This window comes from Pseudomonas chlororaphis (genome assembly GCF_001921865.1).
GTDB classification, from domain to species: Bacteria; Pseudomonadota; Gammaproteobacteria; order Pseudomonadales; family Pseudomonadaceae; genus Aquipseudomonas; species Aquipseudomonas chlororaphis_D.
In genome coordinates, this window is record NZ_MSCT01000010.1 from 396,873 (window position 1) to 573,659 (window position 176,787).

138 protein-coding genes and 2 pseudogenes (1 of these 140 cut by a window edge) are annotated in these 176,787 nt (G+C 64.6%); 57 read left to right on the forward strand and 83 right to left on the reverse strand.

Features of this window, described 5'->3' with window-relative positions; genetic code table 11:
• The 19 genes from BTN82_RS14185 to BTN82_RS14275 form a co-directional block, all read right to left on the reverse strand.
• On the reverse strand, positions 1-268 hold the 5' portion of the coding sequence (locus BTN82_RS14185) for a DUF3304 domain-containing protein (protein ID WP_075119743.1). 212 nt of this gene lie to the left of the window's left edge; only the first 268 of its 480 coding nucleotides appear in the window; its start codon is at positions 266-268; the stop codon falls past the left edge of the window.
• Positions 269-271: 3 nt separating this feature from the next.
• Positions 272-1,111: a DUF4123 domain-containing protein gene (locus BTN82_RS14190; RefSeq protein WP_075119744.1), complete on the reverse strand. Its 840-nt coding sequence runs from the start codon at positions 1,109-1,111 to the stop codon at positions 272-274.
• A complete protein-coding gene (gene tssI / locus BTN82_RS14195) occupies positions 1,108-3,180 on the reverse strand; it encodes a type VI secretion system tip protein VgrG (RefSeq protein WP_075119745.1) in 2,073 nt (690 codons plus the stop codon). Before tssI ends, BTN82_RS14190 begins: the two co-directional genes overlap by 4 nt.
• A 158-nt stretch (positions 3,181-3,338) precedes the next feature.
• The gene (locus BTN82_RS14200) at positions 3,339-4,142 is read right to left on the reverse strand and encodes a ChbG/HpnK family deacetylase (RefSeq protein WP_081375467.1); all 804 of its coding nucleotides are present in this window, start codon (positions 4,140-4,142) and stop codon (positions 3,339-3,341) included.
• The gene (locus tag BTN82_RS14205) at positions 4,139-5,269 is read right to left on the reverse strand and encodes a GNAT family N-acetyltransferase (RefSeq protein WP_075119746.1); all 1,131 of its coding nucleotides are present in this window, start codon (positions 5,267-5,269) and stop codon (positions 4,139-4,141) included. The genes BTN82_RS14200 and BTN82_RS14205 overlap by 4 nt, the downstream gene beginning before the upstream one ends.
• The gene (locus BTN82_RS14210; RefSeq protein WP_075119747.1) at positions 5,266-5,967 is read right to left on the reverse strand and encodes a GNAT family N-acetyltransferase; all 702 of its coding nucleotides are present in this window, start codon (positions 5,965-5,967) and stop codon (positions 5,266-5,268) included. The genes BTN82_RS14205 and BTN82_RS14210 overlap by 4 nt, the downstream gene beginning before the upstream one ends.
• The gene (locus BTN82_RS14215; RefSeq protein ID WP_075119748.1) at positions 5,964-7,898 is read right to left on the reverse strand and encodes a hypothetical protein; all 1,935 of its coding nucleotides are present in this window, start codon (positions 7,896-7,898) and stop codon (positions 5,964-5,966) included. Before BTN82_RS14215 ends, BTN82_RS14210 begins: the two co-directional genes overlap by 4 nt.
• Entirely contained in the window at positions 7,892-9,202 is a 1,311-nt protein-coding gene (locus BTN82_RS14220; RefSeq protein ID WP_075119749.1) for a lipopolysaccharide biosynthesis protein, read from the reverse strand. Before BTN82_RS14220 ends, BTN82_RS14215 begins: the two co-directional genes overlap by 7 nt.
• A complete protein-coding gene (locus tag BTN82_RS14225) occupies positions 9,199-10,197 on the reverse strand; it encodes a polysaccharide deacetylase family protein (protein ID WP_075119750.1) in 999 nt (332 codons plus the stop codon). Before BTN82_RS14225 ends, BTN82_RS14220 begins: the two co-directional genes overlap by 4 nt.
• A gap of 1 nt (position 10,198) precedes the next feature.
• Positions 10,199-11,335: a glycosyltransferase family 2 protein gene (locus BTN82_RS14230; protein ID WP_075119751.1), complete on the reverse strand. Its 1,137-nt coding sequence runs from the start codon at positions 11,333-11,335 to the stop codon at positions 10,199-10,201.
• A complete protein-coding gene (locus BTN82_RS14235; RefSeq protein WP_075119752.1) occupies positions 11,328-12,293 on the reverse strand; it encodes a glycosyltransferase in 966 nt (321 codons plus the stop codon). The genes BTN82_RS14230 and BTN82_RS14235 overlap by 8 nt, the downstream gene beginning before the upstream one ends.
• Positions 12,294-12,456: 163 nt before the next feature.
• Positions 12,457-13,815 carry an O-antigen ligase family protein gene (locus BTN82_RS14240; protein ID WP_075119753.1) on the reverse strand — a complete coding sequence of 453 codons (1,359 nt, stop codon included), beginning with the start codon at positions 13,813-13,815 and terminating at the stop codon, positions 12,457-12,459.
• Positions 13,812-14,876 carry a glycosyltransferase family 4 protein gene (locus BTN82_RS14245; RefSeq protein WP_075119880.1) on the reverse strand — a complete coding sequence of 355 codons (1,065 nt, stop codon included), beginning with the start codon at positions 14,874-14,876 and terminating at the stop codon, positions 13,812-13,814. The genes BTN82_RS14240 and BTN82_RS14245 overlap by 4 nt, the downstream gene beginning before the upstream one ends.
• Positions 14,877-14,899: 23 nt before the next feature.
• Positions 14,900-16,468, reverse strand: coding sequence for a GumC family protein (locus BTN82_RS14250; protein WP_075119754.1), 1,569 nt, complete (start codon positions 16,466-16,468; stop codon positions 14,900-14,902).
• An 11-nt stretch (positions 16,469-16,479) separates the two neighbouring features.
• A complete protein-coding gene (locus BTN82_RS14255) occupies positions 16,480-17,493 on the reverse strand; it encodes a polysaccharide biosynthesis/export family protein (RefSeq protein WP_075119755.1) in 1,014 nt (337 codons plus the stop codon).
• A 22-nt stretch (positions 17,494-17,515) separates the two neighbouring features.
• Positions 17,516-18,160, reverse strand: a complete 645-nt coding sequence (locus tag BTN82_RS14260) for a CpsD/CapB family tyrosine-protein kinase (protein ID WP_075119756.1) — start codon at positions 18,158-18,160, stop codon at positions 17,516-17,518.
• A 1-nt stretch (position 18,161) separates the two neighbouring features.
• Positions 18,162-18,926, reverse strand: coding sequence for a sugar transferase (locus BTN82_RS14265; protein WP_081375474.1), 765 nt, complete (start codon positions 18,924-18,926; stop codon positions 18,162-18,164).
• Positions 18,927-18,998: 72 nt separating this feature from the next.
• The gene (locus BTN82_RS14270) at positions 18,999-20,027 is read right to left on the reverse strand and encodes an NAD-dependent epimerase (RefSeq protein ID WP_075119758.1); all 1,029 of its coding nucleotides are present in this window, start codon (positions 20,025-20,027) and stop codon (positions 18,999-19,001) included.
• A complete protein-coding gene (locus BTN82_RS14275; RefSeq protein WP_075119759.1) occupies positions 20,024-21,376 on the reverse strand; it encodes a UDP-glucose dehydrogenase family protein in 1,353 nt (450 codons plus the stop codon). Before BTN82_RS14275 ends, BTN82_RS14270 begins: the two co-directional genes overlap by 4 nt.
• Positions 21,377-22,004: 628 nt before the next feature.
• Here BTN82_RS14275 and BTN82_RS14280 point away from each other — a divergent pair.
• Entirely contained in the window at positions 22,005-23,306 is a 1,302-nt protein-coding gene (locus tag BTN82_RS14280) for an OprD family porin (RefSeq protein ID WP_075119760.1), read from the forward strand.
• A 666-nt stretch (positions 23,307-23,972) separates the two neighbouring features.
• Here the strand turns inward: BTN82_RS14280 and BTN82_RS14285 are convergent.
• The 9 genes from BTN82_RS14285 to BTN82_RS14325 all read right to left on the reverse strand — a co-directional run bounded on the left by BTN82_RS14285 (position 23,973) and on the right by BTN82_RS14325 (position 35,751).
• On the reverse strand, positions 23,973-24,590 hold the full coding sequence (locus BTN82_RS14285; protein ID WP_075119761.1) for a hypothetical protein: 618 nt from the start codon (positions 24,588-24,590) through the stop codon (positions 23,973-23,975).
• Between the two features lie 52 nt (positions 24,591-24,642).
• Positions 24,643-25,581 carry a carbohydrate kinase family protein gene (locus BTN82_RS14290; RefSeq protein ID WP_075119762.1) on the reverse strand — a complete coding sequence of 313 codons (939 nt, stop codon included), beginning with the start codon at positions 25,579-25,581 and terminating at the stop codon, positions 24,643-24,645.
• A gap of 2 nt (positions 25,582-25,583) precedes the next feature.
• Positions 25,584-27,092, reverse strand: coding sequence for a xylulokinase (gene xylB, locus BTN82_RS14295; RefSeq protein ID WP_075119763.1), 1,509 nt, complete (start codon positions 27,090-27,092; stop codon positions 25,584-25,586).
• Between the two features lie 148 nt (positions 27,093-27,240).
• The gene (locus BTN82_RS14300; protein ID WP_075119764.1) at positions 27,241-28,722 is read right to left on the reverse strand and encodes a mannitol dehydrogenase family protein; all 1,482 of its coding nucleotides are present in this window, start codon (positions 28,720-28,722) and stop codon (positions 27,241-27,243) included.
• Positions 28,723-28,754: 32 nt separating this feature from the next.
• Positions 28,755-29,858 (reverse strand): ABC transporter ATP-binding protein, encoded by a 1,104-nt coding sequence (locus tag BTN82_RS14305; RefSeq protein WP_075119765.1) that lies wholly within the window; start codon positions 29,856-29,858, stop codon positions 28,755-28,757.
• A gap of 155 nt (positions 29,859-30,013) precedes the next feature.
• The gene (locus BTN82_RS14310; protein ID WP_075119766.1) at positions 30,014-30,844 is read right to left on the reverse strand and encodes a carbohydrate ABC transporter permease; all 831 of its coding nucleotides are present in this window, start codon (positions 30,842-30,844) and stop codon (positions 30,014-30,016) included.
• A gap of 10 nt (positions 30,845-30,854) precedes the next feature.
• On the reverse strand, positions 30,855-31,781 hold the full coding sequence (locus BTN82_RS14315; protein WP_075119767.1) for a carbohydrate ABC transporter permease: 927 nt from the start codon (positions 31,779-31,781) through the stop codon (positions 30,855-30,857).
• 116 nt (positions 31,782-31,897) lie between these two features.
• On the reverse strand, positions 31,898-33,208 hold the full coding sequence (locus BTN82_RS14320; protein WP_075119768.1) for an ABC transporter substrate-binding protein: 1,311 nt from the start codon (positions 33,206-33,208) through the stop codon (positions 31,898-31,900).
• Positions 33,209-33,543: 335 nt separating this feature from the next.
• Positions 33,544-35,751 (reverse strand): TonB-dependent receptor, encoded by a 2,208-nt coding sequence (locus BTN82_RS14325; protein WP_075119769.1) that lies wholly within the window; start codon positions 35,749-35,751, stop codon positions 33,544-33,546.
• A 238-nt stretch (positions 35,752-35,989) separates the two neighbouring features.
• Between BTN82_RS14325 and BTN82_RS14330 the strand changes: the two genes are divergently transcribed.
• The 6 genes from BTN82_RS14330 to BTN82_RS14355 all read left to right on the forward strand — a co-directional run bounded on the left by BTN82_RS14330 (position 35,990) and on the right by BTN82_RS14355 (position 42,798).
• Entirely contained in the window at positions 35,990-37,006 is a 1,017-nt protein-coding gene (locus BTN82_RS14330) for an AraC family transcriptional regulator (RefSeq protein ID WP_075119770.1), read from the forward strand.
• 221 nt (positions 37,007-37,227) lie between these two features.
• Positions 37,228-38,892: an AMP-binding protein gene (locus tag BTN82_RS14335; RefSeq protein ID WP_075119771.1), complete on the forward strand. Its 1,665-nt coding sequence runs from the start codon at positions 37,228-37,230 to the stop codon at positions 38,890-38,892.
• A 19-nt stretch (positions 38,893-38,911) separates the two neighbouring features.
• Entirely contained in the window at positions 38,912-39,673 is a 762-nt protein-coding gene (locus tag BTN82_RS14340; protein WP_075119772.1) for an SDR family NAD(P)-dependent oxidoreductase, read from the forward strand.
• A 12-nt stretch (positions 39,674-39,685) separates the two neighbouring features.
• Complete coding sequence (locus tag BTN82_RS14345; protein WP_186828393.1) at positions 39,686-40,873, forward strand: acetyl-CoA C-acyltransferase; 1,188 nt, start codon at positions 39,686-39,688, stop codon at positions 40,871-40,873.
• 9 nt (positions 40,874-40,882) lie between these two features.
• Positions 40,883-42,010, forward strand: a complete 1,128-nt coding sequence (locus BTN82_RS14350; RefSeq protein ID WP_075119774.1) for an acyl-CoA dehydrogenase — start codon at positions 40,883-40,885, stop codon at positions 42,008-42,010.
• A 14-nt stretch (positions 42,011-42,024) separates the two neighbouring features.
• Entirely contained in the window at positions 42,025-42,798 is a 774-nt protein-coding gene (locus tag BTN82_RS14355; RefSeq protein ID WP_075119775.1) for an enoyl-CoA hydratase, read from the forward strand.
• Positions 42,799-43,029: 231 nt separating this feature from the next.
• Here the strand turns inward: BTN82_RS14355 and BTN82_RS14360 are convergent, their stop codons facing one another.
• The 5 genes from BTN82_RS14360 to BTN82_RS14380 form a co-directional block, all read right to left on the reverse strand.
• Complete coding sequence (locus BTN82_RS14360; RefSeq protein ID WP_075119776.1) at positions 43,030-44,181, reverse strand: acyl-CoA dehydrogenase family protein; 1,152 nt, start codon at positions 44,179-44,181, stop codon at positions 43,030-43,032.
• Positions 44,182-44,184: 3 nt separating this feature from the next.
• On the reverse strand, positions 44,185-45,291 hold the full coding sequence (locus BTN82_RS14365) for an enoyl-CoA hydratase/isomerase family protein (protein WP_075119777.1): 1,107 nt from the start codon (positions 45,289-45,291) through the stop codon (positions 44,185-44,187).
• Positions 45,292-45,501: 210 nt separating this feature from the next.
• Positions 45,502-46,899, reverse strand: coding sequence for an ArnT family glycosyltransferase (locus BTN82_RS14370; protein WP_075119778.1), 1,398 nt, complete (start codon positions 46,897-46,899; stop codon positions 45,502-45,504).
• Positions 46,899-47,903, reverse strand: a complete 1,005-nt coding sequence (locus tag BTN82_RS14375) for a glycosyltransferase family 2 protein (RefSeq protein WP_075119779.1) — start codon at positions 47,901-47,903, stop codon at positions 46,899-46,901. The genes BTN82_RS14370 and BTN82_RS14375 overlap by 1 nt, the downstream gene beginning before the upstream one ends.
• A complete protein-coding gene (locus BTN82_RS14380; RefSeq protein ID WP_075119780.1) occupies positions 47,890-48,303 on the reverse strand; it encodes a GtrA family protein in 414 nt (137 codons plus the stop codon). The genes BTN82_RS14375 and BTN82_RS14380 overlap by 14 nt, the downstream gene beginning before the upstream one ends.
• A 337-nt stretch (positions 48,304-48,640) precedes the next feature.
• Here BTN82_RS14380 and BTN82_RS14385 point away from each other — a divergent pair, with 337 nt between their 5' ends.
• Positions 48,641-49,504, forward strand: coding sequence for a LysR family transcriptional regulator (locus BTN82_RS14385; RefSeq protein WP_075119781.1), 864 nt, complete (start codon positions 48,641-48,643; stop codon positions 49,502-49,504).
• 102 nt (positions 49,505-49,606) lie between these two features.
• Here BTN82_RS14385 and BTN82_RS14390 read toward each other — a convergent pair whose 3' ends face one another.
• From BTN82_RS14390 to argH, 9 genes are all read right to left on the reverse strand, one after another.
• Positions 49,607-50,314: an HPP family protein gene (locus tag BTN82_RS14390; RefSeq protein WP_075119782.1), complete on the reverse strand. Its 708-nt coding sequence runs from the start codon at positions 50,312-50,314 to the stop codon at positions 49,607-49,609.
• 156 nt (positions 50,315-50,470) lie between these two features.
• Complete coding sequence (locus tag BTN82_RS14395; protein ID WP_075119881.1) at positions 50,471-51,667, reverse strand: MFS transporter; 1,197 nt, start codon at positions 51,665-51,667, stop codon at positions 50,471-50,473.
• A gap of 42 nt (positions 51,668-51,709) precedes the next feature.
• Positions 51,710-53,062 (reverse strand): MmgE/PrpD family protein, encoded by a 1,353-nt coding sequence (locus BTN82_RS14400; protein ID WP_075119783.1) that lies wholly within the window; start codon positions 53,060-53,062, stop codon positions 51,710-51,712.
• Complete coding sequence (locus BTN82_RS14405) at positions 53,059-53,946, reverse strand: polysaccharide deacetylase family protein (protein ID WP_075119784.1); 888 nt, start codon at positions 53,944-53,946, stop codon at positions 53,059-53,061. Before BTN82_RS14405 ends, BTN82_RS14400 begins: the two co-directional genes overlap by 4 nt.
• Entirely contained in the window at positions 53,939-54,787 is an 849-nt protein-coding gene (locus BTN82_RS14410; RefSeq protein ID WP_075119785.1) for a polysaccharide deacetylase family protein, read from the reverse strand. The genes BTN82_RS14405 and BTN82_RS14410 overlap by 8 nt, the downstream gene beginning before the upstream one ends.
• Positions 54,788-54,982: 195 nt before the next feature.
• A complete protein-coding gene (locus BTN82_RS14415; RefSeq protein WP_075119786.1) occupies positions 54,983-55,807 on the reverse strand; it encodes an ABC transporter substrate-binding protein in 825 nt (274 codons plus the stop codon).
• A gap of 54 nt (positions 55,808-55,861) precedes the next feature.
• Positions 55,862-56,626 (reverse strand): amino acid ABC transporter ATP-binding protein, encoded by a 765-nt coding sequence (locus tag BTN82_RS14420; RefSeq protein WP_075119787.1) that lies wholly within the window; start codon positions 56,624-56,626, stop codon positions 55,862-55,864.
• Positions 56,627-56,647: 21 nt separating this feature from the next.
• Complete coding sequence (locus BTN82_RS14425; RefSeq protein ID WP_075119788.1) at positions 56,648-57,526, reverse strand: amino acid ABC transporter permease; 879 nt, start codon at positions 57,524-57,526, stop codon at positions 56,648-56,650.
• 118 nt (positions 57,527-57,644) lie between these two features.
• A complete protein-coding gene (gene argH, locus BTN82_RS14430; protein ID WP_075119789.1) occupies positions 57,645-59,072 on the reverse strand; it encodes an argininosuccinate lyase in 1,428 nt (475 codons plus the stop codon).
• 304 nt (positions 59,073-59,376) lie between these two features.
• Here argH and BTN82_RS14435 point away from each other — a divergent pair, with 304 nt between their 5' ends.
• Positions 59,377-60,342 (forward strand): LysR family transcriptional regulator, encoded by a 966-nt coding sequence (locus BTN82_RS14435; protein WP_075119790.1) that lies wholly within the window; start codon positions 59,377-59,379, stop codon positions 60,340-60,342.
• A 288-nt stretch (positions 60,343-60,630) separates the two neighbouring features.
• Here BTN82_RS14435 and BTN82_RS14440 read toward each other — a convergent pair whose 3' ends face one another.
• The 12 genes from BTN82_RS14440 to BTN82_RS14495 form a co-directional block, all read right to left on the reverse strand.
• A complete protein-coding gene (locus BTN82_RS14440; protein WP_075119791.1) occupies positions 60,631-61,149 on the reverse strand; it encodes a GNAT family N-acetyltransferase in 519 nt (172 codons plus the stop codon).
• 42 nt (positions 61,150-61,191) lie between these two features.
• Positions 61,192-62,811, reverse strand: coding sequence for an ArnT family glycosyltransferase (locus BTN82_RS14445; RefSeq protein ID WP_075119792.1), 1,620 nt, complete (start codon positions 62,809-62,811; stop codon positions 61,192-61,194).
• Entirely contained in the window at positions 62,812-64,185 is a 1,374-nt protein-coding gene (locus tag BTN82_RS14450) for a UDP-glucose dehydrogenase family protein (RefSeq protein WP_075119793.1), read from the reverse strand. It lies immediately after the preceding gene.
• Positions 64,182-64,595, reverse strand: coding sequence for a 4-amino-4-deoxy-L-arabinose-phosphoundecaprenol flippase subunit ArnF (gene arnF / locus BTN82_RS14455; RefSeq protein WP_075119794.1), 414 nt, complete (start codon positions 64,593-64,595; stop codon positions 64,182-64,184). Before arnF ends, BTN82_RS14450 begins: the two co-directional genes overlap by 4 nt.
• On the reverse strand, positions 64,592-64,936 hold the full coding sequence (gene arnE / locus BTN82_RS14460; RefSeq protein ID WP_075119795.1) for a 4-amino-4-deoxy-L-arabinose-phosphoundecaprenol flippase subunit ArnE: 345 nt from the start codon (positions 64,934-64,936) through the stop codon (positions 64,592-64,594). The genes arnF and arnE overlap by 4 nt, the downstream gene beginning before the upstream one ends.
• On the reverse strand, positions 64,933-66,579 hold the full coding sequence (gene arnT, locus BTN82_RS14465) for a lipid IV(A) 4-amino-4-deoxy-L-arabinosyltransferase (protein ID WP_075119796.1): 1,647 nt from the start codon (positions 66,577-66,579) through the stop codon (positions 64,933-64,935). The genes arnE and arnT (BTN82_RS14465) overlap by 4 nt, the downstream gene beginning before the upstream one ends.
• Positions 66,576-67,460 carry a 4-deoxy-4-formamido-L-arabinose-phosphoundecaprenol deformylase gene (gene arnD, locus BTN82_RS14470; RefSeq protein WP_075119797.1) on the reverse strand — a complete coding sequence of 295 codons (885 nt, stop codon included), beginning with the start codon at positions 67,458-67,460 and terminating at the stop codon, positions 66,576-66,578. Before arnD ends, arnT (BTN82_RS14465) begins: the two co-directional genes overlap by 4 nt.
• Positions 67,460-69,451 (reverse strand): bifunctional UDP-4-amino-4-deoxy-L-arabinose formyltransferase/UDP-glucuronic acid oxidase ArnA, encoded by a 1,992-nt coding sequence (arnA, locus tag BTN82_RS14475; protein ID WP_075119798.1) that lies wholly within the window; start codon positions 69,449-69,451, stop codon positions 67,460-67,462. The genes arnD and arnA overlap by 1 nt, the downstream gene beginning before the upstream one ends.
• Entirely contained in the window at positions 69,448-70,467 is a 1,020-nt protein-coding gene (gene arnC / locus BTN82_RS14480; protein ID WP_075119799.1) for an undecaprenyl-phosphate 4-deoxy-4-formamido-L-arabinose transferase, read from the reverse strand. Before arnC ends, arnA begins: the two co-directional genes overlap by 4 nt.
• Positions 70,464-71,612, reverse strand: a complete 1,149-nt coding sequence (arnB, locus tag BTN82_RS14485; RefSeq protein WP_075119800.1) for a UDP-4-amino-4-deoxy-L-arabinose aminotransferase — start codon at positions 71,610-71,612, stop codon at positions 70,464-70,466. Before arnB ends, arnC begins: the two co-directional genes overlap by 4 nt.
• 578 nt (positions 71,613-72,190) lie before the next feature.
• A complete protein-coding gene (gene arnT, locus BTN82_RS14490; RefSeq protein WP_081375468.1) occupies positions 72,191-73,843 on the reverse strand; it encodes a lipid IV(A) 4-amino-4-deoxy-L-arabinosyltransferase in 1,653 nt (550 codons plus the stop codon).
• A 308-nt stretch (positions 73,844-74,151) separates the two neighbouring features.
• On the reverse strand, positions 74,152-74,745 hold the full coding sequence (locus tag BTN82_RS14495; protein WP_261792970.1) for a histidine phosphatase family protein: 594 nt from the start codon (positions 74,743-74,745) through the stop codon (positions 74,152-74,154).
• Positions 74,746-75,172: 427 nt separating this feature from the next.
• Here BTN82_RS14495 and BTN82_RS14500 point away from each other — a divergent pair, with 427 nt between their 5' ends.
• Together BTN82_RS14500 and BTN82_RS14505 are read left to right on the forward strand one after the other, a co-directional pair.
• The gene (locus BTN82_RS14500) at positions 75,173-76,471 is read left to right on the forward strand and encodes a sensor histidine kinase (protein ID WP_075119883.1); all 1,299 of its coding nucleotides are present in this window, start codon (positions 75,173-75,175) and stop codon (positions 76,469-76,471) included.
• A gap of 174 nt (positions 76,472-76,645) precedes the next feature.
• Positions 76,646-77,419, forward strand: coding sequence for a substrate-binding periplasmic protein (locus BTN82_RS14505; RefSeq protein WP_075119802.1), 774 nt, complete (start codon positions 76,646-76,648; stop codon positions 77,417-77,419).
• An 88-nt stretch (positions 77,420-77,507) separates the two neighbouring features.
• Here the strand turns inward: BTN82_RS14505 and BTN82_RS14510 are convergent, their stop codons facing one another.
• The gene (locus BTN82_RS14510; RefSeq protein WP_261792971.1) at positions 77,508-78,506 is read right to left on the reverse strand and encodes a V-type proton ATPase subunit E; all 999 of its coding nucleotides are present in this window, start codon (positions 78,504-78,506) and stop codon (positions 77,508-77,510) included.
• A 337-nt stretch (positions 78,507-78,843) separates the two neighbouring features.
• Between BTN82_RS14510 and BTN82_RS14515 the strand changes: the two genes are divergently transcribed.
• From BTN82_RS14515 to BTN82_RS14530, 4 genes are all read left to right on the forward strand, one after another.
• Complete coding sequence (locus tag BTN82_RS14515; RefSeq protein WP_075119884.1) at positions 78,844-79,767, forward strand: ABC transporter ATP-binding protein; 924 nt, start codon at positions 78,844-78,846, stop codon at positions 79,765-79,767.
• Positions 79,764-80,498, forward strand: coding sequence for an ABC transporter permease subunit (locus BTN82_RS14520; RefSeq protein WP_075119804.1), 735 nt, complete (start codon positions 79,764-79,766; stop codon positions 80,496-80,498). The genes BTN82_RS14515 and BTN82_RS14520 overlap by 4 nt, the downstream gene beginning before the upstream one ends.
• 10 nt (positions 80,499-80,508) lie before the next feature.
• Positions 80,509-82,398, forward strand: coding sequence for a GldG family protein (locus tag BTN82_RS14525; protein WP_075119805.1), 1,890 nt, complete (start codon positions 80,509-80,511; stop codon positions 82,396-82,398).
• Between the two features lie 195 nt (positions 82,399-82,593).
• A complete protein-coding gene (locus tag BTN82_RS14530) occupies positions 82,594-83,028 on the forward strand; it encodes a nuclear transport factor 2 family protein (protein WP_075119806.1) in 435 nt (144 codons plus the stop codon).
• Positions 83,029-83,083: 55 nt separating this feature from the next.
• Here BTN82_RS14530 and BTN82_RS14535 read toward each other — a convergent pair whose 3' ends face one another.
• Complete coding sequence (locus tag BTN82_RS14535; RefSeq protein WP_075119807.1) at positions 83,084-83,992, reverse strand: LysR substrate-binding domain-containing protein; 909 nt, start codon at positions 83,990-83,992, stop codon at positions 83,084-83,086.
• Between the two features lie 108 nt (positions 83,993-84,100).
• Here BTN82_RS14535 and BTN82_RS14540 point away from each other — a divergent pair, with 108 nt between their 5' ends.
• The 7 genes from BTN82_RS14540 to ppk2 all read left to right on the forward strand — a co-directional run bounded on the left by BTN82_RS14540 (position 84,101) and on the right by ppk2 (position 91,486).
• Positions 84,101-85,522 (forward strand): OprD family outer membrane porin, encoded by a 1,422-nt coding sequence (locus tag BTN82_RS14540; protein WP_075119808.1) that lies wholly within the window; start codon positions 84,101-84,103, stop codon positions 85,520-85,522.
• A 257-nt stretch (positions 85,523-85,779) separates the two neighbouring features.
• The gene (locus BTN82_RS14545; protein WP_075119885.1) at positions 85,780-86,448 is read left to right on the forward strand and encodes a GntR family transcriptional regulator; all 669 of its coding nucleotides are present in this window, start codon (positions 85,780-85,782) and stop codon (positions 86,446-86,448) included.
• Positions 86,449-86,528: 80 nt separating this feature from the next.
• Positions 86,529-87,338, forward strand: a complete 810-nt coding sequence (locus BTN82_RS14550; protein ID WP_075119809.1) for an ABC transporter substrate-binding protein — start codon at positions 86,529-86,531, stop codon at positions 87,336-87,338.
• Positions 87,339-87,349: 11 nt separating this feature from the next.
• On the forward strand, positions 87,350-88,117 hold the full coding sequence (locus tag BTN82_RS14555) for an amino acid ABC transporter permease (RefSeq protein ID WP_075119810.1): 768 nt from the start codon (positions 87,350-87,352) through the stop codon (positions 88,115-88,117).
• Positions 88,118-88,119: 2 nt separating this feature from the next.
• Entirely contained in the window at positions 88,120-88,899 is a 780-nt protein-coding gene (locus tag BTN82_RS14560; protein WP_075119811.1) for an amino acid ABC transporter ATP-binding protein, read from the forward strand.
• Between the two features lie 32 nt (positions 88,900-88,931).
• Positions 88,932-90,542 (forward strand): gamma-glutamyltransferase family protein, encoded by a 1,611-nt coding sequence (locus BTN82_RS14565; protein WP_075119812.1) that lies wholly within the window; start codon positions 88,932-88,934, stop codon positions 90,540-90,542.
• Positions 90,543-90,664: 122 nt separating this feature from the next.
• Positions 90,665-91,486 carry a polyphosphate kinase 2 gene (gene ppk2, locus BTN82_RS14570; RefSeq protein WP_075119813.1) on the forward strand — a complete coding sequence of 274 codons (822 nt, stop codon included), beginning with the start codon at positions 90,665-90,667 and terminating at the stop codon, positions 91,484-91,486.
• An 82-nt stretch (positions 91,487-91,568) separates the two neighbouring features.
• On the opposite strand, the gene BTN82_RS14575 is transcribed toward ppk2, so the two are convergent.
• From BTN82_RS14575 to BTN82_RS14590, 4 genes are all read right to left on the reverse strand, one after another.
• Positions 91,569-92,600 (reverse strand): AraC family transcriptional regulator, encoded by a 1,032-nt coding sequence (locus BTN82_RS14575; RefSeq protein WP_261792972.1) that lies wholly within the window; start codon positions 92,598-92,600, stop codon positions 91,569-91,571.
• Entirely contained in the window at positions 92,587-93,702 is a 1,116-nt protein-coding gene (locus BTN82_RS14580; protein WP_075119814.1) for an AI-2E family transporter, read from the reverse strand. The genes BTN82_RS14575 and BTN82_RS14580 overlap by 14 nt, the downstream gene beginning before the upstream one ends.
• A 589-nt stretch (positions 93,703-94,291) precedes the next feature.
• A complete protein-coding gene (locus tag BTN82_RS14585) occupies positions 94,292-94,963 on the reverse strand; it encodes a DUF3313 domain-containing protein (protein ID WP_075119815.1) in 672 nt (223 codons plus the stop codon).
• Between the two features lie 65 nt (positions 94,964-95,028).
• Complete coding sequence (locus BTN82_RS14590) at positions 95,029-96,330, reverse strand: OmpP1/FadL family transporter (protein ID WP_075119816.1); 1,302 nt, start codon at positions 96,328-96,330, stop codon at positions 95,029-95,031.
• A 751-nt stretch (positions 96,331-97,081) separates the two neighbouring features.
• Between BTN82_RS14590 and BTN82_RS14595 the strand changes: the two genes are divergently transcribed.
• Positions 97,082-98,092, forward strand: a complete 1,011-nt coding sequence (locus BTN82_RS14595) for an HAD family hydrolase (protein WP_075119817.1) — start codon at positions 97,082-97,084, stop codon at positions 98,090-98,092.
• A gap of 88 nt (positions 98,093-98,180) precedes the next feature.
• Positions 98,181-99,758, forward strand: a complete 1,578-nt coding sequence (locus BTN82_RS14600) for an arylsulfatase (RefSeq protein WP_075119818.1) — start codon at positions 98,181-98,183, stop codon at positions 99,756-99,758.
• A gap of 259 nt (positions 99,759-100,017) precedes the next feature.
• Here the strand turns inward: BTN82_RS14600 and BTN82_RS14605 are convergent, their stop codons facing one another.
• From BTN82_RS14605 to BTN82_RS14625, 5 genes are all read right to left on the reverse strand, one after another.
• Positions 100,018-100,944 carry a LysR family transcriptional regulator gene (locus tag BTN82_RS14605; protein WP_075119819.1) on the reverse strand — a complete coding sequence of 309 codons (927 nt, stop codon included), beginning with the start codon at positions 100,942-100,944 and terminating at the stop codon, positions 100,018-100,020.
• A gap of 451 nt (positions 100,945-101,395) precedes the next feature.
• The gene (locus tag BTN82_RS14610; protein ID WP_075119820.1) at positions 101,396-102,433 is read right to left on the reverse strand and encodes a catalase family peroxidase; all 1,038 of its coding nucleotides are present in this window, start codon (positions 102,431-102,433) and stop codon (positions 101,396-101,398) included.
• 5 nt (positions 102,434-102,438) lie between these two features.
• Positions 102,439-103,548 carry an alkene reductase gene (locus BTN82_RS14615; protein WP_075119821.1) on the reverse strand — a complete coding sequence of 370 codons (1,110 nt, stop codon included), beginning with the start codon at positions 103,546-103,548 and terminating at the stop codon, positions 102,439-102,441.
• A 276-nt stretch (positions 103,549-103,824) separates the two neighbouring features.
• The gene (locus BTN82_RS14620; RefSeq protein WP_075119822.1) at positions 103,825-104,775 is read right to left on the reverse strand and encodes a LysR family transcriptional regulator; all 951 of its coding nucleotides are present in this window, start codon (positions 104,773-104,775) and stop codon (positions 103,825-103,827) included.
• A gap of 242 nt (positions 104,776-105,017) precedes the next feature.
• Positions 105,018-106,325, reverse strand: coding sequence for an OmpP1/FadL family transporter (locus tag BTN82_RS14625; protein ID WP_075119823.1), 1,308 nt, complete (start codon positions 106,323-106,325; stop codon positions 105,018-105,020).
• A gap of 222 nt (positions 106,326-106,547) precedes the next feature.
• Here BTN82_RS14625 and BTN82_RS14630 point away from each other — a divergent pair, with 222 nt between their 5' ends.
• The 3 genes from BTN82_RS14630 to BTN82_RS14640 all read left to right on the forward strand — a co-directional run bounded on the left by BTN82_RS14630 (position 106,548) and on the right by BTN82_RS14640 (position 110,538).
• Positions 106,548-107,051, forward strand: coding sequence for a sigma-70 family RNA polymerase sigma factor (locus tag BTN82_RS14630; RefSeq protein WP_075119824.1), 504 nt, complete (start codon positions 106,548-106,550; stop codon positions 107,049-107,051).
• Entirely contained in the window at positions 107,051-108,049 is a 999-nt protein-coding gene (locus BTN82_RS14635) for a FecR domain-containing protein (RefSeq protein ID WP_075119825.1), read from the forward strand. The genes BTN82_RS14630 and BTN82_RS14635 overlap by 1 nt, the downstream gene beginning before the upstream one ends.
• A gap of 80 nt (positions 108,050-108,129) precedes the next feature.
• Entirely contained in the window at positions 108,130-110,538 is a 2,409-nt protein-coding gene (locus BTN82_RS14640; RefSeq protein WP_075119826.1) for a TonB-dependent siderophore receptor, read from the forward strand.
• A 29-nt stretch (positions 110,539-110,567) separates the two neighbouring features.
• On the opposite strand, the pseudogene BTN82_RS31550 reads toward BTN82_RS14640, so the two are convergent.
• The 9 genes and pseudogenes from BTN82_RS31550 to BTN82_RS14685 all read right to left on the reverse strand — a co-directional run.
• Positions 110,568-110,740, reverse strand: a pseudogene (locus BTN82_RS31550) (tail assembly protein); the annotation flags it as partial.
• A 39-nt stretch (positions 110,741-110,779) separates the two neighbouring features.
• A complete protein-coding gene (locus BTN82_RS14650; RefSeq protein WP_075119827.1) occupies positions 110,780-113,134 on the reverse strand; it encodes a tetratricopeptide repeat protein in 2,355 nt (784 codons plus the stop codon).
• Between the two features lie 106 nt (positions 113,135-113,240).
• Positions 113,241-115,763: a fused MFS/spermidine synthase gene (locus tag BTN82_RS14655; protein ID WP_075119828.1), complete on the reverse strand. Its 2,523-nt coding sequence runs from the start codon at positions 115,761-115,763 to the stop codon at positions 113,241-113,243.
• Positions 115,764-115,946: 183 nt separating this feature from the next.
• Positions 115,947-117,299 carry a BatD family protein gene (locus BTN82_RS14660; protein WP_075119829.1) on the reverse strand — a complete coding sequence of 451 codons (1,353 nt, stop codon included), beginning with the start codon at positions 117,297-117,299 and terminating at the stop codon, positions 115,947-115,949.
• Entirely contained in the window at positions 117,296-118,876 is a 1,581-nt protein-coding gene (locus tag BTN82_RS14665; RefSeq protein WP_075119830.1) for a VWA domain-containing protein, read from the reverse strand. Before BTN82_RS14665 ends, BTN82_RS14660 begins: the two co-directional genes overlap by 4 nt.
• A 1-nt stretch (position 118,877) precedes the next feature.
• The gene (locus tag BTN82_RS14670; RefSeq protein WP_075119831.1) at positions 118,878-119,870 is read right to left on the reverse strand and encodes a VWA domain-containing protein; all 993 of its coding nucleotides are present in this window, start codon (positions 119,868-119,870) and stop codon (positions 118,878-118,880) included.
• Positions 119,857-120,357 carry a DUF4381 domain-containing protein gene (locus tag BTN82_RS14675; RefSeq protein ID WP_075119832.1) on the reverse strand — a complete coding sequence of 167 codons (501 nt, stop codon included), beginning with the start codon at positions 120,355-120,357 and terminating at the stop codon, positions 119,857-119,859. Before BTN82_RS14675 ends, BTN82_RS14670 begins: the two co-directional genes overlap by 14 nt.
• Positions 120,354-121,289, reverse strand: a complete 936-nt coding sequence (locus BTN82_RS14680) for a DUF58 domain-containing protein (RefSeq protein WP_075119833.1) — start codon at positions 121,287-121,289, stop codon at positions 120,354-120,356. Before BTN82_RS14680 ends, BTN82_RS14675 begins: the two co-directional genes overlap by 4 nt.
• Positions 121,286-122,275, reverse strand: coding sequence for an AAA family ATPase (locus BTN82_RS14685; RefSeq protein ID WP_410002811.1), 990 nt, complete (start codon positions 122,273-122,275; stop codon positions 121,286-121,288). The genes BTN82_RS14680 and BTN82_RS14685 overlap by 4 nt, the downstream gene beginning before the upstream one ends.
• Before the next feature lie 244 nt (positions 122,276-122,519).
• Between BTN82_RS14685 and BTN82_RS14690 the strand changes: the two genes are divergently transcribed.
• Complete coding sequence (locus BTN82_RS14690) at positions 122,520-123,845, forward strand: LLM class flavin-dependent oxidoreductase (protein ID WP_075119834.1); 1,326 nt, start codon at positions 122,520-122,522, stop codon at positions 123,843-123,845.
• 5 nt (positions 123,846-123,850) lie between these two features.
• Here BTN82_RS14690 and BTN82_RS14695 read toward each other — a convergent pair whose 3' ends face one another.
• Positions 123,851-124,279 (reverse strand): N-acetyltransferase, encoded by a 429-nt coding sequence (locus BTN82_RS14695; RefSeq protein WP_075119835.1) that lies wholly within the window; start codon positions 124,277-124,279, stop codon positions 123,851-123,853.
• 227 nt (positions 124,280-124,506) lie between these two features.
• Between BTN82_RS14695 and BTN82_RS30720 the strand changes: the two genes are divergently transcribed.
• Complete coding sequence (locus tag BTN82_RS30720) at positions 124,507-124,836, forward strand: hypothetical protein (protein WP_081375469.1); 330 nt, start codon at positions 124,507-124,509, stop codon at positions 124,834-124,836.
• 532 nt (positions 124,837-125,368) lie between these two features.
• On the opposite strand, the pseudogene BTN82_RS30725 reads toward BTN82_RS30720, so the two are convergent.
• The 3 genes and pseudogenes from BTN82_RS30725 to BTN82_RS14705 form a co-directional block, all read right to left on the reverse strand.
• Positions 125,369-125,576: pseudogene (locus BTN82_RS30725) on the reverse strand (transposase); the annotation flags it as partial.
• A gap of 121 nt (positions 125,577-125,697) precedes the next feature.
• Complete coding sequence (locus BTN82_RS30730; protein ID WP_081375470.1) at positions 125,698-126,699, reverse strand: fimbrial protein; 1,002 nt, start codon at positions 126,697-126,699, stop codon at positions 125,698-125,700.
• Between the two features lie 486 nt (positions 126,700-127,185).
• Positions 127,186-128,148: a bifunctional GNAT family N-acetyltransferase/nucleoside diphosphate kinase regulator gene (locus BTN82_RS14705; RefSeq protein ID WP_075119837.1), complete on the reverse strand. Its 963-nt coding sequence runs from the start codon at positions 128,146-128,148 to the stop codon at positions 127,186-127,188.
• 265 nt (positions 128,149-128,413) lie between these two features.
• On the opposite strand from BTN82_RS14705, the gene BTN82_RS14710 reads away from it, so the two are divergent.
• From BTN82_RS14710 to BTN82_RS14735, 6 genes are all read left to right on the forward strand, one after another.
• Positions 128,414-128,683, forward strand: coding sequence for a hypothetical protein (locus BTN82_RS14710; RefSeq protein WP_075119838.1), 270 nt, complete (start codon positions 128,414-128,416; stop codon positions 128,681-128,683).
• 487 nt (positions 128,684-129,170) lie between these two features.
• Positions 129,171-129,653, forward strand: coding sequence for a formate dehydrogenase subunit gamma (locus BTN82_RS14715; protein ID WP_075119839.1), 483 nt, complete (start codon positions 129,171-129,173; stop codon positions 129,651-129,653).
• Positions 129,647-131,206, forward strand: coding sequence for a formate dehydrogenase beta subunit (locus BTN82_RS14720; RefSeq protein WP_075119840.1), 1,560 nt, complete (start codon positions 129,647-129,649; stop codon positions 131,204-131,206). Before BTN82_RS14715 ends, BTN82_RS14720 begins: the two co-directional genes overlap by 7 nt.
• Entirely contained in the window at positions 131,203-134,094 is a 2,892-nt protein-coding gene (fdhF, locus tag BTN82_RS14725) for a formate dehydrogenase subunit alpha (RefSeq protein ID WP_075119841.1), read from the forward strand. Before BTN82_RS14720 ends, fdhF begins: the two co-directional genes overlap by 4 nt.
• On the forward strand, positions 134,091-134,306 hold the full coding sequence (locus BTN82_RS14730; RefSeq protein ID WP_075119842.1) for a formate dehydrogenase subunit delta: 216 nt from the start codon (positions 134,091-134,093) through the stop codon (positions 134,304-134,306). The genes fdhF and BTN82_RS14730 overlap by 4 nt, the downstream gene beginning before the upstream one ends.
• Positions 134,307-134,547: 241 nt before the next feature.
• Positions 134,548-135,114: a TetR/AcrR family transcriptional regulator gene (locus BTN82_RS14735; RefSeq protein WP_075119843.1), complete on the forward strand. Its 567-nt coding sequence runs from the start codon at positions 134,548-134,550 to the stop codon at positions 135,112-135,114.
• A gap of 117 nt (positions 135,115-135,231) precedes the next feature.
• On the opposite strand, the gene BTN82_RS14740 is transcribed toward BTN82_RS14735, so the two are convergent.
• Genes BTN82_RS14740 through BTN82_RS14750 form a run of 3 tightly spaced genes read right to left on the reverse strand, consistent with a single transcriptional unit; the run spans position 135,232 to position 140,967 of the window.
• On the reverse strand, positions 135,232-136,647 hold the full coding sequence (locus BTN82_RS14740; RefSeq protein ID WP_075119844.1) for an efflux transporter outer membrane subunit: 1,416 nt from the start codon (positions 136,645-136,647) through the stop codon (positions 135,232-135,234).
• 4 nt (positions 136,648-136,651) lie between these two features.
• Positions 136,652-139,783 carry an efflux RND transporter permease subunit gene (locus BTN82_RS14745; RefSeq protein ID WP_075119845.1) on the reverse strand — a complete coding sequence of 1,044 codons (3,132 nt, stop codon included), beginning with the start codon at positions 139,781-139,783 and terminating at the stop codon, positions 136,652-136,654.
• Between the two features lie 26 nt (positions 139,784-139,809).
• The gene (locus BTN82_RS14750) at positions 139,810-140,967 is read right to left on the reverse strand and encodes a MexC family multidrug efflux RND transporter periplasmic adaptor subunit (RefSeq protein WP_075119846.1); all 1,158 of its coding nucleotides are present in this window, start codon (positions 140,965-140,967) and stop codon (positions 139,810-139,812) included.
• A gap of 122 nt (positions 140,968-141,089) precedes the next feature.
• On the opposite strand from BTN82_RS14750, the gene BTN82_RS14755 reads away from it, so the two are divergent.
• From BTN82_RS14755 to BTN82_RS14810, 12 genes are all read left to right on the forward strand, one after another.
• Positions 141,090-141,719: a TetR/AcrR family transcriptional regulator gene (locus BTN82_RS14755; RefSeq protein WP_075119847.1), complete on the forward strand. Its 630-nt coding sequence runs from the start codon at positions 141,090-141,092 to the stop codon at positions 141,717-141,719.
• Positions 141,720-141,824: 105 nt separating this feature from the next.
• Positions 141,825-142,727, forward strand: coding sequence for a LysR family transcriptional regulator (locus BTN82_RS14760; RefSeq protein ID WP_075119848.1), 903 nt, complete (start codon positions 141,825-141,827; stop codon positions 142,725-142,727).
• Between the two features lie 130 nt (positions 142,728-142,857).
• Complete coding sequence (locus tag BTN82_RS14765; protein ID WP_075119849.1) at positions 142,858-143,901, forward strand: NAD(P)-dependent alcohol dehydrogenase; 1,044 nt, start codon at positions 142,858-142,860, stop codon at positions 143,899-143,901.
• Positions 143,902-143,981: 80 nt separating this feature from the next.
• Positions 143,982-145,175, forward strand: coding sequence for an MFS transporter (locus BTN82_RS14770; RefSeq protein WP_075119850.1), 1,194 nt, complete (start codon positions 143,982-143,984; stop codon positions 145,173-145,175).
• A 68-nt stretch (positions 145,176-145,243) separates the two neighbouring features.
• Positions 145,244-146,137, forward strand: coding sequence for a LysR family transcriptional regulator (locus BTN82_RS14775; RefSeq protein ID WP_075119851.1), 894 nt, complete (start codon positions 145,244-145,246; stop codon positions 146,135-146,137).
• Positions 146,138-146,295: 158 nt separating this feature from the next.
• Positions 146,296-146,754 (forward strand): (2Fe-2S)-binding protein, encoded by a 459-nt coding sequence (locus BTN82_RS14780; protein WP_075119852.1) that lies wholly within the window; start codon positions 146,296-146,298, stop codon positions 146,752-146,754.
• Positions 146,754-149,012 (forward strand): xanthine dehydrogenase family protein molybdopterin-binding subunit, encoded by a 2,259-nt coding sequence (locus BTN82_RS14785; RefSeq protein WP_075119853.1) that lies wholly within the window; start codon positions 146,754-146,756, stop codon positions 149,010-149,012. The genes BTN82_RS14780 and BTN82_RS14785 overlap by 1 nt, the downstream gene beginning before the upstream one ends.
• Before the next feature lie 29 nt (positions 149,013-149,041).
• Positions 149,042-150,391, forward strand: a complete 1,350-nt coding sequence (locus tag BTN82_RS14790) for a c-type cytochrome (RefSeq protein WP_075119854.1) — start codon at positions 149,042-149,044, stop codon at positions 150,389-150,391.
• Positions 150,392-150,454: 63 nt separating this feature from the next.
• Positions 150,455-151,507, forward strand: a complete 1,053-nt coding sequence (locus BTN82_RS14795) for an XdhC family protein (RefSeq protein ID WP_075119855.1) — start codon at positions 150,455-150,457, stop codon at positions 151,505-151,507.
• A gap of 121 nt (positions 151,508-151,628) precedes the next feature.
• Positions 151,629-152,468, forward strand: a complete 840-nt coding sequence (locus tag BTN82_RS14800) for a 5'-nucleotidase, lipoprotein e(P4) family (RefSeq protein ID WP_075119856.1) — start codon at positions 151,629-151,631, stop codon at positions 152,466-152,468.
• 181 nt (positions 152,469-152,649) lie between these two features.
• Positions 152,650-153,279, forward strand: coding sequence for a YbhB/YbcL family Raf kinase inhibitor-like protein (locus tag BTN82_RS14805; RefSeq protein WP_075119857.1), 630 nt, complete (start codon positions 152,650-152,652; stop codon positions 153,277-153,279).
• Positions 153,280-153,301: 22 nt separating this feature from the next.
• Positions 153,302-154,171 (forward strand): helix-turn-helix transcriptional regulator, encoded by an 870-nt coding sequence (locus tag BTN82_RS14810; RefSeq protein ID WP_222610213.1) that lies wholly within the window; start codon positions 153,302-153,304, stop codon positions 154,169-154,171.
• A gap of 31 nt (positions 154,172-154,202) precedes the next feature.
• Here BTN82_RS14810 and BTN82_RS14815 read toward each other — a convergent pair whose 3' ends face one another.
• Both BTN82_RS14815 and BTN82_RS14820 read right to left on the reverse strand, forming a co-directional pair.
• Complete coding sequence (locus BTN82_RS14815; RefSeq protein ID WP_075119858.1) at positions 154,203-155,789, reverse strand: alkaline phosphatase D family protein; 1,587 nt, start codon at positions 155,787-155,789, stop codon at positions 154,203-154,205.
• Positions 155,786-156,340 (reverse strand): GNAT family N-acetyltransferase, encoded by a 555-nt coding sequence (locus tag BTN82_RS14820; RefSeq protein WP_075119889.1) that lies wholly within the window; start codon positions 156,338-156,340, stop codon positions 155,786-155,788. The genes BTN82_RS14815 and BTN82_RS14820 overlap by 4 nt, the downstream gene beginning before the upstream one ends.
• A 189-nt stretch (positions 156,341-156,529) precedes the next feature.
• On the opposite strand from BTN82_RS14820, the gene BTN82_RS14825 reads away from it, so the two are divergent.
• The 10 genes from BTN82_RS14825 to BTN82_RS14870 form a co-directional block, all read left to right on the forward strand.
• Positions 156,530-156,937 carry an ExbD/TolR family protein gene (locus BTN82_RS14825; protein ID WP_075119859.1) on the forward strand — a complete coding sequence of 136 codons (408 nt, stop codon included), beginning with the start codon at positions 156,530-156,532 and terminating at the stop codon, positions 156,935-156,937.
• Between the two features lie 2 nt (positions 156,938-156,939).
• Positions 156,940-157,671: an energy transducer TonB gene (locus BTN82_RS14830; protein WP_075119860.1), complete on the forward strand. Its 732-nt coding sequence runs from the start codon at positions 156,940-156,942 to the stop codon at positions 157,669-157,671.
• Positions 157,672-157,695: 24 nt separating this feature from the next.
• On the forward strand, positions 157,696-159,975 hold the full coding sequence (locus BTN82_RS14835; RefSeq protein ID WP_075119861.1) for a TonB-dependent receptor: 2,280 nt from the start codon (positions 157,696-157,698) through the stop codon (positions 159,973-159,975).
• A gap of 52 nt (positions 159,976-160,027) precedes the next feature.
• Positions 160,028-160,675: a MotA/TolQ/ExbB proton channel family protein gene (locus tag BTN82_RS14840; protein ID WP_075119862.1), complete on the forward strand. Its 648-nt coding sequence runs from the start codon at positions 160,028-160,030 to the stop codon at positions 160,673-160,675.
• A 51-nt stretch (positions 160,676-160,726) separates the two neighbouring features.
• Positions 160,727-161,965 (forward strand): phospholipase D-like domain-containing protein, encoded by a 1,239-nt coding sequence (locus BTN82_RS14845; RefSeq protein WP_075119863.1) that lies wholly within the window; start codon positions 160,727-160,729, stop codon positions 161,963-161,965.
• A 312-nt stretch (positions 161,966-162,277) separates the two neighbouring features.
• On the forward strand, positions 162,278-162,613 hold the full coding sequence (locus tag BTN82_RS14850; protein WP_075119864.1) for a hypothetical protein: 336 nt from the start codon (positions 162,278-162,280) through the stop codon (positions 162,611-162,613).
• Between the two features lie 92 nt (positions 162,614-162,705).
• Complete coding sequence (locus BTN82_RS14855) at positions 162,706-163,626, forward strand: hypothetical protein (protein WP_148169543.1); 921 nt, start codon at positions 162,706-162,708, stop codon at positions 163,624-163,626.
• A gap of 2 nt (positions 163,627-163,628) precedes the next feature.
• Positions 163,629-167,207: a hypothetical protein gene (locus BTN82_RS31345; protein ID WP_075119866.1), complete on the forward strand. Its 3,579-nt coding sequence runs from the start codon at positions 163,629-163,631 to the stop codon at positions 167,205-167,207.
• On the forward strand, positions 167,204-168,598 hold the full coding sequence (locus BTN82_RS14865) for an endonuclease/exonuclease/phosphatase family protein (RefSeq protein WP_075119867.1): 1,395 nt from the start codon (positions 167,204-167,206) through the stop codon (positions 168,596-168,598). Before BTN82_RS31345 ends, BTN82_RS14865 begins: the two co-directional genes overlap by 4 nt.
• 30 nt (positions 168,599-168,628) lie before the next feature.
• On the forward strand, positions 168,629-176,787 hold an 8,159-nt coding region (locus BTN82_RS14870; protein ID WP_075119868.1), incomplete at its 3' end, for a LysM peptidoglycan-binding domain-containing protein.

Genomic DNA, 176,787 nt, shown 5'->3' on the forward strand with positions numbered 1-176,787 from the left:
CATCCAGTATCCAGTCCACCTTCAGCGTCTTGCCCTCGATACGCCAGCAACAGGTCACACCTCCATTCCCGCCCCAATGGTCATTGACGAAATAACTGAAGATCGGTCGATCCGTATGGTTGTGCCCATACAGCGCCGCCCCCGGCATACGGTTGTACTGCCAGATGAAATAACCGGCGACCAGCGCTCCCAGAACCAACCCGTGGATCAGGGTTTTCTGGCGGCTGGGCAGGCGTCTCCAGCGCTTTACGGGTGAGGGGAATACCATCCCTCAAGCGCCTTCTTGTGCGGCCAGGGCATTTTCCAGCGTGGCCCGCTCGTCGCTGACCTGGCTCAGGATCTCGCTCCAATCGGCGCGCTGGTGCAGCGGGCTGCGCGCGATCAGGCTGTACAGGACGAAGAACGACTGATCCTCAGGCTGCTCCAGGCCTTGTGTCCTGGCGGTCTCCAGCAACGCCTGGACCTGTTGCAGGCGTTCGCCGTGGCAGTCGCTGGCAAAGGCCTCGGGGGCGATGTTTTCGGTTTGAGCCAGCAACTGTTCGGCCTGGGCGTCATGTTGCAGGCTGTGCATCATCGGTTCGTCCAGGCGTATCGGCTGGTAGTCGGGCACTTCGCTGTGCGCCGGGCCGGCAAAACGCTGCCAGGTGCCGGCGTCGTTGACCCACCAGGCGTCGAGCGGGCCAAACAGCCAGCGCTGCCAGGGCTGCTCGGTTTGCTGGTGCAGCAGGGGCACTACTTCGGCGCTGTAGCTGCGGATCAACAGCACGGCACCGTTGGCGTCCTGGCAGACCAGCGCATCGCCCAGGTGGGTGGCCAGCCGGTTGGCCGGCAGGGTGCTGCTCAGCCAGCCGGCCAGGCTCGCCCCAAGCCGTTCGCCGATGGCCATCAGCCGCTCGAAGGGCTGGCCGCTCATGTCCAGCAACAGCGGCCCGTCCTGACGCAGTTCGGCCAGTTCGGCCTGGTACATCAGGGGCCAGCGGGTGCCCTCCAGCTCGAGCAGGGCAGTGCGTTGCTCCGGGGCGAGCAGGGCTTGCTCGACGATGACTGCCATGTGCAGGTCCCGGGCGCCGGCATCGATCCAGTCCTGCTCGCTGTGGGTCAGGTCGCTCATGGGTGGGCTCCGGAAAGAATCGCCTGGCGTTGCCGGATGGCCTTGAGCAAGCACTCGACACAGATCCCCTTGGGCGGCGCCAGGCGCGGTATCGGCGCGTTCACACGGCCCAGCAGCAGGCCGCCGGCCTGGTCGGCATCGGCCAGTTTCAGCAAGCCCGGCAACAACGGCACCGCCGGCGTCCCGACCCCCGGCGCGCCGCCGGAGTTGATCTTCACGTCCGCGCCGCTGATGGTCACGCCGCCGCCATCGAGTTTCACAAAGCTGCCGCCGGCCTTGGCGGTCAGTTCGGCGCCGGCCTCGATCACGACCTTCCCACCGGCCTTGTAATGAATCTCCTGCCCGGCCTCGACAAATTGCGCGGTGCCGAGGTTGGCGTGCTGGGTCACGGCCACGGTGAGGTGGTCGTTGGCGCGGACTTCGCTCTTGCGGTCCAGATGGGTGATGCGGTGTTCTTCGGCCTTGAGTTCGGTCAGGGCGTTGGCCTCGACCGTGTCGTGGCGTTCGTTGCCGATATGGATGCGCTGATCGTGCTCGACGTTTTCGTCCCAGTCGCGCTGGGCGTGCAGGTAGATCTGCTCCGCGCCTTGCTTGTCTTCGATGCGCAGTTCGTTGTAGCCCTTGGCGCCGGGGCTGCTCAGGGTCTTGAAGGTGCTGCGGGTCTTGTTCGCCGGCAGATCGTAAGGCACCACGTTTTCCTTGTGGTACAGGCAGCCGGTGACCAGGGGCTGGTCGGGGTCGCCTTCGAGGAAGCTCACCAGCACTTCCATGCCGACCCGCGGGATGGCGATGCCGCCGTAGGCCTTGCCGGCCCAGCCGCTGGCGACGCGCAGCCAGCAGCTGCTGTTGTCGTCGCCCTGGCCGTCGCGGTCCCAGTGGAACTGCACCTTGATCCGCCCGTACTGATCGCAGTGGATTTCTTCGCCCTTGGGCCCGGTGACCACGGCGGTCTGGCTACCCAGGGACTTGGGCTTGGGGTGGTCCAGGGGCGGGCGATAGTGGGCGTCCCAGGGGGTGGCGAGGAAGCGGTTGCGGTAGCCCTGGTGGAAGTCGTCCTTGTGGGCGGTGACGTCGCTGGTGATGTTTTCGCCCAGCACCTGCGGCTGCTTGCCTTCGTGGACCACTTCGAGCAACAGCCAGAGGTCGTTCCATTCGCTACGCGGGTGTTCGGCCAGGGTCAGGAAATGGCCGCTGGCCAGGCTCGGTTCGTCGCCTTTGCCTTCGGCCAGGCGGTAGTCGCTGCGGTGGCGTTCCAGGGCGCGGGTGGCCAGTTGCTTGCCGCGGGCCTGCTGGGTGAAGAGGCCGGGGTAGTCGTAGTCTTCCAGGTCCGGCATGAACGCGGACTTGGCCGCGCTTTCGGGCAACAGGCGCGGTTTCTCGAAGTCGTAGTCGCGGCGGCCGACGCGGCTGGTGCGGGTTTCCAGGCGCAGGTTGAAGTGCTTGATCACCGGCTGCTCGGCGGCCATGCCGGAGTCCTGCTGGTAGTTCACCGCCGCGAGCTTGCGGAACACCGTCTGGTCGTCGCCGAACACCAGGGTGTGGCCGCTGGCCGCATGCTGGAAGTGGAAGTGAATGCCTTCTTCTTCGCACAGGCGCTGGATGAAATGCAGGTCGGACTCGTCGTACTGGGTGCAATACACCCGTTCCGGGTAGGTGGCGCCGAGCTGGAAACGGTAGGCGTCGGCGAGGATGCCGCGGGCCTCGAGGACCTGGGCGATGATCTTCGGCACGCTGAGGTTCTGGAAGATTTTCTGGTTGACGCTGTGGCGCAGGTAGTTGAGCTGCGGGGTCAGGCTGATGCTGTAGCGGGTCAGCTTGCGCCCGGAATCGCCCTGGGCGATGCGGTACACCAGGCCGTGGATCAGGCCTTTACCGGTGCTGCCAAACGTCAGGCAGGCAGGTTTGTGCAGCAATGCCTGGAGATCCAGGTCGGGGCGCGCGCTGACCAGTTCGATATCGAAGCAGAAGGGTTGGTTGAGGGCTTCGCGGCCGACGAAACTGAGGACTTGCAGGTCGACCGAGGCACCCTCGATCGTCAGGGAAATATGGGTCGCGTTAGCATCCAGCATGCCGTGAAATCCATCCATTGAATAAGCAGGGGGCGGATGTTGCAGGAATAAGCCAGTCGATTCAAGCCGCGGCGGCCGATGGCAATCGGCCATCTCGGACATTCAGAAAACTCTGTATTTACCGGGGCTTATGCCTGACTCTCGATCCGGCAAACGCCCTACAGGCATTGGCGCAGCTGGCTGTAGGGGATGCGCCGATGACCGCTCAGGGATTCCCGCAGCAGCCGGTCCAGCGAATGGCCTTCGGGCAGGTAATCGTCGCCGAAATCGCCATCGGCCAATTGGGTCGGGTGGGCGACCACCTCCAGCGAACCGGCGGGGCGCAAGCCTTCCAGCAAGTCCCGCGGGGTGCAGACGAATTGCACGCTGGCGCCGCTCAAACCGACGATGCGCCGGTTCAGGGCGCTCTTGAACAGGCGCTTGGCCAGGCCGATATTGCTCCCGACATTGCGCGCCAGGCGCACCGGCACTCCGTGCTGCGCGGCGAAGCGGGCGACGATGGCGGCGATCGGCCACAGGTTGTGCACGTGCTGATGGGAGTCGATATGGCTCGGGCGCAGGCCTTGGTCGACGCAGCGCTGCCATTGCGCCTCGAGTTCGCCCCGGACCGCGGCCACGGCGCTGGCCGGCAGGCGCAGGACCGAGCGCGGCAGCCGCAGGTCGAACTCGCCGCTGCTGTTGCACAGGCGCTGCTGGCTGCGGATCGGCGCGCTCAGCGGTTCGCCGTAGGTCAGGTTGAAATGCAGGCCGATCCGCCCCTCCAGCCCATGCTCGCGGGCCAGCCGGCAGGCGTCGGCGAAGGCCGGCATGTTGGCCATCAGGGTCGCGGAGCTGATGGCTTCGCGCTGGAAGGCGCGCAGGACCAACTGGTTGTAGTCGGGGTCGAGGCCGAAGTCGTCGGCATTGACGATCACGGCCGGCAGGTTGGCCGCAGTCGCGGCGGTGTTCGCATGAGTGCTCAAGGTCGGCTCTCTTTCGGTGGGCGGGCGGCACGGCGTTCGCGCCAGGTTTTGACATGGGGCTTGAGGGTTTGCCACAGGCGATCGGCAAGGCCCAGGAGCAGGCCGTCGGGGCGGCGTGAATAGAAGCTCCAGCGCTGGTGCTCGACCTGGCCGTTCATGCGTTCGTGCAGTTGATGGCTGGAACGGCTGAGGCTGACCCGCGAGGCGTCGACCCACTGCCAGCCGTCGTCGAGGCCCCAGCGAATCCACTCGTCGAGCAGCAGCCGGCCGCTGCCGAGGCTGGCGTAGTCCGGCAGGAAGGCGATGTTGTAGTCGTACAGCCGCCCACGCTCCAGCAAGCCCAGGCGATAGCTGATGCAGCGGCCCTGGTGTTCGAGCAGCACCACCCGCACGCAACCGTCGGCGGCCAGCTCGCGCAGGGCGCTGCGCATCCACTGTTGGCGCCGGGCGCCGGAGAAGATCCCCAGGCCGTCCGCGCCTTTCCAGCTGGCCTGTTCCACCGCGCCGATGAAATCCAGCAGCGCGTCCATGCCTTCGCCGTCGGGGTTGACGCGAATCACCCGGGCATCGATCTCGGCGCAGCGTTTTTTCGCCCGGCGCAGTTCGTAGCGCAGGGGCTTGTCCCGGGCTTCCTCGCGGTCGGCCGCGACAATCCGGTGTTCCGGCGCCCGGCAACTGATGGCGCAGGCGCTGTAGCTGCTGTATTCACGCCAGCTCGCCAGGGCGCCGTCGGCCGCCAGCAGTTCGCTCAATTGCAGCCAGGCGTGGGGCAGCTCGCGGCGGATTTCCTCCAGGACCCGGGGCATGGCCGGCAGCGCCTGCGCGGTCGCCAGCAGGGCCAGGCGGTCGCTCAAGGGGAAGCCCAGGTGGCGCACCACCGGCCACGCCATGCCGGCCTTGCGTTCGCGGCCATGGACCAGCGGCAGGCACAGCACCAAGTGTTCGCCGTGCCAGCCGAGCAGCACCCGCAGCCGTTGCGTGGGCTCCAGCGCGAGCTCGGCGCCGCGCAGCCAAGCCAGGCGATTGAAAGGCGTGGCCGCGTCCACCGCGTCGTGCAGCTGCGCCAGGTCAGCGGCGGGAAAATCGGGGTCCAGCAGGCTCGGGCGCCAGTCGAAGCGGATCGTCACAGCGGCTCCTCGCGCGCATCGCTCGGCGTTGCCGGTTGCGCCGGCCGCGACTTGCGCAGGTGCAGCAGGCGCGGCTGGTGGTAGGGCACGCGGCGATGGAAGTGCAGGCAGCGCAGCAGGCAATAGACGTGGATCGATTCGCCGACCTCGGTGAAGCCCATGCGCACGTGCATCTTCAGCGCCGCCTGGTTGCGCACGTTGACCACCGCCCGGGTGGCCTGGAAGCCGCGCTCGCGGTAGTGATCCCAGAGCAGTTTCTGCGCCAGCACCACCACCCCGGTGCCGCGATACGGCGCGGCGCACTCGCCGGCGAACTGATAGATGCAGCCTGGCGGAACCCGCACCCAGCAGCGGTACAGCTGATCGTCGTAGTAGTCGCGCTCGTTGACCCAGATCATCAGCATCACGTCGCCGTCGGCATTGAGGTGGGCGATGCCGCGGCAACCCTTGTCGAGCAGGCCGCGGATCGCCGGCAACTGCGCGGCGAAGTACTTCTCGAAGGCCGGCAGCAGGGCGCGTTCGATCGGCACCTGGGGCCAGCGCCGGGCGCTGACCGGGCAGGGCACCGGCAGCGCCAGCGGGCGTTCGACGCTGAGCAATTCCCAGTGGTAATAGAAGTAGCGCTCGCACAGCACCCGCAGGCTGCCGCGCAGGCCTTTGCGGCGGATCTTTTCCAGCAAGGCGCTCAGTGGGTTCATAACGCGTTCCAGGTCAGGGCAAACAGGGTTTCGCCGGGCAGCTCGAAGCGCACGCGGCCATCGCGGCATTCAACGCTGGCGGCGCGAGGCTGGTCGTCGGGGCCCAGCAGGCTCAGGGCGAACGGCGCGGCGCGGCACAGCTCGGGCGGGCCTTCCAGGCTCACCGCCTGCGCGCGCGCGGCCTTGTTCACCCCCAACAGGCTGTGGCGGCCGGCCTCGCGCATGGCCAGGGCATCGACCTCGAAGGCCGGGTTGTCCAGGGCCTGCACCGTGGCCAGCCAGTGCCGGGCAATGAATTGCTGGGCCACGGCCACCGGCTTGAGGCTGAACTGGCTGGCGCTGCGCTGGGCGAGCATGCCCTTGGGGTAGCCGGGTTCGTCGGCGGCCTGGAACCAGTTGAGCATGTCCAGCTGGCCGTCGGCCGAGGCGTTGATCGCCACCGAGGCCCACCACAGGCCGGCGTAATGGGTGTCTTGTTGATAGGGGCTAAGGTCCGGGCCGCTGGAGATATTGGTCTGGCTCAGCAGCAGGGCCTTGCGCGGCCGGCCGGTGGCGTCCAGGCCCACCAGCTCGGCGGCGGCGCGCACGCTGTCGCGGTAGCGGCGGGTGGCGAGCAGGTCGCGCACCATCCATTCGTGCCAGGCCAGGGCGTCGATGTCGTCGCCGTGCCGCGCCAGCAGCTTGCGCGCCCAGTCGATGCCGCGGCGTTGCCCGGCGCCGATCCGGAACGGCCCGTCGAGCAGGCGCGAACTGGCCGGCATGGCGATCCGTACCCCGGCCGCGCGGGCCTCGGGGTTGGCCTTGACCTGGGCCAGCATGCGGTCGAAGTAGGCGGCGTAGGTGGCGTAGTCCGGGTAATTGAGGTTGGGTTCGTCGGCGAAGGCCAGGTAATGCAGGCCCTGGCCGGGCAGGCGCGCGCTGTCGGCCAGCCAGGCGTCGAGCCCGGCCAGGCTCTGGGCATCGGCCGCCAGTACCGGCCGGCGCCCGGTGCCGGCCAGCAGGGTGATGTCGCGGTCGATGTTAAAGCGCTCGCGGTACAGCCGGCGAAAACCGATTTCGCGCTCGGGTTCCTGCTCGATCACATCGACGAAGCTGTAGAAGTTGGCCGCCCGGGCGTCGATCGCCTGCAACAGGCCGAAGGTCGACGACGGCGGCTGGGCATAGGGCAGGGCGATGCCCAGGCGCGGGGTCGGCCCGAGGAGGGGCGCTTGCAGGTGCAGGCGCACCTCGCCGCGGGGCAGGCGCAGCGGTTGCAGTTGGCGGGCGTCCTGGGCGAACAGGTTGGCCGTGCCGTCGAGCCAGAACGCCGCCTTGCCGGCGCCGCCCAGGGACAGGCGCCAGACTTCGTCGCGCTCGGCCGGCGGCAGCGCCACCTGATCGAACTGCCCGTAATCCCCATGCTGTTCCAGGGCCAGGCGCACCTTGGCGCCGTCGCTCAGGCGGCTGGCCTGCAACAGGCTGACGCCGCCGTAGTACTTGCCGGCGAGGATCGCCCGCTCGCCGGCCGCGACCTTGAAGAACAGCTCGGCGCCGCTGCGTACTTCGGCGCTGAAATGCACCTTGGTCGGCTCGAACTGCGCGGCCGTGCTGTCCTGGTGGCTGACGGTGAAACCGCGAAAGCTGTAGCCGGGAATCTGCAGGCGATAGTCGTCCGCCGCCGGCGCCAGTGCGATGTCTTGCTCGCCGTAGGCCTGGTCGGCGCGGATATCCAGTTGCCGCGCCAGCTGGCCGTCGGGTGCCAGCAGGTACAGCTTCTCGCGGTTGGCGTCGCTCTGCCAGGCCGGGCTCCAGCTGATGCGCAGGGTGTCCGGCTGGGCGGGGCGCAGGTACAGGCTGCCGTCGCGGATGCTCGACCATTGCATGGGCTCGGCCCGGGCCCCGGAGGGCAGGCCCAGCAGCGCCAGGGCGGCGCAGAGCGCGGTTTTCAGCATGCCGCCTCCCGTGGGCGCAGCAACGCGCGCAACTGCATCAGGTCTTCGGGCAACAGGAACAGGGTGCGGTACCAGGCCACGCCGCTCAGGCGGCAATACATCGCCAGCATCGCCAGGCTTACCGCCAGGTACGCCAGGGACGAGGCCAGCCCGGCGCCGACGATGCCCAGCCAGGGAATCAGCACGGCGTTGAGCGCCAGGTTGAGCAGCGCGCCGGCCCCCAGCAGCCAGGACAACGCGCCGGGGCGCTGCTTGCCCAGCAGGTCCAGGCGCAGGATGCTCGCGTAGCACAGGCCGAACAGCCCCGGCAGCAGCGCCAGCAGGGCCGGGTACGCCGGGCCGTAGGCGGCGCCGAACAGGGTGACGATCAGCCAGTGGCCGACCAGCGCCATGCCCAGGCAAGCGCCGAGCATCACCGTGGCGGTGATACGCAGGGCCAGCGGGGTCAGGCGCTCGATGCCTTCGCCCTGTTGCAGCAGGCGCTTCATCAACGGCGTGGTCACCGCCTCGGGAATGATCAGCAGCAGCTCGGCGGCGGCGCTGGCCATGGCGTACAGGCCCAGCGCGACGGGGTCGAGCAGGGCGCCGATAAACAGGTAGTCGCAGCGCAGCATCAGCTGTTGCGAGAGCACGCCGGGGTGGCTCTGGGCGCTGTAGCGCAGCAGCTTGCCTTGCTCGCCCGGCTGCCAGCGCAAGCGCAGACGGTGATAACGCCCCAGCCAGTACCAGCCCGCCAGCACCACCAGCAGCGTGCCGCCGAGCCAGCCGGCCAGCGCCGCCGACAGCGCCTGGTCGCGCCACAGCCACCACAGCACGACGAACAGCAGCAGCGGCAGCAGCGACTCCAGCAGGCGCAGGCCATTGAACGCGGCGACCCGGCCGTCGGCGTTGTGCAGGGTCAGCAGGCCACTCTTGAGCACGCTCAGCGGCACCGCCAGCAATAGCAGCCAGGCGAAGGGCCCCAACTGCTGGGCGATCGGCCAGTCCTGGCCAAGGCTGTGCATCAGCGCCAGGCCGATCACCGTCAGCACGCCGGCCAGCAGGCAGCCGTAGACCAGGATCTGGGTCAGCAGCAGGCCCATCGGCCGCTGCCGCGCCGCCTCGTAGCCCACCGCGGTATTCAGGCCGCCGCTGGTGAGCGCGGCGATCAGGTCGGGCAGAGCGCTGAGCAAGGCGAACAGGCCGCGGTCCGCCGGGCCCAGCAGGCGCGCCAGCAGCACGTTGCGCAGCAGGCGGATACCGATCATCGCCAGCCGCGTGCCCATGCTCAGCAGCAGGTGCCAGACATAGCCGTTGCGCTTCATGCCCGCGCGCCTTTCAACAGGCGCCAGGCCAGCAGCGACGGGGTGCGGGCGCTGGCCTGGCTGACGTCGATGCGCGGCAGGGCCAGGGGCTCGTTGCGCGCCGGCTCGATCAGCCCCGGCGCGGTGCCCAGGGCATAGCGGTAGCCCAGCGCGGCGACGGCCTGGCGCACCGCGGGGTCGTGGTCGCCGTTGGGGTAGCAGTAGATCGGCAGTGGCGCCGCGCAGTGGTGTTGCACGCAGGCGTGGGAGCGGGCCAGGTCGTCCTTCAGGGTGGCGCTGTCGAGCTGGGTAAGGATGCCGTGGCTGGCGCCGTGGGGGCCGAAGCGCACCAGCCCGGAACGCTCCAGGCGCTTGACCTGGCTCCAGTCCAGGCTGTGGGGCATGCCGCTGCGTGGGCAACTGTCGGCGAGCAGTTGCAGGCTGTCCGGGGCCAGGGTTTTCAGGCGTTGCAGCAACAGCCCCAGGTCGCGGCTGCGGGCAGCGCAGGCGCCGGGGCGCTTGAGGCTCGTCGGCAGAGCCAGGCCGAGCACCCGCAGTTGTTCCTGCAATTGCCGGCCGGCGCTGCTGTCGGGTTCGCGCCACAGGGTTTCGCCGATGGCTTCCCACCAGAACGCCCGGCCGGTGCCGATGAAGTCGGTGGACAGGAAGATGCTCGCCGGCACTTCGTAGCGTTCCAGCAGCGGGTAGGCCTGCTCGGCGTTATCGCGCCAGCCGTCGTCGAAGCTCAGGGCCACGCGCGGGCGGTCGCCGCCGGGGTAGAGCAGCAGGTGCTCCAGCGCCACGCAGTCGAAGTGCCGGCGCAGCCAGCGCAGCAATTGCTCGAAACTGTCCCGGCCGACGCACAGTGGCCCGCGATGGGGCAGGTTGGCGGCGTGCTCGTCCGCCAGCACCCGGTGCAGCATCAGCACGGTGCCGGCTTCGCTCAGGCGCGTGCGCCCGAAGCTGTTGAGGTAGGCCGTGCCGGCCAGGCGCTTGAGGTGTTGTTTAAGGGCCATGTCAGCGGTTCTGCTGCGGGTTCCACAGGCTGTACTGCTGCCCGCGGAAGAAATGCCAGAGGCCCATGCTCATGCCGGCCAGGGTCACCAGGACGAAACCGGCCAGGCGAAAGGGTTTGGGCAGGCGCCCGCGGCGGTCGAGCAGGCCGAGGACGCCGGCGCCGTAACCGCACAGCTGGGCCAGCAGGCTGAGCTGGTAGAACGCCCCGGCGTGCCACAGCCACAGGTTGCTCAGCAGCAGCGGGATCAGCAGCACCGGCGCCAGGCGGCGGATCAGCTTGTGGCTGATCAGGGCGATCGCATAAACGCCGTGGCGCCAGGGGTTCATCAACCCGCGCCGCCGGGCCAGGCTGCGCAGGCCGCCGACCGTGACCCGCAGGCGCCGGCGATATTGCTTGCCGGCTTCGTCCACGCCCTGGTCCAGCACCTGGGCCTCTTCGACATACACGATGCGCTTGCCGGCCGCCGGCGCGCAGGTGCTGATAAAAAAGTCGTCGTTGACCTCGGCCGGTATGCGCTCGAACAGTTCGCGGCGCAGGGCCAGGAGCGCGCCGTCGGCCGAGACCATGCAACCGGTGCGGTTTTCCGCCTGGCGCACCCAGGCCTCGTAGTGCCGGTACAGGCTGTCGCCCAGGCTCAGGGCATGCCCGGGGTTGGGGATGACCATATGCCCGCCGCAGGCGCCGACCCGGGGATCGGCGAAGGGTGCGAGCAATTTACCGAGGGTGTCGCCGGACCATTGGTTGTCGGCGTCGGTGAACACCAGGATCTCGTTGCGCGCCAGTTCCACCGCGGCGTTCAGCGCGCCGGCCTTGCCCACTCGCGGCAGGTCGAGGACCAGCACACGCGGGTCGCCGATGGCCAGCGCCAGGGCCACGGTCGCGTCGGTCGAGCCATCGCTGGCGAGGATGACCTGCACGTCGCTGGCCGGGTAGTCCTGGGCCAGCAGGGTGCGCAGCTTGTGCTCGATGTGCTGGCTCTCGTTGTGCGCGGCGACGATCACGCTCACCGACAACGGCGGCCCCGGTTCGACCCGGGGCGAGCGCACGAACAGGCCGATCAGGGCGAGGAGCAGCGGGTAGCCGAGCCAGGCGTAGGCCGGCAACAGCAGGCATAACCAGAAGAGTGTCTTAGCCACGGTCGGGCCTCACGGCGGTACAGTTGGACAAACCCTGGAGCAGCGCGCCGGCGCCCAGGTGCAGGCGCAGCCAGTGCAGCAGCCACAGTTGCAGGAAGAACAGCGGGTCGCGGTGCCGGTAGCTCTGGCGCAGCGCCAGGCCCAGAGCGGGCAGAAGACTGCCGAGCAGCGCCAGGCCGGCCGCCGCCCACTGCCCGCCGAGCAGGCACAACAGGGCCAGCAGGCTGCACAGGGCGCTGGCCAGGCACAGCAGCGGGAAGCGCAGCAGGCGCAGGCTCGGCCCGCCGTTGCGCAGCAGTTGCAGGTGGCTGCTCTGGCGCCAGAATTCCTTGGCGCTCCACTCGCGCCAGCTGCCTTCGAACCCCCAGTGCTGCACCACCGGCGTGGCCAGGCTCAGCTGGCGGGCGCCGGCGCGGTTCAGGCGCAGGCCGAAATCCTTGTCTTCGCCGGTGCGCAGGTCTTCGTCGAAACCGCCGATGCGGTTGAACCAGACGCGGTCCATGCACAGATTGGGGGTCGGTAGCCATTGCAGCAGCCGTTCGCGCTGGTCGCCGGACAGGCTGCGGCGCTGCCAGGCGCGGGCGAACCAGGGCGCGCTGCGCGGGGCGTCGCAATCGAGGGCGAAGACATCGGCGCGCTGGCTGGCGTGGGCGGATTTCCACAGCAGCAGCCAGTTCAGCGGCACTTCGATGTCGGCGTCGAGGAAGGCCAGCCAGTCGCCGGACGCCGACGCCGCGCCGCGATTGCGCAAGGCGCCGATGGACAAGCCGGGGTAATGCAGGACCCGCGCGCCCTGGTCCATGGCCAGTTGCGGGCCGTTGTCGCGCGAGCCGTTGTCGACCACGATCAACTCGCATGCCAGCCCCGCCACGGCGGCGGCGCTGCTGACGCTGTCCAGGGTGCGCACGATATGCCGCGCCTCGTTGAACATCGGCACTATGACGCTGATCCGTTTCATGCTGGTTCTTCCTTATCCATTTTGCGAACGCTGCGCGCTCGTGCGCAGCCTGCGGCAGCGGCTACAGGTGATCGGGCACAGCCGGGATATCGAGGTGCTCCGCGGTCGATGCAGCCGCTGCCGAGCCCGCGAGGCTGCGTACGGTCGCGCAGCGGCCGCAAAATCATGGCTTGGCCTGCGGGGTTTCGGCCTGCAGGCGCAGGACGCTGGACAGGGCGAGGAAGATCCACAGGTATTTGTGGTTCGGCGCGCTGAGGAACAGCAGGAACACCGCCATGGCCAGCAGGCTCAGGCCCAGGTGGGTGGCGATGTCCGCCTGCTCCTGGCGGCCCTGGGCCAGCCAGCCGACCCGGGCCCGCTCGAAATTGCGCAACCCCATCAGCAGCAGGGCGACGAAGCTCAGGCCGCCGGGAATCCCCAGTTCGCTGAACAGCTCCAGGTAGGTGTTGTGCGCGCGCCGGTAGAGGTCCGGCTCGTTCATGTTTTCCGAGAAACCGCTGGCGAAGCCGGTCTGCGCGTAGTGGATCGGGAAGGTGCCCAGGCCCGAGCCGAGCAACGGGTTCTGGCGGATCATCTGCCCGCCGACCACCAGGTACGAGGTGCGCCGGCCCAGGGAGGTGTCGGCGGAATGGGCGCCGGACTTGAGCAGGCTCAGCGACTTGATCCGCGCCACGTAGTCGGCCGGCAGCGCGGCGAGCCCCAGGGGCACGACGATCGCCACGGCGAACATCAGGAAACCCAGGTGCTTGGGCCGCAGCCGCTGCAGTTGGTGACGGTAGTGCCAGGCGCCGATGACAAGGGTGAACAGCACCACCAGCAAGCCGGAGCGCGAGTCGGTCTTGGTCATGCCGGCCATCAGCGTCAGGGTCACGCCGGCCCAGAACAGGCGCAGCGGCCAGTGCCGCTCGCGCAGGGCCAGGAGGATCGCCGGCGGCACCGCCATGGCGATCAGCAGGGCGAAATAGTTGGCGTCCTGCAGCAAGCCGATGGCCCGGCCGCCGACCTGGTACTTGGCCGAAAACAGCGCGATCGCGCAGGTCGCGGCAACGCTGGCGGCCATCAGGCGGCAGAGCATCAGCAGGTTGATCTCGCGGCCGATCAGCAGGGTCACGAAAAACAGCACCAGGCCTACCGCCAGCTCGCGCAGGCTGCCCAGGGACACGCCGAGGTTCTCGCTGTACATCAGGCTCAGCAGCAGGCACAGGAGGAACGGCAGCAGCGCGCGCCACAGGTTGCTGCGCAGGCGCGTCTCGCCGATCTGGCGCATCAGCAGCTTGAACAACAGGATCAGGATCAGCGAGGCCCCCAGCAGCTTAGCCGCGGAAAACGCGCTGTCCTTGAACAGGCCCTCGAACGGCACCAGCGCGCAGATACCCAGCAGGCCCCAACCGGTGCGACGGTACAGCAGCGCCACGCCGAACAGGCCGAGCACCGCCAGCGGCGCAAGGTACGGCCAGGGGCTGGCGAGCAACAGCAGGCAGGCCAGCCCCAGCAGGGCGCCCAGGGAGACGGAGGCGATCATCGGTTCCAGGCCTCGCTGACCGCGCGGTACAGGGCCTGCCAGCGCAAGGCCAGGCGCGGCAGGTGGTAGTCGCGGCGTTGCCGCTGCTGCGCCGCCAGGCCCAGGCGCTCGCCCAGGTCCGGGTCGTCCAGCAGTTCGGTGATGTGCCCGGCCAGCTCGACGCTGTCCAGCGGGCGGGCGAGCAGGCCGCTGCTGCTGTGTTCGATCACATCGGGAATGCCGCCGACGGCGAAGGCGGCGATCGGCGTGCCGGCCTGCATGGCTTCGAGCAGGATCATCGGCGTGCCTTCGGTGCGCGAGCTGAGCACCAGCACGCTGAGGCGGTGCATCCATTTGCCCATGTTGCTCTGGTAGCCCGGCATCAGGATCTGCAGCTCCAGGCCGGCCTCCTGGATCCGCTGGCGCAGGGCCTCGCTGAGCGGCCCGTCGCCGAGCAGCACTACTTTCAGGGTCGGGCGTTGCCGGCACAGCGGGATCAGCGCGTCGAGAAACAGATCCGGGCCTTTCTCCTGGCTCAGGCGGCCGACGAACCCCACCAGCGGCGCGTCCGGGTCGCGCAGGTTTTCGTTGGGAATGCAGGGTTCCGGCAGGCCGTTGGGGATCACCTGCAGCTTGTCCGGCGCGACCCCGGCCTGGCGATGCAACTGGGCGATGCTCTGCGCCACGCAGGCCACCCGGCGGATCGTGGCGCGGCGGCACAGGCGCAGGCTGAGCCAGGTGTAGAACTTCTGCTTGGCACTGCGCGGGGTGAAGCCGTGCTGGGTCCACACCAGCGGCAGGCCCAGGCGCCAGGCGCACAACAGGGCCAGCACCTGGGCCTTGAAGTTGTGCGCGTTGAGCAGCACCGGTTGCTGGCGCAGGTGCGCCTGCAACGCCCGCAGCCCGCTCAGGTTGTGGCACTCGACGCCGGCCTCGGTAAAACGTTCGAGCAGGGCCGGCGGCGCGTCGAGAAACAGCACCCGATGCTGCCCGGGGATCACCCGGCAATGGTCCAGCAGCATGCGCTCGGCGCCGTAGAAGCCGCCGCTGTGGATCACATGGGCGATCGGCAGGTCGGCCATGAGCATTTCGCTGTGCGCGCGGTTCACTGCTTGGCCCAATGCCAGAGCCACTGCCAGGTCCAGCGCGGGTAGGGGTTGAACGTCGGCGCCTGCTCGGCGTCGAGCACCATCAGCACCGGCAGGTTGAGGTGGTCGACGACCTGGGCCGGGTGCTTGAAGCGGTGGTCGAAGAACTCGTAGACGTAGCCCAGGGCAATCGCCAGCAGCAGGCCGGTGAGCAGCCCCAGCGGGATGATCAGCATCGGCTTGGGAAACGCCGCCTCGCTGGGTTCGTAGGGCTGGCTGAGAATCCGCGCGTTGGACAGCTCGCCATTGATCAGGCGTTCGCCGCGGCTTTCTTCATAGCGCTGGGTGTAGGTGAAGAACGCCTTGTGCAGGGCGTCGATCTCGGTATCGAGCTGGCGCAGCTTGCTCAGCACTTCTTGCAGTTCGCGCACGCGGGTCTTGTATTCGTTGATCCGCGCGGTCTTCTGGGTGATCACCGACTGGGTGATCTGCAAGTCGCTGGAACGCTCGCGGACCCGGTTTTCCACCACCTTGAGGAACTGCGCGCGGGCGCGGACGATCTGCTCGCGCTGCTGCTGCATCGGCACGCTGTCGGCGCGGTAGGTGTCGGAAGTGGTGCCGTACTGGCCCACCAGGTTGGTCAACTGTTCGCCCAGCTGTTTGATCTCGCGGTCCTCGTAGGCGACGTTGTCCACGGTGTTGGCGAAGGCGAAGGGGAAGGTGTAGTCGGTCAGGCTGCCCTTGCGCGCGGCGGCGAGGTTCTTCTGTAGATAGTCAAGGCGGCGCTGGTTCTCCAGGGCCTGGTCGCGGTAGCCGTTGAGCGACTGCTCCTCGGTGTTGATGGCGTTCAGGCGGAAGGTGATCTCTTCCTTGGGGTCGGAGGCGTGGGCCGCTTCCAACAGGGCCTGGCGCAAGCCTTCGAGGTCGTCCAGGCGTTGCTGGTACTGGACTTTCTTCTGCTCGAAGAAGGTCTCCGGCAACTCATTGGATTGCAGGTCCTGGCGGTTCTTCAGGTAGTTGGCCAGCAGGCGCTGGACAAAACGCGTGCCCTGGGCCGCGTCGGGGCTGGCGTAGGCCACCGAGATCACGTTGGAGCCGGGCAGGGTGGCGACCTTCAGGTCCTTGACCGCCTGGTTGGTCAGGGCGTCCAGCACGGTGTCGCGCACCGGCTCGATCGTCAGGCCCAGGGCGGCGCGCAGCGGGTTGCCGACGTGATCGCGCAACGGGTTGAAGAGCAGCCGGGCGAACAGGCCCTCGCTGTCGCCGTAGTCGCCTGCGGCGCGCAACTGGCCGAGGGTTTCGCGGATCAGCGTCGGCGAACGCAGGATATTGCTCTCGGTTTCCATGTCGGCCAGCGACGGCGGGATGAACTTGTCGCTGTCCGGGGTCAGTACGGTGTTGGCGTCGCTCTGCGAGAGCTTCTTGGACTGCACGATGACTTCGGCGGTGATCTCGTAGCTTTGCCTGAGCACCAGCGGCAACAGCAGGGCGATCACGGCGAAGCCGAGGAACACGCGCTTGATCAACCGGCGATTGACGAAGAACACGAGCAGGAACTCATGCAGGTAGTTTTCGATTCTGTTCATCGCGGCAGGGCTCAATTGTTGTTCGATTCTTTGTTGTCGACGCGGTAGCCGAAGCTGAAACCGACGCCCTGGAACATGATGATGTCCGCCAGTTGCTTGCTGAACGCACCGGCCCGGGCCAGGCGGGTCTTGGGCACGTAGAGCAGGTCGTCCGGTTGCAGGTAGGCGAAGTCCGGGGCCTTGCGGTTGAGCGCGGCGGCGACGTCGTAGGTGCGCGCCTGCACCTGGTTGCCGGTGCGGCGCATGATCACCACCGACTCCAGGCGCGCGGTGGGCCCGGCGCCCTTGGCCAGGGTCAGGGCCTCGAGCACCGACACCGGCCGGCGGATCGGGTAGGCGCCGGGCTGGCCGACTTCGCCGAGCACGAACACTTCGTTGGCCGCCGTCGACTTGAGCAGCACGTCGGCGCTGACCTGGCCGACTTCCTTGGCGTAACGCTGGTTGACGGTCTTCTGCAACTGGCTGAGGGTCATGCCCTGCAACGACATCGCACCGAGCAGCGGGAAGCTCGCGCGGCCGTCGGAGCCCACGGTGATCTCGCGGCTCAGGCCCGTGGCCGGGTTGGTCAGGCTGGTGCGCAGGTTGTCCATCTGGGCCATGGCGTGGGAAATCGAGAAGGTCACCTGGGGCTTCTTCAGCACCCGCGCATAGGCGCTTTCCAGGCGGCGGCGCGCTTCTTCGGCGGTCAGCCCGGCGACCTGCACGTTGCCGACGTAGGGCATCTCGATGCTGCCGTCGGGCAACACCAGTTTGCTGCCGCCCAGTTCGGCGGCGGTGAGGAACGAGACGTCGACCTGGTCGCCCGGCTGGACCCGGTAACGCGCCTGGCTGGTGCTGCCGATGTGGAAGATCACGTCGAGCACGTCCTGCGGGCGCAGGACCTGCTCCACCGGCAGCACTTCGGTCATCTGGCCCTGGCCGGCTTCGGCGCTGAGGACATGCACCGGCATGTCCGCGACCTCGGGGCTGGAACAGCCGGCGAGGGCGGCCAGCATCAGGCCAAGGGGGAGTGCGTAAGGTTTCATGTGCAGACTTTCCTTGTGCCGGTCAGAGACGGTCGTAGACCCATTTGGGCATGTAGTACTTGCGGGCGTTGAACACGCTGCCGATCAGCTTCGCCTCGGCCTGGACCAGCCGTTGCGCGGCGGCCTGGGCCACCTCCCAGCGGGTTTCCTCGCTGCGCACCACCAGCACCACGCCGTCGACCTGGGTGCTCAGGGTGAGCAGGTCGCCGTTGCTGTACACCGGGTCGCCGTCGACGATGACGAAGCGGTAGGCCTCGTTCAGCACCGCGAACAGCTCGCGCAGCGGCTGCGCGGTGAGGCGCTCGGTGTGCTGTTGGCGGCGGCCCAGGGGCAGGAAGTCGAACCCCGGGTCGCCGGGGTGCTCGATGCAGGCGGCCAGGCTCGGCGGCGGGTCGGCCAGCACCAGGTCGAGGAAACCCGGTTGCTCGGCCAGGCCCAGGCGCTGGGTCAGGCTGTTGTCCGCAAGGCTAGTGTCCAACAGCAGCACGCGGCCGCGGCTGGTGCGCGCCAGTTCGTTGGCCAGGGCCAGGGCGCTGGTGGTGACGCCGCTGTCGGCGTTCGGCGCGGTGAGCAGGATCACCCGCAGTTGCTGGTCGAGGACGGTCACCGCCAGGTTGCTTTCGGTGGGGGTCGGGATCTTCAGACTGGCAAAGGTTGCAGCCGCCATTTCAACTTGCTCCGTGGCCGTTGAGGACTTTGAGAGGGGTTTTGATCAGGATCTTCAAGTCCAGCCAGGGGCTCTGCTGGAAGATGTAGGTCATGTCCAGGGTCACCCGGCCGTCGAAATCCACGTCGCTGCGCCCGGAGACCTGCCACAGGCCGGTGATGCCGGGGTAGATGCTCAGGCGGCCGAGGTGGTGTTCCTTGTAGGTCTGGGCGTGGAACGAGGTCGGCCGCGGGCCGACTATGCGCATCTGGCCAAGCAGCACGTTGATCAGGTTCGGCAGCTCGTCGAGGCTGGTGCGGCGCAGGAAACCGCCGATCCCGGTGATCCGCGGGTCGCGGTCGATCTTGAAATCCACCGAGTCCGGGCCGTGCTTGTTCAGGTGGCGCACTGAGTCTTTCAGGGCCTCGGCGTTGACCACCATGGTGCGGAACTTGTACATGCCGAAACGCCGGCCGCGAAAGCCGGTGCGCAGTTGCACGAAAAACACCGGGCCGGGGCTGGTCAGCTTGATCAGCAGGGCGATGGCCAGCAGCAGCGGGGCGATCAGCAGCAGGATCAGCGCGGCCAGCAGGGTCGAGGTGAGGCGTTTGCTCAGGGACAGGGTCCAGGGGCAACCGCCGGGGCGGCCGCTGAGCCAGCCGCGATGCTGCAGCTCGATGGCGGCCTCGACCTTGCGCCGGAACGGGTCGTTGCGCCGGTCGATGGGCGTCGGGCCGGTGGCGGGCGTCGGGGCCTTGGGCACAGGCGATGAGAATGGTCTTTCCATGTCCATCGGGGTATTTCCATAGCGGGTGGCTGGAACAGCGAAGGGGTTCGCTGGAGCAGGTCGTGGCGGGGTTCAGTCCCTGGGCGGCAGGGGTGGCCGGTAGTAGCTCTGGAACCAGTCGACGAAGCGCCCCAGGCCTTCGGCCAGGGCAATCTGCGGACCGAAACCGGTGACGTTTTCCAGGGCGCTGGCATCGGCGCAGGTGTTCAGCACGTCGCCGGGCTGCAACGGCAGGTACTCGACCTCGGCCTTGCGCCCCAGCAGTTGCTCCAGGGTGGCGACGTACTCCTTGAGCTCCACCGGACGCTGCCCGCCGATATTGAACAGGCGCCAGGGCGCCATGCTGGTGGCCGGGTCGGGCTGCTCGCGGTCCCACAGCGGGTCGCGTACCGGCGGCTTGGTCAACAGGCGCGCCAGGGATTCGACGATGTCATCGATGTAGGTGAAGTCGCGCTGGTGCATGCCGTAGTTGAACAGCTTCAACGGGCGGCCTTCGCTGATGGCCTTGGCGAACAGCACCGGCGACATGTCCGGACGGCCCCAGGGACCGTACACGGTAAAGAAGCGCAGGCCGGTGGCCGGCACGCCGAATAGGTGGCTGTAGCTGTGGGCCATCAGCTCGTTGGCTTTCTTGCTCGCGGCATACAGCGACAGCGGGTGGTCGACGTTGTCGCTGACCTTGTACGGGGTGTGGTGGTTGGCGCCGTACACCGAGCTGGACGAGGCGTAGATCAGGTGCTCGACCGGGTAGCGCCGGCACATTTCCAGCAGGTTGAGAAAACCGCCGAGGTTGCTGTCCAGGTAGGCCTTGGGGTTTTCCAGGGAATAACGCACGCCGGCCTGGGCCGCCAGGTTGATCACCACCTGCGGGCGGACCTGGGCGAACAGCCGGTCCAGCGCCTCGGCGTCGCCCAGGTCGAGGCGGTACAGCGGGAAGCGCCCGGCCTGTTGTTCGACCCAGCGCACGCGGTCGTGCTTGAGTTGCGGGTCGTAGTAGTCGTTGAAGTTATCCAGCCCGGTGACCTGATGCCCATCCTTGAGCAAACGCAGTGCGGTATGGGCGCCGATGAAACCGGCGGCCCCGGTGATCAGGATATTCATGCGTAGAGCGCCCCCGGTACGCGATAGGGTAAGCCGATGCTCAGGTAATGCAGGCCGGCGTCCGCCGCCTGTTGCGGGTTGTAGAGGTTGCGCCCGTCGACGATCAGGCGCGCCGCGAGCCGCTCGCGCAGCTGGTTGAAGTCGACCACGCGAAAGGCTTTCCACTCGGTGCAGATCACCAGCGCGTCGGCGCATTGCAAGGTGTCGTCGCGGGTCGCGCACAGCTGCAGGTCAGGGCGATAGCCATACAGGCGCCGGCATTCGGTCATGGCTTCGGGGTCGTAGGCATGCACCGTGGCGCCAGCCTCCCACAGCGCTTCCATCAGGTAGCGGCTGGTGGCTTCGCGCATGTCGTCGGTGTTGGGCTTGAAGGCCAGCCCCCAGAGCGCGATGACCTTGCCCCGCAGGTCGTCGCCCAGGTGCGCCTTGAGTTTGCGGAACAGCACATGGCGCTGCTGTTCGTTGACGTCGCGCACGGTCTTGAGCATCTGCGGCTCGAGGCCGTGGCTCTCGGCGGTGTGGATCAGCGCCTTGAGGTCCTTGGGGAAGCATGAGCCGCCAAAACCGGCGCCCGGGTAGATGAAGTGGTAGCCGATCCGCGGGTCGGCGCCGATGCCCTTGCGCACGGCGTTGATGTCGACGCCCAGGCGCTCGGCCAGGTTGGCCATTTCGTTCATGAAGCTGATGCGCGTGGCGAGCATCGCGTTGGCGGCGTACTTCACCAGCTCGGCGCTGCGGTTGTCCATGAACATCAGGCGGTCGCGGTTGTGGTTGAACGGCGCGTACAGCTCGCTCAACTGCTGGCGCGGCTTGTCGCCGGCGCAACCGACGATGATCCGGTCCGGGCGCATGCAGTCGGCCACGGCGCTGCCTTCCTTGAGGAACTCGGGGTTGGAGACGACATGCACCTTGAGGTCCGATTTGCCCAGGTCGCTGAGTTGCTCGACGACGCTGTCCAGCACCAGGTCGGCGGTGCCCACCGGCACGGTGGACTTGATCACCAGGGTCTTGTCGCTGTGCATCAGGCGGGCGATGTCACGGGCGACCGCGAGCACATGCTCGAGGTCGGCGGAACCGTCTTCGTTGGGCGGGGTGCCGACCGCGATGAACATCAGGTCGCCGTGGCTCACCGCCGTCTGCGCCTGGGTGGTGAAGGACAGGCGGCCGGCCTTGAGATTGTCCTCGATCAGGCCGTTCAGCCCAGGCTCATGGATAGGTGCGATGGCCCGCTGCAATTGGGCGATTTTCTGGCTGTCGATGTCGACACAGACCACGTTATGGCCAACATCGGCCAGGGCGACGGCTTGTACCAGGCCGACATAACCAGTACCAAAAACGCTGACATCCAAGGGAGGAACCTCGTCCGTGATGGGGTGTGAGTGAGTTTTCTGCTCACTTCTTGAAGAACTGAACAGGTGCAAGCCCTTGATGCGTTCTTTTTTTGACACTACCACACAGATGAGTCGGTTAATTGACGTTTTGTTGTGTTGTATAAATGACGATGGTGTTTTTTATAAACTTCACAAAGATTTTATTTCTTTTAAAATCAATTGGATAAATAGACAAGCCAGACCCTTTAGGTGTTCTGTCAATTCCTTGTTACAAAGTGCTTGAAGACAAAAATAGCCGACGAACGGTAGGGGTTTGGTGAAGAAAATGACCATTTCTCTCGGCGAAGAGCGGGTATTTGGATCCAAGCGGCGGGCTGGAGCCTGTCAGGCCCGGGGTTGGCCGCTCGTGTGAAAAACTCTCGAAATTGACTGGTTTCGGATCGGCGTCGCCCTAGAAAGGCAGCCGCGCGCAGGGGCAAAGGCTGTAGCCACTTCAGACTAAAGTCGGGTGGGTGGGGGTAGGGCCATCTGCCATCATTTGCGGTCAACATTGATCCAATCAATTCAACCGGCCAGAAATGATTCGCCGGATGGATTGCTATTGCTTTCTTTCATCCGCGTTACCGCTGCACTGCTGGAGCTTTTCATGCGTCCCCCTTTTCCTTTGCTGCACGCCCGCCGACCGCTTGGCCTCGGCGCCCTTTGCCTGTGCGCAGGTTTTACCGCCCCGACCCAGGCCGCGGGTTTTTTCGAGGACAGCAGCGCCCGGCTCGAATCGCGCACGGTCTATTTCAACCGTGACTTTCGCGACGGCCACACCAGTAACGATCAGGGCGCGTCCAAGCGCGAAGAGGCGGCGCAGGGGTTCATCCTCAACCTGCAGTCGGGCTACACCGAAGGCACCGTCGGTTTCGGCGTCGATGCGCTGGGCATGCTCGGCGTCAAGCTCGACTCCAGCCCCGACCGCAGCAACAGCGGCCTGCTGCCGTCCAGCGGCCAGGACCCGCGGGGTTCCAAGGACCAGTACGCCAAGCTCGGCCTGACCGCCAAGGTGCGGGTGTCGCAGAGCGTGCTCAAGTACGGCGCGCTGCTGCCGGATCTGCCGCTGCTCAAGTACAACGACGGGCGCCTGCTGCCGACGATGTTCAACGGCGCGATGCTGACGTCCAAAGAGATCAAGGACCTGAGCTTCATGGCCGCGCGCCTGGACCGCTACACCGCCCGCGACTCCACGGACGCCCAGGACATCCGCGTGCACTGCAAGAACAAGCGGTATGCCTGCAACGTCAGCGCCGACCATTTCGATATGTACGGCATCGACTACCTCTTCAACGAGCGCCTGAGCGGGCAATACCACTACGCCGAACTGGAAGACATCTACCGTCAGCATTTCATTGGCCTGGTGGCCAACCAGCCGCTGGGCAGCGGCATGCTGAAGGCCGATCTGCGCCTGATCAAGAGCGCCGACAGCGGCGCCGAGCGCGCCGGCTCCATCGACAACCGCGCCCTGAGCGGCCTGCTCGGCTACGCCATCGACGGCCATACCTTCAGCGCCGGCTGGCAGCGCATGAACGGCGACAACTCGATGCCGTACCTCGATGGCAGCAACCCGTACCTGGTCAACTATGTGCAGGTCAACGACTTCGCCGCCGCCCAGGAACGCTCCTGGCAGCTGCGTTACGACTACGACTTCAAGGCCGTGGGGATCAACGGCCTGAGCTTCCTGACCCGCTATGTCAGCGGCGACCATATCAAGGTCCCGGGCAGCGACCGCGAAGGCCGCGAATGGGAACGCGACAGCGAGCTCAAGTACGTGGTGCAGGGCGGCACCTTCAAGGACGTCAGCCTGCGCCTGCGCAACGCCACCTACCGCAGCAACTACGAAAAAATCGCCCGCGACGTGGACGAAACGCGGCTGATCGTCAGCTACAACTTCTCGATGTTCTGACGGCCAGGCGAGCGCTGCGCGCTCGTACGCAGCCTTCGGCAGCGGCTACAAGGACCGTGGTGTAGCCGCTGCCGAGCCCGCGAGGCTGCGTACGGTCGCGTAGCGGCCGCAAAGCCTGAGTTCGCGTTCCTTCTGGAAAAACGCGGTGCCTCATCTGGCGAGCGCTGCGCGCTCGTGTGCAGCCTGTGGCAGCGGCTACAGGGACCGTGGTGTAGCCGCTGCCGAGCCCGCGAGGCTGCGTACGGTTGCGCAGCGGCCGCAAAGCCTGAGTTCGCGTTCCATCTGGAAAAACGTGGTGCTTCATCTGGCGAGCGCTGCGCGCTCGTACGCAGCCTTCGGCAGCGGCTACAGGGATCGTTGTAGCCGCTGCCGAGCCTGCGAGGCTGCGTACGGTCGCGCAGCGGCCGCAAAGCCTGAGTTCGCGTTCCATCTGGAAAAACGTGGTGCCTCATCTGGCGAGCGCTGCGCGCTCGTGCGCAGCCTTCGGCAGCGGCTACACAGACCGTGGTGTAGCCGCTGCCGAGCCCGCGAGGCTGCGTACGGTTGCGCAGCGGCCGCAAAGCCTGAGTCCGCGGTCTGCCTGGAAAAACGCGGTGCCTGGTTTGGCGAGTGCTGCGCGCTCGTGCGCAGCCTGCGGCAGCGGCTACAGGGATTGTGGTGTGGCTGCTACAGCCAATTCCAGAAACGGCTCCAGAACCCGCGGTTGAGTTCTTCCTTGCAGCCGGCGTATTGCTGGCCGTAGAGGTTGGAGCGGCTTTGCACCTTGCCCGCCACGGTCTGCAACCAGGGTTTGGCCGAGTAGCTCTGGCGGCGGTAGCCGCCCCAGCCTTCGTGGTAGTTCAGGTACTGGCGGTAGGCGTCCTGCTTGGTCACGCCGTTGACCCGCCAGGTCTGGTCCATGTACCAGCCGACAAAGTCGGTGGCGTCGGCGAAGTCGGTACGGCTGGCCCAGGCGTTGTCGCCCTTGCGCTGGTAGTCGCTCCAGACTTCGTCCTTGGCCTGCGGGTAGCCGGCCGCGCTGCTGACCCGGCCCCAGGGGATTACCCACAGCAGGTATTTGCGCGGCGGCAAGGCGTCATGCTTGAAGCTCGATTCCTGGTAGATGATCGACAGCGGCACCTGGATCGGCACGCCCCATTTCTCTTCGGTGGCCTTGGCGGCTTTGTACCAGTCGCGCTTTTCGCGAAAGATCGCGCAGATGTCGTTGGGGTTGGCCGGCGGCGAGGTCGCGCAACCGGCCAGGAGGAAGGGGAGCAATGCGATGGCGTAAGTTGAACGGGTCAAAGGCAGGACTCTGTTCGGCTCGATGCGGGGCGCCGGCGCGGCGCCCCTTCTATCAATTCAGTTGTTGGCGATAGGGCAGATCCGGTCCGGTCTTGCCGCAGGTCAGCGCCGCGGCGCGGATGGCGAACCTGAGCATCTGGTCGATCTGTTCCCGGCTCAGGCGCGCGATACCTTCCAGCGAATCCAGCTGCTGTTCGGTCAGCCAGGCAATCAATGCGGCCTGGAAGGTGTCACCGGCGCCCACGGTGTCGGCCATCTTAATCGGCATGGCCGGTGCCGACCAGCGGCCATGTGCCCGGCTGAACACGGTCGCGCCCTCTGCGCCGCGGGTCAGGAACACCAACTGGCAGTGATGCTGCAGCCAACCCTCGATCACTTCCTGCGGATCGCGCTCGGGGTAGAGCAGGTGCAGGTCCTCGTCGCTGACCTTGATCAGGTCGGCCAGCCTGACCAGCGCGTCGATGCGTTGGCGCCACAGCTGGAGGTCCGGCGCCGGGTTGAGGCGCACATTCGGGTCGAGGCTGATCAGGCGCCGACCGCGCTCGCGCTGCACCAGCGCCAGCAGGCTGTCGCCGATCGGCTGCACCACCAGGGAATACGAGCCGATGTGCAGGCCGCGCACTTCGTCGCCCAGCGCCGGCAGGTCGGCCAGGCGCAGCTGGCGGTCGGCGCAACCTTCACCGCGAAAGCTGTAGTGCGGTGAGCCGTCGGCGCCCACCGCGACCATCGCCAGGGTCGTCGGGGCCGGCACGTCCAGCAGGTAATCCTCACGCACGCCTTCGTCGCGCAGCACTTGCAACAAGCGTCGGCCGAGGTAGTCGGTGGACAGGCCGGCGAACAGCGCCGCCTCGACGCCCAGGCGGCGCAGGCCCACCGCGACATTGAACGGCGAGCCGCCGGCGATCGCCTGGAAATTCACGTGCGACGGCCGTCCGCCGGCATCGTCTTGGCTGAAAAAATCGAACAGTGCTTCACCGCTGACCAGGTACATAGTCATTCGCTCTTCAAAAGGGTCGCCACGTGCTGGCGGTAACGTTCATAAGCCTGCTGGTAGGCCACGACATTGGCCTCGATCGGCCGGGTTGCGCTGGCGGCATCGAGCTTCACGCAACGCTGGCACAGCTGCGCCAGGCTTTGCGGCCGGCCACTGGCCCGGGATTGGCACCAGGCGGCCTGGATCGCCGCGCCCAGGGCCGCCGCTTCGCTCTGCTCGGTGCAGACCACCGGGGTGTGCATGATATCCGCGACCATCTGCCGCCACAGCGGACTTTTCGAGCCGCCGCCGATCAGCCGGATGTTCTCGCCCTGCAGGCCGTTGCGGCGCAGCAGGTCGAGGCCGTAGCGCAGGCCGAAGGTGGTGCCCTCGACCACCGCCCGGCACAGGTTGGCCTGGTTCAGGTTATCCAGGGTCAGCCCCAGCAGGCTGCCGCTGGCGTGGGGCAGGGCGGGCACCCGCTCGCCGTTGAGAAACGGCAGCATGCACACGCCCTGGGCACCGATCGGCGCCTCGGCCACCCGTTGGTTGAAGGTGTCGAGGTCGAGCTCGAACAGCTCACGCAGCGCGCCGGTGGCGTTGGTCAGGTTCATGGTGCAGATCAGCGGCAGCCAGCCGCCGCTGGAGGAGCAGAAGGTGGCCACCGCGGCATCCGTGCTGACCTGGGGCTGTTCGGCATAGGCGTACAGGGTGCCGGAGGAGCCCAGGCTCATGGTGAGCGTCCCCGGCTCGATCGTGCCGGTGCCGATGGCGCCGAGCATATTGTCGCCGCCGCCGCTGGACACCAGGGCCTGGGGGTTGAGGCCGAGGTCGCGGGCGATCTGCGGCAACAGTGTGCCCACCGCCTGGTCCGCTTCGATCAACTCCGGCAGGGCGGCCTCCAGGCGGCCGTCGGGGTCGATGTGCCGCAGCAGCGCCAGGTCCCACTGGCGGCGGCGCACATCGAAGTAGCCGGTGCCGGAGGCGTCGCCGTATTCGCTGCAGGCGCGGCCGGTCAGCCAGTAGTTGAGGTAGTCGTGGGGCAGCAGGATGCGGGCGATGCGCTGGAACGCCTGGGGGTGCTGTTCCCGGGTCCACAGCAGCTTGGACACCGTATAGCCGGGGGCGATCGCCACGCCGAGGCGCTCCAGGGAGCCTGGTTCGCCGCCCAGGTAATCCAGCAGGCGCTGGTTCTGCTCCGTGGACTCGGTGTCGCACCAGAGCTTGGCCGGGCGCAGCACCTGGCCCTGCTGGTCGAGCAGGACCAGGCCGTGCTGCTGGCCGGAGACGCCGATGCCGAGGACGTCCAGGCCGCTGACCCCGGCCGCGAGCAAGGCGCGGCGGGTGGCCAGGGCAAACGCCTCGCACCATTGCCCGACCTCCTGTTCGCGGCGGCCGTTGGCGCCGCTGATCAAACTGTGGGGCGCGGTGCCCAGGCCCAGCACTTCGCCGCTGGCGGCATCCAGCACCATGGCCTTGGTGCCCTGGGTGCCGCAGTCGATGCCGAGGAAAAGTTGTCGTGTCGTCATGAAGAACCTGCAAAAAATTCAAATCAAACTGCCGTAGCCGCTGCCGAGCCTGCGAGGCTGCGTACGGTTTGGGCGGCATTCCGACGCAGCGACCGCCAAACCTGAATCCGCGGTCTGCCTGGCGAAACGCAACGGCGCCGGGCAAGCATCAGCTGTCCCGGCCCAACACCCGCTCCAGGGTCCGGGTCACGCCGTGGTCGCGCAGGCTGGTATAGCAGCGCTCGAAGGCTTCGACAAAGGCCGGCGAGTGGGGGATGGCGCTACCGAAGATGGCGTCGACCGCCAACAGCCGCTGGCCGACCCGGTCGTCGTCCGTCACCAGCGCCTGGCAGAATGCGGCGCGCGGGTCGGGGATCGCGTAGGTGTCGCCGTTTTCGTCCACGCCCTTGAGGTAGCGGGCCCAGGCGGCCACCACCAGCGCGGCGCGCTCGGTGTCACGGCCGTCGGCGATCAGGCGGTTGATGCTCGGCACGCTGAATTTGGGCAGCTTCGACGAACCGTCGGAGCAGACCCGTTCCAGCTGGTCGGCAATCGCCCGGTTGGAGAAACGCGCCACCAGGGTGTCCTTGTAGTCGGCCAGGTCGATGCCCGGCACGGGCGCCAGTTGCGGGGTCACGTCGAGGTCCATGTAGGCGCGTATGAAGGCCACGAACAGCGGGTCGGCCATGGTCTCGTGGACAAATCGGTAGCCCTTGAGAAAGCCCAGGTAGGTCAGGGCCAGGTGGCTGCCGTTGAGCAGCTTGATCTTCATGTCCTCGTAGGGCGTGACGTCGTCGGTGAATTGCACGCCGACCTTTTCCCAGGCCGGTCGGCCGTTGCCGAATTTGTCTTCCAGGACCCATTGCACGAAGGGCTCGCAGACCACCGGCCAGGCATCGTCGACGCCATGTTCGTCGTGCAGCTGCAAGCGGTGGGCGGTGCTGGTCATCGGCGTGATGCGGTCGACCATGGCGTTGGGGAAGCTGACGTTGGCGGCGATCCAGTCGCGCAGGTCGACGTCGCGCAGGCCGGCGAAGGCCAGCAGCGCCTTGCGGGTCACCGCGCCGTTGTGCGGCAGGTTATCGCAGGACATCAGGGTAAAGGCCGGGACGCCCGCCGCCCGCCGCTGGGCCAGGGCCGCGCAGAGAAAGCCGAACACCGTCTGCGGTTGCCGCGGATGGGCCAGGTCGTGCTGGATCTGTGGCAGTTGGGCCATGAACTCGCCGCTGCTGTCGTCGATGCAGTAGCCGCCTTCGGTGATGGTCAACGAGACGATGCGGATCTGCGGGCTGGCCAGCTTGTCGATCAGCGCCTGGGCGCCGTCCTCGGCCAGCAGCATGTCGCTGATGGCACCGATCACCCGCACTTCGGTGGCCGCGTCGTCGCCCAGCTCGAACAGGGTGAACAGGTAGTCCTGGCCGGCCAGGTCGTCGCGGGCGCGGCGGTCCTCGGCGCGCAGGCCGACTCCGCAGATGCTCCAGTCCAGGCCTTCGCCGGTGTTCATCAGGGCGTCGGTGTAATAGGCCTGGTGGGCGCGGTGGAAGCCGCCCACGCCGATATGCGCGATGCCTTGGCGGGTCTCGGCCGGGGAGTAGGCGGGCAATTGCACGTCGGCGGCCAGCCGGGTGAGGTTGTGTCGGTTCAGTTTCATCGTTGGGGTTCTCTTGCGTCGGGCGTCGGCAATCAGGCGGCGGCGCGCAGGGCGCGGGGCAGGGCGACGCCGTCGGCATCGAACAGATGGCAATGGGCGGCGTCCAGGTGCAGGTCCAGTTGCTGGCCGAACGCGCTGGCCAGGTCGCCGCGGATGCGCAGGGTCAAGGCTTCGCCGGAGGCCGTGCGGACATGGCAGAAGGTGTCGCTGCCCAGGCGCTCGCTGACGTCGGCGGTGACGGTCAGGGTGCAGTCGCCGGGCCGTGCCAGCTCCAGGTGTTCGGGGCGGATGCCCAGGGTCACCGGGCTGCCGACGCTGAGGCGCGGACCGTTCTGGTCCAGGCGAACGCGGGTGCCGGCTTCCAGCTCGACCTCGCAACCCTGGCCGTCGACCTGGCTGACCTTGCCTTTGAGAAAGCCCATCTTCGGCGTGCCGAGGAAGCCGGCGACGAACAGGTTGGCCGGGCGGTGGTACAGCTCCAGCGGCGAGCCCACCTGTTCCACGCGACCGCCGTTGAGCACCACCACCTTGTCGGCCAGGGTCATGGCTTCGACCTGGTCGTGGGTCACGTAGATCATGGTCGCCTGCAACTCTTTATGCAGGCGCGCCAGCTCCAGGCGCATCTGCACCCGCAGCGCGGCGTCGAGGTTGGACAGCGGTTCGTCGAACAGGAAGATCTTCGGGTTGCGCACGATGGCCCGGCCGATGGCCACGCGCTGGCGCTGGCCGCCCGACAGCTGCTTGGGCTTGCGTTCCAGCATCGGCCCCAGTTCGAGGATGCGCGCGGCTTCGGCGACCTTGTTCTCGACCTCGGCTTTCGCCACGCCGGCCAGGTCCAGGGCGAACGACATGTTCTTGCGCACGCTCATGTGCGGGTACAGGGCGTAGGTCTGGAACACCATGGCCAGGTCGCGCTTGGCCGGGCTGACTTCGGTGATGTCGCGGCCATCGAGCTCGATGCTGCCGCCGCTGACTTCCTCGAGGCCGGCGATCAGCCGCAGCAGGGTGGACTTGCCGCAACCGGACGGGCCGACGAACACCACGAACTCCTTGTCGTTCACCTCCAGGTCGATGCCCTTGATGATGGAAAAGCCTTCGAAGCCTTTTTGCAGATTCTTGATTTTCAGGTTGGCCATGATGGGCCTCCATGTTTCTGAATGTCGGTGTGTAGCCGCTGCCGAAGGCTGCGATCGGCTGCGAAGCAGACGCGCTCTTGAGGCCCTGGAAGGCTCTTCGAGCCTTATCGCAGCCTGCGGCAGCGGCTACAGGTGTAGGTGGTAGGGGCCGTCTGTTATTTCACCGCGCCGAAGGACAGGCCGCGCACCAGCTGTTTCTGGCTGATCCAGCCGAAGATCAGGATCGGCGCGCAGGCCAGGGTCGAGACGGCCGAGAGCTTGGCCCAGAACAGCCCTTCGGGGCTGGAGTAGGAGGCGATCAGGGCGGTCAGGGGCGCGGCGTTGGAGGAGGTCAGGTTCAGCGACCAGAAGGCCTCGTTCCAGCACAGGATCAGCGACAGCAGCACGGTGGAGGCCAGGCCGCCCTTGGCGATGGGCAGCAGCACCCGGAGCATTTCCTGGCCCAGCGTGGCGCCGTCCAGCCGCGCGGCTTCGAGGATGTCCCGGGGGATGTCCTTGAAGTAGGTGTAAACCATCCAGACCACGATCGGCAGGTTGATCAGGGTGTAGATCGCGATCAGCGCGATGCGCGTGTCCAACAGGCCAAAGGTCTTGGCCAGCAGGTAGATCGGCATCAACACGCCCACCGGCGGCAGCATCTTGGTGGAGAGCATCCACAGCAGGGTGCGCTTGGTATTACGGGTCTCGTAGAAGGCCATGGAGTAGGCCGCCGGCACCGCGATCAGCAGGCACAGGGCGGTGGCGCTGAAGGAGATCACCACCGAGTTCCAGGCGAACGCCAGGTAGTTGCTGCGCTCGTTGATGTGCAGGTAATTCTCCAGTGTCGGCGTGAAGATGAACTGCGGCGGCGTGGCGAAGGCGTCGATTTCGGTCTTGAAGCTGGTCAGCAGCATCCAGAAGATCGGGAAGAAGATCAGGATCGCGATAGCCCAGGCCAGGGTGCCGAGCACCAGGCTTTGCAGGCGGCGGGATTGTTGCAGGGTCATGGCGCGCACCTCAGGGCTTGTCAGTCAGGTTTTTGCCGAGCATCCGCACCAGGATGATCGCGGCGATATTGGCGATGACCACGGCGATCAGGCCGCCGGCCGAGGCCATGCCGACGTCGAACTGCACCAGCGCCTGGTTGTAGATCAGGTAGGCGAGGTTGGTCGAGGCGTAGCCCGGGCCGCCGTTGGTGGTGGTGAAGATTTCGGCGAACACCGAGAGCAGGAAGATGGTCTCGATCATCACCACCACGGCAATCGGCCGAGCCAGATGCGGCAGGGTCAGGTGCCAGAAGATCGCGATGGCCCCGGCGCCGTCCAGGCGCGCCGCTTCCTTCTGTTCCTGGTCCAGGGACTGCATGGCCGTCATCAGGATCAGGATGGCGAACGGCAGCCACTGCCAGGACACGATGATGATGATCGACAGCAGCGGGTAATGGGCCAGCCAGTCCACCGGCTGGGCGCCGAACAGCTTCCACACGGCGGCGAGGATCCCCGACACCGGGTGGAAGATCAGGTTTTTCCAGATCAGCGCGCCCACCGTGGGCATGATGAAGAACGGCGAGATCAGCAGCACCCGGACGATGCCGCGGCCGAAGAACTCACTGGCCTCGAGCAGGGCGCTGATCAGCACGCCGAACACCACGCTGATCGCCAACACGCTGCCCACCAGCAGCAGGGTGTTGCCGGCGCCGGGCAGGAAGCCCGAATCGGTGAGGAAGTAGCTGAAGTTCTCCAGCCCCACGAACTGGTTTTCCCCGGGGTACAGCAGGTTGTAGCGGATCAGCGAGAAGTACAGGGTCATGCCCAGCGGCACGATCATCCACAGCAGCAACAGGGCCACCGAGGGGCTGACCAGGAACCAGCCGGGGTTGGCCAGGCGGCGCTTGCGAGCCGCCCGGGGCACGTCCAGGTGAGCATTGACAGTCGAGGTATTCATGGCAGTCACAACCGTTCAGGTGCGTTCCCTTGTAGGAGCGAGCTTGCTCGCGATCACGCCGCAGGCGTGGACAGCATCGCGAGCAAGCTCGCTCCTACAGGTAGGGGGTGGGCGGGTTACTTGGGGTAGCCGGCGCGTTTCATTTCGCGTTCGGTGGTCTGCTGGGCCGCGGCCAGGGCCTGGTCGACCGTGGTCTGGCCGATCAGCGCGGCGGAGAACAGCTTGCCGACCTGGGTGCCGATGGCCTGGAACTCGGGGATGGTCACCAGCTGGATGCCGACGTAGGGCACCGGCTTGAGGGTCGGCTTGGTCGGGTCGGCGACTTTCAGCGATTCCAGGGTCACCTTGGCGAACGGCGCGGCTTGCATGTAGGCCTCGCTGTAGGTCGAGGCGCGGGTGCCCGGCGGCACGTTGGCGATGCCGTCTTTCTCTGCGACCAGGGCCCCGTATTCCTTGGAGGTGGCCCAGGTGGCGAAGACTTGCGCGGCGTCCTTGGCCTTGGAACTGGTGGGGATCGCCAGCGCCCAGGAGTACATCCAGGCGCTGCCCTTGTCGGTGACCTGGCGCGGCGCGTAGGTGAAGCCGACGTGTTCGCTGACCTTGCTCTGCGACTTGTCGGTGACGAAGGAGCCGGCGACGCTGGCGTCGACCCAGATCGCGCACTTGCCGCTGTTGAACAGCGCCAGGTTCTCGTTGAAACCGTTGCTGGAAGCGCCGGGCGGGCCGGCCTTTTTCATGGTGTCGACGTAGAAGGTCAGGGCGTTCTTCCACTCCGGCCCGGTGAACTCCGGTTGCCACTGCTCATTGAACCAGCGCGCGCCGAAACCGTTGGCCAGGGTGGTGATCAGTGCCATGTTCTCGCCCCAGCCGGCCTTGCCGCGCAGGCAGATGCCGTACTGCTCCTGCTCGGGTTTGTTGAGCTTGCCGGCGAACTCGCCGATCTGCTCCCACGTCGGGTGCTCGGGCATCTCCAGGCCGGCGGCCTTGAACAGGTCGGTTCGGTAGTAGGTCATCGAGCTTTCGGCGTAGAACGGCAGGGCGTAGAGCGTGCCCTTGGCCGACAGGCCCTCGCGCACCGCGGGGAAAATATCTTGCAGGTCGTAGGCCGCGGGCAGGTCCTTCATCGGCTCCAGCCAACCCTTGGCGCCCCAGAGCGCGGCTTCGTACATGCCGATGGTCAGCACGTCGAACTGCCCGCCCTGGGTGGCGATATCGGTGGTCAGGCGCTGGCGCAGGACGTTTTCTTCAAGCACCACCCAGCTCAGCGTGATGTCCGGGTGCTCGTTCTCGAAGGTCTTCGAGAGTTTCTGCATGCGGATCATGTCGCTGTTGTTGACGGTGGCGATGGTCAGGGTCTGGGCGCCGAGGCTGACGCCGCTTACGGTCAGGCAGGTGGTGACGAGCAGGGCGTTGAGGCAGGGTTTCATCGTGCACTCCTGTTCCGCGCCCGAGGGGCGGCGGAAGGACGGTTATTGTTGTTGTGCCTTCCCCATGCCGGGAAGAATGTGGGCTGATTACAGCCCTCAACGCCCGCGCTGACAAATCATCCCTGACACTTGAATCGATACTTTTTTGCACTAGGAACAAGTCCCGTTGCCGGCGCCAGGCGCCATGGACAGGGGATTTACCGGCTTGGGCCGGGCAAGGATGGGGAGATTGCGTATCGGTTTTCAGCCGGGTCGGCGGTGGGGGAAACGCTGGGGGAGGCCGGAAAATGTTGCGCGAAGCCCGCTCGAACGGGGCTTCGCTCAGAGGGGCAGGGTCAGAACGAGTAGTTGGCCGAGAGGATCGCCGCGCGCGCGTCGCCGTATTCGATGGCCGAGGAGCGGGCGTCGCTGCCGCTCTGCTGGCGGACCCGTTCCACATAGTCCTTGTCGAACAGGTTGTTGACGTTCAACTGCAGGTCCAGGTTGTGGTTGACCTTGTAGCCGAGCATGGCGTTGTGCAGCCAGTAGGCGTCCAGCTTGGCGCGGGTGCTGGAGGTCACGTTGCGCTCGCTGACGTAACGGCTGCCGTAGCCCAGGGTCCAGCCGGCCGGCAGTTCATAGGTGGTCCACAGGTTGAACGAGCGCGGCGGCGTGTTGCCCAGGGCCTGGCCCTTGCGGGCGATGCCGGAGGCGGTATTGGCCGCTTGCAGGGTTTCGCTGTCGAGGAAGGTGTAGTTGGCGAACACGTCCCATTGCTCGCTGACATGCCCGGTGACGCCGACCTCGACGCCTTGCACCCGCTGCTTGCCGGCCAGCTGGGTCGAGCCGTCGGCCATGGTTTCCCGGGCGTTGCTCTTCTCGACGCGAAACAGCGCGGCGTCCAGTTCCAGGCGCTTGTCCAGCAGTTCCCACTTGGTGCCCAGTTCCCAGGTCTCGTTCTTCTCCGGCGCCAGGTCCTGGTTGCCCTTGCTCAGGCCGCCGCCGGTGGAGGCCAGGTTTTCCGCCGAAGGGTTGAAGGAGTTGCCCCAGGCGGCGTAGATGCGGCCGTTGTCGGTGGGCTTGAACACCAGGCCGGTGCGGGCGCTGGCCTTGTTGGTGTCGGACACCAGGCGGTCGCTTTTCACGTGGTCGGCGGAGTACTTGTCGGCGTCGCCCTTGATCTTGTCGTAGCGCAGGCCGAGGTTGAGGTCCCAGCGCTCGTTCAGGGCAATGTTGTCGAACAGGTAATACGCCTGGCCCTTGAGGGTGGTTTCGGTGTAGCCGCTGGTGGCTTTTTTCACCGGGCCGTTCCAGCGCCCGGGCGGGCTGCCCAGCTCATAGCCGTTGCGCGGATACAGCGCCGTGCCCAGGCCGTGGTTGTAGGTCTTGAGGTCCAGGGTCTCGCGGGACAGTTCCACCCCGGCCACCGTGTCGTGGCGCATCCCGGCGAACTCGAAATCGCCGATCAGGTTGCTCTGGTTGATCCACATCTCGGTGGTGGCGTCGCGTCCGTAGGCCTGGGGCCCGGCCGGGCGATAGCGGCCGGCCGGCACGCCGCTGGTGTTGGCATGGGACGCGGAAATCACCGTGTCGCGCGCGGTGCGGCTATAGCGCGTGAGGTTCTGCAGGCGCAGGTTGTCGTTGAAGTCATGCTCGAAGTCGGCGGTGAAGGCGTCCTGGTCGATCTCTTCCTTGTCGAGGTTCTTCCAGCCGAAGTAGGCGTCGCGCTTGACCCCGGCCAGCTTCTTACCGTCGCGCGCCGGCACGCCGTAGTCCGGCAGGTTGTCGTCGGTCTGGTGGAAGGCGCTCAGGGTCAGCCGCGTGGCGTCGCTGAAGCCCAGGCGCAGCGAAGGCGCGATGCCCCAGCGCTGGCGGTCGATCTTGTCGCGGTCGGGCACATCGTTCTGATGGCCCATCAGGTTGAGCCGCACGGCGCTGTCGTGGCCGACGCCTTCCAGCGGCTGGTTGCTGTCCAGCGTCAGGCGGTAGTAGTTGTCGGTCCCCAGGCTGCCGCCCAGGCGGGTGAACGCCTGGTTCTTGGGTTGCTTGCTGACCACGTTGATGCTGCCGCCGGTGGTGCCGGCGCCGCCGAAAACCGAGTTGGGGCCCTTGATGACTTCCACCTGCTCGACGTTGAAGGTGTCGGAGCGGTTGGTCTGGGCGCTGTCGCGCAGGCCGTCGATCTGCATATTGCTGTTGGCCGAGAAGCCGCGGATGTTGATGCTGTCCCCCGAACCGCCGCCGCCTTCGCCGGCATTGAAGGTGATCCCGGACACGTTGGACAGCACCTGGCGCAGGCTCAGCGCCTGCTGTTCCTGGATCAGCTTGGGCGGCACCACGGTGATGGTTTGCGGGGTGTCCAACAGCGGTGCCACGTACTTGGGCGAAGCGGAGCGTTCGGTCCTGGAGTCTTGTTGCTCGGCTTCGACCTTGATGTTGTCCAGTTGCAGGGATTTGGGCCGCTCGCCGGCTTCGGCCGCGCCGGCGCAGGACGCCAGGGCCAGGCCCAGGGTAGAGGCCAGCAGGCGGTGCTGGGGCAGGGCGGAGGGGGCTTTCGTTTCCATAAGAAGCACTCTTTTTTAGTGAGAGTGAATCCTATTTGAGATGAATTGCTAATAGCGGCCACAGGAAGCGGTATGCATGGATCTTGCGAAATTTAGGACGTTTCATGGCTGAACCACGTAAAAGTCTAGATAGCCCATCGGACCTATGCCGCAACTTAGGCCAAAGCCCACTGGATTTTTGCCGGTCACTGCCTAAGATGGCCGTCCCATCCCTTTATGCAGGAAGCCGTTACGCGCGATGTGGGAAAAAGACACAATCTCCATGCAACTGGTGCGCGAGGCGCTGTTGCAAAGCTGCGCGCCCGGTGTTGCGACCGAAGAGGTGCTGCTCAAGGTCGGCATCGACCCGGCCCGGCTGGAGCTCGCGTCGGCTCGCGTGCCCGCGCTGGCCTACGCCCGGCTATGGCGCCTGCTGGCCCGGCGCACCGACGACGAGTTCTTCGGCATGGACCCGCGCAAGCTGAAATCCGGCAGTTTGGCGTTCCTCTGCCGCAGCGCCATGGCCCAACCCAACCTGGCGGCGGGCCTGGGTTCGGGGCTGGCTTTTCTGTCGCTGATGCTCGAACACCTGCCGGCACAGCTGGTGCGCCAGCAGAGCCTGGCGGAAATCGTCCTGCTGGAGGACGAGCAGGCACCGCGCCGCGCCTTCACCTATTTCACCTACTGGATGATCGTCCACGGCGTGGCCTGCTGGCTGGCCGGGCGGCGTATCCCGATCCTGGCCATCGAGCTGCGTTGCCCGGCGCCGGATTTTTGCGGCGACTACCAAGTGATGTTCTCGCAGAACCTGCGGTTCGACCGGCCGCGCACGCGGATGATCATCGCCGCCGACTGCCTGGACCTGCCGATCAAGCGCAGCCTCGAGGAGCTCAAGCGGTTCCTGGCCCAGGCGCCGGCCAATATCCTGGTCAAGTACCGCGACCCGCAGAGCCTGGCCAGCCGCATCCGCCACGACCTGCGCCAATTGCCGGCGGCGCAGTGGCCGGAAACCGCAAGCCTGGCCCAGAGCCTCTGCGTGTCGGCCTCGACCCTGCGCCGCCGGTTGGCGGAAGAAGGGCAGACCTACCAGGGCCTCAAGGACGGGGTGCGCAAAGAGCTGGCGATCGCCTGGCTGGCCGAGCCGCAGATCAGCTTCACCGAGATCGCCGGCCGCCTGGGATTCGCCGACGCCAGTTCGTTCTACAAGGCCTTCCGCAAATGGTCCGGCTCCAACCCCGGGCATTACCGCAGCCTGATCCTCAACGAAGCCGGGTAGACCGCTATCGCGAGCAAGCCCGCTCCTACAAGGGAACGCATTCCCCCTGTAGGAGCGAGCTTGCTCGCGAAAAAATAGCGCAGGCACCGCGCATCGGTCTTGGCCAAACCAGTCACGCAACTTGAAAGCTTTGACCATTGTCCGGCCCGGCCCGGGGCGCCAGTATTTGTCCGATGTTTTTGTGGTGCCCATCCTAATAAGAACAGCGAGGGATTCTGGCGATGCGCGATTACCTGTCTGCCACTGCACACTTCAATTATCAGCACAGCGTCGACGCGGCCCTGCACGGCTCGCTGGAGTCGCTCAATGCCTGCGTCGAATGTTGTGACCGGCACGCCTTGCCGGGGCGCATCGCATTGTTCTGGGAAGGCCGCGACGGCAGCAGCGCGACCTACACCTTCAGCGAGTTGCAGGACAAGGCCGCGCGCTTCGCCAACTTCCTGCTGGCCCAGGGCGTGGGCAAGGGCGACAAGGTCGCCGGCCTGCTGCCGCGCAACGTCGAACTGTTGATCGCGGTGTTCGCCGCCTGGCGCATCGGCGCGGTCTACCAGCCGCTGTTCACCGCCTTCGGGCCCAAGGCCATCGAGCACCGCCTGGGCAGTTCCGGGGCCAAGGTGGTGGTGACCGACGCGGTCAACCGGCCCAAACTCGACGAGGTGGCCGACTGCCCGACCATCGTCACGGTCGCTGGGGCCAAGGGCCAGGGTATCGTCCGTGGCGATTTCAGTTTCTGGGCCGAACTGGCCCATTATCCTGCCCAGTGCGAGCCGGTCATGCTGACCGGCGAAGACCCGTTCCTGCTGATGTTCACCTCTGGCACCACCGGCCCGTCCAAGGCGCTCTACGTGCCGCTCAAGGCCATCGTCGCGTTCCAGAACTACACCCGTGACGCGGTCGACCTGCGCCCTGAAGACGCGTTCTGGAACGTCGCCGACCCGGGTTGGGCCTACGGCATCTATTTCGGCGTGACCGGGCCGCTGGGCCTGGGCCATCCGATCACCTTCTACGATGGGCCTTTCACCCTGGAAAGCACCTGCCGGGTGATCAACAAGTACGGGATCAGCAACCTCACCGGATCGCCCACCGCCTACCGCCTGCTGATCGCCGGCGGCGACGAGTTCGCCCGCTCGATCAAGGGCCGCCTGCGCATCGTCAGCAGCGCCGGCGAGCCGCTGAACCCGGAGGTGATCCGCTGGTTCGCCGACAACCTGGACGTGGTGATCCACGACCACTACGGCCAGACCGAGCTGGGCATGGTCCTGTGCAACCATCACGGCCTGGAGCACCCGGTGCACGTCGGCGCCGCCGGCTTCGCCTCGCCGGGCCACCGCATCGTGGTGCTCGACGAACACCACCAGGAACTTGCGGTGGGCCAGCCGGGGATCCTCGCCATCGACCGCAGCCAGTCGCCGATGTGCTGGTTCAACGGCTACCACGGCGTGGCGACCAAGGCTTTCGTCGGCGACTACTACCTGAGCGGCGACACCGTGGAGCTGAACCCGGACGGCAGCATCAGCTTCGTCGGGCGCAGCGACGACGTGATTACCACTTCCGGTTATCGGGTCGGCCCGTTCGATGTGGAAAGCGCGTTGATCGAGCACCCCGCGGTGGTCGAGGCGGCCGTGATCGGCAAGCCCGATCCGGAGCGCACCGAACTGGTCAAGGCGTTTGTCGTGCTCGGCGCGCAATACCGCGCCGCGCCGGAGTTGGCCGAAGAACTGCGCCAGCATGTGCGCAAGCGCCTGGCCGCGCACTCGTACCCCCGGGAAATCGAATTTGTCAGCGAGTTGCCGAAAACCCCAAGCGGCAAATTGCAGCGCTTTATCTTGCGCAACCAGGAAATCGCCAAGGCTCAAGAGGCCGCGGCGCACAAAGCTTCGGCTTGAATAACCTCAGGAACGTGCGATGCAGATCGAAAACAAGATTTTTCTCGTCAGCGGCGGGGCCTCGGGCCTCGGCGCCGCCACCGCGAAGATGCTGGTCGAGGCCGGCGCCAAGGTGATGCTGGTGGACCTCAACGCCGAGGCCGTCGCGGCCCAGGCGCAAGCGCTCGGCTGCCAGAGCACGGTCGCCGACATCAGTAGCGAAGCCGCGGCCGAGGCGGCGGTGCAGGCCACCCTCAAGGCGTTCGGCGGCTTGCACGGGCTGGTCAATTGCGCCGGGATCGTGCGTGGCGAGAAGATCCTCGGCAAGCACGGCCCCCATGCCTTGGCCAGTTTCAGCCAGGTGATCAACGTCAACCTGATCGGCAGCTTCAACCTGCTGCGCCTGGCCGCCGCGGCCATCGCCGAAGGCCAGCCGGACGCCGGCGGCGAGCGCGGGGTGATCATCAACACCGCGTCGGCCGCCGCCTTCGACGGGCAGATCGGCCAGGCCGCCTACGCCGCCTCCAAGGGCGCCATCGCCAGCCTGACCCTGCCGGCCGCCCGCGAGCTGGCGCGTTTCGGCATCCGCGTGATGACCATCGCCCCGGGCATTTTCGAGACCCCGATGATGGCCGGCATGACCCAGGAAGTGCGCGACTCCCTGGCCGCCGGGGTGCCGTTCCCGCCGCGCCTGGGCAAGCCGGACGAGTACGCCGCGCTGGTCGGGCATATCATTAACAACAGCATGCTCAACGGCGAGGTGATCCGTCTCGACGGCGCCTTGCGCATGGCCGCCAAGTAAAGAGGATTGACCATGAACCACGATCCGATCGTTATCGTCAGCGCCGTCCGCACCCCCATGGGCGGCTTCCAGGGCGAGCTGAAAAGCCTCACCGCGCCGCAACTCGGCGCCGCCGCGATCAAGGCCGCGGTGGAACGCGCCGGGGTCGCCAGCGACGCGGTGGACGAAGTGCTGTTCGGCTGCGTGCTGCCGGCCGGCCTCGGCCAGGCACCGGCGCGGCAAGCAGCGCTGGGCGCCGGGCTGGACAAGTCGACCCGCTGTACCACCGTCAACAAGATGTGCGGCTCCGGCATGGAAACCACGATCCTGGCCCACGACATGCTGCTGGCCGGCAGCGCCGAGGTGGTGATCGCCGGCGGCATGGAAAGCATGTCCAACGCGCCGTACCTGCTGGACCGCGCCCGCAGCGGCTACCGCATGGGCCATGGCCGGGTGCTCGACCACATGTTCCTCGACGGCCTTGAAGACGCCTACGACAAGGGCCGCCTGATGGGCACCTTCGCCGAAGACTGCGCCGAAACCAATGGCTTCAGCCGCGAAGCCCAGGACGCCTTCGCCGTGGCCTCGCTGACCCGCGCCCAGCAGGCGATCAAGGACGGCAGCTTCAAGGCCGAGATCGTCCCGCTGCAGGTCACTGTCGGCAAGGAACAGCAGACCATCAGCGACGACGAGCAACCGCCCAAGGCCAGGCTGGACAAGATCGCCACGCTGAAACCGGCGTTCCGCGACGGCGGCAGCGTCACCGCGGCCAACTCCAGTTCGATCTCCGACGGCGCCGCGGCCCTGGTGCTGATGCGTCGCTCCGAAGCGGAAAAACGCGGCCTCAAGCCGCTGGCGGTGATCCATGGGCACGCCGCTTTCGCCGACACCCCGGGCCTGTTCCCGGTGGCGCCGGTCGGCGCGATCAAGCAGCTGCTGAAGAAAACCGGCTGGTCGATCGATCAGGTCGAGTTGTTCGAGATCAACGAAGCCTTTGCCGTGGTCAGCCTGGTCACCATGCAGAAGCTGGAAATCCCCCACGACAAGGTCAACGTCCACGGCGGCGCCTGCGCCCTGGGCCATCCGATCGGCGCGTCCGGCGCGCGGATCCTGGTGACCCTGCTGTCGGCCCTGCGCCAGAAAGGCCTGGCCCGCGGCGTCGCGGCCATCTGCATCGGTGGCGGCGAAGCCACGGCCATGGCCGTCGAATGCCTGTATTGAGGAAAAACCATGTTGCCCAATGACGAACAGACGCAAATCGCCGAGGCGGCCCGGCAGTTCGCCCAGGAGCGCCTGAAACCCTTCGCCGCCGAATGGGACCGCGAGCATCGCTTTCCCCGCGAGGCCATTGGCGAAATGGCCGAGCTGGGCTTCTTCGGCATGCTGGTGCCGGAGCAGTGGGGCGGTTGTGACACCGGTTACCTGGCCTACGCCATGGCCCTGGAAGAAATCGCCGCCGGCGACGGTGCCTGCTCGACCATCATGAGCGTGCACAACTCGGTGGGTTGCGTGCCGATCCTCAAGTTTGGCAACGATGAGCAGAAGGAGCGCTTCCTCAAGCCCCTGGCCAGCGGCGCCATGCTCGGCGCCTTTGCCCTCACCGAACCTCAGGCCGGCTCCGACGCCAGCAGCCTGAAAACCCGGGCGCGGCTGGACGGCGATCACTATGTGCTCAACGGCAGCAAGCAGTTCATCACTTCCGGGCAGAACGCCGGGGTGGTGATTGTCTTCGCGGTGACCGACCCGACTGCCGGCAAGCGCGGCATCAGCGCCTTTATCGTGCCCACCGATTCGCCGGGCTACAGCGTCGCGCGGGTCGAGGACAAGCTCGGCCAGCACGCGTCCGACACCTGCCAGATTCTCTTCGAGGACGTGAAGGTGCCGGTGGCCAACCGCCTGGGCGCCGAGGGCGAGGGCTACAAGATCGCCCTGGCCAACCTCGAGGGCGGCCGCGTGGGCATCGCCTCGCAATCGGTGGGCATGGCCCGCGCTGCGTTCGAGGCGGCCCGCGACTACGCCCGCGAACGGCAGAGTTTCGGCAAGCCGATCATCGAGCATCAGGCCGTGGCGTTCCGCCTGGCGGACATGGCCACCCAGATCGCCGTGGCGCGGCAGATGGTGCAGTACGCCGCGGCCCTGCGTGACAGCGGCAAGCCGGCGCTGGTGGAGGCGTCGATGGCCAAGCTGTTCGCCTCGGAAATGGCCGAGAAGGTCTGTTCCGCCGCCTTGCAAACCCTCGGCGGTTACGGTTACCTCAACGACTTCCCGCTGGAGCGCATCTACCGCGACGTGCGGGTCTGCCAGATCTACGAAGGTACCAGCGACATTCAGCGCCTGGTCATTTCGCGCAATCTTTAACAAGGAATCCCTCGATGAGTTACGAAACCATTCTGCTGGAGATCAAGGACCGCGTCGGCCTGATCACCCTCAACCGCCCGCAGGCGCTGAACGCCCTCAACGCGCAGATCGTCAGCGAGCTGAACCAGGCCCTGGACCGCCTGGAAGCCGACCCGCGGATCGGCTGCATCGTCCTCACCGGCTCGAAGAAGGCCTTCGCCGCCGGCGCGGACATCAAGGAAATGGCCGAGCTGACCTACCCGGGGATCTACCTGGACGACCTGTTCAGCGACAGCGACCGGGTGGCCAACCGGCGCAAGCCGATCATCGCCGCGGTCAACGGCTTCGCCCTGGGCGGCGGCTGCGAACTGGCGCTGATGTGCGACTTCATCCTGGCGGGCGACAACGCCAAGTTCGGCCAGCCGGAAGTCAACCTCGGCGTGCTGCCGGGCATGGGCGGCACCCAGCGCCTGACCCGCGCGGTGGGCAAGGCCAAGGCCATGGAAATGTGCCTGACCGGGCGTTTTATCGATGCGGTGGAAGCCGAACGCTGCGGCATCGTCGCGCGGATCGTGCCGGCCGACGAGCTGCTGGACGAAGCCCTGAACGTCGCGGCGCTGATCGCCGGCAAGTCGCTGCCGATCAGCATGATGGTCAAGGAAAGCGTGAACCGCGCCTTCGAAGTCAGCCTCGCCGAAGGCGTGCGTTTCGAGCGTCGGGTGTTCCACGCGGCCTTCGCCACCGAAGACCAGAAGGAAGGCATGGCGGCCTTTATCGCCAAGCGCGAGGCGCAGTTCAAGGACAAATAGTCCGGGTTATCGTGGCCCATGAAAAATCGCAGCCAAGGCTGCGATTTTTTTATGCCTGCGATCCGTGTAGCCGCTGCCGAGCCCGCGAGGCTGCGAACGGCAACGCAGTTGCCGCAAACCCTGAATCCACGACCTGCCTGAAACACCGCGGCGCCAGGGTTGGCGCCCGCTGCGCGGTCGTGCGCAGCCTGCGGCAGCGGCTACAGGACGGGGTAGCCGTTTAAGCTCGGGTCACAGCAGATAATGCTTCAACTCGCGGGCGATCAGCATGCGCTGGATCTCGCTGGAGCCTTCGTAGATCTGGGTGATCCGCGCGTCGCGGTAGTAACGCTCCACCGGGTAGTCCTCCAGGTAGCCGTAGCCGCCGTGGATCTGGATCGCCGAGGAGCAGACCTTCTCGGCCATTTCCGAGGCGAACAGCTTGGCCTGGGAGGCTTCCGACAGGCACGGCTGGCCGGCGCTGCGCAGGCGCGCGGCGTGCAGGATCAATAGGCGGGCGGCGTTGAGGCGGGTGTGCATGTCGGCCAGCAGGTTGGCGATGCTCTGGTGCTCGGCGATCGGCTTGCCGAACTGCACCCGGTCGCGGGCGTAGGCCAGCGCGGCCTCGAACGCGGCGCGGGCGATGCCCAGGGCCTGGGCGGCGATGCCGATGCGTCCGCCTTCGAGGTTGGACAGGGCAATCGCCAGGCCCTTGCCGCGCTCGCCCAGCAGGTTGGCTTCGGGGATCGTGCACTGGTCAAGGGTCACCGCGCAGGTGTCCGAGGCGCGGATGCCCATCTTGTGTTCGCTACGGTCGACGACGAAGCCTGGGGTGTCGGTGGGCACCAGGAACGCGGAAAGGCCTTTCTTGCCCAGCTCCGGGTCGGTCACGGCAAACACGATGGCCAACTTGGCGCGCCGGCCGTTGCTGACGAACTGCTTGGCGCCGCTGATCACCCACTGGCCGTCCTTGAGTTCGGCACGGGTGCGCAGGTTGTGGGCTTCGGAACCGGCCTGGGGTTCGGTCAGGCAGAAGCAGCCGATGGCCTGGCCGCTGGCGAGGTCCGCCAGCCAGGTCTGCTTCTGTGCGTCGCTGCCGTAGTTGAGGATCGGCCCGCAGCCCACCGAGTTGTGGATGCTCATCAGCGCGCCGGTGGCGCCGTCGCCGGCGGAGATTTCTTCCACCGCCAGGGCGTAGGCCACGTAGTCGACGTAGGTGCCGCCCCATTCCTCGGGCACCACCATGCCCAACAGGCCCAGCTCGCCCATCTTCGCCACCAGGGCGTCGTCGATCCAGCCGGCTTTTTCCCAGGCCTGGGCATGGGGGGCGATTTCGCCGCGGGCGAAGTCCCGGGCCATGTCGCGGATCATCACCTGCTCTTCGCTCAATTCAATGTCGTGCATGGCTCAGCTCCGGTTCGGGTCGAAGGCGTCGAAGAAACTCGCCACGCGCGCGGTGTCCAGCGCTTGCAGGGTCGGCGGATTCCAGCGCGGGGTCTTGTCTTTGTCGATCAGCAGGGCGCGCACGCCCTCGATCAGGTCGCCGCGCTCGAACCATTGGCGGTCCAGGTGCAGCTCCAGGGCGAAGCAGTGTTCCAGGCTTAGCCGGCGACCGCGCCGGAGCATTTCCAGGGTCACGGCCATGGCCAGTGGCGAGCGGGTGGCCAGCAGGTCGGCGGTGCTTATCGCCCAGTCATGGCTATCGCCGAGGCGCACTTCGCGCAGTTGCTGGACGATGCTGGGGACGTCGGCCTGGGAAAAGAAATGATCGATGGCCGGGCGCAGGGCCGCCAGCGGCGGCTCCGGCAATTGCCGCACCGCCAGCTTGGCCAGCAGGCCTTGCAGGTCCTTGAGCGGCGAGTCGTGCCATTGCAGGCTGTCGAGGCGCTGGTCCAGCAGGCTCAGTTGGTCGCTCTCCAGGTACCAGTCGGCCAGCCCGCAATACAGGGCGTCGGCGGCGCGGATCTGCACGCCGCTGACCCCCAGGTAGATGCCCAGTTCGCCGGGGATGCGCGACAGGAAATAACTGCCGCCGACGTCCGGGAAGTAGCCGATGCCGACTTCCGGCATCGCCAGGCGGCTGCGTTCGGTGACCAGCCGCAGGTCGGCGCCCTGGACCAGGCCCATGCCGCCGCCGAGGACAAAACCGTCCATCAGCGCCAGCACCGGCTTGCGGTAACGGTGGATGGCCAGGTCCAGCGCGTATTCCTCGACGAAGAATGCCTCGTGCAGGGTCTGGCCGTTCTTGTAGCTGTCGTAGAGGGTGCGGATATCGCCGCCGGCGCAGAAGGCTTTTTCGCCGGCGCCGCGCAGGACCACCGCGTGCACCTGTGGGTCCTGGGCCCAGGCATCGAGCTGGCGTTGCAGGGTACGGACCATGCCGAGGGTGAGGGCGTTGAGGCCGGCGGGGCGGTTGAGGGTCAGGTGGCCGATGTGGTTGCGCACGTCGGCGAGCACGTCCTGTTGCGAGGCGTCGACGTCCTGCGCCGCCTGGGATGAAACCTGAACAGTCATCACTAACTCCCTGCTTTTATTGTTCTTTATCGATGTGTTCGCGCGGGCGCGATGACGGATCGTAACAGTGCAAATTTGCCCTGTACAACGCGAATAACTGCAGGTTGCCTGTGCATTTTTGCATGCCCGGGCCAGTAATCGCCCCGGGCTATTCCTGGCAGAGGAAGACGGGCGCGGCGGCGCCTTATTGCCCGCCGCGAACGGTCGTCCTCAAGGCGCCTGGCATTTGAACAGCACGCTCTGGCTGGCGCGCAATTGCTCGCTGCAGTCGTACGGTTGCAGTTCGCCGAGGCCGTGGCGCAGGTCTTTTTCCCGGCGTGCGAGGTAGAACGGCGCCTGGGCCGGCAGCGCGGAAAAAGCCTCCAGCTGCCTGGCCTGGCCGGCGCTGTAGAACTCGCCGGAATAGGAGCGCCGGCCCCAGTAGTACAACGGCGCGGGCTCGCTCGCCTGGCGTTTCTGCCAGGCGCTCGCCAGGGCCTGCTGGTTGTTCGGCCGCTCGAACAGCGAGCCTTCGAGAGCCGCCAGCAACAGCCCCAGGGGCAACAGCAGGGCGCTGCCGACCCCGGCCAGCAGGGTCCGGCCCTGGCGCGCCTGCAACGCACTGGCCAGCAACAGGCTCCAGGCCGGTAGTGCCGGCAGGACGTAGGTCCAGAGAATGTTCCCCGACAGGCTGAAAAACGCCGGCGTGGCCAAGGCCCACAGGGCGACGAAACTGAAGTAGCGCGGCAGGCGCAGGTACGACCGGTAGTGCAGCCACAGCAGCGGCAGCCACAGGCTCCAGGGGAACAGCGCCAGCAGCAGGTCGAGCCAGATACTGCCCGGCGGTCGTGCGTGGGCGCTGCCGTACAGGTCGCCGGCCCAGTCGCTGACCACGTAGCGTTTCCAGTGTTCGCCCACCAGGAAGTAGTCGAGGAACCCCGGCGAGCGCACCTCCGCCAGCCAATACCAGGGCACCGCCACCAGCAGCATCACCCCCAGGCCGCTGACCCAGGGCAGGCGCCAGAGTGCCTGCCATTGGCGGTTGAGCAGGGTCCAGGCGACCGCCTGGGCACCGACTAGCACCAGCACCAGCGGTCCCTTGGCCAGCAGCCCGAGCCCGAGGCCGAAGAACCCGGCCAGGGCCCAGCGCCGGTTGCCATGCACCGTGCCTTGCCAGAAACCGTAGGTGGCCAGCAGCAGGCTGAAGCCCAGGGCCGGGTCGGTGAGCACCACGCCGGCGCCGAGCAAGCCCAGGGTGGTGCTGGAAAAGATGATCGCCGCATACAAGCCGGTGCGCAGGTCGCACTCCTGGCGGGCGAAGCGCAGGACGATCAGGCAACTGCCGAGGTGGAACAGCCACGCCGGAAAGCGCACCGCGAACTCGTTGATGCCCAACAGCTTCATGCTCAGGGCCTGGCTCCAGAACGACAGCGGCGGCTTGCCCCAGAACGGCACGCCGTAATCGAACATCGGCGTCACCCAGTCGTCGAGTTCGAGCATCTTGCGCGCCATCTCGGCGTAGCGCGCCTCGGAGGTGTCCATCAGCGGGTACAGGCCCAGGCTGGCCAGGCGCAGGCCAAGGATGCCCAGCAGCAACCACCACAGCGAACGAATGGAAAGCACGACCATCAGCGGTTCTCTCGTTCTTCGAGCGCCGATACCGGCGGGGCCGACTCCGCCGGCGCCTTGAGCTGCCTGGCCAGGCCGCCGAACGTACTGCTGAGCAGGTACACCGGGCGGCGCTTGACCTCGCTCAGGGTGGCGCCGATGTACTCGCCGATCAGCGCGATGCCTAAGGCCAGCATGGCTCCCATGCCGAGGATGAGGTCGTGCGCATTCAGGCTGCCGGTGCTCAGTTGGCCGGCGATATAGAGCAGGGTCAGGCCGAACACCAGGGCGCTGAGCAGGCTGAACCAGCGCAAGGGTTTGCGCGAGAAGGCGACGATACCTTCGATCGCCAGGTCGACCAGCGCCAGGGGGCCCCACTTGGACTGGCCGCCGCCACGGGCCATGCGGTCGTAAGGCAGTTCGACGGTCTTGAAGCCCAGCCAGTTGATCATGCCTTTCATGAAGCGCGCCCGTTCGGGCATGGCGCGCAGGGCATTGAGCGGCGCGGCGCCGATCAGGCGGAAATCGCTGACGTCCTGCGGCACCGCGTATTTGTCGACCAGCACCCGCAGCAGGCGGTAGTACAACAGGGCGCTGATGCGCTTGCCGAAGGTATCGCCACGCCGATGGTGGCGCTGCATGTTGACGATGTCGCAGCCGGCCAGCCAGTGCCGGACCATCGACGGAATCAGTTCCGGCGGGTCTTGCAGGTCGGCATCGATGAACAGGATGGCTTCGCCCCAGGCATGATCGATACCGGCCGCCATGGCCGACTCCTTGCCGAAGTTGCGGCTCAAGTTGAGGCAACGCACCAGGGGCGCCCGGCACAGTTGCTCGAGTATCGCCAGGCTGTCATCGACGCTGCCGTCGTTGACATATAAAACTTCATAACGAACCGGTAGCCGGTGCAGCGCCAACATCAATCTTCGATGAAACTCCGGTAATACATGTGCCTCGTTGTAACAGCAAACAACCACGCTCAGAAAACGGGCGGAAACATCGTCCACGCGATCAGGTAGTTTCATATTTGAATGTCCAGGTGCGGTTTATCCAGTAAGTAACCAGTGTCAGGCTCGCGGTGCTGAGCAGTTGCATGAGCAGGGGCGAGCCGGGCCAGCAAGCGAGCAGAACGACCATCAGCAGGGCGTTGCCCAGGTTGTAGGCCAGGGCTGTGAGGGCGAACCGCAGCAACTGCCCGGGACGCTCTGCCTCGCGGCCGCGGGCGAAGGTCCAGCGGCGGTTGCCCTGGTAGCTGACCAGCGTGCCCAAGGCGGTGCCCAGCAGGCTGGCCGGTAGTGGCGCGATAAAGTCGAGGGCCAGCAGAAACAGGCTGTAGTGACTCAAGGTGGCCAGGCCGCCGACCAGCAGATAACGCGGAAGTTGGGCCGAGTGGCGTCGCCGAAGAGAGTTCGGGGGAATGGGCATCAAGCAGTCCTGGACAATAGCTGTTAAATACAAGCACCAGTCTTGAGTCTTTTGTGTGATTGATAAGTGTGACTTTTGTGAAAAATATGTTGGCTGTGCGGGCAAGCTGTTTCAGAGTTTGTAATAACAAAATTGTTATTTAACGCTGCGATTCAATGTAATCAGCTACTTGCATGGAAAGTTGCTCGGGAAAATAACTTTTAAATAACCGGCTTGTTAGGCGGATGTCAGGCTGGGCATGGGCGGGTTCATCGGTCTTGGGAAAAAGCCTGGCGCCAGCGTCGCAGCTTGCCGCGGCGCCGCTACAATGGCGCCCGAACCTGAACGACGAGGCACCATGGATATCGATCTGGCCCGCACTTTTTTGCAAATCGTCCGCAGCGGCAGCCTGATCGCCGCGGCCGAGCAATTGCACCTGACCCAGACCGCCATCAGCGCGCGGGTGCAGAACCTCGAAGGCCAACTCAACTGCAAGCTGTTCGTGCGCAACCGCGCCGGGGCCCGGCTGACCGCCGACGGCGAGGCGTTCATCGTCTACGCCAACCAGCTGGTGCAGACCTGGGAGGCGGCCCAGCGCGACCTGCCGTTGCTCGCCGGCTACCGCAACGTGCTGCACATCGGCGGCGAAGTCAGCCTGTGCAATCCGTTGATGCTCAACTGGGTCCGGCGTTTGCGCCAGGCGCTTCCCAGCTACGCCGTGCGCAGCCAGATCGCCGAGGGCGCGAGCCTGCAACGCCAGTTGGAACTGGGTGTGCTGGACGCCGCGCTGCTGTTCCAGCCGGTGTACGGGCCGGGTTTGCAGGTCGAGCAATTGCTGGAGGAAAAGCTGATCCTGGTGCGCCTGGCGGGCAAGCCCGAGCCGTACGTGTACATCGACTGGGGCGAGGACTTCCGCCGCCAGCACGACGCGGCGCTGCCGGACCAGGCCAGGGCCGCGGTGGGGTTCAACCTCGGGCCGCTGGCGTTGCAGTTCATCCTCGAAGGCGGCGGCAGCGGCTACTTCCGTACCCGGGTGGTGCAGAGCTACCTCGACAGCGGCGTGCTGGAGCGGGTGGAGCGGGCCCCGGAGTTCAACTTCCCGACTTACCTGCTGTACGCCCGCGACCGGGATTCGGCCGAGTTGCAGCACGCCTTCGAGGTGCTGCGCGAAGTGGTCGCCAGCGACACCGACTGGTCCCAACGCTGGGACCCGATGATCTGACCCGGCGCCCGCTGCGCGGTCGTGCGCAGCCTGCGGCAGCGGCTACAGGGACTGCGTTGTGGATGTAGCCGCTGCCGAGCCTGCGAGGCTGCGTACGGCTCGTCAGAGACGCGGGGCGAGGACTTCGCCGATGCTGCGGCGGCGGGCGTGGGCTTCGCTGGCGTGGATCAGTTGCTGCAGGTCTTCGGGGGTGACGTCGAAGAATTCCTGCATGTCTTCCAGCGCCAGCTTGAGGTCGGCGGCGGTGATGGCCAAGGCATCGGTCGACGGCTGTTCGGCGGGCAATCGGGTCGCCGTTTCGCCCTGGCCCTTGGGGTAACGGATGCGCGTCAGGTTGTTGTAGAGCAGGGCGCTCAGCAGCAGGCACAGGGCGGCGAGCATCACCGGGCCCAGGGCCAGCCAGTCGAGGGCGACGGTGGCGGGGTCGGCCAGGACCAGGGTCAGGGCCACGGCGCCAGCGGGCGGATGCAGGCAGCGCAGCCAGCACATCAGGACCAGGGACATGCCGGCGGCCAGGCAGGCGCTGCCCAGGGTGCGCCCGAGCACATGGGACACCAGCAGTGCCAGCACCGCGGCGCACAGGTAACCGCCGAGGATCGACCAGGGTTGCGCCAGCGCCCCGGACGACACCGCGAACAGCAGCACCGCCGAGGCGCCCAGCGGGCCGATCAGGTGCAGCGCAACCTCCATGCCGAACACCCGGCTGCATAACCAGACACTGAACAGCGTGCCCAGGGCCATGCCGATCGCGGCGCGGCTCCATTCCGAAGGGCGGGTATTGACGGCGGCGGGTATCCAGCGAGCGAGCATGAAGAAGCAGTCCAGTTCCGGTTTGGCAGGCAAAAAGAAGGGCTTGTCTGGCGCACCAGAAAGCCCTGAAGCGTTCCAACATTTGGGGGAGGAACCGGCACAGTGTGCCGTCCCGTCGCAGCGGCTACAAATTCATAATAATGCTGTTTAAGTGCATTATTTTTGCACTGTCCTGGTCGCCGCCCCGAGCTGCGCCACCCGCCGCCCGCTGCTGAAACACAGCCAGCCGCCCAGCGCCGTCAACGCGCTCAGGGCATAGAACATGGTTGGCGCCGGGGTGTGCACCAGCAGGTAGCCGCAGATGATCGGGCTCAAGGCACCGCCCAGGGCCGCGAGGTTCTGCGCGCCGTAATAGCTGCCGCGCAGTGCCTCGGGGGCCAGGGTGTCGATAAAGAGGAATTCCGCCGGGTAGATGATCATCTCGCCGAGGGTGAAGACGAACATCGCCAGGCACCAGCCCAGCAGGCTGTCGGCCAGGCTGAAACCGACCAGGCCGAGGATGAACAGGCCGGTGCCGACGGCGATCCAGTAGCGCAGCTGTTCGCGCTTGAGGAAACGGCCGATCTGGTACTGCAGCAGGATCACGCTGATGGCGTTGCACGCCAGCAGCGCGGCCATGGTGTCGAGGGCGCCTTTCGCGTCCTCGGTGACCAGCAGGTACTGCGACAGGTACAGGGTAAAACGGCCGTGGACGATGGTGCTGAGCAGGCAGCCGCCGGTGAACATGATCAGCGTGCGGTCGTTTTTCAGGGTCGCCAGGGTGTTGAGGAAACTCTCCGGCTTGCCCAGGGCGGGCAGGCCCGGGGTCGGTGGAATGCCGCGCATCAGCAAGGTGCTGAGCACGGCGATGGCGCCGGCGATCAGGAAGGGCGCCAGCGGCAGGTGCCCGGCGATCACCACGCCGAGCATGGGCCCGGTGGCGTAGCCGATATTGGTCAGGGTGTAGCGCAGGGAAAACACCTTGGCCCGCTGACTCACCGGCAGGTTTTCGCTGATGATCGCCTTGGAGCCGATCAGGAACAGCGCCGAGGCGGTCTCGGTGACCACCAGGATCGCGGTGGTCAGGTAGAGGTTGTGGGCGAAGGTCAGCAGCACGAAGCCGATGCCGCTGGAGAGCATGGTCAGGATCAGCAGCCGGCGCTTGTCCAGGCGATCGAGGATGTAGCCGCCGTATAGCGCCAGCAGGGTCGCGATAAACACCGCGACCCCCAGCAGCAGGCCGACATCCTGCTGGTCGAGGCCGAGCTTTTCGCTGAGGAACAGGGTGAGCAGGGGGCTGGTGATGGCGCGGCTGACGACAATGGTCAGCGAGCAGATCATCAGGCGGCGGATAACCAGCGAATAAGTGGCCACGGTGGGCATGCGTCCTTGTTGTCTGAGTGGGCTGCGCAGGGCTCAGGGGCCGAGCCAGCGGTCCAGCGCGGCGACGGACTCCATCTGCGCCAAGCGCCAGACCTGTTGCAGTAACGCTTCGGCCCGCTCGGCCGGCAGCGCCCGGGTCGCCAGGCTGAGAAACTTCTGTTGCAGCGCGCGGTCGCTCAGCGGGTTGCCCGGCGCGCCCAGCGGCACCTCGACGCACAGGCTGGCCTGGCGTCCGTCGCGGGTGCGCAGGGTGACCACGGGTTCGCCATCCTCCGACAGTTGCGGGTCCACTTCAAGGCGGATCCGTGCCATGGCCCCGGCGATCCTTGCGGTTTCGCGGTACTCGCGCGCATAGGCATCCAGTCCGGCATGGCCATGTACCAGGCGCGCGGCGAGGGCGTAGGGCAGGCTCATCTGCGCGGCGGCCAGGGAGTCGATGTCGCGGCCGCCGCACATGCCGTCGAGAAAGACGCAGAGCGACACCCGAATGTCTTCCACCTGATCGGCGGTCACCTGCAACTGTTCGAGCAACAGGCCCAGGGCATCGATGGCCGAATGGGTGCCCCGGCAAGAGGCATGGGGTTTGATCGAGCAGCGCGCCAGTTTCCACACCCGGCCCAGGTCCTCGTCCAGGGCCTGGGGGATCGCGTCGCTGCCGGCCAGGGTCTTGAGGAAACCGCCCCAGACCTCCTCGAACACTTGGCCCGGCCCGCTCACGCCTTGCCGGGCAAGGCGCGCGGCCAGCAGGCCGCCTTCGGCCGCCCGGCCGCTGTGCAGTTTCTTGCTGTGCGAAGCGTCGTGAATAAAGGCCCAGAGCCCGCCGCTGAAGCTGCCGGCCAGGCCCAGGGCCGAGCTTGTCTGCCGGGCATCGAGACCGAGCACCCGAGCGCAGGCGGCCGCCGCGCCGAACACCCCGCAGGTGGCGGTGGAGTGCCAGCCGGCGCCGTTGTGGGCCGAGTAACCGCCGCAGGCTTCCAGCACCCGGCGCCCGACGTCATAACCCACGACCACCGCGGTGATCAGTTCGCGGCCGCTGAGCGGCGTGTCCCGCAGGCTGGCGGCGGCCATCGCCGCCGGCAGCACCACCGCCCCGGAATGGTCGCAGCCGCCGGTGTCGTCCAGCTCCAGGGCATGGGCGGCGATGCCGTTGAGCAAGGCCGCCTGGGAAGCGCTGGTGCTCAGGGCGGTGCCCCATGCCCGGCTGCCACCGCCCTCGTCGCCAAGGGCCAGTCGCGCCGCCGCGGCGATTTCGCTGTGCGCACCCGCCAGCGCGGCGCCGAAGGTGTCGAGGATATGCCGGGTGGCCTGGGCCACGAGGGGCTCGGGCAGGTCTTCGAACCGCGTGTCGACACAGAACCGCGCCAGGCGTTGCAAACGATCGGTCATGGCAGGTAGGCCCGATAGTGACGTTGATAAATCGCCGCGGGGTGATCCTCCGTCAGCGGTCGCGCGCGTTCTGCCCACCACTGGGCGATCTCGCCGGCGCGGGCGATCCACGCATCCTCATGCCGCCGGATGCCCTGCAACAGCTCCCGCAGCAGGCCGATGCGCCCCGGGGTGGCGATGATCTCCGGGTGCAGGCGCAGCAGGTAGAGCAGGCCGAACCGGTGGAAGCCGGCGAAGTCCATTCGCAGGTTGTCCAGGGTGTGGCGGTAGGAGGCGATCCGCGATTGCCCCGGCGGTACCGCCGGGCTGAGGTTGAAGGCGAAGTAGGGTTCGTCTTCCAGCTCGTAGTGCAGGGGCAACTCGATTACGTCCGGCCGGGTCGGGTGAGGGAAGGGCAGGTCGTCGCCGCGCCAGGACGACGACCAGCGAATGCCTTGTCCGTGCAGGGCCTCGACGAAACCCGGGGCCCAGTTGCCGGCCGGAATGCGAAAACCGCTGGGGCGCTGGCCGGTGAGATCGGCCAGGGCCTGGCAACCGCGTTGCAGTTCCCGTTGCTGTTCGGCGAGGCTCAGTTGATCGTAGTCGGCATGCCGATAACCGGCGCAGGCGATTTCATGCCCGGCGGCCTGGATCGCCCGTATATGCCCGGGGTTTTCCTCGGCGACGATCCCCGGAACGAACCAGGTGGCGGGCATCCGCAGCTCATCGAGCAGGGCCAGCAGGCGCTCGACCCCACGCTGGCTGCCGTAGCGCCAGACCGATAGGGTCTTGTCGCGTCCGGCCACTTGCGGGGCCTGGGTAAGGATGCCGTGGATGTCGTTGTAGTCGACGGTCACCGCCACGGCGCAGCGGTAGCCCTGGGGCCAGGCCTGGGTTTCAGCCATGGTGATGCTCCTTGAGCCACCAGCGGGCGACGTCGCGGCAGGTGGCGAACCACACGTCCTCGCGCTGGCGCATGTGTTCGAACAGGCGCTCCAGCAGCAGGAGGCGCCCGGGTTTGCCGCTGATCTTGGGGTGGAACAGGGTGGTCAGGCACAGCCCTTCGTCCATGGCGCCGTCGTACTCGCGGCACCAGTTGTCCAGGGTCAGCTCGTAGCTGGCGGTGCGGTCCAGGCCCGCGGGGAAATCGGGCGCGCGGGTGTAGGCGAGGGAGGCGTAGTCGTCCATCTCCCAGCGCCCGGGGATCTCCACCAGCGGCGTGGTATGGCCCGGCACCTGGACCAGGTACGGGCGGTCGTCGCCGCGCATGCTGCTGGAGTAAGTGACGCCGGCGTCCACCAGTATGGCCGGGGTTTCGGCGCGCCAGTCGCCCGAGGGGGTACGGAAGCCTTCGGCGCGGATGTGCAGGTGCCGCCAGAACACCTCGCGGGACTTGGCCATGACCGCTTTCTGCTGCTCCAGGGGCAGGGCATAGAAGGACTCATGCCGGTAGCCGTGGTATGCCACTTCGTGCCCGCGCTCGACGATCGCCTGGCATTGCCGGGGCCAGTTCTCCACCACCCAGGCGGGGACGAAGAAGGTGGTCGGGATGCAAAAGGCATCGAGCAGGTCGAGCAAGCGCGGCAGGGCCCGATAGGGGCCGTAGCCGCCGAAGCCGAAATACTCCGGTTTGCGCCAGATCGAGCTGTCGAGCATGGCGTCGCCGGTCGGCCCGTCGAGGTCGAAGGCCAACGCCAGGCACGCCTGGTACCCGTCCGGCCAGGTAGGTCGGGTCAAGGAGAACATCGATAGCGCTCCAGTCATTCGAACGGGCCGGTCGGCCCGCACTGTGGTGATTCACCCCGGCAATGGCCGGGGTTGACCGCATTCGACACCCACTCCTGCAGGAGCGAGCTCGCTCGCGATAGGGCCGGCACCTTCAATCTCGATGGCGCCTGTCCGATTGCTATCGCGAGCAAGCTCGCTCCTACAAGGCGCAGATTATTTGCCGGCGTTGAGGGTCACGGTCTTGATCGCGCCGAGCTCCAGGTCCCATTTTTTCAGGATGGCCTGGTAGCTGCCGTCGTCGACCATGCTTTGCAGCGCGCTCTTCAGGGCTTCGGCCAGCTCGGGCTTCTTGTTGCTCACACCGAGGCCGGTGAACTGCTCGGAGATCGGCAGGCCCAGGGTCTTGTAGGTGTCCTTTTCCTGGGTCTTGAGGTACGGCAGGGTTTCGCTGCCTTGCATGGCCGCGTCGATACGGCTCTGGCGCAGCTGCGCGCGGGCGTCGGCCGAGCCTTCGGCGCCGATCACCAGCACCGCCGGCTTGCCGTGGACTTCGCAGTTGGCCTTGCTCCAGGTGGCGATTTCCGCCGGGAAGGTGGTGCGGCGGCTGGTGCCGACTTTCTTCCCGCACAGGTCGGTGGCTTGGTTGATCGCGGTGTTTTTCTGCAGGGTGTAGAACTGCGGCCCGCTGGTGAAGTAGTCGACGAAGGTCACGCTCTTCTGCCGTTCGGCGGTATCGGTCATGCCCGACAACACCGCGTCCACGCGATCGGTGGCCAGGGCGTTGATCATCTGCTCGAAGCCCGTTTCCTGCCAGGCGATCTTCACTCCCAGGCGCTCGGCCAGGGCGTTGCCCAGGTCGTAGTCGAGGCCGGTGAGCTGGTTGGTGGCCGGGTCCTTGAAGTCCATCGGCGGGTAGTTGGGCATGATCGCCACGACAATTTCGCCCTTGGCCTTGATGCTGGCGGGCAACTCGGCGGCGACGGCGAGGTTGGCGGCCATCAGGCCGGCGAGTACTGCGGGAATGGCAAAGTTCTTCATGGGTCGTTCTCTTATGAGTGTTGTGAGGTCCGCTCTGGGGTGCCGAGCTTGGGCCTAGGTTCGAACGGCAGAAATGAAGCTTTGGGTGCGTGGGTTTTGTGGGCTTATTAGTATTTCTTCGGGGCTTCCAGCCTCCACGATCTGGCCGCCGTCCATGAACACCATGCGGTTGGAAACCTCCCGGGCGAAGCCCAGCTCATGGGTGACGACGATCATGGTCATGCCGGTCTGCGCCAGGTCGCGCATCACCGACAGCACCTCACCGACCAGTTCCGGGTCGAGTGCCGAAGTGGGTTCATCGAACAGCATCAGCTTGGGGCGCATGGCCAGGGCGCGGGCGATCGCCACCCGCTGTTGCTGGCCGCCGGACAGCTCGATCGGGTAACTGTTGCGCTTGTCGGCCAGGCCCACCCGGGCCAGCAGCTCCAGGGCTTCCTCGTGGGATTCCTTGGGCGCGCGTTTGAGCACCTGGCACGGGCCTTCGATGATGTTTTGCAGCACGGTCATGTGCGGGAACAGGTTGAAGCGCTGGAACACCATGCCGGTGGCCAGGCGCTGGCGGGCGATCTGCGACTCGGTGAGCTCGTGCAGCTTGTTGCCGACGATGCGGTAGCCCACCAGCTCGCCGTCGACCCACAGGCCGCCCTTGTCGATCTTCTCCAGCTGGTTGACGCAGCGCAGCAGGGTGCTCTTGCCCGAGCCGGACGGGCCGATGATGCACAGCACTTCGCCTTGCTCGACCTCGATGTTGACGTCCTTGAGGGCGTGGTAATTGTCGTAGTACTTGTTCAGGCCCACAGCCTTGACGATATTTCTCATGATCGGATTCTCCAGGGCTGCTTACGAGCGCTTGCCAGCGCCACGGGCGAAACGGCGTTCCAGGCGGCTTTGGCCGAAGGACAGGACAGTGACGGCGGCCAGGTACCAGATCCCGGCGACGATCAGCAGCTCCATCACCCGAGCGTTGGCGTAGTAGATGTTCTGGGCGTTGTAGAGCAGTTCCGAGTACTGGATCACGCTGGCCAGGGAAGTCATCTTGACCATGCCGATGAATTCGTTGCCCACCGGCGGGATGATGATGCGCATGGCCTGGGGCAGGATGATCCGGCGCAGGGCCTGCAGGCGCGGCATGCCGATCGACTTGGCGGCTTCGTACTGGCCGGTGTCCACCGACAGCAGGCCGGCGCGCACCACCTCGGCGGTGTAGGCGCCCTGGTTGATGCTCAGGCCGAGCAGGGCGGCCACGAACGGCGTCATCAGGCTCACGGTGTCCAGCTCGAACAGCCCGGGAATGCCGATGGTGGGGAAGATCAGCGCCAGGTTGAACCACAGCAGCAGTTGCAGGATCAGCGGCGTGCCGCGGAACAGCCAGGTGTAGGTCACGGCCACGTAGCGCAGGATCGGGTTGGCCGACATGCGCATGATCGCGGTGATGACCCCGAACACAATCCCCAGGGCCATGGCCAGGATCGCCATGACCAGGGTATTGAGCAGGCCGAACAGGATCGCCTGGGAGGTGAGGAACTGGCCGATGTACGACCATTCGATCTTGCCTTCGGCGAAGGCCCGGACCAGGCCGACCAGGGCGATGACGATCGCCGTGGCGAAGAGGATCCGCCCGTAGTAGCGCCGTGGCACATGTTCGTACTGGGTGATGTCGAACTGGTTTTCGGCGTGTTTGCGCTCGGCGAGAAGGCGCTCTGCCTGGGTCTGGCTCATGGTGTTTGCTCCCAACGCAGGCGGACGGCGCCTGCGGTCTGTCGGTCTTCGTCCCCGAGCATCGAGCTGGCCGGCGACAGCGATGCCGGCTTGCTCGCGGGGGATTGCGTTCAAGGTTTCAGAGACGGAAACCGTCGTACTGCGCGGCCCATTGCTGCTGCGCCGCCAGGGCGCTTTTCAGCCGGACGATCTGCGCGCGCACCTGTTCCGGCGCGGTGCCGCCCCAGCCGCTGCGGGCGGCGATGGCGGCCTCCAGGGTCAGGCTGTCGCGCACTTGCGGGGTCAGGCGCGTATCGATTTCGGCCAGCAGGGCCGGGGACGCCTCCCAGAGTTCGAGGTCGTGCTTCTCGCAGGCCTGGACCAGCGCGCCGGTGATTTCGTGGGCTTCCTTGAACGGCACCCCGCGCACCGCCAACCAGTCGGCGACCTCGGTGGCCAGGGTGAAACCCAGTGGCGCCTGATGCCGCAGTTCCTCGACGTTGACGGTCATGGTCGCGACCATCCCGGCCATGGCCGGCAGCACCAGCAGCAGGGTGTCGACGCTGTCGAGCACGCCGTTCTTGTCTTCGCTCAGGTCGCGGTTGTAGGACAGCGGCAACGACTTGAGGGTCGACAGCAGCCCGGTGAGGTTGCCGATCAGCCGGCCGGCCTTGCCCCGCGCCAGCTCGGCGATATCGGGGTTTTTCTTCTGCGGCATGATCGAACTGCCGGTGGCGTAGGCATCGTCCAGGGCCACCCAGCGGAACTGCCGCGACGACCACAGGCAGAACTCCTCGGCCAGGCGCGAGATGTTGATGCCGAGCATGCTGGCGACGAACAGGAACTCGGCCACGTGGTCGCGGCTGGCCACCGCGTCGATGGAGTTCTCGCAGACACCGGCGTAGCCCATTTCCCTGGCCGACTGCTGCGGCTGGCGGGCGATGGCCGAGCCGGCCATCGCCGCCGCGCCCAGTGGCGACAGGGCGGTGCGGGCATCCCAGTCCACCAGCCGTTGCACGTCGCGCAGCATCGACTGGGCATGGGCCAGCAGGTGGTGGGCGAAGACGATCGGCTGGGCCTGCTGCAGGTGGGTGAAGCCCGGGCAAATGCTGTCCACATGCCGTTCGGCCTGTTCCACCAGCGCTTGTTGCAGGCCCAGTACCTGCACCGCCAGGGTACGGACATGGTCGCGCAGGAACAGGCGCAAGTCGTTGGCGGTCTGGTCGTTGCGCGAGCGGCCGGCGCGCAGCTTGCCGCCGAGGGCGCCGAGACGCTCGGTGAGCAGGCGCTCGATGAAGGTGTGCACGTCTTCGTCGTCGAGGGTCGGGCTGGCCCGGCCGGCGCGGAAGTCCTCGCCGATGCGCTCCAGGGCTTCAAGCAGGGTGGCGGTCTCCTGCTCATCGAGCAGGCCGGCGCGCTGCAGTTCCCGGGCATGAGCCTTGGAGCCGGCGAGGTCGTAGGGGGTCAGGCGGAAGTAGCGCTCGGGGCAACGCGACAGGGCGGCCAGGGCTTCGGACGGAGCGCTTTTGAAGCGGGCGCCCCACAGACGGTCGGTAGCTTGGTTCATTGTTTTTTTTCCTCGTCGATAACGCGAATTGAATCGGTACGGCCGACCACGGACTTCCTCGGCAGCCGCGCAAAGGGCGTCGAAGAATCTTCGGGTCAGACAGGTTTCAAGAGGGCAGTGGCCAGTGGCGAGAACTGATCGAAGTGTCAGTTTTTAGTTGCGTCGAATCAGCGAGTTGCGGCTGCTCCAGGGAAATTTTTGGTGGTTGCCAAGCCTTGTTTTCTGTGTTCATTATTATTTATCGGCTGTGTTTTTGTTGTGCAGCAAAGCCTGTTGAATATGCCGAACGAGGTCAATAAGCATTATGGAAACCCCACTTTCCAATTCTGGAAACCCACCGATTAAAACCGCCCATAGAGCACCGCTGGCACTCAGCGGATTGGACTTCAAACTGCTCAAGGTATTCAAGGCGGTGGTCGAGGCGGGAGGCTTCAGCGCCGCGCAAAACGAGCTGAACGTGGGCCTTGCGGCCATCAGCAAACAGATTTCGGACCTTGAGATCCGCATCGGCATGCGCCTGTGCACTCGGGGCCGGGAGGGGTTTTGCCTGACTGAGGAAGGCAGCCTGGTGTATCAGGCGTCGATTGATCTGTTTGCCTCGGTGGATAACTTTCGCGATCGGCTTAGTTGCGCGCAAAATGAAATAATCGGCGATCTTGGCGTGGGGGTTATTGATAATACGATTACCGACGTCAATTCGCCGTTAGTTGCTGCGTTGCGTCGAATGAATATGCAGTCGCCGAAAGTAAGGTTCAGGCTTTGCGCCGCGCAGCTGGACGAAGTGGAACGGGGCGTGGTGGAAGGTCGCTTAGTTGCTGGAATAGTTCCGGTTTATCAGAAGCGCGAAGAGTTCGATTACTTCAAGTTGTATGACGAAGTATCCGAAGCCTATTGCGCCGAAGAGCATCCGTTATTCAACGTGGCAGACAGCGCGATCGACAGCCAGACGCTCAAGCAGTACGAGTTCATCAACCACCGCTACGCGATCCATCAGGACAAGAGCCACTTTGCCGTGTACGACAGCTTTTCGGCTTCGGCCTCCCAGGTCGAGGCGGTAGCCATGCTGATCAAGACCGGGCGTTTCATCGGCTTTCTGCCTCGGCACTACGCCGCGACGCTGGTAGAGCGCGGCGAAATGCGCGCGCTGCGCGCGGACCTGATTCACTACAGCACGCCTTTCAGCCTGATCCTGCGCCACAACACCGTCCGCAGCCCCCTGGTGAAAGCTTTCGCCCAGGCGCTGGGGGTGGATCTCAAGAGCAATGGCTGAGGCCGCGGCGGCTTCTGGTCCCGGCAGGTTCATGCACTTGGCGGTTGGCGGGAAGTGCGCGGCCTGATCAATCGAAACAGCTGGAGTGAATGGCCGGTATTGCTGGCTTATTGGCACTTTTGGTTAACGGCCAAAAGTAATCGCGCAGTGCAAAACATGGCACCGTCTTAAACATCCTTAGATGCCTGGCAAACACCCGTCCCCGGCAGGAGCGAGCGTGCTCGCGATGGCAATCCCGCGGCCAGCGCCCATCTTGGAAGTACCGGTTTTATCGCGAGCACGCCGTTGCTACAGGAGCAACGTCAGGCGCATCGCGCAGCGTCTCGCGGTAGGCAGGCCATGGCGAGCTTCCTCGGCCAGGATCCGTTGCAGGCGCGGCTCCAGTTGCTCGGTGTCCAGGGTGACGAAACCGCAGCGCTGGTAGAAGGGTTCGTTCCACGGCAGTTGGCGAAAGGTGCTCAGGGTCAGGGCGCTGAAACCCTGCTGGCGTGCCTGTTCGCGCACCGTCTCCAGCAGGCGGCGGCCAATGCCGCGCCCTTGGGCATGGCTGGCGACCGAGATTTCCCAGATATGCAGCGCGTCGGCGCAGGCCTCGGCGTCGAGGAAGGCGCACACCCGTCGATCGAGCACCGCCACCCATACCCGCTGCTGGCGGATATGCGCCAGGTGCCGCACCGCGTCGGTCACTTCGGCGTCGGCCAGCCAGGCCAGTTCGGCGTCGTGGCGAAACAGTCCGGCGGCGCTGCGCTCGATGGTGGGGAGCTGTGGGGCATCGGCCTCGAAGGCCTGGCGAATGTGCAGGTTCATGGGGCGCGAGTGTAAGGATTCAGGCCCAGGCGCGGCAACCGCTCAGGGTTGCGCCGGGCCCGGCAGGTGCAGCATCAGGTAGTCGTTCTTGTCGAAGCGCCCGCTGAGCACCGGCTTGAGCGCTGCCAGGGGCGTGCCTTTCAAGGCGGCGAGGTCGCTCTGGTCCATCACCACCCAGGCCGGACCGCTCAGGGCGGCCAGGGCTTCGGGGCGTTCGGTGAACAGGGGTTGCAGGTCCTGGTCGAGGTTGACCATGAACTTGATCGCCTTGGCGTCCTTGCCCATGGCGTGCAGCACCACCGGGGCCGGCGCCTCGTTGATCAGGCGTTGCGCGGCCAGGCTGAAGGCCTGGGTGTCGTACAGCTGGCGCTGGACAGGCTCGAACACCCCGATGTAGGCGCTCCACACCGCCAGGACGGCGGTATAGGCCAGGCCGACGGCACGCTGGCGGGGTCGGGCCAGCATGACCAGCGCGGCCACTTGCAGCAGACCGAGGATGGCCAGCGGTACGCTCAGGTCGGTCAGTTGCCCGGGGAATTTGCGTCGTACCAGCAGCAACCCGACGATCAACAGCCCGGGCAACAGCAGCCAGAGCCCCTGGATCGCCACCCGCAACCACGCTAGAGCACGCCCTTGCCGGGCCTGGAACGGGTAGGCCGCGACAATCGCCGCCATGGGCAGCATCGGCAGCAGGTAGCGGGCTTTCTTGGCCTGGGGGATCGACAGGCCGATCATCACCAACAGCCCCGCGGCGGTGCACAGGCGCAGCAGCTTCAGCGCCGGGCCAGGTTCGGCGCGTCCGGCCAGCAGCACGCCGATCCAGGCGAGGATCGCCAGCGGGTACGCCAGGGCGTAGTTGCCCAGGGAACTGCTGAAGTAATACAACAGGCCGCTGCTGCCCTCGCTGCCGTCCATGCGGCCGAGGAACTGCATGCGGATCACTTCCTGGACAAAGGCCGGGCCGCCGCTGAGCCGCGCCAGCCCCAACAGCAGGCCGATGCAGGCCAGCAGCAGTACCAGGGCACAGAAGCCGAAGACCAGCAGGCGGCGCCATTGGCCGCCCAGCAGGTAATAGCTGCCCAGCATGCCGGTGGGGATCACCAGGCCGATCGGACCGCGAATGGCAAAACCCAGGGCCAGCAGGGCGAAGACCAGCCCCAGGCGCCGTGGCGCGGCGAAATGGTCGTGGGCGTATCCCAGGTAAAACACCGCCAGGGCCACGGCGGCGAGCATCTGGTCGAGGGACACGGCACGGGTTTCAGTGATGAAGGTCGTGCTCAGGAGCAGCAGGGCGATGCTCAGCAGGGCCCAGGTCCGGGAGTAGGGCGCCAGCAGCCGATAGACCAGGCCGACGATGGTGGCCGAGGCCAGGGCCGTGGGCAGCCACGCGCTCAGGCAGGTGACCCGGCCGAACGGCAGCGAGAACAGATAGATCAACAGCGTCGAGGCGCTGCTGTAGTCGGCATAGGGTTGGCCATAGGTGGTGGGAAAGAACCCCGGCCCATGGCGCAGCATTTCCTGGGCGAACAGGACGAACCTGGAGTCGAAGCCGATCACCGGCTGCTGGTAGACGCCGGCGCAGAACAGCAGCAGGGCCAGCAGCCCCAGCGCCCACGATTGCCTGCGCAGCGTGGGCGTCGCGCAGGCGGCGATCGGGTTCATTCAGGCCTCGGTCACAGCAGGGGTCCATTGTTGGTGAGGCATCGGCAGGTTGCGCGATTCGCCGCGGCCGATCGGGAAGTAGGTGAAACCGCTGCGGGCCAGGCGCTCGGCGTCGTACAGGTTGCGCCCGTCGAAGATCACCGGGGCCTTGAGGCGTTGTTGCAGCAGCTGGAAATCCGGCGCCTTGAACTGCTGCCACTCGGTGCAGACGATCAGCGCGTCGGCATCGGCCAGTACCGACTCCGGGGTGCCCATCAGCATCAGTTTCGGCTCGTCGGGGTACAGACGCTGGGTTTCCTGCATGGCTTCCGGGTCGAAGGCGCGCACCTTGGCGCCGGCGGCCCACAGCGACTCCAGCAGCACCCGGCTCGGCGCGTCGCGCATGTCGTCGGTGTTGGGTTTGAAGGCCAGGCCCCAGAGGGCGAAGGTCTTGCCTTTCAGGTCGCCCTTGTAGAAGGCGTTGATGCGCTCGAACAGCTTGTGTTTCTGCCGTTCGTTGATGGCTTCCACCGCTTGCAACAGGTCGCTGGAGCAATGGGCCTGTTCGGCGCTGTGGATCAGCGCGCGCATGTCCTTGGGGAAGCACGAGCCGCCATAACCGCAGCCCGGGTAGATGAAGTGGTAGCCGATGCGCGAGTCGGCGCCGATGCCCAGGCGCACCGATTCGATGTCGGCGCCCAGGTGTTCGGCCAGCTCGGCGATCTGGTTGATGAAGCTGATCTTGGTCGCCAGCATGCAGTTGGCGGCGTATTTGGTCAGTTCGGCGCTGCGCAGGTCCATGAACATGATGCGGTCGTGGTTGCGGTTGAAGGGCGCGTAGAGGTCGCGCATCACGTCGCGGACTTCTTCGCGCTCGCAGCCGACGATGATCCGGTCCGGGCGACGGCAATCGGAAACCGCCGAGCCTTCCTTGAGGAATTCCGGGTTGGAGACGATATCGAATGTCAGGCTGCGCCCGTCCAGGGCCTTTTCGATATGCGCCTTCAAGGTATCGCCGGTTCCCACCGGTACCGTGGATTTCTCCACCAGGATCACCGGCTGTTCGCGGTGACGGGCCACCGCGTCGCCCACCGACAGCACGTAGCGCAGGTCGGCCGAGCCGTCTTCGCTGGACGGCGTGCCCACGGCGATGAACAGGACCTGGCCATGCTGCACCGCGAGTTTTTCATCGCTGGTGAAGCTCAGGCGCTTGCCTTCCAGGTTCTCCCTGACCAGGCTGGCCAGCCCGGGCTCGAAGATACTGACGTGCCCCTGTTGCAGCTGCTGGACCTTGTGTTCGTCAATGTCCATGCAGATGACATCGTGGCCGACTTCGGCCAGCACGGCGGCTTGTACGAGGCCGACGTAACCACTTCCAAATACGCTGATTTTCATGGGGTATTCCTGGGACTTGTCGCGGGAGCAGGTCGTGAGTTGATGGTAATCACACCGAGGATGACCAAGGCCACCCCGAGGGTTTTCGAGAGCGTGAACGGCTCGTTGAACAGTGGCAGGCCGGCCGCCAGCAGGTAGACCAGCGCGTAGCTGATGCTCAGCAGGGAATAGGCGCGGCCCAGCGGCAGGTCGCGCAGGGCGGCCAGCCAGCAGAGCATCGACAACCCATAGGCAAGGATCGCCGCCAGCACGACGCCCAGCGCGAGCAGGTCGACCTGGCCGTCGGACAGCGTTTGCAGCCACTGCGCGGGCGCCGGCAGGCGGGTCATGCTCCAGCGCATGCCCAGCTGGGCGGCGCTGACCAGCAGCACGCTGCCCATGGCGAAGATGAATCCGCGGGCCCGGCTCATGCGTGGCGACTCAGCAGCACGACCCCGGCCAACACCAGGGCCACGCCCAGCCAGTGGCGACGGTCGATGGTTTCGTGGAACACGAAGCGGGCGATCAGGGTGATGAAGACGAAATTCAGGCTGAGCATTGGGTAAGCGATGCCGACTTCCATCCGTTGCAGCACCAGCAGCCACACCAGCAAGCCGCCGCCGAGGCTCGCCAGGGCCAGCCACAGCCAGGGCGAGCGCAGCTTGTCGAGCGCGCCCGAGGGCTGGCCGCGCCAGCTTTCCACGGCAAACTTCTGGGCGATCTGGCCCAGGCAGGTCAGGCCGCAGGCGACGAGCAGCAGCAACAGGCTCATGGTTGGCTCTGCGGGAAGATCAGGATCACGAGATTGCCCTGGTCATAACGTTTGAAGTCCTGCGGCAACAGGTCGATTTCGTAATGTTCGTCGCCGTTGACGCGCATGACGACGCCCACCTGGCCCTGCTTGCGGGCCTGCGGCATCCACTCGCCGACCTTGCGCAGATCGATATAGCGATACTGGGTATCAGGATAGGCCAGGCCATATTTCACTTCGCCGGTCGTGTTGTACAAGGCGATATCCGGGCGCTTGAGCCGCCAGGCCAGGGCCGAGGCGGCGCCCAGGTCGTTGCTCACCAGGGTATGGCTGCGGGCCAGTTCCTCGACGTGATCGACGATGAATTGATCCGGGGTCTTGTTGTAGACCACCGAGTTCGGCAGGCCGGCCGGCAGCAGGGCAATGAACAGCCAACTGCCAAGCGCCGGCGCGGCCCACAGGCGCAGCGGTCGGAAAGCTTGCAGCACGTTGCTGACGATCCAGCCGAACAGGGCGAGGAACACCAGCACCAGGTGCCCGGGTTCGTTGGCATACAACGGCTTCTTCAGCTGGAAATACACCAGCGTCAACAGCAACAACAGGCCCAGTACCGCGTTGAGCACGCCGTTGAGGCTGATAGCCCGGGTCTGCCCGGTGCGCAGCCGATCGCTCAGGGTATGGCCCATCAGCAGCGCCAGCGGCAGCAGGCACGGCAGGATGTAGGCCGGCAGCTTGCCCTTGCTCAGGCTGAAGAACGCCAGCGGCAGGATCAGCCACAGCAACAGGAAACCGACCTGGGCCTGGCGCCGGGCCTGCCAGGCCTGTTTGAAGGTGCTGGGCAGCAACAGCACCCACGGCGTGCTGAACGCCACCAGCAGCGGCAGGTAGTACCACCAGGGGGCCGAGTGCTGGGCGTCGTCACCGGCAAAACGCCGGATGTGCTCGTGCCAGAAGAAGAACCGCCAGTAGTCCGGTTCCTGGGCATGGACCGCCAGGGCCCACGGCAGGCTGACGACGATCGCCACCAGCACCGCCACGCCGCCGTAGACGAACAGCTCGCGCAAACGCTTCTGCCAGGCCATGTAGGGCAGGGCGATCAGCACCGGCAGCAGCCAGGCGAGAAAACCCTTGGTCATGAAGCCCATGCCGCAGGCCAGGCCGAGCCCGGCCCAGGCCAGCAGGCGGCCGCGCGGACTCTTCGGGTCGAGAGCGAACCACAGGGCCACCAGGCTCAGGTTGACCCAGAAGGTGAACTGCGGATCGAGGTTGGCATAACCGCCGGCGCCGACCACCACGCAGAAACTCATGTACAGCAGGGCGCTGATCAGGCTCTTGCGCGGGTCGTTCCACAGCCGTCGGGCCATCAGGTAGGCGAGTACCACGCTCAGGCCCATGCTCAGGGCCGAGGCCACGCGCACGCCGAACAGGTTCTGGCCGAACACCGCCTGGCCGAGGGCGATCATCCAGTAGCCGGCGGCCGGCTTCTCGAAATAACGGATACCCATGAAATGCGGCGAGGCCCAGTGGCCGGTCAGGAGCATTTCCTGGCTGATCTGCGCGTAGCGGGTTTCATCGGGAATCCACAGGCCGTGGGTGGCCATCGGCAGCAGGAAGAACAGGCCGAAGGCAATCAACAATAAAGGCAGGGCCCAGCGTCTGGTCATGCGCCTTGCACTCCCAGCCAGCCTTCGCGGCCTTCGAGGGCACCGCGAACGACCTGCCCCTGGGGCAGGCTCTGCAAGGAGACGGGCAACAGCTCGCCCAGGGGGGTGAAATGAATGTCGCGCTGACGGGCTTGCGCCAGCAGCTGACGAAAATCGTTGGCCATCAGAATCCCTTCGACCTCGGCGTGAATGGTGTAGACGTTCAGCCCTTGGGGGCTGAACCGGTCCAGGATGAATGCATTGAAATCGGCGGCCGCCACGTGCGGGCCGACCACCTCGTCGAAGGTCGGCAGGTCCACCGGAATCTGCGGGGCTCCCAGGCTGCCGTCCGCCAGCCGCGGCTGGAAGATCGACGTGCCGCGGCAATCGCTGTTGTAGCGAAAGCCGAAGCGCTGCTTGGCCTCGACCACATGCTCGTCGGCGCGCCAGCCGGCCGCGGCCGAACAGTCGATGCGCTGGCCAAGAATGCTGCTTAGGGTGTCGACGCCCTGGCGGATCTGCTCGACCAGGCGCTCCTGGCTCCAGCGTCCGGCATTGGCTTGCCAGCCGTGGTGATCCCAGGCGTGCAGGCCGACCTCATGGCCGGCATCCCGGGCCTGACGCATCAGGTGCCCGAGGTCGCGGCCGATCGGCTTGCCCGGCCAGGCGGTGCCGGCCAGCAGGATGTCCCAGCCGTACAGGCCGGCGGCATTGGAGCGCAACATCTTCCAGAGAAATTGCGGACGGATCAGGCGCCACAAGTGGCGCCCCATGTTGTCCGGGCCGACGCTGAAGAAGAAGGTGGCCTTGATCCCGGCCTCGTCGAGCAGTTCCAGCAGCCGCGGCACCCCCTCACGGGTGCCGCGATAGGTATCGACATCGATTCGCAGACCCGCCTGCATCAGTGCTTGTCCGCGATTTCGAGCATGGCCTCGCGCAAGAAGAAGTCCAGCGTGTTACCGATGGTCTCGCTCATCTCGACGCTCGGCTCCCAGTCCAGCAGGCGCTTGGCGTTGGCGATGCTCGGCTTACGGTGTTCCACGTCCTGGTAACCGGCGCCATAGAACGCCTTGCTCTCGACGTCGCGGAAGCCGGCGAACGGCGGGAAGTTGCCGCGCAGCGGGTGCGCCTCGAACTGGCGCAGCAGCTCTTCGCCCAGCTGGCGGATGCTGGCTTCGTTGTCCGGGTTGCCGATGTTGATGATCTGGCCGTTGCACGCGTCGTTTTCGTTGTCGACGATGCGCGCCAGGGCTTCGATGCCGTCGGCGATGTCGGTGAAGCAACGCTTCTGCTCGCCGCCGTCGAACAGGCGGATCGGCGTGCCTTCCACCAGGTTGAGGATCAGCTGGGTGATGGCGCGGGAGCTGCCGATACGCGCCGAATCCAGGCGGTCCAGGCGCGGGCCCATCCAGTTGAACGGACGGAACAGGGTGAAATTCAGGCCTTTGCTGCCGTAGGCCCAGATCACCCGGTCCAGCAACTGCTTGGACACCGAGTAGATCCAGCGCTGCTTGTTGATCGGGCCGACGATCAGGTTGGAACTGTCTTCGTCGAAGTTCTGGTCCTGGCACATGCCGTAGACCTCGGAGGTCGACGGGAAGATCACGCGCTTGTTGTACTTGACGCAGTAGCGGACCAGCTTGAGGTTCTCTTCGAAGTCCAGTTCGAATACGCGCAGCGGGTTGCGGGTGTATTCGATCGGGGTGGCGATGGCCACCAGCGGCAGGACCACGTCGCATTTCTTGATGTGGTATTCGATCCACTCGGAGTGAATGCTGATGTCGCCTTCCACGAAGTGGAAGTTCGGGTGGCTGCGCAGGCGTTCGATGGCATCGGAACCGATGTCCAGGCCATAGACTTCGTACTTGTCGTCACGCAGCAGGCGCTCGGACAGGTGATTGCCGATAAAGCCGTTGACGCCGAGGATCAGTACCCGGGTACGGCGCGGGGCGCGGCCGGACTCGGCGCCGCGCAGCAGCGAACCGTCCACCAGGCCCAGCTCGTTGGCCAGTTGCGGACCGCTCAGGTACAGGCCGTTGTCGTTGCGCTGGCCGGCATTGATCTGCAGCGAGTCTTCGCCGCAGGCGATGCGCAGCGGGTCGACGCTGATGACCCGGCCCGGGGCCTGGCCCTGGTTGCCCTTGACCACTTCGGCGTTCCAGACGATCAGCTTGTGCTCGCCCACCGCGCAGAAGGCGCCCGGGTAGGGTTTGGTCACCGCGCGTACCAGGTTGAACAACTGCTCGGCCGGCTGGCTCCACAGCAGCTTGCCGTCGGCGGCGGTGCGCCGCCCGAAGTAGCTGGCCTTGGCTTCGTCCTGGGCGGTTTCGCTGACCTTGCCTTGCGCCAGGGCGGGCAGGGTGTCGCGCAACAGGCTGGAGGCGGCGGCGCGCAGTTTGCCGTGCAGGCTCAGCGCGGTGTCGCTGCGCTCGATGGCCACGCGTTCCTGGGCCAGGATCGGGCCGGCATCAGGGCGCTTGACCATGCGGTGCAGGGTCACGCCGGTTTCGCTTTCGCCGTTGACCAGCACCCAGTTGGCCGGCGCGCGACCGCGGTAGCTCGGCAGCAGCGAACCGTGCAGGTTGAAGGCGCCCTTGCTGGCGGTGGCCAGCAGGGCTTCGCTCAGCAGGTTGCGGTAGTAGAAGGAGAAAATGTACTCGGGGGCGAGCTTGGCGATGCGCTCGATCCACAGCGGGTGGTTGGCGTCTTCCGGGGCGTGCACAGGGATGCCCTTGAGCGAGCAGAGCTGGGCCACGGAACCGTAGAAGGTGTTTTCCTTCGGATCGTCGGCGTGGGTGAAGACCGCGGCGATTTCATAACCCGCGCTGAGCAGGGCTTCGATGCCCGCGCAGCCGATATCGTGGTAAGCGAAGACAACAGCTTTATGACTCATGGCGAAACCTGATCGGAGAGAGTGGAAGTTAGACCGTCGACGGTGACAACGGGAGCAGGGACGGCAGGCTGGCTGCGCAAGATTTTTTCAATGAAGAAACGCGGACGGGCGCGCACATCGCTGTACATGCGGCCCAGGTATTCGCCGAGCAGGCCCATGCCGATGAACTGGCCGCCGGTGAACACGAAGAGGATGGCGAACAGCACGAACATGCCGTCCCCGGCCCATTCGGCGCCGAATACCAGGCGCAGGAAGATCAGCATCAGGGCGAACAGCACGCCGAGGCCGGCCATGCCGAAACCGATGATGCTCAACAGGCGCAGCGGCGTGGTGGTCATGCAGGTGATCAGGTCGAACATCAGGTTGATCAGGCGCATCGGGCTGTATTTGGAGTCGCCGTGTTCGCGCTCGGCATGGTTCACCAGCACCTCGGTGGTGTGGCGGGCGAAGCTGTTGGCCAGGATCGGAATGAAGGTGCTACGTTCGCGGCAGGCGAGCATGGCGTCGACCACGCTGCGCCGGTAGGCGCGCAGCATGCAGCCGTAGTCGCTCATGGCGACGCCGGTGGAGCGCTGCACGGCCAGGTTGATCAGCTTCGACGGCCAGCGGCGCCAGGCGGAATCCTGGCGGTTGTTGCGCACGGTGCCGACCACGTCGTAGCCCAGCTCAGCCTGGGCCACCAGGCGCGGGATTTCCTCCGGCGGGTTCTGCAGGTCGGCGTCCAGGGTGATCACCACGTCGCCGCGGCATTGCTCGAAGCCGGCCATGATCGCCGCGTGCTGGCCGTAGTTGCGGTTGAGGATCACCGCGACCACCGGGCTGTTTTCGCGCCCGGCGGCGTCTTCGAGGAGCTGTGCCGAGCTGTCGCGACTGCCGTCGTCCACCAGGACAATCTCGAAGTCGTGCTTGAGCTGGCGGCACGCCGCTTCCGTGCGCCGCAGCAGTTCGGGCAGGCTCTCTTCTTCGTTGTAGACCGGGATGACGATCGACACGAACTGGATTGGATAAGGTTTCACAGGCGTGGGTCCAGACTGGTTTTGATGGCGCCGACGACCCGCTCGACATCGTCGAGGGTCATGTCGGGGAACAGCGGAATCGAGCACAGGCGTGCCGAGTTCCATTCGGTGTTGGGCAGCCGCACGTTGGGGAAGCGCTGGCGGTAGTAGCTGTGCAGGTGGCTGGCAACGAAGTGGATGCCGCTGCCGATGTTTTGTTCCTGCAGGGCCTTCATGAAACCGTCGCGGTCGATGCCGCAACGCTCGGCGTCGATGCGCAGGATGAACAGGTGCCAGGCATGCTGCTGCGGGTATTGCGGCAGGTGCAGCGGTTGCACCGGCAGGTCGCGTAGTTGCTCCAGGTAGGCGTTGGCCAGGACTTCGCGCTGGCGGTTGATGGCGTCCAGGCGTTGCAGTTGCACCAGGGCGATCGCTGCGTTGATGTCGGCCAGGTTGTACTTGAAGCCGGGCTCGATCACCTCGGCCTGGGGCTTGCGCCCGTGGGTCAGGCGGTCGTAGGCATCGACGCCCAGGCCGTGGAACTTGAGCATGCGCACCCGGTTGGCCAGGGCTTCGTCGTCGGTGACGAACATCGCGCCTTCGGCGCAGGTCATGTTCTTGATCGCATGGAAGGAGAAGATCGCCGTGCCTCGGGCGCCAATGGCGCGGCCACGGTAGGTGGTACCGGCGGCATGGGCGGCGTCTTCGATCACCGCGATGCCGTGTTTGTCGGCCAGGGCGTACAGCGGATCGAGGTCGAAGGCGGCGCCGGCGTAGTGCACCGGGACAATCGCCTTGGTACGCGGGGTGATGGCGGCTTCGACGGTGGCGGCATCGGTCATCAGGGTATGCGGGTCGACATCGACGAACACCGGGGTCGCGCCCAGCAGGGAGATCATGTTGGCGGTGGAAACCCAGGTCTGCGAAGGCGTGATGACCTCGTCGCCGGGGCCGATGCCCAGGGCCAGCAGGGCGATGTGCATGCCGCCGGTGGCCGACGACAGCGCCACCGCGTGCTTGCAGCCGACCCGTGCGGCGAACTGTTGTTCAAGCTCCTGGTTTTTCGGTCCGGTGGTGATCCAGCCGGAACGTAGAACCTGCTCGACTGCAGCAATCTCTTCATCGCCAATACTCGGGCGCGAGAAAGGAAGGAAAGCCTGGTTCATTGAGACCTCGGGGGAAAACGTTTCAAAGGAAGAGAACCAACATCGGATGAAGGCAGCGTCAAGGTGCAGCGGGAGGGGGTGCAGTCATCAAGATACGTCCAGGTAGTTGAGCCAGAGCAGCATTCCATGCAGTTCATCAGTAAAGACGAGATCAACGAAAAGTAAATATGGATCAAAGCGTTATCTCGGTCCCGCGAGAACGCTTCGTATTGCTGTCTGGCGTTTCAGGATGTTTCGAGGTTAAGCCGAAATATGTGAAACGGATATGAAAAATAGCGCAAGAAGGCGTTTATCTTTCAGCCAGACAGCCCGGGTTCAGTTTCGTCCGCCAGGGCACCGTGCCCTGGCGAAAAGCGGGCATTTTTTAACTGATTTACGGTGCTCTTTGAATACACAGATCGAGGGGCTTTTGCGGCTTTTCGACCATACAACGCTACATCCCCCCAACCGGACGCCGACGCATTTGCAGGTACGGCGGCAGCTTGTTGGCGACCTCGACCAGCATCCGGCTGCCACCCCCCAGGGGCGCCCGGTCGAGAGGGCGTTGCAGCGACCGCCGGCGAAACCGGGCGGGGGAATCAGGGTTGTATCTGCGGGAAAATCAGAATGGTCAGGTTGCCGCGCTGATAGCGTTTGCCCCCCAGCGGCAGTAATTCGACTTCGTGTTCTTCCTCGGCATTGTTGACGCGCATCACCACCCCGACCGGACCCTGTTTGCGGGCGTCGTTCATCCACTGCTGGACGCTCTCGAGCGTGACCTGGCGCGGCGCCGAGTCGGCATAGGCGATGCCGTATTTCAGTTCGCCGACGGTGTTGTACAGGTCCACCTGCGGCCGCTTGAGGCGCCAGGCCAGCGCGGAAGCGGCGCCCAGGTCGTTGCTCAGCAAGCGGGTGGCCTGGCTCAGTTCCTGCTGATGCTCGGCGATGAACTGATCGGGCATCTTGCTGGCGACGACATGGGCCGGCATCGCCGCCGGCAACAGGGCCACCAGCAAGCCGATACCCAGTGCGGGCGCCGCCCAGAGCGCCTTCGGCCGCAGCGCTTGCAGGGCGTTGGCGATGATCCAGCCCATCAGCACCAGGTAGCCCAGGGACAGGCTGAACATCTCCAGCTGCCCATACACCGGCCGGGTGAATTGCAGGTAGATCAGCGTCGCCAGCGCGACCAGCGCGATAGCGACGTTGATCAGGCCATTGACCCGGATCACACCGACGCGGGCCTGGTTCAAACGCTCGATCAGGGTGTGGCCCATCAGCAGGGCCAGGGGCAACAGGCACGGCATGATGTAGGTCGGCAGCTTGCCGCGACACAAGCTGAAAAATGCCAGCGGCAGTACCAGCCAGAGCAGCAGGAAACCGATGCCGGCGTCGTTTTTCTGCTTCCAGGCCTGGGTCAGGGCGGAGGGCAGCAAGGCCGCCCACGGCAGGCTGGAGACCAGCAACAGCGGCAGGTAGAACCACCAGGGGCGGGTGTGCTGGGCGTCTTCGGCGGCGAACCGGCGGATGTGTTCGTGCCAGAAAAAGAAGCGCCAGAAGTCCGGCTCCTGGCCATGGATCATCAGGACCCAGGGCAGGCTGACGACCGCGGCCACCAGCACTGCCAGCGGACCGTAACGCAACAGTTCGCCCAGGCGCCGCTGCCAGATCATGTAGGGCAGGGCGATCAACGCTGGCAGCAACCAGGCGAGAAAGCCCTTGGTCATGAAACCGAGGCCGCAGGCCACGCCCAGCACGGCCCAGGCCAGCAGACGCTGCCGCAGGGTGGTGCCAACGATGGCGAACCACAACGCCACCAGGCTGAGGTTGACCCACAGGGTGAATTGCGGATCGAGGTTGGCGTAGCCCGCCTGCCCGGCAATTAGCCCGAAGCTCATGTACAGCAGGGCGGCGGCCAGGGACTTGCGCGGATCGTTCCACAGCTGTCGGGCGATCAGGTACGCCAGGACCACACTCAAGCCGGTGCTGAGCGCGGAAGCGATGCGCACCCCGAACAGGTTGTCGCCGAAAATCGCCTGGCCGATGGCGATCATCCAGTAACCGGCAATGGGTTTCTCGAAATAACGGATCCCCATGAAATGTGGCGACACCCAGTTGCCGTTGAGCAGCATCTCCTGGCTGATCTGCGCGTAGCGGGTTTCATCGGGAATCCACAGGCCGTGGAGGGTGAGGGGCAGCAGGTAGAACAGCACGAATGCCAGCAGCATCAACGGCAGGGCCAAACGTCGGATCATGGACGAAGACTCCGGCAAGCGGATGCGCAACTGGTGGGCGGGAGGCCGTCGATCGACTGGCCGGATAAACACAGGACATTGATGCGTAGCATCCCTCGACTCCTGACAGCAGGGTTGATGTATGGTTTTTTACTAAGTGCGCCCGGAAAGATGCCTGAGCTTAGTTGGCGCCGGGCTGATGCCTATTCAAGCTTGAAACGTGTTTTAGTCCAGTGGGGTACTGAGAAAAATAAGTAACTTGTTAATTCTCGAAAGGCGTTAGTCGAACTAGTGAAACTTTGCAAACTTCAAATCATGTAAGCCAATACTTACAGTTTCTTGTTCAGTAGCGACTGCCAGTTTTCCTCGTTGACCACACCCAGCACCTTCACTTGCTTCGCTTGCCCCACGGCCACGAACAGGGCGCTGCCGTATTCGCTGGCCTGCGCATGCTTGAAGCCGGTTTGGCGTTCAAAATCGCTGATGCAACCGCTGTGGGTCACCAGCACCAGATTGCGGTGCAAGCGTTTATGGGCAACGACGTCGTCCCGCAGGGGCTGGCCGCAACTGGCCAGCCATGCCTGGGCCTCGGTCGGTTGTTCGAACATAAAGGCCGAGGTCTGCGCGGTACGGGTGATCGGGCTGCTCAGCACATCGGTGTCGCTCATGCCCAGGGCCCTGAACGCCGCGCCCAGGTGCACGGCCGCTTCGCTGCCGAGGCGGGTGATGCCGTCGGCCGGCCCCAGGCACGGATGGGGCGAGCGGTCACAGCGCTCGACATGGCGCACCAGCACCACCACGTTGCCGGCCTGCCATTGCTCGAGAACCCCCGAGGTCCGCAGGTCGTTCGCGGAACTCAGGTTCAGCGGCGACCTGGGCCACAAGGCGAAGCCGGTGACCAGCGCCAGCAGCAGCCCCGCCATGACCAACCGCTTTATTCCAAGGTGCAATGCCACAGGGTCACCCATTGATTAAAAAATGCAGCCGACAAGATTCGTCGCACCCAGGACGGCGCGATGCACAAGAACAACTCAAGGAAAACGATGAAGCGTCAAGGTTGCCGAGAATCTAGGGCGGGGCAGGTGAAATCGATGTGAAAATTTCAACAAGTATTTCTTTAGGGAATCATTATTATTTGCCCGCGTTAGTTGCTGTTTGACTAAAGGGGTGGGTGTTCTGGTTAGATGGCCTACAAGGACTACAGACTTTTCGGATTTCGCTGTGTTTTCTTATCGAGTCGTGTGTCTCGAAACATGAGCTGGTCTATCTTTTCTCGCAGTCTTGGCGTGGCGCCAGGTACCCGGAAACGCAGATGCCGAATGGCAATCCTGCACCGAACAGTGGGTGGACATGGATCACAAGCACAGCCTGAGTACGCGGATCGTGATGGTCTTTGCCTTGATGACGGCGTTTGTCGCAGGCTTTTTCGCCGTAGGAATAGTCGCCACGGTACATGTGGTGGAGCGCAAGCTGACCACCATCAGCCTCGGCGGCAACCTGCACCGTTTGCTGCTGATGGAGTCCCCCGAACAGTGGACGCACCGGCCGGACAAGAGCGAGTTGTTCTTCGTCGAGGACGGTCCCGCCGACTTGAACCTCGCCCCGGCGCTCGACGCCTTGCCGGAAGGCTTCAGCGAGGTGGCGTTCGAGGGGCAACCGTATTACGCCATGACCCAGGTAGTCGATGGCCGCCGCTATGTCTTGCTGCGCGACCAGGTCAGCCTGAAACAACGCGAGCGGGTGTTGTTCCTGGTGGTGACGCTGGGCTTTGCCTTGAGCATCCTGTTGGCGATTTTTCTTGGCTGGTTGCTGGCCCGGCGGGTCATGGCGCCGGTGGTACGCCTGGCCAGCCAGGTGCGCCATCGCGATCAGTTGCTGGCGCTGGCACCGCCGCTGGCGCCGGACTATACGAGCGACGAGGTCGGTGAACTGGCAACCTCGTTCGACCAGACCCTGGGCCGGTTACGCGCGGCGCTGGGCCGCGAAAAACTCTTCACCAGCGACGTCAGCCACGAACTGCGCACGCCGCTGATGGTGTTGGCCAGTTCCTGTGAACTGCTGCTCGATAACCGCTCGCTCGACGTCCGTTCGCAGGCGCAGGTCGGACGCATCGCCCGGGCAAGCGCGGAAATGCGCCAGTTGGTCGACACTTTTCTGATGCTTGCCCGGACCGAAAACCGTACGTCGCACCTGGGGCCCACCACCTGTCTCGAAGACGTGGCGGATGCCCTGACGGAGGTCTGGGGCCGGTTGATCAAGGACAAGGGGCTGGAGTTTTTCTACTGCGTCGAACAGCGCTCGACGGCCCGTTACAACCTGACCTTTGTGCAAGCGGTCATGGGCAATCTGCTGCGCAACGCCTGGCACTACACCGACCATGGGTTCATCCGCCTGAGCCTGTACGAACAGGGTTTCGTGGTCGAAGACAGCGGCATCGGGATTCCCGAAGAGAAGCGCAATGCGATGTTCCAGCCCTTTGTCCGCGGCGACGAACAACGAGGCGAAGGGCTGGGGTTGGGCCTGTCCCTGGTGCAACGCATATGCAGCCACCAGCATTGGCGGGTAACGCTCGACAGTCGCGAGCCGAACGGCTGTCGCTTCAGCGTCGATCTGCGCAGCCTCGCCGACACGGATCGAGCGTCCGGTTGATTGGCCGTGAACGGCGAGCCTGGCATCCTGGCCGGCCTATACTTTACCCGGCCTACTTTGACGGCGGGCACTGCCTGCAATCGTCGTCGGCAGCCAGGGGGAGGGGTAATCAGCGTTTGCTGAACGCCCGCGGCACGGTCCTCGGCCACGATAAAAAACCAGGAGGTGTGCTGCGTGATTAATAAAACGCCAGCCCAAGGCAGATGGTTTCGCCGTCTGTTATTTCTGTCGCTGCTGATCCCGGCGGTTCCTGCGCTTGGTGCGCAAGTGACCCTCGAGTTGCTGGTCCCGGAGGCACCGCCGCTGACCATCGCCAGCGAGGGCGAGCGCCACGGCATCGTCGGCGACACAGCCTTGCGGGCCATCAAGCAGGCCGGGTACGAGAGCGACTTGCGGGTGCTGCCTTGGGCGCGTGCGCAGAAATACGTCAGCGAACAGGACAACATCCTTATCGCGCCGCTCAGCCGCACACCGGAACGGGAAGACCGTTTTACCTGGATCGCTCCGATCATGCGCATGGACCGGGCATTTTTCAGCCTCGAACATAAGGTGGCGAGCTTCGAAGAAGCCCGGCAGCGCTTCAAGGTCATCGCGGTCGGGCTTGGCAGTGCCCAGGAAGAGATCCTGCGCAGCAAAGGCTTTGCCCCGGAACAGATCTACTCCGTCAAAATCGGCGAGAACCCCGCGCAATTGCTGCTCAAGGGTAGGGTGGACGCCTGGTTCAACGGGGTGCAGGAAAGCACCTATATCTGGGAGCGGGTGTCCAGCCGGCCGCTGCTGATGAGTTCGCCCATGGTCAGCCACGACCTTTACCTGGCCTGCTCCAAGGTGTGCAACGCCGATGTCGTGGCGGATCTCGCAAGGTCCATCGCGGCCCTGCGGGCCGACGGATATATCGAAAAAGTGAAAAATCGTTATATGCGTACAAAGTCGACAGAAAACAAATAAATCGTTTTTTGTTGACCAATGCTCCTGAAACTCTCCAGCTTATCGTTAACAGGAGCATTCGTTAGTTATGGCTGGCAGGTGGCGAAGTTTACTCGGAGAGTACGCTTTCACCGAGAGGGATGATGTCGTTGAGACTTTTCAGGATATTGTTGAAGTTATCCCTGGCGTGACTGAGTTTCTCGAAGTGTTCGGCCATTTCCGTGGTCTTTCTTTGCAGGACTTCCTCGCGGGCTTTTAGTTCGGCCTGACGTGCTTCTTGCCGGGCCTGCATCAAACTGTCGGACTTTTGCGCCTGATGCAGTTGTTCCTGAAGTTTCAGCAGTTGTTCTTCTTTTTGTTCTATCTGTTGCTCTTTCTCCTGCAGTTGACGCTCCTTGGAGCCCAGGGTTTCCAACTGCGCCTGGCTTTGTTGTTTCTGCTGCGTAAGCTTCTGGGCGATGCCGGAGAACTCCAGCAGGCTGGCCTCGATGTCCTGCAGGAACTGCACCGGGTCGGTTCCCGGGAACGGCCAGTCTTCGTGTTGCGGCTCGACGGGGGGCGTCTTCACGGGGGCGGCGGGGACGGCGCCCAGATCGGAGTAGCGAACTTCCTCGGGAGGCGTCTGCGGTTGCTGTTGTGACGTCGGGGCTTCGGCCTCGCTGCCTTGGGCCATGGCGGCGCTGAGCGTGTCGTCATCGATGACCACCAGCATGGGCGAGTACTCGACCGCCGGGCCATATTGCGCCGAGGACTGGAAGTTCAGCAGCTTGGCCACCCACTCCTTCTTGACGCTCAACATGCGATGGTCCGCGGCCGCTGCGGGTGCCAGGGGTTTCTTGTTCAGGTCTACCAGGTGGTAGGCCACGTCGCTGTCGCGGTGTTCGCCCGTGGCGGCTTCGCGCAGAATCTGGCTGAACACCTTGATCGCCAGGTGGCTGTCGGCGTCGGAGTCCAGGGCGCCGATCCGGTAGTTGCCGCCCTCGTTGAACAGCAAGGCGAGATAGACCCGCAAGTTCTGGTCGTCGATGCTTTCGTTCAGGCTGTAGGCAAGAAAATTTCGGCCCGACTCAGGAATGGAGAAGCTGCAGAGCAAGGCGGCAGTCAGCATTTCCTGTTCTTTGTTTTGAATGTAGATAGTGCGTAAGAGCATATATCACCCAGTAGGCTCATTTGAAAAAAAACATGCGCCGTAGAATACTCGCAAACTATGATCGAAGGCTTTAAGAGCATTGCTTTGCCGAAATAAGATAAATCTTATATTGATACGGATTGATCTTGTTTTGGTGGGCGGTGTCTTAACTATAAAGACTAGCGTGTATTGTGCTGCACCCATTTCAACACAGACAGTCTGTTGGTTCTGTTCAAACTATCCAATCCCGATTTTTGCTGAGCCTGAACGGTCCCGGATTGTTCGCCTCAGACTCCTTTTGCCGAACCTGGACGCCATGATCGAAATATCCAATCTAACCAAGTCTTTTTCCGGGCAGGTCGCGGTAGACGATCTGTCCTGTCATATCGGCCCGGGAGAAGTGCTGGGGATTCTCGGGCCGAACGGTGCGGGTAAATCCACCACGATGAAAATGCTCACCGGGTTTCTTGCGCCGACCTCCGGCACCGCGAATATTCTGGGGTTCGACATCCGCACCCAGACCCGGCAGGCCCAGCGGCACATGGGCTACCTGCCGGAAGGCGCTCCCAGCTACAGCGACATGCTGGTACAGGGTTTTCTCGAGTTCGTTGCCAGCATTCGCGGCTATCGCGGCAAGCAGAAGCGCGAACGGGTGGACCGGGTGATCGACCTGCTGGAGCTGGGCAATGTCCGCCGGCAAAGCATCGAGACCCTGTCCAAGGGGTTTACCCGTCGCGTCGGTCTCGGCCAGGCGATCCTGCACGACCCTCGGGTCCTGGTGCTCGACGAGCCCACCGACGGCCTCGACCCGAACCAGAAACAGCAGGTCCGCCAACTGATCCAGGGGTTGGGCCAGGACAAGATCGTGATCATCTCGACCCACATCCTCGAAGAAGTCTCGGCCATGTGTAACCGCGCGCTGATCATCAGCAACGGCCGGTTGCTGGCCGACGCCACCCCCCATGAACTGGAACGCAGCTCACGCTATCGCCAGGCGGTGACCTTGCAGGCCGACGAACCGCTGGACCTGCTGGCCCTGGTGGTATTGCCGGGCGTGGCGGGCGTCGAGGAGAACCCGGCCGAGGGCAGCCTGACGCTGCTGGCCCGGCCCGGCGAGGTGATTTTTCCCCATGTCAACGCGCTCGTCGCCGCGCGCGGCTGGAAGATGAAGCGCCTGGAGCTGGAGCAGGGCCGCCTCGACGAGGTCTTCCAGACCCTGACCCGAGGAGAGCCGGCATGAGGCAGCTACCAGTTATTTTCAAACGCGAACTGGGCGGTTACTTCGCTACGCCGCTGGCCTTCGTGTTCATCGACATCTTCCTGGTGCTTTCGGGCGTCTTCACCTTCTACCTGGGCAGTTTCTACGAACGCAACCAGGCGGACCTGGTGCCGTTCTTCGACGTGCACCCCTGGCTCTACCTGCTGCTGCTTCCGGCCCTGGCCATGCACCTGTGGTCGGAGGAGCGCAAGTCCGGCAGCATCGAACTGCTGATGACCCTGCCAGTGAGCTGCTTCGAGGCGGTGGTCGGAAAATTTCTCGCGGCCTGGGTCGTTGCCGGTATCACCCTGCTGCTGACACTGCCCATGGTGCTGACCGTGAACTACCTGGGGAACCCGGATAACGGCGCGATCCTGGCCGGCTATCTGGGCAGTTGGCTGCTCGCCGGCGCCTACTTGGCCATCGGCTCCTGCATGTCGGCTATGGCCAAGAGCCAGGTGATCGCGCTGATCCTGTCCTTCATGGTGTGTTTCCTGTTTGTCGCCTGCGGGTTTCCCCTGGTGCTGGATGCGCTCAACCCCTGGGCGCCGCAATGGCTGCTGGACCTGTTTGCCTCGCTGAGCCTGTTGAGCCATTTCGGCGCGATCAGCAAAGGCCTGATCGATATGCGCGATCTTTTGTATTTCATCAGCGTGATCGTTGCCTGGCTGATGGCCACGATGGTGACGATCAACCTGAAGAAAGCCGAGTGAGGGCCCTCCCATGAAACGTATTCTGTATTCCGGCACCGGCCTGTTACTCATCGCCTTGCTGTTCCTGGCGTTCAATATGAGCACAGGGTTGTTGCTTACGGGCGCTCGTCTGGACCTGACCCAGAACAAGCTCTATTCCATCAGTGCCGGCACCCGGCAGATTCTCGCGGAGCTGAAGCAACCGCTCGACCTGTACTTCTATTTCTCTGACAGCGGCTCGAAAGAACTGGTGCCGTTACGCGGTTACGCCATGCGCGTCCAGGAGCTGCTCAAGGTCTACGAGCGCGAGGCGGGCGGCAAGATCCGCCTGCATGTCGTCGATCCGCTGCCGTTTTCCGATCAGGAAGACAAGGCCAGCGAATTCGGCCTGCAAGCCTTGCCGCTGGGACAGGGCGGGGCACCGGTGTACTTCGGCCTGGCCGCTACCGACGCGGAAAACCATGCCCGGGTCATCGAGTTCTTTGCTCCGGACCAGGAAGAGCTGCTCGAGTACGACATCAGCCGCTTGTTACAGACCCTGGCCAATCCGAAACGGCCGACGCTGGGGCTGCTGACCAGCCTGCCGGCGAACGGCGGGTTCGATGTCCGCACCCAGCAAAAGACCGAGCCGTGGATGCTGGTCCAGGAACTGCGCCGGGAGTTCGACCTGCAATCGCTCAAGCCCGATACCCAGGACATTCCCCAAGACGTCGACGTGTTGATGCTGGTGCACCCCAAGAAGCTGTCGCAGCCGACCTTGTACGCCATCGACCAGTTCGTGCTGCGCGGCGGCAAGCTGTTGGCGTTCGTCGACCCCTATAGCGAGCAGGATTCCGGCGCCGAGTACTTCGGCATCCAGAGCAAGGACAAGGCCTCCGACCTCGAGCCCCTGTTCAAGGCCTGGGGCATCCGTTTGCAGCCGGGCAAGGTCGTGGGGGACAGCCTGTACGCCTTGTTCGACAGCTCGGAGGAGGACGGACGACCGCAGCCGCGGCCCTTCAGCGTCGGTGTGCCGGAGGCGGCCCTGAGCGACGAAGATCCCAGCACGGCCGGGCTCGAGTTCATCGCCCTGAGCACGGCCGGCATCATCGAGCCTGTCGCGGGGGCCAGCAGCCGTTTTACCCCGCTGATGTACAGCTCCGACTCAGCCAAGGCCTTCGACGCGGACGGTTTTGACAAGCCGGCCGACCGGCAGCAGACGCAGCGCAATCAGGAGCTGCCCAGCCAGCGCTACGTGCTCGCGGCGCGGGTGCAGGGACCGGTGCAATCGGCCTTTGCCGAAGGCATCGAGGGTCGCAAGGACGGCCTCAAGCAGGCGGAGCAGGTCAATCTAGTGGTGGTGGCCGACAGTGACCTGTTGAGCGACCGGATGTGGCTCGAGATTCGCCAGGACGCCAGCGGGCGCCAGTCGCCCCAGCCCTGGTCGGACAACATGTCCTTCGTGCTCAACACCCTGGACAACCTGGCCGGTTCGGACACTCTCAACAGCCTGCGCTCGCGTGGCCCCTACAGCCGTCCTTTCGTGGTGGTGGACCAACTGCGCCGCCAGGCCGAAGCCAACTTCACGGCAAAACGCTTCGCGCTGGAGGAGCGCCTCGAGGAAACCGAAGCCAAGTTGCAAGAACTGCAGGGCGCATCGACGGATGCGCAGAAACTCAACCCGGAGCAGCAGGCGGCGGTCCGCCAGTTCATGCAGGAAAAGAACCGCATTCGCAAGGAACTGCGGGAGGTGCAATACCAGCTGAACGCCGATATCGACGACCTGGGAAGGCGCCTGAAAATCGTCAACATCGCCCTGGTGCCAGTGCTGTTGAGCCTGTGCATGTTGTTGGTCTGGAGCCTGCGTTACCTGCGCCGCAAGTCCGCCGTGGCGCGCAGGCGGGCGGCGGCGGTCGAGGCCGCCGGTAACCAGGCCGGATAGCCCGCAACGGCGCGGCCTGTCGCTGCAGCGGCGGGCCGCGCCGTTCAATGGCGGCGCTAGAGATTGCGCACGGCAATCAATCAAGTGTCATTTGCGATCATTGTTGCGCTGCGCACCTGGCGCTTATCGTTGCCGGGCAACGCGTTCCGAACCACGGCTCCCACGTCCGACAACAACAAGCGACAGGAGAACACGATGTCCGATCTGCAACTGCGTCCCCACGCTGCCGAATCGCTGCAACGCTGGCATGCGATGCTCGCCGGCGGCGACCTGAGCGGCCTGCCTGAACTGCTGGATGCCCAGGTGGTATTCCGCTCACCCATGGCCCATACGCCTTACCCGGGCGTGCCAGTGGTCTCGACCATCCTCAATACCGTGAGCAAGGTGTTCAGCGACTTCGCCTATCACCGTGAACTGGTCAGCGCCGATGGCCTGAACGTCGTACTGGAGTTCAGCGCCCGGGTCGGCGAGCGCCAGCTCAAGGGCATCGACATGATCCGCTTCGACGAAGCCGGCAAGATCGTCGAGTTCGAGGTGATGATCCGGCCCATGAGCGGCCTGCAGGCCCTCGGCGAGGAAATGGCCCGGCGCCTGGCGCCTTACCTGGCGGCGAGCAAGGCGTCCAGCTGAGCAATCTACCTCGGTCCATACCTAGGCAAGACGACAGAACCGCGATTTCGCGCGGTTATTCACCGGGTTGTTGGGCAAAGGCGTTCGCCAGGAAATCAATCAGCGTGCGCACCGCAGGGCGCAAGCCTCGCCTCGACGGAAACACCGCGGTGATCACGCCCTCGGCGGGTTGCCAGGCGTCCAGCAGTCGCTGCAGCTGGCCGCTCGCCAGTTCGTCGCGGACCACCGCCAAAGGCAGGTTGGCAATGCCGGCGCCTTCGAGCACCGCACTCTTGAGCACAGCCATGTCGTCGCTGAGCAAGCGCGGTGCATGGACAATCTGTGCGGCGCCGCCGCTGCTGTCGTGCAACTGCCACCAATGACGGGGCTGGCCGGCGCTTACCCAGCCGATGCTGGGCAGGTCGGCGAGGTCCGCGGGGGACTTCAGCGGGCCATGGCGCTGGACAAAGCCCGGGCTCGCCACCAGCACCTGCGGGCTTTTGCTCAGGACCTTCATCACCAGCTCACTGTCCGTCAGCGGCGGGAAGCACAGGCTCAGGGCGATGTCGAAACCTTCGCTGATGACATCGACCCGACGGTTGTAGCTCTTCACATAAAGCTCGACGGCGGGGCACTGGGCCATGAATTGGCCGATCAGCGGCGCCACCCAGTAGTTCAGCAGCGGGGTGCTGCAACTCAGCCTGACCACGCCCCGGGGTTCGGACCTGTTCTGTTCGATCAGCTCTTCGGCCGACTCCGCTTCGGCCATCATCGCCACGCAATGCCGGTAATAGGCCTGGCCGATTTCGGTGACTTGGAATTGCCGGGTGGAACGCTGGATCAGGCGCACCCCCAGGCGGGTTTCCAGCTGGTTGACCCGGCGGCTCAGGGTCGACTTGGGCATGTTCAGCGCTCGGCCAGCTGCCGCGAAGCCGCTGTTTTCAACCACTTTGGCGTAGAGAAAGAGTTCGTTGAGATCGATCATCGACAGTCGCGTTGTTCCAGTATTGAGACGATGAAGTCTAATTCAACGACTACCGCCCCCCAATACTGGCCACTAACGTAGTGCCCCTGAGCCAAAGGGAGCCGACTCATGACTGTGCCTTCTATACGCGTGCAACGGTGGGCATTGGGTCTTGGCCTGTCGCTGGTGGCGGTGGTTGCCCGGGCCGACAACTCGCTGGGCCAGCGCGACAACCTCAGCACCGGCCTCAATGAACGGCAAAGGGCCGAACTCGCGGTGCCACCCGGTTTTGTCGAGGGGGCGTCGCTCAATGGCCTGCTGCGCAACTATTACCTGGCTCGGGATAACCATGACACCCCGGCACGGCAGGACCCGCGCGAGTGGGTGCAGGGCTTGTACCTGTCGTTTCGCTCGGGCTACACCGACACACCGATTGGCGTGGGGCTGGATGTGCATGGGTTCTACGGGCTCAAGCTTGACGGCGGAGGCGGTAGCGGCGGGGCGGGGCTATTGCCGCTGGATTCGCAACGGGCCCCGCAGGCGGATTTCTCCTCTGCCGGCGCGGCCCTGAAGCTGCGCGGGTTCGACAGCCTGCTCCAGGCCGGCGACCAGTACCTGGAAAACCCGCTGGTGGCGGGCGGGGTCAGCCGCCTGTTCCCGCAGACCTTTCGCGGGCTGACGCTGAAGCACTACGGCCTGGAACACCTGACCCTGGACGTCGGCATGGTCGACTCGACCCGGCTGCGCAACCAGAGTGGCCAGAGCCGCCTGACCACCAGCTATGGCAGCGGCGACAAGGCCGGGGTCGCGGCCGACCGCGAGGCCCCGCGCATGGTTTGGGCCGGCGGTATCTACAGCGCCGCAGACGGGCCCACGCTGACGCTGTACGGCGGACAACTGAGCGATATCTGGCGCCAGTACTACATTGGCGTGAGCCAGGGTTTCGCGTTGAGCCCAAGCGTCACGCTGACGCCGTACCTGCACTACTTCAAGACTCGCGACCAGGGCCGCGGCCAACTGGGGCGCATCGACAACGACACCTACAGCGGCGGGCTGACCCTGGGGATGGCGGGGCAGAGCCTGACCCTCGGGGTGCAGAAGGTCGATGGCGACACCCCCTTCGACTACATCGCCCAGGACGACCGCTCCTTTCTCTACCTCAGTAACTCGCAGCAATACGCCGACTTCAACGCGCCGGGAGAGCGCTCCTGGAAACTCCAGTACCAGACCAGCCTGGCCTTTATCGAGGCCCCCGACCTGCAGTTCAGCGCCGCCTATACCCGGGGCGAAGCCGACCTGACCCGGGTCGACCCCGGCAACCCGGGCTACGGTTACATCTACAACGCGGCCGGCAAGCAGGCCCATCACTGGGAGCGCGATCTGGCGCTGCGCTATGCGGTGCCCGACGGCCGGGCCAAAGGCCTGAACGTCACCCTGCGCTGGGCCGCGCACCGTACGGGGCAGGGCTACACCGCCCCGGGCAATACCCGCGGCAATGCCAACGCTGACGAATACCGGGTGATCGTCGACTACCCGTTCAGCGTTTTCTAGCCGAGCGAGAACGCGCCGGAAACACGCCGCATCGGCCATGCCCGGTGTTACTGGCGGCACATTTTTCGTGCCCGAAAGCCTCGTCCTGGGGCGTTTTCACTCGCTGCTCCGGCCGACAGCCGTGTTCGCCAACCCGCCTTGATCAGGCAAAAACCTAGCGAATCAACCACCTGTAGAACGGGCAGGGGCTTTGGCACGCAATGTGCTTTTTTTGGCTATATGGATAATTGGATACAAAAATACAAAAGGTCATGCCGATGAAATTCGCCCCTGTCTATACCGAGCGCCAGCCTGCCACCGCCGAGGAGGAGGCCTACAACTTTCTCCTGGAGGCGATCTGCAAAGGGCGCTTTCGCACCGGAGAACGGTTGATCGCCGAGGACATCGCCAGCGAAATCGGCATGAGCCGGATGCCGGTGCGCGAAGCCTTCCGCCGTCTGGACGCCGACGGCCTGGTCACGTTGCGGCCCAACCGCGGGGCCATCGTCCGTGGCTTGAACATCGAGGAAATGCGCGAAGTCTTCGAGATGCGCAGCGCCCTCGAAGGCCTGGCGATCCGCGTGGCCGTGAGCAAGATCGGCGAACGGCATTTCAGCCGCCTGGAGCGCCTGCTCGACGAGATGGACGACTACCGCGACGACGGCGCCGAGTGGGTCGGCCGTCACCGCGCGTTCCATGAATACCTGTGCAGCCTGAGCGAACGCCCGCGGCTGATGCGGCAGATCTCGGCGCTGTACAGCGTGATCGAGCCGCATATGCGCCTGTGGCTGCAACACGCCGACAAACCTCGCAGCGCCCGCGACGAGCACGCGTCGATCATTGCCGCGCTGCGCTCCGGCGATCCGGACCTGGCCGAGCAGGTGGTGTGCGAGCACATCGAAGGCACCATCCCGCGGCTGATCCAGTTCCTGGAGGCCCATCAGTAAACACCAGCTTTTCGCCGCGCGACTCACGGTTGTCGTGAGCGCCCGTTTGCCTTGCCAACCGACATGACTGGAGTAATGCCATGCACAAGCCTTGCGCGTCAGCTGCCGTTTTAGCCTTGAGTCTATGTTGTGCCCAATGGGCGCTGGCCGTCCCGGAGTTACCGGAGCGCTTGAGCAAGAGCGAGAAGATCGTCTACTGCTCCGGCATGGATTCGCCGCCGCTGGTGTCTTTCGACACGCAGCAGAAACCGGTCGGGCTGCAAGTGGACATGGGCCAGGCGATCGCCCAGCGCCTGGGCGACAAGCAAGTCGAGTGGCGCATCTCGCCGTTCGCCGGGCTGATCCCGGCGTTGCTGGCGCAACAGTGCGACCTGATCGTCGACCAGCTGTTCGACAAGCCCGAGCGCCGCGAAGTGATCGATATCGTCAACTTCATGTACTCCAGCCAGTCGATCGTGGTGCCCAAGGGCAACCCGAAAGCGGTGAACTCGCTGGCCGACCTGTCCGGGCTCAAGGTGGCGGTGAGCAACGGCTCGACCATCCGTATCCTGCTCGGCGCCGAGAACGACAAGCTGGCGGCGGCCGGCAAACCGCCGATGAAACTGGTGGTGTACAACGTCGACGCCGACGCCTTCCAGGCGCTGCGCATCAACCAGGTGGACGCCTTCGGCACCACCGTCGAGTCCGCCGGGCACTATCAGCAACTGGCCCCGGATCTGTTCCAGTCGGCGGTCCCAGCGTTCAACCGGATCCTCACCGGCTTCGGCGTACGCAAACAAGACCCGCAACTGAGCGCGGCCCTGACCCAGGTCCTGCAAGACATGCGCGCGGACGGCAGCTACGCCGCGCTGCTGGATAAATGGCATGTCGCCGGCGACAAACTGGACTGAGGGCGCACGCCATGAACTTCAATTGGGACGTGTTCTGGCAGTATCTGTTGCTGCCCAGCGATGTCTACCTGACGGGGCTCGGGCTGACCTGCCTGATCAGCGTGTCGGCCATGCTCCTGGGCTGTGTGCTGGGGTTGCTGGCGGCGCTGATGAAGCTGTCGTGCAACCCGCTATTGCAGTACCCGGTACGTTTTTATGTGTGGCTGATGCGCGGCACGCCGCTGCTGGTGCAGATCGTCTTCCTGTACACGGCCCTGGCCGCCGGGGGGATTTTCCGCTTCGAGGACCTGGACCTCGGCTGGTTCGTGGTGCCGGGCAATATCCAGGCAGCGATCATCGCCCTGGGGCTCAACGAAGGCGCGTACATGGCCGAGATCATCCGCGCCGGGATCGGCGCGGTGGACAAGGGCCAGTACGAGGCCGGGCGTTCCCTGGGCATGACCTTCGCCAAGCTGATGCGGCGCATCGTGCTGCCCCAGGCGTTCCGGGTGATCGTCCCGCCGCTGGGCAACGAGTTCAACGTGATGCTCAAGAACACCACGCTGGTCAGCGTGATCGGTGTGCAGGAGTTGCTGCTCAGTACGCAGATGGTGACCTCGGCGACCTTCCGGGTCTTCGAGCTGTACCTGGTGGTGGCCCTCTACTTCCTGGCGCTGACCACGCTCTGGGGTTTCTTCCAGCGCTGGCTGGAAAACCGTTTCGGCCAGTCCGAGCGGCCGGCGCCGGCGAGCAGCCGCCTGTTCGGGCGCAACACCATGAAACTGCTGAGGGGGCGTTGAGCATGGCGCACATGAGTGAAGAACCGATCATCGAAGCCCTGGGCATCCACAAGTCCTTCGGCGACCTGCAGATTCTCAAGGGCATTTCCCTGCAAGTGCGGCGCGGCGAAGTGGTGGTGCTGATCGGCGCGTCCGGCTCCGGCAAGACCACCTTTATCCGTTGCATCAATCTGCTGGAAGACATCCAGGGCGGACAGATCCGCGTCGCCGGCCGGCCCATGGGCTACCGCACGCGGGCCGACGGCAGCCTGGTACGCGATTCGGAACGCAACATCGCCCGCCAGCGCCGCGACATCGGCATGGTGTTCCAGCGCTTCAACCTGTTCCCGCACATGACCGCCCTGGAAAACATCGTCGAAGCGCCGATTCACGTCCTCGGCGTATCGCGCGCGGCCGCCGAGGAGCAGGCGCGTGCGCTGCTCAAACGCGTGGGGCTGGCGGACAAGGCCGATCACTATCCGTCGATGCTCTCCGGCGGCCAGCAACAGCGGGTGGCCATCGCCCGGGCGCTGGCGATGAAACCCCAGGCGATGCTGTTCGACGAGCCCACCAGCGCCCTCGACCCGGAGACTGTCGGTGAAGTGCTGGACGTCATGAAGGAGCTGGCGGAGGAGGGCATGACCATGGTCGTGGTCACCCACGAAATGGGCTTTGCCCGCGAAGTGGCCGACCGCGTGGTGGTGCTCGACCAAGGCGAACTGATCGAGCAGGGCCCGCCCGAACAGATCTTCAGCCAGCCACGCCACGCCCGCACCCGGGCCTTTCTCAGCCGGGTGCTGTAAGCCCCGGATCAGCCACTTGTGTGAGTCCTGCCATGTTCGAATTTTCTGCCCACGAATACCCCTACGCCTCGCAACGCCAAAGCGTGTTCGCCAAGCGCGGCATGGTCGCCGCGTCCCAGCCATTGGCCGCCGAAGCCGGCATCGAGATCATGCGCCGCAGCGGCAACGCCATCGACGCCGCGATTGCCACGGCGGCGGCCTTGACCGTGGTCGAGCCCACCGGCTGCGGCATCGGCGGCGATGCCTTCGCGCTGGTCTGGACCCAGGACAAACTGCACGGCCTGAACGCCAACGGCGCGGCCCCACGGGCCTTGAGCATCGAGGCGGTGCACGCCGCCGGCCATGACACAATGCCCTTGCACGGCTGGACTCCGGTGACCGTGCCGGGCTGCCCGTCGGCCTGGGCCGAGCTGTCCAGGCGGTTCGGTCGCTTGCCGTTCGCCGAGTTGCTGCAACCGGCCATCACCCTGGCGCGCGACGGGTTCCCGGTGTCACCAGTGGTCGCCCTGCAATGGCAATCGGCGCTGGAAGATTTCACCCCGAGCCGCGACGCGGTACTCGACAGCTGGTTCGACACCTTCCTGATCGACGGTCGCGCGCCCCGGGCCGGCGAGCTGTTCCGCAACCCGGCCCAGGCCCGAACCCTGGAAGAACTGGCGGCCAGCACTTGCGAGAGCTTCTATCGCGGCGCCTTGGCGCAGCGCCTGGACGCGTATTCGCGGGCCACGGGCGGCTATCTGCGCGCCAGCGACCTGGAGGATTTCCGCGCCCAGTGGGTCGAGCCGATCAAGATCAATTACCGCGGCCATGACGTCTGGGAGATCCCGCCCAGCGGCCAGGGCCTGGTGGCCTTGATGACCCTGAAGATCCTCGAAGGCTTCGACTTCGATCACCGCGACAGCCAGCAGACCTGGCACCGCCAGCTCGAGGCGATGAAGCTCGCCTACGCCGACGGCCTGCACTACATCACCGACCCCGCGCACATGCGCGTCGCGGTGGAAGACCTGCTCAGCGACGCCTATGCGGCCCGGCGCCGCTCGCAGATCGGCCCGCGAGCACTGGCCCCGCAGCCGGGCGATCCACACGCCAGCGGCACGGTCTACCTGGCCACCGCCGATGCCGAGGGCAACATGGTGTCGTTCATCCAGAGCAACTACCACGGCTTCGGCTCGGGCGTGGTGCTGCCCGACAGCGGCATCGCCTTGCAGAACCGCGGCGAGGAATTCAGCCTCGACCCCACGCATGCCAACTGCCTGGCGCCCGGCAAGAAGACCTTCCACACCATCATCCCGGGCTTTCTCAGCAAGGACGGCGTGGCGCTGGGGCCGTTCGGCGTGATGGGCGGCTACATGCAGCCCCAGGGGCATGTGCAGATGGTCATGAACCTGGTGGACTTCGGCCTCAACCCGCAAGCGGCCCTGGACGCGCCGCGCTGGCAGTGGCTGGGGGGCCTGCAAGTCGGCATCGAACAGACGGCCTCGCGGGACATGGTCGCGGCCTTGGCGCGCCGTGGGCATCAGGTGCAAGTGGCCTGCGACCTGACCAGCTACGGGCGTGGCCAGATCATCCTGCGCGACCCTGAAAGCGGGGTGTTGTGCGGCGGCACCGAACCGCGCACCGACGCGCACATCGCGGTGTTTTGATCCTCGGGCAGAGGAGGGCGAGGGGGCCTGTCCTCGCCCTGGCCCAGCCTGATCCAGGGCAAGGTCCGGGCCGGGATCATGAACTAGACTCACGCGGTCGCTGACCGCAGGAGATTCCGCACATGGCAAAAAACAAGAAGGGCGTGGCCAAGGGCGCTTCCGCCGCCCCCGCGCCACTGTCAAAGAAAGATTACGAGGACCAACTGCGCCGGCTGCATGTCGAGCTGGTCAAGCTACAGGAGTGGGTGGCCCAGGAAGGCATCAAGATCTGTATCGTCTTCGAGGGCCGCGACGGCGCCGGCAAGGGCGGGACCATCAAGGCCCTCACCGAACGCCTGAGCCCGCGGATATTCCGCGTCGTGGCGTTGCCCGCGCCGACCGACCGCGAGAAGACCCAGATGTACCTGCAACGCTACCTGCCGCACCTGCCCGCGGCGGGCGAAGTGGTGATCTTCGACCGCAGTTGGTACAACCGCGCCGGCGTCGAGCGGGTGATGGGGTTCTGCAGCGAAGAACAGGCGGTCAGCTTTCTCCAGGCGGTCCCGCTGGTGGAGCGGGCGATCGTCGATTCGGGCGTGATCCTGCTCAAGTACTGGCTGGAAGTCAGCCCGGAAGAACAGACCCGCCGGCTCGAGGCACGGATCAAGGACGGTCGTAAAATCTGGAAGCTGAGCGGCATGGACATCAAGTCGTACAGCCGCTGGTACGACTACTCGCGTGCCCGCGACGACATGTTCAAGGCCACCGACACCGAACACGGCCCTTGGCTCGTGGCCGACTCCAACGACAAGCGCCGGGCCCGCCTGAACATCATTTCCGACCTGCTCAGCCGCATTCCCTACAAGGAAGTGCCGCGGGAGAAAGTGGTCTTGCCCAAACGCCAGAAGCCAGGCGGTTATCGCGAGTCGGATCATCCGTTGCGCCGGGTTGCGCAAAAGTTCTGAGGGGCAGCGGCAGGGCAATCGGCGCAGCCACGGTAAACGCCCGCTGCGCTGCCTTGCCCAATCCCGTTGGCTTGCTGGAAAGCTATCGATTAGTTATGGGCTGGAGACGATGTTCCAGCGGCGTGCACCCGAACCAGCGCAAGTGCGCCCGGCAAAACGAGGTGGTGCGCCGGTAGCCGAGTTCCTGGCCTATCTGTGCCACGCTGAGTGCCGTCTGTGTCAGCAATTGCCTGGCTTGTTGGCGCCGCGTCCGATCCACCAGTTGTTCGAATTCGATGCCGTCTTCAGCCAAGTGCCTTTGCAGTGTCCTGGGATGCAGGCCCAGGGTGGCGGCGACCTGATCCAGGCTGCAGCGTTGCCGGGGCAGGAGCATCTGGATCTTCTGCGCCACCTGGTCATGCAGACTGCGATCAGCCGAGCAATTGGCCTCGAGGTAGAAACGCATGATGTCATGCAGCACGGGATCGAACTGCATGCAGGGCCGTTGCAGGTCCTCGGCATTGAGTACCAGGACATTATGTTCCTGCAAGAACAGCACTGGGCAGTTGAAATAGTTTTGATAGATGACTTTGCTGGCTTGGGGAGGGTGTCGAAACAGTACGGCCTTGGGTTGGAAGGGGCCGCTCAGGAGTTCGCCGATCAGCAGGCTGGCTTGCAATACCGACTTCTCGACGATCTGCGGTGTGGCCATATTGCAGGCAAGCGCGTTCTTGAAACACAGCAGCACCTGGCCGTGCCGGCGCTCCAGGCTGAAGTGAATCGACTGGCTATAGACATACATATAACGAATGACCGCGACCAGGGCATCGCCCACCGTGGGAGCCGATTGCGCCAGATAGTGCAGGGGGCCCAGCAACATGGTTCTCTGGCGCGAAGCCAGCTCCATGCCGAACTCCGGCATATGCAAGGCATGGGCGCTGCCTTCGAAGATCTGGACCAGGCTCTTGTAGGAACAGGTTCGTTCATAGTTGCCGACGACGCCCAGGTCGATGCGATGGGGCGTCAGGTATTCGCGCATCGACGCGCCGCGGACAGCGAGCAATTCACCGTACTGCAAGAAGGCTGTGCCGCGAATGCTGTCCATGGAGTTGCCCTGGGAATCAATCGTCGACACGGTCTACCTCCAGTCCTGCCGCGTCTTGTGCTTCCGGCGCCTGGGCAACCCACGTCTCGAAGAGTTCGTAGCCGATGGCCAAGACGACGGGGCCGATGAACAAACCGATAAAGCCAAAGCTGATCATGCCGCCCAAGGCCCCGATCAGGATCACCGGCATCGGCACCGCAACCCCACGTCCCAGCATCAAGGGTTTGAGCACGTTGTCCGAAAGCCCTGCGGCGATTGTCCAGATGGAGAACAGCACGGTAGGGGTGCTGACGCCTTGCTGGCTGATCACGTAAATCACTATCGGCGCGGTAATCAGCAGCACGGGCAGTTGCATGATACCCAGCAGCAGGACCAGCAGAGCGAGCAACCCGGCACCGGGAACGCCCATGATCACCAGGCCGACCCCGACCAGCAGCATCTGGATGAACGCAATACCCACCACGCCCTGGGCGACCGCGCGGATCGTGGCGGCGCACAGCGTGGCCATCTCCTCTCCACGTTCCGGATTGAACACTCGCTTGGCGATGGCAACGCCTTTTCGGGCGCTGCTGTCGCCGTGGGCGATAAACAGGCCGGCGATGATCAGCGCCAGGACGAAGACCAGGATGCCGGTCCCGACGCCCGCCAATTTGAGCAAGAGCATGGTGCTGAAACCTTTGAGATGAGGCACCACTTGCTGCATCGCCCACGTCAGGTCCGAGGAGGCGTGACTCCAGATTTGAAAGAGCGGTTTGCCGATGATGGGCCATCCCTGCACGGTATCCGTCGGCGGCGGCAGGGTCAGGTTCCACTCGTTGGCCGATTGCAAGGCGACTTGCACCGAGGTGGCCAGCGACTCACCGAGAAAACTCAACGGCACCATCAGGCAGATCAGTATCAGCAAGACCAGCAAAAGGGCGGATTTACCCGGTGAAATGCCGATGGCATTGGCCATGCGACGATTCACTGGGTTCAGCGTGACGGCGAGGATCACGGCCCAGAGCATGACGCCAAGGAAGGGCTGAAAAATCTGATAACAGAAGAGGGTCAAGGCGGCGATCAGCCCTGCCCGTATCAATACATCCAAAAGCTCCCTGGCATTGAGGGGCGTCGTGGGTTTTCTGATAGTCATCTCTTTTGCCTTCTTGGACCGTGCGGACGCCATATTCCCGCGCTCATGCTGCTCGGGCAGCGATAGTATTAATTTATAGATACTAAACATGAACATTGCGCAAAAAATACGCTTTTGCTCAACGTGTCGTGTAATGAACAGGGTAAGTGTGCCGGCCATCATCCTGTGGGGATGCTGGCACAGTAATAGTGGTTATAACGCTCGGCGTCATAGGCTCAGTATGTTGCATTTAAGGTTTCATGATGTTTTCAACGAATATGCTGTCATATCGCTGAATAATCTGGTTTATCCAGAGCAATCATAATTCGTTCTCAAGGCGTATGTGAGAGGCCATATCAGCCATTAAGCGTCAAACGGATGCTCGACAAGAAAAACTACCGGCGATTACTTCATTCGCATCATGTACGGACCAAGGTGACGAGTGAATCGTATCCGCACAGGAGCACAACTTAAAGAGCAAGTAATGGATCCAATTAAGAAGGAACAGCCTGTTCTTGCAGTTATTGGATAGCGCCACAGTTTTTGTGGCAGTTGCAGGAACAGGCTGATCGGTGGATGAGTGTGGCTCACCCATAAAGAACACGAACCCTTACTTCGTTCTCAGCATCTCGTAGGACTTGGCCATATCCTTGGCCCAGCCATCTAGCACAGCCTTGACGTCCTTGGCCTGCATGACCTGAGCGGAGTTTTCCAAGTCTGCCCCGGCCCCTTTGCGTACAACTTCGGCGACCACTTCGTTGCTATCGGCATCCACGAAGGCGGCCTCGGTGGCAAGGCTGGTGTCCTGGTCACGAATACCGGTGGCCGTACTGACACCGGCCGCCACGAGTGCGATCGGGATGACTTCGTAAGGACGCAGCCCCTTGGTCTTCGCACTGACCGCGGTAATCGCCGGCCGCACGATCAGAACGCCTGCGCCAGGGCCTTTGGCCAACGGCAAGACCTTGGTGAATTCGCGCTGTAGCGTTTGGTCGTAGTACTGGGTGATGCCTTGCAAGGTGCTGGCCGGGATCTTCTCGGTAGGCTGCGGACGCGGATACAGCTGGCTAGGTTCGATATAGACCCGGCTGTAGCGACTGACGTCCACGCCCGGCTTGATCCAGCGCATGACTGGCGCTCCGGAGGGCGACTTGTCTTCCTTGAGCGTGCTGTAGTTTTTCAGAAACCCGGAATACTGCTCGGGATCGACATATTTGCTGGCGCAACCGGTCAGCGCGAGCGTTGCCGTACACAACGTGGCCAGAAGAAAATTCGACTTCATGGTAGTGCTCCTTATGGACAGATTTACAGTAAATCGCTGGGGGAACATCGAACGCTCAATGCACGTCAAAAGCGCCATGTCGCTCCGCCGCCAATGATGTGCAGGGCGGCGTCGTGGTAGGTGCCCGATAGTGTGTCGCCCGAACGGGCCTTGGTTTGCTCGTCGTCCATATCACCTAGCCACACCAGCGTGTAGGCCATGTGCAGGTCAAGACCCTCCTCAAGTTGATAATTGATTCCGGTAGACAGGCGCCAGGTCTCGCCCATCGGGTTGTCTACCGTCCGGTCTTTGTCGTCCACCGCCGAACTGTCATAGCCCAGCCCCATGTTCCAACGCAGTTTGGGGGTCGCCTGGTACTGGGTGCCGACAGAGGCATGCCAGGTGTCTTTGTACTGCCGGTCGACGGTGCGGCTGACGCCGGCTGCATTGGTATCGACCTCGACCCCGATGCTGCCGAACTCGCTCCAGTCCTGCCAGCCGAGGCTGCCAAGCAGCGTCCATTGGCTGTCCAGGGCGTGGGCGACACTAAAGAGCAGGGTTTGGGGGACTTGCAGGTCCAGCTGGAGATCGTCGACACCCAGACGCCCCAAGGCCGTATTGAGCAGGGGATTGCTGACGTCGCGCAGTTGCGGGCTGTCCTTGAACTCAAGGTTGATCTTGCTGGTGTAAGCGAGCCCTAGCCGAGTACGTTCGTTCAGCCGGTAGAGCAGGCCAAGGTTGACGCCGGTACCCAGGTCAGTGTCCTTGTATTCCAACTGTCCATCTGGCCGGTCGAGCAGGCTGAGCACGTTATTGTTGATGGCCATCTCGGTGCGGTAGTAGGCATACATGAAGCGAGGGCCGACCCCGACAGACAAGTCATCAGTGAACTTGTAGGCCAGCGTGGGCTGGAAAGACACGCCGATGATCGCCGCTTCCTGGGCAAAGTAGCGCCCGGCCCAGTCATCGTCGTAGTCCAGCGCCAGGCCGAAGTTACCGTACATGCCGAAACCGATAGCGGTTTTTTCATCGAGTTGGTGGCTGATGAACAGGCTGGCGCCCGGCAGATACTGCAGCGCGTTGCCGCCTTCGTTACCGTCGAACTGGTTATTGCCATCCCGAGAGAAACGGATATTGCCAAATATCACCTGAGCGTTTGCGCTGATCTGCGTGCCGGATAACTCGGTAATGCCCGCCGGGTTGCTCATCAGCACACTCGGGTCGTTTGCCAGGGCTGCTGCGCCGGCATTGGACAAACCATTGCCTTCCTGGCCCGCCTCGTAAATCAAAATGCCACCGGCCCGGGCTTCACTCGCGAAAAGACCAAGGCCATAGAAAACTATCGAAAGGTAGAGTCGTCGAGAGCGTGGGCGTTTATTCGTCTTCATAACGCTTCCTTGTCGGATCCCATGGCTTGGAAGTTCTGGGGCCGATAAAAATACGGGTCTTATGTTGCAATACAGTTTTCGATGCGCCGATAACTGTTTTGACTATCAATAGTGGAAGGCACGGTAACGTAAACCGGCTTAGATGGCGCTCTAGGCACGGCACGGGAAACAGTCAATATGCTCTTTACACGACAAGGAGGTAATAAGTATCTAAGGCAAGTGTCTTTATCGAACCAGAGTGAATAAGCAAGAGCGCGTTGTGTTTTTTTCGTATTGAGAGGGTTGGCGCCGCAAGTGCTGTCGGCAGGCTGCGCCTCCCCGCGGAGTCAGTCGAAAGAGGTGACGGCGCTCCCAGCCTTATTGGCACTCTTGCGGAAAACGGTAGCGGCATATTAATGGCTATCCTGAGGTGTTCAAGACTGGAAAAAGATGACACTCGGCACGCTCGGGTGTCTGCCTGGAGGCGGCTGATCCGGTTGAAGAAAGAATCTTCGTGGCGCTTTTCCCCACGGGTGTGGGCTGTACTTATAAACGCATGGAACAACAGAGTGTCGTGTAATGAATATGGGTTCAAAGACCCTGTTCGCCGCATTGCACAGAACTTTGCTAGTGTTTATTGGAACTTGCAGAGGCGCAACATAACAACTGTGCGCCATCGAACCAGAGAAAAGCAGCGCCCGCCCAGGCCGTACCTGGGTGAATCGACTTGAATAACGCGGTTCCCGCCTTTTGTATTTATCAAGGAAGTTGCATGCACTTGAATCCGGCTTTGCTTAAATTGCGCTGGCTTTTCGCACTGTTGCTGATTCTGCCGCTTCTGGGCCAGGCTGAAGAGGTTTTGCCCTCCTGGCGCGACGGCCCCTCACGTACCGCGATCATCGGGTTCGTCGAGGCGGTGACCGAAGAAGGTGGGAAAGGGTATGTGCCGCCGTCGGAGCGTATCGCCGTATTCGATAACGACGGCACCTTGTGGAGCGAACAGCCGCTCTACTTCCAGATTCTCTTCGCCTTCGCCGAGGTCAAGCGCCTCGCTCCCCAGCACCCTGAATGGAAGACTCAACAGCCATTCAAAGCCGTGCTGGAGGATGATCACCGGGTCTTTGCCGCGAGCGGCATACGCGGGCTGATGGAAATCGTGACCGCCACCCATACCGGCATCGATACACAGACATTCAACCAAAACGCCCGTCGCTGGCTGGCGACGGCGGTGCATCCACGTACCCACAAGCCTTTTACCGAGATGGTGTACCAGCCAATGCTGGAACTGCTGTCCTTTCTGCGTGACAACGGTTTCAAGACGTACATCGTCTCCGGCGGCGAGGTGGCCTTCATGCGTACCTTCGCCGAAGAGGTCTACGGCATCCCACCGGAACAGGTGATCGGCACCACCTTCGCCACACGGTTCCAGGACAAGGACGGGCAGTTGTCGATCCAGCGCCTGCCGGAGCTGACCCACAACGACGATGGTCCGGGCAAGCCGGAAAGCATCGAGGCGGTCATTGGCAGGCGGCCGATCCTGGCCTTCGGCAATTCCGACGGCGACTTGCAAATGCTGCAGTGGACAGCAGCCGGATCGGGTCCGCGCTTCATGGGGCTGGTGCATCACACCGATGCCAAGCGCGAATGGGCCTATGACCGCGATTCGAAGATCGGCCGCCTGGACAAGGCGCTCGACAAGGCGCGGGCCGGTGCCTGGACTATCGTTGATATGGCATCCGAATGGCGTCGGATCTACCCGTTCGAAGCCACGACCGGCGAATGATTTTAATAAAAGGCGTTAGGCAAGACCCCGATAAATATTAGTCGTGCGACACGGCGGCTTTTAGTGAGTGAGCAAAAGGAGCAGTCAGATGACTCGCATACATAAATGGTTACCCAAGCTGGCCTTGGTGGTGACCTCGGTCATGGCAGTTTCCGCAACTGTCGCAGCCGCTGAAAAACCCAACATCCTGGTGATATTCGGCGACGATATCGGCCAGACCAATATCAGTGCGTATTCGATGGGGGTGGTCGGCTACAAGACCCCGAACATCGACCGGATTGCCAAAGAGGGCATGATCTTCACCGATTACTATGCGGAGAACAGTTGTACTGCGGGACGTTCCTCGTTCATTACCGGGCAGTCGCCACTGCGCACCGGGTTGACGAAAGTGGGTATGCCGGGCGTGGCGGTCGGCCTGCAAAAGCGCGACATCACCATTGCGCAAGCGCTGAAATCCCAGGGTTATGCCACCGGCCAGTTCGGCAAGAACCACTTGGGCGACAAGGATGAATACCTGCCGACCAACCACGGTTTCGACGAGTTCTTTGGCAACCTGTACCACCTCAATGCCGAGGAGGAGCCCGAACGTCCGTACTGGCCCAAGGACGACGCCGAGTTCGTCAAGGTTGCCTCTCCACGCGGCGTGATCCACAGCTTCGCCGACGGCAAGATTGAAGACACCGGTGCGCTGAACAAGAAGCGCATGGAAACCATCGACGACGAAACCACCGCCGCCGCACAGGCGTTCATCGAGAAACAGGCCAAGGCTGACAAACCCTTCTTCGTCTGGATGAACACCACGCGGATGCACGCGTTCACCCATGTTCGCGAGTCCATGCAGGGCCAGAGCGGCATGCCCGGCAACGAGTATGCCGACGGCATGCTCGAGCATGACGGTGACGTCGGCAAACTGCTGAAAACCCTGGATGACCTGAAGATCGCCGACAACACCATCGTCGTCTACACCACCGACAACGGCCCGAACCAGTGGTCGTGGCCGGATGCGGCCACCACGCCATTTCGCAACGAGAAGAACTCCAACTGGGAAGGGGCTTATCGCGTTCCGGCCATGGTCCGCTGGCCGGGCAAAATCAAGCCTGGCGAAGTGTCCACGGAGCTGTTCTCCGGTCTTGACTGGTTCCCCACCCTGTTGGCCGCCGCAGGCGACACCAGCGTGAAGGAAAAACTCTTGAAAGGCTGGGCTCCGACCTCGGGCGGCACCAACTTCAAGGTGCATCTGGACGGTTACAACCAACTGCCCTACCTGACGGGCCAGCAGCCGAAGAGCGAGCGCAAGGAGTTCTTCTACTTCAACGACGACGGGGCGCTGGTTTCTATGCGTTTCGACAACTGGAAGGTGGTTTTCTGCGAACAGCGCAAGCCAGGCGGTTTCGAAGTCTGGAGCGAACCCTTCGTTTGCCTGCGCGCACCGAAGATCTTCAACCTGCGCATGGACCCTTATGAAAGGGCCGATGTCGTTTCCGACCAGTACTACGATTGGTCGGCGAAAAACATCTACATGCTGGCAGTCGCCACCCTGAAGGCCTCGAAGTTCCTCGAAACCTTCGTTGAATATCCGCCGAGCCAGAAACCGGCGAGCTTCAGCATCGATCAGATCCGTGCCGACGTAGACCGGCGGATCGAAGAGAAAATGAAGAAACAGTAGCCTGATACAGCCTGCAGTGGCGTCGCCATTGCAGGCTGTAGCTGTACGGCGATGCCTTGCGTTGGCGTCCCGCTCCTATCTACGTGCCGTCAGCGCGCGATCCCGATCCCCCCAAACGCCTCATCACTGCCAGTGTCTGTTCGTGGTACGCGTACGACAGTTGGCGCTGTGTGCCGCTTCCATCTGTTTACCCGACCTGAAGATGAACTTGGCTCGTGGGCCTGGTTGTTGCCTTGCAACTGGGTGGGAGCATGAATCCTTAGTAAAGCAGTCCTCGCTCCAGCAACCTTCGGTCCCACGGCGCGGGATGGCCAATTTCATCCGCAAGAAACTTGGCCAGCGCAAGGATCTTGTGGGGCGTCTTTATGGTTTTGCGGTAAACCACCGAAAGATGACCGCCTGAAGGTGAATAGGGCAGCAGCACCGGTATCAACTCTCCGCACAGCAAAGCATCTTCGGCGAGGAAAGTTGGCAAAATAGCCAAGCCGATGCCCGCTTTGGCACTCTCCAACAGTTGATGTCCAGAATCGGTGCGTAACCGTGTACGAATTCGAAACGACTCTTGCTGACCATTAAGCGTAAGTTTCCAGAAACCATTGGGTTCGCGGTTGTAGTACATCAACCCATCATGTAGCTGGAGGTCCTCTGGATGTTGAGGCGTGCCATTCTTCTCCAGATACTCGGGGCTGGCACAAATAAGGTGGTGATTATCGGTGATGATCTTCGCGACCAAAGACGAGTCTTCCAGCCGGCCAAGACGTATGGCCATATCGAAGTGCTGGTCTTGAAGGCTGACAAAGCTATCGGTGCTTTGTACGTCAATATCCAGCTCGGGATGTTTCTTGGCGAACTTCGAAAAGATCGGCGCGAGATAACGCGGGGTGAATGCCAGTGGCGCGGAAATACACAGGCGCCCCTGGAGAAAAGCATTCGCCTGCCTGACCGATTGTTCGGAGTTCTTCAGTTCTTGTAGAAGGTAGACGGCCTGGCTGTAATATATCTGCCCCGCATCGGTCACCGAGAGTGGCCGGGTTCTACTGACCAAGGTACAACCCAGGTGTTTTTCCAACTGTTTAATGCGCTGGCTTACTTGGGACTTGGTTGCGCCCAGGCGACGTGCGGCTTCGGAAAAACTCAGGGCGTCAACCACGGTGACAAAGGTGTTCATGTTGATGAATATATTCATAGAACTCTCGGTTTTTCCGCTTTTTACTGTTTTTGCCTTTTTATTTTTTACGCCAGCCATAATCCTGACGCCAAAAAAGTAGCTGCACCCATATGTAGGGCGAGTAAAAAGTTCAGCGGCTAGAGGGTGTGACTTTTTTAAAAATGATAAGTTTCACAGGGTTGCAATGATTGATCCGGCAGAATAAGGCCGTTCTTGAAATGAATACTTTTCCTCTTTTTTGATGGTTTTTCAGGCAACTAAACATCATCTTCTCGGAAGCCCCGAGGAATAGAGCGCTCCGAGTTACTACTCGCAAAGCGCTCTTACGCTATATTCAGGCAAGTAGCCTGCAACAACGGGTTGCTGCAGGTACGCGGCCGAAAAAGTCTCTCAACGGTCAACGGATGGCAAAGTCGGGAAACGCCTTAACCCGATCTGTCGCGTGCTCAAGTGCGGCTTTGCACGTCGCTCATGGCTGACGCCGCCTGTCCATGGCCCGTTCGTAGATGCCCTGGCGGGCTTCGATCATCGGATCGGCGCTGGGCGCGATGCCATCCGGCAGGCGACCGGGATTGAAGTCCAGGCGTTGTTGCTCGGCCTGCTGTGCTGCGGGGGGAATCAGCCGGTCGAGGGTGAGGATGCCCAGTTCAACCTCTTGGTTGGTACGCGACCAGGGGATGGAACCGTCTTCGACCCCATCGCCCGGTGCCGCCAGTTGCAGTACCAGGCGGATCTTCGCCGGCCCTTTGCCCAGGCGTGTCGCCAGTTCGTCCTGCAGATAGTCGTCAGGCATGGCCGCGGCCTGTTCGTCGCTCAGCGCGGGTTCGTCGATCAAGGGCTCTATACGGTAGCGCCCCATTCGACGCTCGCCGTCGAGGTTGCTGAACTCCAGCGCATTGACGCCGAAGTACTCGGTGCTGATGTAGCTGCGGGGGGCCGGTTTGGGGGCATCGAGAAACTGCCTGGCCCGCGGATGCCCGGCCAGGAAACCGGCCAGGGGCGCCGGGTCGGGCGGCGTGGCCACGCTGGCCGCGATGCCTTGCAGAAAACCCAGGAAGTCCTGCGCGGTCGCGACCGGGAAGCCGTTGAATGAATGGGCAACGATATCGGTGGACTGCCCGTCGGGCAGGGAAAAGCGGATCGCCAGCCCGTGCGGGCTGGCCGTGGGATCGCCGTCCCGGGTGCCCGGTAAACCGCTGAAATTGGAAAAGCGCACGCGTACCGGTATGACGCCCCCCTGAAAGTGCAGCGCTCGGCTCACCTGGGGCGCGCTGCGGGTGGCGACGAAGGTTCCCTGCACCAATATCCCCTTGGCATGAGCCACACGAAACCCTGCATGCTGGCCAAAGGTGGCGTAGAGCGCATCGAGCAAGGCGTTGTAGAGCGCTTCCTGGCCCATGGCGGAACTCCTGGCGGTGGTTGGATTGTCCTCGGCCTGGGCGGTGGCCAGGGGCATGTTCAATGCCCCCAGCAGCAACGCGGCAACCAGGCGTCCTGGCTGACCCATGGGGCTCAGCTCCGGGAAGGCAGAGAGGGATAGTCGGTATAGCCGCGGGCATCCCCACCATAAAACGTGCTGCCATCAGGCTCCGCCAGGGAGGCGCCGAGGGCAAAGCGTCGTGGCAGGTCGGGGTTGGCGATAAAGGGTTTTCCAAACGCCACGGCATCGATAAGCTCTTGCTCCAGCAGGGCTTGCGCGGAGTCCTGTTGATAGCCGCCGCAGACGATTATCGCGCCGGTGAACGCCGAACGCAGCTGGTTGCGAAAGCCGGGCGGGTAGGGCGCGCCAGGCCATTCGGCGAGGTGCAGGTAGGCAATGTGTCGCACACTGAGCGCCGCGGCCAGGTAGAGGGTGATGTCTCGGGCTTCGACCTGGAAGTCCATGTCGTTGACGCTCGGTGGGCACCAGGGCGACAGGCGGATTCCCACGCGCTCGGCGCCAATGGCGGCGGACACCGCATCGACGACCTCGAGCACGAACCGTGCGCGGTTTTCCAGGGTGCCGCCATAACCGTCGGTACGCTGATTCGTGCTGACCGACAGGAATTGCTCCAGCAAATAACCGTTGGCACCGTGCAACTCCACCAGATCGAAGCCGGCGGCCATGGCACGCTTGGCCGCCTGCACAAACTCCTCGATCACCGCGGCAATGCCTTTTTCACTCAGCGCTTGCGGTGGGTCGCAATCGACCATGGCCGGCACGCCGTTCTCGTCGAAGGCAAAGGTCTTGGATCGCGCGCGAATGGCGGAAGGGGCCAGGGGCGCCTGGCCCGGCGGCAGTACCGAGTGATGGGCGATGCGCCCGACGTGCCACAACTGCGCGGCAATCAACCCGCCATTGGCGTGCACCCGATCGGTGACCCGTTTCCAGCCTGCCTGCTGGGCATCGGTGTAGATCCCTGGGGTGTAGGCGTAACCCTTGGCCCCGGGAGAGATCGGAATCCCTTCGCTGATCACCAGCCCGGCACTGGCGCGCTGGCCGTAGTACTCGGCGTTGAGGGCGGTGGGGATGTCGCCGGGCTGTGCCGAACGCGAGCGGGTCATGGGCGCCATCAGTACCCGGTTGGCCAGGATCAGGGGGCCGATGTCCAGGGGGGACAGCAGTTTCTTGGTGTTCGTCATGGGTAATCTCTCAGCAGGGGACTCGCGCCAGGTGCGCAGGCGCATTGGCGTTATTGGCACAGGCCGGGAGAAAGACAATCTGTCTGTGTTCGATGCGGGCCACTGCCCGCCGCCATGCCAGCGGGCATCGCCACACGGGCCATGAGCGAGGTAGCGCGTTCGGGGGTGTTCAACGTCTTGTCCATGCATCCTCTCCCTGTCAGACGCGGGGTTGAAGCGTCTGCGCGAAAGAGGCTAAAGCATGCTCAAGGCATCAATAAGCCTGCAAAAACCGAATCACGGTTTCACTTTTTGTGAACGCTCAATCGATTGAGCATGAGCGGCCAGTTTCTGCTCCCATACCGGCGGGCTGCCGATCTGTTCGCTCAAGAAACCGATCAGGGCTTGCAGTTTGGGCGAGGCCCTATGGGACTGGCGGTACACCGCCGAGATGTTGCCGCCAGGAGGGGCGTGGGGCTCCAGCACGACCTTCAGCTCGCCCGCGAGGATGGCATCCGCGGCGAGGAAGGTCGGCAGGATCGCCAATCCCATTCCGGCCTTGGCGCCTTCCAGCAACTGATAGGCGTTGTTGGTGCGCAGGCGGCGTTCCACACGAAACGACTCAAGCCCCTCGCCAACCGGCAAGCGCCACATGCCGTTGGGTTCGCGGTGCACGTACAACAGGGCGTGATGACCGGCCAGGTTCTGCACGGTTTGCGGTGTACCGTGGGTCGCGAGATAGGCGGGGCTGGCGCAGATGACATGGCGGTTGACGGCAATGGTCTTGGCGATCAGGGAAGAGTCCGGCAGTGCGCCGAGGCGGATAGCGGCGTCGAAGTTCTCTTCCTGCAGGTTCACATAGCGGTCATCGAACTCGATATCCAGGCGTAAATCGGGATAGCGCACGGCGAAAGCGGCCAGGATCGGCGTCAGGTAGCGAATGCTGAACGCCATGGGCGCGGACAGTCGCAGGCTGCCGCGCAGGCTGGAAGTGAACGCCTGGACCGCGTCCTCGGCGTCCTCGACATCCGCCAGGATGCGCACGCAATAGTGATAGAACACCTGCCCCGGCTCGGTAAGACGTAGCTGGCGCCCGCGTTCGAAGAGGAGGCTGCCCAGGCGTTTTTCCAGTTGCTGGATCCGTTGGCTGACCATGGATTTGGTCGTCCCCAGAAGCCTCGCGGCTTCAGAAATGCTGCCGGTATCGACCACGGCGACGAAGAAGTGCATTTCAGACAGTTTGTTCAAGTGACTCACCTGCGGTAGGGGCTGTTCTTTTTTACTCTGGCATGACCGCGGGGAGTTCGTCGCCGGGGATTTGATAGAGGCGAAACGCTTGGATGAGAGGAGGGCGGGCCTGACCGCGCAGTTGTTTCGTTATTCCTGCGCGACGGTTGCAGGGAATTCATGAACGTTCCGGCGATCTTTTCCACGGCAGGCCACCTGCTGAAGAAGGCCGGGTGGTCAGTCAGCGTTGGCCCCGGCCCACGCTAGAAACGCCACGTGGCGCCGCCCCCGATGATGTGCAACGCGCTGTTACGGAAGGTCCCGGAGAGCGTGGTGCCCGAGCGTGCCTTGGTCTGTTCGCTGTCCATGTCGCCCAGCCACACCAGGGTGTAGGCCAGGTGCAGGTCCAATCCTGCTTCCACTTGATAGTTGACGCCGGTCGCCAGCCGCCAGGTATCGCCCATCGGGTTGTCGACGGTGCGGTCTTTCTCGTCCACGGCCGAGCTGTCGTAGCCCAGCCCCATGTTCCAGCGCAGTTTTGAGTTGGCCTGGTACTGCGCGCCGACGGAGGCGTGCCAGGTGTCCTTGTACTGGCGGTTGACCGTGCGGTCGACGCCGCCGGCGTTGGCATCGACGGCCACGCCAATCTCCCCGAAGTCGCTCCAGTCCTGCCAGCCGAGGCTGCCGAGCAGCTTCCATTGCGGGTCAAGCCGATGCGCCACGCTCAGCAGCACGGTCTGCGGCACGTTCATGTCCAGCTCCAGGGCGTCGACATCGAGACGGCGCAGGGCGGCGTTGATAATGGGGTTGCTGACGTTGCGTACCTGGGGGCTGTCCTTGAACTGCAGTTTCACCTTGCTGGTGTAGGCGAGGCCGATCTGCGTGCGCTCATTGAGCTTATAGAGCACGCCGAGGTTGACCCCCGTGCCGACATCGGTGTCCTTGTATTCCAGTTGACCGTCCGGGCGGTCGAGCACGCCGAGGAGGTTGTTGTCGATGGCCATCTCGGTGCGGTAGTAGCCGTATACGAGGCGCGGGCCGATACCGACCGAGAGCTGGTCGGTGAACTGGTGGGCAATAGTCGGTTGAAAAGACACGCCGATGACGGCGGCTTCCTGGGTGAAATAACGGCCGGCCCAGTCGTCGTCATAGTCCAGGGCAAGGCCAAAGTTGCCATACATGCCAAAGCCCACGGCCGAGCGTTCGTTGATCTGGTGGCTGATGAAGAAGCTGGCGCCGGGCAACCATTGCAGCGCGTTCCCCCCTTCGTTGCCATCGAACTGATTGCTTGCATCGCGGGAGAAGGTGAGGCTGCCGAGGATCACCTGGGCGTTGGCGCTGATCTGCGTGCCGGCCAATTGGGTGATGCCCGCGGGGTTGCTCATCAGCACGCTGGGATCGTCGGTCAGCGCGGCGGCGCCGGCATTGGCCAGGCCGTTGCCTTCCTGGCCGGCCTCGTAAATCATGATGCCGCCTGCCCAGCTGTTGCCGCTTGCCACCCAAAGTGCGCAGAGCGCCAGCAGCCCATGCAGGCGGAGGGGAGCAGTAGGGCGCATGGGCATCGATTTCATGCGGCTTTCCTTGAGAGGCATCAGGGATGACACGGCTGCCAGCGAACGGAGCGCGATAATGGCGAGTCTAGGCCACGCTTGCGTTATGTGCCTTGTTGCAGCCGTTGGCCGGTCTGTCCCGAGTCGAAAAGATCGCTTGCACGTGTTCTTCTGCGTTCTTGTCGGCACTCAATTAGTCACATATGATACTAAGTCTCATTTGCATCAAATCCGTGGCAACTCATGGCATCCGTCGACTCCGCTCAGCTCACTGCTCTCTACGAACAGCAACACCGCTGGTTGCGTAACTGGTTATATCGGCAACTGAGCTGCTCACACCGCGCGGCCGATTTGATGCAGGACACCTTCATGCGTCTGCTGACCAGCAACGAGGTGCTCGAAGTCCGCCAGCCTCGGCCTTTTCTGGCCAAGGTGGCACGCAGCGTCCTGTCCAACCACTACCGCCGCGCACGCCTGGAAAAAGCCTACCTGGATGCGCTCCAGGTAGAAGACGAAAGCGTGATGCCGGATTTGGCGACCCAGTTGATTATTTTCGAGACATTGGTTCGACTCGACGAAGCGCTTTGCGAGCTTGATGTCGCCGTAAAAAAAGCCTTTCTCTGGTCGCAACTGGATGGGCTCAGCCACGCGGAGATTGCGGCGCAGTTGGGCATTTCGATCGCCACCGTCAAGCGCCACATCATCAAGGCGGGAGCGCACTGCATGTTGGTGACGCAAGCACTGTAATGACTATCACCAGAAACACCCTGGCCCAAGAACCGTCCCTATCACCGAAAATGTGCGAGGAGGCGATGGAGTGGTGGCTCGATATGCGGGAGGCCGATATCGATGCACCTGCACCGGCCGCTTTCATGGCATGGCGTAATGAACACCCCTTGCATGAGATTGCCTGGGAAAAAGCTTTGGTTCTGGGGGAGCAGCTCGATTCATTGCGCACCCGAGGCGATCCAAACCTTGCCCGGCGGGCCCTGTTGCTCCCCTCCCAGGAAGGGTTGAGCAGAAGACGGGCAATCAAGGGGCTGGCGTTGCTGCTGTCCGCAAGCGCTGGTGCATGGTTGGCGCGAGACAGCGACATGGTTTCGCGCATAAACGCCGATTACGCCACCGGCGTTGGTGAGCAGCGACGTGTCGCGCTGACCGCCGATTTGTCGTTTGAACTCAATACCCGCAGCGCAATGAATGCGCAAAAGACAGATCATCGCTGGCATCTTCGATTGCTCAGCGGCGAGGCCCTGATCGACACTGCGTCGAACCAGGCTCTGTTTATCGATACCGCTCAGGTTCGGGCACAGGCGTCCTCGGCGCGTTTCACGGTACGCCAGTTTGACAATGGCTCAACCCAGTTGGCGGTCTATCGTGGCTCGCTTCAAGTAAACCCAACACAAGCCAGCACCTGGGCTTCTCTGCAAGCCGGGCAGCTGGCTCGTTTTGGGCCATTCGGGATGCTCGATCAGGGGGCACTGCACGCATACGCTCCGGCCTGGGCCGAAGGTATGATCGTCGCCAACGGCCAACCGCTTCAGGCTTTCCTCGATGAACTTGGCCGGTATCGTCATGGACATCTTGGGTGCGACGCCACCTTGGCCAATCTGCGCGTATGGGGCACCTACCCACTGGCAGACAGCGATCGAATCATCGATGCCGTCGCACAGACGTTGAAACTGGATGTGCAGCGTTTCACTCGCCTGTGGGTCAACTTGCGCCCTTTGCAGGTTAACGTATGAAGTTTTTCGTTTTCGATGAGCCGTTTTGATTTCTGGCGAGACTCATAAGCCATACATCAAAAATCGTCGGGAAACTTCACATGCATCTCCGCAGTATTTCGTCGTACTACGCACCCTCATTAGCCATCACCCTTGGTTGCGCCGGGGCGGTTCTGGCCGTCACTGCATCGCCAGTGTGGGCCGCCGCCGACAGCAGCGTGCAACATTACGCAATTTCGCCGGCGCCACTGGGCACTGCGCTCAATCAAATGGGCCAGCAAGCCCATTTGTTGTTGTCGTTTCCCAATGACTTGATTGCAGGACAAAACAGCCCTGGCTTGAATGGTGATTACACGGTCGACGGTGCTCTACAGGCGCTGCTTGCGGGCAGCCAACTCATTGCGGTTCGCCAGCCGGATGGACGCTACATCCTCGAGCGGGCACCGACCTCTACCGGGCTGGAGCTTCAGAGCATTTCAATTTCGGGCAAGGCCCCCGGATCGACTACAGAGGGCACCGGGCTCTACACCACCTACTCATCCAGCAGTTCGACCCGTCTGAATTTGACCCCCCAAGAAACCCCACAGTCGCTGACTGTCATGACCCGCCAGCGTCTGGATGACCAGCGCCTGACCAACCTCAGCGACACCCTCGATGCCACGCCGGGCATCATTGTGTTGCGTGACGGCCTCGGTGCAGAATCCGACGGCTACTTCTCTCGCGGCTTCGAGATTCAGAACTTCGAAATCGACGGTGTGCCCACCGTCAAGCGCATGGACAATTACACCCAGAGCATGGCCATGTATGACCGCGTAGAAGTGGTGCGCGGAGCTACCGGCCTGATCAGCGGCCTAGGCAGTCCTTCGGCAACGATCAACCTGATCCGCAAGCGTCCGACCGCCGTGGCTCAGGCCAGCATCACCGCTGAAGCCGGCAACTGGGATCGCTATGGGACCGGTTTCGATGTATCCGGCCCGCTGACCGAAACCGGCAATGTGCGCGGTCGCCTGGTCGCCGACTTCAAAACCGAGCAATCCTGGATCGACCGCTACAAGCAGGATTCGCAACTGATCTACGGCATCACCGAATTTGACCTGACTGAAGACACCCTGCTGACCATGGGCTTCAGTTACCAGCGCACTGACGTCGACTCCCCCATGCGCTCCGGTCTGCCGACCCGTTTCACCGATGGCTCGCGCACCCACCTCAAGCGCTCGCTCAATTCGGCGCAGACCTGGTCTTACAACGACCATGAACAGACCAGCTTTTTCACTTCGATCGAACAGCAGTTTGCCAATGGATGGAGCGGCAAAGTCGAACTCACCCACACCGAAAACAAGTTCGATGAGGTCTTCAACTACGTCAACGGCAGCCTCAAACCGGACGGAAGCGGAACCACTCAGTTGCCAGTGCGCTTCTCCGGTATCCCGCGCCAGAACAACATCGACGCCTACCTGACGGGCCCGTTCGGTCTGCTGGGCCGCGAGCACGAGTTGATCGCTGGCGTGACCTTGTCCAACTATTACGAGAACGTACCAAGCTACGGCGGCTGGAAATACGACTACTCCGGTTCCCCGGCCGGCGCGATCGACAACCTGCTGAACTGGAACGGCGACTCGGTGAAACCGCAATTCAATGTCACGGGCAAATCCGCCACCGACGAAACCCAATACGCCGCTTATCTCGCCACGCGCCTGCACGCCACTGACGATTTGAGTATCTTGCTGGGCAGCCGCGTGATCGACTGGCATCGAGAGATTGAAGACAAGCCGTACGGCGCAGCGCAAACCAAGACCAAGGAATCGGAAACCGGCGTCTACATTCCGTATGCCGGCGTGGTCTATGACCTCAACGACACGTGGTCGCTGTATGCCAGCTATACGAAAATCTTCAACCCGCAATCGTCCTGGGTACGTGACATCAATAACAAGCCCCTGGACCCGATGGAGGGCACCGGCTATGAAGTCGGCGTCAAGGGCAGCCATTTCGACGGCAAGCTGAACTCCAGCCTTGCACTGTTCAAGATCGAGCAGGACAACCTGGCGATCTGGATCGATACCCCAGGCGGCAACACCTATAAATCCGAACAAGGCACCACCACCAAGGGTGCTGAATTCACTCTGGATGGCGAACTGGCCGAAGGCTGGCAGGCATCCGCCGGTTATGCCTACGCCGTCAGCACCGATTCGGACGACCAGCGTATCGTTACCACCCTGCCTCGCCACAGCCTCAAGACCTTCACCAGCTATCGCCTGCCGGGGATTCTGGACAAGGTCACCCTTGGGGGCGGTGTGAACTGGCAGAGCAAAACCGGTGCCGACCTGCACACGTTCACCCAGGGCAGCTATGCCGTCACCAACCTCTTGGCCCGCTACGACTTCAACCAGCATCTGAGTGCGTCAGTCAATCTGAATAACGTGTTCGACCGCGAATACCTCAGCTATGCCGGCGACCACGGTATGTACGGTGCTCCAAGAAACATTACGACAGGTGTCAAATACAGTTTCTGACGTTCGCACGCTCCGTGCTGAGTCAGGGCCATCGCAGCACTGCCGATGGCCCCGCCGCCCCGGCGTTTGCCATACCGGACGCTGCGGTATTTCGGGCTGATCCAAACGCGTACGACGGCTGGTTTTCGGGGGCGGCGCCAGTCTTGAGGCCAGCAGCCTGCGGGCTGAGCCTCTGAATGACAGCGCCGGCGGCGAGTGCAATTTACATTCCCCCTCCAAAAAACGCTGCCCCAGCGGGCGATCACTTCAACGCCGGATCGCCCATGTTCATCTTTTTCCAGCCTTGCAACAGCACCTGGGCTTTGGGCTCCTGCCCGTTATCCAGGTAGTACTGAATCAACGACAACCGCGCGTTGCGGTTGGTCGGCTGTACTTTCAGCACGCGCTCCAGCTCTTCACAGGCTTGGGCGACGTTGCCGCTGTCGTGCAGCGCCACCGCCAGCACGTAGCCGTACTGAGCGTTCTGCGGCTCCAGCGCAGCCGCTTTGCGCAGGGCCGGCATGGCCTGGGCGGTGTTGCCGGCACGGATCAGCACCAGCCCTTGGGTGTGTTGCAGCAGCGCGGCCTCCGGTTGTTCTTTCAGGCGCTGCGCCAGCAGTGTCTGCGCTTCCTGGTGGCGTCCGTTGGCCTCCAGCCATTGCACCAGCGTCACCAGGGCCGGGTAGAAGTCCGGATCGCGTTTGAGGGCAGTACGCAGCAGCGCTTCGACTTCGCCGTTGCGACCGCTGGCCTGATAGAGCATCGCCAGATTGAGGTTGGCCTCGGCCCGTTCCTGCAGGCTCTTCTGCACCGCTTCGTATTCGGCGATCGCCGCGCTCCAGCTGGCCTGGGCGCCCGGCAGGCCATTGCGCGCCACGCTGAGCAGATCCCGGGCGGCAACGATCCTCACCGCTTTCACCGGATCATCCAGCAACGGCGTCAACAGCGACACGCGCTCCGGCGGCGGCAACAGCGCACTGATCGCTCGGACGGCGCTTTCGCGCACTTGCGGGGCCGGGTTGTTCAAGTCCCTGGTCGCCAGTTTCAACGCCTGCTCGCTGGGGTAGAACGGTAGCTCGGCGAGCAAGGTCGCACGCTGAATCGCCGGCAAATTGCTCCGTTGCAGTTGCTCGTACAAGGCTTCTGCGGCCCCGGGCTGGCCGTTGCGAATCAGCCACAGGCTTTCGTCGTAGCGTGGGGCTTGCGCGGTGGCGGCGCTGTTCCAGAGCTTGAACTGTTCGGTGACCTTGTCGCCGGCCTTGCCCTGGTGGCACGTCAGGCAGGCGTCGGGCGTGCCCAGTTTTTTCGCGCGTTCGGGATTGGGAATACTGAAGCTGTGGTCATGCCTGAAGTCATTGCCCATGTAGAACTTGCCGGGCATGTGGCAATCCACGCACTGCGAGCCCGGCTGGCCCATGGTGTGGCGGGTGTGTTCGATGGAGTCGTAGTTCTTCGCTTGCAGCCCCTTGCCATCGACGCCTGCCACCGCGGTCTTGCCCGCGGTGTTGTGGCATTGCAGGCAGACGGCGGAGCCCGGCGCCTTGAGCTCATTGCTGTGGGGGTTATGGCAGTTGCTGCAGCGCACGCCCTTGTCGGCCATTTTGCTCTGGGCGAAGGAGCCGTGCTCGAACACTTCATCCTTGATCTTGCCGTCCAGCGCGTACAGCTCGCGGGTCAGGGGGCTGGGCAGGTAGTCGTCCATCAGCCGCTTGCCGACGCTGTAGCCGTCCGCCAGCGGTGCGCGGCGCGAATGGCAGCGGGCGCAGGTTTCGATCTCGACGGTGGCGTCCTTGTCCTTGAGGTCGACGGCAAAACCGGCGTGGATCAAGTCACCTTTGTTCGCCGTCCACGCCAGGTGGTTGGAGGCCGGGCCATGGCACGCCTGGCAACCGACGCCGAGGCTGTTCCATTGACTGTCGAAGGTGTTGCTGGCCGCATCGAAGTTGCGTTTGAAGCCGGTGGTGTGGCACTCGACGCACATGAAGTTGGCGTTCTGGCTCGGCTTGCTCCAATGCAACGGGTTCTTGAAATTCACGCCCTGGCCTGGATACAGGTGGAACCAGCGATGCTTCTCGGTATCCCAGGCCACGCCGAGCGCTTGCAGCCGACCGTCGCCCACCTCGATCAGGTATTGCTGCAACGGCGCGACGCCAAAGGTGTAGGCGACTTTGTAGTCGGCGTTCTTGCCGTCGATGCCGGGAGCGTTGACCCAGAATTCGTCGCCTTTACGGGTGAAACGGGTGGTTTCTTTTTCCGCCTTGAAGGTGACGTTATTGAAGTCGCCCAGCATCGTCTCGGCACTGGCTTGCTGCATGGCCAACTGGTGGTGGGAGCCTTGCCAGTCCTTGGCTTGCTCGCTATGGCAGCCTTGGCATTGCTGCTCGTCGACCAGGGTCGCCGGGGCCATCGCCACCGGCTGCGGTTTAACCGGCTGAGCCACGGGCGTACTGACGGTGGCGGGCGTCGGGACGGCCGGCGTACTGCTGAATAGAAACCAGCCGATGCCCGCCACGGCCAGGAGCAATACACCGATGGTGACGGGAAACAGGTAACGGTTGATCAGGTTCGGTTGAGCATCAGGCGTCGGTTTTTTTACTTTATTTTTAGGTGTCGGCATTGCAACTTCCGTGGTCCAGGTGCGTTTGCCCTAAGGCGCGCGTTCAGCGTGACGCAGTTCGCCGGATGCCCGGCGTCCCAATGAGAGTGTGATTCGACTGTCGGGTTCATTCAGCCCTTTTCGGGCCGACAAACCAGCGGAAATACGGGTTGCCTCCATCCCCGCGCATCACGTCGCGCACATCCCTGGCCCACGCGTCCCGGTCACCGTCATAAGCGTGCAGGCTCGCCCGATAAAACTGCATCAAGCGTTGCCGATGGACGTTCATGCGCTCGACGAATGCTCCATCGGCATTCACCAGCGCGGGCGGTTGATACAAGTCGAGCAGGGCCGGCAGCACACGGCTGATTTCCTTGGCGCGGACCCACGGGGCGTATTCGATACGCGGCTGATCGTCGGTCACTGGCAGGGCGTCGGCGGCAAAACGTTCCAGCCCGGCGCGATCGGTCACCCAGGTCGCCAGCAAGGCGGGCGCCGAGGCGACGCCCACATCCTGCAACGTGCTGCGTACGCTGTCCTGTTGGAAGCGCTGGTCGATTTTCGCGGCATCCAGTTCGATGGGCTCAAGCGATCCCACCAGCAGCATTTCGTGGAACTCGCTGGTCCACAGGGTCGCGTAGGGGAACGCATCGAGGAAGCTGCGCACCAGCGAGCGCGAATCGTCGATGTTCTGGGTCGGCAACGGCAGCCACTGCGCAACCAGCCCCTGTTTCTCAAGGCGGCTGGCGGCCAATTGGTAGAAGTCCCGGGAGTACAGGTTCACCACCCCGGCAGCGGAGGGCGGTGGCGGTTCGAGGGTGATCAGGTCATAGAGTTGCGGGCTGCGCAGCAACTCCTGGCGACCGTCCCGCAGGCGGATATCCACCGTCGAATCGGCGGCGTTGAAGTTGCCTTTGAACAGGGGCGCCGCCTTGACCACGGACGGCAGCAATTCGGCGACGACACGCTGTTCCAGCCCCGGATAGCGGGTCAGGGCGCCAGCGGTAATGCCAGTGCCGAAACCGATGACCAGCGCCGAACGCGGTTCGCCGTTATGGATCAGCAGCGGCAGCAAGGCCTGCAGGCGCATGTAGCGCAGCGAGGGCATGGCGTCGCCGGTGTTGGACACGCCCTGGATATACAAGCGCTGGAAGCTGTTCTGCCCCTTGCCTTGGGTGACGACCGCGACGGTGCCGCCGCGTCCTTCTTCGTAGAACGCCAGTGTCCCGTTACGGGCGCCGGGGAGCAGGCTGGCGAGTTTGTCGATCGGGGTAAAGACGGCCACGGCCACCGAGAGCAGGCCGATGGCGGCCACCGCCTGGCGCCGGCCTTTCTTCACGCCATGGCCTTTGCGCACCGCGAACCAGCCAATGGCGGCGGCGACCATCGCCAACAGCCCTAGCGTGCGGACCAGCCCCAGCCACGGGATCAGCACAAAGCCGCAGAGCATCACGCCGATAATGCCGCCCAGGGTGTTGAACGCCACCACGGCGCCGACATCCCGACCGACCCGCTCGCGACCGACGCTCAAGCGCAGCGCCAGGGGAAACGCCGCGCCCAGCAACAAGGTCGGCAGGAACACGATGCTCAACGCCGCCACGGCAAACCGGGCGCTGATACCCAGCAAATCGCTGCCGCCCAGGGCCAGCACGGCCATTTCGGCCTGCGACTGCAAGAGCACCAGCCAGCGCCCGAGCAAGGCGATTTCCAGCAGGGCGAGCAACCCGGCCCCGGCGATCAACACGCCGAATACGCCCCAGGGATCACGCAGGCGATCCACCCGACGGGCCAGTAAGGCGCTGCCGATGAACAGCCCGCTGAGATAGGTGGCCAACACCACGGCAAACGCGTAGGTACGGGTACTCATGAACTGCACGATGGATTGCGACCAGACCACTTCGTACCCCAACGCCACGCCGCCGGCGATCGAATACAGCCACAAGGCCAGCCGATCCGGCGCTTTGTCCGTGGGGTGCCGGGCCGGGGCCTCTGGCGCCGGCAGGCCATGCCGCTGGAACCACAAGGCGCCCGCGGCGGCCAGCAGGTTAAGGATCGCCGCGACCCAGGCACTGCCGCGCACGCCAAAGGCGGCAATCAGCACGAACCCGGCGAGCAGGGTGCCGGCAATGGCGCCGGCGGTGTTCGCAGCGTAGAGCTGGCCGCCGGCCTTGCCCAGTTGCTGCGGGTCGGTGGCCAGCGAGCGCACCAGCACCGGCAGCGTGCCGCCCATCAACAGCGCGGGAAGACCCACCAGGGCAAACGGCAGCACCCAGGCCAACAGCCCGACTTGCTGTTCCAGCCAGGCGAAAGGACTGGCCGCCAGGCTCATCGCAAAGGTCGTACCGACACCCAACGCCGCGACCAGCACTTCGAGCCCCGCATACAGCAGAACCGGTTGCCGCAGGCGATCCGCCCAGTGGCCGAAGACCAGGCCGCCCAAGGCCAGGCCTGCGAAAAACGCGCTGATCCCGGTGGTAATGGCATACACCTCCACCCCCACCACCAGCGACAGCTGTTTGATCCACAGCACCTGATACACCAGCGCCGCGGCGCCGGACACGAACAGCAGCAGGGCAGGGACCCGCAACGCCGGGGCAACGGCGGAGCGGGGGGGAAGGGTCGACGACTTACTGGCGACACGTGAGGACATTGCGGATTGCCTTATGCCTGTTCAAGCGAAATAAGGCCGCTCGCCGGGGAAGGCGAGCGGCGGTCGGGCTGGGTCTGATGTGCAGCAGGTGCGGTGTTCATGTTGCGCCGCCGTGTGCATCGGCCGCCGCCTGGATCAGAGGCGTATGCGGGGCATGGCGGTGCCGGAGCGCTAGCGGGTTGCTCATGGGCGTTGCTTCTCGGGAGCGGGGTTGAGGGGGCGCAATGTGCGAGCTGCCGAGCCCTGGTCGCGCCCGGCGGGAGCTCGCAGCGTGGCCAGGCACTGCTTGAGTTGATGCAGCGCCTGGTCTTCGCTCGGATCACGGCCGTAACAGGCGCGAAGCATCTCTTGCAGACGAGGATCGAGGGGATGCAGTTTCAGGCCCAGGCACCGGCGCCTGGCCCAGAGGTACAACGCACTCAGTTGCGCGGGCCGGGCATCGATTTGCGCTGGAATCTGCCGCCACGCATAGTCGGCGGACGCCAGCCATGCGGCCTGTCTCGCGCGGCGCCGCGACTGCCAGGCCGCGTAGGCGCGGTGTGTGATCGGGCGGGCGAAATAGCCCAGTGCGCTTAGCGCAAGCAGCAGCGCCGCCAGCCCCAACCAATGCCCGGATAGATGTCGGCGGCTTTGCTGGCCGAGTTTTTTCAAGTCTTCGTCGATGGAAAAGAACGGGCGATACGTGCCGTTGGCCACGGCATCGATGACCACCGCCGGGACGTGCGCGGTGCGAGCCTGCTGGCTGCTTGAATCCCACCATTTCAACGCGATGGGCGGCAAGTCGTGGCGGCCCTCGGTATCGATCCGATAAGTCACGGTGTCGATCCGCTGGCCACCGCTGAAGTGACCGCGACCGTCGTCGAGGTTGATGATCTGCGCCGCTTTCGGATAGCGGCGCAGATCATCGACATCGCCCAGCGCAGGCGCCGGCAGCGACATGGCCAGGGCGCCGTCGGCCTGCAGCGTCAGTTGCCGGGTGATGCTGTCGCCGACCTTCAGCGGCGTCGCCGAATTGACGACGGCCTGGGTGAAGCGCAGCCCTTGCGCCACCAGCACCGGTTCGCCGGGTTCGAACCCCGGTGGTTGTTGGGCACTGAAATGCAGGGGCTGGCTTTGCGCGCTTAATTCGCGGCTGGCCTGTCCCGGTTTGGCACGCACGGTCAGGGCTGGGACCGCGAAGCCTTGAGCGAGATTCGGGATGATTCTGTAGCGATAGCGCATACCGCTGAAGGCGGTGCCGTCCAGCGTCTGGTTAAGGTGCTGGGCGTGTCCGTCTGGCGGTGAAACCAGCGCACCGGGCAGCTTGAGGTCGGGCAGGACAGGGGCCTCGGTGAACCAGCTGTCGGTGAGGACATCGAGCTGCAGTTCGAGCATGCCGCCGACCATCACCGAGTCGGCGGGTTGCAGCCTGGCCTGGATGCGCAACTCGGGTTCGGCGGCCAGGGCGGTGCCGGTGAGCAGGCAGAGGCATAAGGCGCCGATTCTTTGAGCGATCGAGGTGCCGCCCTGGCAGTCTCGCTCTGGCAGGCCGTTCATGGCGTCCTCCCGGCCTGATCCTGCAAGCTGAACTTCTGCTTCAAGAATTTCGCCGGCGAGGTGCTCAGGTTCTGCAGCCACTGCTCGTCCGAAGCCGCTTGCGCGGCCTCCAGCGGTTTGCTCTGGCCCTTGCCCGGCGCCTTGTCCATTTTGATTTCGTCGGGTTTGACCTGGGGCGCGTTCTGTTCGGCGCTTTCGGTGTCTTTTTGCAGCGCGATCGCCAACGCCAGGTTGGCGCTCGCTTCCGGGAACTGCGGTTGCAGCTTCAGTGCCTGGGTATAGGCCGCGATCGCTTGATCGAACTTGAAGCGGCGCACATGAATATTGCCCAGGTAGAAATACGCCTGGGGCGTTTGCAGTCGCGCAAAGCTGGCCAGCGCCACGTCGAAGTCGGCGGCGTTGTAGGCGGCAATGCCTTTCCAGTACGGGTCGACAAAATGCTGGGCGGCCTGGGGAAAATGCTCATGCTCGAAGGCCCAGCGACCTTGCTGGTCGGGGGTGAAGAACGCATCGATCAGCGCATTGGCTTCGGCCGGCGCCGGTTGCCATCCGATGCCCAGGGCCAGCAGCCAACCCGCCATCCAGTTCAGGCTCCAGCCCTTGCGCACGCCGAAGAAGGCAATCAACAGCAGCGGCCAGCACAGCCAGTATCCGGCGTCTTTCCAGTGCAGCGCTTGTTGTTCGGCGCTGGCACTCTGGAAATGCCGTTGGGCGTGCAATTCGACCCAATCCAGATCGTCGTCGTTGAGGGTCAGGCTGCCCAATGGCGCATCCAGGGCCGAGGCCAGTTGCTTGAGCGCCGCCTGGTCGAAACGGCCGAGCGCGGGGCGACCGTTACTGTCGGTGCGCGGCTGGCCGCTGGCGTCCTGAATGATGCCACCGTCCTCGCTGCCCACCGCCAGCACCAACACTTGCAGCGTACTGTCGTCCAGTTGCTGGTCCAGACCGGTGAGTTGAGACGTGTCGGCACCGTCAGTGATCAGCAATAACGTGCCCGGGGTTTGCTCGGCAGCCAGTAGACGCTTGGCTTGCTCGATGACAGCGCTTAGGTTTTTTCCCGGCCTGGCGATCAGGTCGGTGCTCAGCGCCTGGATAAAGGTGTCGAGCAACGCGGGGTCGTCGGTCGGCGGCAACACCAGGTGAGCGCTGCCGGCGTAAGCGATCAAAGCGCTATGGGCGCCGGACCGACGCTGGATCAGGTCATGCAGCTTGTGCTTGGCGGCTTCCAGCCGACTGGGCGGGACGTCGCTGGCATCCATGGACGGCGACAGGTCGATGGCGATGATCAACGGCGCGCGGTTTTGCAGAAAGTCCGGGCGGTCCTGTTCCCAGGTCGGACCGGCAGCGGCAAGGGCGCCCAGGATCAATAACGCGCAGACCAGGTGCACGGGGCGAAAGCGCTGCTGGGCCTGCGGCGTAATCAGCAGATACGGCAACAAATGCCCGGCAACCAGGCTGCGCAGCCGCTGTTGCACGTCTTGATGGCGGCGCCAGAGCCACGGCAGCAGCGCGCCGAAAGGCACCAGTAGCAGCCATAGCGGACGCAGGAAATGGAAGTCGCCGAGGTTGATCTCCATCTCAAGCCTCCTGCCGTCGACGCGAGAGGGCCAGGTACGGGCGGAGCAGGGCGCCCCCATGGTAGAGCGCCAGCAGACCGAGCGCCGCGCCCAGCGGCCAGCAGAACAAATCCTTCTTGGGCCGATGGCTGAGGGTTTTCACCTGATGCGGGGTGAGCGTGTCGAGGGCGTTGTACACCTGATCCAGCGCCGTGCGGTCTTCGGCGCGGAAGAACAGGCCGCCGGTGGCCTGGGCGATTTGCTGCAAACCTTGCAGGTTGACCCTGGCTTCGCCTTCGGCGCCAGGGTCGCCGATGCCGATGGTATGAATCACCACGCCCTTGGCGACGGCCATCGCCGCGGCGTGGTCTGGGGTGATCGCGCTGCTGGTGTCGTTGCCGTCAGTCAACAGGATCAATACTTTTTCCTGTTCGCGGGCCTGCTCGAACAGTTTCAGGCTCAGGCCGATGGCATCGCCAATCGCCGTGTTGGGGCCGGCCATACCGATGCCGGTATCGTCCAGCAGCAGCGACAGGCTGCTGTGATCCAGCGTCAGCGGCGCCTGCGGATAGGCGCCGCTGCCGAAGACAATCAGCCCCAGGCGATCATCCTGGCGTTTGTCGATAAACCCCTGCACCACCTCCTTGACCGCCGCCAGACGATTGATTTTCTGGCCGTTGGCATCGGTGAAGTCGCGGGTTTCCATTGATTGGGAAAGGTCGAGGGCCAGCATCAGGTCGCGCACCGGCTTCTGCCGCTCGATGGGCTTCTCCAGCAACACCGGGCGGGCCGCGGCGAGCAGCAACAGCCCCCAGATCGCCAGGTTCAACAACAGCTGCCAGCGATTGCTGCGCGTCCCGGCCTGGCTCGGCGCCTGGCCCACCGCACGGCTCATGGCGGCGAAAAACGGCACGCGCAGGGCACTGCGGGTTTCGCGATAATCGGGCAGGAAACGGTAACCGAGCCAGGGCAGGGGCAACAGGAGCAACAGCCATGGGTAATCAAACTGCCACATGGTGCAACTCCACCCAGCGTTTGCAGATGTCGAACAGCTGCTGGCGCTGATCGTCGGGCAAGGCTCGCAGCGTCGTCTCCGGGGCATAAGCCAGTTGCGCCAGTCGCTGGCTGAAATCGGCGGGCAATGGCTGCGGGCTGTGGCTTGCCAAAAAGCGCTGCCAATCCTCGCCCCCCAGCGCACCGACGTTCCCTGGCGCGAGCGAGGAGGAGGGCATCGACAGGGCTACCCGCTTGAGCAACTCCGGAAGTTCGCGCAGGGCGTCGACCTGATCGTCGTGGTCGTTCAGCTCGGCGAGCCGCGCCAATGCCTCCCGCCGATAGCGATTGCGTCGCCATTGCCAATACCGTCGTGCGCTGACCAGCGACACGGTCACGACCAACAGGCCGAGCAACACCGCCCACCCCCAGGTCTGCGGCGCATAACTGATCGCCGCGGGCAGGCCGATCTCCTGGAGTTGTTCAAGGCTCGGGACGTTCGGGTTCATCGCCGGGCCCCGCCGAGCTTGCCCAGTTCGGTACGCAATTGCAGGTGCGCCTCGGTGGCGGTGCTGAACATCATCAGCGGCACCTGGCTGCTGCGCAGCAGCGTCGCGACATCCTTGAGCCGCCCGCCGAGAAAATCCCCCAGGGGCAGATGGACGCTGCGGTGCTCGACGGCCAGTTCCACCTGCAACTGGCCTTGAGTCACCAGCACACGCCCGTCCTGCGGCACGTTCAGCGCCAACGGGTCGTACACCTGCATGGCAATCACATCATTGTGAGTCGCCAGTTGCCGCATCAGTTGCAAGGTGCGTTGGCCCGCGCCGGCAAAGTCGCTGACGATGCAAATCAAATGATCGTGCCCGGCCACCGCCAGGCAATGCTGCAAGACCTTGTCGAGCTGGTCTTCGCCTTCGGCGTCCGGGTGGGCCGCGTGCAGTGCCTGATTCTGCTGGACGATGCGGCTGCACAGCGCCTCGATCCGTTTCCGGCTGCGCAACGGGGCGAGGCTGTCGATGCGCTGGTCGTTGAACACCAGGCCGCCGACCCGGTCGCCCGCGTGGAACACCATCCACGCCGCCAATGCCCCCAGTTCGGCGGCAATGGCGGATTTGAAGCTGCGCTGCGAACCGAAGAACATCGACATCCGCTGGTCGACCAGAATCAACGCCGGACGGTCGCGTTCCTCGGTGAAGGTGCGCACTATCGGTTTGCCGGTGCGCAGCGACGCGCGCCAGTCCAGATGACGCAAATCGTCTCCCGGCTGATAGCGGCGCAGCTCATCGAAGTTCAATCCACGGCCGCGCAGGCGGGAAGCATGATTGCCGGCGAGGATGCTGCCTTGCGGCTGGCGCGCGAGAAAACTCAGGTCACGTGCCTTGAACTCCAGCGCCATCAATTGCGCCAGGCAGACATAGACCCGCCCATCGGTATTCATGCCGGAATCGCGACTTTATCGAGCAGCCTGTCCAGCACCTGATCGGCAGTAACGCCGTCGGCCACCGCGTCGTAACTCAATTGCAGGCGATGACGCAGCACCGGATGCACCACGGCGCGAACGTTGTCCGGCGAGACATAATCCTGCCCCTGCAACCAGGCGTCGGCCCGGGCGCAACGGTCCAGGCCGATGCCGCCACGCGGGCTGGCGCCGACGGCGATCCAGCGTCCAAGGTCGGCGTCGTAGTCCGCCGGGTGGCGCGTGGCGTTGATCAAGTCGATGAGGTAGCGGTCGATGGCGGGGGAGACGTGCACCGTGCTGACTTCCCGGCGTGCGGCGAAAATCACCTCCTGCGACAGCGCTGCTCTCTGCATCGGGGCCGTCTTGGCGCCCAAGGCGAATTCTTCTGCGCGCAACAGCTGCAGCACCCGGCTCTCGTGTTCCACGCTCGGATAATCGAGCAGGACCTTCATCAGAAAACGATCCATCTGCGCTTCCGGCAGCGGGTAGGTGCCTTCCTGTTCGATCGGATTCTGCGTCGCCACCACGATAAACAGTTCCGGCAGCGCATGGCTGTTGCCCGCCACCGTGATCTGCCGTTCTTCCATGGCTTCGAGCAACGCCGCTTGCACTTTGGCCGGCGCCCGGTTGATCTCGTCCGCCAGAATCAGGTTGCCGAACAGTGGGCCGGGTTGGAAGCGGATCTCGTTCCGGCCGTCGACCTGGTGCAGCACCTCGGCGCCCGTGATGTCCGAGGGCAGCAAGTCGGGAGTGAACTGGAGACGGCTCATCTTCGCATCCAGGTGCTTCGCCAACGCCTTGACCGTACGGGTCTTGGCCAGGCCGGGCAGGCTTTCCAGAAGCAAGTGGCCGTTGGCCAAGAGGCTGAGCAGAATCTGCCGGATCACCTGATCCTGGCCGAGAACCGCCTCGGCGATGCTGGCTTGCAGGACGTTGAAATTGTTGAGTTCTGTCACTGGCAGCATCCGTTCTAAAAATGCACTGAAAGTACATTAAAGCAGCGCTGGAAATGTTTCGTGCTTATTTCACCATGCTCATTTCATGTCACCGCCGACATACAGAAGCACCCGATCATCGAGCGAGGCGCGCAGTAGGGCCGCTCGCGTCGCAAGGCATAAGCCAGCACGTTTGATTATTGGACGGGCCACGTTCTCCTGGTCGATGCTGCGGCTGATTGCGCCCCAGGGCGCTTTTCCACCAGGAGATTTCATGAGCGCTCAACGCCAACTCAAGCTGGGCGCCTTCATGCGTCCGGTCAGTATCCACACCGGCGCCTGGCGCTACCCGGGCGCCTATCGCGACGCCAACTTCAACTTCGCCCACCTCAAGCGTTTCGCCCAGACCCTGGAGCGGGCGCGCTTCGATGCGTTTTTCATGGCCGATCACCTGGCCTTGCTCAACATGCCCATCGACGCCTTGAAGCGCAGCCATACCGCCACTTCGTTCGAGCCCTTCACCCTGTTGTCCGCCCTCAGCCAGGCGACCGAACACCTCGGCCTGGTGGCGACGGCCTCGACCACCTACGACGAGCCGTTCCATATCGCCCGGCGTTTCGCCTCCCTCGATCATTTGAGCAACGGTCGCGCCGGCTGGAACATCGTCACCACCGCCAACCCCGATGCTGCGCTGAACTTCGGCCTGGAGCAGGCCTTCGACCATGACGAGCGTTATGCCCGGGCGCGGGAGTTCTTTGACGTGGTCACCGGGCTCTGGGACAGCTGGGCGGACGACGCCTTCGTGCGCGATGCCGACAGCGGGGTGTATTTCGACCCGGACAAGCTGCATCGCCTCGACCATGCCGGCCGCTACCTGAACGTGCGCGGTCCGCTGCACATCGCCCGCCCGGTGCAGGGTTGGCCGGTGATCGTGCAGGCCGGCGCGTCGGAGCCCGGGCGCCAGTTGGCCGCGGAAACGGCGGAGGTGATCTTTGTCGCCCCGGGCACGCTGGAGGAGGGCCGGGGGTTTTATGCCGACATCAAGCGGCGCATGGTCGCCGTCGGCCGCGACCCGGAACACCTGAAGATCCTTCCCGGAGCCTTTGTGGTGGTGGGCGACACGCTGGAGGAAGCCCGGCGGATTCGCGCGCACCTCGACAGCCTGGTGCACTACGAGAGCGCGATCGCCTCGCTGTCCATCGCCCTGGGGATCGACGCGACCCGGTTCGACCCGGACGCGTTCCTGCCACCGATTCCCGAAACCAACGCCAGCCAGAGCGCCCGCGAGCGCGTGCTGGCCCTGGCCGATCGCGAACAGTTGACGGTCCGCCAACTGGCCCAGCGCCTCGGCGGATACGCCGGATTGTCGTTCGTCGGCACCGCCAGCAGCATCGCCGATGAGATGCAGCAATGGCTGGAGACGCGCGGCAGCGACGGTTTCAACATCATGTTTTCCTGGCTGCCGGGCGGCCTCGACGACTTCGTCGCCAAGGTCGTTCCCGAATTGCAGGTGCGGGGAATTTTCCGCCGCGAATACGAGGGCGCTACCTTGCGCGAAAACCTCGGGCTGCCGCGCCCGGCGAACCGGTTCTTTTCCTAAATTGCCTAGCGTTTTATCCACGCCATCAGGTATTCGCCACGGTCCGTTTGCTCGTCAACCTGCTCCTTGACCACCACAAAGCCTTGTGACCGATAAAAGGCGAGGCTGGGCGCGTTCTCCTTGTAAACCGCAAGTGTCAGCTCATCTCGCCGTTTTTTTGCGTGCTCGAGCAACTGCTTGCCCAGGCCCTTGCCTTGATGGCCAGGATCGACAAACAGCGCCGCTATTTGGTCGCCCACCAAACAACAAAACCCCATAAGCCGGGATTGATCTTCAAGCACATAGGTCTCGGATGCCGGGATGTAAACGTCACGCATAGCCTCTACATGGGATTGCCAGTAAGAAGCGTCAATAAAATCATGGGCCTGGATGGAGGCGCTCAGCCAGATATCCAGAATGCTTTCCATATCGCGCTGCTCAAATGTTCTTATCATTTGTCCATTCCATTGTGGTTTGTGCGCAGGCCGGTGCAGCACAAAGCTGGCGATTATGCCGTAAACCAAGTGCCGTGTTGATCCAGGCAGAATGTATAGAGTGCTCAAAGCGGAACAGCGCATATCTTAGGTAGGTCAACTATTCTCTGATGGCATGTGTAGTCGGTAACAAGCCACGTAATTCGTGACCTGTAGCTATTTTTCCTCAGACCCGGGGCAGGGAAGCCATGAATCCTTTACGTCTACCAAGTCATCAGGTCGTATCGGAAGCGCGTGTTTTCTTAAAGGCAGCACGGCTTATCGAACAGCATGCCTACAACGGCAATCTTTATAAAGAGATTCCTTCTGAGCACGCGGAGGTAATACGCCAAATATCAGAACGTCTTTCACCTGGTTTTCAGTTGGAGCAACGCCTCGATGATTGCTCAAAGCTCTTTGTTGGGACTCGCTATACCTATGAACATGGGGCAATTCGACGCTTTGACACAAACGTCTTTGAACTCGCACCGCACCTGGAACTGATCCTTGCGGAAATGACGCAGACAGCAATCGATTGAAGAGAAAGTCCGAAGTTCATTTTCACGTCCGCGAAAACGCCGGCAGATGACAGTGCTTTTCTCACATGCGCGGTGATGAATCGTCTAGCGCTCGTTCAGGCGATTAACTCGGGAGTCTGCGTGGCTCCAATTGGCGTCGTCATGAAATGATAAGTGCAACGACGTTGTTTCTAGGGACGGCATTCAAGCACGCCGCTGTAACTGACACCAAACAGCGTGGTTGCGAGGATGAAGGCATGAAGGCTTTGCCAGGCTTCAAATCTAACCACCAACTCCCCCCACGTCCGCATATAGTATTTCGCATAATGTATATTATGTTAAACGATGTGCTATGTCAGATGCCATCTCGCCGTGTCCGCCGAGCACGGTGCGCAGGCAGCTTCACTCGCCGGCATTCGCTATAAGGCGGCACAAGCATCGTATCTGATAGAACTGGACGCGCGGCGTACCTTATTCGCCTATGAGGATGCCCTCGCCCAGGCTGACGCGCAGTAGCCGTTGGGATGAACCTTCAGCGTCAGGCAAAAGACGTTTGTAAGATGTCTCGTTCCTCCGTCACCCGCTTAAGCTCAGCACGTAGACAGCGAAGCTCAGTACTCTGATCGTCCTCTTGGACACGCTACTCCTGGCACTTGGTATGCAGCGACCTCCGAGACAGGAAGCTGCTTTAAGGTCACTTGCTTGACCGCCTGAATTTTGAATTCTTCGGGATATACTGGTTGCTCATGGCACCTCTTAATGAACTTTACTTTGAGGCTTGAAGGCGCCTACGAAACTAGACGCTATATCCGTCTACATTACGGCTTCAAGCTTCAAAAATCACCTATAGATGCCTACTGAGCACGCAGTAAAAATAGCAACTCATTTGTAACTTAGCGTGAATGACATCAGCCCATTAATTAAACCTGGCTTAGGCACACCTGTGCTGACATATTGGACTGTCAACGGAATCCTTGAAAGTCCACTTGATTGACCAATAAGCCATTGATTGATATTGCTAGGACTGACTGAGTCCGGCCCAAACTTTACGGCGCCACTAGAGTTAAAAACTGTCAACCCCACACCGGATGCTGTTGAGCCTGGCGCGAGAGAAAGAACACTGGAAGTGTTAGTAGGCATGGCCGCATCGGTCAGGGTAATACTTACGCTCATGCCCGGAGTACAATTCAATCCAATTCCAAATGACACAGGCTGAACTTTGTTATTTTTTATGCTAGACACATCAATTGACGGGAGAGTCACCAGCATATCTTTATTTTGCACCTTACAAGTGTCCAGAATCACAGACGCAGATGCAATAGAAAGAGGAACAGGGCCAGACGAGAACGGAGTCGAATTAGTTGCACCATTCCCCCACAACGCTAGATCATTGAACAAGGCCATTGGTGCAATAACACCTGAACCTATAGCCCCTGACGGCAATCTATAATATGCAACCTCAAAGCTAACCGTTACAGTGCTTTCTTGCCATGGGACCTTGAAAAAATTTATCCCAGTATCCTGTTTCGCTAGAGACAAACCACCGCCAGCTAACGGCTTTACTCGTATACCGACACCTTTTACATTGGTTTTGAATATCCAGCCACCATCAATAACTGATGAAACATTAGCATTGTCCACCCCCAAAGTATGGATATACCAACTGTATTTATCAGTTCTTAAAGGACACTTAGCACTTACGCTTACTGTCAGTGGAGTCCCTATCAAACCGGTAGGTGTATTCATGGAAAGAGCAAGCGGCCCGAGATTAACGGTCGGAAACTTGCCTAGGGCCGTACAAGTTTCAGCCGATGCAAAATTTGAAAGCAACAGGGCAGCAAGACAACCAGTGCTCACAACCAAACTAAATAGATATTTATTCATCTACAAATACTCACCACGTTAGAAATTCCAAGCATGCAATATAAAACCACAATTACAAAATACACCGCAGGCCCCGTAATCTCTTATATTTAAACACATGCCAATCAATCAAAAAAAACAGATACATTCGCACATCGGCAAAGATAAATCCTGAGAATTCGTAGGATTTATCCTACAAGCCAGGCATCATCAGAAAACACACTAAATCTTCAGAAATACTTGGGTGGTGCATAAAAACTCAGCAACACTACTTTGACATTCAGACTTAGCACGCCCCCGTCATAATTCCTTTTCCAGCAAGCAGCTCAAAGCACTCATTACCTTAAGCGCTGATGGCTTGACCCAAAAAGACACTCTGGCCTTGATCGAGCACGAGGCCTGCGGCCTCGCGTTTGAACTCAGCCATAGCGCTTTACTTAAAAAGCGCGGCCCCCGTCCTTTGGGGATCTCCGCGCTTGATGGACGAACACTGAGCCAAAGGCGCAATTACAGGTGGAAATCGCCCGCGGCCTCCGGCTGATACAGCACCTTCCTGATCTCAATCCGACGGGTCCGATCAGAAATTCGCCAGTCGATGGCGTCTCCCTCCTGATAGCCCAGGATGGCGGCGCCGATGTCGGAACACACGGAATGTTTCCCGGCGCTGCTGTCTGCGTCGTCTGGGTAGACCAAGGCCACTTCGATCTCTTCGTCGTCCAATTGCAGCAAGGCCCTGGAGTTCATCGTGACGACATTGCGCGCCACCTGCTGCGGCTTGACGACAATGGCGCGCTCAAGCTCATGTTCGAGTTCGACAACGGCCGGGCCTTGCTCGAATAGGATCAGGCTCTCGAGCCTGGCCTTGTCGATTTCAGTAATGTAGATCCCCGTGGAGTCGCCAACGGCACCTTCGCGCAAGAACTGAAGATAGCGCCCCGCCGTCATGGAAAATGACTTCAATGTCGGCGTTTCGCTCTCAAGCAGAAAGCCGCTGCGCAAAAAGGCTTTCAGCGAGCGGGTGTTGTCCGGGTGGATCTTCGCGATGAGCGTCTCGGCCCGCATGTCGAGGAATGCCAGTTTCATCCCTTCGCGGATCGTACGAGCGCCAAGGTTCTGGCCCCATTTGTCGCTGTCTCCGATGACCAGGACTATTTCGCAATTCGAGCCGGTCTTGACGAGACGGACAAAGCCCACCGGGGCGTCATGCCGGTCATAGGCCATGAAGAATCGGCCGTCCCGGTTGAATAGATGCGTCAGGATCGGTAATTGAGTCCGATCGATGACTTGCTCGATGGAGCGGGAGACATGACGCGAATCGCTCAGATAGCAAGTGACGCGCTCATCTTCCAACCAACCCATCAACGTCAGCGCGTGTGCCCGAGTAATTTCAGGGCACAGCGAAATGAAAGGCTTGTTCATCTTCACCACATTTATTTCTAAAGGATGAAAGCCCTTCATGGCGATCGCCATGACGGTTCTTTCGGCAACCGGCCATCTTAAGGCATAACGCGAGTCATGCCGAACAGCCTGCGCATTTTCGGATTTTTACTGGCTTGTCAATAGTGCCGTTGTGCGACTGTCAGCCAGGCAACGCGGTGATACGCTTTTCTCGCGCCACGCCACGAGAGTGCCCGATCTGTCTGGCCTGTGAGGATGTTCTGCAACATCGTCAACGCTGCGGATTATCGACAAAGGCAGGTCAGGCTGAATGCCAAATAGCTGAAAGGATTCGAACATGAAAACGTCCATCATTGCCCTGGCCATCTCTGCAACGTTTGTTTTCACTGCAACAGTCGCGAACGCTTCTGTGCATCCGACGGTCATCAAGGCTCCCGAGACCACCCGTCAGGTGGCAGCTTCTGCTGACGCTCCTTTCGGGAAACCTCAAACAGCAGGCGAAACCCAGTTGGCCAGCCTGGCCAGAAGTTGCTCCGATGAGCGGTATTCCTGGTGGGAGTACAGCGGTTGGGAAATCGTCGGCTGTCTCGCCAGCGGCCAGTGGTAAGTTGAAATATCGAGGCATGGCAGGCACTGCTCATGAAGGGCGGCCTGCCATGTCCTTGAAGACGTCTTGGTTTGAAGCTCTTCGTTGTTTCGATACAACATCCCTCCTCCGCCACTGAAGCCCCTTGGCATCAGCCCAGCAAGATCGACCTGAATCTTCTCAGGCTCGCTTCAGTGTCCGCCCGACGCCCTCCCTCTTGAACACGAAGAGGGACAATCTGCCCTCCAAAGCCGCTCTCAACAGGTTGCAAATACCTCGCTCCACAGGTCGGTTTCAGGATACGAAGCGTCGCTTGTGTGCAATTTCTGGACACCGGGAGTGGCAAGATTCGAGGATGCCCCCGGACCAGGCGCACAAGACATCTGGCCGGCATGCAAGGATGGCGAGCCGGGCCACGCTTCCGTGACGTGGTCGGTACGCTGCAGCCAGAGACTCCGGACAGCTGCCGCCAGGCGGCAGTCTCGTCCGAGATGCTGAGGTACGCTGTATGCCTGATGAGACGCTTCACCTGCCGCTGATTCACCGTGTGCTGGAACGCGAGAAGGACACCCCGGGTGCCCTGTTGCCGATCCTCCACGCCGTTCAAGAAAGCCTCGGCTATGTCCCCGAGGTCGCCCTCCCCGAAATAGCCCATGCCCTCAACCTCAGCCTGGCCGAGGTCCGCGGGGTGGTCAGCTTCTACCACGACTTCCACACCACGCCGCCGGCGCGCCATACCCTGCGCCTGTGCCGTGCCGAGTCCTGCCAGAGCATGGGCGCCGAGGGCCTGGCCGCGCAGTTGCGCGAGCAGCTGGAACTGGACGACCACGGCACCAGCGCCGATGGCCGGATCAGCCTGCGGCCGGTCTATTGCCTGGGGGCCTGCGCCTGCTCACCGGCCCTGGAACTCGATGGCCAGTTGCATGCGCGGCTGACCCCCGAGCGCGTGCGGGCGTTGGTCGATGGCTGCCTGGAGGACGGATCATGCTGAAGCTGTGCCTTCCCTGCGATTCAGTGGCCCGCGCCGTCGGTGCCGACGCGGTTGCCGATGCGCTGGTGCGCGAAGCCGAGCGGCGCAACCTGCCGCTGGAGCTGCGACGCACCAGTTCCCGCGGCCTGTACTGGCTGGAGCCCTTGCTGGAGCTGGACACCGGCGCCGGTCGGCTGGGTTTCGGCCCGCTGACGGTCGAAGACGTGCCCGCCCTGCTGGACGCCCTCCCCGGCGACGCCAGCGCCCATCCGCTGGCCCTGGGAGCGGTCGAGGAAATCCCCTATCTCAAGAGCCAGCAGCGCTTGCTCTTCGCGCGCGCCGGCATTACCCGGCCGCTGTCCCTGGAGGACTACCGGGCCCATGGCGGTTTCGAGGGCCTGGCGCGGGCGATCGCCGCAAGCGGCGAACAGATCGTCGCCGCCGTGCTCGATTCCGGCCTGCGCGGCCGCGGTGGCGCGGCCTTCCCCGCCGGCATCAAGTGGCGCACCGTGCGCGAGGCCCAGGCCGCGCAGAAATATGTGGTGTGCAACGCCGACGAAGGCGACTCCGGCACCTTCGCCGACCGCATGCAGATGGAAGGCGACCCTTTCCTGCTCATCGAAGGCATGGCCATCGCCGGCCTCGCGGTGGGCGCGAACCAGGGCTACATCTATGTGCGCTCGGAATACCCGCAAGCCATCCAGACCCTGCGCGCCGCGCTAGAGATCGCCCGCGACGCCGGCTATCTCGGCAACGATGTCGGCGGTAGCGGCCGCGCCTTCGACCTGGAGGTACGCGTCGGCGCCGGCGCCTATATCTGCGGCGAGGAAACCGCGCTGCTGGACTCTCTCGAAGGCAAGCGCGGCGTGGTCCGCGCCAAGCCGCCGCTGCCGGCGCTGCAAGGGCTGTTCGGCCAGCCGACCCTGGTGCACAACGTGCTCACCCTGACCTCGGTGCCGATCATCCTGGCCCGTGGCGCACCGTTCTATCGTGACTTCGGCATGGGCCGTTCGCTGGGCACCATGCCGTTCCAACTGGCCGGCAATATCCGCCACGGCGGCCTGGTGGAACGGGCCTTCGGCCTGACCCTGCGCGAGCTGGTGGAAGGCTACGGCGGCGGCACCGCCAGCGGCCGCCCGTTGAAAGCCGCCCAGGTGGGCGGGCCGCTGGGCGCCTGGGTACCGCCGTCGCAGTTCGATACGCCGCTGGACTACGAGGCCTTCGCCGCCATCGGCGCGATGCTCGGCCACGGCGGCGTAGTGCTGGCCGACGACAGCCTGGACATGGCGCACATGGCGCGTTTCGCCTTGCAGTTCTGCGCCGAGGAATCCTGCGGCAAGTGCACGCCCTGCCGCATCGGCTCGACCCGAGGCGTCGAGGTGGTGGACCGCCTGCTGGCGGCCTCTGACGACAGCGCGCGCAACCAGCAGGCGATTATCCTCAAGGACCTGTGCGACACCCTGCAATACGGTTCGCTCTGCGCCCTGGGCGGCATGACCTCCTACCCGGTGGCCAGCGCCCTCAAGCATTTCCCAGCAGACTTCGGTCTGAACACCCTGGAGGCCGAACAATGATCAAGCTCTTCGATCCCGCCAGCGATATCGACCCGGGCACCTATGACTTTGGTACCCCGGCGCGCACCAGCGACGTACAAGTCAGCCTGACCATCGACGGCCGCGCCGTCAGCGTGCCCAGCGGCACCTCGGTGATGCGCGCCGCCGCCCTGCTCGGCACCACCATTCCCAAACTCTGCGCCACCGACAGCCTCGAAGCCTTCGGCTCCTGCCGCATGTGCCTGGTGGAAATCGACGGCATGCGCGGCTACCCGGCCTCCTGCACCACGCCGGTGACCGAGGGCATGGTGGTGCATACCCAGACCGCCAAGCTCGCCACCCTGCGGCGCAACGTCATGGAGCTGTACATCTCCGACCACCCGCTGGATTGCCTGACCTGCTCGGCCAACGGCAATTGCGAGTTGCAGACCGTGGCCGGCCAGGTCGGCCTGCGCGAAGTACGCTACGGCTATGACGGCGCCAACCACCTGGACGAACACAAAGACGTCTCCAACCCCTACTTCGACTACGACCCGAGCAAGTGCATCGTCTGCAACCGCTGCGTACGCGCCTGCGAGGAAACCCAGGGCACCTTCGCCCTGACCATCAGCGGCCGCGGCTTCGAGTCGCGGGTCGCGGCGGCCGGCGGCGACAACTTCCTCGACTCCGAATGCGTCTCCTGCGGCGCCTGCGTGCAGGCCTGCCCGACCGCCACGCTGATGGAGAAAAGCGTGGTCGAGCTGGGCCAGCCGGAGCGCAGCGTCGTCACCACGTGCGCCTACTGCGGCGTGGGCTGCTCGTTCCGCGCCGAGATGAAAGGCGACCAGCTGGTGCGTATGGTCCCGGACAAGAACGGCCAGGCCAACCACGGCCACTCCTGCGTCAAGGGCCGCTTCGCCTGGGGCTATGCCTCGCACCCGGACCGCATCACCAAGCCGATGATCCGCAAGCACATCGACGATCCGTGGCAGGAAGTCAGCTGGGACGAAGCCGTCGCCTACGCCGCCAGCGAACTGCGGCGCATCCAGCTGAAGTACGGGCGCGACTCCATCGGCGGCATCACCTCCAGCCGCTGCACCAACGAAGAGACGTACCTGGTACAGAAACTGGTGCGCGCCGGCTTCGGCAACAACAACGTCGACACCTGCGCCCGGGTCTGCCATTCGCCGACCGGCTACGGCCTCAAGCAGACCCTGGGCGAGTCGGCCGGCACCCAGAGCTTCGACTCGGTGATGCAGGCCGACGTGGTGCTGGTGATCGGCGCCAACCCCACCGACGCGCACCCGGTGTTCGGCTCGCAGCTCAAGCGCCGCCTGCGCGAAGGCGCGCGGCTGATCGTCATCGACCCGCGGCGCATCGACCTGGTGGACTCGCCCCACGCCCGCGCCGAGCTGCACCTGGCGCTGCGCCCGGGCACCAACGTGGCCATGCTCAATGCCCTCGCCCACGTGATCGTCACTGAAGGCCTGGTCCAGCAGGACTTCGTCGACGCGCGCTGCGAAGCGGCGGACTTCGCCCGCTGGCGCGACTTTGTCGGCCTCGCGGAAAACGCTCCCGAGGCGCTGGGCCCGGTCTGCGGCGTGCCGGCCGAACAGATCCGCGCCGCCGCACGGCTGTACGCCACCGGCGGCAACGCGGCGATCTACTACGGCCTCGGCGTGACCGAGCACAGCCAGGGCAGCACCGCGGTGATGGGCATCGCCAACCTCGCCATGGCCACCGCCAACATTGGCCGCGAAGGTGTCGGGGTCAACCCGTTGCGCGGGCAGAACAACGTGCAGGGCTCCTGCGACATGGGCTCCTTCCCCCATGAGCTGCCCGGCTATCGCCACCTGTCCAACGAAGCGGTGCGCCATGAGTTCGAGGAGGCCTGGGGCGTGACCCTGCAGCCCGACCCCGGCCTGCGCATCCCCAACATGTTCGAGGCCGCCCTGGGCGGCACCTTCAAGGCGCTGTACTGCCAGGGCGAGGACATCGCCCAGAGCGACCCCAACACCCAGCACGTCACCGCGGCCCTGTCGGCCATGGAGTGCGTGGTGGTGCAGGACATTTTCCTCAACGAAACCGCCAAGTTCGCCCACGTGTTCCTGCCGGGTAGTTCCTTCCTCGAGAAGGACGGCACCTTCACCAACGCCGAACGGCGCATCTCGCGGGTGCGCAAGGTGATGGAGCCGCTGGGCGGCAAGGCCGACTGGGAAGGCACCGTGGCCCTGGCCAACGCCCTGGGTTACCCGATGAACTACCGGCATCCGTCGGAAATCATGGACGAGATCGCCCGGCTGACCCCGACCTTCCACAACGTTAGCTACGCCGCGCTGGATCGGCATGGCAGCCTGCAATGGCCGTGCAACGACGCGGCGCCGGACGGCACACCGACCATGCACATCGACCAGTTCGTGCGCGGCAAGGGGCGCTTCATGCTCACCGGCTACGTGCCGACCGAAGAGAAGGTCAACAGTCGCTATCCGCTGCTGCTGACCACCGGCCGTATCCTCAGCCAGTACAACGTCGGCGCGCAGACCCGACGCACCGACAACGTTGCCTGGCACGAGGAAGATCGCCTGGAAATCCACCCCACCGACGCCGAAAGCCGGGGCATCAACGAAGGCGACTGGGTCGGCGTCGGCAGCCGCGCCGGGCAAACGGTGCTGCGCGCCAGGGTCAGCGAGCGGGTGGCGCCGGGGGTGGTCTACACCACTTTCCACTTCCCCGAATCGGGGGCCAACGTGATCACCACCGACAACTCCGACTGGGCCACCAACTGCCCGGAATACAAGGTCACGGCGGTGGAAGTCTCGCGGGTCTACCAGCCCTCCGAATGGCAGAAACGCTATCAGGCGTTCAGCGAAGAACAGCGGCGCCTGCTCAAGGACCGTCGCCGCAGCGAAAAAGCCGAGGTACGCCGATGAGCACCGAGAACCTGATCAAGATGGCCAACCAGATTGCCCAGTACTTCGCCACCGAGCCGAACCGGGAAGCCGCAGTGAACGGCGTGCGCCAGCACCTGAAAAGCTTCTGGACCCCGGCCATGCGTATCGAGCTGATGGCCTGGCAGGTGGAACAGCACGGCGCCGCCCTGCACCCGTTGGTGCAGGCAGCGTTGGTGGAGCCGGCGGGGTAAGCCTCGGCGTTTTTCGCGGCCTCCCGCCGCGCCGGGTAACCAAGGCAAACCAGGGGCAACCCTGGTTTGCGCGTTTTAGCCCCCCTCTTGCGGCAACGACGGCAGCGGATGCCTCCCCTGCCCCAGCTCTGAGTAAATACTGTCTCAGATGAAGTTTCTGGCTCGTATTTGGCGTTTTTGTTGAAGCAATGAGCTTTTCCGGCACAATACCGGCCATTGCAATGCGATCCGAGACCCACTGATGTCCCTGACTCCTCAAGACGAACGACTCATCAAGGCGTTGGCCCTGGCCATCGTCGATCGCCCACGGGCGACGCTCAAGGAATTGGCCGAAGCCGCCGGCGTGAGCAAAGCCACCCTGCACCGCTTCTGCGGCACACGCGACAACCTGCAGCAGATCATGGAAGACCACGGCAATGCCGTGCTCAACCGGATCATCGCGATCTCCGACCTGCAACAGCGCGAACCTCTGGAGGCGCTGCGCGGCCTGATCGACGAGCATCTGGCGCAACGCGAGATGCTGGTCTTCCTGCTGTTCCAGTATCGCCCCGACACCCTCGGCCTCAATGGCGAAGACACCGGCTTGCAGTACTACGTGGATGCCCTGGATGCGTTCTTTTTGCGCGGCCAGCAATTGGGCGTCTTTCGCATCGATATCACCGCCGCGGTCTTCAGCGAGCTGTTCCTGACCCTGATTTTCGGCATAGTCGATGCCGAGCGCCGCGGACGCGCGGCCAGCGCCAATTCCGCCCATGTGCTGGAACAGATGTTCCTGCATGGCGCGGCCGGGGTTGTGAGCCCCAAGTAGCCTCCCCCGCCTGCGCAACCGCGCGCAACTTCGCGCAGCAAAAAAAGCCCCGCGACCTGAAGGTCCGCGGGGCTAAGGCTCAGTTGGATGCGCCAACCAAGGAGGCCATGCAGTCGCTTATCGGCTGGCTTGCGCCTGGGACGGCCAGCCCCCGCCTAGGGAGCGGAACAGGTCGACCAGGGCAATCTGCCGTTGAGTGCTGGCTTCGATAAACAGCGTCTCGTTGACGAAGCGCGTGCGCTGGGCGTCGAGGTAACGCAAGTGACTGTCCACGCCGCCTTCGTAGCGGGCCTTGGCCAGCTTCAGCGACTCGCTGCTGGTGTCGGCCAGGGCGCGCCGCGCCGTCTCCTCCCGGCGCAGGGTGTCGGTGGCCGCCAGGGCGTCCGCCACCTCGCGAAACGCCGTCTGGACGGTGCCCTCGTACGCCGCCACCGCAGAGTCCTTGCGCGCTTCGGCCAGGCTCAGCCCGGCACTGTTGCGCCCGGCGTCGAACAACGGCAGGGACAGGTTCGGCACAAAGCTCCAGGAACGCGAACCGCCGTCGAACAGGCCGGACATCTGCGCGCTGGAGGTGCCGAAGCTGCCGGTCAGGCTGATGCGCGGGAAGAACGCCGCGCGCGCCGCGCCGATGTCAGCGTTGCGTGCCTGCAGGCGATGTTCGGCGGCGCGGATGTCCGGACGCCGCTCGATCAGCGTCGAAGGGCTGCCGGGGGCGATGTCCTGGACCAGCATCGGCGCCTGGCGCAGCCCCTGGGGTATCGACTTGGCCGCGTCCGCTGTGCCGAGCAGCAGCACCAGCGCGTTGAAGGCCTGCTGTTTCTGCCGCTGGTTGCTTTCTTCTTCCGCGCGGGACTGCTCCACCAGCCCCAGCGCTTCCTGATAATCCAGCGCGGTGGCGGTCCCCGCCGAGCGGCGTTGGCTGATCAGGACGAAGGAGTACTCGCGGCTAGCCAGGGTTTGTTGGGTCAGGTCCAGGCGGCGCTGGGCGCCGTCATGAACCAGGTAGGCCTGGCTGACCTCGGCGACCAGGGCGATCTGCGCCGCGCGGGCGGCTTCTTCGGTGGCCAGGTACTCCTGCAACGCCGCGTCGCTGAGGCTCTTCACCCGGCCGAACAGGTCGAGTTCGTACTCCGGCAGCGACAGGCCGACCTGATAGCTGCTGGCGACCCCCGAGCGGCCATTATTGGACAGGTCCGACGGCATTCCCTGGCGATTGCCCGAGGCACTGGCATTCAGCCCCGGCACCCGGTCGGCGCGCTGAATGCGGTACTGCGCGCGGGCCTGCTCGATGTCCAGGAGCGTCTGGCGCAGCGAGCGGTTGTTGTCCAGCGCCGTGGTGACCAGGCGGCGCAGGTCGGGATCGACGATGAAGGTCTGCCAGACCAACTCGTCGATGGCTGTCCCCGGACGCTCGGCGGCCGGTTGGCTCCAACGGTCGGCCACCGGCGCCACGGGGCGTTCATAGGTGGGGGCCAGGGAGCAGCCGCCCAGGGCCATGGCGATCAGCAGCGTGGAAAAAGCGGGGATACGCATGGCGTCACTCCTGGGCCAGGCTCGGTTGTTCGACGGGCGCCGGCTTGCTGCGCACCAGCGACAGCAGCCAGACGAAGCAGATAGGCACGAACACCACGCCGAGGAAGGTGGCGCTGAGCATCCCGCCGATCACCCCGGTGCCGATGGCGCGCTGGCTCGCCGCGCCGGCGCCGGTGGCCAGGGCCAGCGGCACCACGCCGAGAATGAACGCCATCGACGTCATGATGATCGGCCGGAAGCGCAGGCGCGCGGCCTCGATGGCGGCGTCGCGCAGGCTGTAGCCCTTCTCCCAGAGCTCCTTGGCGAACTCGACGATAAGGATCGCGTTCTTCGCCGACAGACCGATGATGGTGATCAGGCCGACCTTGAAATACACGTCGTTCGGCATGCCCACGAGCATGACCGCGAGCACGGCGCCGACGGCGCCAATCGGCACGATCAGCATGACCGACAGCGGGATCGACCAACTCTCGTAGAGCGCCACCAGCAGCAGGAACACCACCAGGATGGCCAGGGCGAACAGGCTGGTCGCCTGGCCGGCGGACACCTTCTCCTGATAGGACAAGCCGGTCCACTCGTAGCCGATGCCGGACGGCAGTTGCCCGGCCAGGCGCTCCAGTTCCGCCATGGCTTCGCCGGTACTGAAACCCGGGGCGGCGTCGCCGACGATGCGGATCGACGGATAACCGTTGTAGCGCACCAGCTGGACCGGTCCCTCCTCCCACGTCATGGTCACGAAGGCGCTGAGCGGCACCAGGTCGCCCCTGGCGTTGGGCACGTACAGCTTGAGCACGCTTTCCGGGGTCATGCGCTCGCCCTGTTCGGCCTGGATCACCACCCGTTGCTGGCGGCCGGCGTTAGTGAAGTCGTTGATCACGTCCGAACCGAACGCCGAGGACAGCGTGCCGCTGATGGTTTCGAAACTCACACCCAGGGTGCGTGCCTTCTCGCGGTCGATCACCAGGCGCAACTGCGGCGCCTCGGCCAGGCCTTCCATCATCGCGTAGAGGAACGTGGGGTTGCTGGCGACTTGCCCGAGCAACGTATCCCGGGCCTGCAGCAGCGCCTCGCGGCCAAGGCCGCCACGGTCCATCAGGCGCAAGGCGAAACCGCCGGAGTTGCCCAGGCCGTCGATCGGCGGTGGCGACACGGCCATGATCGCGCCGTCGCCGGGTACCGCGAAATGTTCGTTCACGGCGTTGATTTCCGCCGCGGCCGACTGCTCCGCGCCTCGTTGCGACCAGTCCTTGAAGGTCGGGAAAGCCAGCGCGGCGTTGTCGCCCTGGCCGGAGAAGCTGAACCCCGAGACCAGGAACACCGAGGCCACCGCGTCGCGGGACTTGAGGAAGCGTTCCAACTCTTCGCCGGTAGCGTCGGTACGGGTGCGCGCCGCGCCGGGCGGCAGTTGCACGTCGACGACCATATAGCCCAGGTCTTCCGAAGGCACGAAGGCTTCCGGCAGGCGCAGGTAGGTATAGCCGAGCACCGCGATGATGCCGGCATAGACCAGCATGAAGCGCCCGGTGCGCGCCACCAGCTGGGTGTTGAACAGCGAGTAGCGTTCGGTGACGCGGGCGAAGCCGCGGTTGAAGGCGCCGAAGAAGCCGCGCTTCTCGTGGTGCCCCTGGGGAATCGGCTTGAGCAGCGTGGCGCACAGCGCCGGGGTGAAGGTCAGGGCGAGGAAGCCGGAGAACAGGATCGACACCGCCAGGGAGATCGAGAACTGCTGGTAGATCACCCCCACCGAGCCGGCCATGAACGCCAGCGGCAGGAACACCGCCGACAGCACCAGGGTGATGCCGATAATGGCGCCGGAGACCTGCTTCATGGCCTTGACCGTGGCCTCGGCCGGGGAGATCCCCTCCTCGGCCATGATCCGCTCGACGTTCTCTACGACCACGATGGCGTCGTCCACCAGGATGCCGATGGCCAGCACCATGCCGAACATGGTCATCATGTTCACCGAGAAGCCCAGCAGGTACATCACCATCAGCGTACCGAGCAGGCACACCGGCACCACGATGGACGGAATCAGCGTATAGCGCACGTTCTGCAGGAACAGGAACATCACCAGGAACACCAGGACCATCGCTTCGATCAGGGTGTAGATCACCTTCTCGATCGCCACGTCGACGAAACGCGAGGTGTCGTAAGGGACGGCGTATTCCATGTCCGCGGGGAAGAACGCCGACAGCTCGGCCAGGCGTTGCTTCACCAGGGTCGCGGTCTGGATGGCGTTGGCGCCGGGCGACAGTTGGATCGCGCCGCCCACGGTCGGCTTGCCGTTCAAGCGCGAGGACAGGTTGTAGCTTTCCTTGCCCACTTCCAGGCGCGCCACATCGGCGAGCTTGACCATGGAACCGTCTTCGTTGGCGCGCAAGACGACCTGGCCGAACTCATCCGGATTGTCCAGGGTGCCTTTTACCGCCAGCGTCGCGGTCAGCTCCTGCTGGCTGCTGCCCGGGGTGCTGCCGAAGGCGCCCGCGGGAACCTGCACGTTCTGCCCGCGAATGGCGTTGCTCACGTCGTCGATCGACAGGCCGTAGCCCACCAGCTTCTGCGGATCGATCCAGACCCGCATGGCCGCTTCGGAGGAGAAGAACTGCAACTTGCCGACGCCCGGCACACGCCGCAGCTCGTTGTTGATATTGCGCGCGGCGTAGTCGCCCAGCGCCGTGGTATCGCTGCGTTCCACGCCTTCCTTGTAGCTGAGCGCGTAGATCAGCAAGAAACCGGCGCTGGACTGTTCGACCTGCAGCCCCTGGGTCAGCACCGCCTGCGGCATGCGCGCCTCGGCCTTCTTCAGGCGGTTCTGCACGTCCACCTGGGCCAGGTCCGGGTCGGTCCCAGGCTCGAAGGTGACCACGATCTCGGCGACGCCGTTGGAGTTGTTCGTCGACTCGAAATACAGCAGGCCCTTGGCCCCGTTGAGCGACTCCTCGAGCACCGTGGTCACCGAGTCCACCAGCACCTTCGCCGAGGCGCCGGGATAGGTGGCATTGATGGTGATCTGCGGCGGCGCGACGCTGGGGTACTGCGCCACCGGCAGTTTGGAGATGACCAGCAGCCCGGCCAGGGTGATGAACAACGCCACCACCCAGGCAAAATTCGGGCGCTTGATGAAAAATTCAGACATCGGAAAATCCTCGCGGCGAACTCGGCCTACTGTTTCGACTCAGGCAAGCGCGCCTGGGCCTGTGGCTGGCTGGGCGCGACCTTGGCGCCGGGTTGCAGGCCGGCAAGGCCACCGACAATCACCTGGTCGCCCGACTTCAAGCCTTCGCTGATCTGCCAGCGCGAGCCCTGCATGGCCCCGGTACGCACCGCGCGGGCTTCGACCCGCTCGTCGGCGCCGACCACCAGCACCAGCGCACTGCCGTCGCTGCCGCGCTGCACCGCGCGCTGCGGCACGAGAATCGCCTGCTTATCGGTGCCCTGGGGGGCGCGTACTCGCACATACATGCCCGGCAGCAGGACACCGTCGGTATTGGCGAACGTGCCGCGCAGGGACACCTGGCCGGTGCCACGGTCCACGGCGACATCGGTAAACAGCAGCGCCCCCTGGCGTTCGTAGGACGTGCCTTCGACGCGAATCGACAACGCCTGGTTGTCACCGGCGGACAGCGTGCCGTCCTTGAGCGCCTCACGCAGGCGCAGCGCATCGGCCGCCGACTGGGTGAAATCGACATACACCGGATCCAGCTGCTGAATCCGCGCCATCAGCGTGGCGTCGCCCTGGCCGACCAGCGCGCCTTCGGTGACCAGCGCCCGGCCGACGCGTCCGGAAATCGGCGCCGTGACCGAGGCATACCCGAGGTTCAGCCGGGCGTTTTCCAGGTCGGCCTGGGCCGAACGGGTGGTCGCCTGGGCGCTGCGCAGGTCGGCAGTGGCCGTGTCGAAATCCTGCTGGCTGACCGCCTCGATCTTCACCAGCGGCTCGTAGCGCTTGACCCGTGTCTGGGCCTCGTACACCACCGACTGGGCCCGCGCCAACTCGCCTTCGGCCCGCGATACGGCGGCCTTGAGCGGCGCCGGATCGATCTGGAACAGCAGGTCGCCAGCCTTGACGTCGGCGCCCTCCTCGAATCGTTTGCGCATGACGATGCCCGCCACCCGAGCGCGCACTTCGGCTACCCGCATCGGTTCGACCCGGCCCGGCAACTCCGAGGTCAAGGCCAGCGTCTCGGTCACCGCCGCCACCACTTCTACCGGGCGCGCCATTTCAGCCACGCTTTCTGGTTCATTCGCCGGACCGCACCCGGCCAGCGCCATGGCTGCCGCCAACGAGCCTGCCATCCCTATTGCACGCAAATTGCCCATAAATCACCCAAGGCTTGATTGAAAACGGGCCGAATGCTACTTTTTAAATCCTAATGAGTCAACAATGACTCATATGAGTAATATTTGGTAACTTTCAGACACCTGGAGAATGGGTCTGCACCATGTATCCATCCGAAAAATCACCTCAAGACCTGGCGACCCCGACGCCCCATGACGAACTCCTGCTCAAGACGCTGACCGTGGCCGTCGTCAGTCGGCCGCGCGCCACCATGAAAGAGCTGGCGCAATTGGCGGGGGTCAGCAAGGCGACGCTGCATCGTTACTGCGGCACGCGGGAAAACCTGGGGCAACGGCTGGAGGCCTACGCCGAGGGCACGCTCAACCGGATCATCGAGAACTGCCAGTTGCAGCACGCAGAGCCCTTGGACGCGCTGCGCCGATTGATCAAGGAACACCTTTGCCACCGCGAACTGCTGGCGTTCCTGATGGCCCAATACCGCCCCGACTTTCTCGATGTCGAACGGGGCGACGCTCGCTGGCAGTCTTATCTCGATGCGCTGGACGGGTTTTTCCTGCGTGGCCAGAAAGACAACGTCTTTCGCATCGACATTACCGCGGCGATCTTCACCGAGCTGTTCCTCACCCTGGTCTACGGCATGGTCGACGCCGAGCAGCGCGGGCGCGCCGCCAACGCCGATTCGGCACGTTCGCTGGAACAGATGTTCTTGCATGGAGCGCTGTGCTCCGGCGGGTCGAGCGAACGCTCGTGCGCGCCGGCATCGGCACCTTGAGCGCGGCACCTCGAGGCCGGCGAGAGACAAAGTCTTTTCACGCCCGCCGCGAGCAGGTAGGTTGCCAAGCCTTGTCATAGCGGCGTTTATTCGAGGGGCCTGCCCATGGAACATAAAGACCTGCGCGACGCCTTTGCCGGCCTGGGCATCTTCTTCGCGGTAGCGCGTGCGCGCAGCTTCACCAAGGCCGCGGCGCGCCTGGGCATGTCGCAGACCGCGGTGAGCCAGGCGGTGCGCGCGCTGGAGGAACGCCTGGGGGTGCGGCTGCTGTCACGCAATTCCCGCGCGGTGACCCCGACCGAGGCCGGCGAACAGCTGTTGCAGACCGTGGCGCCGCAAATGGAGCAGATCGACGCCGAAGTCGAGGCGCTCAACGACCTGCGCGACAGCCCCACCGGGACGATCCGCATCACCGCCTCTGACCACGCGGTGCAGAGCGTGCTGATGGGCAAGCTCAGGCGCTTCCTGCCCCAGTACCCCGGGATCAAGGTCGAAGTGTTCACCGACAACGGCCTCGTCGATATCGTCGCCGAGCGTTTCGACGCCGGCGTGCGCCTGGGCGAATCCCTGGCCCAGGACATGATCGCCGTGCGTATCGGGCCCGACGCGCGGTTCGCCGCGGTGGCCACCCAAAGCTACCTGGCCCGGCATCCCGCGCCCGAACGGCCGGAAGACCTGCTGCGGCACAACTGCATCAATATCCGCCTGCCCACCCACGGCAACCTGTGGTCCTGGGAGTTCGAAAAAGACGGCCGCGAAGTGGAGATCCGCGTCGATGGCCAACTGATATTCAACAATGGCCACGACTGCCTGAACGCCGCCGTCGCCGGACTGGGCGTGGCCTACGTCCCCGAAGAAATGGCCGAGCCCTACCTGCGCACCGGGCACCTGGTCCACCTGCTGCGCGACTGGAGCCCGATCTGGCCGGGCTTGCACCTGTATTACCCGAGCCGCCGGCAGCCTTCCGGCGCCATGGCGCTATTGATCGCCGCGTTGCGCCTGGAATAAGGGCAGCTCATTTATCAATCCAATGCATAGGTACATGCGCTTTATGCGGGTTATCCAATGGCCCGTGGCGCCCTAGAGTAGGCAACTTCGTCCCCTGGCGGGACTCGTCGCATACCCAGGAGAACTCCCCATGCAGGTAAAGGCCTATGGCGCCCAGAGCGGCGACCACCCCCTGGAACCGATGCGCATCCAGCGCCGCGACGTCGGCGCCCATGACGTGCGGATCGACATCGCCTACTGCGGCATCTGCCACTCCGACCTGCACCAGGCGCGCGGCGAATGGCCAGGTACCCACTACCCCTGCGTGCCCGGCCACGAGATCGTCGGCAAGGTCGCGGCGGTCGGTGCCCACGTCAGCGGCCTGCGCCCCGGCGACCTGGTCGGCGTCGGTTGCATCGTCGACAGTTGCCAGCACTGCGTCGATTGCGAGGCCGGGCTGGAAAACTACTGCGACGGCATGATCGGCACCTACAACTTCCCCACCGCCGACGCGCCCGGCTGGACCCTGGGCGGCTATTCCCAGCAACTGGTGGTGCACCAGCGTTATGTGCTGCGCATCCGCCACCCCGAGCCGCAACTGGCGGCGGTCGCCCCGCTGCTGTGCGCTGGCATCACCACCTATTCGCCGCTGCGCCACTGGAATGCCGGCCCGGGCAAGAAAGTCGGGATCGTCGGCATCGGCGGCCTGGGCCACATGGGCATCAAGCTGGCCCACGCCATGGGCGCCCACGTGGTGGCGTTCACCACTTCCGAGGGCAAGCGCGAAGCGGCCAGGGCCCTGGGCGCGGACGCAACGGTGTTGTCCAGCGACCCGGCGCAGATGGCCGCGCACGCCGGCAGCTTCGACCTGATCGTCAACACCGTCGCCGCGCCCCACGACCTGGATGCATTCCTGGCCCTGCTCAAGCGCGACGGCGCCCTGACCCTGGTCGGCGCCCCGGCCACCGCGCACCCGTCGCCCAATGTCTTCAACCTGATCATGAAGCGTCGGACCCTCGCCGGCTCGATGATCGGCGGCATCCTCGAGACCCAGGAAATGCTGGATTTCTGCGCCGAGCACAACATCGTCTCCGACATCGAACTGATCGCCGCCGACCAGATCAACAACGCCTTCGAGCGCATGCTCAAGGGCGATGTGAAGTACCGCTTCGTGATCGACACCACCACGCTCTGAGTTTTTCCACCTGGCTTTCAACGGCGCACCGGGCCCTTATCTGGTGTGCCGTTGTCGGCCTGACGTCTTGCAGGAGCCCGATGAAAACCACCACTACCCTACCCCACGCGGCCCAGGGGCCCGCGGCCTGGGGCGCCGTACTGGCGATGGCGCTCGCCGCCTTCGCCCTGGTCGCCTCCGAGTTCATGCCGGTCAGCCTGCTGACCCCGATCGCCGCGGAACTGCTGATCAGCGAAGGCCAGGCCGGCCAGGCGATTGCCGTATCCGGCGCCTTCGCCCTGTTGAGCAGCCTGTGCATCGCCTCGTTGGCTGGGCGCCTTGACCGCAAGCTGCTGCTGGCCTCCCTGGCGCTGCTGATGATCATCTCCGGAACCGTCGTCGCCTTTGCCCCCAACTACCTGATCTTCATCCTGGGCCGGGCGCTGATTGGCGTGGCTATCGGTGGCTTCTGGTCGTTGTCCGCCGCCACCGCCATGCGCCTGGTTCCGGAGCACCAGGTGCCCAAGGCCCTGGCGATCCTCAATGGCGGCAACGCCCTGGCCACCGTGATCGCCGCACCGCTCGGCAGTTTTCTCGGCGCCATCGTCGGTTGGCGCCTGGCGTTCTTCGCCGTGGTGCCGATCGCCGCTATCGCCCTGGGCTGGAAGCTGCTGACCTTGCCGACGATGAAGGCCGAGCGCAGCGAACGCCGGGCCAACCCGTTCCACCTGCTCAAGCGGGCGCCGGTGGCGTTGGGCATGGCCGCTTCGAGCCTGTTCTTCATGGGCCAGTTCTCGCTGTACACCTACTTGCGCCCGTTCCTGGAAAGCAAAACCCGGGTCGACGCCACTACTCTCTCGCTGCTGTTACTGGTGGTCGGGGTGGCCGGGTTCATCGGCACCGCGCTGATCGGCGCCTTTCTCAAACAGGGTGTACACCGCCCGCTAGCCCTGATCAGCGTGCTGATGGCAATCGTCGCCCTGGCGTTGACCGTGCTCGGCGGATCGCTGGCCAGCACCGCCTTGCTGCTGGGCCTCTGGGGCCTGCTCGGCACCGCGGCGCCCGTGGCCTGGTGGACCTGGCTGGCGCGGATCCTGCCCCGCGACGCCGAAGCCGGCGGGGGGCTGTTGGTGGCCGTGGTGCAACTGGCGATCATGCTCGGGGCGACGTTGGGCGGCCTGCTGTTCGATGCGTCGGGCTATCGCGCTACCTTCGAGATGAGCGCGGTGCTGCTGCTCATCGCTGCCGCGCTGACCCTGCTTACGGCCCGCGCCGAACAGCAGTCGTCGACTTGAGAGCGGCCTCCGCGCGCCGCGCCCACTTAGCCCTTACACTGAACCTCCAACCTCGCAGGTACCGCTCAATGGCCAAGGAGCATTACAGCCAGCTGCTGTCGCTGATCGCCGTGGCACGGGAACGCAGCTTCACCCGCGCCGCCGCGCAGCTGGGGATTTCCCAGTCGATGCTCAGCTACACCATCCGCGACATGGAGGCGCGCCTGGGGGTACGCCTGTTGACGCGCACCACCCGCAGCGTCTCGGTGACCGAGGCCGGCGAGCGTTTGCTCCAGGCCGTGGCGCCCCGGTTCGAGCAGATCGAAACGCAGTTGCACGCAGTGGCCGAACTGGGCGACATGCCGAGCGGCACCCTGCGCTTCACCGCCAGCGACCACGCCATCGACGCCCTGCTCTGGCCGAAACTGGCCCCGCTGCTGCAACGCTACCCGCGCCTGCAACTGGAGCTGAACGCGAACTACGCGCTGGTCGATATCGTCCAGGAACGCTACGACTTCGGCGTGCGCCTCGGCGACTCGCTGGCCAAGGATATCTGCGCGCTGCCGGTCGCCGCGGACTTTCGCCTGGTCATGGTCGCGGCACCCGGCTACCTCGCCGAACACCCCGCGCCGCAGACGCCCGAGCAACTGATGGCCCACCCGTGCATCAACCTGCGGCTGCCGACCCACGGCAACCTGTATGCCTGGGAGCTGAAGAACGGCGCGCAGGAAATCAACGTGAAAGTCCAGGGCCGGCTGGTGTTCAACGGCATCTACCAGGTGCTCAATGCCGCGCTGGACGGCTACGGCCTGGCCTACGTGCCCGAAGACCTGGCCCGCCCGCACCTGGACGCGGGCCGGCTGCTGCCGGTGCTCGAGGCCTGGTGGCGCAGTTTTCCCGGCTACCATCTCTATTACTCCGCGCAGCGGGAAACTTCCCGGGCCATGCAGGTGGTGATCGACGCATTGCGCCTGCCGGACTGAGCGCGTGGCGCCGGGATTTATCAATCCCGGCGCTAGCACCTTGCAAAATGACCGGGGTATTGCCGCCCCGCCCTTGTGCTAGCGTCCTTCGATGGCGTGCGTCTAGCACGCGCCTTCCCATAAGAAATCAAGATCCACCGACCGATAGCGGGTGAGCCATGGAACTTCGAATCAATCAGAAAACCTACCAGGTCGATGCCGACGCCGACACGCCGCTGTTATGGGTGATCCGCGACGACCTCGGGCTGACCGGCACCAAATACGGCTGCGGCCTGGCCCAGTGCGGCGCCTGTTCGGTGCTGATCGACGGCAACGTGGTGCGCGCCTGCGTCACCCCGGTGGCCGGGGCCGTCGGACGCGAGATCACCACCATCGAAGCCGTCGAGGCCGATGCCGTGGGCCAGCGCGTGGTGAACGCCTGGGTCAAGCATCAGGTCGCCCAGTGCGGCTACTGCCAGTCCGGACAGGTCATGGCGGCCACCGCGCTGCTCAAGCACAACGCCCATCCGAGCGATGCCGAGATTGCGGCGGCCATGGTCAACCTGTGCCGCTGCGGGACCTATAACGCCATCCACGCTGCGGTTCATGAAGTGGCCAGCGGACAGGAGAGCGCGTGATGAACGACAACAGGCTCGACCAGGGCTCCGCCCCGTCTTTCCCGATCGGCGAACCGGTGAATATTTCCCGGCGCCGGTTTCTCCTCGCCTCCGCCGGCACCGCGGTCGGCGCGCTGGTGCTCGGCTTCGGCCTGCCCCTGGGCCTGACCCGGGCCCAGGCCGCCGCCAGCGGCGCCCCGGCACCCGGCACCCAGGTTCCGGCGTTCCTCGAGATCCGCCCGGACAACCGCATCCGCCTGCTCAGCCCCTTCGTCGAAGGCGGGCAAGGCACCTTCACCGCGCTGGCGCAGATCGTCGGCGAGGAACTGGACGCCGACCCCGCGACGTTCCTGGTGGACAGCGCCCCGCCCGGCCCGCAATACGTGGTCCTGGAGAACGGCATGCGTATCACCGGCGGCAGCATGTCGATCCGCATGAGCTACCCGACCATGCGCCGGCTCGGCGCCCAGGCCCGGGCCATGCTGTTGCAGGCCGGCGCCGAGCGCCTGAAGGTGCCGCTGGCCGAGCTGAGCACCGAGCCCGGCCGCGTGCTGCATGCCGCCTCCGGCCGTTCCCTGAGCTACGGCGAACTGGCCGAACGCGCCATGGACCTGCCCGTACCCGATCCGGCCGGCCTGACGTTGCGCGACCCGAGCCAGTTCCGCTGGATCGGCAAACCGGTGCAGCGCCTCGATGCCTACGACAAATCCACCGGCAAGGCGCTCTACAGCATCGACATGAAAGTCGACGGCATGCTCCACGCCGCGGTGCAACACGCGCCGCGCCTGGGCATGACCGTGGGCGCGCTGCGCAACGAAGAACAGGTCAAGGCCATGAAAGGCGTGCACTCGGTGCATCGCCTGCCCGGGGCGGTGGCGGTGGTCGCCGAACGCTGGTGGCACGCCAAGCGCGCGGTCGAGGCGGTGCAGGTCGAGTGGCTGGAAGCGGCCGCCGACTCGCCGCTGCGGGTGATGCCCGCGAACTTCTCCAGCGAAGCCTTTCGCAAGCAGCTCGCGGCGCAACCCGGCCCGGGCCGCGACGCGGAGAACGAGGGCGATTTCGGCAAGGCCTTCGCCGCCGCGGCCACCCGGGTCGAGGCCAGCTACCACAACCAGTACCTGAAGCATGCGCAGCTCGAACCGCCGTCGACCCTGGCGCGCTTCAATGCCGACGGCTCCCTGGAAGTGTGGCTGCCCAACCAGGCCCAGGACCTGTTCCGCGCCGACATCGCCAAGCGCACCGGCCTCGCCCCGGCGCAGATCACCCTGCATTCGCCGCTGCTCGGCGGCTTCTTCGGCCGGCACTTTCTCTACGACAGCGCCAGCCCCTACCCGCAGGCCATCGAACTGGCCAAGGCGGTCGGGCGCCCGGTCAAGCTGATCTGGAGCCGCGAAGAGGAATTCCTGCGCGATGTGCTGCGGCCCATGGCGGTGGTCAAGTTCCGCGCCGGGCTGGATGCCAAGGGCTTGCCGGTGGCCATCGAAGCGGTCAGCGCCACCGAAGGCCCCACCGAGGCGATCGCCGGCAAACAGGGCGAGCAGCTCGACCCCACGGCGCTCGAAGGCTTGGCCGGCAAGGCCTACGCCATTGCCAACCGGCGCATCGCTCAGGTCTACGTCAAGAGTCCGGCCCTGCTCGGTTACTGGCGCTCGGTAGGCAATTCCCTGAATGACTTCCTCTACGAAGCCTTTCTCGACGAGTTGGCCGACCAGGGCAAGCAAGACCCTTATGAGCTGCGCCTGCACCTGCTGCGCGACAACCCGCGCCTGACCCGTCTGCTGCAAGCGGTCGGCGAGCTGTCCGGCGGCTGGAAGCGCGGCCCCTTTACCGCCGAGGACGGTTCGCGGCGCGCCCGCGGCGTGGCCATGGCGTCGCCGTTCGGCACCGAGACGGCGGTGATCGCCGAGGTGTCGATCGAGCAAGGCCAGGTCAAGGTCCACGATATCTGGCAGGCGATCGACCCCGGCAGCATCGTCAACCCGGCCATCGTCACGGCCCAGGTCAACGGCGCCGTGGCCCTGGGCCTGTCGCAGACCCTGGTGGAAGAAGCGGTGTACCTCGACGGCAAGCCGCGCGCGCGCAACTACGACCTGTACCCGATCCTGACGCCGCAGCGCATGGCCCGGGTGCATGTGCGCATCGTCGAGAGCGGCGAGAAAATGGGCGGGGTCGGCGAACCGCCGCTGCCAGCCGTGGCGCCGGCGGTGGCCAATGCCGTGGCGCAGTTGACCGGCCAGCGCATCCGCAGCCTCCCGCTGTCGCACTACACCTTCAGTTGACCGAACCACGATCAGGGATCTTTGCGCACATGAGCCAATCTCGACTCGCAACAACCCTCGGCGGCCTGGTCTTGCTGGGAGTAGCCGCGGCCGGCCTGCTGGGCTGGTACGTCACCCGCGTGCCCGCCTCGCCCTTCGACCGCCAGGCCAGCGTCGCGCCCGCCGACGAGGCGCTGGTGCGCCGCGGCGAATACGTGGCCCGGGTCAGCGACTGCGTGGCCTGCCACAGCCTGCCGGACGCGCGACCGTTCGCCGGCGGCTTGAAGATGGCCACTCCGGTGGGCGCCATCTACGCCACCAACATCACCCCCGACCGCACCGCCGGCATCGGCGGCTACAGCCTGGCCGACTTCGACCGCGCGGTGCGCCACGGCGTGGTGCCCGACGGCAGCCGCTTGTACCCGGCGATGCCCTACCCTTCATACGCCAAGCTCAGCGACGACGACGTGCGCGCGCTGTATGCCTTCTTCATGCAGGGCGTGCGCCCGGTGGCCGAGGCGAACCGGCCGAGCGAGATTCCCTGGCCGCTCAACCTGCGCTGGCCGCTGGCCTTGTGGAACGGCCTGTTCACCGAACCCGGCGCCTACGCCGAGCAACCGCAGCAGGACGCGTTGTGGAACCGCGGCGCCTATATCGTCCAGGGCCCCGGCCATTGCGGCAGCTGCCACACGCCGCGCGGCCTGGCCTTCAACGAGAAAGGCCTGAGCGAGGCCAGCCCGCAGTTCGTCGCCGGCGCCCTGCTCGACGGCTGGTACGCCCCCAGCCTGCGCTCCGATCCGAATACCGGTCTGGGGCGCTGGAGCGAGGCGGACATCGTCAAGTTCCTCAAGACCGGGCGCAACCAGCATGCGGTGGTCTATGGCTCGATGACCGAGGCGTTCAACAACTCGACCCAGTTCATGAGCGACGACGACCTCGGGGCGATCGCCCATTACCTCAAGTCGCTGCCCGGCAACCCCGCGCAGGACGGCGCGCCCTGGAGCTACCAGGCCGCGTCCGCGGCGGCTCGCCCGGACGCGCCCGGCGCCCACACCTACGTGACCCGCTGCGCGTCCTGCCACGGCCTGGACGGGCTCGGCCAGCCCGAGTCGATACCGCCCCTGGCGGGTGCGACCTCGGCCCTGACCCGGGAGACGGCCTCGGCCATCAACATCACCCTCAACGGTTCTCTGCGGGTGGTCGCCGCCGGGGTGCCGGACGCCTATCGCATGCCGGCCTTTCGCGAGCAGCTGTCGGACCGTGAGATCGCCGACGTGCTGAGCTTTATCCGCGGCACCTGGGGCAACCAGGGCGGTGCGGTGGACGCCCAGGCCGTGACCGCGCTGCGCGGGCACACCGACCCGGCCAGCAGCAACCCGATCATCCTGCAGATGCGTTGACGATCCGGGAGCCGCCCATGCATTCACTACGTTTATCGAACCACGCTTCATCGAGGACAGCCCATGGAAAGCATTGACCTTCTGGTGCTGCGCACCGCCCGCGACTGGCTAGCCGCGGGCCAGCGTTGCCTGCTGGCCACGGTGGTCCGCACCTGGGGTTCGTCGCCCCGGCCGGAGGGCTCGATGATGGTGCTGGGCGACGACGGCCGGGTGGTCGGCAGCGTCTCCGGCGGTTGCATCGAAGACGACCTGATCCACCGCTACAGCAGCGCCCACGGCGGCCCGGGCCTGCCGGACGCGACCCCGCGGCTGGTGCGCTACGGGGTCAGCGCCGACGAGGCGCACCGCTTCGGCCTGCCCTGCGGCGGCACCCTGGAGATCGTGCTTGAGTTCGCGCCGGGCTTGGCGCAACTGGAGCAGCTCCTGGCCCGGCTCGACGCCGGTGTCCTGGTCCGTCGCCATCTGCGCCTAGCGACCGGGGCCGTCACCCTGGAAGAGACCGTCGCGCCGGTTCCCTTCAGTTTCAACGGCCTCAGTTTCGACGGCCAACGCCTGAGCGCCACCCTCGGCCCCGGTTACCGCATGCTGCTGATCGGGGCCGGGGCGCTGGCCGAGTACCTGTCGATCATGGCCGGCTTCAACGGTTTCAAGGTCACGGTGTGCGACCCCCGGCCCGAGTACATGGGCACCTGGGCCCAGGCCGGTGTCGAGCAGGTGTCCGGCATGCCCGACGACGTGGTCCGCGCCTTCGCCCCCGACCCGCGCACCTGCATCATCGCCCTGAGCCACGACCCCAAGCTCGACGACCTCGCCCTGCTCGAAGCCCTGCACAGCCAGGCGTTCTATATCGGCGCCATCGGTTCGCGCCGCAACAGCCAGAACCGTCGCGCGCGGCTGATCGAGCACTTCGGCGAAACCGAGGCCTCGCTCGAACGCCTGCACGGCCCGATCGGCCTCTATATCGGCAGCAAGACCCCGGCGGAAATCGCCGTCAGCGTCATGGCCGAAGTGCTCGCCGCGAAGAACAACGTGGCGCTGCCAGGGGAGCTGTCCGTGGCCCGGGCCAAACTCGCGCTGGAACGCCGGGCCCGCGCCGGGCAGGAACAGTGCGCCTAGCGTGGGAATTACGCCGCATTGATCCAGAAACACGACACCCGTATTGAGCGCCCAAAACGATTGCGCTAGAACAGCCTGCGCGCTCCGTCGGCGCGCTTGCGTCCTCACTCAAGGTGTCAGCATGAAACCCACAATAAACAAGTTCCTGATCGCCCCCGCCTTCCTCTCGCTCCTGCTGTCGCAGTGGACGCCGGCCCTCGCCGCGTCGGCCGACGCGCCCTCCTCCAACCTGCTGACGGCCGCGGTGGCCTGGAAGCAGACCGCGGCCGAGTACGAGGCGCTGTATTACCAGGGCTTCAACATCGCCCGGATGCGCCTGGACCAGGCCCTGCAAACCCGCAAGAACGGCGAGCGGCCGCTGGCGATCATCAGCGACGTCGACGACACCGTCCTGGGCAGCAACAGCTATTGGGGCTACATGATCGGCGCCGACAAGGAGTTTTTCGACGACGACGCCTGGGACCGCTGGGTCGCCGACAACGGCCCGGTGGCCACGCCGGGGGCGCTGGAGTTCCTCAACTACGCACAATCCCAAGGCGTCGAGGTGTTCTACGTCACCAGCCGCGACCAGGGCGAAAAAACCTTTGAGTACGCCCTGGCCAACCTGCGCAAGAACCACCTGCCGTTTGCCGATGAGAAACACCTGACGGTCTATCGCGACAGCTCCAACAAAGAGCCGCGGCAAACGGAAATCGCCAAGGACTACGAGGTGGTGGTCATGCTCGGCGACAACCTCAACGACTTCAAACGCAAGTATTACGTGGCCGACGTCAAGCAGCGCAACAGCCTGATGACCGAGGACAAGGAGCAGTTCGGGCGCCAGTTCGTGCTCTTCCCCAACCCCACCGACGGGCACTGGCTGAAGGCGATCTTCGGCGACTCGGAACCGCCGGCCAGTGCCGAGAACCGGGCGAAGTTCAAGGCCGCGGCCGAGTCGACGGCCTGGCAGCCGAAACCCTGACCCGGGCCCTGCGTCGCGCCCTCGCCGGCAGGATTACGGCATTGGCGCAAACCGGCTGAAACGCCGCATAGCCACTCAAAATGATTGGCCTGATCATATTTTTGAGTGGCTATGCCATCTCTGGCAGTATCGCGTTTGCCTAACATGCAGGCCTCTTACCCACGACGCAGTGAGATACGCCATGCAGCTCTTCAGTCAAAGTTTCCGCGAAGGCGAGTACATCCCCGGCGAGTTCGCCTTCGCCATCGCCAACGCCACTTCGCATCTCGAACTGTCATCCAACAGGAACCCGCACCTGGCCTGGCATGACCTCCCCGCGGGCACTCAGTCGTTGGTGCTGGTCTGTCACGACCCGGATGTTCCAAGCGATGGGAAAGATGTGAACCAGGAAGGCCGGGAAATCCCCGCCTCGTTGCCCCGCGTGGACTTTTTCCATTGGCTGCTGTTGGACATTCCCGCCGCTGTCACCGAGATCGCCGCGGGCTCGCACTCCAACGCCGTGACCGCCAACGGCAAGCCCGGACCGGATGCGCCTCAAGGCCTGCGCCACGGTATCAACGACTACACCGCCTGGTTTGCCGCGGACGAGCAGATGAAAGGCACCTATTTTGGCTACGATGGCCCCTGCCCGCCCTGGAACGATCCCCTGGTACACCGCTACATCTTCACCCTCTACGCGCTGGCCGCCCCCAGGCTCGAGGTGCGTGGTGAGCTCACCGGGGCCAACGTGCTCCTGGCGCTCAAGCATGCCAGGGTGCTGGGGCAGGCGAGCCTGAGCGGACGCTACACCTTGAACCCTGACGCCGCATGAACCCTGCCTTGTCGAGCGTCACGTGAACATCGCCACGCTGAAGCCGCCGACCTCTGCTCTCGACCTGCCGGATGGCGCCGGCTCCTGGCGGCTGCCATCCGCTTTTCCCATCCAGCGCCGAGGGTTGTGCAGCCTTGCCCAACCCTGCCTGCGCCGCACGCAGCACACCCCCAACTTCTTTTTCCAGGACGCGACCTTGCTGTTGATCGCGTCGGGCAAGCTGGACATGCACAGCCCGCCCCGGAACATCTCGATCGACGACAGTGCCTCGCTGCTGCTGGTGGAACCCGGCACCTGGGCCCATCTGCAAAAGACCCCGGCAGGCCCGGAGAAACGCTTCCGCTCGGTGTTCCTGACCTTCAGTCCCGAACTGCTGGAACGCTTCCATCGCGACCGGCAGGCCACCGAGCGGCACGATCCGGAGGCCGTACGGCACACGCCATTGGATGGCGAACTCGCCTCGACCTTGCATCAGCTATGCGCCAGCCTGTCGTCGAGCGGGATCAGCGACGAGCGTTTGCGCTACCGGTTGCTCGACCTGCTCGCCGCGCTGGCAGAACGCGGCGTGGGCTATGCCCGCCATCAACCACGGGGAATTGCCGGCCGGGCGCGGCGGTTGCTCAGCGAAACCCCTGCCCATCCCTGGACCGCCCGAATGACCGGCCGCGCGCTGGCCATGAGCGAAGCCACCTTGCGCAGGCGCCTGGCCCAGGAGCAGGTGCGTTTCGACGAGCTGCTGATCGATGTCAGGATGCACCACGGCCTGATGCTGCTCCAAAGCACCGACTGGAGCATCAGCCGCATCGCCGAGGCCTGCGGCTATCTTTCGCGAGCGCGTTTCGCCGAGCGCTTCCAAAAACGTTTCGGGCAACGGCCGTCGGCGCTCAGATAGGTTGTGCAACAGCGCCTGCCGCCTGGCGTGGCTAGAGTGCAATCGCCCCCGCCCGCCCCGGCTCCACGACAAAGGACTTGAGGGTCGAGACACTGGCGCTCGGGTCACGGGCGTCGGAAATCACCCGAAAGTTCGTCAGCATCTTCTGCTCTTCCAGCTCCACCGCTACATATCCCCTTCGACGACTCTCGAAAAACCTGACATGGGGATTAAGGGGCAGGATGGCGTTGAACGCGTCGAACGACGGGCCGTCGGAGGTCACCGAGGTACCGACGAACTCGGTGGCGACGATCCGCGAGTCCGGGTCGTGGGCACGCGCATGCAGGTCCGTGACCCAGAACGAATGAATGTCCCCGCCCCAGAACACCGGGTTACTGACCCGCCGACGCTCGATGGATGCCAGCATGCGCTCGCGAGTCGCCATATAACCGTCCCAGCCGTCGGTCCAATGCCCCAACGCCTGGCTCGCCGGATCGCGCTGGAGCAGCGGCGCCACCAGCAGGTCCTGGGCAATCACATTCCATTGCGCCCTGGACCGGGCCAGGCCCTGATCCAGCCAGGCCTCCTGTTCCCAGCCGAGCATGGTGCGCCCGGGGTTGCGCAAGTCCACGCAGCTGTCGGCGGCGATATGCCCCTGGTGGCTGCCGTTGGCCGCCAGGCACGGCTGTTCGGAGCGGTATTGCCGGCCGTCCAGGATATGGAAGCGGGCCAGCCGACCGTAATCCAGGTTCCGATAAATTCGCATATCCGGCCCCCGCGGCAGGCTGCTGGCGCGCAATGGCATGTGTTCGTAGAAAGCCTGGTAGGCCGCCGCGCGGCGCTTGAGAAAACGGCCTGGCGCAATGTTCGGGTCCTGGGACCATCGGTTGGCATAGTCGTTTTGCACTTCGTGATCGTCCCAGGTCACTACGCTCGGCGCGCAGGCATGCAGGGCCTGCAAATCGGCGTCGCTCTTGTACTGGGCATAGCGCTTGCGATAGCCCGCCAGGTCCAGCGCCTCGCCGCTGCTGTGGGGGCGAATGATCTTCCCGGAGTCGGGCGCATAGGATTTTTCGTAAATGTAATCGCCGAGGAAAAACACCAGGTCAGGTTGTTCGGCGGCCAAGTGACGATAGGCACTGAAATAGCCGCGCTCCCAGTGGGAACAGGAGACAAAGCCCAGCCGCGCCGACGCCATTGCGTGCGGAGGCGGAGCCGTGCGCGATTGCCCTGTCGGACTCTGTGCCCCGAGACTTTCAAACTGGTACCAGTAGGGCCGCCCCGCCTCCAACCCCGCGACCTCGACATGGACGGAATGGGCGAAACGTTCGGTGGCCATGACTTGGCCTTGTTTCACGATCCGCGTCATCGCCGCATCGCTGGCCACCCGCCAGCGCACCGGCACCGCACGGTTCAAGCCGCCATGGCCATCGGCCGCGTCGAGCAGCGGCGCCAACCGGGTCCAGATGACAAAGCCGTCCGGCAGCGGATCGCCCGAGGCCACGCCCAGGGTGAACGGGTAGTCGATGCCGACACTGCGGGCGAAGGGGCTGAGTATCGAAAAAGCCGTCGCCACCGCCAGGCCCGACAGTACCCGGCGACGATCCGGATCTACCGGCTTGCCGATATCGTCGCTCATGACGCGGGCTGCCAATCGGCATGCAACAGCCCGTACAGCAACAGGTCCTCATGAATCCCGTTCTTGAGGAAGGCGCCTTTCATGCGCTCTTCGTAACCCAGGCCGATTTTTTCCAGCACCCGAGCGGACCCTTTGTTGCGGGCGAAACACTGGCTGCCGACGCGGTGCAGCGCCAGTTCGGTAAAGCCGAACGCCATGAGTGCGCCTGCCGCCTCGGCGGCGTAGTCCCGGTTGCGGCAGTGAGCGGCGATCCAATATCCCAAGTGACCGCTGCGATGAGCCGCGGACAACCTAAGGCTGATCACGCCGATCAATTCGTCGCTCTCTCGCAGATGAACGCCCAGCGCCAGGGATTGCCCGCAACGGAAATTCTGCTCCTGGCTATCGATAAAAGTCAGCGCCGTTTCCAGGGTGTGAGGCGATGGAATGGCTGCAGTGTTGTCAGCGATCTCGGGCCCGTTGGCCAGCTCGGACAGCGTCTCGGCCTGGTGCTTGTGCAGCGCTTTCAGCGCCAGCCGCGGAGTCAATAAAGAAGGAAATGCAGCGCTCATGTCGGGGGGAGCTCGCCGGATAAATTCGCAAAAATGCGCCCCTATCATGTCAGTTTCATTACCGCCAAAAAATTCTGGAAGATCTTCTGAAAACCCCGTCCTAGAAACCTAAAAACTTAAATTAAAGTTAACCAATCGGTCATTTTCCGTTGCTAGCGTGGCGCCCCTAATCAATGACGGGGTAACGGCATGAGAACCTGGGACGAACCGAAAAAACGCAAGGCGCACATCGAGCTGATCCCGATGATCGACGTGATGATGTTCCTGCTGGTGTTTTTCGTACTCGTGAGCCTGAACGTGATTCCGGCCCTGGGCATGAAGACCCAGTTGCCCAGCGCCAGCAGTTCGCAACAGCTCAAGCCGCAGAACAAGTTCGTCCTCACCCTGGGCCTGGAAGGCCAGTTGCAGCTCGATGACAAGGACCTCAGCGTCGAAGCCCTGGTGCCGACGCTCCAGGCCGCGCAAAAACCTGACAGCAAGTCGACCATCATCGTCAACAGCGACAAGGGCGTGGAAGTGTCACGCCTGGTCGAGGTCATGGACGCCCTGCGCCTGGGCGGCTTTACCTCGGTGTCCATCGCCACGCGTAAGTCCTGATCATGTATGCCCTGTTTCGTGCGCGTCAGCTGCTGGGCAGTGTCCCGGCCCTGATCGCCCTGGTGCTGATTGCATTGGGTATCCAGTCGCAAAGCCTGAAAGTGCAGCCGGTGTATGACGAATCGGCGGTCGAGATCGCCCTGGTCGAACCCGAGCCGCAGGTGGTGGTCCCCGAGCCCGTGGTGGAACAGGAGCCGCCGCCCCCGGTGATCGAAGACGAAGAAGCCGAGCCGGCCCCCCCGCCGCCCAAGCCACAGCCCAAGCCTGAACCCAAGCCCAAGCCGAAACCGCTGCCCAAGCCCGCGCCCGTGGCCGCCACCAAGACAACGCCGCCCCCCACGCCGCCGGTCGCCGCCAAGCCCGCGCAGCCTGCTGTCGCCCCGACAGCGGCGCCGCCTGCCCCGCCCGCGCCGCCGAAAGTCGACGGCCAGGCCCTGGAAGGCGGGTATCTCAAAGGGCTACGCAACGAGCTGGACACTTACAAGCAGTACCCCACCGGACGCCAGGCTTCCCTCGAACGCCCCAGCGGCGAAGTGGTGGTCTGGCTGTTGGTGGATCGCCAGGGGCGCGTCCTCGACTCCGGGCTCCAGACCCAGGCGTCGAGCATGCTGCTGAACCGGGCCGCCACCAACAGCCTGCGTCGTATCAAGCAGGTCAAGCCGTTCCCCGAGCAAGCCTTCGGTGGACGCAACGAACAACGTTTTACCGCCACCTTCAACTACAGCGTGCAATAAGCACCCAACAGCAGGACGACAGTGATGAAGTTCACCCGGATTCACCTGGCACTCGTTGCCGCGAGCATGGGCCATGGGATCGCCATGGCGGACACCAGCGACAGCGACGCAGGCACCATCGGCGTGCAAGGCAAGGCCTCGGCGGGCGGTGGCTACATGGTCCAGGAGGAGAGCATCAAGGGGCGCTCCACGGTGACCAAGGAAGCGCTGGATAAACAGACCGCCACCGGCAACGCCGTCGACAAGCTCAAATACACCCCGGGCCTGAACATCTCCAGCGAAGATGCCACCGGGCTTTCCGGTTTCCGCTTCACCATGCGCGGCCTCAACTCCGACCAGGTGGGGATGTCGGTGGACGGCATGCCGATCAACGACTCCGGCAACTACGCACTGTATTCCAACCTGCTGGGCGACCCGGAAAACATCGAGCAGATTTTCGTCACCCAGGGCGCCTCCGAAGCCGACGGTCCGCACATCGGCTCCAGCGGCGGCAACATCGGTATCGTGACCATCCGCCCGACCAAGGAAACCGGGGCCTTCGTCAAACAGGTGGCGGGCAGCAACGGCACTTTCAAGACCTTCGCCCGGCTCAATACCGGCGAAGTCAACGGCCTGAGCAACTGGCTGTCGCTGTCCCACACCGAAGGCGAGAAGTGGCGCGGCGACGGCGCGGTGCGGGCGGACAAGGTGGAATGGAACAGCTTCTTCGACATGGGCGGCGGCAACACGGCCAACCTGATCCTCAAGTACCACGAGCAGGACAACAACAGCTACAGCCAGTTGACCAAGGCCCAGTTCCAGCAGAACGGCCGCAAGTACGACCCCTACCCTTCGACGCCGGCCCTGGGCAGCAACGGCAAGGTCAGCAGTTACTACGCCCTGGCGCAGAACCCGTTCCAGACCTTCACCGCGGTGCTCAATACGCAATTCAAGTTGGCCGACAACCTGGCCCTGTCGGTCATCCCGTATTACTACTGGGGCAATGGCAGCGGCGTGGGCGCCTCCAGCTACGCGCTGAACAGCGGCTCGAACCGGGGCGGCGTGTTCGACCTCAGTAACCTGCAGACCGCCGCCCAGTACAACACCGACGGCTCCTCCACCAGCGGCGTCTATTACCGTCCTTCGCGTACCCAGACCTGGCGTCCGGGCATCACCACCAAGCTGAACTGGGACCTGGGCGACCACAGCGTGCAGTTCGGCTACTGGTATGAGCGCGCGCGCCAGAGCCAGACCCAGCCGTTCATTCCCCTCAAGGACAGTGGCAAGCCGCAAAGCACCTGGCCGGATTCGGACAACGTGGTGGACGCCAACGGCAACAAGATCCAGGGGCGCGACCGCTTCACCGTTACCCCGGCGCAGAAAGTCTGGGCCCAGGACACCTGGTACTTCGCCCCGGACTGGACCCTGGTGGCCGGCCTTGCCTACATGAACGTCAAGCGCGACGGCACCAACCATGGCAGCCTCACCGAACAGCCGGAAAAACGTAACCAGTCCTACAACAAGCTGCTGCCCAACGTCGGCCTGAAGTACCAGTTCGACGAACGCGACCAGGTGTTCTACAGCCTGTCGCGCAATATGCGGATCCCGCAGAACTATGTGCTCTACGACCAGGGTGTCGGCTCCATCGATTCCAAGCCGGAAACCAGCTGGAACCATGAGCTGGGCTGGCGCTATACCGGCGACGACATGACCCTGGCCGCCACTTTGTTCTACATGCAGTTCAAAGACCGCCAGGTTTCGTCCAGGGATATCAACGGCGACTTCGCCGACATCAACGCCGGCTCCGTCGACAACAGCGGCCTGGAGCTGGAGTGGAGCGGCTTGCTGCCTCACCACTTCAACTATTACACCTCCTACACCTACACCCGCGCCGAGCAGCAGGACGACCTGACCGTCTACAACGCCGGCCAGGCCATTGACCTGCCCACCAGCGGCAAGCAGTTCGCCAACGTGCCGAAGAACATGCTGGCGGCCAACATCGGCTACGACGACGGGCGCTTCTACGGCACCTTCGGCGGCAAGTACACCAGCAAGCTGTACGGCGACTTGACCAACGACGAAGCCATCTCCGGGCGCACCGTGTTCAATCTCGGCGCCGGCATCTACCTGCCGGTGGACAAGAAAGTGGTCAAGGACGCCACCCTGCGCCTGAACGTCGACAACCTGTTCGACAAGAAGTACCTGGACGGCGTGTACACCACCAAGACCAACGCCGCCACCTATGGGGGATTTCGCGACGGCGACCCGGCCTACATCGTTGGCCTGGAACGGACCGTGACCGTCTCTCTGGAAGCGAATTTCTAATCGGTCCGCGCTATTTGTCGAACCCCGTTATCGAACCACGAGGTACACCTTCATGGACATGAATCTGCTTCACGACATCACCTTCTATGTGATGTATGCCGCGATAGCCATCGCGATCTTCATCGCCATCGAGCGCGGTCTCTACTTCGCCTATGTGCGACGCCAGGCCAGGTCCTTGATGGAGGTCCTGGGCCGCGACGTGCACAGCGAGCGGGACCTGCCGCCAGACGTCACCCGCCGCGGCAGCCTGCCCTTGAGCATGATCCTGCCGGTGCTGGCGCAAAAGGCCGCCCACAGCTCGCGCAAGGAGCTGGACGACGTGATCGAAAGCCAATACCTGTCGACCCGCGCTCCGCTGGCCCGCAGCCTGTGGGTCATCGAGACCATCACCACCGCCGCCCCGTTGCTGGGCTTGCTGGGGACCATCCTGGGGATCATCGATACGTTCAAGGCCCTGGCCAGCGCCGGCGTGTCCGACCCGGGCCAGATCTCCGGCGGGATCGGCACGGCGTTGTTCGCCACCGGCCTGGGGATCGCCATCGCCCTGTTCTGCGTGGTGTTCCATAACTTTTTCCAGGACAGCCTGGAGCGCATCAACGATCAACTGAAGATGCTGCTGATCCGCGCGGCCACCGGCGCCCGCGTGCAGGACGAGGTACCGCATCGGGTACCGACCCCGTTGCACAGCCGTACCGCGTAACCCCCAGGGCGGGCGCAGGCTGCGCCCGCCTTTTTCCGATATGAGACGCCTATGTCCGTATGCATGAAATTTCCACGAGCGCTGCGCAGCGTTCGGATCGCAGGCCTGGCCGGCTTGCTTGTCAGTCCGCTGGCCCAGGCGGACTTCGCCATTGCGGGGTTCGAGTTGGTGCATACGGTGCCGGTGGACACCGCGCTTGGAACGGCAGACTTGCGGCAACCCGGTCCCGTGTGGATCGAGCTGTTCGATGGGGCGAAAAAACAGATCGATATCGGCCAGTTTTATGCGGCGGACCATCCAGGCTCGGTGCTGGACGAAGTGCTCGAACGCCTGGAAGCGGCCGGCCGGCGCGGAGTGAAGATCCGCTTCCTGCTGGAGGAAAAAGGCCTGAAGCTGTCGGAGCCGGCCACCCTGGAGCGCTTGCGGGCGATTCCCAACCTGACCTTCCGGGTGCTGCCCTACGCCCGGGTGAGCGGCGGGATCATCCATGCAAAATACATGGTGGTGGACGGCAAGCAGGCCTTTATCGGCAGCCAGAATTTCGACTGGCGGTCGCTGGAGCACATCCACGAAACCGGGTTGCGCATCAGCGACGAAACCATCGTGGGCCAGGTGCAGGCGATCTTCGAGCAGGACTGGCAGGCCCAGGCCGCTGTGGCGGCAAACAAGCCGGTGCCCCTGCCCCTGCCCGGCCAGGAGCCGCTGCGCCGCGGCAATTACCTGGTGGCCAGCCCGCAACGCTACAACCCGCCCGGCGTGGGCGACTCGCAACTGGAGTTGCCGCGCCTGCTGGCCGAAGCGCGAAGCGAAGTACGGGTGCAGTTGCTCGACTATGCGCCGCTGTCCTACGGGCCTGAGCGCAGCCGGCCCTATTACGCCGCGATCGACAATGCCGTGCGGGCCGCTGCGGCGCGGGGGGTGTCGATCAAGTTGATGGTGTCCAACTGGAACACCGACAAGCTGCAGCTGCCCTACCTGAAAAGCCTGGCGGTGCTGCCCAATGTCCAGGTCAGGATCGTCACCCTGCCCCAGGCCTCCCAAGGGTTCATTCCCTATGCCCGGGTGATTCACAGCAAGACCATGGACATCGACGGGCAGGTGGCCTGGGTCGGGACCAGCAACTGGCTTGGCGGCTACCTGGACAATTCGCGCAACCTGGAAGTGGTGATGCATGACAGCGCGATGGCCAAGCGCGTCGGCGAACTGCATGGGCAGCTGTGGGACGGGCCTTATGCAAAACCGCTCGAGGTGATGGGCAAGTATCCGGAGCCGCATCCGGGTACGCCTTGAAGGCCAGTCAGTAAGGCCGGGGGTACGGCTGCCTGGCCCGAGCCCACCAGGGAAACGACCAACTATTTTGTCTTAAGAGTGATAACAAAACGCTATTAGCGGCATTCTGCCTTGATCGAATGGTCAGCCATCGCCACCTTGAAAAACGTGGCTTACAGCCCTGCGCGAGGCGCTTTCGCGGTGCCGAAAACGGCGTAAATTCGGGGGGTTTGTCCGCTTGCACGGTCCTCGACAGGCAAGCAAGCGCGCCTAGACTCTCACTCGGTTCAGCGCACTGAATCGACGACCCAACCCTCGAAAAGGATATTCAGCATGACCGCCTTCACTTCGGTAAATACCGTTACCACGCCCCTCACCATCAACAGCCAGTCCACCAGTACCTACAACGGCGACCCCAACCAGACCACCAAGGTCACGTTCAGCTATCAGAACAACCTGCTGTGGGCCACCCAGGTCAACAACACCGCCTCGACCCAGACCCTCAGCGCCGACTCTTCCGCCGGCCCGGTCATCCTGCGTGCCGGCTCCAAGGTCACGCTGCAGAACGTCGGCTCGTCGTTCAACATCCTGTTCACCGGGGTGATCGTCGACAGCGGTTCCGAGACGCCGTTCAACGGCACCAATATCGGTACCTTCAGCCTGTCGTGACCGGTACGGGCTCCCTTGCCGGAACCCCTCCGCGAAGCCGGCGTCGTGCCGGCTTCGCTTAATGCAATACGGGACATGGACGGTACCCTCGCGTGGCAAGGCAACGGATGCTCTATACCCGGATCCTCTGGGCAACCCTCGGCGCAAGCCTGGCGACGGTGTTGTGGCTGATCAGCGCCAGCCACTCGGCGCCCGCATCTGTATCGGCCTGGTACAACCAAGCGTTCTCCAGCACCACGCCCCCGCCGCCCGCCGATTGCATCGACCTCACCCCCTCTTCCAACGTCCCGCCTGACACCGCGTCGCCCTGCGTGCCGGGGCCACTGCTGTTGCCGGGAATGAATGTCAGCCGCCAGGTCGGCCCGGTGCTGTTCGTGCTGGTGGTCGACAGCCACCAGGCGCGGGTCGACGCCCAGGTGTCGATGGGCGGCGCCGGTCTCACCGGCTTGAGCATGACGGCCGACGCGCCCACCGCCGATTTCGACCTGGCCAGCGACGGCCAGCGGGTACGCGGCAGCCTGGGCGCGTTCTTTTGCGCGCCGCCGAACGCCTCGCACCTGCTGGCCGACTTCAACATCGAGGGCGACCAGCAACCGGCGCAAGCCTATCGCGGCGACCTGATCCGCTGGCAAAGCCCGGTCACCAGCGTCATTGCCCGCTACCGCCAGCCGCTGCTGCCGGACCTGCAAGTGACCGTGGAACTGCTGGACCCGTACAAGCCCGACAACAGCAACGCCCTGACTGCCCAAGTGAGTTTCTACTACGCCAGCGACCTGATCGACCGCTACACCCTCATGGCCACCGCCACCCCCGTGACCCTGCGCGAGTCCAGCGTCGGGCCGGTACGGATCCAGGGCGGGGCCCTGGCGTTTCGCCCCGCCACCCAGGAGCAGCAAGGCCAGCTCAGCCTCGACGGCACCTTTCAGTCCGGCCAGAACCCGCCCAACCACTACGCCGGCAGCATCGCCGACTGGTCGTGGATACGTGGCCGCGCCGACAATTGCAGGGGATAGACATGACCAGCAGCGCCACTACCGCGTCCGACTATCAGCAGATCGCCAGCAGCGCTGCCTACGCCTTGCCCGACGCCAGCGGGTACGGCTGGCGCGGCTACGTCATGCCCAAGGGCACGGCGCCCGGCAGCCTGCCGCCGAGCCTGAGCCCGGCCGACGCCTTCGATAAATACCCCGGTCACTACCTGTTCGGCCCCCGCGAGCCGGACGCCCTGCGCAGCGACCCGGCGGCGTTCGTCAAGGCCCTGTACGACTTCCTGGCCGTGGTCGGCCAGGGCAATTTCGTCGGCCGCGCCCTGCTCTGGCTGCCCGGGGCCAACCTGCCGGCGCCGCAGAACTTCAACAGCTACGGTTTGCGCATCAGCCTGGCGGCACCCAGCCAGGTGCAGAACAACCTCAACCTGCTGCTGGGCAACCGCCTGACCTTCTTCGTCAACTACGGCACCTACGTCAAATACGATCCCGACTTCAACGCCCTGCGCCTGAAGTCGAGCACCGCCATCAGCCTCGGTTTCAGCGACAAGCTGCAAGCCGACAGCGGCCTGCAACTGACCCCGACGCAGCAGCCGCTGGCCTATGTGCCGCTGGACGGCGCCCAGGCCGGCAGCCTGACCTACGCCCTGAGCTACAGCTCGGTGCCGGCCCTCAAGTACTTCAAGACCGGCTTCGCCTACGTGGTCAATACCGCGAGCGGCCCGAGCGTGCTCAATTACCCGGCGTTCAACCCCGTCGGCATGCCGGCCAGGCTGGCCATGGGCGGCGTCCTCGACCCGCTGGACCCGCTGAACCAGAACATCGCCCCCGAACGCCTGGCCGCGGGCCTGATCCGCACCGGCCTGAGTTACGCCGCCCCCGGCAGCACGGCGCTGCCCAGCCAGTGGCGCAGCACCGCCGGCAACCCGATCAACCTGATTCCCCTCAACGGCCTGGACGCCAACGGCTGGCCCCTGCCCTACGCCGCGAGCCTGGTGTTCTGCGACGACGGCGCCAGCTACAGCCTGACCCTGAGCGGCGACTACGGCTTGAGCCTGCCGGCCGTGCCCGCCGCCACGGCCGGGCAGAACCTGTTGTGCGGCATTTTCGGCACCGAATGGCTGAGCTTCACCAGCTACGACCCCAGCGCCAGCGCGAGCGCCAACGACCGCTTGCGCCTGCTCGCCGCGCAGCCGGCCTATGCCCCGGTCTTCCCGTTCCAGACCACGTCCCTGGTGACCCCCACCAGCGGCGCGGTCACGCCCTTGCTGACCGGCGCCTACCGCACCGCCTGGAGCAATCTGGTGGCCGGCGCCTCGGCCCCGGCCTACAGCGCCCAGCCCGACGGCAGCCCGCTCTATGGCCAGGCCACCACCCAGGGCACCACGGTACTGCTGGCGCCAGCCGCGCCGCGCACGCCGCTGCCCCAGGACGCCGGCTTCGCCTTCCCCCTGGTGCCCTACGCCGGCATGAGCAGCGTCGCCGGCCTCGACCTGACCCAGTTCGAGAGCGAGATCCTCGCCGCCTCGCGCAAGAGCCTGATCAGCGCCGCGACCCTGCCCGGCAAGCAGGCCGCGCGCGGCCTGCGCCTGCAACGGAAGATGGCCGCCAACGGCGCGCCGCCCAACCGCGCGACCACCCCGCAAGGCTTGCTGGTGGACCTGGACGCCGACGGCATCGGCTACAACAAGGTGCTGCTGGCCCGCTCGCAATCGAACCAGGGGCTGCTGGACTTTGCCTTCGAGCAGCCCACCGAGGCGCTGCACGAGGCCCTGCAAACCAACCAGCTGTTCCTGGTCGGGGTCAATCCGCAGCCGTTTTTCACCCAGGGCGCGTCGTTCAGCAACCAGCTGGAGATCGCCGACTGGCGCTTTATCGCCAACGTTGGCGTCGGCGTGCAGACCACCAGTTACCGCAACGTACTGATCATGAAGTACTGCAGCGGCAGCCTGAAAGACCGCATCGACAACCCCAACCGCTGGACCATGCCCGAGACCTTCTCGAAGACCGCGGACCTGGTGCCGGGCCTGGAAACCCTGGCCTATACCGGCCTGTCCCAATGGTTGCAGGACTTTATCGCGGTCGCCGAAGCCAAGGCCGCGAGCAGCCCCGACAGCCTGTACGCGGACTTCGTCGCCCAGGTCAGCGACCCGGGCTGGAACGGCTTCATGGTGCTCAACGCCGACCTGCCCCTGGACAGCCTGCCCGAGCAACTGGCGGGGATCGCCGCCGGCATCGACTACAGCCGCTTCCTGGCCCACCACTTCGGCGCCAGCGTCAGCCGGGTCAGCCATCAGGGCGACACCCTGGATATCCAGGGCATCTCCAACCTGTTCGGGCTGATCGACTACCAGAACCCGGCCTACGAACAGGCCCGGTTCAACGGCGCCGACCCGGACATGCCCGTCGCCTTGAGCACCAGCGACGGCTACGCCTTCAGCGTGCTGCAACTGCAGGCGCTGTTTCGCCAGTCGAAACTGCAAACCTTCAATAGCCGCATCCAGTTGAGCCTCGACAGCCTGTTCGGCTCGCCGATCCTGGCCACCCTGCGCGCCGGCCAGCCCAGCGCGGTGAACGCCATGGTCCTGGACGGCAGCGCCTTGCAGCAGAACGACACCACCACCTACGTGTTCGAGCAGAGCCAGAACTACCTGTTCGACCTCGACAGCAACGTGCTGCCGGCGGCGTCGGTCAACCGCATCCAGTTCAATACCCTGGGCAGCCCCGACGGCGGCGTCACCACCAGCAGCCGCTTCCTGCTCTGGGGCAAGCTGGATTTCACCCTGCTCAAGACCGCCGACGGTCCGTTCGACCTGCTGTCCTTCGGCAGCGCCGACGGCAGCCCGGACAATCAGGGCCTGGCCTACACCAACCTGCAGATCGGCATGGCCTTCCCCAGCGCCACGCCGAACGCCGTGGGTTTCGACTTCAACCCCGACAACCTGGGCTTCGACCCGGTCACCAGCCAGGTGCGCGGGCAGAGCCTGTACAAGGGCTTCACCCTGCAACTCAAGCAGTTCATCCAGGCGCCGGCGCAGAAGAAACCGGCGGACTACGGTTTCCTGCCGGTGCTGCCGGAGGGCCTGGCGCTCAAGGCGCTGTCGGGCGCCTGGTCGGGCATCGTCTACAAGGTCACCATGGGTTCCCCCGGCGCGCTGGTCTCGGGCACCGGTTTCGAGTCCGACCTGCTGCTCGCCTGGTCGCCGGGAAGCAAGGCCAGCGACCCCAACCCCATGCTGTTCGTCGGCCTCAGCCTGCCCGGCGCGGCGCCGTCGGCCAGCGTGTTTTCCTTGCAGGGGATCATCAAGGTCTCCACCGGGCCGATCAAACTGCTGTACCAGTTGATCCCCGGGCAAAAAGATTCCCAGGACCGCTTCTTCAACCTGCAACTGACCGATATCGGCATCAAGATCCTCGGCATCGCCAAGTTGCCGCCGGGCGCGACCCTGCAATTCTTCCTCTTCGGCGACCCGCAGAATTCCGGCAGCCTGGGCTGGTACGCCGCCTACGTGAAAGACCCGGACAGCAAGACCGAACGCCTGCAGGCACTGGCCTCGGACCCATCCACCCATCCGGTGCTGGCCGGGCCGTCGGAGGTTGCGCCATGACGCGTGTCCTGTACTGGAACATCGAGAATTTCGGCTACAACAAGATCCGGCCGCTGACGACCAAGCGCAACCTCGCCGGGGCCTTGATTCCCGACCTCGACGCCGCCGACCGGCTGGCGCTGATCCTGGCCCATATCACCGCCTTCAACCCGGACATCTTCGTGGTGGTGGAAACCTCCAGCGGCCCGAGCAACGGCCCCGGCTCGCTGATTTCCCCCACGGGCGGCTGGCAAGGGTGCGTCGAACTGCTGCTGCGCATCCGCAACCTGACGGGCGTGGCCTGGAACCTGGTGCCGCCGTTGGTGGTCGGCCAGGCCGGGCGCGCCGAGGGCGTGGCAGTGTTCTACAAGCCAGTGATCCCGGCGGGCGGCGGCGTGGCCGCGGGCAGGCGCCTGTTCACCGGGCCCAATGCCTGGTCGCCGGCCGGCAACGGCATCAGCTTCAACCCCAACGTGGCGCCCGCGCCGGCCGCCGGCAACTACCCGGCGCTGCAGGCCAACGCTTGCTTCACCGTGGCCAACCGGGCCATTCCCGCTACCGCGTTGAACCCGGGCAACCTCAATGAAAGCCGTTGCGCGGCGCGGGTCGACTTCGTCGACAACGCCGGCGCGCCGATCAACTACGGCGGCTTGCGCGAGCCCTATATGGTGACCTTCTGCGAGACCGTCGACGGCCCGCCGGTGGTGGTGCAGCGCAACCTCACGTTGTTCGCCATCCATTCGCCACCGCAGTACGTGGCGGCCAACGCCTACCTCAACGGCCTGGCCAACGTGCGCGACATCAGCGCCGCCCTCGGCGCCTTGGAAACCCGGGTCATCACCGGCGACTTCAACGTCAACCTGCTGAGCCAGGTCGGCAACGACCCGCTCCGTTACGCTGCCCTCACCGCCCTGGGCTATGGCCTGCAACTGCAACCCCCGGCCGTCGCGCCGCCCCCGGCCCTGGAGGCCTACACCGGCTATTTCGCCACCCACCTGCGCAGTCTCAATTCGACCATCTTCTGGTCGACCAATGCCGGCGCCGTGCCCTATCCCGGCTACCGCTACATCGGTTCCTCGAACAGCAGCAGCCTCTACTCCATCGACAACATCCTGGTGCGCGGCGGCGCAGCCGCGAACTTCACCGTCGCCAACACCGTGGTCGGTACGCCGATGAACGCGGTCAACCCCGCGCCCGGCGGCGCGCCCATGGGCCAGGTGGCGATCGCCTGCGATTTCCAGATGCCACCGGCCAACTGGACCCCGGCGCCGCCCGCGCCGCCGCTGCCGCTGGTTCCGCCCGACCCGGCGCCGGCCTTCGCGTTCGGCGACCGGCAACGCTTTCGCGATTGGCGAAACATGGGGCACATCCGCTCCACCAGCGATCACCTGGCGCTGTTCGTGACGGTCTGAACCGTGACGGTCTGAATAAGGAGAAGACAGATGGCCAACAGCCCTTTAAGCAACCTCGCCGCGGCCCTGACCCGCGACGCGGGCGCGCCGATCGTCCTCACCCGCGACTACCTGATCGCTGGCCTCGCGGACGCCAGCGTCAGCGTGGGTGCGAGCCTGGACGCCGACCTCAAGGCCGCCTTCCAGTCGCCGGTCGCCGGCCTGACGGTGACCCTCACCGCGCAGAGCGTGCAACCGCTGAACCCGACCACCCAGACGTTCAAGGTCACTGGGGTCAGCGCGCGTTTCCTGCAACAGGACGTCAAGCAGGGCCTGGTGCTGACCTTCGGCCTCAAGGGCGACGCCGGCGCCCAGAGCCTGACCCTGGAGATCGTCACCACGCCGGCCAGCTGGACCTGGAGCGACCTGTCGAGCTTCGCCACCGGCATCCCCTTCAAGTGGGCCGCGATCGCCAACGCCGTGTTCACCTTCAAGGCCAGCCAGGGGCCGCTGCAGGCCTTCGCCGCCAACCTGACCCCGCCGGCCCAGCTCGCCACGGCGGTCGCGGTGGTGCAGAACCTGGGGTTCCCGACCCTGGCCCTGCCCTTCACCGGCAGCATGGACTTCGCCAAGGTCGACGGGGTCGAGATCTTCATGCCGACCACCACCTTGCAGGCGCCGTTCCTCAACGTCGGCGACGGCCTGAAACTGCTGTACCTGAATGTCCAGGCCCCGGTGTTCGGCCTGGTCATCGGCCCACCGGAGCAGCAGGACGCCGAGGACCAGGACGAAGCCTATTACGACCAGCGGGTCAGCCTGTTTTTCGGTCTCGACCTGAGCCTGACCGACCAGCAGGGCCGATCCGTCGATTACCAATTGCGCGCCCTGGCCCAGATCAACAACGGCAGCGCCTTCAATTTCTACCTCGGCCACAGCGACAACGGCAGCGCCCTGCTGACCCCGGCGACGATCATCGGCCTGCTGGACAACAACGGCAGCTTCTTCAGCGGCACGCCACCGGTGCTGCAACAGTTTCTCTCGGGGATCGGCCTGCGCAGCCTCAGCCTCAGCGGCGCCACCAGCCCCCGGCTGGTGCTGAGCACCGCCAGCGTGACCCTCGGCGCCGACCCCACGGTGATCAACGCCGAGCACCCCTGGGTGCCGCTGCAAGACCCGACCAACCACGTGATCTTCGGCGTCACTGACTTCGAACTGGTGTGGGGCATCAACTTCCTGCCCCAGGGCAACGCCCAGAGCTATCTGTTCCAGACCACCTTCCTGTTGCTGCCCGAGGTGTTCAAGGGCAAGACCGCCGACGAAAACGGCCTGTTCTTCGTCCAGTTCAACTCCGACCTGCAACTGCTCGCGCGTTTCGACGGCACCGCCAACCTCAACGACCTGATCGCCACGCTGACGATGCAGTTGATCCGCATCCCCAAGAGCTTCGTCGACGCCTCGCTGTCCGACGTCGGCCTGAGCCTCGATGTCGGCGCCAAGAGCTATGCCTTCAACGCCGGCTTCGAGCTCGACCTGAACCTGTTCACCCTCGGCGGCCAGCCGATTCTCTCGGTCACCGACGGCCAGCTGTACCTCAAGGCCACCACGCCGACCGCCAGCGGCGCCGCCAACACCACGCCGACCACCACCTACCAGGCCGGCATCAGCGGCCTGGTGGGCATCGGCCCGTACTTCGCCACCGCCAGCCTCGATTACGACGGCAGCCAGACCCCGGCCACCTGGAAGGTCGCCGCGCAACTGGCGCAACCGGTGGACGTGGAGCAACTGGTCAGCCAGTTCCTGAGCTTCGGCGGCGCGTTCGACTTCCCCGATTTCCTGCCCGGCACCCTGCTGGTCAACACCCTGGAAGTGGACGCCAGCCTGAACACCGGCGATGCCCCGCTCGACAGCTACACCGTGGCCGGCAGCCTGCGCTGGACCTTCAACCTGGGCCAGGCGTTCAGCGTCGACACCCTGGCCACCCTGAGCCTGAGCTACGACGCCAGCAAACCGGCGAACCAGCAGTACAGCGGCAGCGCCACCACCCTCTGGGATTTCAGCTTCCTCAACGACAGCGTGCTGCTGGGCTACAGCTTCGCCCCCGACAACCAGGGCAGCAACGCGCAGTTGAGCCTGTCCTGGGAAGGCCTGACGGCGATCTACCAGGTCGACAAGCAAACCCTGACCTTCACCCTGAAGAACTGGAGCCTGGGGCGGCTGATCCAGAAACTCATGCAGTCCCTGGGCGACCCCTATTTCACCCTGACCTCGCCCTGGGACGTCCTCAACCAGATCTCCCTCGACGGCCTGTCGCTGATCATCAACCTGGAAACCAGCGATGGCAAAACCCCGAGCATCGCCGCCAAGTACACCCTGGCGAGCAAGATCGACCTGGGCTTCATGAGCATCGACGGCCTGGTGTTCGAGCGTAAAAAGGTCGACGGCGTCGACAAGATCACCCTGGGCATCGACGGCTCCTCGGTGTTCAAGGGCAACAACCCGCAGGAACAGCAAGACTGGAGCAACCTGCTCGACCCGCAGAAAGGCCAGCCGGTGGACAAGCTGCCGTCGGTGCCGGGCCAGGGCACCGACTACTTCAGCCTGCCGCTGATGGTCCTCGGGCAGCGCGTGGCGATCAGCGGCTACGACAGCTTCGCCAACACCAAGGCGGTGATCGACGCCTTGAAGAAAGTCCCGGCGACCACCGGTTCCAGCAACCCGATGAACCCCGCCGACAGCGGCACCAAGGGCATCCCCTACTACAACCGCAACAGCGACTGGCTGATCGCCGGGCAGCTGTTGCTGCTCAAGACAGGCAAGGACTGGACCGTCGACCTGATGCTGGTATTCAACGACCCCAACCTCTACGGCCTGCGCCTGGCCCTGGCCGGGGAGAAGGCCAAGGCCCTGGGCAACCTGGTGCTGGACATCCTGTACAAGAAGATCACCGACGACGTCGGCGTGTACCAGATCGAATGGACCTTCCCCGACAGCATCCGCAACCTCAACTTCGGTGCGGTGTCGATCGTGCTGCCGGAGATCGGGGTGAAGATCTACACCAACGGCGACTTCTTCATCGACATCGGCTTCCCCTACAACCTCGACTTCACCCGCTCGTTCTCGATCTCGGCGATCGTCTACGGCGTGCCGGTGCTCGGCGCCGGCGGGTTCTACCTGGGCAAGCTGTCGTCGGTGACCGCGACCCAGGTGCCGAAGACCACCCAGGGCACCTTCGACCCGGTGATCGTCTTCGGCCTGGGCCTGCAACTGGGGCTGGGCTACAACTTCGTCAAGGGCCCGCTCAAGGCCGGTTTCGCCCTGACCGTGTTCGGCATCCTGGAAGGCACCATCGCCGCCTTCCACGCCTATCGCCCGTCCACCGCCCTGGTGCCGGCCGGCAAGAGCGTGCAGGACGACTACTACTTCAAGATCCAGGGTACGGTCGGGGTCATCGGCCTGCTCTACGGCAGCATCGACTTCGCCATCATCTCGGCCTCGGTCAACGTGCGGATCACCCTGTCGCTGTCGCTGACCTACGAGAGCTACAAGCCGATTCCAATCGCCGCGCGGGCCACAGTAGAGGTCAGCGTCAAGGTCAAGATCGACCTGGGCCTGTTCAGTTTCAGCATCAGCTTTTCCTTCCACGCCGACGTGTCCGCGCGCTTCGAGATCAATGCCCTCAACAGCGGCCCGGCGCCCTGGGCCGAACCGACCCGGCTGCTGGCGCGCCAGGCCCGGCACGTGCAACTGGCCAGCAACCGCCGCGCCGCCAGCCCGCAGCCGATGACGCTGCTGCGCGGCGCCGTCAAGCCGGCGCTGACCCTCTACGCCACGCCGCAATTCAGCGTGATGTGCAACGAGGGCGCGAACCACTACGCCGACCAGCAAGGGGCGTTTGTGTTCCTGCTGACCATGGACGCACCGTCGCCGACCCAGCAGGCCCAGGCCGGCGGCAGCAGCTTCGAGCGCCTGTGCGCCGACTACCTGCCGTGGCTGATCGGCACCCTGGGCTCGGCCAGCAGCGCCCAGGACACCCTGGCCGACATCCTCGGCACCCAGGTCGACAAGGCCCTCCTGGAAGTCGATATCGAACGCCTGGCCGACCTCGCCAACCCGCCGTTCGGCATCGGCGAACTGCTGACCTTCCTCTCGTCCTTCGACGTCAGCATCACCCTGCCCGACGCCAGCAACCAGGCGCGGATCAAAGAGGTGCTGGAGGCCGGCTCGGTGCTGTTCCCGGTGTTCGACGGCCTGTCCCTGAGCGTGCCGCTGGCCGATGCCGGCACCGCCACCGTGGATTTCGCCCAGTACGCGGGCACCAACAGCACCTACCGCAGCAACGTCGCGCAGATGTTCAAGGAACTGGCGGCGCTGGTCACCGCCAAGGACGACGCCCCCGCGCCGCCGCTGCGGACCGCGGCCGACGACCGCGAATCCATGGCCGCGGTGATCTTCACCGACGCCTTCATGGTCATCGGCCGGCAGCTGTTGCAGGTCGCCCTGAACGCCTTCGACGACTACGCCTACGCCACGGCCAACGGCAACTCCATCGAGCAGATCCTGAACTGGAGCAACGTCGCCCGCGGCAACAGCCTGACCCTGGACGATATCGTCCGGCCCAACGCCGAGTCCGCCCTGAGCGCCGGCCTGAGCCTTAACATCCCGCTGCCGGCCTACACCCTGCAAAGCGCCGACACCCTGGCGCGGGTCGCGGGCCTCTGGTCCGACAGCGCCACCCCGGCGCGCTGGCAAACCACCGCGGCGGGGCTGATCCTGGCCAACGGCTACTCGACGGTGATCGCCGCCGGCCAGGTGATCAGCCTGCCGGTGGGCCAGGACATCCATCAATGCACCACCGGCCCGGGGGAAACCTTCAACAGCCTGGCCGACACCCTGGGCGTCGACCTGGCGACCCTGGCCCGCGACAGCGCCCTGTACGACATGGCCGGCCTGCTGCTGCCGGGCCAACCGCTGCTGTTGCCGAACCTGGCGTACCAGACCGCCGCCGGCGACAGCCTGACCAGCAGCGGCGCGCGCTTCGGCGTCAGCGCCATGGCCCTGTTCAGCGACCCGCAGTCCGCCAACTTGCGCCTCGCGCCGCTGTTCGCCAGCGACACAATCACCCTCACCGCCCTCGACAGCCTGTTCACCGAAGACCTGTGGAACGTGGTGGTGGCCACCGACCAACTGGCCCAGCTGGCGGGCATGCTGTCGCGCTTCCTGGCCTACGGCCTGCGCCTGCCGTCGAACCCGGCGGGCATGGGCGGCCTGAGCCTGAGCCCGGACTTCCTCTACCCCAACGCGCAGAGCGCCTACGGCCTGTACCAACTGACCGGCCAGCAGTTCCCCACTCCCGTCGGCCTGGCCCCCGGCAGCGACTACCCCATCGGCCTGAGCCGCGCCGCCAGCAGCCACGGGGTGGACCTGTCGTTCGTGCAGATCGCCGGGGCCAGCAGCGGCTCGATGAACCTGAACCAGGCCTACAGCAATCTGTCCGGGGTCCTGGCGTACGCCCAGCAAGGCAAGTTCCAGCCGGCGCCGCGCATCGACCTGCTGCCCACCGTGGCCCGCAGCCCGAAAGACTACGCGGTGAAAAGCGTGTCGCTGTGGTCCACCGCCGACCTGCAACAGCTGCGCGCCCTGTGCCAGCCGGCGCTGCGCGCCAACGCGCAGGACGGCGCCAGCGTGCAGCCGCTGCTCTGGTCGCTGCCCGACGGGCTGATCCGCCTGAGCAACCAGCGGGTCGCCAGCCTCGCCTCGCAACTGCCCAAGCTGGCGCAACAACTGCCCTACCTGCCGGCGTTCAGCCCGTACGAGGTGTCCACGGACCCGGCGACCCTGGAGACCAGCAGCCGCGAAATCGCCTCCTACAGCTACGCGACCCGGGTCGACTTCAGCATCAAGCGCCTGCCCCAGGCCGAGCCCGGCGCCATCGCCGGCAGCGGCAGCAGCCTGTCCTACACCTATCAACTGCTGGGCCCCTCGGCCACCGACGCGCAACTGCTCGAACGCCTGCTGGTGGCCATCAGCGAACTGGGCACCCACATCATCAGCGGCCAGTTCTTGCTGATGCCCCAGGGCAACGCCAAGGCCAGCAACCTGCTGAGCCAGGCGCAGAGCGATTTCCTGGCGTTCCTGACCCAGACCAACCTTTCCACCGAGACCAACCCGCCGCCGTCGCTGATGAACGCGCGCCTGGCCGAGGACGCCGGGCCGCGGGGCATCCTCAACCCGGCCGAGGAAGTGGTGAAACTGCTCTGGGAGCTGTCCACCGTGCGCTCGGGCGGCTACTACCTGAGCTACTACGACAGGATCGCGGCCAGCGGCCTGCCCGACAGCATCTTCGACGACAGCGGCAGCGCCACCCTGACCCTGGTGGTGACCTACCCGCGCGGCGGCGCCGACCCGCTGCAGGGGCGCCTGTGCAACTTCGTCAACGCCTTCGTCAGCACCGACACCGTGGTCCAGCAAGGCAGCCACATGGCCCTGCGCTCGGCCAGCACCACCGACACCAGCCAGCCGACCGGCGCCGGCGACAGCCTGGACAGCCTCGCGGCGTTCTACGGCATCGGCGTCGGGCGTATCGCCGAGCTCAATCCTCAGACGCTGTTGAGCAACGCGGCGCAGGTGCCGCTCGACGGCATCGTCCACCTGGTGACGCCCGCCGAATCCGCGGCCGGCAACGGCCAGGGCGCGACCATTCTCGAGAATCTGGCCCGCTACTACTCGGTGGGCGCGGTGCAGCCGATCAGCGCCACGCAGATCGCCAACCTCAACCCCAACGTCAGCGTCGCCAGCGGCGTGGCGCTGTTTATCCCGGCGCTGAGCTATGCGGTCGACCCGGCCCTGGCGCCGGGCAACCGCCTGCAGAGCCTCGCCGACTACTACAGCCTCGACCTGGACGCCGTGGCCGTCGGCGCGGCGCGGGTCGCCGGGCTGTTCGCCAGCGCCAGCCGCTTGAACATCGACACCCGCACCTTCGACCTGCAAGCGGTGTTCAACCAGGGCAACGCCGCCTTCAGCGTGCTGCGCGACAACCCGCCGCCGGTGGACTCGCCGAGCACCGACCCGGACGGCTACGCCAGCGCCTACCTGTACAACCTGTATTCGGTGCTGTCCGCCGGGCTCGACGGCTCGCCCTGGTTCAGCGCCAGCGACCTCGCCCTGCCCTTCGGCCCGCAGCGCCCGGACAGCGGCGCGGACCCGGAAGCGGCGCAAGCCCATCGCTTGGCCATGCGCGACCCGCAGAGCCGCCGCGACGCCCTCGACGCCCTGGCCCAGGACAGCCAGTACAGCTACCAGCAAACCCTGGGCCTGGCCCGGCGCGCCACCACCAACGCCGCGCCGCTGCCCGACAAGCCGGGGCTGCCGGCCGCCGCCGACAACCCCTACCGCGGCGTCGGCAGCTTTGCCCAGGTCAACCTCACCTGGCTGGATATCTTCGGCAACATCACCGTCACCCCGTTCACCCAGCCGCCGGCCGGCTATACCGGCAGCCTCAATCACCCGCCGCTGCCGCTGCGCTACAGCGACCGCCTGATCGCCCTGTCGGCCTGGCCCAATACCCGCAGCTTCTACACCTATGCCGCCGCGGACGGCGGCGCGCAGCTGGTGATCAGCCTGAGCCTGGACACCTCCAGCTACGACCCGGCCAGCGGCACCGACATCAAGGTCCAGGCCGCCAAGGACCTGGAGATGTTCAGCCTGATCTACTACCAGCTGAACCAGTCCTACAAGGACCTGAAACTGCCCTGGTGCCAAGGCCGCGCGGTCAGCGTGGAGCTGGTCAACAGCCTGTTCGCCCAGCCCCTGAGCCGGCTCGACGACAGTCAGGCGCAACCGCTGCTGGACTACGTCAACGGCGTGATCCTCTACCTCGGCCAGGTGGTCCAGGGCGTCGCCGCCAAGCCACCGGCCACGGTCGAGCTGAAGCTTTCGGTGGACATCGACGGCCTCGCCGCCGGTTCCATCCTGCCCCTGAGCCTGACCCTCAGCCTGCGCCGGGTCGCGGCCCTGGTGGAACCGGACGTCGCCGGCCTGGAGGGCGGCGTGGCGGTGACCAGCACCCTGCTGCCGGTGCCCGATCCGCTGGCCGCCAGCACCAGCGGCTACAGCCAGTTCGCCGCGGCCTTCGAGGCGCTGTTCCAGCGGCCCGGGGCCTGGATGACCCGGGTCGGCAGCGGCACCGCCGACCCCGGCAGCACCCCGGACGG

What these genes read in the sequence shown, in the direction of transcription:
- BTN82_RS14245 (WP_075119880.1), bottom strand. Translation starts at nt 14,876, where the DNA reads ATGGCCGACCTGCCGATCGCCCATGTGATCCACAGCGGCGGCTTCTAC.
- BTN82_RS14215 (WP_075119748.1), bottom strand. Translation starts at nt 7,898, where the DNA reads ATGCTGAAAACCGCGCTCTGCGCCGCCCTGGCGCTGCTGGGCCTGCCC.
- BTN82_RS14715 (WP_075119839.1), top strand. Translation starts at nt 129,171, where the DNA reads ATGCCTGATGAGACGCTTCACCTGCCGCTGATTCACCGTGTGCTGGAA.
- BTN82_RS14370 (WP_075119778.1), bottom strand. Translation starts at nt 46,899, where the DNA reads ATGGTCGTGCTTTCCATTCGTTCGCTGTGGTGGTTGCTGCTGGGCATC.
- BTN82_RS14640 (WP_075119826.1), top strand. Translation starts at nt 108,130, where the DNA reads ATGCATCTCCGCAGTATTTCGTCGTACTACGCACCCTCATTAGCCATC.
- BTN82_RS14290 (WP_075119762.1), bottom strand. Translation starts at nt 25,581, where the DNA reads ATGTACCTGGTCAGCGGTGAAGCACTGTTCGATTTTTTCAGCCAAGAC.
- BTN82_RS14190 (WP_075119744.1), bottom strand. Translation starts at nt 1,111, where the DNA reads ATGAGCGACCTGACCCACAGCGAGCAGGACTGGATCGATGCCGGCGCC.
- arnT (WP_075119796.1), bottom strand. Translation starts at nt 66,579, where the DNA reads ATGACCAGACGCTGGGCCCTGCCTTTATTGTTGATTGCCTTCGGCCTG.
- BTN82_RS14680 (WP_075119833.1), bottom strand. Translation starts at nt 121,289, where the DNA reads ATGAATACCGATGGGCGGGTCTATGTCTGCCTGGCGCAATTGATGGCG.
- BTN82_RS14510 (WP_261792971.1), bottom strand. Translation starts at nt 78,506, where the DNA reads ATGCTGACTGCCGCCTTGCTCTGCAGCTTCTCCATTCCTGAGTCGGGC.
- BTN82_RS14780 (WP_075119852.1), top strand. Translation starts at nt 146,296, where the DNA reads ATGGAACTTCGAATCAATCAGAAAACCTACCAGGTCGATGCCGACGCC.
- BTN82_RS14720 (WP_075119840.1), top strand. Translation starts at nt 129,647, where the DNA reads ATGCTGAAGCTGTGCCTTCCCTGCGATTCAGTGGCCCGCGCCGTCGGT.
- BTN82_RS14310 (WP_075119766.1), bottom strand. Translation starts at nt 30,844, where the DNA reads ATGACCCTGCAACAATCCCGCCGCCTGCAAAGCCTGGTGCTCGGCACC.
- BTN82_RS14615 (WP_075119821.1), bottom strand. Translation starts at nt 103,548, where the DNA reads ATGACGAACACCAAGAAACTGCTGTCCCCCCTGGACATCGGCCCCCTG.
- BTN82_RS14440 (WP_075119791.1), bottom strand. Translation starts at nt 61,149, where the DNA reads ATGAACCTGCACATTCGCCAGGCCTTCGAGGCCGATGCCCCACAGCTC.
- BTN82_RS14845 (WP_075119863.1), top strand. Translation starts at nt 160,727, where the DNA reads ATGTCCGTATGCATGAAATTTCCACGAGCGCTGCGCAGCGTTCGGATC.
- BTN82_RS14545 (WP_075119885.1), top strand. Translation starts at nt 85,780, where the DNA reads ATGAAATTCGCCCCTGTCTATACCGAGCGCCAGCCTGCCACCGCCGAG.
- BTN82_RS14305 (WP_075119765.1), bottom strand. Translation starts at nt 29,858, where the DNA reads ATGGCCAACCTGAAAATCAAGAATCTGCAAAAAGGCTTCGAAGGCTTT.
- BTN82_RS14235 (WP_075119752.1), bottom strand. Translation starts at nt 12,293, where the DNA reads ATGAAACGGATCAGCGTCATAGTGCCGATGTTCAACGAGGCGCGGCAT.
- BTN82_RS14335 (WP_075119771.1), top strand. Translation starts at nt 37,228, where the DNA reads ATGCGCGATTACCTGTCTGCCACTGCACACTTCAATTATCAGCACAGC.
- BTN82_RS14605 (WP_075119819.1), bottom strand. Translation starts at nt 100,944, where the DNA reads ATGAATATATTCATCAACATGAACACCTTTGTCACCGTGGTTGACGCC.
- BTN82_RS14410 (WP_075119785.1), bottom strand. Translation starts at nt 54,787, where the DNA reads ATGTTCTCCTTGACCCGACCTACCTGGCCGGACGGGTACCAGGCGTGC.
- BTN82_RS14525 (WP_075119805.1), top strand. Translation starts at nt 80,509, where the DNA reads ATGAAACGTATTCTGTATTCCGGCACCGGCCTGTTACTCATCGCCTTG.
- BTN82_RS14210 (WP_075119747.1), bottom strand. Translation starts at nt 5,967, where the DNA reads ATGAACCCACTGAGCGCCTTGCTGGAAAAGATCCGCCGCAAAGGCCTG.
- BTN82_RS14695 (WP_075119835.1), bottom strand. Translation starts at nt 124,279, where the DNA reads ATGATAAGAACATTTGAGCAGCGCGATATGGAAAGCATTCTGGATATC.
- BTN82_RS14655 (WP_075119828.1), bottom strand. Translation starts at nt 115,763, where the DNA reads ATGTCCTCACGTGTCGCCAGTAAGTCGTCGACCCTTCCCCCCCGCTCC.
- BTN82_RS14380 (WP_075119780.1), bottom strand. Translation starts at nt 48,303, where the DNA reads ATGCCCATTCCCCCGAACTCTCTTCGGCGACGCCACTCGGCCCAACTT.
- BTN82_RS31345 (WP_075119866.1), top strand. Translation starts at nt 163,629, where the DNA reads ATGACCAGCAGCGCCACTACCGCGTCCGACTATCAGCAGATCGCCAGC.
- BTN82_RS14260 (WP_075119756.1), bottom strand. Translation starts at nt 18,160, where the DNA reads ATGGCGGCTGCAACCTTTGCCAGTCTGAAGATCCCGACCCCCACCGAA.
- BTN82_RS14730 (WP_075119842.1), top strand. Translation starts at nt 134,091, where the DNA reads ATGAGCACCGAGAACCTGATCAAGATGGCCAACCAGATTGCCCAGTAC.
- BTN82_RS14450 (WP_075119793.1), bottom strand. Translation starts at nt 64,185, where the DNA reads ATGAAAATCAGCGTATTTGGAAGTGGTTACGTCGGCCTCGTACAAGCC.
- BTN82_RS14665 (WP_075119830.1), bottom strand. Translation starts at nt 118,876, where the DNA reads ATGGAGATCAACCTCGGCGACTTCCATTTCCTGCGTCCGCTATGGCTG.
- BTN82_RS14865 (WP_075119867.1), top strand. Translation starts at nt 167,204, where the DNA reads ATGACGCGTGTCCTGTACTGGAACATCGAGAATTTCGGCTACAACAAG.
- BTN82_RS14675 (WP_075119832.1), bottom strand. Translation starts at nt 120,357, where the DNA reads ATGAACCCGAACGTCCCGAGCCTTGAACAACTCCAGGAGATCGGCCTG.
- BTN82_RS14360 (WP_075119776.1), bottom strand. Translation starts at nt 44,181, where the DNA reads ATGCACGACATTGAATTGAGCGAAGAGCAGGTGATGATCCGCGACATG.
- BTN82_RS14265 (WP_081375474.1), bottom strand. Translation starts at nt 18,926, where the DNA reads ATGGAAAGACCATTCTCATCGCCTGTGCCCAAGGCCCCGACGCCCGCC.
- BTN82_RS14540 (WP_075119808.1), top strand. Translation starts at nt 84,101, where the DNA reads ATGACTGTGCCTTCTATACGCGTGCAACGGTGGGCATTGGGTCTTGGC.
- BTN82_RS14650 (WP_075119827.1), bottom strand. Translation starts at nt 113,134, where the DNA reads ATGCCGACACCTAAAAATAAAGTAAAAAAACCGACGCCTGATGCTCAA.
- arnT (WP_081375468.1), bottom strand. Translation starts at nt 73,843, where the DNA reads ATGATCCGACGTTTGGCCCTGCCGTTGATGCTGCTGGCATTCGTGCTG.
- xylB (WP_075119763.1), bottom strand. Translation starts at nt 27,092, where the DNA reads ATGACGACACGACAACTTTTCCTCGGCATCGACTGCGGCACCCAGGGC.
- BTN82_RS14760 (WP_075119848.1), top strand. Translation starts at nt 141,825, where the DNA reads ATGGAACATAAAGACCTGCGCGACGCCTTTGCCGGCCTGGGCATCTTC.
- BTN82_RS14765 (WP_075119849.1), top strand. Translation starts at nt 142,858, where the DNA reads ATGCAGGTAAAGGCCTATGGCGCCCAGAGCGGCGACCACCCCCTGGAA.
- BTN82_RS14825 (WP_075119859.1), top strand. Translation starts at nt 156,530, where the DNA reads ATGAGAACCTGGGACGAACCGAAAAAACGCAAGGCGCACATCGAGCTG.
- BTN82_RS14560 (WP_075119811.1), top strand. Translation starts at nt 88,120, where the DNA reads ATGGCGCACATGAGTGAAGAACCGATCATCGAAGCCCTGGGCATCCAC.
- BTN82_RS14585 (WP_075119815.1), bottom strand. Translation starts at nt 94,963, where the DNA reads ATGAAGTCGAATTTTCTTCTGGCCACGTTGTGTACGGCAACGCTCGCG.
- BTN82_RS14690 (WP_075119834.1), top strand. Translation starts at nt 122,520, where the DNA reads ATGAGCGCTCAACGCCAACTCAAGCTGGGCGCCTTCATGCGTCCGGTC.
- BTN82_RS14705 (WP_075119837.1), bottom strand. Translation starts at nt 128,148, where the DNA reads ATGGCGATCGCCATGAAGGGCTTTCATCCTTTAGAAATAAATGTGGTG.
- BTN82_RS14330 (WP_075119770.1), top strand. Translation starts at nt 35,990, where the DNA reads ATGTGGGAAAAAGACACAATCTCCATGCAACTGGTGCGCGAGGCGCTG.
- BTN82_RS14820 (WP_075119889.1), bottom strand. Translation starts at nt 156,340, where the DNA reads ATGAGCGCTGCATTTCCTTCTTTATTGACTCCGCGGCTGGCGCTGAAA.
- BTN82_RS14225 (WP_075119750.1), bottom strand. Translation starts at nt 10,197, where the DNA reads ATGGCCCTTAAACAACACCTCAAGCGCCTGGCCGGCACGGCCTACCTC.
- BTN82_RS14565 (WP_075119812.1), top strand. Translation starts at nt 88,932, where the DNA reads ATGTTCGAATTTTCTGCCCACGAATACCCCTACGCCTCGCAACGCCAA.
- BTN82_RS14530 (WP_075119806.1), top strand. Translation starts at nt 82,594, where the DNA reads ATGTCCGATCTGCAACTGCGTCCCCACGCTGCCGAATCGCTGCAACGC.
- BTN82_RS14325 (WP_075119769.1), bottom strand. Translation starts at nt 35,751, where the DNA reads ATGGAAACGAAAGCCCCCTCCGCCCTGCCCCAGCACCGCCTGCTGGCC.
- fdhF (WP_075119841.1), top strand. Translation starts at nt 131,203, where the DNA reads ATGATCAAGCTCTTCGATCCCGCCAGCGATATCGACCCGGGCACCTAT.
- arnA (WP_075119798.1), bottom strand. Translation starts at nt 69,451, where the DNA reads ATGAGTCATAAAGCTGTTGTCTTCGCTTACCACGATATCGGCTGCGCG.
- BTN82_RS14610 (WP_075119820.1), bottom strand. Translation starts at nt 102,433, where the DNA reads ATGGGTCAGCCAGGACGCCTGGTTGCCGCGTTGCTGCTGGGGGCATTG.
- BTN82_RS14300 (WP_075119764.1), bottom strand. Translation starts at nt 28,722, where the DNA reads ATGAAACTGAACCGACACAACCTCACCCGGCTGGCCGCCGACGTGCAA.
- BTN82_RS14850 (WP_075119864.1), top strand. Translation starts at nt 162,278, where the DNA reads ATGACCGCCTTCACTTCGGTAAATACCGTTACCACGCCCCTCACCATC.
- BTN82_RS14740 (WP_075119844.1), bottom strand. Translation starts at nt 136,647, where the DNA reads ATGCGTATCCCCGCTTTTTCCACGCTGCTGATCGCCATGGCCCTGGGC.
- BTN82_RS14840 (WP_075119862.1), top strand. Translation starts at nt 160,028, where the DNA reads ATGGACATGAATCTGCTTCACGACATCACCTTCTATGTGATGTATGCC.
- BTN82_RS14425 (WP_075119788.1), bottom strand. Translation starts at nt 57,526, where the DNA reads ATGAGCCAGACCCAGGCAGAGCGCCTTCTCGCCGAGCGCAAACACGCC.
- BTN82_RS14630 (WP_075119824.1), top strand. Translation starts at nt 106,548, where the DNA reads ATGGCATCCGTCGACTCCGCTCAGCTCACTGCTCTCTACGAACAGCAA.
- BTN82_RS14600 (WP_075119818.1), top strand. Translation starts at nt 98,181, where the DNA reads ATGACTCGCATACATAAATGGTTACCCAAGCTGGCCTTGGTGGTGACC.
- BTN82_RS14710 (WP_075119838.1), top strand. Translation starts at nt 128,414, where the DNA reads ATGAAAACGTCCATCATTGCCCTGGCCATCTCTGCAACGTTTGTTTTC.
- BTN82_RS14590 (WP_075119816.1), bottom strand. Translation starts at nt 96,330, where the DNA reads ATGAAGACGAATAAACGCCCACGCTCTCGACGACTCTACCTTTCGATA.
- BTN82_RS14495 (WP_261792970.1), bottom strand. Translation starts at nt 74,745, where the DNA reads ATGGCGGGGCTGCTGCTGGCGCTGGTCACCGGCTTCGCCTTGTGGCCC.
- BTN82_RS14340 (WP_075119772.1), top strand. Translation starts at nt 38,912, where the DNA reads ATGCAGATCGAAAACAAGATTTTTCTCGTCAGCGGCGGGGCCTCGGGC.
- BTN82_RS14815 (WP_075119858.1), bottom strand. Translation starts at nt 155,789, where the DNA reads ATGAGCGACGATATCGGCAAGCCGGTAGATCCGGATCGTCGCCGGGTA.
- BTN82_RS14745 (WP_075119845.1), bottom strand. Translation starts at nt 139,783, where the DNA reads ATGTCTGAATTTTTCATCAAGCGCCCGAATTTTGCCTGGGTGGTGGCG.
- BTN82_RS14685 (WP_410002811.1), bottom strand. Translation starts at nt 122,275, where the DNA reads ATGCTGCCAGTGACAGAACTCAACAATTTCAACGTCCTGCAAGCCAGC.
- BTN82_RS14385 (WP_075119781.1), top strand. Translation starts at nt 48,641, where the DNA reads ATGGATATCGATCTGGCCCGCACTTTTTTGCAAATCGTCCGCAGCGGC.
- BTN82_RS14365 (WP_075119777.1), bottom strand. Translation starts at nt 45,291, where the DNA reads ATGACTGTTCAGGTTTCATCCCAGGCGGCGCAGGACGTCGACGCCTCG.
- BTN82_RS14415 (WP_075119786.1), bottom strand. Translation starts at nt 55,807, where the DNA reads ATGAAGAACTTTGCCATTCCCGCAGTACTCGCCGGCCTGATGGCCGCC.
- BTN82_RS14785 (WP_075119853.1), top strand. Translation starts at nt 146,754, where the DNA reads ATGAACGACAACAGGCTCGACCAGGGCTCCGCCCCGTCTTTCCCGATC.
- arnB (WP_075119800.1), bottom strand. Translation starts at nt 71,612, where the DNA reads ATGAACCAGGCTTTCCTTCCTTTCTCGCGCCCGAGTATTGGCGATGAA.
- arnD (WP_075119797.1), bottom strand. Translation starts at nt 67,460, where the DNA reads ATGCAGGCGGGTCTGCGAATCGATGTCGATACCTATCGCGGCACCCGT.
- BTN82_RS14220 (WP_075119749.1), bottom strand. Translation starts at nt 9,202, where the DNA reads ATGAAGCGCAACGGCTATGTCTGGCACCTGCTGCTGAGCATGGGCACG.
- BTN82_RS14775 (WP_075119851.1), top strand. Translation starts at nt 145,244, where the DNA reads ATGGCCAAGGAGCATTACAGCCAGCTGCTGTCGCTGATCGCCGTGGCA.
- BTN82_RS14270 (WP_075119758.1), bottom strand. Translation starts at nt 20,027, where the DNA reads ATGAATATCCTGATCACCGGGGCCGCCGGTTTCATCGGCGCCCATACC.
- BTN82_RS14520 (WP_075119804.1), top strand. Translation starts at nt 79,764, where the DNA reads ATGAGGCAGCTACCAGTTATTTTCAAACGCGAACTGGGCGGTTACTTC.
- BTN82_RS14405 (WP_075119784.1), bottom strand. Translation starts at nt 53,946, where the DNA reads ATGGCTGAAACCCAGGCCTGGCCCCAGGGCTACCGCTGCGCCGTGGCG.
- BTN82_RS14670 (WP_075119831.1), bottom strand. Translation starts at nt 119,870, where the DNA reads ATGTGGCAGTTTGATTACCCATGGCTGTTGCTCCTGTTGCCCCTGCCC.
- tssI (WP_075119745.1), bottom strand. Translation starts at nt 3,180, where the DNA reads ATGCTGGATGCTAACGCGACCCATATTTCCCTGACGATCGAGGGTGCC.
- BTN82_RS14750 (WP_075119846.1), bottom strand. Translation starts at nt 140,967, where the DNA reads ATGGGCAATTTGCGTGCAATAGGGATGGCAGGCTCGTTGGCGGCAGCC.
- BTN82_RS14500 (WP_075119883.1), top strand. Translation starts at nt 75,173, where the DNA reads ATGGATCACAAGCACAGCCTGAGTACGCGGATCGTGATGGTCTTTGCC.
- BTN82_RS14595 (WP_075119817.1), top strand. Translation starts at nt 97,082, where the DNA reads ATGCACTTGAATCCGGCTTTGCTTAAATTGCGCTGGCTTTTCGCACTG.
- BTN82_RS14830 (WP_075119860.1), top strand. Translation starts at nt 156,940, where the DNA reads ATGTATGCCCTGTTTCGTGCGCGTCAGCTGCTGGGCAGTGTCCCGGCC.
- BTN82_RS14420 (WP_075119787.1), bottom strand. Translation starts at nt 56,626, where the DNA reads ATGAGAAATATCGTCAAGGCTGTGGGCCTGAACAAGTACTACGACAAT.
- BTN82_RS14315 (WP_075119767.1), bottom strand. Translation starts at nt 31,781, where the DNA reads ATGAATACCTCGACTGTCAATGCTCACCTGGACGTGCCCCGGGCGGCT.
- BTN82_RS14735 (WP_075119843.1), top strand. Translation starts at nt 134,548, where the DNA reads ATGTCCCTGACTCCTCAAGACGAACGACTCATCAAGGCGTTGGCCCTG.
- arnE (WP_075119795.1), bottom strand. Translation starts at nt 64,936, where the DNA reads ATGAGCCTGTTGCTGCTGCTCGTCGCCTGCGGCCTGACCTGCCTGGGC.
- BTN82_RS14660 (WP_075119829.1), bottom strand. Translation starts at nt 117,299, where the DNA reads ATGAACGGCCTGCCAGAGCGAGACTGCCAGGGCGGCACCTCGATCGCT.
- BTN82_RS14445 (WP_075119792.1), bottom strand. Translation starts at nt 62,811, where the DNA reads ATGAACCCGATCGCCGCCTGCGCGACGCCCACGCTGCGCAGGCAATCG.
- BTN82_RS14635 (WP_075119825.1), top strand. Translation starts at nt 107,051, where the DNA reads ATGACTATCACCAGAAACACCCTGGCCCAAGAACCGTCCCTATCACCG.
- BTN82_RS14555 (WP_075119810.1), top strand. Translation starts at nt 87,350, where the DNA reads ATGAACTTCAATTGGGACGTGTTCTGGCAGTATCTGTTGCTGCCCAGC.
- BTN82_RS14240 (WP_075119753.1), bottom strand. Translation starts at nt 13,815, where the DNA reads ATGATCGCCTCCGTCTCCCTGGGCGCCCTGCTGGGGCTGGCCTGCCTG.
- BTN82_RS14790 (WP_075119854.1), top strand. Translation starts at nt 149,042, where the DNA reads ATGAGCCAATCTCGACTCGCAACAACCCTCGGCGGCCTGGTCTTGCTG.
- BTN82_RS14280 (WP_075119760.1), top strand. Translation starts at nt 22,005, where the DNA reads ATGCGTCCCCCTTTTCCTTTGCTGCACGCCCGCCGACCGCTTGGCCTC.
- BTN82_RS14350 (WP_075119774.1), top strand. Translation starts at nt 40,883, where the DNA reads ATGTTGCCCAATGACGAACAGACGCAAATCGCCGAGGCGGCCCGGCAG.
- BTN82_RS14795 (WP_075119855.1), top strand. Translation starts at nt 150,455, where the DNA reads ATGGAAAGCATTGACCTTCTGGTGCTGCGCACCGCCCGCGACTGGCTA.
- BTN82_RS14625 (WP_075119823.1), bottom strand. Translation starts at nt 106,325, where the DNA reads ATGAAATCGATGCCCATGCGCCCTACTGCTCCCCTCCGCCTGCATGGG.
- BTN82_RS14320 (WP_075119768.1), bottom strand. Translation starts at nt 33,208, where the DNA reads ATGAAACCCTGCCTCAACGCCCTGCTCGTCACCACCTGCCTGACCGTA.
- arnF (WP_075119794.1), bottom strand. Translation starts at nt 64,595, where the DNA reads ATGAGCCGGGCCCGCGGATTCATCTTCGCCATGGGCAGCGTGCTGCTG.
- BTN82_RS14355 (WP_075119775.1), top strand. Translation starts at nt 42,025, where the DNA reads ATGAGTTACGAAACCATTCTGCTGGAGATCAAGGACCGCGTCGGCCTG.
- BTN82_RS14250 (WP_075119754.1), bottom strand. Translation starts at nt 16,468, where the DNA reads ATGAACAGAATCGAAAACTACCTGCATGAGTTCCTGCTCGTGTTCTTC.
- BTN82_RS14435 (WP_075119790.1), top strand. Translation starts at nt 59,377, where the DNA reads ATGGAAACCCCACTTTCCAATTCTGGAAACCCACCGATTAAAACCGCC.
- argH (WP_075119789.1), bottom strand. Translation starts at nt 59,072, where the DNA reads ATGAACCAAGCTACCGACCGTCTGTGGGGCGCCCGCTTCAAAAGCGCT.
- BTN82_RS14835 (WP_075119861.1), top strand. Translation starts at nt 157,696, where the DNA reads ATGAAGTTCACCCGGATTCACCTGGCACTCGTTGCCGCGAGCATGGGC.
- BTN82_RS14805 (WP_075119857.1), top strand. Translation starts at nt 152,650, where the DNA reads ATGCAGCTCTTCAGTCAAAGTTTCCGCGAAGGCGAGTACATCCCCGGC.
- BTN82_RS30720 (WP_081375469.1), top strand. Translation starts at nt 124,507, where the DNA reads ATGAATCCTTTACGTCTACCAAGTCATCAGGTCGTATCGGAAGCGCGT.
- BTN82_RS14550 (WP_075119809.1), top strand. Translation starts at nt 86,529, where the DNA reads ATGCACAAGCCTTGCGCGTCAGCTGCCGTTTTAGCCTTGAGTCTATGT.
- BTN82_RS14255 (WP_075119755.1), bottom strand. Translation starts at nt 17,493, where the DNA reads ATGAAACCTTACGCACTCCCCCTTGGCCTGATGCTGGCCGCCCTCGCC.
- ppk2 (WP_075119813.1), top strand. Translation starts at nt 90,665, where the DNA reads ATGGCAAAAAACAAGAAGGGCGTGGCCAAGGGCGCTTCCGCCGCCCCC.
- BTN82_RS14535 (WP_075119807.1), bottom strand. Translation starts at nt 83,992, where the DNA reads ATGATCGATCTCAACGAACTCTTTCTCTACGCCAAAGTGGTTGAAAAC.
- BTN82_RS14770 (WP_075119850.1), top strand. Translation starts at nt 143,982, where the DNA reads ATGAAAACCACCACTACCCTACCCCACGCGGCCCAGGGGCCCGCGGCC.
- BTN82_RS14390 (WP_075119782.1), bottom strand. Translation starts at nt 50,314, where the DNA reads ATGCTCGCTCGCTGGATACCCGCCGCCGTCAATACCCGCCCTTCGGAA.
- BTN82_RS14345 (WP_186828393.1), top strand. Translation starts at nt 39,686, where the DNA reads ATGAACCACGATCCGATCGTTATCGTCAGCGCCGTCCGCACCCCCATG.
- BTN82_RS14755 (WP_075119847.1), top strand. Translation starts at nt 141,090, where the DNA reads ATGTATCCATCCGAAAAATCACCTCAAGACCTGGCGACCCCGACGCCC.
- BTN82_RS14375 (WP_075119779.1), bottom strand. Translation starts at nt 47,903, where the DNA reads ATGAAACTACCTGATCGCGTGGACGATGTTTCCGCCCGTTTTCTGAGC.
- BTN82_RS14580 (WP_075119814.1), bottom strand. Translation starts at nt 93,702, where the DNA reads ATGACTATCAGAAAACCCACGACGCCCCTCAATGCCAGGGAGCTTTTG.
- BTN82_RS30730 (WP_081375470.1), bottom strand. Translation starts at nt 126,699, where the DNA reads ATGAATAAATATCTATTTAGTTTGGTTGTGAGCACTGGTTGTCTTGCT.
- BTN82_RS14515 (WP_075119884.1), top strand. Translation starts at nt 78,844, where the DNA reads ATGATCGAAATATCCAATCTAACCAAGTCTTTTTCCGGGCAGGTCGCG.
- BTN82_RS14400 (WP_075119783.1), bottom strand. Translation starts at nt 53,062, where the DNA reads ATGACCGATCGTTTGCAACGCCTGGCGCGGTTCTGTGTCGACACGCGG.
- BTN82_RS14800 (WP_075119856.1), top strand. Translation starts at nt 151,629, where the DNA reads ATGAAACCCACAATAAACAAGTTCCTGATCGCCCCCGCCTTCCTCTCG.